The sequence below is a fragment of the Shewanella baltica genome, assembly GCF_900456975.1.
Lineage (GTDB): Bacteria > Pseudomonadota > Gammaproteobacteria > Enterobacterales > Shewanellaceae > Shewanella > Shewanella baltica.
In genome coordinates this window covers 2,076,175-2,306,860 of the sequence record NZ_UGYM01000002.1, presented here as the reverse complement: position 1 = coordinate 2,306,860, position 230,686 = coordinate 2,076,175, and the positions used below count along the sequence as shown (strand labels likewise).

The following is a 230,686-nucleotide window of genomic DNA, read 5'->3' as shown; positions in this document are numbered from 1 at the left end:
CCACTGATGTAAGGGTATCGGGTTGGACATTTTTTTTGTCGAGTAACAGCACAACAGGCGCTAATAGTGGCTTTATTATTGGAGTGATAAATCTATCTAACATAAGGTTATTCCAATTAATCTATTAGTTATTAGTTATTAGTTATTAGTTATTAGTTATTAGTTATTAGTTATTAGTTATTAGTGTCATTCACTTTATTAAAGCGAAATGACCTTACCTTGGGCTGCATCTGCATCAGTTTGGTCGTGAGTAACCATAATGGCAGGTAGCCGATGCTGGCGTATTTGGTCAAACACGAGTTGTCTGGTTTCTTGGCGCAATTGGCTGTCCAGCTTGCTAAAGGGCTCGTCTAATAATATGGCTTTGGTCTGGCTGAGTAATACCCGTAGCAGTGCCACCCTAGCTTGCTGACCACCAGATAAACTCTGTGGACTACGTAGCTCTAATCCGCCCAGACCCACTTGGACTAAAGCATTACTAATTGCGGCTTGTCGCTGTGCTTTAGGGCTTGGCGGCATAGCAAAGCCTATGTTTCCTGCGACGGATAAATGCGGAAACAATAATGGGTCTTGGTAGAGCAAGCCTATATGGCGCAAATGACTGGCCGTCGTCGTAATATTTTGGCCATTTAAATACAATTGACCTTCAGCACTGAAGCCTAGGGGTAACATGCCAGTTAACCAATTTAACAGTGTCGACTTTCCGCTGCCAGATGGCCCCATAATCGTTAATATTTCACCGCCACAAATGGTCGCGCTTAATGATAATAAGCCTTGTTGCTGGCGCCTCAAGATCAGCCCATCAACAGTGAGCGTCGATGTTGCGGCGGTATTTGCCCCCTTGGCTGTATTCGCGATTTTTTGCATTATTATCCTTGTTGGTGACGCTTAACTAACAGTTTTGGCAATAACCAAGCCAATAAAAAACCTAAAGTAGGCAGGATCATTTGCATTAACGCATATACGGCACTGATCCTGCGGCTTGCGCCATTAGCGAGCGAAACCGCCTCGGTGGTAATAGTGTCGATACGCCCACCACCGGTGAGTAAGGTTGGTAAGTATTGGCTAAAGCTAATAGCTAAACCGAGTGCGCAAGCGATGAATATAGGCCCTATTAACATGGGTAATGTAATTCGGAAAAAGATTTTCGCTTTGCTAGCTCCAAGGCTTGCCGCCACAATTCTAAAACGTGGGTCTAAACGGCGATAACTGCTGGCCAGGGATAAAAATACATAAGGCAATACAAATAACACATGGGCCAGTACCACATTGATAAAGGTATGCTGGCTGTTGATTTGCTCGAGTAGCCAGACCAAACCAAATAAAAACGCGATACTTGGAATAAGCAAAGGCAGATAAATTAGCACACTGCCCAGCAGCGATAGGGGTTTTCCGCTTTGCTGCTCCGCTTCTAGAGTGAGCAAGGTTAAGGTTATCGCCAGGGCGGTGGCATTGATGGCTATCAGCACAGTATCGATAAGCGGCGTGTGCATTTGTCGCAACGCGTTTTGCCAGTGCTGCATGACAAATTGTTGTGGCAAGGCATCTGGAAAATGCCAAAAACCAGCAAAAGACCACAACACCATTCCTACTAATGCCAAGCCTATAATGGCTAACATTAAGGCTGTGATGACATGGGTGACTTTGTGGATGATGGCACCGCCGTATTCGCGCTCGCCATTAGTTAGCATAGGTTTAGCGAACTTAATCACTAAGCGTTCGAGTAACCACCAACAGGCTAATACTAATAATGTCAGCTTAATTTGTAATATCGCCCCCGCTGACGCTTTAATGCGCAGGCTTAAGTCCACGTCATGAAACCACTGCATAATTGCTACAGCCAATGTCGGTGGATTGTTAGGGCCCAAAATTAAGGGGATTTCGACGCTGGCACTGGCGTAGGCCAATACTGCCAATATCGGCAAGCGTAAATGAGGATACAGACTGGGTAACACCACTTTGAAAAATGCCGTCATTGGGCAATAACCTAAGCTTAATGCCACTTTATGCTGGGCCCGCAATGTTTGCCCAAGGTCGAGCTGCGCTAATGCCCCCAGTGCCATCAGCAATAAAAAAGGTAATTCTTTTAATGTCAGCCCAAGAATTATACTCAACCCCATGCCATCGTGTGGATATAGCCAATCGGGCGGCGCATCCCAACTAGTTAACCAAGGGGATACCAGCCGAGATAACATTCCCGACGGAGTAATAAGAAATCCAATGGCGATGGCCGCAGCAGCATGGGGGATAACTAGGATTGGCCCTAAAAGCCGTTGAATATAACCCAGCCAGGAGCTAGTAAAGTAACTCGCTAGGATCAGTATGGTGATGATAAAGGCCAACAAGGTGCTGATAAAACTGGTGGTGATGCTTAATAGCGCCATGTGGCCAATGCCCGGCGTTTGCCATAATTGGTTAAAACCATTCAGGCTAAAATGGGTGTGATCTAGTGCTGGGATCCAACCAAGCGCAGGCAGAATAACGCCAATTAAACCGCCTAATACGGGGAACAGTAACAATGCCATCATAATAAATGGACTGATACGCACAATAGGATTGAACAGCTTGGCTAGCGCGCTCATTACATCACTCCATAGCGCTGTAACCAAAGATCTGTAATCACTTTACTCCAACTTGGATCGGGCTCGCTTAATGCAGGGCTAATTGCTTGGTTAGCAATAATGGCGCTGGGATGTGACTGAGCAGGCGGGCTAAACCACGTTTGTTGCTCGGCTGTCAGCTTAGATAATGCCAGCACGCTGGTGTCCCCCCATACATTGGCTTGTTGTTTATGGGCTTGCGCTTGTGGGCTCAATAAAAAATTGACCACCAATTTAGCGCCGTCCCGATGAGCGGCATTATAGGGAATGGCAATAAAGTGGATATTGCTCAAACTGCCATCTTGCATGCGGTAACTACGGCTGCTGCCCGGCAATTCGAAACGTGTAACGGCCGCGGGAATGTCGGCGGCCGAGAAGGTAAACGCTAGGGCAAGTTCACCATCGCCCATTAAGCGCCGCAGCGCCATGCCACTGGACATAAAGTGCTGGCCTTTACGCCATAAATACGGATGTAGCTCATCTAAATATTGCCACAACACCGGTAATAGCAAGGCTTGACTTTTTGTTGTAGCCACTTGATAAAGCAGATTTTTAATCGCTTCAGGTTGTGAGCTGTTCAGTGCAATTAAGGCGTACTTTAAAAAGCTTGTGGCTAAAAAGTCAGGTGGCTTAGGGTAGGTGAATCTACCAGGATGTTGTTTGGCCCACAGGCTTAATTGTTGCAAGGTTTGCGGCGGTGATTGCGTCACTAAATTGTCGTAATAAAACGTTAGCGAGGCTTTACCCCATGGCGCTTCCATACCCAGTGTCGGCACGCCAAAGTCGCGGGTCATCGCCGGGTTGTTGTCTGGGTCGGTTAAGCTAAAATTGGGCAATTGCAGAGCCCAATGGGGTTCTAGCAGTTGATACTTGGCCATGGCAGCAAAGTTTTCACCGTTAATCCACACTAAATCCACTTGGCCTTGATGATCATTATTTGCCGATTTTTCGGCTAATACCCGGCTGACCGCTTCGCTGGTATCGGTGAGCTTTACATGGTGTAAGTTGATCTGATACTGCTGTTTAACTTGTTTTGCCGCCCATTGGATATACCGATTTATTTGCGGATCGCCGCCCCAAGCATGGAAGTACACATCCTGATTTTCTCCTTGAAATTCAATTTCAGACCATATTGGCCTTGATGTTTGAGCAAATGCCTGAGTTGATGCAAGGATTGATGATGCTTGAATTCGTGCTGACGGCTTGTCTACAACATCTTTTACGGAGGCATTAGCCATACAAGCACAAAGACCAGTGGCAAGTAAAAAAGCACTAAGCCCAAATCTTACTGCAATCTTAGTGTTTATAAGGTTGCAGTAAAGGGCTGTGCTGACGATGTTGCACCTGCGTAAATTAGCCAGCAACATTAAGCGACCAGTCATAATCTAAGAATTCAATATCGAGTTGTTGTTTTTCCACTGCTTGGCGTTGTTCTGGCGTCAATGTCAGAACACCTTTATCACTATTGGAATAAAGCAGTAAAAACGCTTCAATCGAATGAGTGTTACGAAACCCTTTGGTAAAGTCATCACCATACCATTTAAAGATAGAAGACAAATACAGACTGTCTCCCTTAGCATAATTTCGGCTGCTATCGGCAAGGAAGCGTTCAGTTTGCTCGGTTAATTGCAGTTCGAGTTTAGCACCAGTGTAGGCCTCTTCACGTATCGCAGGGCAACCAATGCTGGCACAATTTACGGCAAAGTGGATCCTTGGATCCTTGTATCTATCACTACCACGAATGAGTTTGTGCTCAATATCATTGAGGCTAGATGTTTTACCCAATAATGGAATAAAGCTTTTGTCCCAAGGGGAGCTAAATAACCCGCCTAACTCTTTGATTGAGTTGATATCAGGGTATTTGGTTAAAATAAGCTCAACCGTCCACGCGTTGTAAGCATTGATTAAAAATGCTAATTGCGATGCTTTACCCCAAGCATCAAATTCTGCTTGGGTTATCTGACTCAATTGGTTGAGATAACCAGTCAATAACGCCCGCTCTTTTTGTATCGCTGTGTACTCTACTGCGCTACTGTGACCTTGGTTAATCGATTTCACATAACGGCTGAGTAATGTATTCCACTCATCATGCAGCTCCCTGCTCTTGTTATCAGAAGCTTGGTTATTACTAGTTTGACTAACTGTCAGACTCTTTACATCAGAAAGAATTTCAGACTTATCGACTACCGCAATAGCCGTATGACTGGCAAGCAAGCTCAACAGTAAACCAACAGTCAGTACAAACGATTGAATATATCGCGTTAATTTTTTCATTATCAGATACCTACTTTATTCACCTAAAACCTGATTAGCCGAGGCGCCAAGTGTGGTATTTTTCTAACCAGCGCAGCACTGTGGCTGGTGCGTGGTTGCGCTTCCATTCACCCGCGGCGTACTTGTTGCCTTCGGCCCATGTTGGATAACTGTGAATCGTGCCTAAAATCTTGTTGAGCCCTAAGCCGTGCTTCATCGCCAATACAAATTCAGCAATTAAATCACCAGCGTGTTCTGATACGATAGTCACGCCTAAGATTTTATCTTTGCCTCTAGGGGTGATCACTTTAATAAACCCTTCGGTGGTACTGTCCGTAATGGCGCGATCAAGCTCTGCAAAATCAAAGCGAGTGACTTCGTAATCAATACCTTGCTGTTTAGCTTCGTATTCATTAATACCCACACGGGCAACTTCCGGATCGATAAAGGTGGTCCATGGAATGACGCGGTAATCGACTTTGAACTTTTTCAAATGACCAAACAGGCCATTGACTGCCGCATACCAACCTTGGTGGGCTGCCACGTGAGTAAACTGATAAGGTCCAACTATGTCACCCGCCGCATAAATATTTGGGTATAAGGTTTCTAAGTATTCATTGGTGATGATAGTGCGGTTGGTTTCGATGCCAAGCTCTTCTAAGCCGTAACCGTTTAAGCGGGCACTGCGACCGACTGCACATATTAGCTGGTCGTACTCTAACGCTAACTCTTGCTCTTGATGCTTAACGATAAGGTATTTTTTATCGCCCCGCAGTTCACAGCGCAGCGCTAGGTGTGAAGTTAAAATGTTCACACCACTTTTTTGCAAGGCTTGTGTGGCGAATTCAGACACTTCAAGATCTTCTTTAATCATGATGCGCTCCGCCATTTCAACTTGAGTGACTTGTGAGCCTAAACGAGCAAAGCTTTGTGCCAGTTCAGCGCCAATTGGGCCACCGCCGAGTATCACTAATTTTTGTGGTGCCCTGTCGAGTTTTGCAAACTCGTCCCACAAGGTATCACTAGTGACATAACCGAGCTCTTCTATGCCAGGTAACGGCGGTACAAATGGGCGGGCACCTGTTGCGATGACAATACTGCGGGCGGTTAATCGGCGGGTACTGCCATCTGGTTGGCTAATTTCCACTGTCCATGGGTCGACTAATTTTGCGTAGCCTTTAATTACCTCGACACCTAAATTAGTGTAACGTTCAACGCTGTCGTGGGGCGCTACATTGGCAATTACTTGGTGCACTCGGGCCATGACTTTTTTAAATGAAAACTCAGGGGCGCTGTCTTCTAAGCCGTAATGATGGGCGTTTCTTATTTGCTGGGCAATTTTAGCGCTTTTGATAATGGCTTTACTGGGCACGCAGCCATAGTTTAAGCAGTCGCCGCCCATTTCGCCGGCCTCAATTAATGTGACCTTAGCCTTTACTGCGGCGGCAATGTAACTGGTGACGAGACCCCCTGCACCGGCACCAATCACTATCATGTTGCGATCAAATTTAGCTGGCTTGCTCCAGTTGCTGTATACCCGACGTTTTTTGATCATATCAACTATGGCTTTTGCAATAAGGGGGAATAAACCTAATAGTGCGAACGACACAATAAGGTTAACCGATAAAATGTTCGATAAGCTGTCAATTTGTGCCAGCTGAGTGCCGGCATTCACGTACACAAAGGTGCCTAAAAACATACCCATTTGGCTTACCCAGTAAAAGGTCCAGGATTTAAAGGCCGTCACGCCCATCAGCATGTTGATTAAAAAGAACGGGAATATTGGTACCAAACGTAAGGTAAATAAGTAAAAGCCACCTTCTTTTTCAATGCCGGCATCAATAGCCGCTAAGCGCTCAGGAAAACGTTGTTTAATTGAATCCCTCAATAAATAACGCGACACTAAAAATGCTAGTGTTGCGCCGATACTAGAGGCAAACGAAGCAATAATTAATCCTTCTACGATGCCAAATAAGGCACCCGAGGCTATGGTAAGAATCGCGGCACCAGGTAAGGACAATGCAGTTACTGCCACATACAATAAAAAGAACCCGCCAATAACCAACAAAGGTGACTCTTCACGTAATTGACTAAAGTCATTCATCGAGCTTTTTAAGCCCTCTAAGGTCAGTAATTGATGCAAGTTAAAGTGGAAAAACAATCCCACTAATGATGCCGCAATCAGTAATAAAACAATTTTTTTAAACATAATTGATAGCCTTAAAATGAATGCTGTAAGGTAAGGCTAGCGTTAACAGGTAGTTCAGGGAAAACCAATGTTGATCCGAAATAACCGCCTTCAAACACCGGACGCCAGTTCTTTTGGTTAGTCACGTTATTGATGTCAAGCCTTAAACTTGTTTGCTTGGTAAAATCATAGCGAGTGTTAATGTTAAGCGTGTATTGATCACGAATAGACACGGTTGCCAAATAGTCCAATGGGTAACTCTGAGTAAAAAGACCGGAGAAACCCGCTTGCCATTGCTCAGTAATGGTAAATCCGCCATTTAATGTGAACGTTTGTTCAGGCAAGCCCTGTACTCGGCGGTTCGACGGTGAAAATGAAGCGAAGTTTGGCGCGCCAATACCCGTGCCTTGAATGATCTCTGGGCGTGAGTTATCAAAGGCATCGGCCACTTGTACCGTATCTTGGCTACTGGCAGAGTCATCATAGCGAGCGTCTAAATAACTGTAGCCCGCGTTTAACCAAAACGGGTCAGCATCATAAAAAGCTTGGACTTCAAAGCCTTTAGTGCGAATTCCGGTATTGCTGCCATCACGATTTCGTAGGCTACGTGTTTGATCAAACACTGCCCCGTCGATATACCAAGCACTGTCCGCTGGCGAATATTTAACGCCAATTTCGGTGAGAGTATTTTCTGTGGCAAAATTTTGGCGACTAATTTGGTTATTGGCGCCTAATGTATTACCGCCGGCCATGCTGTTTGAGGTCGACTCGTTATAACTGGCGCTGGCATAGGTGGTGATATCACCTGTAATGCGATAGCTCAAACTGATTTGCCCAGATTCAAGCATTTCATTGATTGCATCGCTAGCCGCGATTTGCCCTTGTGGGGCAATAGCATCGCGCGCATCTACATTATAAAAATCGGCACGATAACCTACGCTGGTCGAAAACTTATCTGTCCATTGGCTGTTATGTTGAATGGCTAGACCTGTTTGCCAACTGGTTGAGTCAGTGGTGTCTGATAATGAAAAATCGCCACTGCCATCGGCATTGGTATCGTATTGGGCGCCGGGTGATACAAACACACCTGGGCGCAGTTCAACTAATCGGCCTTGTTGTTCTGCGGTTAGCGGAATACGGCGGTTTTCAATGGGGCCTGTCAAGTCGATAGGTAAGTCAGCCTCAGTGGTAAATTGGCTATAACCTAATACTTTGTTATAGCGGATATCGACAGCAGTAATGGTGCTTTGAGCATCGCTCCACTGATAGGCCAATTCAACACGGTTTTGGGCGGTATCTGCACCATCAATTATTTCAACAAAACTATTTTGAGCAATTTCTTCACGTTCTAAATGCTGATAATACGTAATGTTTTTAAAGGTCGCTTTATCGCTTAAATCACGCACATAAGTACTGTGAAGTAAGAAGGTTTTGGCGTTATTGATATTGTCGGGGTCGGTTAATACTTGGCTGCGATCTATCTCAACTAACCCTGTTGGCGATACGATAGCATTGGCACCAGCAATAGTACTGCCGTTAGGCTGTACACCTTGACCTGCCACGTATAAACCGTTATCTATTAATGCTTGAGTCGGACGGTTAATCCCCGCGTTATCCGTAAACTTAACATCGTAATATTCAACATTAATGTCCCAAGTGCTGACATCGTCTGGCAGTAAACGAAATGCCACAAAAATACTGTCGCTTTTAAAGTCTGAATAATCGTAGTAGCTGCCATTATCGATATGTTCTGCACTTAAGCGAATACCGCTCTGATTGGCGACAATGTCGCTGCCAACATCTATTTGAGCTCGGTAATGATCCCAACTGCCGCCAGATAGAGTGAGCTTAGTAAATTGCTCGTCAGTAGGCGCCACTTTAGAATGTATGTTAACAAATCCGCCATTACGTTGGCTGGTGCCCAATAGCACTGGCGGCGCACCTTTTACCACATCAATTTGATCAATGGCGTTAAATGACATAGGTACACCAAAGCCATTGTTGCCCGCCTGGCGACGCACACCATCTTGATATAACTCACCTAATTGACCACGAATAGTGGGTAGGCTTGATGCACCAAAGCCACTGGCTGAATAACTGTTGGGGCTGACTTTTTGTATGTCAGATAAATCAGTGATGTTGAGCTGTTCAATCATTTCACTGGTGATAGGCGTAACCGAACGTGCGATATCTTTTAATATTACTCTGTCACCAAATGGGCCATTAACAGTGCTATTTTTAGGTGACATGCCATTATTGTTAATCGATTGACCTGATACCTGAATGACTTCGATAGATGAGGTGTCTTCGGCTGCTGTAGCTACTGATGAATAGAGGGCTAGGCTAATAGTTAGTGCGGTAAGTGAATAGTTAGGATATCGATAAATAGGCATAACTTTTTCTGCTGTAATGAACATGGCGAAATAGACCTTGTTTTTAACAAGTTAATTTCAATTATGTTATGCCAATTTTCATATCTTTAGATCTAAATGGCATAACTGCTGCAACATAGTTGCGCTTTACTCGATCAAATTAGCGGCTGATGAAATTTGCAGTAACAGTCAGTTTAGTTTATGTAGACACTCAACAAACCCTAAATTGGCTAAATTTGCCCTATACGCCAAAAATGTAAAGTTAGCTTTAAACAAGGCTTGCATTCCTCTACGGAACTAAATTTTACGCTAAGAAATACTCCGGTGGTGCTGGACAATAGCAACAACACTATCGGTAAGTGGTAGGGGCAAAGCAGCAGAAAATAATAGTAGCCGAAGTGGGATCGTGGACGTATGGTAAGAGAGGACAACAGGTTAATCCTCTTCTAAATCTATACCTACAGCTTTTAAAGTCAGCTTTGTATCTATTTAACAACAGACCGAAAGTTCATATTGCTCTTCGTCGGCACTTTTTGTGAAGCTATTATAGTCACAGCAGAATTGCTCAATAGAACCACTATGATCCATTTGAGTAGTGACTATCCTTCGCGAAATTTAGATCCTAAATATCTCTCATATTCCAAAATGAACTACATATAACGATTTTAATAACTAAATTTGTAGTTATAGTCAGAGTGCGAGTCACATTGGCTTCACCCTGTCGTCATTTGGCTCCCTTATAAACTCACATCTTGGAGGATGGAATATGGCAACTTTATTAATTGTGCCAGGGTTTGGTGGCAGCGGCCCCTTGCATTGGCAAAGTTGGATTGCACAAAAATATGAATCAGCGATATGGGTCAATGACTTACCACTATTGGAGCCTAAAATTCATATCTGGGCCAATGTCATTTACCGCGCAATCGATCAAATTGAAGGTGAAATCCTCATCCTCGCCCACAGCTTTGGTTGCTTAGCATCAAGCTTGGCAATTGCTCGTCACCCACAGCGAGTAGCTGCAGCTATTTTAGTCGCGCCAGCATCACCAGCACGATTTTCTGAGAATGGACACATCCTGCCTGAACACGATGGTACTCAAACGATCAAACACTTGTTGCCAAAACATCCCTTAGGCGTAACAGGGCTTGTCATTGCCAGTGAAAACGATCCTTGGATGCCCTTTAATCAAGCTGCAAAACTGGCAAAAAAATTGGGATTCCCAACAATCAACTTAGGGTTAAGTGGCCACATTAATGTCGATTCCGGACATGGACAGTGGCCCCTCATTGATGTGCTTATTGGTAATCTTATCTATCAAATAGAAAGTGCAGCTGAGCTCCAACCTAACGATCTCGCAAACTCAAACACACAAAAGACACGCTTATTACATAAGAGAATATAAAATCGCAAAATGTAACTTTTTAGTTATCAATATTTGATTATAATTCCAATTACGTTGTCAAAAACCACTTACATGAGGACTTATATGGCAACCAAAGAAGATCTACAAACCGTGATCCCCGTGCTCGTCAATAGTTTAGAAAAACTACTGGGTAGAATTGAGTTTGGGACAGTGGAATTAACCTTTCACCATGGGAAATTAGTGCAATTAGAAAAGAAAGAAAAAATTCGTTTAGACCAAGTTACACCGTCGAAATAAAAACGAAATTTACCACACAATCAACACAGTTAGACCACATCGCTGACCGGTCCACCGGAAGCCTTATTAAATAATATGAGGATTTCGGTATGAATATTTTATCTCACCTACAAAAAGCAACACTCACCTTAGTTTTGGCTTCGGCTAGTTTTCTCGCACTCGCTGAAGATACGCTATTGAATGTTTCCTATGATCCAACCCGTGAATTCTATCGGGAATATAACCAACTCTTTAGCCAATATTGGCAAAAACAGGGCCATAAAGCCCCAACCATACGTCAATCTCACGGTGGTTCAGGCTCGCAAGCTCGCTCAGTTATCGATGGATTAGAAGCGGATGTTGTCACTCTGGCACTGGCCTATGACGTTGATGCATTAAGGCAAAAAGCGGATTTAATTCCTGAAAATTGGCAAAGTCGCCTGCCACACAATAGCTCGCCCTATACCTCGACCATAGTGTTATTGGTTCGCAAGGGAAATCCCAAAAATATCCATGATTGGAATGACTTAGTTCGTGAAGGTATAGAAGTCATTACTCCAAATCCTAAGACTTCAGGCGGGGCGCGCTGGAACTATCTCGCCGCTTGGGGTTATGCACTGAAGCAATACGGCTCAGAAGAAAAAGCGTTAGAGTTTGTCACTCAGATTTATAAAAACGTACCTGTGCTGGACTCAGGCGCCCGTGGTGCAACCAATACCTTTGTACAGCGTAGCATTGGCGATGTGTTCATCGCTTGGGAAAATGAAGCCATATTATCTGTTGAGCAATTAGGAAAAGGTGAATTTGAAATCATTGTTCCAAGTGTCAGCATTCTTGCTGAGCCACCAGTGACAGTGGTAGATAAAAATGTCGATCGCAAAGGGACACGTAAGTTAGCAGAAGCTTACCTAGCACACCTCTATACTGATGAAGCACAGCACCTAGCTGCAAAACACTTTTATCGCCCGACAAACCCAGACATTGCGTTGCAATACAAAGATAAGTTTCCACAACTGACGCTCTTTACCATTGATGAGGTTTTTGGTGGCTGGAACAAAGCACAAAAAACTCATTTTAATGATGGTGGTCAATTCGATTCTATTTTAACCAAGATTAGCAAGTAATCTTTTATGCGGTTTCATTAATACGAAACTGCCCATTGGTTTCACTTATCTCGCGACGGAATAATGATATGAGCAAGGTTGTCATAAAATCTGTGCTACCTGGATTTGGTATTACCTTAGGCTTCTCAGTTTTATATTTAAGTTTGCTATTTCTTATTCCTGTAGCCGGATTGGTTCTGTTTACGCTGCAAATGAGTTGGGCTGACTTTTGGGTCGCCATTAGTCATCCTCAGGTTGTAGCCTCATACAAGCTGTCATTTACGGCGTCTTTTATTAGCGCCAGCATTAATGCCATTTTTGGGACTCTCGTCGCTTGGGTGTTAGTACGTTATCAATTTTGGGGTAAAAAAGTCGTCGATGCTTTAGTCGATCTGCCTTTTGCCTTACCGACGGCTGTCGCAGGTATCGCGCTCGTAACGCTTTATTCGACTACCGGGTGGGTAGGTCAATATTTACACTTATGGGGTATTAAAGTCGCCTACAGTCAAATTGGTGTTGTGATCGCCTTAACTTACATTGGATTGCCCTTTGTCGTACGAACAGTACAACCGGTTTTGGCTGATTTTTCTAAAGAACTGGAAGAAGCATCTGCATCCCTCGGTGCTAATCGATTAACCACCATAAGAAGAGTGATCCTACCTGCGGTATTACCTGCATTATTAACGGGTTACGCCTTAGCCTTTGCACGTGCAGTGGGCGAATATGGTTCCGTCATTTTTATCTCGGGTAATTTGCCCTATCGTACCGAAATTACTCCGCTACTGATAGTGTCCAAAGCTGAGCAATATGACTATAACGGCGCTGCGGCTATCGGCGTAGTCATGCTCGCAGCAGCTTTCCTCTTATTGTTATTAATTAATAGCCTACAGTGGTGGGCGAGTAAAAGAGGTTAAGTCTATGGGCCAAATATCGACTGTAAATCATCACGCTACCACTGAGGCACCTTGGATAAAGTGGAGTTTAATCGGGATCGCATTAAGCTTTCTCGCACTGTTTCTGGTTTTGCCATTAGCGGTTGTGCTCTACGGCGCCTTCGAAGCGGGTCTCAAGGTCTGGTGGCAAGCCGTGACCGACCCCGATGCGCTCGCTTCCATTCGCCTCACCTTGTTAGTGTTAATTATTGTTGTGCCCACCAATGCTATTTTTGGTGTCGCCATCGCTTGGGCCATTGCTAAATTTGAGTTTAGAGGCAAAACCATACTGATCTCGATAATCGATATGCCCTTCGCCATTTCACCCGTCGTGGTCGGGCTGATTTTTGTGATCCTCTTCGGTGCCCAAGGCTGGTTTGGGCCTTGGCTTGCTGCCCATGATTTAAAAGTGATTTTTGCCGTTCCGGGCATAGTCATTGTCATCATGTTCGGCACTTTACCCTTTATTGCCCGTGAACTCATCCCACTAATGCAGCAACAGGGCAAAGATGAAGAAGAGGCCTCACTCACCTTAGGCGCCAGTGGTTTAAAGACCTTTTGGTACGTCACACTGCCGAACATTAAGTGGGGCTTACTCTACGGCGTGATCCTGTGTAATGCCCGCGCTATGGGCGAGTTTGGGGCGGTAGCAGTGGTCTCTGGACGCATTCGCGGTGAGACCAATACTATGCCGCTACACATAGAAGTGCTTTATAACGAATACATGTTTACGGCCGCGTTTGCCGTGTCGTCCCTACTCACAGGACTAGCACTGGTCACTATTGTGCTGAAAAGCATTGTTGAGTGGAAAGATGAGCGCAAACATCAAATTAACTAAACGCAACGTCCATAGGAATCGCCCATTATGAGCATACACATTCAGCAAGTTAATAAGCGTTTTAGTGATTTTATCGCTGTAGACTCAGTCAATTTAGAGATCAAAACCGGAGAGCTGACGGCCCTTTTAGGCCCATCGGGCTCTGGCAAAACGACCTTACTCAGGATTATTGCAGGACTCGAACAGGCCGACAGTGGCATAGTCAGATTTAATGGCGAAGACATCACCACTCAGCATGTGAGTGAACGCGGTGTCGGTTTTGTATTCCAACATTACGCCCTATTTAAACATATGACTGTATTCGAAAATGTCGCCTATGGACTCACAGTCAGACCACGAAAGACACGCCCGAGTAAGGCAGACATTGCCGATAAGGTGCATTCATTACTCAAACTCGTCCAATTAGATTGGACCGCCAATCGCTACCCATCGCAACTCTCTGGCGGACAAAGACAACGTATCGCTCTCGCCCGCGCACTTGCGGTCGAACCTAAGGTATTGCTGTTAGACGAACCCTTTGGCGCACTCGATGCTAAAGTCCGCGCAGAATTACGCCGCTGGTTAAGACGCTTACACGATGAGATTAATGTCACTACCGTATTTGTGACCCATGATCAGGAAGAAGCACTCGAAGTTGCAGACAAAATCGTGGTGATGAATCAAGGTCGTATCGAGCAGCAAGGTACGCCAGAAGAAGTCTATGACAATCCAAGCAATCCTTTTGTGTACGAGTTTCTTGGCAATGTGAACCTATTTCATGCCCGGGTAAAACAAGGGCATAGCACTATAGGCAATATCCACATTTCCTCACCAGAGCACACTATTAGCGAAGAGCAACAAGGCTTAGCCTATGTGCGCCCACACGAAATCGAGGTACTGACACAGCCAACTGAAAATGCCCTTAAAGTCAGTTTAGACTTAGTGACCATCGTTGGCCCAGCAGTGAGATTAGAAGTCCTAACTGAGCTAGATAACCAACTGATCCATGTTGAATTATCTAAAGTGCAATTTAAACAGCTTGGCATAAACAAAGGTGATAGCGCTTGGATCCAGCCGCGCTATACCAAAGTCTTTTTAGGGGAAGGTATTTAACGGGTAATACTGGATGCGATTAAAAAGTTGAACACTTTTTAAGTGTTCAACTGAAGTTGTTCATGTATTGAGCGTTGTATCCTATTAGTGCACTACCTTAAAACACTAAGGCTTGCTCAAGATCGGCAATCAAATCTTGAGGATCTTCCACACCAATGCTCAATCTAATCAGGTTGTCATTCACCCCTGAAGCTAGCCGACTCGCGGCATCCATAGCGGCATGGGTGGTGCTGGCTGGGTGACAGGCAAGGCTTTCTAAGTCACCTAAACTGACCGCTTGAGTAAACAAGTTCAAATGATCTAAAAACTGCGCCGCTCGATTAAAACCGCCTTCGAGCTCAATACTCACCATACCGCCAAAGGCGTTGATGGTTTCACTCAGAACTTGATGACCTTGATCATCTGCTAGCCCTGGGTAATAAACTTTTGCAACGCTCGGATGGGTTGCAAGAAAAGCGGCGACCTTAGCCGCGCCCGCAAGATGAGCATCCATTCTAAGTGCTAAGGTACGTAAGCCTCGCTGTAATAAATAGGCTTCCTGTGGCCCAATCGCAGCGCCGATATGTTTAAGCGCTATAGTGCGAATAGGTTGCATTAATGCCTTAGGTCCAGCGACAACACCTGCGATTAAATCACCATGGCCACTTAAATACTTAGTGGCACTGTGCATCACGATATCTATGCCATGTTCCAGCGGTTTGAATAAATACGGCGTTAAAAAAGTATTATCACAAATGGTTATAGCGCCCACTTTTTCAGCGGCAAGCTTAACCTTACGGTAGTCACTGACTTTTAAGGTCGGATTGGTGATGGGCTCAAATAAAATAATTTTTGTTTCGGCGGTAATCTCTGCCAATAAATGATCATCGTCTTGATAACGGCGCACAGTAATACCCGCGCGGGTTAATGTTTGGATTAAAAATGCCGCAGTGCCACCGTATACGGGGTCGATAAATGCGATTTCATCACCCTGACTCGCTAAGGCATAGAAAATACTGCTGATTGCCGCCATCCCACTCGCAACGACGAGTGCTTCATCAGCCCCTTCCAGTTGTGCTAATTGATATTCAAGCGCCTGCACTGTCGGATTCGCCATGCGACTGTAGATAAAGCCCGGTTGCTCACCTGCAAAACGGGCTCGACCATCCTCGGCACTACCGTAGGCGAAGGTGCTACTTTGATAGATAGGTGTTGTAAGCGCGCCCGTCGAGTTATCAGCTGCATAATGAGTGTGAAGTACTTTAGTTTTAAATTGCATAATAGATCCTAATAACCATTAAATGGCATGAGCGAATGAGGCGTAATGCGCTTGAGCAACGTCGGGATGAGAGCGTAAACGTCCTTTTAATACGTTCTGGCCCACTTGGTGGAAGAGTGGATTTAATGGATCGCTTGCCGGTCCTTGAGCTTGGTTCGCCAGATGCTTTGGCAAAGGTAACAAAGGGACTGTCGCATTCAACTGCGCCGCCATAAAAAAGGCGCACGAGTAGCGCTCGACCCCAGCAGGCGGGCTCGTCACCCTATGGTTGGTTGCCTTTAAATACCCATTAGAAGCCAACTCAAGTAATTCACCTATATTCACCACAAAGGCATCTTCTAATGGCGGTATGCTTAACCAACCGTTGTCAGTCTGAACCTCTAAACCGGATTGCTTATCTTGCAGCACTAAGGTCAAATAGCCAGGATCTTTATGTGCCCCTACGCCTTGGCCTGAAGTCTGTCCATCCGCGCTGGGATAGCGAATAAGCTTCATATGCTGATAAGGACCCGCTTCAATCGTGGCATCAAAGGCGCTTTCAGGTTGCTCTAGCGCAACAGCAAAAGCTTTCAAAAGAGTGACACTGATATCCGCTAAATCCTGTTGCCATGCCAATAAAGTCGATTTCATCTGTGGTAATTGTGACGGCCATTGATTAGGTCCCTGTAGCTGCCACCATATAGGCACATCTGACTGCTGAGGGTTAGCCACTTCTTCTTGCATGATATCAAACTGTTCCCGCAAATCCGGTTTCCCTAAGGTTAATTCACCTTGCAAACGGGTATAACCACGAAAATGCGGTGTATTAGCCATTTTCACCGCAAGTTTATCTTCGACGGGCAGCGCAAAGAAATCAGCCGCTAACTGAAGTACTTGCTGCTGTCTAGCAAGCTCAATGCCATGGCCAGTTAAATAGAAAAAACCTATCCTTCTAGCTGCATCGGCAAGTTTAGTAATGAAGGCGTGACGACTTTGCCCACCCGCATGCCAATCGCTTAAATTCAATATCGGTAATTGTTCCATCAATGACTCCAATTCAACGCATGATTTGAATCGGATTCTATGCCTTTATAAGGTAATGGATAACGAATTAATAACTATTTGATATATCAAACAAGAATACTAGATCATTTGGGCATATAGGCGTCTAGGTATCTATACTTCTATTCCTTTACATCATGATAAAAAAGTAGAGCTAAATGCACGACAAATTGATATTTCTATACGAATCGCTATTCGCCAATAAACCGATGCTTATTGACATACCTGCATATTGAAACCTTTTGTCTGTTCGAGTTTTTCATTACTTTTTTATCATAAGTGAATATAATCTGGTGCAAACTCAGCTCGCTTTGTCCGAGAAATAGTTGATGAATCATAACTTTATAGACTGATTCAACGAATCAGGGGGCAGTTTGGATATCGAAAATGATTGTACGTTAAGAGCAAAATTTGTTCAGTTCATAGATCTAACCTATTGATTGTCTAAGCTGCTTATCGTTTTTAAGTTGTCGCATAAAGGCTGTCGCATTTAAGTTAACGCATTAATATGATTACATGCTGTAATGCCTTATGTCATTGGACTACACCCAAATGAGAGAGGCTACATCAGAAACCCTACCGTACAATAATTTTCGATATCCAAGTTCACCCCGATTAAGGCTCTTATCACCCACTTGGATGATACCGCTTACCTAAATAGCCATTATAAAAATTGGCAGGAATCCGAGTCGGTTTATCTACGCTCGCTCGATGATAATAAGCAAAATATTAGCTTTAAAACCATGCCGTTCTAAGGCAGTGTTGCATAGTGCAACACCATGAAACAGGTGCGTTAAACGCAATGGATTTTTGCAATGCAAAAAAATAAGGGCTGAAGGTGGGCCTTATTTGCCGTTTTTTAGCATTATTTTCGAGAGATAAATTTGCAATGCAAAAAAGTGTGAGCGTTATTTCAGCAGTAACGGTCATTTATGAGTCGCAACATTACCCTTTTAGATAAGCTATTTCTGCCGGATCGTAACGGTATTTACATTGCTCCTTCATGGGGGTGATTGATAACATTAACAGCGCGGAAGAACATAAACTGAGCAGAGGTATATTATGAGTGAGCTACAACTATGGTCTATCTTAATCATGTTCGTGACACTCGGTTTAGTTATCGCATCCGGAGTGGTCTTATACAAAGGGTTTAAGGAATAGCCCTTACTCAATCAAGCCGAGCAAAGGGCCTAAGTTTCGTGTAATTAACAGTAAAATATTTTGATTATGTTACTTTATCAAGATGATTTATCACCAGTGACTAGGTAAGCGCAATTTTGTGTGGAACACGCGAAGGATATGGATCTCATCTTGGTGTACCCTGTACGGGATGATAAACGGGTAATCCTGCACCACTAGTTCCCGAGTACCGGCCACGCGCCCTGCACGGCCCATAGCGGGCTGAGTCGTCAATAAGTTTACTAATCGATAAACGTCTTGCACAAATGCTTGGGCGACCTTGGGGTTGTCTTTGGCAAGGTAATCATAGGCATCTTCAAGATTTTGCGCGGCTTTGCGCAGCCACCTAACCTGCATTGATCCCCCAACCTTTAAACTTGGCATTCATTTCGTTTTCAGGCACGAAATCGCCGGCATCGGCTTCGCGTAGCGCAGCTTGAATTTCAGCAATCTGCCAAGCTTCTCGATCTAAATAATCCTGGATCGCTTGATTGGCTAACCAAGATTTTGTTCTACCGGTTGACTGAGATAGCTGTACCAGCTTTTGCTCTATTTCATCGGATAAGCGTACTGACATGACACTCATAGTAAACCTCAAAATACAATGTATACATTAAACTACATTACATGGGTTGGAGTTAAATTGCCATGCTGGGCTTATCGCCAAACTGAATTTGATTTAGTTTCAAAACCAAGTTGTTTAACAGCATTTTCTTCTAGCCATGTCTTACTCGATATTATTACACTGCGATAAAGCCACGATTGCTTGATAATTCATTGCGATATGTGGCGTATTTACATTAATGGGAGAGTTACTGATGAATAGAGAAAGGTCTAATGCGTTTTGGGCCCATGTGTTGCCGTGTGTGATTATCTCATCTTGTATGCTGGGTTTTGCCTGGCTTGCGATTCAGGAATCAGATGTAGCCTTATCGGTAAACTATCTTGTGGCGGCCTCCGTTTCGTTTAGTTTTACGACGCTAGGCTATTGGGGATATTGTAAATATTACGCTTCAAAAAAACCGCACAGTGCATTATATGCTGTTGTTTATACTGTTTTATTTTCATTGTTTTATCTGCCAAGCGCCTTTTTTAGGGGGCGCTGATAATTTTGCAATACAAATTTATACCTTGGAGTAAAATGGTTTTAAATTAGTTTATTTGATTGATTTTAAACGCATTATTTTTGTCTGTGTCTTAACTTGGTTATATTATGTTTAAGAAAATTGAAACAAGTCCTAAGGCCTCTGCCATATTTTATGGTTCAGTCAGTTCAATTATTGCTTCTGCTATTTTGGGTGGAGCTCCATTTTTATGGGATTGGTTAACAGCATCCACGCTTGGTGTACTCATTGATTTTGTCAATGGGTGCTACATTCGGGCGGCGACACTGGAAGCTGTTAATTACTCATTTTTTGTTCTAACAGCAATGTTTGTAGTTTTTGTTGTACTTTGTTTTGAAATTTTAGGAAGTGTCTCGTCCTGAAATAAGTTGACACTTATTTCTACCTAAAACGCCTGATGAACCTCATCGGGCGTTTTATATTTTAAGGCCAAATGTGGCCGTCGTTGATTATATATGGCGACCGCTTCTGCCACCATCTGTCGCGCCTCCTGCAGCGTTGCTGGCTTATGTGTTAAAAACTCCTGCTTCAATATGCCATTTACGCGTTCTGCTAATGCATTTTGATAGCAGTCATATCCGTCTGTCATTGAGCATGTCACACCATGATGTGTGTGAACCGCTTGATAAGCGTTTGAGCAGTATTGTATTCCTCGATCTGAGTGGTGTATCAGCGGTTTATCTTTGTCTTGCCGCTGCCTCAGTGCCTGTTTGTACGCTGTTAGCACACCATCTGTTTTGAGATTATCATCAACATGATAGCCCACGATTTTTCGTGACCAGGCATCGGTCACCAGGCTTAAGTAGGCTTCATTATTTTGCAGTGGCAGATAGGTAATATCAGCCACCCAGACTTGCTCTGAGCGAGTGATGTCCACTTGTTGCTCACTGGGCTTAAGCAAGTTGGGATGACACCTAAATCGATGATGACTGTGAGTCGTTTTGTGGTACGCCCGTTTAGGTGCGACCAACAAACGATGCGCTCTGAGGCTGCTAAATAACCGGTCTCGCCCAATCACTATTTGATGTGATTTATTCAGTAAATACTGCAACTTGCGTGTACCTATTCGTGGTTGAAATAACCGTTCATATTGCACCGTTTGCAACACGTGTTGCTCCCTCTGCTCTGATACTTTTTGCCGCTGACATTGCTGATAATACGCCTGACGGCTAATCCCGAGGTAGCGACAGCATTGGGTGACGCGATAACCTATGGCCGTTTTTTCCTGGAGCGTTTCGCTCGTGGCTTTTTTACGACAGAAATCCCGTAGTCAGTTCTAAGTTTTTCGACAATGGCTTCGAAGAACGCGGCTTTCATGCGGGTATCTTCAAGTTCGGCTTCGAGTGCTTTTATCTTTTGCTCGGGAGTGAGTGTGGTGGGCTCAGTCATTAAATGTCCTCGCATTGATGTAGATGGTGTTCCTTGGGACCAATCCAGTTTTCCATGTTTGCGAAGCCAAACTAACACGGTGGAACAACCTTGAATACCGTACTTGTCTTGGGCCTGCTTATAAGTCAGCTCGCCTTTTTCCACTTGGTCGACAACGGCCAATTTAAAAGCGAGGGAATAATCACGTTGAGTTCGTTTAATTGTTGAAGTCATTACACTCTCCAAAATGAGTTTGAAAAGTGTCAACGCTATTTAGGACGGGTCAAAGGATTAAGAAAAAGCTTTTTGAAAAAGAAGCTGAAACAGAGAAAAAAGATTTACCTTTATGGATGAAAAAGGGCGTCTATTGTTCTGGTCTAATCCCATCGGACACTTAATTTTGAGACAGTATGGTCAATAAATTAAGAGGTCTATATGAGTCTGAAAAAATCACATAAGAGTTATCCGCAGGCATTTAAAGATGAAGCAGTCTTGATGGTGCTAGAGCAAGGTTATAGCGTTGCCGATGCGGCAAAGTCTCTTGGAGTTAGCACGAGCCTGCTTTACAACTGGAAGGAAAAACACCAAGCCCTGCAACAAGGTATCACCTTAGAAGAGTCTGAGCGTGATGAGCTAAAGCGATTGCGTAGAGAAAACAAAGAATTACGCATGGAGAAAGAAATTCTAAAAATACCCAAGGGGCACGCCGAGGCAAGCGCCTTCTTTGCGAGAGAAATGAAGTAAGATTTCGTTTCATCAAACTGCAATCTCACCTATTCCCCATAGCACTGTTATGTCGAGTAATGAGTGTCAGTAAGTCAGGCTATTACGATTGGCATAAACGCCCTGCAAACGTGATAAGCCTTGAAACACTGAAGCTTTATCGCCTTGTTCGACAGCTATTTAAGCAAAGTCGAGGCAGCTTAGGGAATCGTGAAATGGTGAAGAAATTGCGCAAGGAAGGCTACCAGGTTGGTCGCTATCTCGTTCGTAAAATTATGCACCGCCTTCGACTCAAAGTAACCCAGCGATGTGCTTACAAGGTGACGACACAGCGAAAACACTCAGATGCAGTGGCTGATAACCTGTTAAACATGAACTTTAATCCAGTATCGGCTAATCAGGTCTGGGCGAGTGACGTGACCTATTTAAAGACGGGTGAAGGCTGGATGTACTTAGCTGTGGTGATGGATTTATATTCACGCCGGATTGTGGGATGGCACATAGACAAACGCATGACCACAGATTTGATATCCAAGGCATTAATAAAAGCCTACAACCTGCGCCAACCGGCCAGAGGGTTGGTATTTCACAGTGACCGAGGCTCGCAATATACCAGTAAGCAATTCGGTAGGCTGCTATCGAGCTATGGTATCCGAGCCAGCATGGGTGATGTGGGTGCGTGTTGGGATAATGCCGTTGTTGAGCGTTTCTTTGGTAGCTTGAAACACGATTGGATTTTTAAAGTTAATCAACCAACAAGGGAGTTTATGAAGCAAGATGTGACGGCTTACATGAAATATTACAACTTGGAGCGGCTTCATTCTGCTAATGACGCTCTGTCACCTGTAGAGTTTGAAAATTCTCAACTAAAAGTGTCCAGTTTGGGTTGACCAGTACACTTTCGCAGTGGTCACAAATCAGAACGATGGACGATTATAATAAGGTTTATGAAAGACTTATCGATGTAGCAAATAAGAATAATTTTAAGCTTTATAAGAACCGTATGTATTGATACGAATAGTTGCTGCCGAAAAAAATTGTGTGGTGGCATTTTTGTGAGTAAAGGTGCCAATCAGGTCTGGCACCGTTTCCCATAACAGTTCTACCTACGATGGCATTGAGCGCCAGTGAGAGCAGACTTGCTCCCAGCGCCCATAGCGATAGCGTGGATAGGTCGTCACATGAACTGATTTTTGCTTATTCATGCTTAGTCCTCCTAATCAATTAGGGAGGGTGCTCTTGTAATGTGAAACGACAATAGTTATGCTTTTAAGACATCTGGCTGGATGTAATGGCATAACTTTGAGGCGTGAGCCCTCCAACTTAATGCCCAAAAATCAGTATCTAGTAAATACTTGATTTCACGTTTCACGAAGATAGGCAATAGATTTTCTATTGCCTATTTTTCTTTTCTAACACCTTTAAATGGTGTTTTGTCAGATGTCTTCACATCAATGAACTGCCCCGTCTCTGAATCTCGCTTAACCCAATGTCCGCTTGGAGTTTGAGTTTGAGATCTATTTCGCACCGCTCCATGACGACGGTTATCACCCGATGTTCCATTAGTAGCCATATGGCACCTCCATTACAAATCAATATCTACATTTAGTGTTTTTGATCGCATTCATACCTGCATATAGTGCTATTGATTAAAATGCGACCTACCACGTATAATAATCATACTTGGCAGCTAGATCAAGTGTTTTTGGGGGCTGTTGATAGTGTCTTTGCGATGAGGTATTTTGTCGGTATGATTGATGAAGATAATTCTTAAGTGCTTGGAGAAATGCTCTTGAAAAATATATATAAATTTAGCCACATAGTGGAGAAAGAGGGGATTCAAGTTGCAGAGAGATTGGCATACATCGACTTTCTGCTTCAATTTAAGGGGAGTTTTAGTCGTTCAGATTTAACAGCATTTTTTGGGTTAAAAGATGCCGCGGTCTCAAACCTAGTAGGTAAATATAGAGAGCATCGATCAAAAAATGTGTTTTATGATCGTAAAGCTGGGAAAAACGTTATCAACGTTGAATGCTTTGAACCCCTTGTTGAACTCGATTCCGAAACTGCACTCGGGATGCTTGGTAATGGATTTAATAAAAACAAGTTACAAGATAGTCCTATAGTCCCATACGAGAGAATAGGAGTGTCCCCAAAAAAACTTGATGTAACATTAGTAAGTAAAATTTCCAGAGCAATTTGTAATAATTCGGGTGTTATCTGTTGTTATCGTTCTGGCTCTAGCTCGAACCATGCGCCTAGAATTCTTTTTCCAACAGCTATTTTTTTTGATGGAATGTCCTGGATGTTTCGGGCTTACCATCGTGGCGATATCGCTGGCGCTAATGAATTTAAGTGTTTTGACTTTGCTCGCCTACAGTCTGTCGAGGAGTCTGCTTTAGTTGCTGATATACATGAAAGATTGGAAAAAGATGCTGATTGGCATATTACCACTCCTATTCATTTAGAATTGCATCCGACACTCAGTGAATCAAATAAAGCAGCTACTCGAATTGAATTTGGCATAGATGATGACAGTGATGAATTGATCATAAATGTAAAAGCAGTTCTGTTTTATTTCATTGCGAAATATTGGAGGATTGATGTTAGCACTGAAGCAGACAATACTCATTCATACACTCTTCAAAACCATTATAAGTTTCTGTTAAAGAACAGAAAAACTCTAGAACACTTACATTGTATGGAGAATGTGTTTAAAGGTACCAAATAGGTCACAATTCTATTCAGGGGTGGTTGGTATCGAAGGAAATGATTAAAAACATAGTAAGCCACATGCACCTAAAACGCTCATAATTTCGCCCTCTCGAGGGCGTTGCAATCTAGTTGACCTTACATTGTCCAAAAAAGGGAAATAATCATGAAAGAAATGGTAGTAATCGTTCCGAATCATCGCCCTGCGTACGTAGCTGAACCTATTTTTGAAGATAACAATGCCGTCACGGAAATAGACCTGAACCCCATCGTAGCTTGGAAAGTTGTATATACGGAACGGCCTGAGGAAGATTCTTCTTTCGCATTGCCCATAACCGTCGAATCTCTTCCATCAACTTATGCTATTTATTATTCAGACACAGAAACTTGGGTTATGCCGGAGAATTGTATGGGTTGTGGTTTAGCTGAGCTACTCGAGGCGTTTAATAGTAAAAATTGCTAACAATCCTAGATAGGATTTGCTATCTGACAGCGAGCGTTAACCATTATATTTTCAAATGGTCGGTTTATCTCGAATAGTGCCAGTGAATAACTCTAAGACAGAGTGTTCAATGAATCAGACTTGCCTAGTCTGATTCACTGATCCAAATTTTGTAAGTAGAGCAGTGTGCTCGATAACATAGCACGATCAAGTTGACCAAATTTTCGTAATGCGGCACCGTCAGATCAGTCCTTAAAGTTTGTTCACTTCCAATACTCATTTCCGGTCACTTACTTTGATTTTGATCAAAAAATCTTTATACTTTGGACGCTATTAGCAAATGTCTACGGTTGAGCATGTTTATCTCCGAGTGCGCAACAGTATTCAATTTCTTCAAATCTGAGTTTACTCATACTAACAAGGTTATTTATTGGTGATGAGCTTTAAGCCGCATTAGTTCAACCCTTCCTGCTTGGATCGTTATGATCCGTTCATAGTGGCTACCATCTCGGTAGTTGTTTTGCTGTACCCCATAATCCCAATTGCATTTCGTCACCTTGACGCATAAAACCTTATTGGCGATGCGCTGACATTTCTGTCAAGCGTTGGCATAGGCTATTGGGATATATGATTAAATTTCAATCAGAGTGAGTAACATGATACAAACCATGAAAAAAGAGTGGTTCTCCAATATACGTGGAGATCTGTTAGCCGGTATTGTAGTAGCGCTGGCGTTAATCCCTGAGGCTATTGCCTTTTCTATTATTGCAGGTGTCGATCCTAAGGTCGGCCTGTATGCTTCATTCTGTATCGCTGTGGTTATCGCGTTTACAGGTGGTCGTCCTGGCATGATCTCTGCCGCAACGGGTGCTATGGCGCTGTTGATGGTGACCTTAGTGAAGGAACACGGCCTCGAGTATTTACTTGCGGCGACCCTATTAACCGGTGTACTGCAAATTGCTGCGGGTTACTTAAAACTCGGTAGCTTGATGCGTTTCGTCTCCCGCTCTGTGGTGACAGGCTTTGTGAATGCGCTGGCGATTCTGATCTTTATGGCCCAGTTGCCCGAGCTGACCAATGTGACTTGGCACGTATATGCGATGACGATTGCAGGTCTTGGCATTATCTACTTATTCCCACTCATCCCTGTGATTGGTAAATCCTTACCTTCGCCTCTCGTGTGTATTGTCGGATTAACGCTGTTTGCGGTTTATATGGGGTTAGATATTCGTACTGTCGGCGACATGGGACAACTGCCTGATACTTTGCCTATTTTCCTCTGGCCTGAAGTACCATTGACCCTTGAAACTCTGGTGATCATCTTCCCATACTCGGCCGGCCTTGCCGTGGTGGGTTTGCTGGAATCTATGATGACCGCCACCATAGTCGATGACTTAACCGATACCCAAAGCGATAAGAACCGCGAGTGTAAGGGCCAAGGTATTGCCAATATCGGCGCGGGGTTAATGGGCGGTATGGCAGGTTGTGCCATGATTGGTCAGTCAATCATCAACATTAAATCGGGTGGCAGAGGACGTTTATCAGCTTTCGCTGCGGGTGTTTTTTTACTTGTGATGGTGGTGTTTTTAGGTGAGTGGTTAAAGCTTATTCCTATGGCGGCACTGGTTGCCGTGATGATCATGGTGTCTATCGGTACTTTCTCTTGGGATTCCATACGTAACCTTAAGCATCACCCAATGTCGACCAATCTTGTGATGGTGGCGACCGTTGCTGTGGTGGTCGCTACTCATAACTTAGCAATGGGGGTATTTGTAGGGGTGTTACTCGCATCTCTGTTCTTTGCTAATAAAGTGGGCCGTTTTATGGTGGTTAAGAGTGCAACGACGGCTGCCGACACTGGTCGCCATTATCAGGTTATTGGGCAAGTCTTTTTTGCCTCGGCAGATAAGTTCAGTAATTCATTCGATTTTAGGGAAGTGGTTGATAAAGTGACTATCGACTTATCTCAAGCGCATTTTTGGGATATTACCGCGGTATCGGCCCTCGACAAGGTAGTGATTAAATTCCGCCGTGAGGGGACTGAGGTCGAGTTGATTGGCCTAAATGAAGCCAGTGCCACCATAGTCGATAAATTTGGGGTGCATGATAAGCCAGAAGAAATCGAAAAAATGATGTCTGGTCACTAATTCTCTAGCAACACAGTAAAAAGGAAAATAACGATGACAAATGTGATTGCCTGTATTGACGGTTCAAAAGCGACACTTGCCGTATGTGATGCTAGTCGCTGGGCTGCAAATCAACTTGATGCGCCAGTGACATTATTGCATGTATTGGATAAATCAACTTATCCAACAGAATCAAATCTGTCGGGAAATATTGGCCTAGGTACGCGAGAACACTTGCTTAATGAGATGGTAGAACTTGAGGCTCGTCGAAGTAAATTGGCGCTTGAGCAGGGCAAATATCTGTTGCAAGATGCGCGAACTCGTCTTATTGATTCCGCACCAGCAATTGAGATTGAAACCTTGCAGCGCCATGGCGACTTGGTTGAAACTTTGTTAGAGCAAGAGTGTAAAGCCAGATTGGTTGTGATGGGGCGTCAAGGTGAACAACATCAAGATCAAGCACAGGCTATTGGCAGCCACCTTGAAAGTGTCATTCGCACGCTGAAACAACCTATTTTAGTGGTGATGGCTGAATTTCAAACGCCAAAGCGATTTATGATCGCCTATGATGGCAGTCCAACGGCTAAAACCGCGCTAAATTGCGTTGCCAGTAGTCCGTTACTAAGAGGACTTGAGTGTCATGTTGTCATGGTGTCAGACAATCAAACACTGGCTACGGCTGAATTAGGATTAGTTGCAGATGCTCTTCATGGAGCAAACTTTAATGTAATTACCGCTGTTTGCCAAGGAGAGGTGCAAGCGGCACTCGCAAGCTATCAAGCTGAACATCAAATTGATCTTATGGTGATGGGGGCCTATGGGCACTCGCGGATTAGGGAGTTTTTTGTCGGGAGCAATACCACTAGGATGATCAGTAAAAGTCATGTTCCCTTGTTATTACTTCGCTAAGCGAAGTTGACTGTATCGAGTTAAGCTTATTTTTTCAAATCTGAATGCGCCAAGTTAGAGCCATAGCTTTAACTTGGCTTTGTCTAAAAATGAGCCTGTGAATCACTCTGTACCAGACTGATTCACGCTGACCTCAAAACAGACCCATTTCGCCCCGTATCTTCCTTCCAACGGGGCTTTTTTTTGCCTTAGAATGAATCAAATCTTTAGAGAATTGATTCATCGGTTTTTAGCTCATTCAATTTAGCTGCCTTGGCAATGGTAGAACGACTGCATTTAAGCAGACTCTGCACTTGTGACCAGCTTTTCCCTTCATCGAGTAGTAACCGAATATTTTGCCTCAATCCATGGTTAGGCTGACGCCCAAGGTATTTGCCTAAGGTTTTGGCCTTTTCGATGCCTTGTGCTTGTCGCTTTCTTCTTGTCTCGTAATCATCTCTGGCCATGGCCGCGGCTAAATCAATCATGAACTCAGTCAGTACCTTTGCGATCATGGTATGTTCTTCTGTGCCACTTAAGATCCCATGTGTCATTGGCTGGTCAACGACCACAATATGAATATTGGCGTTTACCAATTTACTTTTTAGGACCTTCCATTGCTCGAAGGGGAGGCGAGACAATCTATCGACTTTTTCTATGAGTAAAACATCGCCAGGGTGAGAGTCCATGATTAAGCGCCCAAGCTCAGGCCGTTCAATTTTCGCCCCTGATTGCGTCTCAGTATAAAAACTGGCTATGCGAACATTTTTACTTTCTGAAAACTGAACCAACTCATTTCTGGCTCGATTGGCATCTTGTTCATCTGTTGATGCGCGCAGGTAGGCCCGAATAAACATTATGCCTCATTTGGTGTTTTTAGGATGTGGTTTACGATGCTAGTGCGAGTAGGGTTTAAAATCAATATATGGCGAACCAATTGGCAATGGGATGTAGCTAGTTTTCTTGGGGTATACCCTAAGTGAGTCAGTGAATCACTCTACACAAGATTGATTCAACTGTAGTAGCTATCCTGTGCAGTTGCGAATATTTCGAATGTTGATTTTTTTCGAATATTGCGGATAATGTAGGTTGAAACAAATTTTTCCAATATTTGAGAGATGAATTATGAACATGACTACTTTGCCGAACGCCGAAGAAATCGCAATGGCTCGGTTGGGCAGCCAGGAGTTATCTGCTGTTATTGAAAGTAACGGTGAGGCTCAACAAATAAGTGTAATTGATAAGCAAGGTCAATCGCATGATGTCACTTTACCTTCTAGTGTATTGAAAATGATGATTGAAGTGTTGACGCAATTGGGACAGGGTAATTCTGTTAATATCACCCCCATCCATGCCGAAATGACCACGCAACAAGGTGCTGACTTTTTGAATATGTCACGGCCAACATTTATCAAGTTATTAGATTCACGTGAAATACCATTTACTCGAGTCGGTAATCGAAGAAAAGTGCCATTTTCTGCGGTGATAAAATATAAGCAGCAACTGGAAATCCAGCGTTTGTCAACACTTGATGAGCTTTCCAGATTAGATCAGGAATTGGGTATGGGTTACTAATGGCTTCGTATACTGTTGTTTTTGATGCGTTTGTCATGTATCCCGCACCACTTTCGTAGTTATTTGATGTTTTTAGCCAATGCGGGCTTATTTAGGGCTCGCTGGACTGAGCAGATTCATGATGAATGGATGCGTAATGTATTGTTGAATAATCCACGCATCGCAGAAGTAATGTTAGAACACACGAAACAACTGATTAATCAAAATGTACCTGATTGCCTTATCGAAGGGTATGAGCCGTTAATTAAAGGATTAACACTTCCTGATATGAATGATAGGCATGTGGTTGCTGCGGCTTTAAAAGGGCACGCAGAGGCCATCATAACGTTTAATCTTAAAGATTTTCCTGCATCAGAGCTCAATATACTTGAACTATCAGCTATCCATCCAGATGAGTTTTTGTGCGATATGTTTGAGTTAGATCCAAGCACTTGTATCAAAGCTGCTCAACAGCAAAGACGTAGCTTAAAGAATCCCCCGATGACAGCATCAGAGTTTTTAAATTGCTTACAAAAGCAAAGGTTACCGGTTTTTGTTTCAAAGCTGAGACCATTTGAATTAATGCTATAAACCTTACCCGTGCGGTGAATCTGACTTGCCTAGTCTGATTCATGTGTTAGCTGAAAACTACAATATTATGGATTCTGTTTAGATTCTAAAGCAGCCAAGATGAATGCAAGCCCGTTGTTAGTTAATCTGCGCCCATTGGCAATTAATGTGAGTCGGCGGCACCGCTTATTATCAATTAATGTGAGCCCAGTTTGGCGGATGTAATCGCGCCGAAGGGATTATGTGTGCAAGCTGCTACACTTAATAGTCATTTGCGTCTCTTGGCGTTTATAAAGATGGAACGCCCCCTTGCGGGGGCTGGCTGTCTAGGAGTTGTTCACCGTGGATCTAGACAGTTGCCATGAGATTACCAAGTATTCTGCAACAAGTGGTCAATAATCTGTGGGTATTGACCAGATTTATGCAACAAAAGCGGCTGTCAGAAATTATTTACCGGTTTTCCATCACTCATTACCATTTCAAGCGAAAAGCCACTCGCCACCGAACCCTGATTTTTTGTGGATAACACCGCAAAGAACGCGGTGATTACCCACCGAAAAAATCACGAACCGGCAGCAGAATCGATATTTTATATGCTTTTTAATACGAAGGCTTAGCTACGTGAAACGCACTATATGTAATATTACTGTAGATAAGGCTGCTTGCCTTATCACTTTTATTTGACACATTTACCAAGGTTTACATTGTTTGGTTGACCAGTACACAGTCATATATGGGAGTTGTTAAGAATATGATGCTGTGGTCTTTCCTCTGCTCTTTGGAAAGCAAACGCTGGGAATCTAACATTGAAGATGTATTATATTAAAATTTTTCTTATTATCAATTTAACTTTTTTATGCGCTAATTACTCACAAAATAGTGAGTTTTAAAGCTGTAGCGATATTTAGTTTACTGTATTAATAAGGCAGCGTTTGAGTTGCTCCCGAGCTCGAAATAATCGTGTGTTTACGGTATTGGTTGTTAACATCAGTTGAACAGCAATTTCGTCACTACTAAACCCTAATAATACTTGCATGATTAAAGGCTCCCTGTACTCTGGCGCGAGAAGTGCGATTTGGTTCCTGATATTTTCATATTCTGCATTTTGCTCTACTGAGTGAGAACTTGTATCAACTAAGTCATTCTGCTCTACATCGTCAATATCTAATGTTTTCCTACTGAAGTAACGTGCATTTTCTCTTCTAACGATAGTAAGCAACCATGATTTTTCTGCATTTTTGTCAAGTTGCTTATCGAGATATTTCCAAGCCCTCAAATAGGATTCTTGGATGATCTCTTCTGCTGCATTTTTGTCTTTACTCAACCAATAAGCAAAGCGAAACAGATCTGCATGGTATAAGGTGACCAATTTTTGATAACGGATAGTGCGCAGTTTGAGGTGATCATTTTGCATATCAAATTCCGCTGAATAGTTCGCTCGCTGTGATATGAGCGCTGCTAGTGCACTTACTTATTGAGTTTATAGTGTTTTATAAACTTTGTGCTATGATTCTATAGGCAACTGAACGACTGTTCAATATCAATTCTTTGAATAGATTCAATGAGTATAGTGCTATCGTCATCATGATTATTTTTTTTCGAAGAATTCAATAGAAAGTATTAGCTTTTATTTCAACATTTTAGATGAGGTTTAACCTCATATTATCAATAAGTGTGTTATTAATGTGAAAGGTTTTCCTTTTGAGAGAGGTCTTAATAACTAACTAAAGAGTTCACGACTAGGAGTGAAAAATTATGTGTAGTACACCAAAGACCAATTCGGCGGCTATGCCACCAAAGATCCCTTTTCGCAGCTTTATGGCAAGCATGACACTTGAGCAACGGCATTCATTTGCTGAGGTAGCAAATCGTGCTGATGAGCGTCGAACTATTCGTGAGCAACGTCTTGGGCTTAATCGCGATGTTAAAAAAAATATTAAAAAAGATATTCCCTTATGGAAGATACTGACTCGCTTTTTAAACCGCTATTTTGTAGCTTAATATCCGAAGGGATGGCTCTACTTTAGCGTAGCTAAGACGTTTAGTGAGGTGTGGCGGAGTAAGTCAATTTCGTTAGTTACACGGTCTAAGCTTAATTTGTCGTTCTCGAGAGATTCCCAGCTTTCTTGCCAAGCGAAACCAAGATTTTTGGCTTGTTCGGGAATGGGATCTTGCATGATCTGAGCTAAATCTTTGATTGTTAGAAGTGTAATCCAACCTCTTCGAGGATTTCCTTTATTATTGATGTCTTTATCGTAATGCAAATAGAATGTTATCTCTTGTAATTCGTTGAGTTTGTGGATCATCTCAAAAGCAGCGGTTCTTTGATTTCGATTTGCTTCGGTTTGTTCATTACGCCAAGTGTTGTAGCTAAGACTACTCAGAGCGACGATGAGACTGATTATTGCAAGTAGATTAGTTTGAAGCTGTTGCAAAAGCGTTTTTTCTATCGACGGCATGGCGGATTTCCACGTTATTGAATTACGTTAAGTTAGTTGTATGTTTTGATTTATTAGAGCCAGTCCCATATTAGTCATTTAATGTGACTATGGGCAAGATTGCTACTGGTATTCGCTACACTTTCCATCGTGATTGCTGCCACTAATTTTTACATGGATTTTAATATGGCTAATCGAGTTAAACGGCTTCAATTCCTGTCATTTTTCCTCTACGGACTTGTAGCGATGATAGGTCTTGGTTTGGCATGGTTTGTCTATAGTGGAATGGAGAATGTCAAACAAACGGCAACAACTTTAGTTGAGAAGCAGTTGCCAAGCTTAAGTCTTGCTCGAGACATCGCTCTGGATTTGAGTGAGCAAGAACGCATACTCTACGAATACTACGCCACCATTAAACCAGAGCTTTACATCAATAATTTTCTCTCGCGTAATCAGATTTTATATCAAAAAATTGAATTACTTAGAAATGTTAATACTGATCTTAGTATTCAGATCGATTTAATGAATGAATTGAAAGTAATTCAGCTATTTAGCCAAGCATTTCATCTAAACATGTCTAGTGGCAATATTGATTGGGATTTGGCTCGGGAGCAACTTGAAAAGGTCACAGATCAAAGGCGCTTGATGGACCCTCAGCTTAATATGCTGATGTTTAATGTGAACCATCATGTAGCGGAAGGCTACAGTGCTACAAAACAACAGCTCTCCACTACGGCATGGAGTGTAATTATTTTCAGTGTGGGGCTCTTTGGAATTTCGATTGTATTGGGCCGTTACATTAGAAATTATATTGAATTAAGCATTTCTAATGAACGTTTGGCTATGTTTCCACAGCGAAATCCTAACCCAGTACTGACATTAAACAGTGCGTTAGAAGTGCTTTACCATAATCCGGCTACGATCATCCTACTTCGGACGTTAAAATTGCCCGAGACACCACTGGCACTACTTGCCAGTGAAATTAAATTACAGCTTGAAGCGACAAAGAACAATGTCCCGCCAGTACAAACTTTTCAACATCATGTGAATAATGCATTTCTAACTTATGAAATACACTGGCTGAAAGATCAACATACTTTTGATATCCACATGCAGGATATTACGGAACAAAAGGTAGCTGAAAAAAATCTTCATTACAAAGCATATCATCATGATTTATCAGGCTTAAAAAATAGAGCAAGTTTTTTTTTGAGTGTCGATATTCTCTTTGAAGCACAAGTATCATTCAGTTTAGTCCTTGTTGAAGTGGCTCACTACTCAAAATTGGTCGGAGATTTTGGCCTTTCTGGTGCCACCGACGTCATTTGCAGCGTTGCTTATCAGCTTGGGATATTATTTGCTGAAACAAAAAAATCTCTTAATGGTAAGGCTGAGTTATTTCATATTGCCGATGCGAGCTTTATCATGTTAATCGAAGATGTAAATAGCTCTGAAAGCCTAAAAAATTTCTTATCCAATATAGAAAATCACTTTGATAAGACGATTAATACCCCTCTTGGCGAAATGCTGATTTCAATGCAATTTGGGGTTACTGAGTATCCTCGATGTAGTAAAAATGCAAATGACTTACTGCTACACGCTCAAATTGCTATCGATAATAATCAGCAACTGCCTACTGTGAATTATTTTGACCATCAGCTTGGCTCATTACACAAACGTAAGCAGGATTTAAACAAACGTTTAGTTAATGCGATTGGTAGTGATGAGTTTGAGCTAGTATTTCAACCTCAAATGCACTTGAAAACTGAGCAACTTATTGGCGCTGAATGTTTGATCCGTTGGCACTCTGATATGGGAGTCATATCGCCCGCTGAGTTTATTCCCTTAGCTGAGCAGAGTGGTTTTATCTTGCCGTTGGGAAAGTGGATTTTAGAGCAAGCCTGTAAAAACTTAGCTGCATGGCAAGCAATGGGGCATAGTTCATTTTGTTTGGCTGTCAATATTTCTCCAAGGCAATTTATCCAACCGGGCTTTGTCACGCAAGTTGCTGAACTGTTAGCGTATTACCATATCCCGCCCCATACATTAGAGCTTGAAATTACCGAAGGTATGATGATGGGCAATCACATTACTAGCCACCAGGTGCTAAATGAATTGAAGAAGATTGGCGTATCACTTGCCATTGATGACTTTGGCACGGGTTACTCGTCCTTGGCTTACTTACGGCAATTTCCTGTGGACAAATTAAAGATAGATCAATCATTTATCAAGCATCTTCATGTAGATCTCTCTGCACAATCGATAGTATTGAGCATCTGTCAGCTTGCGAAGAACTTATCATTAGAAATTATTGCCGAGGGAGTCGAATATAGTGAGCAGCTCGAGATATTAAATCAGTATCAATGTGATGTTATTCAAGGTTACCACTACAGTAAGCCACTTCAGTCCGCTGATTTTTTAGTATTTTTACACCAAAAAGTGAATACTCTGTCCGCCACTAAAATATGAAGCTTTACCTGAATGATGTGTAAATTTTACAACAGGATATATGATGTATGCCGCAGCTGAGTCTTAATAATCTTTTTCCCAAAAGCACTTTGTTGACTAAGTTATGCATAACTGGACTCGATCATCTTTTAGGTATTAGCCAACTAAATCGCCTGTATGAGAATTCCGCATTAAAGGGATTAACAAAAGAAGCCTTCGCAGCTCGTTTCGTGGAAGTTTTTGAGTTGGAGATTAAGTCACCGTTAGATCTACCTATGCGTATTCCACAAAGTGGTGCTGCGATTGTCGTTGCTAATCATCCTTATGGTGGCATTGAAGGCGTTATTATCGCTTCCTTATTATCTTCAAGCAGGAACGATGTCAAAATACTTGCTAATCAAGCATTGAAAATTATTCCTGAATTAGCTGATTTTTTTATATTTACTAATCCCCTAGCATCAGGAGCAAAGGGCAATGCCCAGTCATTAAGGACTTGTAAGGCGCATTTGGACAAAGGGGGGCTCTTAGTACTCTTTCCTGCTGGCCGAGTTAGCTATCCCAATTGCGATGATCAAGTGACTGATCATCAATGGAATCGTATGGTGGGGTCGCTTGCCGCCAATACGAAAGCCCCGATAATCCCGTGCTTTATCTCGGGGCAAAATAGCAATTTGTTCTATTTAATGGGGAAAATTTACTTTCGTTTCAGAATGCTACTGCTAATCAAAGAAATGCTCAAAAGCAAAGGCCGAATCGTTGAGATCACCTTAGGTCAACCCATTTCATTTCCCCCTTTTTTAGAGAAAGTCCAAATGACAACTGACATTGCCCGTTTACTGACATATTTGCAGGCCCCAGAGTATCAATACCAATGGTCAACTTATCAAACTCCAGTGCTACTACCCTTGGCATCTCCTCAATTAGCTGAAAATTTGCAGGCTGAGATAAGCCAATTACCACATGAGCAATACCTGCTCCGGTATAAGCATTTTGAGGTCTATTACGCATCAAGAGCACAATGCCCATTAGTTATCGAAGAGATTAGGCGCCTGCGTGAAGAGAATTTTAGGTTATTTGATGAAGGCAGTGGTCTACCTCAAGATGGTGATGCGTTCGATGACACTTACACACATCTATTTGTGTATGACAGTCAAACCAAGGCGATCATCGGGGCTTATCGTATGGGCCAAACCGATAACTTAATGGCACGGGGTGATATTGCACCATTGTATTTAAGTCGTATGTTCGACTTCAGCGGCGAATTTATCAATCAAGTTCAACCATGTCTTGAAATGGGCCGTTCATTTGTGATCGCTAGTCATCAACGGAGCTTTCATGGGTTACTTTTACTATTCAAAGGGATTGGTGCTTTTGTATGTAAATTCCCTCGCTACCGAACCTTATACGGCACTGTGTCATTGAGTAAGCAATACACCCCTTTGAGCGTAATATTAATTGAACAATTTCTGGTGACATCATCGCCACAGGTAAAGGCTAAAAAACCATTCGATCTAAAGGTTCCTGCTGATATTCAGCATTACTTGGCTAATCATCCTAACGATATTGAAGTGTTGGAATTATTAGTTAAGCAAATTGAACCCGATGGCAAAGGTTTGCCTGTACTGGTAAAGCAATACCACCAACTCGGAGCTCGGTTCTATTGCGTCGGTATTGACCCTAATTTTGCCGATACACCGGGATTATTATTAAGCGTGGATTTACCTAAGGCTCCGGAGCGATTATTGAAATTGTATCTGGGACAAGGGGCGGACGCATACCGACAAAAGCACAATGGCTAACGGTGGTTTGTTACCCATTGATACTTACGTTAGGTGCTAAAGCGTTTTTGAATCAACGTCTGTTGATTCAAATGCTTGTGTACAGTCTAGGAGAGTAAATCAACTATGTATTCAATCAGTCAATTTGCCAAATCGGCAGGCGTCAGTGTTGAGACCGTTCGCTATTACGAGCGGCGTGGTCTGATCGAGCAACCTAACAAGCCAAGCGTGGGTTATCGCCGCTACCCAGAAGCTAGCTTAAAGCTGATCACGTTTATCAAGCGATCCAAAGAATTAGGATTCACTTTGGAAGAAATTGCAAACCTCTTGTCCTTGGGTGATGAACATTGCGACCAAGTACAGGAATTGGCAAAAAATAAGCTGACGAATGTGCGCTGCAAAATTAATGACTTATTTCGCTTAGAGTCTGCCCTTGACGATTTATTGAATCAATGCGCCGCCAACGCTGGCCAAGCCCATTGCCCTATTATCGAGTCCCTGTTGCCAGAAAATAAAAAAGATCGCTAACATCACTTGACTCCGTACTCTAGTACGGCAATTAAACTGACTCCACTGAAGTAGATTATCTGGAGTCAACGATGCAGAAGAATGATCATAACCTACCCTTGTTCGGCGGTATTGCCGCCGCCATAGGTGCCAGTCTATGTTGCGTCGGCCCCTTTCTCCTGTTGACACTGGGGATCGGTGGTGCCTGGATTGGCAACCTGACTCGACTCGAACCCTATCGCCCGTTGTTCATCATCGCTGTATTGGTGTTATTCGGTTGGGCGGGCTGGAAGCTCTATCGCCCCACAACCGTCTGCGAACCAGGCACGGCTTGCGCCATCCCATCTGTACGCAAACGTCGCCAGCTGATTTTCTGGCTCATAGCATTAATCGCTCTATTCCTCGTCACCAGCAGTGTCTGGATCCCTTTAGTCGCTTGATCGTGTCAATACCTACTAACGGAGAATTTCCTATGAAAATAATAGCCCTGTTATTTATGCTGCTAACGATGAGTCCTACTCTATTAGCAAAACCTCAATCCATCACTCTGGACCTGCCCACTATGAACTGCGCCATGTGCCCAATCACTGTCAAAAAAGCGCTTTCTAGGGTGGATGGCGTGTCTAGTGTCGAGGTGAGTTATGAGCAGAAAGAAGCTGTAGTGAACTTTGACGATGATAAAACCCATGCCGCCGCATTGGTTCAAGCGACCACCAATGCTGGTTATCCCTCTATAATCAAGGAGTAAGACTATGGCAATAAACTTAATCAAAGAGGTTAATCTCTCCATTAATGGCATGAGCTGCGCAAGCTGTGCGAATCATATCCAAGATGCTCTGACTTCCATAAACGGCGTCAGCAAGGCCACCGTTTCCTATGAGCTGGCTAGTGCCACTATTGAAATAGAAACTGATACTGAAAATAGTGACGAAGTTAATAATGCCATTGAGGTTCTCGGCTATAGTGCCAAAATAGTTGCACCAGATTGTGGTAATGAAACGGCCATCCCTAATAGCGAAAAATCGGAACAATTGCATGTCGTGATTATTGGCAGCGGTTCTGCCGCCTTTGCTTGTGCCATTAAGGCCGCCGAACGCGGTGCCAGAGTCACCATCATTGAGGGAGCCGATGTCGTTGGCGGCTGCTGTGTCAATGTGGGGTGTGTACCGTCAAAAATCTTGATCCGCGCCGCGCAGCTTGCCCAGCAGCAGCGCCACAATCCCTTTGCCGGACTGGAAAACCACGCGCCTGTGCTCAGCCGAGAACTACTGGCGCAGCAGCAAACGGTGCGGGTAGAAGAACTGCGCGCAGCCAAATATCAGCATATTCTGGACACCAATCCGGTATTAACACTGATGAAGGGCTGGGCCAGATTCAAAGACGCAAACACCCTGATCGTGACCGATAACAACGGCGAGCAACAGTCTGTTCACGCCGACAAAATTCTGATTGCCAGCGGCTCTACGCCGACCATTCCACCAATAGATGGCCTTGCCGATACGCCATATTGGACATCTACCACGGCACTCTTTGCCGAAGACTTACCTGAACATCTGATTGTGATTGGTTCATCGGTTATCGCGCTGGAGATTGCTCAGGCGTATCGACGTCTGGGCAGCGACGTTACCGTATTGGCCCGCCGTACCTTGTTATATAGGGAAGAGCCGCTACTCGGCGAAAAGCTGAATGAGTGTTTTGAAAAAGAAAGTATTCGCGTACTTAATTACACTCAGGCGAGCAGGGTGTCACACGATGGTAAGCAATTTACCCTGCAAACCCAGTCGTGGAAAACAGGGGACGGCAGCTTAAAGGCGGATCGATTGCTGATCAGCACCGGTCGTAACGCCAATATCACGCAGCTGAATTTAGCCGCCGTTGGTGTGGAAACGGATAAAAATGGCGCGATAGTCGTCAATGACAAGATGGAAACCAATATTGCAGGTATTTATGCAGCCGGAGACTGCGCCAATATGCCGCAATTTGTCTATGTGGCCGCCGCTGCTGGTAGCCGGACGGGAATTAACATGACTGGCGGAGATGCCCGTTTGGATCTGACCACCATGCCAACAGTCATTTTTACCGATCCACAGGTGGCGACCGTTGGATTGACTGAGGACCAGGCTAAAGCACAAAACATGAAAACCGACAGCAGGGTACTGCAAATGGAAAACGTACCAAGAGCACTGGCTAACTTTGAAACCGCTGGCTTTATTAAACTGGTGGCCGAAAAAGAAACAGGGCGTTTACTTGGTGCGCAGATCCTCGCCCATGAAGGCGGTGAAATCATCCAGAGTGCGGCACTCGCCATCCGTAACCGCATGACGATAACTGACATCGCTGAGCAGTTGTTTCCGTATCTGACCATGGTAGAAGGGCTTAAGCTGTGTGCGCAAACCTTCAACTGTGATATCAAACAGCTGTCCTGTTGTGCCAGTTGAGATTGCTGATCCGTTGGTGTGCTTAGGTTATATCATGACAGCATTAACGCCGTTGGAGTCATATTTTGACAAGGCGATCCTGCATAGTAATCAAACCGCATTGCTGCTGCGTTGACCATAATATGGCTCAGGCTGACGGTATTGGCGTCTTCCCTATGCATGCATACGCTGTGTGCAGACGCATGACCATAGTGAGACTGATGGTAAGTTAAGTGCCCTTGCCGATGCCCATCGATCCTTTGGTAGCTTTCTTGTCGGCACTGACGAACTTCCTTTAGCATGACGCCGGATGAGGTGATGGGTGACATCGCTGTTTGTGTTGTTAAATTTAGGCCATCCCAACTGACGACTTGTATATCCCTATCATCTTGCACATGGGCAGGGAAATAACACAGTAAAAAAGGAGTTAGACGGGTTAATGACAGAGCTTTGGCTCTCGCATAAATAGGGCCATCAAGCTTGAGTATGGTGGGAATGATCGAACCTCGGCTCAAGGCTGGGCTCGCAGCAGAAGAGTGCTTAGCTGCTTGGTAATTATTGAGGAGGCAAAAAACCTCTCCCCGCTGAGTTAAGGTTATCCATGTACCCCCTCCTTGAGGATCAATTGGATAAATGGCATTGAGAACAGGATCCCACGTCGGTGCTATTGCTTGAGGGCGTGTTTTTTGTTCATCACGATTAAAAAAAACTTCATAACCCTCAGGGGTGAGCAACCAGGTTAGTGTGCACATTGATTTCTATTGAAACTTGCAGTTGAGGGGGCTAAGCCAAATTCAGCAGAAGTCACCCCGCCAATTAACTGATATATGGCTAAACTTGCCCAACGCGCCAAAAATGTAAAGTTAGCTTTAAGCTCTAAAATTTCTCACTTGAATCCTCGTTCTCCGTCAACGCTTGTTGCCAATATTCTGGTTCAGCATATCGAGCAACCAATGCATCGATATCTATTTTTGAGGTTGATGGACTAAACTCAAAATTGCCATACATATTGATGTGCTGCCATGCAACGGGCGAAATACTGTGAAGCTGAGCCAGTGCGTTTTGATCTCCTACTGTTTGCTTCTGTTCATAGACACGAGATAGCAGCACTGTGTTGTAGTAAATGACCGCGTTGGTGATGAGCCGAGAGCATTCATTCCAAATTTGTTGCTCCTCTTCCGTTTTTACTCTGAATTTTCCACCGTTAACAAATGCAACAGCTCGCCTGAGACGGTGATAGGCTTCACCACGATTTAATGCTTTTTGTACACATTGACGTAAGCCAACATCGTCGACAAAGTCGAGAATGTATAGCGTTCGGCATATATTTTCCAACTCCCATAATGCTTTCTTGGTCTGATTCTGACGCGAATAGCTCGTGAGTTTGCGAACAATAGTGGCTTGAGTAACATCTTTTTGAGCTAGCGATGCCATGATACGTTGAATATTGGGCCATTCACGTTCAATCAATTCATCGTTGGTTTTTCGTGCAGGCTTTATTAGCCAGTCACCACACTCATTGGGATGTTGTGAGCCGACTAACGTATCCATTTTCTTATGCAAATCACGATAACGAGGTGCAAAATGATATCCAAATGCATGCAAAATCCAAAAATTAACCTGATTGGTGCCATGGGTGTCAGTGGAATGCCGTTCTGGTTTTATATCAGAGGTATTGTTATGCAATAAATCGAAAACGTAATGGCTTTCATGTTCGTGAGTCCCAATAATCTTTGCATTTATAGGAACATGATTTGCAACCAACGTGTAGGCGCTGACACCTTTCTGTAAACCAAAATACTTAGGAGAATATCGAGCGTTAAGGGTGTTAATTTGCGTTTCCATCCGCTGGCCATCGCTACTTGAATGAAGTGTGTCCTGAATATCATAGAGATGAAATGCGGGTAGCTGGCTGGTTGCATTACTAATCGCATCATTAGCCGCTCGCAACGTCTCCAAGCGTAGATAATTTCTAGACGTTCCCGCCATTGATGCTGAGCTAAGACCTGAAACTTCAGCCATTTTTGCTAACCCCATGTTTGTTCCCATCGCAACAATACAGGCGAAAATTTCACGAGGATCAGCTTCATGCTTTACATAACGATCTAATACATGGGTAAATGCATTCAAAAATCCAGTATTACCCGCAACGAACCACAGCAGATCCGCAATGCCAATTCCTGGTAACTGGCTGTAAAAATCGCTATTAACGGATTCATCACTGCTCGGATAAAGCAGCTTCCAACGACGTTTTTCGGCAGCTCCAATCACTTTAATATGTTTGTTGACCCCATCAGAAATATGTTGGTTAATCGCACTATAACGTGCTGCTAGCATAGTATGAAATACAGCCAGAGTATCTTGGATAGGGGCCAATAAAATGGGTGCACCAATATCTTGCAATACTCGTTCTTTATCCTGCCATCTAAGATCGCTTATTAAGTCATCTTCAAAGCGGCGAAATTCATTACTATGTTTAACGTACACATCACCCGCTTCCAGTGAGTTGCGTAGTAGGCGATAGACCAAAAACTCATAGCGATCTACATCTAGCGTTTTAAATGTTTTACCCTCTTTAATAAACAAATATCGGCGTAAACCTTTAGGAATAATCTCAGTCGGAAATGCACTAGGGTCAGTTTGCCTTGGTGATTTTTCTGTGCGCAACAAGTTTTGTAAAAACGCGATAGCTTCAAGCAAAGGAGAGTCTTCTACACGTCCAGCAAAATCCAGATCAGTAAAAAGTTGCCTTAAGTTACGTTTGAATGTGGCTGATAATTTTGTGTAATGTGACCATTCAAATGCCGTTTTGTCGAAAGCAATATTGCGTAAGTAATCAGCAACTAATGGGAATCTCTCTTGTTCAAGCAATGCATAGGCTCTTTCTTTAATAACGGAAAAAGGTGTGTCATCGGTGATGGTGTCATCCGTAAACAGGCTCAATACATGACCCGCGGCTTGTAAATTTTTCGCTGCATTGGTAACTGCATTATTCATTGCTTCTTCAGCGGCACGCTTGGCCTGTTTCTCATATTGATCGACCCAATGGAGCAATGCTTCAATTAAGTTGTCATTAATTTGCTGAAACCGATGAAAAGCAAAAAACAGCAGATATAACTGAGCAGTCTCATTTTTCATGCGTTGAAGTTTATAAGTGGTATAAAACTTAACCATAGAAGCATAATACTTGCCGCTTTCATTGGAGATCCTCGCTGTTATGAGGAACTGCTTGGCAAACTCATGTAGAGGCTGGAAAAACTGCCGCCGTGCGACTTCATGTCGCAATTCTTTATAACTGAAATCTTTAGCTTCATGTTTTAATGCGCTGACGCGAAACAATCCAGACTCTGCCCGAAGCAAAGCCGCCAATTGCTGATCGATAAGTGAAGTCATGCAAGTGCTAAGTAATCGAGCAATACGGGTGCGTTCATAAGCCACCACTCTACCAATCATCTCTTGCATATACCGATAACTGGGCATGACAATACGGTGTAGTGCTAAGTATTGGGTTAATTCACGAAAGATAAAGATAGGTTGTGTCGATAACATCGCAACCCGCTGTGCTTTATCTTCCAAATCAACTTTTACCTCACTATCACATTGTTTATACTGGAATAAATCAAGAATTGCTCGTTGTTGTTCAGCCCTAATCGGTCTCGAGGGACTTTTCAGTCTTGAAAGCGTTTTGGTGGGAAAGTACAGCGCGGTAATATAATCCAAGTCATTCAATACTGATGATTCTTGTTCATAACTGAAAAACTGCCGTTTGGCTTTGAAATAGCCCAATTGCAATACTAAATGGGCTGCCACAGAAAACGTTCGGGTATTGTCGAATAGCTCGCGCTCTTTAGCACTTAAGTCAAAATATAATCGACGGTCATCATCTGAGAAATGAGGTAATCCAAACAGTTCATCTATTTCATCGGTTGACAAAATAGATAGCCGCCGAGCGTCATTTTTCATGGATAACCTCTTATTTCACTACATCAGATTGTTTCCCGCTCCGCGAGATGAGTAAGTGGAACCATACTTTTATGTAAGATCCCAAATACAACGAATTGATGCTCATGTTGGATGTAATAGATGACGTGACTTGAATAAGGAAAACTAAACACATTCATGCGTACCTCGGGTCTATTTTTCCCAAGGGTGGGTGTTTCAGCCAGCAGCTGAATCGTTTGTTTAAGTCCGGATAAATAGGTCTTTGACTGAGTAGCCCCCCATTGGGCTAACGTAAAGCGGTGAATGCCTATCAGATCAGACTGTGCATCAGGTGTTAAATGATAAGTTACTGCCATTAGTCATACTGCCCTGCAGCCAGCTCATCAAAAAAGGTATTACCATCAACCAAATTGCCCATTTTGATGTCAGTCATGGCTTTCACCGCTTTGGATTGAAGCAAATGTAATTTTAGTGTCTCGATACTTTGGTATGCATCAGCTGAAATAACAACGGCCACAGGCTTGCCATTTTTATTAATTTGGATTGGAGCTTGTTGGGCTTTGAGCAACAAATCTCCAAAGTGAATTTTTGCTTCATTGGCTGAAAGAGTGTTCATTTATCACCTTTAAACGAATCGTTCGATTCGCTCAATTTACACCAGTTGGGCGATAAAAGTCAAAAATGCACCTTATCAAAATGTATACTATTTGACAGCTCTGGTTATTGCCTATCAAAACTACTATCATAAGTGCATTATCAAAACCTTTAAAGAGATATGGTAATTTATGTCCAAAGTTGGTTATGCTCGAGTGAGTTCCACGGGTCAAAGCTTAGAAGTGCAACTGGGCAAGTTACATCGAGCTGAGTGCAATAAGATATATCAAGAAAAACGCAGTGGGAGGACGGCTGAACGGTCTGAATTTCAATCTTGCATGAGTTATTTACGTGAAGGGGATACCCTAGTGGTAACCCGACTCGATCGTCTTGCTCGCTCAGTCGTCCACTTAGCCCAGATTGCTTCGCGTTTTCAAAGTGAAGGTATTGATTTGCTCGTTATCGATCAGAACATCGATACGAGCACTTCGACTGGGAGACTCATGTTCAATATGTTGGCAGCTATTGCTGAGTTTGAAAATGACTTGCGGACAGAGAGACAGGCCGAAGGTATCGCAAAGGCCCATGAAAATGGAGTTAAATTTGGTAGGCCTGTAAAACTTACAGACACCTTAAAACAAGCGATTTATGATAAAAGAGCTGAGGGGGCCACTATTGGTCAGCTTGCCAAGGAGTATCACCTTGGAGAAGCTTCTATTTATCGGGCTATAAATTCAGTTAAACAATCAATTGTTTCCCCTACTCGATAGATGTTAAAGAGCTGCGAGATTATGGAAAATACTAAGCGCCAAATCCCTATTGTTATAGATACCGAGCGTAATGAGTCCATTTGGGTTGAATCATTAAGTTGGATCTATGAACAGCATGAACTACAAGAAATACGTCAAGCCAACATAAAACACCATCGTTTCGTCTGTCAAAACTGTAAACAACTGGTGTATCTTCATGCAAAACGAGATGACGATAGTCGGCACGGGCATCAATATTACTTTAGTCATCCAGAAGGGATTGATTGCGATTGGAAATCTGATAGTAAATCTCGTGCGGAAATTTACGCTGGAGTAAGTGAGGGAAATAAGCATTGGCAAATGAAAGAGCTACTCGCTAAGACGCTTATTAACCTCCCCAATTGGGAAGTGATTGATGTCGATACGCAGTTTGTTTTTAGCCTAGACAAGCTCAAACGTGCAAAACCCGACCTCCATGCTCGTTATTTCGGTAAAGATGTTGCGTTTGAAATCCAACTTCGTAGTGAATCCCCAAAAGTCATCCTTGACCGACAGCATTTCTATCAGGAAAAAGAATGGCCATTGATTTGGCTAAGTGCCGAGAATGAAGATCAGATCCTTGATTTTTTTGATAAAGAAAGAATTGCGGTAAAACAAGTCCAGAAGGATATTGCCTTTTGTAACCGAGGGAACTGGTTCATTTTCAATAAATTTTTAGCTTCCGAATCAGTCGAAAACAAGCAGCTTACGATATTAACGAAAGTGTGGGAGCCCAGCTTAGCTGGTAAAAAGATTTATTATGATTGGTGCCAATATAGTGTTACCTATGACCAACTCACCCATCACGATGGTGAAACTTTTTATAGGGACTTTTACGCTTTAGATCGTGCACTAAAAGCTGATTTGGTTGAACAAGGGAAGTTAAGAGTTTTAGCAAATATTGATCATTTCAAAAACCAAGAATACCGCGATTGGAGCCAATTTTTAGTTGCTGCCAAGATATGCTGGCCAACTCTCGATATGAGCAGCGATGCTGATTGGCTGCATTCTGTGTTTAAAGAAGACTATTATCGACGTGTACTGCAAGTAAAAAGCACTGTGCTAACTATCATTCGATATTACTCATCAGACATGCCTAGTTCATATAAGCGTTGGGAACAATTTGCATTAAAATTAAGCCATTTATACTTTGGTTTCCACAAAAATATGAGCTTAAGTGTGCTCGAAAAAATTATGTTAATCCTTGGGTATGATCTTTCAACTAAGTTGGGTAGAAGACAAAAATCCTATGCGCGAGCTGTTCATAACTTTTTCGACTATGAAGCATTTAAACCATACCAAGCACTTTGCTTACGTGCTATCGAACTTAGCGAACATAAAGAAGAGCTTTTACATACGCCTAATGTACTGACACGATTGAATGATCCTATGAAAAAATCTATCGAAATAAATTCAAGTTTAGATGATTTTCTAGAATGGTTTGCTTCTGATCCTATCTGTGAGCAAAGAGGATTGTAGCGTAGTTTTGCTAACTTTACATTTTTGGCGCGTTGGGCAAATTTAGCCAGCTAGGTTATGCTTTGCATGTCGCCGCGTTAGCCCAGACATTAACAGAGTACCAAGATAACCCCCAGTCCCGAAGTGATGAGCTATTAGTATGTGAGCAACCCGATGCACAGGGTGAGCCGCAAGTTGTCGCTGTGATGGCCTTGATGTTCTTTGATTATTTCCCCGCCTTGAGTCGTATCTGTCGTATAACGGCGATTGTGGTGAATGCCGACATGCGGGGTCAGGGCATAGGCACTCAGCTCATTGATTTTGCTAAAGCGCGCGGAAGACAAGAGAATTGTCAGTTACTCGAACTCACCACATCGACCCAGCGCATCACCACTCAGCAATACTATGAAAGCATAGGGTTTACCAAAACCTCCTTCCGTTATAGCTTAGTCTTGAGCTAAACGAACCTAACTTAACTTAACTTAACTTAACTTAACTTAACCCCAAAGCCTGTCTGCAAGACCCGATGCGCGTTGGGTTGCTTGGCTACTGGCCCGCTCGAATACGTGCTGGGTGCCTAAGCAGGTAAAGTGTACTTTAGCGCGGGTGATGGCGGTGTAGACCAACTCTTTGGTCAGCAGTTGCCACTGGGCTAGGCTGGGGCTCGGCGGCAATACCAAGGCCACACGGCTAAATTCGCTGCCTTGGCTTTTGTGGACTGTCATGGCGTAACAGGTTTCATGGCTGGGCAAACGGGCTGGCAAGACTTTTAACAGACTGCCATCGGCCTTGATAAAGTGCGCCATTAAACGTTCGGGTTTATCTTCATCCTGCAAAATCAATCCGATATCACCGTTAAACAGGCCTAAGTTATAGTCATTGCTTTGGATGATAATCGGCCGACCCAGATAAAACTCCTGTAGCGGTTTAATCAGCTTGGCATTGGCCAGTGCTTGAGTCACAAATTGATTGATGCCTTCGACCCCATAATCGCCCGAGCGCATGGCGCATAAAATGCGGTACTGGTTAAAGCTTTCTATGATGTCAGCCGTGCTTGGACGTGTGTCTATATCACTATTACTTACATCATTGTTACTTGCACGGTTATTCAAGGCTCTGAGATAAACTCCATATTGCTGACAGGCTTGCTCTAGCAGTAAATTGAGTCCCACATTATTAGCCGGCTCGCTCACTTTGGCTTGGGTTTGGCTTACGACCATTCTGTGTTCTAGCCAGTTCAATTCAGCAGGGCCTTGTTGCCATACTTGCAATATGCCTTGAAGATCCGCGCGATTAACGGCGCTAGCAAGCAGTCCAATCCCCGCATCGCCTTTAAATCTGTGGCTGTGCATCAGCATACACAAACTATCGCCAAGTTTAGGCGCATCGCTGATAAAGGGCGTTAACTCAAAACCCGTTAATGCACTCAGGCGCGAGGCTTGCTCCTTGGAATAGCGCATTTGCCACAGAGCTTGGCTGTTTGACGCTATGTTATTTTGCGCAAGGTTATTGGGAGCTACTGGCATTTTCAGGCCAGCACAAATATCGGCGAGCACAGCGCCGGCTTCAACCGAGGCGAGTTGATCCTGATCGCCGAGTAAAATCAAACTGGCGTGCTCAGGCAGTGCGCTCAGCAGCTTATACATCATGGGCAAATCGACCATAGAGGCTTCGTCGATAATTAATAAGTCGAGCCTAAGCGGATTACCTTGATGGTGGCGAAAGTGCGGCGAGTTGGGGATCACCCCGAGCAGCCTGTGTAAGGTTGATGCCTCCTCTGGAATTCGCCCCAGTGCGGTTAGAAAGTCTTGGTTATTTCTATTGCGAGCTTCATCAATAATATCAGCATGGACGCTGAGCTCCTTCGCCAGACGCGCTTTTGAGGCTTTGATTGATTCGCTTAAGCGAGCCGCCGCTTTTCCCGTTGGCGCGACTAAACGGATTTCCTGCCGTGATTCCATTTGCAACAATAACAAAAGCTTAGTTACAGTGGTGGTTTTGCCTGTGCCTGGACCGCCAGTGATCACCGACAGTTTTTTACCCAGCGCTGTGGCCGTGGCGACCTTTTGCCAATCAACGGCCGCTGAGCTTTGTGTGTCTTCACTGTTAGTCAGTACATTGGTAGTGAGTGAATGGGGATCGCTCACATTGGCAGGGAACAGTTGATCTAACAGTGACCTCAATTTAGCGGTTTGAGTTTGCTCTTGGTGGCTTACGTCTTCAGAGTGTTTAGATACGCTGCCTGATAGGCGGATTAAAGAAGCGGCAACTGAGGTTTCAAATTGATGATAACGTTGTAGATAGAGTCTGCCATTATCAAAAATAAGTGGTTTGTTACTGCCCGCTTGGCCAACGGCATCAAAGCTTTGCAAAGTCTCTGTGAGCGCTTCTAGGCTTAAGCTGATTTTACAATGGCTATTTTGCTCAGCCATGGGATTAAGCGGCACAATATGGGCGAGCACTAGGCAGCTGTGCTGTGAAGATAATTGCTGGCTTAATAGCGCACATAGCAAAATAAACAAGGGTTGTTGGCTGTCGCTTGGATGTAAGTGGCTCATCTCGAGCGCGAAATGTCGGTCGAGCGGTGTGAGCAGTCGTTCCTGCTCCCACAGTTTCAACAGCTCTGGTAGCGGCGCGGTAAGCTGGATTGCGCCATGGTCTATCCATTTCGCGGCTGAGAGTGAATGTGCATTTAGCCCTTGGGTTGAGCGCATCATGCCGTGACTCCTGTATCGATTGCACCAGCTAATCTGCTGTGAAATAAATTGTCATTAAAAAGTGAATCCAGCGCGAGAATAAGTGCCTTCGGCGGCTTGTCGTAGTAAATACCATAGCCGGGATATTGAGCCGACATACCCCGTAAGAACAAGTAATAACAACCGCCGATGTGGCTGTCGTAGTCATAACTTGGCAGGCGTAAACTCAAATATCTGTGCAGCGCCAATGAGTAGAGGATGTACTGCAAATCGTACCTATGATCGGTTATGGCACTTTGCAGCGCGCTCTGATGATAGGCATTGATGTTGTCGCCTAAATGATTCGACTTATAGTCGGCGATATAATATTTTCCTTGGTATTCAAAGGTTAAATCGATAAAGCCTTTGAGCATGCCCTTGAGATCATCAAACTTAAGTGTTGATTCATAGCCAAACTGCTGCAGTAGCGCATTGAGCTCAGTATCCTTAAGTTCACTTAGGGGTAAATAAAACTCCATTTCGACCAAGGTATCCTGCGGCGATAACTTGGCTAAGCATAGTCCTGGATGTTCAGGTTTGGCCGTCTTGGAATGATTCTCTAAGGCCGATGTTGAAGGCATTGTCGTTGGCACTGTTGTTGATGACATTGTTGTCGGCATGAGCCCAAGCGGCGCGTGCAGCACATCCAGATACCAAGTGTGCAATACCGTTTGCCACTCGGGTGCGATACCGTATTTCAGCATGGCTTTAGGCAGTTGCAGCGGTAAGTCTCTGTCTGCATGCGTAAAATCAATCTCTTCTAGCACTAAGTGCATAAAACTACCGGCGTTAGCGCCGCGCTCAAAGTTAAAGCGATTGAGCATGCCATCCTGCAGCTCATGACTTGGCTCATCAGGAATAGAGAGTGTTTGCGCAGCCATATATTCAAGCGTGCCTAATGCTTCATCATCGGCGCCCGGAGCGGCTTTACCATGGCTGGTATTTTTAACTAGGCCTGAATAACTGCCGACTCGCCACGGCGTGCTGTATTGGCGGGTTAAGGTTTTCGCGCTCAGTATTTGCGCTATGTCTTGGCTTGAGGGCAATGGCCGCTCGTCTATGTCATCGGGCACCTTATCAATACTTATGGCTTCCACATCTTGGGCGAGCTGCTGCGCAGCATTGCAGATACGGACAAAGTCACATTCTGAGTCGCCTATGCCGAGCAGATAGCCGATGGCGGTTTCATGCAGCTGACTTTTAAGGCCATTTTTAAGCTGACGACTGTGATTGGCGATATACAAGTAACACAAATACACAGGCCGAGTGAGCGCCACATATAGCAAGCGCAAGTCTTCGGCCAAGGTTTCTTGTTTGGCGCGCTCCCAACCCTCATCCGTGCCTTCGATATCCCATACGAGTTCTTGCTCACCTGCATCGTTGGTTCTGTGGTACAGCATAGGCGTCGGGCGACGGCGATTGTCGCGGGCTAGGCTGACAAAGGGCACAAAGCACACGGGATACTCAAGGCCCTTACTCTTATGGATAGTAACGATCTGCACCAGATTCTGCTCGCTCTCAAGGCGCAGCTGCTGTTCATCGGTTCCCGTGTTATCAATCAGTTGCTGTTCATACCAATTGAGCAGGGCGCTAATACCATCAAGCTCGGTCGCCTTTTGCTGTAATAGCTCGGCAAGGTGACGAAAATCCGTCAAACGGCGCTCGCCATTCGTGGCATCTTGCTCCTGTGCATCGGTTTGCGTACTAGCGGAGTGCAGTAAACGGTCAATCAGCTTAGTGCTATTGGCAAGGCTTAATAGCGCGGGCATGATGCCGCGTTTTTGCCACACTTGGTGCAAGTTAAAAAACTGCTCTAATAACAGCTGTCTGTGCTCTTCATCTTGGTTGAAGGCATGAATTTGCTCGGCGCTGTAGCCCAATAATGCCGTGGCTAGGGCGCTGCGCAATGCCCGTTCATCCTTAGGATTCGCCAGAGATCGTAAAATTAACGCCATTTCCCGCGCTTCAAGGGTATCGAACACACTGTCACGACTTAAAAACACTGCGCCTATATGACGTTTACTCAATGCGGTTTTCATCACCGCCGCTTCGTTGCGATCCCGCACTAAGATAGCGATGTCTTTAGCGATCAAAGCTCCTTTCGGGCTGTGGCATTCGCCATTGGCCGCATCTGTCAGTAAACGGGTGATCTCCGCTGCTGCATCTTCGGCGAGCAAGTGTCTGGCGGTGGTTTTATTGAGGCCGTTTTCTGCGCTTTCGCTTAAGAGTCTTAGTCTTAAGGCAGCAGGATTAGCTGTTTTTTCAGTGAGGGTTTTCCCCTTGGCACTGCTGGGCGTTTTCACGCTATCAAAGGGGATCGATTGACTGATAAAAGGATCATTATGCTGGCTAAACAGATGGTTAACTCCAGCGACCATGTTTGCGCTTGAGCGGTAGTTGGTATCCAGATGATAGTGGGCCTGCGTATGATGACGGGCCTCAATATAGGTATGGATATCGGCGCCGCGAAAGGCATAAATGGCTTGTTTAGGATCGCCAATCATCAACAGGCTGAGCTTGTTCTCTGTAGTATCTACACCTTGCTGCTCAAACGAGTAGCGGCCTTGGTAGATGCCAGAGAAGATCGCAAATTGCAGTGGATCGGTATCTTGGAATTCATCGATAAGCGCGACGGGGAAACGTGTTGCCACGGCTTTTGGCAAGGTTTCATTATTGGCATGTAGCGCGCTTGCTAATGTCGTGAGCAAATCATCTGGGGTCAGCACGTTTTTTTGCTGCTTTTGCTGGGCAAATCGCTCGCTTATACCAAGTTTCGCACTATACAAAAATGCCGGTTTAATGGCGGTAATCAATGTGGCGAGCTGCTCCATATGATCCATCAGCGGCGCTTCGCTCACGCTTGGGATCACGCCGCCCTTGTTGAGCTTTAACTCCGACAAGGACAAGGCTTCTAACTCTTTCTGTGGTGGCAACCCATGACCGAAGGCGAGCCAGTTATCCAGCGCATCGAACATGGCGGCGAGCTTGGGGTATTTATCCGTTGCCTTGCCAAAGCGGGTGCCATTCAGCGGCAAACTGTGCAGCAATGCCAATAAGCTATCGCGTCCCCGTGGCCAAGCTAATTTAAAGCGCTCTAAACTTTGGCGTAATGACAGGGCCAAGGCATCAAACTTCAGCGCGGGTTTTAGGGGCTTTGCTTGACTGGCGCCAAGGAGCGGTCGCAACTGCTTAACTAAACCATCGGGCTCGCCAAATTCCTTGGCAATGATTTGCGCTAAGTAATCGGGCAGCGGATAACAGGCCTCACGCCAAAAATCCCGCACCGCATGGTGCAAAAACTCGCTGTCGTCCAAGGTAAAGTCCGATTCGAACAGCAAGGAAGACTCAAAGGCGAGATCCGATAAAATTCGCTGACAGAAACCGTGAATGGTAAAAATTGCCGCCTCGTCGAGGGATTTAAGGGCGAGATCGAACCGCCGCAGAGCAATGGCGCGTTCACTCTCAGGGGTGTTGTCATACAACGCCTGCACAAAGGGATCGGCAATCGTTAGCCCTAAGAAGCACTTAAAGGCGACTTGAATACGGCGACGAATGCGATCCCGTAATTCTTCGGTGGCCGCATTGGTGAAGGTGACTACGAGAATTTGCTCACAGGTCAGCGGCGCTGCTATGCCATCGCCAAGCAATAAGCGTAAATAAAGACCTGAAATGGTGTAGGTTTTACCTGTGCCAGCGCTGGCCTCAATAAGACGACTACCGCCAAAGGGCAATGTGAGTGGATCAAGCGCCTGCGCCGCTGAATGTAACGCTGCTGCGTTTAACTGCATCGGTTCACTCATGCTTGCTCTCCCTGTGCGCTATCGCGGTTTAAATGTGCTGCAGTCGCTTGTGTTTCAGTCGCTTGTACATTGGGAGTTTGGCCTTGGCTCATGCCATCATTTAGCGCAAATTCTTCAAGCTGAGCCAAGGTATCTTTGAGATATAAACTCACCATAGGGCGATAGATGCGCTCGGCTAATGCGCCAAAGCTATCCTCAGAGAAATCCCGCGGAAAACTGAATAAGCGTTGGTAATGGGGCTCGTTCCCTTCGCCCAATTGACTCTGCTCATCCAGCCATTCAGGTAACGCTTGCTGCAAACGCTCATCGTGCTCACCCTCGCAGCTGACGTAGGCCAGTGAGGTGCGCGGCATAAAACACAGTGGATATTGCTGACCTTGATAAAACAGCACCAGCAAATCGGCCAGTAACGCATGGGCGCGCTCAGCAGTGATTGGCGCTAAGGCGTGGAAATGCCCCATGTCGAGTAGATAGCTTGCATGTGTGTGACCCATTGCCATTAAACACAGGTGGCGAAGGTATAACCTCAGCACATCGCGGCCGTGGGCGCTACCGGGACGGTAATTCACTAATCCCTTAGGGCTGATGTCATCAATACGGCCTTGCAGTAACACTTGCTGGGATTTACCCGCCGTGATGGGTAAGTCAAACACGAGTTTAATATCCGCGTGACTACTGGCCTGTTCTCCCTTGAGGAACAAGGTTCTACCAATCAAAGGCTTAATATCGTGCTGATATTGGCGTAGCAGCAAATCATCGAAGGGCTGCATCGGCAAACTGCCGCTGGCTTTGAGGCGTTTAATTAGCTCGATATCGGGCTCAGTCAGACCTTGGCCTATGGCATCGTCGAGTAACTGGGCCTGTAACATATAGCGCTCTAGGGCATTTAAGCTAAAGGGCTCGTCATTATCATCGGCCTGAATATTAAGACTAAGGTCGACTTTAAGCGTTCGGTTGAAGAAGTACTGCGCCGGATTTCGAAAGAAACGGATCAGGGCAGACACATCAACTTGCTTGCTTTGCTGTTGTTCGCGCACAGAAGCGGGCTGTGCCTCTGTATCTGGCATTGAGTCTTGCTCATCCGCTTCGAGCATGATGCGAGTTTGCGCGCCGATAAAGCGGCCCGCATGTGTGCCCGCTGCCGCCGCATTGGGCGGACACCATTGCTGGCTATAACTTTGGCCCATGCCCGACTTATGTTGGCTTATGCTTGAGCCATCTATGTTTGAGCTATCTTCGTCATCACTTTTTACTGTGGCTTGATACAACTTAGGATCGAAGGGTTGCAGCGGCTGGTGGCTGACAATCGCGTTATAAAGGGCTTTTTCAGCATCTTCTGGGTCTATGGGGCTTGAAACTTTCTGCGATTGAGCCAATAGCGTTTCAGGCAAATAGCACAGCTGACAATATTCAATCAGTTCAGAGACGAGCATAGAGGCGATACGTTCAGAGTTATCCCGTTCGCTGCGACCGATATAGCTGATATACAGTTGCTCACGCGCCGACAATAAGGCTTCTAAAAACAAATATCTGTCATCGAGACGGCGGGAGCGATCGCCTTTACGGGCACCAAAGTGTGCCATTAAATCAAAGCCGACGGGATGCTGAACCCTAGGATACACCCCATCATTCATGCCGAGTAAACACACGACCTTAAAGGGGATCGAGCGCATCGGCATCAAGGTACAAAAGTTCACGCTTCCCGCAAGATAACGCTGGCCGACCCGAGATTCGGTTAAGCGTTGATTAAACCATTGCTGCAGCACTTCGATACTGAGGCTCAGTCCGCTTATGCTCTGTTTGGCTAGCGTCTCGAACATACTTGTATCTAACGAGTTTGTATCCAATGGCTTGCCCGCCGATAGTAACTCTTGCTCTAGGGCGGCAATGGCATCGCGGATTTCCTGCAATTGTTCGCGCTCGTCTTCATCAGTGTCGTAGAAGGCATCCAGTAGCTCAGTTAATTCAGCCAAACGCAGGGCGCCCACTTGCGGTAAGGCGAGTATTTGCGCCGTTTCATCGAGTACTTCAATAAAATTGAGTAACTTACCTAACGCCTGCGCCGATTGGCCTTCGATGCCAGTCACGATCAGATGGTCTTGGTACAGCGGCGCATCGTCACTCAAGGCGTAGCCTAAAATCAGCCTTTTAATACCAAAGGCCCAGGAGTTTTGCTTAAACGCTGGCACGCCTTGTTTAAGGCGGCTTTGTTCATCGCGGCCCCAACGCACGCCCGCTTCATCTAACCAGCGGCGGATCAGTTGCAATTCATCGTCATCGAGCTGGAAACGGCGCAAAATGGCGGGTACTTCGAGTATGCTCAAAATGTCGGTCAGACCGAAGCGACTTTGATTAATCCCAAGTAAATTCAAAAAGCTATTGATGAGCGGTGATTCCTGCGCTGCGCCGCGGTCGGCAATGGCGTAGGGAATGTAATGCAGACCTTGCTTCGCCGAGAAGACAGCATCGATGTAGGGCGCGTAAGCGGCGACATCGGGCATCATCACCACTATGTCTTTGGGTGTCAGGTCGACATCATTGCTGAGTAACTCAAGCAAGTGATCGTGCAGGGTTTCGACTTCCCGCAGTGGGCTGTGACAACTCTTGACTCGAATGGATTCATCGTCGCGCTTAAGCAGGCGTCTGTTCTTGACATTTTGGTACAGCTCGGCATCAGGCCCTAGCACTCTGTCTAAGGTTTGCATCTCTAAAATATCGTATTGCACCCCGTGGAGCATGCTGGCATGACTGTGTGGCGAGTTGGGATCGTCGCAGGGCTCACAATACACATCGTCGCCAAAGTCGCAGTGTTCGGCGGGGAGCTCAAGCAGCATATCGAGTAATTCTCGGCCCATCTTGCCGTTATTGGCAAGCAGCGGATTGCCTACTTCGAGTTTATCTTCCCATAGTTCTGCTAATTGACGTTTACCCGCATATTGCACCGCCATGCGGGCACGATTACGGGGATCAACAATGTCGCCCCAATAGTGTTGACACGGGCTTAAACCCAGCACGATCACATCGATACGACCTGCCAGATGGTAAAGTACTTCGAGGGTTTGCGGCGCCATTGAGGAAATGCCAAACACAAATAAGCGTTGTGGCAATTGGGCGAGTGACGTGTCGGGATTATTTAGCGCGGCAATCAAGTCGCTGTGCAGGTTGGCTCTGTGGTAATGGCTTTGATTAAGCTCATCGCGGTTAAAGGCAATCAGTGCGCGCCATAGAATAGGTTGCCAGCGTTGGTCTTCATTCAGTGGCTTGGTAAGTGATTCGGGATGCTCGTTTTGCTCCCACGCTAAAATCCAATCGGGGCGATACACTAAGTATTGGTCGAAGATATCGGCGATACGGCCACAGAGTTGGTACAGCTTAATGTCGTCAGCCGTCATATCACTGGTGTTGAGATGTTCACTCGTATCGGCGGTATTTATGGTGGACGTGTTGTCTAGCGTATTACCTAGATAGTGTCTCAATGGCCCAAAGGCGTCATCTTGCAACATGCGCGGCAAGAGTTGCATCAGCTTCCACGTCATTGCCGCCTTAGTGAAGGCGTTGTCTTTGGGCACATCGGGCAATAAGTCATGGCACAACTGCCAAGTAAAGCTCGATGGCAGCGGGAATTCCAATGCGGCGGCAATCCCATTTTGTTTGGCGATTTCGAGGCGCAGCCAAGTCGACATGCCGGGACTCTGCACCAAAATATGCTCGTTACTCAGTAGACGTGCAAAAGCAAGGGGTTGGGTCAGGTAAGCGGCTAAATGGGCGCAGAGCACTTCCATCTGATTGGACTGGATTAACTTTAGCATGTGCAACTCGGCATGGTGACAGTAAAACAATTCTATGTGTTTGATTTATAAGATTCAACACTATTGCTGCTTCTGTGGAATTAACTCGCAATTTTAGGTGTTTACTGAGCCTTGAACCGATGACACTTGGCCGGCAAATGCTCAGTTTACAAATGCTAGGCTAGCGTGAACTTCTTTTTCGCCTTAGCCCTGAGCAATAACCAATTCAGTTGCTTTGCCGCCGCTTTAAATTTTGTTAAATGCGCTTGATAGTCATCAGCCGGTAAATCTTGATACTTCAGCGCCACATAACTTTGGGTCAAGGTGTGCATCAGCGCACAAAGCTGTGGTGCACTGTGTTGGTATTGCTCGATAATCTGCTGCGCAAATTGGTTTGGTCCATCACTGTCATTACGCTTAATACCATGGCGGGCGAGGCGATTGCAGACCTGTTGATAGCGAGCGCTGATAGGATCGCCCTGAGTGCTAAAATGTAATAGCCCCGCACTGTAGGCGATATAGAGCACGATAAGGCTGATACACAGCCCCATAAATACCGCGATTTTAGTGTTAGTCACATCGCCTAATATGCCGCTGAGCACTTGATTCTGCCTATCTTGATTGAAACCCAGTACCCACACGCTCCAGTAATAATCTATGCTGGCAAAACGTTGCCTTAACTCATTGAGCCAAGGCATGGATTTAAAGCGTAAGCTACTAAAAGGGCTTTCCTGCAGATAACTCAGCGCGGGATCAAACTGGGCGTCGAATCCTTGTTCGATTCGATCGGGCGCCACCATAGCGGTCGGGTCGAAACGAACCCAACCTTCACCTTCGAGCCAAACCTCTGCCCATGCGTGGGCCATATATTGATACACGCTGTAGTAACCCGCTTGCGGATTAAACTCACCGCCCTGATAACCCGTGACCATACGTGCGGGTAAGCCTGTGGCCCGCGCCATAAAAATGAAGGCTGCGGCATAGTGCACACAAAATCCGGCTTTGTTTTCAAATAGAAAATCATCCACTTGCTGCTGCCCAAGGGGAGGCGGCGTGAGTGTGTAGAAAAAAGGCTCGGTATTAAAGTGGCGCATCATGGCCCACAGTCGTGGCTTAGGCTCGGGATATTGAGTCTTAAATTGCTCGGCCAGCGCCCAAGTTCGTGGATTACTGTTACTCGGCAGTTCTAGGTTAATCTGCCTTTGCCGCGCCGAGAGCTTGAGATCCATCTTCGCCTTGGGCCAAGACTCCACTTGATAACTCATTCGCTGATCGACATTGCGCAGCGCTAACAGCCGATAATCGGGCATATTGACCACACTATCATCTTGGCTGTAGGCGACATCAAGGCCAAATAACCACGGCTGGTGGCTCGGCTCAGCAATCACTTGGTAACGAATACTTGGCTTATTGTTTTGCTTGCCTTGTTTTGCAGTATCTTGACCTTCGCTGTCTATCGAAGCGGGGCTCTTTATTAAATCAGGATCATTGGTCATTAAATCAGCATTACTGGTCATAGCTTCAGGACTGGTGACCTTCAAAGCTGGACTATTAAGCATCAAGGCGGGGCTTGGCCGAGTGGGCGGAAACAGCAGCGCATCTTTTTGCAGCTTTTTAATGCCTTCCTCCTGACGCCAAGTCATACCGTCATAGTTTTCCATCACCAGCGCGCGCCAATATAACTCAGCATTAATGGGCGCTGCATTGGCAAAACTCGCCCTAAAGGCCAGTTCGGTCGAACGGGTGAGCTTGCCGATATCACCAATGGCAAGACTATCGGACAAGCCCGTTTGCACTTCTTTCATGTTGGGCACTAACCAGAGCGGCGCAAAACGCGGTAACACTAAAAACAACAGCAGCGCGAGGGGCACACTCTGTAGCAAGAATTTACTACCAAGCAATGCCGTGTGTTTTAGGGAGTGTTTATCTTGATACAGGGTCACGAGCACACAGGTGTTGATCAGCGTTACCACGAGTAAATGCGCGGTATTAAGCAGGGATTGATGGTCGATAAAGGTCAGCGCGATAATAAAATAGCCCGCGAGGACGACAACACGCACATCCCTTTGATTACGCATTTCAATGTATTTTAAGGCATAACCTAACAGCAGCAGATTCACTAGCGCATTGAGTAAGCCTATTTCCTTTGAAACGAGTGCCAGTGTGGTTGCGGCGCCGATCGCAAGACTGGTCACCAAAAAACGCGGCGGCTTTGCCACTTTGCCGACATAAATCCCCACACGCCACAGCAAACAAATTGCGCAAATGCCTAAGGTCCAAGGCGTGGTCTTATCAAATAGCGGGCTCAGTACGGCGATATTGGTGATCAATAACCAAAATAAAGTCTGACGGCTGATGTTATCGCCAATTTGCGGTGTCGTGCTGCTGGCCGTTAATGTCATGCCTGTTCCCCCGAAGTAGGGACATGACGTTTCTTGCTGGTGGTTTTCGCCGTTTTATTCGAGTGCTTCGCCGCTGACGACGAATTAACGGCTGACGGCGCTAGCTGTGGATACAAGGCAAGGGCTTTCTGGCAGGCGATTCTATGGTTATGACCGATAGAGGGCGCGATCAATATATCCTCGCCCATTGGTGTTTGCAGATATAAGCCAAAATACTGCTCGAGTTGCGTGAGTTTATTGATTTGCCAGCTTAATTGACTCAACTGGGTTTCGAGCCGTTTAGCATCGGGTCTGAGTCTTAACCAAACGGGATCGCCTTGGGGCTGTTGGAATTCTTTACTCAACATGCCGCGACCTTGTGCCCACTGTTTCCAGGCCACTTGCTTGAGGGACTCGCCGAGCACATGGGGTTTAAGACCTTTAAACTCATCGATACCCGACACATGTTTACCCGCCAGTAACAGAGGATCTTGCTCCGACTGAGTATGATCAGCCTCAAGCTGCAACTGTGCTTCAATTGGTTGGGCAAAGACTAAGTGACTAATGGCCAAATCCACATGGGACCATGCGCGGCACAGCCCTAAGGGATAGAAGGATTCAATTTTGAGCCGACCCGGTGACACTTGGCCCCGCTGATGATATTCGAAGGGCACGAGCGCTTGCTGTTCATCTGTGCTGACGTTATGCACCGTATAAGTGCGATTATGCGGATAGTTAAGCTGGATATTATGACCACTGTGATGGGTGCTGATGAGGACCGGAAAGGTTAAGGTCTCGCCCGCATAGACTTCGGGCGGCGTCATGGCGCGTAAATGTAGACCAGCAAGATTTTTGTAACTGTAAAGAATACAGGTATTAAACAGGCTTAGGAGTAAGATGCTAAGGCCAATGACTAAGTTATTTTGATAGTTAGTGCCAAATAGATATAAGAGTAAAACCAACCCGAGCCAAACTAAGCCAAAACCGCTCGGCAAAATAAAAATGCTGCGATGGCTTAAGGTGATTTCAGGACTCGGTGGTAAACGCCTTGCTAACCAACGCTGCCAAATCGGTACTAGAGTCGGAACGAAAGTAGGGCGTATTAGTCGTTTCACTTCTGCATCACTTCCATGGTTGAATGGCTTGCTTTAATACCTAGGTTAACTGCTCGATTAACTGCATGCCTTAGCAATATTGTTCATGACAGTGGCTCGCTACATGATGGGGTTAACGCTCGCCAGAATTCGCTCGGATAAGGCTTCACCCTGTAATTGGCTACTGGTTCTGAGTCTATGCTCCGCCACGCAGCAAAAGACCGCTTGTACATCTTCAGGGACTAAATAATGTCGACCCGCTAAAAAAGCCCATGCCTTAGCAGCTTGCAATAAGGCTTTGGTGGCGCGGGGCGATAAACCCACGCTATCACTTTGGCTGCGAGAAAAATTCACTAAGGCCAGAATGTAATTGAGTAAGGCATCGGAAGCGCTGACCTTGTCGCACTGTTCTTGCAATTGCATCAAGGCCAGTGGTGTCAAGCATTGGGGCAGTTGATCTAAGGTTAAGTGGTTATGATTGCTCTTCAGCATCGCAAGTTCGGCGTCGTGGCTTGGATAACCAATAGATAGACGCATCATAAACCGGTCGAGCTGCGATTCTGGCAGCGGAAAAGTGCCGGATTGATCGGTGGGATTTTGGGTCGCGATCACAAAGAAAGGATTGGGCAATCTATGGGTGATGCCATCGACGGAGATTTGTTGTTCTGCCATCGCTTCAAGCAAAGCGCTTTGGGTCTTAGGGCTGGCTCGGTTGATTTCATCGGCCAAGATCATCTGCTTAAAAATCGGCCCTGGATGGAAGATAAATTGCGCCTGATGTTTATCAAAAATCGACACCCCGAGAATATCAGCGGGCAGCATGTCGCTGGTAAATTGAATTCTTTGATAGCTCAATCCTAAGCTTTGGGCTATGCCATGGGAAATACTGGTTTTACCCATGCCGGGTAAATCTTCAATCAGCAGGTGGCCGCGGGCGAGAATGCAGGCCAAAGCAAGCCGAATTTGCCTAGGTTTGCCCAGCAACACTTGTTCGAGTTGTTGTAGTAATTCGCTGATCCCAGATTGTGCCACGGGCGACTCCTAATACATTTAAAAGCGTAACTGAAAGTGCATGCGAAAGCAGACAAGCTTTACCACTATGGCGGATCATCGCCTGCTTATCCAGTAGCATTTCTAGTGCGAAATCAATTACTCGACTGAATGACGTTTAGGCTTGCGTGTGCTTGTGGCGCAAAGTCAGAGGGCGGCGCGTGGATCTATGCAAGACACAGCGCTTGACTGCGGGTGGGGCGAATAAACCAAGATTTAAACAGAAAGCCTTGGACTAAGTCGACGCCTATGTCTCGCGCAAACGCCAAGTGGGCTTCGGTTTCTATGCCTTCTAGAATGCACTGTTTGTTGGTTTGCTTGGCAAAGTTAATCAGCGCTATGAGTAACTGGACTCCCTCGGGATGCGTGATGTGGGTTAACCAATGACGATCGAACTTGAGATAATCCACATTCATCATCAAATCGACACAAAGCATGGAGTGGGGCGCGCCAATATCATCGAGCGCCACTTGGATATTCGCTTGTTTAAATTGGCTGAATAGCTGATTGGCAAGCTGGGCATCGTTAATGCAGGTATTTTCAATGATTTCGACCGTGACTTGCTGGTACTGCGATAATAGCTTTATAAGCTTGGCAGTATGTGGCCCATCGACAGCATGGGGATCGACATTGATAAAAATGCGCTGCTGGCTGGGCGCGTGAGCGAGTTGAAATGCTTTGGCTTGGTATTCAACGGCGGCGAGTAATTCTGTGGATTCATGCAATTGCTCGAACACGATATTAGGTGCAACCGCATCGCCATCAGGTAGATAAAAACGCGCTAAGGCTTCATAGCCGTCGATGGCTAACGTATGGGGATCGACAAAGGGTTGGTATTCGCAGCTGAGCGTTAACGAACTAAGGTTAATCATGAGCCTAATGGGAGTCTTAATGCATTAATACTAATTATTCGCATTTAATGCCTCGCAGTGCAAACAAGTTTACGATAAAACGGCGTGATTGCTGAATAATTATTCGCTTTGCTAATTATTTGAATTTAGAGAATATCATTCAGAATTTTTGGCGGTTAAAGCATGAGCATTACCCTAGGGTATGCTGAAAAGTAGGAACTCGATGCTCAGCAGCATCGAGTTCCTTTTTATGTCGCAAGTTAGTAAGCAAACTTCAGTTCGGCTTCGCTGAATAATGGCTGCGCTTTTTGCTCCTGCGCCTCATAAATCAATCGATAGCTGAAGACGGCTTGCACATATTCACGGGTCTCAGTGAAGGGAATGGCTTCGATAAAGCCCATAGCATCGAGTTTTCCATCCGAGTTTGCCAACCAGCGACGCACCCGTGACGGGCCTGCGTTATAGGCGGCGGTCGCGAGGATACGGTTCTGGTTAAACTCTTTTAACAACTGGGCATAGTAAGCACTGCCAAGATTGAGGTTAAGCTCTGCGCTGTAAAGATCCTTAGGATCGCTATATTTAGCGCCATGTTTCTTGGCGGTTGCTTTAGCGGTCGCAGGCATAATTTGCATTAAGCCGCGGGCACCCACGCCTGAGGTCGCATAAAGATAAAACGCGCTCTCGCGGCGACTGATCGCTCGAATCTCATCTATGTTCACTTTGTGTTTTTTACTGGCGTGCTCAAAACCTTCTTGGTGCGCCATCGGGAAGCGTAAGGGAATGTCATCCCACAACTTACCTTGGATACTGGCTTCGACGCCAAAGTCATACCAGCCTTGCTCATGGGCATAACGGCCGTAACGGGCTCGCATAGTGTTGTCACTGCGTCTGAGCAGCGACATCCATTCGTAACGTGCATCGAAATAACGATCCAGCGCCATTAGCTCTTGCACGCGCACAAAACCCACATCATCGGTTAATTTTTGGCTGCTGGCGTCGACGATAGGCTCAGGGCTTTGATTCAGCGAGACGGGTTTATTTAAAAACTGCGCGGCGGCAAAACCGTAAAAATTACGTTCATTGCTTATTGTCGCAAGAGCCTTAGTGGCACTTTCTGGCGCATCTTTAGCATTCGTGCGATAGAGCCAATATTGCCAGCGCTCCTTAGCCAAGGTTTCTGGTTGCAGTAAATTTAAATAACGGGCAATGCTGCGCATGTCGTGATCGCGAATGGCCCATCTTAACCGGCGTTCAAATAAGTCGTCACTTTTCAGCTCGGCCAGCACATTGTCGACATAGCTTTTATGGCTATCATCTTGTTCGATTAAGATGCGGCGAACTAAGTATTTATCCAGTTGTTGGGCTTGTGCTGGCGTGAAACGATTAGCCTTTTGATACCGTTCATACAAATTAATCGCTTGGTCGAGATCCTTGCGGGCAAGACGTTTTAATCCCGCCGCGACTATGTCACCCACAATCGGATTTTTATCCTTAAACTTTTCGGTATGGCGCAGGCTGTTTGGATCTTTATAGACGGCGACTAAGCGCTTCGCTTCGTTATTATGGGTGGTGATTTTCTGGGATAAATAGCTCAGCAGACTGGTTTCGCCAGTCTCAAAACTCAGCATCATCCGCGCCCAGATCACATCTTGAGTGCGTTTACCCGCTTTGGTCCAAGCGTTGAACAGGGGATCACATTCTTTTGGCCGTGAACTACCAAAGACCCAGAGTGATTGCGCCGCCGCATAGACGGTTTTTATCTCGCCCTTGGCAAGTTTTGCTTCGTAGTAATAACATTGCAGGCGGATGTCGGTAGGGACATCGGGGCTTATCGCAAGATAATCACTCCAGCGTTTTTGGGTTCCCGCATTGTTTAAGTATTTAGACCTTAACCTGTTGTACATAGGCGTGGTTTGATACTTATCAATCAGATTTTTTGCCGCAGCGCCATGCAAACCATTGAGGTCGCCGATGTCGATATCATGGTCTAAGTAAATCGCCAGCGGATAATCGCCCAATTTTGCCCGTAGGGGTTTATAGACTTCATAGTCTTGTTTCTTTAAGGCTTTTTCGGCCTCAAGGAAGGTTTTCTGCGTTGGCGTTAACGCGAATGCAGAAGGGGCATTCAAGGCGCCTGCGAGCAATATTGCGCTGGATATAACCACATTCATCACGGCTTTGCACATGGAGCTTTTGCCTCCGGGCATCAAGGTATCAATCGACATGTCCGTATCGATTCAAGGTTATTGGCGAGTGTTCAACTCTATCAATCAATTAGGTCTATTAACTTTGTTTATCAAATCAGTGTATTAACTCAATTTATCAACTCAGTTTATCAATTTGGGCATTATGCGGGTTCGAGTTCTGTGTCCTTAGGATCGCGCGTTGGCGGCAGCGTTAGCTCAGCGTCATCATCCTGTGTGTCGTTGTCGTCTTGGGCTTCATTGAGTGCTTTTTCTAGCAGCATTTTATCCAGCTGTTTACTGGTATCGACCCCGAGTTGCTGCATTAAGTGGGCTTGACGCACTAAGTTACCTTTGCCCGATGACAGCTTGTTCATGGCGCTGTGATAGGTTTTTTCGGCGTTATCTAAGGCACGACCGAGTTTTTCCATGTCTTCAATATAACCACATAACTTGTCGTAAATACGACCCGCTTGTTTTGCTATGGTTTGCGCGTGTTGGTTTTGATATTCGTAGCGCCAAATATTGTTAATGGTGCGCAGGGCTACCAGTAAATTCGTCGGGCTTACCAACATGATATTCTGCTCAAGAGCAAAATTGACTAGGCTAGGATCATGCTCTAACGCCAGTAAAAATGCCGGTTCAATAGGAATAAACATCAACACATAATCGAGGCTCTTAAGCCCGTGCAGATTTTGATAATCCTTTTGACTCAAGCCCTTAATGTGACTGCGAATCGAGATCACATGCTCATTAATCGCCTGTTGGCGTAGGGCAGGATCTTCACTGTTGAAGTAACGCTCATAACTGACTAAGGACATTTTAGCATCGATGACCACGTCTTTATTTTCTGGCAGATGCACAATCACATCCGGCTTAAAGCGCTTACCGTTGTCGTCCTTGAGATCTTGCTGGGTATGGTATTCATGGCCTTCACGTAGACCGCTTTCCTGCAGCACGCGATCGAGGATCACTTCACCCCAGTTACCTTGCTGCTTGTTATCACCCTTGAGCGCTTTGGTCAGGTTGATTGCATCTTGGCTCATCTTCAGATTGAGATCTCTGAGGTGCTCAAGTTGATGTTTAAGGGCGCTGCGCTCGGACTGTTCGTGGGTGTAGGATTCACGAATTTGCTGTCTGAATCCTTCAAGCTGTTGTTTCAATGGCCCAAGCACGCCTTCGAGTTGGCTGGCATTTTGATGCTTAAAGTTTTCGCTACGTTCTTCAAAGATTCGATTGGCGAGGTTTTCAAATTGGGTTTGTAAGCGCACTTCGGCCGATTCTAAGCTAGCGATTTTATCCTGCAGTGATTCTTGCTGGGCATCGGCCTTGGCTTGAATGGTTTGCTGCATGGCATTGGATTTCGACAGCGCCAATTGAATTTCTAACTGACGGCGCTGGCTGTCATTCAATTGTTGCTCTAAGGTGGGTACACGTTCGGCTAAGGCCTCGGCTTTACCTAATTGTTCAATTTTGAGCTCAAGGCGCTGCTGGTATTGGCGCAGTTGCGCCTCTTTGTCATCAACCAAAATTTGCTGTTGTGCTAAGGATAATTCAGCATCTTCATTCACTTGACGCATCTCTTGCTCAAGTTGATCTTTATGTTGTTGCCAACGTTGGCGCGTGAGTCTTTGATTGAGCAGGGCACCGATCAACAGGCCTAAGAATGCAATGGCGAGAAGGCCGATGATTTCGGCGACGGAAAAAGATTGAGAAAATGGCATGATCAATAGCACTCCTTTAGCTTTGGCGCTTAGGTTCGCATGCCGCCCAATAGGCTTCAAGCCCTTTAATCAACTATATCTGCGCTTAATGCTTGAATGAGCAAGTCTTATACGTTTAAGGTGAATTTATTCACGGGTGGAAAGTTTTTCTGGCTTTTACCTGTCTATATTAAAGTGAGCATAGAAGTGAGCGATACAGACGAGCGCCAGATAAGCTTTTATCGCGACTCGGTGGCGTTAATCATTAGATGGTAGAGGTGTCAATTGGCTAAACATTCCCGTTTTACCCCAGGTATTCTTAAAAAAGCGCAGTGGCACATGCAAGATAACCAAGTGACGCCCGAAGCGGTGTTTCGCTCGCGCCGGCAGATAGTGAAAGCCATGGGGCTTGGTGCTATCGGCGCCAGTGTGCCCGGCTACGTGCAGGCCGGCTTGTTCGATCTGTTTGGCGATCAGCCTAAGTCCTCATTTATCACGACGCCACTGACCTTCCAAACTAATAAACAATACGGTGATGCCGATGTGTTAACCCCGTTAGATAAGGTGACACAGCACAATAACTTTTATGAGTTTGGTACGGATAAGCAAGATCCCTTCAATAATGCCCAAGGTTTTAAAGTTGATCCTTGGCAACTGCGTATCGAAGGTGAAGTCGAACGGCCCATGACTTTAGATTTTAATGATCTCACTAAAATGTTCCCGCTTGAGGAGCGTAATTATCGTCTGCGCTGCGTTGAAGCTTGGTCCATGGTGATCCCTTGGGTGGGGTTCCCGCTGGCGGCATTATTGAAAAAAGTGGGTGTAACTAGCAAGGGCAAGTATGTCGCCTTCGAAACCGCTTTTGATCCCGAGCAAATGCCGGGGCAGAAGAGTCGATTAATGGGCGGTGGCATTCATTATCCCTATGTTGAAGGCCTGACGATAGCCGAAGCCATGAACGATTTAACCTTAATGTCGGTCGGTTTGTACGGCAAGACCCTGCCACCGCAGAACGGCGCGCCGATCCGCTTAGTGGTACCGTGGAAATATGGCTTTAAGAGCATTAAATCGATAGTGCGAATTCGCGTCATGGATAAACAGCCGCCCACCAGTTGGAATCAGCTTGCCTCACACGAGTATGGATTCTATGCCAACGTCAATCCGGCGGTGGATCATCCACGTTGGTCACAGGCCAGTGAACGTCGTATTGGCGAGGGCGGACTATTCTCTGCAACCCGTATTGATACCCAGCCGTTCAACGGTTACGGCGAGTTTGTGGCTTCCCTCTATGACGGTATGGATCTGAGGAAAAACTATTGATGCTTGGTTTGCTGTTTGGAAATACGCCATTAAGCGGGGATGAACAATGTTGAGATTAACCGCTAAGCACTTGTTTTGGTTAAAAGCGTTATTTCATTTGCTGGGTTTAGTGCCCATCGTCTACCTGGTGCTCACTGTAGTGTTAGGCCGCGCGGGCGGCGATCCCGTGCAGCACATTATCCACTACACAGGTATAGGCGCGTTAAATGCCTTAGCGGCGACCTTATTGATCTCACCGATTGCCAAGCTGACCAAGCAAGGGCTATTAATGCAGACTCGTCGCTTGGTGGGGTTATATGTGTTCGCCTATGCCACTTTGCATATTCTGGCATTCTTTAGTTTAGATCTGTTGTTTGCTTGGGAATTACTGTTTAGCGAAGTGGTAAAACGGCCGTACATTTTAGTCGGCGCTGTGGCTTATCTTATCGTCACTGCTTTGGCGATAACTTCGTTTAAAGGCTTGATGCGTAAGATGGGACGTCGTTGGCAGACCTTGCATAATGGGGTGTATTTAGTCGCGATATTAGCGCCAATCCATTTTTACTGGTCGGTAAAATCGGAAATCATTGAGCCGAGTCTTTATATCTTAGGTTTTAGCGTGTTATTGCTATGGCGCACGCCTTGGCTTAAGCGCATCCTCAGCGGCAAAGGGATGAATAAAACCGTGAAAAAGACGACCAGTGGACAAGATAAAACGTCGATTAAATCAGCTTAAACACATAGTGCGAGCGGTGAATCGTTGGCTTGTGTTACGTTTCTTTGTGCCTAACGCAAGATATAAATTATAAAAACAAAAATGCCGAATCAAGATTCGGCATTTCTCATTTAGCGAACTGTTCTGCTCAGTTAATCTTCTTGCTCAGGTGGCAAGACTTAACCTAAACCTTGAGTCGCCGATTTCATTTGGATGAACTCAATTTTATAACCGTCTGGATCTTCAACAAAGGCAATCTCAGTGGTGCCGCCTGCGACTGGACCTGGGGCGCGTGTTACTTTGCCACCGGCTGCAGCAATAGCAGCACAACGGGCGTAAATATCTTCATCGCCAATGGCTAAGTGGCCAAAGCCTGTGCCTAAATCGTATTTGTCTGTGCCCCAGTTATAGGTCAGTTCAACCACGGCTTGGCCTGTGGACTCTTCACCGTAACCTACGAAAGCTAAAGAATATTTGTATTCTGGGTTTTCAGAGGTGCGAAGGAGTTTCATGCCGAGTACTTCAGTATAAAAAGCAATACTGCGTTCTAAGTTACCGACGCGGATCATAGTGTGTAATAGTTGCGACATAGGTCCTCTCTATAAATAGATTTCGGCGAGGAGTATATCAAAAATGTCTCTGCGTTTGACCACAATTGTTATTTATGGGGATTTTATCGCACTTGACCAATTCGACTGGCTAGGATAGAGAAAGGTTGGCTGTCGACGGACGATTTTGCTAATTTTGAAAATAAAATTGCCGATAAATTGGCTGTCGCTCACAAAACACAGATACAAACATGGGTTTTTACCGCAGGGTTGACGATAATATGGCCATACCAACTAGGAGAGTGAATGATGAACACCGAACTTAAAATGGCCTTAGGCACTACACTTGTAATTGCTTTATTTTTCAGCGCGTTCTTTGTTTCAATCTTTTAACTAGCAATACAAGTTTCAGTTAACCTTGTACCAAGTTAAGCAAAAAAGCCGCTATTGCGGCTTTTTGTTTGTCTGTGATTTAATGCACGTAAAACTTAACAAGGATTTGAAGATGTTGTTTAGCGAAACTGAAATAGCATTAATTGCATCGGCTAAGCGAAAAGTACAGATGGCGCAGAAGGTGCGGTTAGCTGTGATTGCATTAGTCGTGCTGGGTACTCGACTGACGATATCTGGTTTGTGGGTCAATGAGTTCGCCATTTATATGGCCTTTGGACTCGTGGTCTTTGCAGTGGCCTTGCCGCAATTTGGGCAAGGGCCGAAATATGAAGAGTTAGTCAGTTTGCTCGAGAAGAAAAGCCAAGGCTAACTCGCTTGGGTTTACTCTTCAGGATAAATTTTTTCTTTAAATTCACACAAGTCTTCAATGATACAGCTGCCGCAGCGAGGTTTGCGCGCGAGGCAAGTGTAGCGCCCGTGCAAGATAAACCAGTGATGCACATCGACTTTAAATTCTGCAGGCACGACTTTCAGCATTTTATCTTCCACTTCGACCACGTTCTTGCCGGGCGCGAATTTAGTGCGATTAGCGAGGCGGAAAATATGGGTGTCGACGGCGATTGTCGGCCAACCAAACGCAGTATTGAGCACCACGTTTGCCGTTTTACGGCCAACGCCAGGCAGAGACTCTAGGGCTTCACGGTTTTCAGGCACTTCACCATTGTATTTCTCAATCAAGATCTCACAGGCTTTAATCACATTGACGGCTTTGTTGTTATATAAGCCTATGGTTTTTATGTATTGTTTTAAACCATCGACGCCAAGGGCATAAATGCTATGGGCCGTGTTCGCCACAGGAAAGAGTTTGTCCGTTGCCTTGTTGACGCTCACATCCGTCGCTTGGGCGGATAAGGTCACTGCGACTAAGAGTTCAAAAGGACTGGAAAAATTGAGTTCGGTTTCAGGTTTCGGATTGTTATCGCGAAGACGGGTGAGGATCTGGATGCGTTTTTCTTGATTCATGTACGATTCCTGCGCGGTTATTGGGTTCAACTAGCCATTATCAATAGGGTATTAATGATGATTGAACGAGCTTGAAACCTAGACCTGCTGATTTCCTATGCTTTGAGTTCTTATGCTGAGTGCTTATGCTTTGATATATTATGTTTTAATTCCAGTCGCTTAAGTGCGCTAGGCGCACATTAAGCGTTGAACACCATTCTCTGTACTATGCTGGAATTAAGCCTTTATGTTGAAAGCCTAACCAACCTTAGTGATGCGCGCACGGGTGACACTTGGCTCGGCAGCGACTTGAGGTTGGCGATCTTTCACTTTTTTATCAATCACGTTTTTCAGTGCAATCAATAGTCCCATGACGATAAATGCGCCAGGTGGCAGCATAGCAAGCAGGAAGGGAGTATCGACTTGCCATAAATGGATGGTTAAGGATTTCGCCCACGGGCCGAGCAGTTGATCGGCGCCATCAAACAGTGTCCCTTGACCTAATATTTCCCGCGTTGCGCCAAGTACTGTAAGCACTAAGGTAAAACCGAGTCCCATCATTAAGCCATCAAAGGCGGCGCTAAAGGCGTTATTGCGCGAGGCAAAGGCTTCGGCGCGACCGATAATGATGCAGTTGGTCACAATCAACGGCAGGAAGATCCCAAGGGATAAATACAGACCGTAGGCATAGGCATTGATAAGCAGTTGCACTGTGGTCACCAGCGCGGCGATGATCATCACAAATACCGGAATACGAATTTCTTTGGGCACATAGTCGCGCACCAGCGACACCAAAATGTTAGAGCCAATCAGCACCAACATAGTCGCTAGACCAAGGCCAAGGGCGTTCGTGATCGTCGCTGTGACCGCAAGCAGAGGGCACAAGCCTAACAGTTGCACTAGGCCAGGGTTATTCTTCCACAGACCTTGCCAAGCAATTTCGCGATAATTAGTCATGGTTGGCCTCACAATTTAGCGGCAGACTGAAAATTTGCGCTTGGTTATTGTTGAAATACCATACTGCGTTTTTGACTGCTTTGACATAAGCGCGCGGGGTGATAGTCGCGCCAGTAAATTGATCAAAATCGCCACCGTCTTTTTTAACCAACCATTGTTTGTCATCTGCCGAGCCTAATACTTTACCGACAAACTGAGAGACCCAATTGGATTTACGCAGATCGATTTTATCACCGAGCCCGGGTGTCTCTTGGTGAGCTAAGGTGCGAACGCCTAGGACTTCGCCTTTCGTGCTAATACCCACAATCAATTTGATATTACCGTTATAGCCATCGGGCGCGATGGCTTCAATGGCGATGGCCACAGGTTTGCCTGCACTGGTGGCTATATAGGCGGGCATTGGGCTGTCGGTTCCTAATGCGTCTTTATCCAGCAGCAAAGTACATTGAGCAGTTAGCTCGTTATCGTGCATTTCATCAGGAATTAATTGATGTAACACTCGCATTAATTCCTGCTGTTCTTGCTGCTTAATTTTATCGACGGTTTGTTGATTGACAGCGGCGACGAGCCCAGTGCAAATCAAGGCAAACAATGCCAATAAAAAACCATTTTTAATCATCGGATTTTTCAACTTTTTATCCTTAAGCTCTCGTTGCCCGCAGAATGATGTTATCGCTTAGCATGACCTTAGCTCGTTGAATGGCCATAGGTGCGTGGACGCACGTAATAGTCAATAAAGGGCGCACAGAGGTTGGCCAGTAACACGGCAAAGGCGAAGGCGTCAGGGTAACCGCCTTTGGTGCGGATGATATACACCAACACACCAATTAACGCGCCGAAAATAATACGGCCACGGGGGCTGGTTGCGGCTGTAACGGGATCGGTGGCGATAAAAAACGCCGCTAACATGGTCGCGCCAGAAAACAGATGCATCAGTGGACTGGCTTGGGTATCGGGTGACAGTAAGAAACCGATACTCGATGCCACAAAGAGCCCTAATAACACGCCAGTGCTGATGTGCCAGCGAATGGCTTTTAGTTTAAGTAACACTAACCCGCCAGCAAGATAGGCCAAGTTCACCCAGAACCAACCTACGCCTGTACTGCCATCAAAAATGGCTTTGGTGAGACTTTCTGTGGTGGTTAATCCCATGGATAAATCGGTTTTGAGGGTATCGAGTGGCGTCGCCATTGTCATGCCATCAATGCCTAAATGGAACTGCTCCATATTCACGTGCGCGCCAACATTGAAGATAAGTTGCAAGCTTTCAACAAGGCTGGGTGAATGCAGTGCAACGGTGCTCGGTGCTATCCAGGTGGTCATTTGCACTGGGAACGAGACTAACAGCAATACATATGCCGCCATTGCAGGGTTGAATAGGTTATGGCCTAAGCCGCCGTAGAGGTGCTTAACTATGACGATCGCAAAGGCGGTGCCCATGACGATCATCCACCAAGGGGCGAGGGGCGGAATGGCAACGCCAATTAAGATGGCGGTCAGCATGGCGCTGTTATCGCTAAGGCTTGCTTTGATATTGCGATTGCGAAGTTTCATCACAGCGGCTTCGCAGCTTAAGGCGACGAGGATCGCCAGCAGGACTTGCACAAGTGTGCCCCAGCCAAAAAAGGCACATTGCACGACAAGGCCCGGCAGCAAACATAAAATCACCCTTTGCATGACCGTTGAGGTATGCAAGTTACGCGTTACATGGGGTGATGAGGCTATTTTAAACGCCATTGTGTTCCCTTTTAATCATTCTGTTCTTAATCATTAGTCACACTTGAGTCGCTCGAAGCGTTGGCTTCTTGGGCGAGTGCCGCTTTTTTGGCTTTTGCCTTGGCGATAGTCGCAGCAATCTGCGCTTTTTTAAGCTCATCACTGGATAACGGCGCCGTTTCAATGGGCTCTGCAGCAGATTCCACCGATGGCAAAACGGCATCAGCTTCAGTTGTTGCAGTCTCAAGCGTTGCTGCTATCGAGGGCGATGTCACGTTAGCTTCAGTTTGGATCTCGTCAACGGACTCTATTTCAGCATCAGTTTTAGACTCTGCTGATGCAGCTGCTATTTTCTTCGCTTTAGCACGAGCAACAGCGGCCGCCACTTTGGCCTTTTTAATCGCTTCAGCGTCGTTAACGCTAACGTCAGTGATGCTAACTTCAATATCAGTAGCGACTGCATTAACAGCGGTTTCTGCATCAGCATTCACATCTGCATGAACGCTAGCTGTGGAATCAACTGCTGGAGTCGCGGTCTGGCTTAAACCATTTTCAGTATTTGTCTCAGCTTGTTGCGCGGCTTTTTTCGCTTTAGCACGGGCAACCGCGGCGGCTACTTTGGCTTTCTTAATCGCTTCAGCATCATTAACGTCACTAACGCTAATTTCAGTATTGCTAACTTCAATATCACTAGCGGCGGTTTCTGCTTGCTGCGCCGCTTTCTTAGCTTTGGCACGAGCAACGGCTGCTGCTACTTTCGCCTTTTTATCATCTGCAGCGCTAAGCTCTGATGTGCTGTCAGCGGTTTCAGTAGGCTCAAGCGGTACGGTATCGGTTTGCTGAGCCGCTTTTTTGGCCTTGGCGCGCGCAATTGCCGCAGCGACTTTGTCTTTCTGGGATAAAGGCGCTTCCTGCGCTATCGCATCTGTTGCTGAGATGGAGTCGTTTGCATCAACATTAACCATATTGTCTGTTCTAGCACTGTCAGTTTCAGCACCATTGGTGTCAGTGCCATCGGCATTTGCTTGCGCAGCTCTTTTCGCTTTAGCACGGACGATGGCGGCGGCAACGGCGGCCTTACCTTTTGGCACTTCCGTGGTGTCAGTTGTTGTGACGCTTGACTCTTCGGTAATTGATTCACCAGTGATAGCTTGTGCCGCTGCGGCTTTTTTCGCCGCGATACGCGCCATGGCTTCGGCGACGGCATTTTTATCTGTGCCTGTCATGCTGGCTTGTCGGCGTTCAGACGCCTCTTTCGCCTTAGCTTCACGGGCCAGTTTTTCTTCTTCAAGACGCGCTAAGCGGGCATCGAAGCGCTGTTTGGCGCGCTCTGCTTGCTGCTTCTCATCGGCGGCTTGTTTGAGTGCTGATTTGGCAATGCGGTAATACTCTACTAATGGAATATCACTCGGGCAAACGTAACTACAACAACCGCATTCAATACAATCCTTTAGATTGTAACTGGCGGCTTTATCGTATTCTTCGGCCTTGGCGTGCCAAAAGAGTTGTTGTGGCAACAAGAGTGCAGGGCAGGCAGTGGCGCATTCGCCGCAGCGGATACAGGCTTTTTCTTCGGGCGTGCTACCAATTTCTTGGCTGCTTGGCACCAGAATACAGTTAGTACCTTTTAAAATAGGCACTTGGATATTCGCTAACGCATGGCCCATCATAGGCCCGCCAATAATCACCTTTTGGTCAGGCTCTGGCGTGAATTCAGTTGCAGTCAGAACGTGATCAACGGGCGTGCCTATCGGTAACCAGTAGTTCCCTGGTTTGCCGACATTTCTGCCTGTCACAGTCACAACGCGTTCAACCAAAGGCTTGCCTTGAGTGACGGCTTGATGAATTGCATAGGCAGTACCGACGTTATGTACCACGATACCGAGTTTGGCGGGAATGGCGCCCGAGGGCACTTCGCGGCCAGTAATGATCTGAATTAACTGCTTTTCACCGCCAGAAGGGTATTTTGTCGGGATAACCGTGACCCGAATGCTGCCCGCTGGGAGTCCGCATTGGCTGACAGCAGCTTGCATGGCTTTGGCCGCTTCAGGTTTATTGTCTTCAATGGCGATAACAATGCGTTTTGGCGTTAATAGCCGATGAATTATGCCAATACCTGCGAGGATATCTTGGCTGTATTCACGCATTAATCTGTCATCGGCGCTGATATAAGGTTCGCATTCGACGCCGTTGATGATGACTAAATCGATTTCACTGACCGGATTAAGCTTGATGTGAGTCGGAAACGCTGCGCCGCCCATACCCGCAATACCGGCTGAGCGAACCTTATCAACGATTTGCTGATGGCTTAAGTCATCAAGTTGATTTTGCACCAACTCGCACCAGGTGTCTTTGCCATCGGCTGCGATAACGCAAGTGTTAACCGGCAATGCAGAGGCATGGTTGCTCGCCCTTGGTTCGATAGCAACAATAGTGCCCGATGTTGGCGCATGCACAGGTAAATGCCAAATCGAGGTGCCTTGCGTTAACGGCGTGCCTTTTAAGACGCTATCGCCAACCTTCACCGCAAGCGTACAGTTTTCACCGACTTGAGGGACGGGCACTAAGTACGTCGAGGCTAATGGCAGTTGGCCAATCGGCGTCGTATTGGAGAGGAATTTGACTTCAGGAGGATGTATTCCACCGGGTGAGCGCCAAAGGGTTCCTTTATCTAATTGATCTAATAAAGTTAACACCGCTTTTCCTCTTCTAACTGTGGCTCTTGGCTCTGAATCTCTTTGCTGAGCGTCTCTTGGACGAGCGTCACTGGGATGGCATTTAAGCGCCAGTTCCAATTTTTAAGATTTGGGGTGACTGGGATCATATCAATACAATCGACAGGACAAGGCTCAACGCAGAGATCGCAGCCCGTGCAGTCGGTTGTCAGCACGGTATGCATGAGCTTTCCTGCACCGATAATCGCATCCACAGGGCAGGCTTGAATACATTTAGTGCAGCCAATACATTCATCTTCGCGAATGTAGGCGACTTTTTTTACTTGAGATTGTGCTTCGGCATTCAGTGGCTCTGGCTCGACGCCCATTAGGGTCGCCAGCTTTTCCATGGTGGCTGTGCCGCCAGGAGGGCATTTATTGACTTTATCACCATTGGCAATGGCTTCAGCATAGGGACGACAACCTGGGTAACCGCATTGACCGCATTGGGTTTGTGGCAGAATTGCTTCTAGCTCATCGACAATCGGATTGCCTTCGACCTTGAATTTAAGGGCGGCAAAACCGAGCAATACCCCAAAGACTAATGCCAATAGGGTCAACAATATGACTGCAATTAAAATTCCGGACATCTTACTTAACCAATCCTGTGAATCCCATAAAGGCGAGTGACATAAGACCTGCGGTGATCATCGCAATCGCCCCGCCTTTGAAAGGTAAGGGGACATCGGCGGCCGCTAAACGCTCGCGCATCGCCGAGAAGAGAATTAACACTAATGAGAAGCCTAACGCAGCACCAAAGCCATAGATAGCCGATTGGATAAAATCGTGCTTCTCATTCACGTTTAATAAGGCTACGCCCAATACCGCGCAGTTAGTCGTGATAAGCGGCAGGTAAATTCCTAAGGCACGGTGCAGAGCGGCACTGGTCTTTTGCACGACCATTTCAGTAAATTGCACCACAACGGCAATCACTAAAATAAAGCTCATGGTTCGCAGATAACTCAGGTCAAAGGGTAATAACAGATACTGGTTGACGAGATAACTGAGAATAGAGGCTAACGTCAGCACAAAAGTGGTCGCCATAGACATGCCAATAGCGGACTCCAATTTGCTGGAGACCCCCATAAAAGGGCACAGGCCTAAGAATTTCACTAAAACGAAATTGTTGACCAGCACTGTACTGATCAACAAGAGGAGATATTCAGTCATCCTAATACTTTTCTAAACGGATCTTGGCCGTATTATCGACTTTTCCGTATGCATAAACAACATATAGAATGCAGGGTTAACCATCTTTACTGTAAATTTTGGCGATGAATTAACCCGTTAAAGTATTAAATCTGATCTGTAATGGCCATGGCTTGGGGTTGTGCGATGTAATAGCCCTGCAATCCATCGACTAAGAGTTTTTCGAGGGTTAATTTTTCTTCTTGGCGTTCGACACTGGTTGCGATGACCCGAATGCCAATTCGTCTGGCGACATCCACCATCATACGCACAAAGAACTTATTATTGCTGTCTTCATCGATGTTAGACGTGTAGCTGCCATCGAGCTTAATGTAGTCGGGGCGCACTTCGCTGAAGAATTTGAAGGAGGTAAAGCTCATGCCAAAACGCTCAATCGACACCCGTGAACCAACACTGTGTACTTCGCGAACAAACTTATAACTCGCCCCTAAGTTAGACTGCATGCCGGACTCGTTGATCTCAAAGACTAAACGCGATGCTATGTATTTTTGCTTACCTAGTATGTCTTTTAGCCAAGCGACAAACATGTCTTGATGGGCTGAAAATGCGCTGATATTGATACCAAAGTTACCAGAAATAGTCGGGTTTTCCTTAAGCATCTTTAATGCACTGATCACAACCAGTTTATCTAATTCTGAGCTCATACCGTGACGTTCAGCCATAGCAATCACTGTGGTGGTAGGTAAGAACTTGCCTTCGCTATTGTAAAAACGCGCCAACAACTCACGGTAAACCTCTACATCGGTACGACACGGCTGAATAGGCTGCTGGTAGAATTTCAATGCTTGGCGTGTCACTAAATCATGAATCGCCATCTTCCAACGATCGTCACCAAACTGCTCATCCCCATTGAGTTTCTCTTGAATGTGATAGCTATTGGGGCCAAGGGTCTGAGCTATGCTGACCGCGGTATCGGCAATTGTCAGTAAATTAACCGCTTCGGTACCTTGGCGATAGGGGACTAAGCCTATATGGGCGACGGATTCTGCTTTTGTCATTTGCAGATATTCATCGAGGTAAATTTTTAATTGGTCTAAAAATTTCGGTGCATCTTTCAGCATGACATCGGGAATAAACACCGCAAAATCGGCACTCGATACCCTAAAACATTCAGCATCTGCATATTTGCTACAGGCTTTGCGGATGCAATTAGCCACACTCGAAAGATAATCATCACCCGCTGAACGGCCTTGTTTTTGATTAATGAGGGTCAGCTCAGTCGCTTTAACCATTGCCATCAGCCCAAGTTGAGGAATATCGGGATGACTAATGGTTTCTAATTTTTGGGTGAAACGTTGGCGACTACCAAAACCTGTGACGGCGTCTTGATAGGCTGCTTTATGCAGTTTTTCATTTTCTTGATTGAGCTTATCGATTTGGGCTTTAAGTTGCAGGCGACATTCTTCGAGGGAGATACCAATAGGGGTGAGCTCGCCAGTGAGTTTCGATGCTGCGACGGCAGAAAAGCCTAACTCGGGTATTTTTGAAATATAATCAGCAGCATAACGTACCGCAGCTCTGAGTTTCGACATTAATAGAATAAACACTAATAGCAAAATAAGGTAAGTCACTAGCAACATGACACCGAGTTTTTGAGTGTTACTAATTGCAGTATCAATGGCTTGGTTTGCACTGAGCTTGACCTGTAAACGACCCGATGCCAATTTTTGTGTGTGGCTGAGTTCGATGGAAAATAAACTCGCTAAAGGATGGGGATGTTGACTGTCTAAGCTTCCTTCGGTATGGCTCAGTTGGCCGTCGGTATCATCAATATATTGGAAGAACTGGAATGAGTAGTTTTCAGAAAGTTTTTTAAAGAGTTCTACACCGTTACCCTGCCATTGTTGGTAGCGGCTTAAGCTAGATTTAAAGCTATCGAGTTCTTGCTGCTGTTGGACTTGCAATTGGCTGTTTTCGCTTTGATACACCCAAGCAAAGAGACCTAAGAAAATAAGCAGTAAAAAAATTGGATATGATTTTGACATGGCCATAAAAATCCGCTCTAGATTTTGGTGAGTTCGAACAAGATAAGTTTAAGCCAAGAATACTTAAAAACCGCTATCTGTGTGAAGATACTCATAAATTTGTTCAACAAGCTGCTAACAGTGTAACTGCATTTGCTTAAAAACAAAACGGAAAAGAATAGCTTAGCTAGAAGCCAGAAGAAGCAAAGAATTGAGATTAAAACGAACAAGAAAATGGCTCCCCTGACTGGACTTGAACCAGTGACATACGGATTAACAGTCCGCCGTTCTACCGACTGAACTACAGGGGAATCGAGGTGCGATATTGCTATCGATTTTACTGATACAACGCTTTAAAAGTGGCTCCCCTGACTGGACTTGAACCAGTGACATACGGATTAACAGTCCGCCGTTCTACCGACTGAACTACAGGGGAATCGGGTGCGATATGGCTATCGACTAAATTACTTGCTTTAAATTGGCTCCCCTGACTGGACTTGAACCAGTGACATACGGATTAACAGTCCGCCGTTCTACCGACTGAACTACAGGGGAATCGTCTTAAAACAGCAGTGCAATAATGTAATTGGCTCCCCTGACTGGACTTGAACCAGTGACATACGGATTAACAGTCCGCCGTTCTACCGACTGAACTACAGGGGAATCGTTTACAACTTATCTTTACTGCTTTGTCCTACTTGCCTTTACTCAGTGTTGAAATTGGCTCCCCTGACTGGACTTGAACCAGTGACATACGGATTAACAGTCCGCCGTTCTACCGACTGAACTACAGGGGAATCGTTTCACACAGTCGTAGCGACTCGTTGAGAACGGAGCGCATAGTAAAACGCTCTGTGGGATGAGTCAACTCGAGTTACTAAAAAAAGTGTAATTATGCTGTTAAGTGCTCATCTAATGTGCATCGTGGTGCAGAATTCGACATTTTTAGTGAAAAACCACTTAACAATTCGCAATATAGCTTTGAACGACGCCATCGTTTGTGGGGTGAAATTTCTATGAAATTGAAATCACTCGTTAAAAAATAAGCACTTTTTAAAAATCAGCCGAGCTTAAGGCCAATGAATAGGCTTAAACAGCTTAAAGCTGAAGTGCCGCCAGCTATCGCTTCGGGTTTATCTCATCTTTTTAGCAGATTGATAAGCATTGGTTAAGCAAGATGAGTCGAGATAGCGATGCGGCGTGAAGTTATTGGGCTGCATGAAAAGGGGATTGAATTAGCGGTAAATAACGATTGGGTTAAACCGTTAGACTTGTTGGCGTAAGGTAGACGATTAAGTAAAGCTTCTTTCTACGTGCTGGGTAAGTCACCATGATCGATGAACCATTGGCTATCAACTATCAACAGCGAACAGTGAGTAAGTTAAGAGTTAAGCTGCCTTTCAGCTCTATCTTTCTACCGCATATATAGAATACCTTTACAGTAAAAGTGAACTATTAATGGCGATGACGCGTATCTCAATGTCGATAAGTAGACTCATTAAAAATAAATGTTATTTATACAGCATTGATCACTGAGTTTTATGCTGGTTTTAACGTTAGTGCAAACAAGCTAGTAAACGAGAAGTCCTAGCTGCTTGCTTATCTTTGAGAGTTAAAGTGTCCAGTTCAACACGCAATATGTGACTGATTTTAATTTAGCTTTTATCAAATTAGCCGTAACTGTTGCTAAAAGCGAGTGACGCGTTGCACTGTGAGAACCAGGGTCAATTGCAGTTAGTGAAATTGATACAAGTAGCAACATTTATCAAATGTAATTAAATTACCAAATGTTGAGTGGCTGCCATTAAGGTGTATGACAGCCTCCAATCCCGCGTGGTTTCTCGGTTATTTCGACTTATCAACAAAATCTGTGGATAACCCTGTGAGTTGTCCGAATAAATGGTCGTCAAAGCCTTGGCGTATGGGCGTCGGACTTAAAATGCACTATTTTGGGTGGCAAAAATAAACTTCAATATTATCAATTGAGTATTAAAAGCAAGTGGTTTTTGTTGAGGGTGAAAACAAGGTTGCAATTTTGTAATCGAACGAAATTGATTTCTTGTGTATTAAATTGGCATTTTTGCTTAGTTTGCGGGTGTTTTATGAGCAAAAACCGTTGAAAATGGCTTGGTCTAAAAGTTTCATGTTTCTTCCACTAAATTGTCATCTGGCGGTGTTACTGCGTATTGAATTGACGACAGGAAGGATAACGGTGGAGCTTAGTCGGTGACTTGATTAGAATGGGGCGACTCATTAAAAGGATATGTGCGCGTGTCAGAATCTGTTTTTCAGCTTGAATCGCAATTCGCCCCCGCAGGCGACCAACCTACAGCGATAGCCAAATTAGTCGATGGACTCGAAGCGGGTTTAGCTTGCCAAACCTTACTCGGGGTGACCGGCTCAGGTAAAACCTTCACGATTGCCAATGTGATCCAAAAATTAGGTCGCCCCACGATTATCATGGCGCCTAATAAAACCTTGGCGGCGCAGCTTTATGGCGAGATGAAAGAGTTCTTTCCCCATAATGCGGTTGAGTATTTTGTCTCTTACTACGATTACTATCAGCCAGAAGCCTATGTGCCTGCATCGAATACCTTTATCGAGAAAGACGCGTCGGTTAATGCCCACATAGAGCAAATGCGCCTGTCGGCGACGAAGGCGCTATTAGAGCGTAAAGATGTGGTGCTCATCGCTTCTGTGTCGGCCATTTATGGTTTGGGCGATCCCGACTCCTATTTAAAAATGCTGCTGCATCTACGCCAAGGCGATGTGATGGGGCAGCGTGATATCTTAATTCGTCTCAGTGAATTGCAGTATAAACGCAATGATATCGAGCTACAGCGCGGTACCTATCGCGTGCGTGGTGAAGTGATTGATGTTTTCCCTGCCGATTCTGAGCGTAATGCCATTCGCGTTGAATTGTTCGACGATGAGATTGAGCGTTTAAGCGAGTTTGATCCGTTAACTGGCCATATCATTAAGCGCATCGCCCGTACGACGGTGTACCCTAAGACTCACTATGTGACGCCGCGGGAAAAAATCATCGCCGCCACTGAGTTTATTAAAGAAGAGCTGCGTGAGCGTAAGCAATATCTACTCGATAACAACAAGTTAATTGAAGCCCAGCGTATTCATGAGCGAGTGCAATACGATGTGGAAATGATGGTGGAGTTAGGTTACTGCTCAGGCATCGAAAACTACTCGCGCTATTTGTCAGGCCGCGCACCGGGGGAAGGGCCGCCAACCTTACTCGACTATTTGCCTGCTGACGGTCTATTAATTATCGACGAATCCCATGTGACTGTGCCGCAAATCGGCGCCATGTACAAAGGTGACCGTTCCCGTAAAACCACACTGGTGGAATACGGTTTCCGCTTACCGTCTGCTTTGGATAACCGACCGCTCAAGTTCGAAGAGTTTGAGCAATTGATGCCGCAAACCATTTATGTGTCGGCGACACCGAGTGTCTACGAGCTGGAAAAAAGCGAAGGCGAGATTGCCGAGCAGGTCGTGCGGCCAACGGGTTTACTCGATCCTGAATTAGAAGTGCGCCCAGTCGGGACTCAAGTGGATGATTTATTGTCTGAGATCGCCAAGCGCGTCGCTGTTAACGAGCGGGTGTTAGTGACCACATTGACCAAGCGTATGTCGGAGGATTTGACTGAATACCTCGACGAGCATGGTGTAAAAGTGCGTTATTTGCACTCGGACATAGACACGGTTGAACGGGTGGAGATCATCCGCGATCTGCGTTTAGGTAAGTTTGATGTGTTGGTTGGGATCAACTTATTGCGCGAAGGCTTAGACATGCCAGAAGTGTCACTGGTGTGTATTTTAGATGCGGATAAAGAGGGCTTCCTGCGCTCAGAACGCTCGCTTATCCAAACCATTGGCCGCGCCGCGCGTAACGTTAATGGCAAAGTCATTCTCTATGCCGATCGCATTACCAATTCGATGGCGAAGGCCATTGGTGAAACTGACCGCCGTCGTGAACGCCAACGCGCGCACAACTTAAAGCACGGCATAACACCTAAGGGCGTGGTTAAACGGATCACCGATGTGATGGATGTGGATGACGGCCGCGACAGTAAAGCTGTGTATGGCAAAGTGGCTGAACCTAAGTCCCATTACCATAAGGCCGATGCGACTGAGTTGAGCCATCAAATCGATCAGCTTGAGAAGAAAATGCACGAACATGCGCGTAACTTAGAGTTCGAACAAGCGGCGGCGATGCGTGATGAAGTCAAGCATTTGCGGGACTTGTTGATCAAGGCCTAGGTTAACCTTAACGCTAAAGATTAAAAAAGCCGTCCAGCAATCATGCTGCGACGGCTTTTTTATGTCTGTCAGTGAATTACGAAGAGGCTTTTACGTGGCGAAACTTTAGCTTGATGAATACCGCTAAAGCACAAATCAGCCCACAGATTAAACCGACCAAATGCGCCTCGGTTGCCACGCGCGCGCCTATCATGGCGGTGACATCATTGCTGGCGCCATAAAGCTGTTCGTGGCCAACCTTGATGATAACGCCAAGTAACAGCAGATAGCCTGAGCGCAGCTTGCGGACAATATCCTGAACCGCGCCGAAGGCGAATAAGCCATGCAACATACCGCTTAAGCCGACATAACCGAGCAATTGCGGGTAGCCCAAATATAAGCCTATGCCTTCTAGTAAACATAATACGAGGAATAGTGCGCTTAAGCCTTTGAGATGGTAATGGAAATGATGCAAAAACAGCACAACCCAAAGACCCGCAAGATTCATCAACAGGTGCCACTGATTCGTGTGAAGTAAATTACCGCTGATTAAGCGCCACCATTCACCATCAGCAATAGCACTGCGGCGATAGGCGAGCAGGTTGTCGACAGCAGGACTGGCTAAGCCTGCGACATACAAACCCGCACATATCAGACTCACTATCAGCGCGACCCAATAGGGACTGCGTGTCATGCCTTAGGCTCGCTAGCGTCGAGTGAAGCCATGACTGCGGTTTTATCCTGCATGTACTCATCCAAACCACGTTTACGCAGATGACAAGCCGGGCAATCGCCACAACCATCACCAATCACGCCGTTATAGCAAGTGAGGGTATGGTGGCGAACTAGATCGAGTTGCTGATATTTATCCGCCAGCGCCCAGGTTTGAGCCTTATTGAGCCACATTAAGGGCGTGATGATCTTAAGTTGTTTATCCATGCCTTGAACTAAGGCTGACTCCATCGCTTTAACAAAATCGTTGCGGCAATCTGGGTAACCCGAAAAGTCGGTTTCACATACGCCGGTGATAATCGCTTCAGCGCCTAATTGATAGGCATAAATGCCCGCAAGCGTTAAAAACAGAATATTACGTCCAGGCACAAAAGTATTCGGCAGCCCATTTTCCATTAGCTCATGTGAAACCGGTATCGCATCACGGGTCAGTGCCGATATCGCTAACTCATTGAGTAAGGTGACATCCATGACTTTATGGCTGGTGATCTTCAAGCGTTTTGCTAAGGATTTGGCGACTTCAATTTCTTCGCGGTGACGTTGACCGTAGTCAAAGGTGATCCCGTGAACTTCATCGTACTGGGTTAGGGCTTGGATAAGACAGGTTGTCGAATCTTGTCCGCCACTGAATACTACCACTGCTTTGGACGCTAAGGGTTTTGACACTAAGCTCGTTGACATAAAGGATTTCACTTAACCGTAGAACACTTATAAATAGGCCGTTAGTGTAACTCAGGCCATAGTCCTTGCAAACTCTGGCGATCTGCATCAAATAGGCTTTCTCGGCGCAAAAACTTGCAGCTCAAGCTAAAATCCACTATAAATGCCGCCCCAGAAAAGTGGAACGCCAGCATGAACTACCCAGTCAACGAAGTATTTGAAACCATTCAAGGTGAAGGTGTCTTTACCGGAGTGCCCGCCATATTTGTCCGCCTGCAAGGTTGTCCCGTGGGATGCGCTTGGTGCGATACGAAACAGACATGGGATGTGCTTGAAGTGAATAAAGTGACGCCAGAGCAAGTCATTACCGTAGACGGCACTATTGGGCGCTGGGCAGAACATACGGCGCAAAGTCTTATTGCTGCTTTTCATGCCAAAGGTTTCACTGCGCGCCATATCGTGATCACCGGCGGCGAGCCTTGTATGTACGATTTACGCGAATTAACTGAAACCTTGCACAACCAAGGCTTTGCTACCCAAATCGAAACCAGTGGCACCTTCGACATCAATTGTGCCGATGATACTTGGGTAACGGTATCGCCCAAGGTGAACATGAAAGGTGGCTATAAGGTATTAACGCAGGCGCTGAACCGTGCCAATGAGATCAAGCATCCCATCGCCACTGAAAATCACATTGCTGAACTGGATGAGTTACTGCAAGACATCGATATTTCCGCTAAAACGATTTGCCTACAGCCGATTAGCCAAAAGCCCAGAGCGACTGAACTGGCGATGAAGGTGTGTATTGCCCGTAATTGGCGTTTATCGATCCAAACCCATAAGTATTTGAATATTGATTAATGCCCTTCAGTTAATCTATAAACGATAAAAAAACGCCTCACAATTGTGGGGCGTTTTTTATGACTGACGTTTAGCGGTGGACTTTAAAGCCGTCAACTCAAAGGATTTCATCGAGTCGATTAATCAAGCTCGCTTAGCTGACCAAAATGATTGAATGCCGCAAGTTGGCGCTGATAGGGGGCAATATCACCGACGTTAGCTGCAATCCAATCAGCATCGTAATAGGTATCGAGGTAACGTTCACCCGAGTCGCAAATTAAGGTGACGATTGAGCCTTGTTCTCCACGCGCTTGCATTTGTACGGCAAGTTGCAATGCGCCGTAAAGGTTAGTGCCTGTCGATGCGCCGTTTTTACGGCCAATCAGTTGCTCTAACCAATGAATCGTCGCTACGGAAGCCGCGTCGGGGATTTGCAGCATAGAATCCACAACGCCAGGAATAAACGATGGCTCGACTCTTGGTCGACCTATGCCTTCAATTTTACTGCCATTGCAACAGGTTAAGCTGGCATCGCCGCTCTGATAAAAATCAAAAAATACCGAGTTTTGCGGATCAACTACGCAAAGCTGGGTCGCCAACCTTTGATAGCGGATGTAGCGGCCTATGGTCGCCGATGTGCCGCCTGTACCCGGACTCATCACTATCCAACGCGGGATTGTGTGTGGCTCGCGTTCCATCTGATTGAAAATAGAATTGGCAATATTGTTATTGCCGCGCCAGTCTGTTGCGCGCTCGGCGTAGGTGAATTGATCCATGTAATGGCCGCCCAGCTCTGCGGCTAGGCGCGCCGATTCGGCGTAAATCTCACTGGAATGGTCGACAAAATGACATTGGCCGCCATAGAAAGTGATCTGTTCAATCTTCTTTTTAGCCGTGCTTTTAGGCATCACGGCAATAAAAGGTAAACCGAGTAAGCGGGCAAAATAGGCTTCAGAAATCGCTGTGCTGCCCGATGAGGATTCGATAATGGGCGTACCTTGCTTAATCCAGCCGTTACACAGGGCATAGAGGAAGAGTGAGCGGGCGAGGCGATGCTTTAAGCTGCCTGTCGGGTGGGTACTTTCATCTTTAAGATAAATATCTATGCCATCGAGCATAGGTAATTCAAGCTTAATCAAATGGGTATCGGCGCTGCGCTGAAAATCCGCTTCAATCTTGCCTATCGCATGGGCTTCCCACGTTGGGCAGAGTCTGTGAGCGCTGTGTGAGTCCACTGGCGGTTGAATTGTGTTAGATATCATCATAGTCACTTCGAAAGGGATCATTTTTCAGAGCATATCACAGGGACGGGCAAAGCGGTTTTATTGGATCTGCTTGGCGTTACTCGCTTGGGGGCATTAGCTTGAAGTCGCGCGAGGCGTGATTGATGTTAAAGACAAATATTGCGAACTAAAAAGATGGCTTCAAATAGAAGTGCAGTTTAATACAAAGAATGTAATTAGAACAAAATGAATAGATGAAGCTATGGCAGATAAAACTGGAATAGACAAAACGGAAGTTGAACAAGAGCGGTATATACAATGAAAGAAATGGTGGAGGGAGAAGGATTCGAACCTTCGAAGGCTGAGCCGTCAGATTTACAGTCTGATCCCTTTGGCCACTCGGGAACCCCTCCACAAACTTTCTTTACTTTTAAAACTCAACCAAACATTGGCCATGTTTGGTACTTGAAAATGATTATCTGCGTTAGAGATAAAGATGGTGGAGGGAGAAGGATTCGAACCTTCGAAGGCTGAGCCGTCAGATTTACAGTCTGATCCCTTTGGCCACTCGGGAACCCCTCCACGAATACCTTTAACGCTTTTGTAAAACTCTACATCATTTTCGAACAACACTCACAAACTTACAGTGCAAATGGTGGAGGGAGAAGGATTCGAACCTTCGAAGGCTGAGCCGTCAGATTTACAGTCTGATCCCTTTGGCCACTCGGGAACCCCTCCTCAATTGCGGCCGCCATAGTAGTCAGAAACCTTTTGCATGTAAATACCCAATTTAAAAATTTTCCTAAAGTTATGCATCAAATGGTCGATTAACTAACAACGAATTGTTTTGACGATGTTTTTTTATGCAAATTGATGTTCCTTTAGTCAACGAAGCCCAAATTGGCACCCGCTTAAACGCGGCGATAGAAAACGACAGACGGGGCGAATTCGCCCTGTTGCTGTCGTTACTGTCGGTTGACGCACGGGACATGGCGCAATTTCAATGGCAAAACGAGCTTGATATGGCGCAAAAATTACAGCGTCAGTTCGAATTACCACCGCAGCAAAGCTTAATGGCGGATTTATCTTGTGCCGAACCTGTAGTCGATAACAGCAGTATTTTTATGGCTCAAGGTCCGCGGGCATTTCAATTACAGCAGGCACTGCGACCGGAAGCGTTAGTGATCCGAGGCGGTGAGAGCGTTGCAATGGCCGAGGCCCTGAGTAACTGTGATCATGTCACCCAGCTCAGGCAGAGGGGCCAACTCAGCGCGCCTAAGGTTGAAATCATGCATTTTGCCGATCAATTGGCAATCCAACGTAATCTCGTGCCTCTGCTCGCTTCAGCCTAGGGCAGTCTTCCCGTAAGTGGTCTTCAATGCCAATCGAGTCAATCTGCGCCATTTCAGTAAATAAGCGTGAGCTAAAGCCAGTTATCTTGAGGCTTAATTACCTATAATTCTGATTAACCTATCGAGTTAGCCACTTACCGCGCAAATAAATTAGCGAGCATAGTTTAGTGATGCCGTTAATCAGTCGCTTTATAAATAAGGAATACAGATGAAAGGCATAATAGAAGCACAGAATCCGGCAGTGAATGACACTTGCACCGATTGTGGCAGTTTTGTCGATATCGGCGCCGTCATTGATGAACACGATACCTTATTGACGTTAAATTTTGTTGGCGATAGCGCGCAAACAGATGCAGAAAGTATGGCGAGCCGTGCCCAAGCTCGATTTGCTGAAGTACAAACTGAGTTTGTGACCACGGCGGCGGGTATCGATTTACTGCTGACCTTTGGTGTGAGCGCCGAGAAAATGATTTTCCAATTGGAAAACGGTTTATAAGTTTTTGTGCAGCACTTTTAGCGGATAGAATTCGAACTTAATCGTTTTAACTGTCTAAAAATGCTGCAGTTGTTAACTGAATTGTAATAAATTGTGCCACATGTTGCTGCACTTACAATAGATAGTGTAATCTGCCTCCAAATAAGAATAATTCAATCAGCTTAATTGCACATTTCAAGGTACGTTTGCGCGTAGCAAAGACCTTTAGCCCAACACGAAGTTTTGTAGGGAATCAGCGTGAAGCGACGTCAGCATCAGCATTTATTGGAGTCTTTGGTTCAGTCAACTGCAAAACAGCAGGGCGATTTCACCAAGACAGCAGAGTTAGCCACAGAGTTGTTGTGCCAGAATTTAGCGGTTTCTTTGGTGTCAGTGTGGACGTTTTCAGCTGATCAACAAACCCAAACACTCGTTGCACAATTTGGTTCTATGATGTTGCAAGACATTCATAGGCCTAAACTATTACAAGCTTGTCCCCGTTATGTGCACGAGCTTAAAACCCTGCGCCATATCGATGCTGGCAATACGCTGACCGATCCCCGTTTAAGTGAATTGGCAGAGTGCTACTTTATCCCGCGGCACATCAATTCGAGTCTCGACATCGCCATTCGCATCAATGGTTGTCTGGAAGGTGTGCTCTGCATCGAGCGGGCGCAATTCACCCCTCACTGGCACGACAGCGAAATCCACCTCGCGTGCCAGATGGCCGACCAATTAGCTCTGACCTTAGCGACAAAACATAGCTACGACAAAGAAGAAAGACTGAGCTTGTTTCGCTGTGCGACTGAGCAGTCTCGGCAGATCAGTATGCTCATAAATTTGCATACTGAAAAAGTCGAGTATGTGAATCAGGCGCACAGTGAAATCACTGGCATGCCCCGTGAGCAGATAATCGGCGCAAATATCCGTGAATTGGCTTTTTTTAAGCAGCATGCCCAATTAGCCGAGCAAACCCTAGCGCAGATTTTTAGGGGCGAAATTGCCAAAGGCGAAGCGCAGTTTAGCCGTGCCGATGGTAGTCGTTATTGGCTGACATATGTGCTGAGTCAATTTATTACCGATCGCGGCAATCATTATGCCTTGGTCTCGTGTGAGGAAAATACCGATGAGCACAACTACAAATCAGAGCTTGAACGCCTCGCTTGGCGCTGTGGATTAACGGGGCTACATAACCGTACCCACTTTAATCGAGTGCTTGAACGTACCAATAAGGGACTGTTGTTATTAGTCGATCTGGTTGGATTTAAACGGTTTAACGATACCTATGGGCATGAGAATGGCGATAGCTTATTGATTGAAATCGCCCGCCGTTTGAAACATTTCTCCGAGATCAATAAAGCCACCGAAATTGCCCGTGTCGGCAGCGATGAATTTGCCGTGCTGCTGACCGATGATAACGCGGTATACGATCTCGATTATTTTAGTACGCGTCTGTATCAGCATCTGGCTATGCCTATCTTAATCGGTCGCGAACAAGTCGAGCCTAAGCCTGCCTTAGCTGTGGTTGATATCGCCTCGGTGGCGAGTTTGTTTGCTCCGTTAACCTGTGCCGATATTGCTGTTCAGTATGCTAAAAAGAAAAAAGGCACAGCAATCCAAGTGTTTAACAGCACTTTATTGAGTGCTTTTAAAGAAGATGCACAGATAGAGCGCGATTTACACAGTGCCATCCGTGGTCGTCAGTTTGAGCTTTATTATCAGCCACTGAGGGATTTGGAGCAGAATACCTATATTGGCGCTGAAGCTTTAATCCGTTGGCACCATCCTAAAAGAGGCGTGTTATTTCCCGCATCTTTTATCGACATTGCCGAGCAATCGGGGATGATTAATTCCATTGGCAGCTGGGTGTTAGAGGCTGCATGTCGCCAGTTAAACCTATGGCAACACCATAATGCGGACATGACGATGCACGTGAATGTGTCGGCCCGTCAGTTTTTCAGTGGCAATTTATTCGAGCAGGTGTGGCAGCTATTAACTCGTTATCGATTGAAACCTAAGACGTTAATTTTAGAGATCACTGAAACTGAGTTGATGGGCGACATTCGCCACGCGACCTTGTTATGTCAAGAATTAGCGGAATTAGGCGTAGGACTTGCGATTGACGATTTTGGCACGGGTTATAGCTCAATGCGGTATTTAAAGCAGTTCCCGATCAGTAAACTTAAGATTGATCGGTCGTTTATTTCAGATCTGACTGTGAGCCGCGAAAGCCGCGAAATTGTCTCAGCCATTATCGCAATGGCGAGTGCTTTGAATATCTCTTTGACGGCAGAAGGGGTTGAAACCCTTGAACAAGAAGCCTTTTTAGCGAAGAGTTTTTGCCATCAGGCGCAGGGCTATCTCTACAGCCCCGCATTGCGGGAGCCTGAGTTTGCACAATTTATTTTGTCGGCCAAAAGCCCTTCGGTCTTGACCCACTAGACTGGTGTACTTGTTAACTCAGAGAGACTTTAAGCAGCATTGTTTGATTTTTTTACCGCTATGGCAAACGCAAGCATCATTTCTGCCGGGTAACTTCGCCGTCATTTGCTGGCCTTGGCTGTAATACCAGCGGCCCGTTTGATAGATAAATTCTGAACGCTCATAGATAGCATCAATTTCACCTTCGAGTTTGTACCAAGCCTTAAATGTCACTGTGCCATGTCTTGGTTCAGCGATTGCTTGACTCGCAGCTTGTGAGCTGTGGGTGGGTGTTTCACTGCTGCTGAGTACTTCTAGTCCTAACCAGTGTGGGTGAGGGCCAGTATTCAAACTTGCTAGGGTGAGGCCGTTTAGGTACTCGGGATGATGTGTTTTTAAAATATAATCAAAATTTTTCAACATAAATGCGCAGTAGCGTGAGCGCATGAGTTGCTCGGGCGTGCGCGCAACGACTTGCCCAGAATCCAGATGAATATGCAGTGGAGAGCAGCAATCTTGATAGCGTTTGCCACTGCCACAGGGGCAGTTTTGTTCAGTTGTCGTCATGTATTCTTTGCGATATCGATTTATTTAATAAATTAGGCTTTAATTCTAACGCATTATACTTTTATTTTAATGCATTAAGCATGTATCTGAATGCGTTAAATAGCGTCAGCACAAAACTTAGGGTAATTTTTTACCGACAGGCAAAGGCGGGAACTGGCGGCCATAATACAAGTTAGGCACAGGTTTCGCATTTAGATAATAGCTAGGTTCTGCACGATTATTGGTGTCTAAACTTACTTTCCACTGAGTCGCTGAGACCTTTTCTGTACCAATGGCAAATTTGCCTGCAAATTCACTCACAGGTTCACCCGTTTCTTGTGCGGGATAAAATCGAACTAAATAATAGCCAGTATCTATGGCACCATTGCCGATAATTTTACGTTTAGTAATGCGGAAATCCACGTCGATAGTGGCTTTCTTAGCGCGGATTTTATCGAAAAATTTCTTGTAAATCGCAACGATATTATCTCGTCCATAGTAAATCTCTTTACTTTGACTCTCAGATAAGTAGCTCGCATCATCGGCATAAATTTCACGGGTCACTTCAGGGGATAATTGATTAAAAGCGCTAATAAATAGAGGATAATTAGCATTGATCAATTGATCATCTGTGGATTTTGTATGCGTTTTAGCTGGATTGGCTAAGCTTGGCAGCGACAATAGGCACATCAGGACTAGCGGCAAAAATTTCATTACTTTATTCTAATCTGGCAATCATGGCGTCACTATAATGGAGCCGCCCGCTGAACTAAAGCCTTGAATGTTTACAAAGTGTGTTTCTGTACAAGAGTGTGAAGTAAAGGAGCTTGCCATGCTGGATGATGAATCAGCACTGTTTTTTGAGGAAATGGCCGGAGTTGTACCCCTGAAAGGTGAGGTGCCTGTGGTGAGTTTTGCGCCCAAAGCGTTAACGACGGAGCAGATCAATAGACGCGATGCCTTACAAAGGGAAGCTTATTTAGCGTGTATGCCGCTGGATTTGAAGGCGTTTGTGCAGCAAGCCCCGGATGAGATTGTCAGCTTTAAACGTGAAGGGGTACAAGGCGGCGTTTTTAAGCGCTTACGCATGGGGCAATACAGTATCAAGATGGTGCTCGATGTGCATGCCTATCGACTTAATCAAGCTCGCGAGGCCGTACTCAACTATTTACTGGCAGCGCAGGCGCACGGTGAGCGGTGTGTGATGTTGAACCACGGTAAAGGTTATCAGAGTCAACCCTTTGCTGGATTACTCAAATCCGCTGTGTGTTGTTGGTTATCACAACTGGATATGGTGCTGGCCTATCATTCGGCGAAAACTGAGCAGGGCGGCACTGGGGCGCTGTATGTGATGTTAACTAAGTCTGAACAGCTAAAGCTTGAAAACCGTGAAGCCAATCGTAAAGGCATGGGTTTGCGTTAGACCAAAACAGGCCCAGTATTTGATAAAAAGTATTGAATAACAAGCAGGAATAAAAATGCCCAATCTCGTTGGGCATTTTGCTTTATGCAATTTGGTAATGACTTAACGCGTCATTACCAACCACATTGGCGATTTGCGGCGGTATTTTGCTCATCTAACCATGTTTTAAGTGGCGCGAAGTAATCGAGCACAGCTTTGGCATCCATAACTTCTTTGCCTGTGACTTCTTTCAATGCTTCAGGCCATGGCTTACTTAAACCTAACTCGAGCATCTTATTGAGTTTCTCTCCCGCAGCTTGATTGCCATAGATACTGCATCTATGAACCGGACCTTTATCGCCCGCAGTTTCACATAGCGCTTGATGGAACTGGAATTGCAGAATATGCGCGAGGAAGTAACGGGTGTAGGGCACACTGCCTGGCACATGGTATTTAGCGCCCGGATCAAAGTCAGCTTCGCTGCGCTTCGTCGGTGCTTTTACGCCTTGGTATTTTTCCCTGAGATCCCACCATGCTTGGTTATATTGGGCAGGTGTGATTTCGCCGCTAAACACTTTCCAGCGCCACTGATCTATCATCAGACCAAAGGGCAAGAAGGCGATTTTATCTAAAGCTTGCTTCAGTAAGAGGCCAATGTCCTTAGAGGCATCAGGTACTTCATCTAATAAGCCAATCTGTTTTAAGTAGCTTGGGGTGATCGACAACGCAATCGTGTCACCAATCGCTTCATGGAAACCATCGTTGGCGCTGTTTTTAAACAGGAATGGTTGCTGTTTATAAGCGCGTTGATAGAAGTTATGTCCAAGTTCGTGGTGGATCACGCTAAAATCTTCGGCGGTCTTTTGGATACACATTTTTATACGAATATCGTCGAGATTATCGAGATCCCATGCCGAGGCGTGGCAAACCACATCACGATCCTTTGGCTGAACGAATAGAGAACGTGCCCAAAAACTTTCTGGCAATGGCGCAAATCCTAGTGATGTGATGAAGCCTTCGGCTTGTTTCACCATTTTATGCTCGTCATAGCCATTTTTTGCCAGTAGCTCAGTGACATCGTAACCCGGGTCGGCATTGTCTGGGGCGACTAAATCATACACATTTCCCCATTGCTGGGCCCACATATTGCCGAGTAAATGTGCCGGGATCGGTCCTGTGGTTGGTGCGATGCTATCGCCGTATTCTTTATTGAGTTCACCGCGTACGTAACAGTGTAATGATTCATAAAGGGGTTTCACTTGGCCCCAAAGACGATCGAGTTCCTGTGAAAAATCATCGGGTTTCATATCATATTGACTACGCCATAGCTCAGACAGGTTTGCATAACCAAGATCCTTCGCGCCTTCATTGGCCAGTTCCACTTCACGTTGAAACAAGGGACGCATGGGTTTGGCAATTTCACGCCAGCCTTTCCACGCTTCTAGTAAGGTTGCGGGATCCCGTGATTCGGCCATCAAGCTCGATAGCTCAGGCTGGGTCATACACTTACCGTCGGCAAAACAGTACTTTCCTTTGCCGTATAAGCCATTTAATTCTGAGCTAATTTGCGCAAGCTCGGCATTTTTCGCAGGATCGAGCGGGGCGGGCAATACTAACGCACTGCGTAGAATATTAAGCTTACGGGCATTAACGGGATCGAGTTGCACATTGGCGTACTTAGCCGCCTCTGTTGCAAATTTCACCGACGCTGCGCTGACCTTTTCACCGACTGCCGCAGACAGGGCCGCGGTATCATCGGTAATAAAGTTACTGTAAATCCACTCGGCGCGATTAGATTCAATCGATAATTCAGCCATTTTGGCTTCAGCATCGTTAATAAAAGCAATGGCTTGTGCTTTATCTGGCGCGGTATTGATGACAGCCGCTTCAGTGCTAGCGGGCTTGTCGGTTTTGCTTTGTGCATCATTACAGGCCGTTAATCCCAGCGTTAAGGCGACTATGAGGGCGATTTTACTGCGACGATTTAATGAAATAACCATGTCTACTTGTCCTTGTTGTTTTTGTGTTACACAGTTTACCTAAAGCTAAGGTGTATTGCACAAGGGTTAATGGGCTTGTTGGTTACACTTATTTCGCAGATGTTCCATATACGGCTTGAATGCAGGCTAGAAAGCGGCGAATTTGTCCAATTTTAGTTTGACATCCGTGGTGCCAATGTTTAATTTAAACGAGTGTTTTAAATTAATTCAAGGTCACGGAATGGCAAGTCGATCCGATACAAAAACTAGAATACTTGATGCCGCAGAAAAACTGTTCGCCGAACGGGGCTTTTCTGAGACCTCGTTGCGACTCATCACCAGTAAGGCTGAGGTGAATTTAGCATCGGTCAATTATCACTTTGGTTCTAAAAAAGAGCTGATCCGTGCAGTATTAGCGCGTTATTTAGACGTGTTTATGCCTGCGGCTTCAAACCAAATTAATCGCTTAAATGCCGCGCCAGCACAAGCAACACTCGAAGAAATTTTGTCTTCGCTGGTCGATCCTTTATTGGATTTAAACGCGCTACGTACCGAAGGCACCACGATCTTCCTGCAGCTTTTAGGCCGTGGCTATATCGAAAGCCAAGGACATTTACGTTGGTTTATCACTACCCATTACGGCCAGCATCTCGATGCTTTTGTTAAAGCCGTGTCGGCCAGTGCGCCACATATTCCACCCGCTGAAATGTTTTGGCGTTTACACTTTACCTTAGGCACTATCGTATTCACTATGGCGTCCGCCGATGCCCTAAACGATATCGCTGCTGCTGAGTTTGGTGAGCATAACGACATCGAAGCCGTGATCCGTAAAGTGATCCCATACATGGCGGCTGGCGTATCAGTCCCCGTTTCTTCTTAATTAAAAGGTCTTGATAATGTTGACGATTATAATTCTTGCCCTGATAGCCATTGTCGTGTTGTTTGCGGTGAAAAATATCCGGATGCAGTTTATTACCCGCCCAGTTTTTAGTTTTTTCAAGAAGGTCTTGCCGCCACTTTCAGATACCGAGCGCGAAGCGATGGAAGCTGGTGATGTCTGGTGGGAAGGGGAGTTATTCCGCGGAAATCCTAACTGGAATACCTTGCACAGCTACGGTAAGCCGACGCTGACCGCTGAAGAAAAAGACTTTATCGATAATCAAGTCATGACAGCCCTGACGATGATCGATGATTTCGACATAGTGCATAACCGTAAAGATTTACCGCCAGAGTTGTGGGAATACTTTAAGAAAGAAGGCTTCTTCGCCCTGATTATTCCGAAGAAATTCGGTGGTAAAGCTTTCTCTGCCTATGCTAACTCTACCATTGTCAGCAAATTAGCCAGCCGCAGCGTAAGCGCTGCTGTGACTGTCATGGTACCGAACTCTTTAGGCCCTGGTGAGTTGTTGACCCACTATGGTACGAGCGAGCAGAAAGAGCGCTGGTTACCTGCTTTAGCTAAAGGCGATGAAATTCCTTGTTTTGCGTTAACCGGTCCAGAAGCGGGCAGTGATGCCGGCGCTATCCCAGATGTGGGTATTGTGTGCCGTGATACCTTTAATGGCGAAGAGATGCTCGGGCTAAAACTGACTTGGGATAAACGTTATATCACGCTGGCGCCAGTGGCGACGGTTCTGGGTTTAGCGTTCCAAATGCGCGATCCTGAAGGTCTGCTTGGTGATAAGAAAAACTTAGGCATTACCTGTGCGTTGATCCCAACGGATCATCCTGGTGTGGTGATTGGTCGTCGACATAATCCGCTGGGCATGGCGTTTATGAACGGTACTACTCAAGGCAAAGAAGTATTTATCCCGCTGGATTGGATTATCGGTGGCCCTGAATTTGCCGGTAAAGGCTGGCGTATGCTGGTTGAGTGTTTGTCGGCGGGCCGCGGTATTTCATTGCCAGCATTGGCAACGGCGTCAGGTCACATGGCGACAAAGACGACAACGGCTTACAGCTACGTGCGTCATCAGTTTGGTATGGCGATTGGCCAGTTTGAAGGAGTGCAAGAAGCGCTGGCACGTATTATTGCCAACACTTATCAGTTGGAAGCTGCGCGTCGTTTAACAACTACGGGTATCGATCTTAAAGTGAAACCTTCGGTTGTGACTGCCATTGCTAAGTACCATATGACTGAATTAGGCCGTTCTGTGATGAACGATGCGATGGATATTCAATCAGGTAAGGGCATTCAATTAGGACCTAAAAACTATTTAGGCCACCCTTATATGTCGAATCCAATTTCGATCACTGTGGAAGGCGCGAACATTCTAACCCGCTCCTTGATGATTTTTGGTCAAGGTGCGACTCGCTGCCATCCTTACGTGCTTGCCGAAATGGAAGCCGCAGCGATGGAAAACCAACATGAAGCCTTAGAGCGTTTTGATGCGCTATTAATGGGCCACATGGGTTATGCCACGCGTAATGCTTTCAGTGCGTTGTTTAGTGCCTTAAGTGGTAGCCGTTTTGGCAGTGCGCCAGTGAGCGGTGAAACTAAGCAGTACTATAAAGATATGTCGCGTATTTCGTCTGCGTTAGCCTTAATGACAGATTTATCCATGCTGATCATGGGCGGCGATTTAAAACGCAAAGAAATGCTGTCGGCACGTATGGGCGATGTGCTCAGCCAGTTGTATTTAGGCTCAGCAACCTTGAAGCTATTTGAAGACAATGGCCGTCAACAGGACGATTTACCAGCGGTACGTTACGTCATGGCCAATCGTTTGCACTTAGCGGCTAAAGCACTGGAAGACACGATCCGTAACTTCCCGAGCCGTCCTGTGGCATGGTTACTGCGCGGCTTAATCTTCCCGCTGGGTAATCACTTCAATGCGCCGAGCGATAAAATGGCGACCGATTTAGTCGGCGGCATGTTGAAGCCTGGCCCTGCTCGTGACCGTATTACCTTCCTATGTCCTGAATTTGAAGGAGATAAAGGCGGTATTGCAGAAGTTGAGCAAGCATTTGTTGCGCAATATGCCTGTAAAGATATTTATAAAAAGCTGAAGAAAGCGCAGCGTGCCGGTGAACTGCCAGCCAAAGTGCCTAATCTCGTCTTGTTTGCAAAAGCACTCGAGACAGGCGTTATCACTGCCGATGAAGAGCAGAAATTGCAGCATGCTGATAAGCTGCGCTTAGCGGCAATTAATGTGAATGATTTCGAAGCGTTATAGTGATTGCTAGTGTTTGATGTTAGCGTTTAATGTTAGTACGGTCTGGTCTAAGCGGTATTAAGTTCAATGATTACTCCGCTTGGGCGATAGGGCCGTTTGGATTTCCCTCAGCAATGAGAGAACGACAAATTAGCACCAACTGAAATCAGCAGTCACAGATAACAGCATTTACAGAGAACTGCAGATATAAAAAAACCACCTTCATAAGGTGGTTTTTTATTGGCTTTTTTCTAACGCGCTTTAGTCGTTAGATAAAGCTAAAGCAATTTAAGCAACGATCAACACTTTACAGGTGTTAGTGCCGCCAATCGTTTCCATTGCATCGCCTTTGGTCATCAGCACCATATCACCGCTGTTCAAATAACCTGCAGCTGTTAATGCTTCTAACGCTTTTTGCGCTAGCTCATCAGCTGGGTGGATAGTTGAATCGAAGTAGATTGGTAACACGCCGCGGTACAAAGCCATTTTAGCCAGCGTTGTCGCGTGACGTGATAAACCTAAGATCGGCAGTGCAGAACTGATGCGTGACATCAATTGTGGTGTCGCACCCGATTCAGTCAAAGCAATAATTGCCTTAACGCCTTCAAGGTGGTTAGCGGCATACATAGTCGATAGTGCAATCGTTTCTTCAACTGAAGTGAAACGCACATCTAATCTATGCTTAGACACAATCACACTTGGGTGAGACTCTGCGCCAACACAGACGTTTGCCATTGCCTTAACGGTTTCTTCTGGGAAGTCACCGGCAGCGGTTTCAGCTGATAACATCACAGCATCGGTACCATCAAGCACTGCGTTTGCCACGTCCATCACTTCGGCGCGGGTTGGCATTGGGCTTGAAATCATCGATTCCATCATCTGAGTGGCCGTGATGACGACTTTGTTCAGTTGGCGTGAACGGGCGATTAACTTCTTCTGCACTGCAACGAGTGCAGCATCACCAATTTCAACACCTAAGTCACCACGGGCAACCATGACAACGTCAGATGCTAAGATCACATCATCCATAGCCGCATCGGTCGCAACGGCTTCAGCGCGTTCAACTTTAGCCACGATCAAGGCGTTACAACCGGCTTGACGGGCAAGATCACGGGCGTAATCTAAATCAGCACCACTGCGTGGGAACGAGACGGCTAAATAATCCACTTGGATCAATGCCGCAGTCAGAATGTCAGCTTTGTCTTTTTCGGTCAGCGCTGCAGCAGAAAGTCCGCCGCCTTGCTTGTTAATACCTTTGTTGTTAGATAAAGGGCCAGCCACAGTCACTGTGGTGTGCACTTTACGGCCTTCAACACGCTCAACACGTAATTGAACACGGCCATCATCTAACATCAAGATATCGCCAACAGTCACATCGTCAGGCAATTGCTTGTAATCGATACCCACTTGGGTCTCGTCGCCTTCACCTTTTGCTAACTCGGCATCAAGCACGTAGGCTTGACCTAACACCAGTTGCACTTTCTTATTGTCTTTGAAAGTAGAAACGCGGATTTTAGGGCCTTGTAAGTCACCCAAAATAGCCACATGAACGCCCAACTCTTTAGCGATTTCGCGCGCTTGAGTGGCTCGTTTTAAGTGATCTTCTGGGGAACCGTGGGAGAAATTAAGACGTACAACGTTTGCACCTGCCGCGATGATGCGGCGTAGATTATCATCACGATCGGTAGCGGGACCTAGAGTGGTGACGATTTTGGTTCTGCGGAACATAAGGATACTCCGTTAAAGTTAAAAAAAATCTTGGGCCTATATTACCATGCAATTCCAGATTATGTAGTAAAGTTACAATCAAATTGATCTAAAGTTATGTATGAAAATTGTGAGGTATCGCTGATATTTGCACGATAAATGGCTAGGTTAAGGATCAACACTAGCCATTTTTAGAAAAGGAAGTGAGTTACAGTATCGGATCTTTATTGATGCGAGACTCTTTTAACACCTCTTTCACTCGTTTCAAATTATCGCGGAAACGTGGGCCTCTACGTAAGGTAAAGCCGGTTGCCAATACATCTATAGTGACTAATTGGGCTAAACGCGAGGCCATAGGTAAATACATGTCGGTATCTTCTGGCACTTCCATTGTCACGGGCAGCGTACATTCCATCGACAAAGGCGAGTTGCGGGCGGTAATACCAATCACAGCTGCACCGTTTTCTCTTGCTAAACGTGCTATCTCAATCAATGACTTAGTGCGGCCTGTGTGGGAAATTAATACAACAACATCACCTTCATTGCTGTTGATACAGCTCATGCGTTGCATTAGAACATCGTCAAAACAGATGACAGGCACATTAAAGCGGAAGAATTTATTTTGGGCGTCATGGGCAACAGAAGCGGATGCGCCTAGGCCGAAAAAGGAAATAGTCTTAGCTTGAGTGAGTATATCAACCGCTTTGTTTATGGCTGAAATATCTAAACTTTGACGTGCGGTATCAAGTGAAGCCATTGAAGATTCAAAGATTTTTGTCGTATACGACTCAGTCGAATCATCTTCTTCAACGTGGCGGCTCACATAAGGAGTACCGTTCGCAAGACTTTGCGCTAGATGTAACTTAAAATCAGGGAAGCCTTTAGTATCTAAGCGGCGGCAGAAACGATTCACAGTAGGTTCACTGACATCTGCCATCTTAGCCAGTGTGGCGATGCTAGAATGTATAGCTGTCTGTGGTGATGCTAAGATCACCTCTGCAACTTTGCGTTCTGATTTACTAAAATGGGTGAGGCTTTTTTGAACCTTTTCTAGGGTATTCATACGCGTATGTCCGCTAAATTGAGAATGTAATTTTATTTATTTTTGTTTTGTGGAGACAGATCAAGGCTGGCGGCCCACAAAGAGACTCTATGTAGTAACTTTTCAGTACAATTTTGAAATAAGACTTTACTAGCTTCAGTAATTTAAGCACAAAAAGCATATCAGATTAATGCTGTAAGTGCCTAGTTAGCTAGAATGTTAATATTTATAAAAATAGATGCATTTAACAAATTCTGTTGTTATATTACAACAAAAGTGTGGATTTCTTCATCGACATGAAGGGACACGACATACAAAGGAGATCGTAACGCAATGGGCAAAACAACATCAGGCGCCAAAGCTTGTGACTTCGTACTCTTTGGTACTAAAGGCGATTTGGCACGACGCAAGTTGTTACCTTCTTTATACCAGCTAGATAAAGCTGAACTTCTCGATAAAGATACGAAAGTGATCGGTGTCGCGAAAGACGAGTTTACTCAAGATGAGTTTATCGAATTAGTCACGCTTGCATTAAATACCTTCGTGAAAGAGCCTTTGTGCGAAGAGACTCTCCAACGTTTCCTGTCCCGCTGCCACTATATAGGCACTAACTTTACCGATTCAGCGGGCTACAGTGCCTTCCATGAACTGCTCAAACCAGAAGAGCGCGTCATGGTCAGTTACTTTGCTACGCCACCGGCGATATTCGGCGACATTTGCCGTTGTTTGCATGAACAAGATCTTATCCATCCTGATTCACGCGTGGTGCTCGAAAAGCCAATCGGCTCAGATTTAGACTCTTCTCGCGTTATCAATGATCAAGTTTCCGCTTACTTCAAAGAACGTCAGGTTTACCGTATCGACCATTACTTAGGTAAAGAAACCGTACAGAACTTGATTGCCCTGCGTTTTGCGAACTCTTTATTTGCCTCTAAGTGGGACAACCGTACGATTGACCACGTCCAGATCACAGTAGCAGAAGAAGTGGGTATCGAAGGCCGTTGGGGTTACTTCGACAAAGCGGGTCAGATGCGCGACATGATCCAAAACCATTTGCTGCAAGTGTTAACGCTCGTTGCTATGGATCCACCGGTCAACTTAGACGCTGACAGCATCCGTGATGAAAAAGTTAAAGTGCTTAAATCACTGCGTCCGATTAATTCTGACAATGTGTATGAAAATACCGTACGCGGTCAGTACAGCGCAGGCTTCTTAAAGGGCAGCCCAGTACCGGGTTATTTAGAAGAGGAAGGCGCCAACCTTCAATCACACACAGAAACCTTCGTGGCGATTCGTGTGGATATCGACAACTGGCGTTGGGCGGGCGTGCCTTTCTATTTACGTAGCGGTAAACGTATGCCGTTTAAGAGCTCTGAAATTGTGGTATATTTCAAAAACCCACCGCATAACTTGTATCGCTCAAGCTACCGTAATCTGCCACCCAACAAGCTGACTATTCGTCTGCAACCCCATGAAGGGGTTGAAATCCAGATGATGAACAAAGTGCCAGGATTGGAGCAAAAACAACGTCTACAAACCACTAAACTCGATTTGAGTTTCTCCGATACCTTCAAAAATGAACGTATCGCCGATGCCTACGAGCGTCTATTACTCGAAGCTATGCTCGGTAATCAAGCGCTATTCGTGCGCCGCGATGAAGTCGAACAGGCATGGACTTGGGTGGATGGCATTATCCAATCGTGGGAACAAAGTAACGAAAAACCAAAACCTTATCCTGCGGGTACTTGGGGTCCAGTTGCGTCAGTTGCTTTGATCACCAAAGATGGCCGTTCGTGGGACGAGTAGGAGACTTTGATGATTAAAGAAACCGTATTCAAATCTTTCGATACGCCAAGTGCGTTAGAACAGCAACTGGCCAGCAAGATTGCGAGCCAGTTACAGGAAGCCGTCGATGCCCGCGGAAAAGCGAGCCTAGTGGTTTCCGGTGGTTCGACGCCGCTTAAGTTATTTCAACTATTGAGCATGAAGTCCATCGATTGGAGTGATGTTTATATCACTCTCGCCGATGAGCGCTGGGTTGAAGCCGACGCCGATGCTTCTAATGAACGTCTAGTGCGTGAACATTTATTACAAAACCGCGCGTCGAATGCCAAATTCCGCGGTTTAAAAAACATGTTTTCGACCGCAGAAGCGGGCGCCGATATGGCCGCCGAGTCTTTGTCTAATTTCCCGCGTCCTTTTGATGTGGTGGTATTAGGCATGGGTAACGATGGTCATACATGTTCTTGGTTTCCCTGTAGCGCTGAGCTTGAAAATGCGCTCACAACCCAAGCCCTGTGCGTGGCGACTAACCCCACCACAGCGCCCCACGGCAGAATAACGCTCTCTAAGAGTGCGATTCTGAACAGCAGACAAATTTATCTGCACTTGGTCGGGGAACAGAAATTATCCGTATATCGTCAAGCGTTAGAAAGTGATGATGTCCATGCTATGCCTATCAGAGCCGTATTAGCGCAGCGTAAAACGCCCGTTGATGTGTTCTGGAGCGCTTAAGGAGTCAAGATGCACTCAGTAGTTCAAGCTGTTACCGACAGAATTATTGCCCGTAGCAAAGCGTCACGTGAAGGTTATCTCGCCGCATTGAATGATGCCCGTAACCATGGTGTACACCGTAGCTCATTGAGCTGTGGCAACTTAGCCCATGGTTTTGCCGCCTGTAATCCAGACGACAAAAATGCATTGCGTCAATTGAATAAAGCGAACATTGGCATAGTGACGGCATTTAACGACATGTTATCTGCGCACCAACCCTATGAAAGCTATCCTGAATTGCTGAAAAAAGCCTGTCAGGAAGTCGGCAGTGTTGCACAAGTGGCAGGCGGTGTTCCGGCCATGTGTGACGGTGTGACTCAAGGTCAACCCGGTATGGAATTGAGCTTACTGAGTCGTGAAGTGATTGCTATGGCAACGGCTGTGGGCTTGTCTCACAACATGTTTGATGGCGCTTTACTGCTTGGCATTTGCGATAAAATCGTTCCAGGTTTACTTATCGGCGCCTTAAGCTTTGGTCATTTACCTATGTTATTCGTGCCCGCTGGGCCGATGAAATCAGGTATCCCGAACAAAGAAAAAGCCCGTATTCGTCAACAATTTGCCCAAGGTAAAGTGGATCGCGCGCAGCTGTTAGAAGCTGAAGCCCAGTCTTACCACAGTGCAGGAACCTGTACTTTCTACGGCACTGCAAACTCGAATCAGCTGATGCTTGAAGTGATGGGGCTGCAGTTACCAGGCTCGTCATTTGTGAATCCTGATGATCCACTGCGCGAAGCCTTAAACAAGATGGCCGCTAAGCAAGTGTGTCGTTTAACCGAAATGGGTACTCAATATACCCCAATTGGTGAAGTGGTCAGTGAAAAGTCTGTGGTTAACGGCATTGTGGCGCTCTTGGCTACCGGCGGTTCTACTAACTTGACTATGCACATCGTCGCCGCGGCTAGAGCTGCCGGTATTATCGTGAATTGGGATGATTTTTCTGAATTATCCGATGCCGTGCCATTAGTGGCGCGCGTGTATCCAAACGGTCACGCCGATATCAACCATTTCCACGCAGCAGGCGGCATGGCGTACTTAATCAAAGAATTACTTGATGCGGGTCTATTGCATGAAGATGTGAATACCGTTGCGGGCTTTGGTTTACGCCGTTATACCCAAGAGCCAAAACTGCTCGACGGTGAACTTCGCTGGGTCGATGGCCCTACAACAAGTTTAGATACTGAAGTGTTGACTTCAGTCGCATCGCCTTTCCAAGGCAATGGTGGTTTGAAATTACTGAAAGGTAACTTGGGCCGCGCTGTAATCAAAGTATCAGCGGTACAAGAACAACATCGTGTCGTTGAAGCGCCAGCGTTAGTCATTGACGATCAAAACAAACTCGATGCCTTGTTCCAAGCAGGGGCTCTGGATAGAGATTGTGTAGTTGTGGTTAAAGGCCAAGGGCCGAAAGCCAACGGTATGCCAGAACTGCACAAGTTAACCCCATTATTGGGTACGCTTCAGGACAAAGGCTTTAAAGTCGCGCTGCTGACCGACGGTCGTATGTCTGGCGCGTCGGGTAAAGTCCCCGCGGCCATTCACTTGACGCCGGAAGCCTTAGATGGCGGCTTAATTGCCAAAGTCAAAGATGGCGACTTGATCCGTGTCGATGCGTTAACAGGTGAACTGAGCCTGCTTGTTTCTGAAGCAGAACTTGCCACCAGAACCGCCGGAATAGTCGATTTACATCGCTCACGTTATGGCATGGGCCGCGAGTTATTTAGTGCACTACGTTCCAATCTAAGCAGTCCAGAAACTGGTGCGCGTTGTACTAATGCCATCGATGAACTTTATTAATACAAAGGAAGAATAACGCAATGCTTGAGAATAACTGGTCACTACAGCCACAAGATATTTTTAAACGCAGCCCTATTGTTCCTGTTATGGTGATTAACAAGATTGAACATGCGGTGCCATTAGCGCGAGCACTGGTTGCCGGCGGCATTAGCGTGTTAGAAGTGACTTTGCGTACACCTTGCGCACTCGAAGCTATCACTAAAATCGCCAAAGAAGTGCCAGAGGCCTTAGTGGGCGCGGGTACTATCTTAAACGAAGCTCAGCTTGATCTTGCGATTGCCGCTGGTGCGCAGTTTATTATTACCCCAGGCGCGACGGTTGAACTGCTAAAAGCCGGTATGCATGGTCCTGTACCATTGATCCCAGGCGTTGCGAGCATTTCAGAAGTGATGACGGGTATGGCGCTTGGTTACACCCACTTTAAATTTTTCCCAGCTGAAGCTTCGGGTGGTGTGGATGCACTGAAAGCCTTCTCGGGTCCGCTTGCGGATATTCGCTTCTGCCCAACAGGTGGCATTACGCCAAGCAGCTATAAAGATTATTTAGCGCTGAAAAACGTCGATTGTATTGGTGGTAGCTGGATTGCGCCAACGGATGCAATGGAACACGGCGATTGGGATCGTATCACTCAACTTTGTAAAGACGCCATCGGCGCTTTATAAATCGAGCTTGAAATAGCGACAAAAAAAACCACCGCAAGGTGGTTTTTTGTCTTTCATCTTTAGCCTTTGATAAAGAATGTCTGCGATAGCTGGCGCTATAGAAAGTCTAGCTTTTATAGAAATTCGCACATTTACAAACTGTCTGGTTTTACAGCAAGTCGGGCTGCGCAATGTCTGCTTGGCTACATTTCCTTACTCAGTTCCACATTCGAACCCGCTTTTGGGCTAAATAGCTGTTGATACAGTCGCCCCGCAAACTCATCGGTCATTCCCGAAATATAGTCCGCCAAGACTCTGTGGCTGTTTAAGCCTTGTTGCTCACTTTCGCGCCAGCGCTCTTGGGTGTTCAGTGGCAGTAAACGCTCGGGATCGGAAGCGAAGGCTTCGAATAAGCCCATCACAATCTGCTGGCCCTTATATTCGAGCATTTGGATCTCAGGTTTACGGATCACGTATTTATAAACCAGTTGCTTGAGCACATTGAGCGCAATGGCAAATTCCGGCTCTAAGGTGGCATTAAAGCGTAATAATGGTTCTTCAAACACGTCATCTTCTGAGATAACAATCGCGGTGACAAAGCCATTAACGAGGGTGCCTATGGCATCTTTACGTAGGTGATGCTCATGGGAAAACAGCTTATTGCCAATATCGGCAAGCTCTTGTCGTATCCACGAATCGCCGCTGTTGGTCAGTGTCGGCGCAACATCTTGATGCCACTGGGATGCCGTGACTATACCCATCACGATCGCATCTTCGAGATCGTGCACCGCATAGGCGATATCATCTGCCAGTTCCATAATCGAGCAATCGAAGGATTTAAACTGAGTGCGCAGATGTGGATAGTGGTGCAGGGCGGGGTGTGATCCTTGCTGCGTCGATGTAAAACGACTGCGGTCTGCCTCAGATAACGGCTCAAGCACCCAAGCGAAGATGTCGTTATCATCGTCGAAAATGCCCTTAACCGGCGGCCATTGTGACGGCTTGAGCTGTCTATGGTTGGTGATTTCATTATGCTCGCCCGCGACAAATAGCTTCGAGTGCGGCGCGGGGTATTTCAAAATCCCGAGCATGGTACGCCGACACAAGTTCATCCCGAAATCTAATGTGTAGGGCTCAAGCTTAGAGAGAATTCGAAAAGTTTGGCCATTGCCTTCAAAGCCGCCGTGGTCGCGCATCATGTAATTCAATGCCACTTCGCCGCCGTGGCCGAAGGGAGGATGACCAATATCGTGGGCTAAACATAAGGACTCTAATAAGCTCATAGAGCAAAGCAGCTGCTTATGCTGTGGATATTTGCGTCTGAGCTGGGCTGCTATGCCAGTGCCAATTTGCGAGACTTCGAGTGAGTGGGTTAATCGAGTGCGATAGAAGTCATTCATGCCAACGCCGAGCACTTGCGTTTTGGCCTGCAGGCGGCGAAAGGCGGCCGAGTGGAGAATACGCGCCCTGTCTCTTTGGTAAGGGCTGCGGTGATCGTTACGCCGTTGTTTATCTTCACCATGACGGCGTTCTTGCCAAACACTTGAAGTCATATGCATTCCTAGCGAGAGTGGAAAATCAAAGCATCTTGTTAATTTCGTCTAAATTCAAGGTGAAACTGGGCACAAAGCAGCTCATAAAATACTGTACTGCGGGATCAGGATTTGTCGCCAGCATATCTTCGAGACGCTTACGGGCGGTATTGAATTCACTGTTGCCGGCGCGGTTTTCTTCAAGACATTTAAGGTAAGCGCACAGAGTATCGGCGGATTTCACTATGGTCTTGTAAATGGGATCGGCGTAATCACTGATGAACAGACTGCGATAATCTTCTTTAAATTCCTCAGGCACCATATCCAGCATGCGCTGCTCGGCAATCGCCTCAATCTTTTTATACTCGGCTTCGATTTCTTTGTTGAAGTATTTCACTGGCGTCGGTAAGTCACCCGTGAGAATTTCACTGGCATCGTGAAAAATCGCCAGGCTCGTGGCTTGATGGGGATCAAGCGTCGTGCCGAACTTTTTATTGCTGATGATCACCAGTGCATGGGCCACCATGGCGACTTGTAGCGAGTGTTCCTGAACATTTTCAGTGCGAACGTTGTACATCAAAGGCCAGCGTTGGATAAGTTTCATTCGAGCTAAATGGGCAAATAAGTGACTCATAGTTTTCCTGTTAATTCGAGGGCCAGCGTTGGATAAGCGTCATTCGTGTTCTAAAAACGGCACATAAATGACTCTTAGTTTGCCTGCTAATGAGTGAATAGAAAGGCGACAAGCTGCATTGGAAGACGTGACACGAGTTGAATAAGCAGTATTGACGCTAATGAAGTCTTAGATTATCACAGCCTCGGATGACACGTGAGTATGAGCGGGAGATTTTGTAAAAATCGCTAAAAATAAAGCGACCACTAGGATCGCTTTATGACTCAAACCGTTAGCCGAGGCTAAACCTACTGCCGATAGTTTTCGAGGAAGGCGCCAAACTCGGTAAATGCTTTTTTCAGATCTTCTTTATAGGGTAAGAAAACCACGCGTAAATGGTCGGGCTCAGGCCAATTAAAGGCGGTGCCGTGCACTAACAAAATTTTCTTTTCTCTGAGTAAATCCAGCACTAAGCGCTCATCATCCCGCAGATTGAATTTCTTCATATCCAGTTTAGGGAAAGCATACAGTGCGCCCTTAGGCTTTTTCACGCTGACGCCCGGGATTTGATTCAACAGCTCGTAACAGGCATCCCGTTGAACTGTGAGGCGACCTTTAGGTAATATCAGCTCGTTAATACTTTGATAGCCGCCGAGCGCGGTTTGAATCGCATGTTGATTGGGCACGTTTGCACACAGGCGCATCGAAGAGAGCATCTCTAAACCTTCGATATAGCTCTTCGCGGCTTTAAGATTGCCAGACAACATCATCCAACCGACGCGAAATCCCGCTGCGCGATAAGCCTTTGATAGACCATTGAAGGTAACAGTTAAAATATCGTCCGACAGGCCAGCCGCAGGAACATGCTTGGCTTCGTCATACAAAATTTTGTCGTAAATTTCATCGGCAAATAAAATCAAACTGTGTTCACGGCAAAGCTCAACCACTTGCAGCAGTAATTCTTTGCTGTAAACCGCGCCTGTAGGATTGTTTGGGTTGATCAGCACAATACCGCGGGTACGCGATGAAATCTTACTTTTAATGTCGTTGAGATCGGGGAACCAGTCCGCTTCTTCATCACAACGATAATGCACCGCTTTGCCGCCAGCGAGATTGGCAGCCGCCGTCCACAGTGGATAGTCAGGTGAGGGGATTAAAATTTCATCATCGGTGTTAAGCAAACCTTGCATCGCCATCATAATGAGTTCAGAGACGCCGTTGCCTATATAGATATCTTCGATATCGACACCAAAAATCCCTTGGGCTTGATAATGCTGCACTATGGCCTTGCGGGCAGAGAATAATCCTTTTGACTCACAGTAGCCTTGCGCACTGGGTAGATTAAGGATCACATCGCGCACAATTTCCTCCGGCGCTTCGAAACCGAAGGGGGCGGGATTACCAATGTTAAGTTTGAGGATCCGATGACCCTCGTCTTCTAAACGTCTGGCTTCCTTGTGCACTGGGCCGCGGATGTCATAGCAAACGCTATCCAGCTTGTTGGATTTGATGATAGGGCGCATTTACACCTCGGAACATGCATAAAGTTTTGGCTTAAGTTAGCGCACCATAACGAAATTTCACTGTAGATGAAAGGGGGGAGCAGCACAGAATGGGACTTTTTTTGTAAATACCACTTAGTTAAATATGCTTTAACAGTCAATTAATGAAATAAGAACAAGTTTTATATTCTGACTTTAAGAAGGTTTTAAGAGTGTTTAGCTAATACTGACGGTAGATAAAACCCGCTTTACGTGTTTTTGGGATGCAGGAAGAAAATAATCACGCTTGATGGAAATGCATTTTCAGTGGCTGACGGCTATTTCGTTTTATTTGTTTGTCCTATAAATCTTAGTAGGGGAAAAGTGTATTTTAGCAAAAGCTTAATGATTGATTTTTAATCACAGTTCCTCGATAAGATCAACTTATGCCAGCTGTATATGACCTTGTGATAAATAGGCATATTTATTGAATGCTTATTAAGCTGAGAGGATCATAAACGGTTTCGTTGCGAGTGAGTTAAAAGACTTTAAAATCATTGTATTATATTGATTTTGTTTGCAGCCGTTAAAATTATTTTCTATCAAGTTAAATTTATAGTTGACTCAATATTCGATGCGCTTTATTTTCTGCGCGATGTTTTTGGCAAGGCACCTCAGATAGCAAGCAATTAGCGGGTTTTATCTTCAGGGTTAGTCATCATGAAGCAGCTGTGTTGACGTTCTGAATCATGTTGATTTCAGACGTTATTCTAAAACCATTTGCCTTTTAGGCGATTTATTTAGAGGACCTAAGTGCATGTCTGAACCGACAGCGTTAAGTCTCATCCCACCTTTGGTGGTATTGGTGTTAGCTATTTGGTTACGCCGTCCCATTTTATCTCTGATCATAGGTGCGGTAACCGGTTTCCTGTTACTCGATCCCAGTCAAGTCTTAAACAATTTTGCCAGTGTGTCATTGAAGGTCATGGCCGATGAAACCATAGGTTGGTTGATTCTGGTGTGTGGTGGTTTTGGTGCGCTGATTGCGCTTTTGGTCCGCACCGGCGGCGCGTTAGCGTTCGGCCGTAATGCACTGAGATTTGCTAAGGGACCCAAATCTTCCCTGTTGATGACGTTTATTCTTGGGATCGTGATTTTTATTGATGATTATCTCAATGCGCTGACCGTGGGTGAAACCATGAAGCGTGTAACGGATAAATTTAAAGTGTCCCGTGAGATGCTCGCCTATGTTGTGGATTCCACTGCCGCGCCTGTGTGCGTGTTAGTGCCATTATCGACTTGGGCAGTATTCTTTGGTGGGTTATTGGTCGATAACGGTGTGGCGGCCGAAGGTCAGGGCATTGCTGTCTACATGCAAGCGATTCCTTACATGCTTTACGCTTGGTTAGCCGTGGCTATGGTGCTACTTGTGGTACTCGGCATAGTGCCTGCCATTGGTCCGATGAAAACTGCGCAGCTGCGCGCCGCACAAGGCGAGCCAGCAGAAGCTCAAGTGGATTTTGACCAAGTGCAAACCTCGGACGAGTATGCGGTTAAAGCCATCGAAGAGGAATTTAAGCACGCCGATAATCATGGCAAATTACACAACTTTTTAGTGCCGATTGGTTTGTTAGTGGCCTTTACCGTGTACTTTGATATCGACGTGTGGAAAGGCTTGCTGGCGACTTTAGTCATCACTATCCCTTATTATGCTGTGCAGCGTTTGATGCCGTTATCCGAGATGATGGATCAGATGATTGATGGCTTTAAGAGCATGCTACCGGCGATTAGCACTGTGATTGCGGCATTTGTGTTTAAGGACGTATGCGATCAGTTATTACTGCCGCAGTACGTGATTGAATCATTAAGTCCGTTTATGACGCCTAAATTGCTGCCTGCAGTGGTGTTTTTATCCATGGCGATCCTCGCGTTTGCGACGGGTTCGAGCTGGGGCATTTTTGCGGTGACCATTCCTATCGTTATGCCATTAGCGCAATCGGTGGGCGCGGATATCCCATTAGTGATTGGTGCCTTGTTGTCGGCATCATCATTTGGTAGCCAAGCGTGCTTCTACTCAGATTCAACCGTATTGGCCGCCCAAGGCTCAGGTTGTAACTTAGTGAGCCATGCTGTGACTCAGTTACCTTATGCGCTGATCGCCGCTGTACTGGCGTTTATCGGCTTTATCGTGATTGCGTAAATACTTTCATGATTAGAATAAGAAACCAGCTGCGGCTGGTTTTTTTATGTCTGCCGTAATTGGGTTCGGCGGTTAAAGTGGGGAAAAGGCGAGTGGAGAGTGGCTAGGCTTGAACTAGGATAAACACGATTACACTCTTAAATGAAGACGCCCAGCTGATGTCAAATTATATTTTACGGAATTGTCATTTATATTTTACATATTTCATCGTTACCATGTAGCTTTTCAAATCAAAGCCTGATTATACTTTGCATCCTTCATGGTGTTATTTTCAACATTAGTGGCAAATGAATCAAATGGACTCAACCCTTCTTACTGCGTTTTTCCAGCACGGCACCATACGTGATGTCGAATGTTTATTCCCTGATATCTCAGGCTATCCAAGGGGGAAGCTCATGCCAGCCCGAAGCTTTGCTCAGGGTGCTGAGTTACGTATTGCCCAAGCGATTTCGATGCAGGCGATTACCGGTGAGTATTCCTACGATCCAATTTTCCCCGATGCTGATCCTGATCTGTTACTCGTCCCCGATTACAGCACCCTAAAAATGATCCCGTGGAGCACAGTGCCGCGCGCATTTGCCATCCATGACTGTGTGTTGCTCGATGGCAATTTATGTCCATTTGCGCCGCGCTCCATTTTAAAAAATGTGTTGGCCCGTTACCAAGCCCTTGGGTTAACGCCAGTGGTGGCCCCTGAGATTGAGTTTTATCTGACTGAAGCCAATACCGACCCGAGTGCGCCGTATCAGGCGCCTATTTCAAAAAGTGGCCGAGCTGAAAACGGTCAATCTGCGTTTAGCATGAATATGCTCAATGAACTCGCGCCATTTTGGGATGACTTTAATGCCGCCATCGATGCGATTGGGATCAAAGGTGATACTTGGATCCATGAGATGGGGCTATCGCAATATGAAATTAACTTAGTGCATGGCGATCCGCTGGCCTTAGCAGATCAAGCTTTTATGTTTAAATACGCGGCGAAAGAAATCGCCATTAAACATGGCTTGAACGCGATATTTATGGCGAAACCCATAGCAGGCCAACCCGGCAGTTCTATGCATTTACATCAAAGTGTCGTGGATGATAAAGGCAAGAATATTTTCAGCCATGCAGATGGTAGCGATACTGAACATTTTCACCATTACATCGGCGGATTACAAAAGTATCTACCTGATTTAATGTTGTTATTCGCACCCAATATCAATTCATTCCGACGTTACATTTCCGGTAGCCAAGCGCCGATTAATTTAAGCTGGGGCGTAGATAACCGCACTACAGGCTTACGAGTGCCATTGAGTGCTCCGGTGGCGCGACGGGTAGAGAATCGCATTGCGGGCGCCGATGCCAATCCGTATTTGATGATTGCCGCATCTTTGGCTGCGGGACTTGCGGGAATGGAAGAAAAACTATCCCCAAGCGCGCCAGAAACCGGTAGTGCTTATGAGAGCAGCCATGACTTAGCGCAAACATTTCTCGCTGCATTAACGCAAATGCGCCAAAGTGATTCGGCAAGGCGCTTACTTGGGGATGATTTTGTCACGGGTTTTGTGTCAGTGAAGGAGATCGAGTTTCAAAGTTATTTGAGTGAGATAGGTGCTTGGGAGCGACGTTTCTTAGGGCCGCAATGCTAGCGCTTATTTGCTGAGGGGATGTTGCTGGATAACGCCTTATTTCCTTGAGTGACTCGACATCCCACAAATACACCCCACAAATCACGCGACTAAAAAACAGCAACAAAAAAGCCAGTGCAAGCACTGGCTTTTCTTCGACAGGAAACGAGAAGGGCTATTAAACGCGCTTCTTGAATTCGCCAGTACGAGTATCGATTTCAATCTTGTCGCCAACTTTCACGAAGTCAGCAACAGTAACAGTGCCGCCGCCAGTGATAGTTGCTGGCTTCATCACTTTACCTGAAGTATCGCCACGAGCAGAAGGCTCAGTGTAGATCACTTCACGTACGATAGTGGTTGGCATTTCAACAGAGATAGCTTTGCCATCGTAGAAAGTCACTTGGCAAGTTTCTTCCATACCGTCAACGATATAAGCCGCTGCATCACCTAAGTTTTCTGCTTCTACGTCGTATTGGTTATATTCTGCATCCATGAATACAAACATAGGATCAGCAAAGTAAGAATAAGTACAATCAAGACGATCTAGGATGATGTCTTCTAACTTATCTTCACCTTTGAAAGTCGTTTCAGTACCAGAGTTAAGCAGTAAGTTTTTCAACTTTAACTTAACGATAGCAGCGTTACGGCCAGAACGAGTTGTTTCAGTTTTCTGCACAACCCATGGGCTGCCATCTAACATGATCACGTTACCAGGACGGATTTCATGAGCAGTTTTCATTACACTATTTCCTATATTTAGATTTTTCTGTTTTCGCGCAGTATCTTAGCTGTTTTTAACGAACTGAACTAGTCGAGTAGCGAGATCTGCAGCATTTAATGCATTAATTGGCCATTGTTTAGCATGGTGCAACAAGGGCAAATTAACAGGATTAAGGTTTTGCCAGTGAAGGCTCACGGCAGATTGCTGTGCTTGGTTGAACGCAAGATTCAATTCAGACCAATAACAAGCAATTTTAGGTGGCAGATTATCGCAGTAAAGTTTGAGAAAAGCTTCTAATTTTACGAGGTGATAATCATCTTCTTGGGGATAAATGTGCCAAATGAAGGGTTTTGCGGCCCATTGGGCGCGTAAAAAGGAATCTTCACCGCGGACGATATTAAAATCGCAGCTCCAGAGCAGACGATCAAACCCCTGTTGGTCTGTCATGGGTAAAATATGCAGGGTTAAATTGCCATGATTTATTTGCTGACCCGGCACTAGCGCGGCAATATCACAGGGCAGTAACTGCTTCAGACTGTTTAAGCTGCGACCCTTGGGGATCAACGCATGGATTTTCTCGGCCGATTGCTGCCATAACTCGCATAACGCCGGCAGTGCCTCGGTTTCATAGCTAAAGATGCTAATCACAGTATCTTGAGCCTCAATCCCCCTAAGACCTAGCTGACTAAAAAGCTGTAATTTGTTAGCTGAGTTAGCTTGCCAAGCATCGCGCTCGGCAAACAAATCTTGCTCGCAGATGAGCCCACCGGTTTTTGCGCCAAAGCCCGGGAAGTAAAAATACTTCTTTAAACCATTGGCTTGTAATGAAGGCAAACCATGGCAGCCTTCGACCCAATCCTCAGCGCTTAAATATTCTAAATTCAACCAGATAGGCACAGATTCGGGGGCGTTCTGATGTAAATAAACCAACTGCGCTTTTACCTGTTCGGGTAATTCACAGGCAAAGGCTTCGATGAGTATTTCCCCTGCGACAAACGCTACGGCTAAAGGCTTAGTCCAATGAATAATATTCACACCATTGAAGCTTTGAGCGTTTTTTAGTGGATCGAGTGTCGGTAATATGTGCGAGAAGCTTGCGAGGTCGTCGACCCACAAATTAACGGGAATCTGGTACTCATTAGCCATTTGTTTGGCTAAACGCCAAGTGACGCCAATATCGCCATAGTTATCGACGACGGTACAAAAGATATCCCAATGGGTGGAGCGGGGTGTGTTGGTCATGAGTGTGGTATGTCGTTATTCTTAGTTACAACAAGTAGATAATTGAAACAAGTAGAAATATAAGCATAAAAAAAGCGGCGTTAAGGCCGCTTTAATCGAATAGTTAGCCCAATTAGTCTTCTAATTCAGCTAAGCACATTTCTTCGTAAATTTGCTTAACCCAAGCATCGACACGCTCTTCGGTCAGCTCTGGCTGACGATCTTCATCGATACCTAAACCAATAAAGTGGTCGTCATCAACTTGACCTTTAGAGGCTTCGAAGTTGTAGCTTGCAGTTGGCCAGTGACCAATGATGATACCACCACGCGCCTGAACGATATCGCCAACCATGCCCATGGCATCAAGGAAATACTCAGCGTAGTCTTCTTGATCACCACAACCAAAAATAGCGACAAGTTTGTCAGTAAAATCAATTTGCTCTAATTCAGGGAAGAAATCGTCCCAGTCACATTGAGCTTCGCCGTAATACCAGGTTGGGATGCCGAACAGCAGCAAGTCATACTCTGCAATCTGTTCTTTGGTACTTTTGGCGATATCTTTCACCTCAACCATTTTTTTACCCAGTTTTTTCTGGATCATCTTGGCTACGGCTTCGGTGTTACCTGTGTCGCTACCGAAAAAAAGACCTACAGTTGCCATTGTCTATCCTTTAATGTCTAGTTCACTTATTACGTTAATCTTGCTGGTACTCGTTCAGCACTCAACTTGTTGCTGAAGAATTAATTCGATTAACTGGCTACGGCTGATGTTACTGGCCAATGCCTGCTCATTCAAGGCGTCATACAAATCTTGTGACACCTTTAACTCTATTCGCTTTAATCCGTTGGCTTTATCGCGCTGGATTTGATTGCGTTTGTTGACCTTAAGCTGCTGGCTACGGGACAAAGGATTACTTCGTGGGCGGCCCCGGCGCTTTTCATTGGCAAAAAGGTCAATGGTGGTTCTGTCTGTCGCTTCTTTTGCCATGTTCTTATTGTTAACCGATCCCTGAGCCTTCCCAAGTGATCTGGATAATACCTTTTACAATAAACCCGGCGCAGCCGAGAAATAACACTAACCAAACAATAAATCGACCAAATTTCGGCACGTTACCTTGTTTAAGCACATCGTGGATGGCCATGCCGATAAAGAAAAATATCGAGGCAAAAAACAGGTTCAGGCCGATGGTTTCAATTTGTTCCATGTACTGAGATAACATACTTTCTTAGTCCTCGAGAGTGTTCTAAGGCCAAAAGAGGCGCGAATATATCACATCAAGATGGCGGCTGCCATATGCTTTAGGTCGAGTTTGCTGCTGATTTACATTGCTTGTTTGTCAATAAATTCAGACACAATCCGGTTAAAGATGGCGGGTTTCTGTGCATGTAACCAATGACCACAGCCTTCGAGGGTTTTCGCCTGCGCCGCAGGGAATTGCGCCATGATAGCGCTTCTGTGCTCACCAGTGACATAATTTGAGTCACCACCACGAATAAATAGACTCGGGCCGCTATAGCTTTGTACTGGATTTGGCGCCTGATTGTGCCAACCAATAATATTGGGATAACAAGCCTTTAGCCCACTTAAGTTCAGCTTCCAACGAAAGCCCGTATCGGTACGTTGCAGGTTTTTGAGTAAAAACTGCGCCGTGGCTTCGTCGATACCTTTGTCAATCAAGTGGTTAAGGGCAAAGTGTCTGTCGGTATGACCTTCTAAGGGCAGACTTGCTAATGCGGCAAACACTGTATCGTGTCTTGGCTCATAGGCGACGGGGGCAATATCTGCTGCCACCATGCTGATAATGCGCTCTGGATGAGCTAACGCTGTCGCCATGGCGATTTTACCGCCCATGGAGTGACCCACTATATGAGCGCGTTCAATAGCCAGTTCGTCGAGTAATGCAACCATGGCCGTGGCGAGGCGAGGGTAATCCATCTCATCCCAATGCTCACTTAACCCATGATTGGGCACATCGACACGAATAACCTGATACTGGCTTTCTAATACTTGCCCTAGGCCTTTGAGGTTATCTAGGTTGCCGAACAAGCCGTGGATCAATAGTACTGCGGATCCTTGGCCTGTAGAAACAAAGTTCATGGTGATTCCTGTTGGATATGTTTAGCTTAACGTGGCGCGAATTGTGCCCTTAATGCCGTTGGCTTGACAAGTCAGTTGCTACTTTGGCGTGTATGCGGCGATGAACTTGGGCGCTTTTTCGGCAATTGTCGATTATCTGCTAGTTTGCTGTGCTATTTCACGCATTTTTAGAATAATGACGCTTTATCAGATTGATAGACATGGATACACTGGTAACCGATCGCAATGATCTGCCCCGATCGCTGTGGTACACTTTTTTCGGTTAAGCCTGTCGAATAACAAAGGATAATTAAGGTTATGAAATATATCGAAGTTGATGAAGAGCTCTATCGTCATATTGCCAGCAAAACAGAACGTATTGGTGAGAGCGCCTCTGACATTCTTCGTCGATTACTCGGCCTGTCCGTCGATGCGGTCGAACCACCTCAGCCTTTGGCGATAAGCCAACCAAGTTTAGAGGCTGAGCCGATTCAAGCTGCACTTGCTGTGAATGACTTCAGTCGCTTAGTCGATGAACATCTGTTATCGCAACAAAAAGGCGCGGTAGGGCGTTTCCTCTTTTTGCTCGAAAGTCTGTATCAATTAGCCCCAGAGCAGTTCTCGCAAATTCTGCAGATCCAAGGGCGCGATCGTTTGTATTTTGCCCGTTCGAAAGAGCAATTACTCGAAGCGAGTGCCTCTGCGAATCCTAAAGAAATCGGTACCAGTGGATTCTGGGTGACAAGCAACAACAATACCGCCAAGAAACGCACCATTTTATCTGAAGTCTTAGTGCAATTTGGTTGTGATGCAACGGTTGCAGCTGGCATCGCCGAGCGCGTTTAATCCGCGGGTGAGCCATTTAATCAGCTATTGAGCTAGGTTTAACCATTGTTTTTAATTGTAATTGAGTGCAGGAGAGCTATAGGTGGCAATACATCAAAGGGCAGGACAAATCGCTAATCAGACGGATCTGGTCAATATTCCAAAACTGATGAGCCATTATTACAGCATCACGCCAAATATGGATGACGTACCACAATGCGTCACCTTTGGCACTTCTGGGCACAGAGGCTGCGCTTTTAATGGCAGTTTTAACCAACAACACATTTGGGCGATTACCCAAGCTGTGGTGGATTATCGCCAATCGGTGAATATCAATGGGCCGTTGATCCTCGGGATTGACACCCATGCGTTATCCTACGCCGCTTATTTATCGGCAATTGAAGTGCTGGCGGCAAATAAAGTCACAGTGCACATCCAGCAGAATGATGGTTTCACGCCAACACCAGTGGTGTCCCATGGGGTGATTTGCGCCAATCGCGAGGCCAATATCACAGGTGCTGCACTATCCGATGGTTTGATCATCACGCCTTCCCATAATCCGCCTCAAGATGGTGGGATCAAATACAATCCACCCCATGGTGGACCGGCCGAAGGTAATATCACGGCTTGGATTGAGTCGCGTGCCAATGATTACTTGCGCCAAGCGTTAGCTGGCGTGCAAAAATTAGCGTATGCCGAAGCACTGGCCTCAGGCTATGTCAACGCCATTGATTTGATCACGCCCTATGTGGCTGATTTAGAAAATGTTATCGACATGCAGGCGATTGCCAACGCTAAGCTGCGTATCGGCGTTGACCCGCTCGGTGGTTCAGGGATTTTCTACTGGGCACCGATTGCCGCGCGTTATGGGCTCGATATCACCTTAGTCAATGATAAAGTTGACCCAAGCTTTAGCTTTATGACGCTGGATAAAGACGGCAAAATCCGCATGGATTGCTCGTCTCCCTATGCGATGGCAGGGTTACTCGCCCATAAAGAATCTTATGATTTATGCCTTGGTAACGATCCTGACTATGACCGCCACGGTATAGTCTGCCCAGGTACCGGCTTGATGGACCCTAATCACTACCTTGCGGTCGCTATCGATTATTTACTGACTCACAGACCGGATTGGAGCGATACCTTAGCCATAGGTAAAACCTTAGTATCGAGTGCACTTATCGATAAAATCTGTGCTTTCCATGGCAAAAAATTACTCGAAGTGCCTGTGGGCTTTAAGTGGTTTGTCGATGGTTTAGCCGAAGCCACCATCGCCTTTGGCGGTGAAGAGAGCGCTGGCGCGGCATTTTTACGCCGTGATGGCACTACGTGGTGCACGGATAAAGACGGCTTTATTCTAGGGTTACTTGCCGCAGAAATTCTTGCGGTGACAGGTAAAACTCCAGGTCAACGCCATCAAGAGCTAGTAGAACAATTTGGCCAAAGTTTCTATAAGCGTATCGATAGCCCAATCAGTCTTGAAAACAAGGCCAAATTTGCGTTATTGAATGCAGAAACCTTAAATGCCACTGTGCTTGCGGGTGAGACAATCGAAAACGTGTTAACCCATGCGCCGGGCAATAATGCGGCCATTGGTGGCATCAAAGTGACTACGGCGAATGGTTGGTTTGCGGCGCGTCCATCGGGCACTGAAGCGTTATTTAAGATCTACGGCGAGAGTTTTATCAGTGAGCAGCATTTAGCTGAAATCATCAAAGATGCGCAGGCATTAATTGATAAGGCGCTGAACGCTTAACGCAGCAGTAGGTTTATAAAGTATTAAAAACAAACGCACTCAGTTTTGAGTGCGTTTTTGTTTATGTCTATTTAAGCTATGAGTATTAAACTCATGCTGATTTGACCGTATTTAGTACTCGATATGACAACTCGGTAAGTTATTCTTATCGATGTAATTTTGGTGATATTCCTCTGCCACATGGAACTGTTGCAATGGCACAATTTCAGTCACGATATGGCGTAATCCCCAACGACCTGAGCGGGCAAAAGCTAATTTTGAGGCTTCTGCCGCGGCTTTTTGTTCACTGTCATGGAAGAAAATCGTGCTGCGGTATTGAGTGCCTATATCTCCGCCTTGCATGTTCAGACTGGTTGGATTGTGGTTTTTCCAAAATACCTCGAGCAAGTCTTCATAACTTACCAGGGCAGGGTCAAATTCCACTTGTACCACTTCGGCGTGGCCCGTTTTGCCTTTTTTGACTTCTTCATAGGTGGTCGCGCTATTATTGCCGCCCATGTAACCGCAGGTGGCATTCGATACGCCATTCACTTGTCTAAAAAAATACTCTACGCCCCAGAAACAGCCGGCACCAAAGGTTGCTAACGCCATAATTAAATCCAATAGAAGTCTAGATGGCTAAGGATTGTGATAAAACTCGCGCGCAAAAGCAAGCCTCTAGCAGGAATATTTATGCTGGACGATTTTTCGATAAAGGCATGGGAAATTTACACTCGGCATAGCAAAGCGCCGCGTTGATCTTATTCCGTTCAAAACTGGGTCCTATGGCGATAAATGTCTGAGAACAGCATTAAAAACATGTGTTAGTATTGAAGCCGCTTTTTAAGGTGCGAGTCAGCCTAACCGCGGTGAGATGAATGCTTGAGTGGTTATTGCTATCTGCACTGATGCTATTGCGCCGTTACTGTTACACACCATTATAAGGAGAATTCTGTGTTACAAGCTCTGTTAGATTCAAAGGATTTTTTAGCGCTCACCTTAGCCCATCCTGAACAGTTCGATGGCGAGTTTTCATTTAGCTTAGGCGACCATACCCAAGTTGAAGTGTGGGATACCGGCGTTATCATTTTTGAGCCCGCCCAGAATGAAGGAAAAGATGTTGTCCTTTCTTGCGGTGTTCACGGTAACGAGACCGCGCCCATTGAACTCTGCAATGGCTTAATTAAGCAGCTTTTACAGCAAAAGATCATCGCGAAACAGCGCACTTTATTCCTGATTGGTAATCCATTAGCGATTAATAACGGCACGCGTATTATCGATGAGAACATGAATCGTCTCTTTAGTGGTGAGCATTCTACTCCTCCGGGATTAGTCAATCCTGAGCGAGTGCGCGCCAAAAAACTCGAAGCCTATGTCGACCGTTTTTATACTGCGGTTGCCGATGGTCGTCAGCGCATTCATTATGATCTGCACACGGCGATGCGCGCCTCGAAGCATGAAAAGTTCGCTATTTATCCCTATCGTCCAGGGCGTGCCTTTAGCGGCGAGCAAATCATGTTTCTAGCCGCAAGCGGTGTCGATACGGTACTTTTTCACCACGAACCGACCACGACCTTTAGCTATTTTTCCTCTGAACGCTACGGCGCCGATGCCTTTACCATTGAGCTTGGCAAAGTGTATCCCATGGGGCAGAACGACATGACGCGTTTTATTGCGACCCATGAAATGTTTATGCGCTTGATCACCGCTAAGCCGTTGGAGTTAGATGCATTTGATGCCGATAAGGTTAACTTGTATCAAGTGTGCCGCGTCATCAATAAACATTTCGATGATTTTGAATTTACCTTCGCAACCGATGTCGAAAACTTCAGATCTTTCCCGAAGGGCTTTGTATTAGCGCGGGAAGGTGGGCAAGAAATTAAAGTGGAACATGAGTTTGAGTCTGTCGTGTTCCCTAATGCCAAAGTGCCTATTGGCAATCGCACTGTGATTTGCCTGATCCCTGCAGTGAATGCGGACGTGCGTTAGGCTTGTAAAGCAATATATACATGCGAGGCAGGGATAACTTGTGGTTTGAGCTATGCCAATGGTTGATAGGTAGTTTACGTTAACGTAATGTTCGTCGGGCATATTCGTATAAACAGACGCATCAAAACGCTTTGGTGCGTAATGAGATAACAAGAGCACAATATGAGCAAAGCAACACTCAACACTGATACAGTGCACCGTGTCGGCTTCTTGGATAAGGCATCGCTACACATTCCTATCCTTCGAATTCTACAAGCCGACGGCACCACTTATGAAACCGCGGTTTTGCCTGTGATAGATGAAACCTTAGCCACTAAAATTTACGATACCTGTGTATTCACTCGGGTACTCGATGAACGTATGTTAGGTGCCCAGCGCCAAGGGCGCATCAGCTTCTATATGACCTGTACAGGTGAAGAAGCGGCGATTGTCGGCAGTGTGGCCGCACTCGATCAAGAAGACGTGATCCTCGCGCAATACCGTGAGCATGCGGCGCTGCGTTATCGCGGCTTTACCACTGAACAGTTTATGAATCAGATGTTCAGTAACGAGAAAGATCTTGGTAAAGGTCGCCAAATGCCCATTCACTACGGCAGTGCGGCATTGCATTATCAAACGATTTCTTCACCCCTTGCGACACAAATCCCGCAGGCGACGGGTGTGGGCTACAGCTTAAAAATGCAAGGTAAGCGCAAAGTTGCGGTTTGCTATTTTGGCGAAGGCGCTGCATCGGAAGGGGACTTCCATGCCGGTCTAAACATGGCCGCAGTATTGAAGTGTCCAGTGATTTTCTTCTGTCGTAACAATGGCTACGCCATTTCAACCCCAACTGAAGAGCAGTTTGCCGGTAACGGCATTGCGAGCCGCGGCGTGGGTTATGGTATGCACACCATTCGTGTTGACGGCAATGACATGTTGGCCGTGTTAGCGGCAACGCAGCAAGCCCGTGCCTATGCGATTGAGCATAATGCCCCTGTGCTGATTGAAGCCATGACTTACCGTCTCGGCGCGCATTCATCATCAGACGATCCATCAGGTTATCGCTCGAAAGATGAAGAAGCCAAGTGGCAGCAACACGATCCGGTTAAACGCTTCAAATTATGGCTTATCAACAAAGGTTGGTTAGCTGAAGCGGATGATGTGAAACTGCATGAGAAATATCGTGAAGAAGTATTGGCTGCGGTAAAAGTGGCTGAAAAAATTCCTGTGCCTATGCTGGATGAAATTATTGAAGATGTGTACGACAAGCCGACGCCAGTGCTGAGAAAGCAACTCGCCGATCTTAAAGAACATATCAAAAAATATCCGCAAGCCTATCCAAAAAGTGCAGGGAGACTATAAGCCGTGGCTGAAATGAATATGTTACAGGCCGTCAATGAGGCCTTGTCGATCGCCATGCAAGCCGATGAGCGCATGGTGGTTTTTGGTGAAGATGTGGGTCACTTTGGTGGGGTATTTCGCGCCACTTCCGGTCTTCAAGAAAAATTCGGCCGCGATCGCTGCTTCAATACCCCGCTGACAGAGCAAGGTATTGCCGGTTTTGCCAATGGTTTAGCCTCAAATGGCATGACTGCTGTGGCTGAAATCCAATTCGCCGATTATATCTTTCCGGCGTTCGATCAAATAGTCAACGAGTCGGCTAAATTCCGTTACCGTAGCGGTAATGAGTTCGATGTCGGTGGATTAGTGTTCCGTACGCCCTATGGCGGCGGCATCGCAGGCGGCCATTATCACTCACAATCACCCGAAGCTTATTTTACCCAGACACCGGGATTAAAAGTGGTTGTGCCACGTAACCCCGAGCAAGCCAAAGGCCTGTTGTTAGCGTCAATTCGTGACAAAAACCCAGTGATCTTCTTTGAACCTAAGCGTTTATATCGCGCATCGGTTGGCGAAGTACCAGCGGGCGATTATGAAATTGAACTGGGCAAGGCTGAAGTGGTTCGCGAAGGTAAAGACATCACCTTAGTGGCGTGGGGCGCGCAAATGGAAATCCTTGAAAAAGCCGCCGACATGGCCGCTAAAGAAGGGATCTCCTGCGAAATTATTGATTTACGCACCTTGTCACCCTGGGATATTGATACCGTTGCCGATTCAGTCAAAAAGACAGGACGTTTGCTGGTTAACCATGAAGCGCCATTAACTGGTGGTTTTGCCGGTGAAATTGCCGCGACAATCCAGCAAGAATGCTTCTTGTATCTAGAGTCGCCCATCAGCCGCGTTTGTGGTTTAGATACCCCGTACCCACTCATTCATGAAAAAGAATACATGCCTGATGCGTTCAAAACGTTTGAAGCCATCAAAGCATCAGTGACCTTCTAGGAGTCCGGTATGATTAAAGATTTTATTTTGCCGGATATTGGCGAAGGTGTAGTGGAGTGTGAATTGGTTGAATGGTTGGTCAAAGAAGGCGACACAGTCGTTGAAGATCAGCCGATTGCCGATGTCATGACAGACAAAGCCCTAGTGCAAATCCCTGCGCCATTTGCGGGCGTGGTCACTAAGCTGTATTACGCTAAAGGCGATATTGCGAAAGTGCATGCGCCGCTCTATGCCGTACAAATTGAAGCTGCCGTTGAAATCGCAGGTGAAGAATCTGCGACTGAACCTGCTGCGACGACTGCAAAAGTGACTGAGTCTGTGGCTGCAACAACTGCCAATACGTCATCTAGTTCATCCGTCAGCATTGAAGAGTTCTTACTACCGGATATCGGCGAAGGCATTGTTGAATGTGAACTCGTCGAATGGCTAGTGAGCGAAGGTGATTGGGTTGAGGAAGATCAACCGATTGCGGACGTGATGACAGATAAAGCGCTGGTGCAAATTCCTGCCATTAAAGCGGGTAAAATTGCCAAACTGCATTATCGTAAAGGTCAGCTGGCAAAAGTGCATGCGCCTTTATTTGCCATTGAAGTTGAACAGACGGCTTCTGCACCTGCAGCAACAAACACTGATACTGTGTCCAATGCGGCACCAACAGCGCAGACTGTGAATGCAGAACCTGCTCGCCAAGGTAAAGCCTTAGCCAGCCCTGCGGTTCGTCGGATGGCGCGGTCGTTAGATATCGATTTGAGCCAAGTACCTGGTACAGGAAAGCATGGCCGTGTGTATAAGGAAGACATCACTCGCTTCCAACAAGGCGCAAGCAATGTTTCTGCATCAAGTGCGACTCAGGTAAAAGAGGCGCCAGCTCAAGCGACGCAAGCATCTCAAACCCAAGTTCTAACATCGACAGTAACTCAACGCGCTGACACGGTTGAGCCGATTCGCGGCGTAAAAGCTGTGATGGCACGCATGATGGTCGAGTCGGTGTCGAGCATTCCGCACTTTACCTATTGCGAAGAATTTGATTTAACAGACTTAGTTGCACTGCGTGAAAGCATGAAAGTGAAGTATTCGTCCGATGAAGTGAAGCTGACCATGATGCCTTTCTTCATGAAGTCGATGTCGCTCGCGTTAAGTCAGTTCCCTGTGATGAATAGCCAAGTGAATGCTGATTGTACTGAGCTGACTTACAAAGCGCGCCACAATATCGGCATGGCGGTGGATTCTAAAGTCGGTCTCTTGGTGCCCAACATCAAAGATGTGCAGGATAAGAGCATTTTAGAAGTGGCGGCAGAAATCACCCGTCTGACCCAAGCAGCCCGCAGTGGCCGCGTGGCGCCAGCGGATCTGAAAGACGGCACGATTTCCATCTCTAACATTGGCGCCTTAGGTGGCACAGTGGCGACGCCTATTATCAACAAACCTGAAGTGGCGATTGTGGCCTTAGGTAAGTTGCAGACCTTGCCGCGTTTTAATGCGAAAGGGGAAGTCGAAGCCCGCCAAATCATGCAAGTAAGCTGGTCTGGCGACCACAGAGTGATCGATGGCGGTACCATTGCTCGCTTCTGTAATCTGTGGAAACAATATCTGGAGCAGCCGCAAGAGATGTTATTGGCCATGCGCTAAGCCGCTGGCACGCAGATTTGACAGTAAAAGGACGCTTTAGAGCGTCCTTTTTTATTTGCTTTGCATAAATGGGTTAATCTTTTGATTCCGATTACGTATAATTCTCGGACGTAGTTATCCTGATGGATGTGTTATGAGTCAGTTTGCCCCCAGCATAGAAACCATTGATTACCCGTTTCCGCCTAAGCCAGTTCCTTTGTCCGATGCGCAAAAAGCCGATTACAAGGCGCGTATCAAACAACTGCTCATTGAAAAAGATGCCGTTCTGGTTGCCCACTATTATACCGATCCTGAAATCCAAGCCCTTGCCGAAGAAACCGGCGGCTGCGTTTCAGACTCTTTAGAAATGGCGCGCTTTGGCCGCGATCACCCAGCAAAAACGTTAATCGTTGCTGGGGTCAAGTTTATGGGCGAAACCGCCAAGATTTTGAGCCCAGAAAAAACCATTTTAATGCCGACCTTAGAAGCCACTTGTTCATTGGACTTAGGTTGTCCAATCGATAAGTTCAGTGCTTTTTGCGACGCGCACCCAGATCATACTGTGGTGGTTTACGCCAATACTTCGGCTGCGGTTAAAGCGCGCGCCGATTGGGTGGTGACCTCCAGTATTGCCCTCGAAATCGTTGAGCACTTAGACAGCGAAGGTAAAAAGATCATTTGGGGACCAGACCGTCATTTGGGCAGCTATATTGCTAAACAGACGGGCGCAGAAATGTTGATGTGGCAAGGCGATTGTATCGTTCACGACGAGTTTAAATCGAACGCGCTGCGCGATATGAAAAGCGTTTACCCAGATGCGGCTATCCTTGTGCACCCTGAGTCTCCAGCCAGTGTGGTGGCGATGGCCGATGCTGTTGGCTCGACCAGTCAGCTGATCAAAGCGGCGCAGACAATGCAGAATGAGCGTTTTATCGTGGCAACCGATCGCGGCATCTTCTATAAAATGCAGCAGGCGGCGCCAGGTAAAATCTTAATCGAAGCGCCAACCGGCGGTAACGGTGCAACCTGTAAGAGCTGTGCCCACTGTCCTTGGATGGCGATGAACGGTCTACAGGCCATTGAAGCGTCACTCGCCGACAGCGATAAAACCACCCATGAGATTTTTGTGGATGAAGACTTAAGAGTTAAAGCGCTGATCCCGCTGACGCGCATGCTGGATTTTGCCAAGACACTGAATATGAAAGTGAAGGGTAATGCCTAAGCCCGTTTTTTAGCTTTTTCTCCGTTTGATAAAAATCCCCGCCATAGAGTGGGGATTTTTTATGGCTGGAATTTAAGGCAATATAAAGCCCCGCAAATGCGAGGCTTGATTGAGTAACGCAGGATCTAGTGACTAGATTACTTTGCGTTCATCAGTGCAACCGCGTTATCTAACATACGGTTACTGAATCCCCACTCGTTATCATACCAAGACATCACTTTCACTAAACGACCGTTTACACGGGTTTGAGTGGCGTCAAAGTTTGAAGAGAACGCATTGTGGTTAAAGTCGATAGACACCAATGGCTCTTTGTTTACTGCTAATACTTCGCTCAATGGCGCAACGCTAGCAGCACGTTCGATAATGGCATTCACTTCTTCAACAGTCGTATCACGGGCAGCGATGAAAGATAAATCCACGAGTGATACGTTAACTGTAGGTACACGAACCGCTAAACCGTCGAATTTACCTTGTAATTCAGGTACAACCAAACCTACAGCTGCTGCTGCGCCAGTTTTAGTTGGGATCATTGACAGTGCTGCAGCACGGGCACGACGTAAATCTGTGTGGTACACGTCAGATAAACGTTGATCGTTGGTATAAGCGTGAATAGTGGTCATCAGGCCTGATTCGATACCAATCTCGTCATTTAACGGCTTAGCAAAAGGCGCTAAACAGTTAGTGGTACAAGAAGCATTTGAAATCACTGTCATGTCTGACGTCAGCACGTTGTTGTTCACACCGTAAACAACGGTGGCATCGACGTTTTTACCTGGAGCAGAAATAATCACTTTCTTCGCGCCAGCAGTTAAATGTGGTTGAACAGTTTCTTTAGAAGTGAAGATACCAGTACATTCGAAAACCACGTCAACTTGCAATTCAGCCCATGGCAGTTTTGCAGGATCACGTTCTTGGAAAGTGAGGATCTTATCGCCATTCACATAAATCGCTTCGGCATCATGGTCAACTTTGGCATTGAAACGACCGTGAACAGAATCGTATTTTGTCAGGTGAGCGTTGATTGAAGCGTCGCCTAAATCATTAATAGCGACAATCTTGATTGGATAAGCTTTTTCGCTTTCGTACAAGGCGCGTAATACGTTTCTACCGATACGGCCATAGCCATTTATTGCTACACGGATAGTCATCTCATATCCCTCTGGTGATTATAAAATTCAACTGGTAGTAAAATTACCAAACTGACAGCTATCGTCAAGTTAAATCGGCATTTTACCGCTGTCTTGATTAACAAATTAGGTATTTTTTTTACATCGGTCGCGAAATCACCATTTTTTACGCGTTAATTGGGTAAAAAATTACAAGATGGCAAACATTTTGCCATCGATTGCTTAGTCTGTTTTTTCGACAGGCGCAGGCGGCACAGCCTCGGTTGTAGTTGGCGCTTGGTCAACCGCTTGAGGATCAAGCCATTGTCTTACTGGACTCTGAGAATAAGTCCCGTTTTTTAGCGCATCGATAAGGGCTTGGGCTTTTAAATCGAGTTCAGTCGCCAGCGTTTTATTGCCACCGAGCAAGGCTAGCATTTTTTCCTCTGAATACTTCTGCTGCGTAAGTAGTAAATTTGCCTTCGTCAGCATATAGGCTTTATCGAATACCTGTTGCTGGCGATAGGCTGATGCAAGCCCAAGTAACCAGTTAACGTCGAAATCATCGTATTGGATGTCTGCAAAGACTTTAAGATAGAGTTGTTGCGCTTTGATGGCATTTCGATTGCTGTAATAGGTGGCGACTTGGGCAAGTAAGAAAGAGTCAGTCACTTCGCCGGCGTTTTCATGTTCTAACAATCGATTTAACGCTGCGGTATCGCCAAAACGTGTCCATTGGTAATAGGACATGAAAGGATCTTGTCGCTCGCGGGTTTTATCTTGGAGCAAGCTTAAATTCTGGGTGCTTAATCTAAAGGCTCTGGCTCTATCAGCGGTGCGATTGGTGTGGATGATATGTTGCACGCCAGAGGCGAGTTCAATGCAGCGGCTGTAATCCTCAAGATAGGTCAATTGCAGATAGAGTTGTTTGCCTGTGGGGTTTTCGATGTCTTTTAACTCGTAGCGGTTCTGAATAAGTTTTGTTTTTTCGGCCAAACACCAGCCATCCTTATGCAAATCGGCACAAATTTCAGGATTATTTTTACAAATTGCTGAGATATTTCGGTCATTATCACAACCGAAAAGACCGAAAAAGCTCATCCCTAAGGTAAATGATGTAATTATTACTAGATTTTGTCTCAAAACACTCTCCAAACGATAATTTTTCTAATAAAATTACAGATTTACAGAAAATATCTTACTGGCAACAAAGCGCGACTTTCATTACAATGGCGCCGACCAAAACAGGGTTTTCCCTAAAACCCGCATTAGATTATTGGTCTTTTCGTCATGTTACTCAAACCTTTCAGTACATTTTATTGAAAAGTGAGATAAAGGATCTGTAAATGAGCGCTGATAAACACCTACAAAGTTGGCAAGAACGTTTTGAAATGGCAGAGGCAATGCAGCCTTTGTTAGGCAAGTTGTACCGTAACCAAGGCGTTGAAGTCGTGGTCTACGGCAAGCCGTTACTCAATGCTTCTACGATTGAAATCATTAAAGCGCACCGTTTAGTTCGTCGTCATGTCGGTGAAAAATTACGTTTACGCGAGAGTTTCCCCTTCGTTCAAGCTTTGAGCAAACTCGCAGTTAAACAATGTAAAGTGGATATTGGTAAGCTTGCAGTCAATTACTGGCGCGATCACACCGATGTCAGCGAAATTGAAAACTATATGGCAAAAGAGTTGGCCGATGCCATCGATCATGCTGATGATGTCGCACCGCGTGATGTCGTGCTGTATGGTTTTGGCCGTATCGGCCGCTTATTAGCACGCCTGTTGATTGAACGCACAGGTCGCAGCAATAAGTTAAGATTGCGCGCTATCGTACTACGTGGCGGTAAGAAAGGTGATTTAGAGAAACGTGCCAGTTTATTGCGCCGTGACTCAGTCCATGGGCCTTTCAATGGCTCTGTGGAAGTTGACGAAGAGAACAATGCCATCATCGCCAATGGTACCTATATCCAAGTGATTTACGCGAACTCGCCTGACGAAGTGGATTACACTAAATACGATATCAGCGATGCACTCGTTGTTGATAACACAGGTATTTGGAAAGATGAAGCGGGTCTTGGTTTACATCTTAAGAGCCCAGGCGCGAGCAAAGTGTTGCTTACAGCTCCTGCAAAAGGCGCAATCAAGAACATCGTTTACGGTGTGAATGAAGGCGACATTACCCCAGAAGACATTATCGTTTCTGCGGCAAGCTGTACGACCAACGCCATTACGCCGGTACTGAAAGCCGTGAATGATAAATATGGTATTGAGAATGGTCACGTTGAGACGATTCACTCTTATACCAACGATCAAAACTTGATTGATAACTATCACACCGCTGATCGCCGTGGCCGCAGTGCACCATTAAACATGGTAATCACTGAAACAGGCGCCGCTAAAGCCGTTGCTAAAGCACTGCCAGTCTTAGCGGGCAAGTTAACCGGTAACGCGATTCGTGTGCCAACGCCGAACGTCTCTATGGCCATCATCAGCATGAACTTGAATGCTGAAACCAGTAAAGATGAGCTGAACGAGTACCTGAAAGATACGGCGTTGCAATCACCACTACAAAATCAAATCGATTACACCGACTCTACTGAGATTGTATCGAGCGATTTAGTGGGTTCTCGCTACGCGGGCGTGATTGATTCACAAGCGACTATCGCAGAAGGCAAGCGTGCCATTCTTTATGTATGGTATGACAACGAGTTTGGTTACAGCTGCCAAGTAGTTGGCGTAATGCAAACTATGTTAGGTTTAACGACGCTATCTCTACCAGCATAAGTTAGCTGCGTAAATCATCAGCGTAAGTTATGCGGAGTCTTCAAAACTGCGCATAATCTTCACATAAAGCGCCCAGCAGGGCGCTTTTGTTTTTCTATACTTATGCAATTTAATTGGGTTCGACTCAATGCTCACATTCAACCACAGCTTTTCTGCCTCACTTAATCATCTGCCGCATCGGAGTCAGTATCGGCAAAAAAGCCTAAATTGATGAAGGAAACATCAACTTCGCGGACTTGTGGCGCTTTATTGGGCAAACGATGCGGCTTAGATCATTTTTTAAAAATTGTTGATTGACTCTGAGGTCTAAATCGGTAGAATGCCAATCCGCAGTCAGGGGAAAGCATGCCTAGCATGGCTTCTAATGATTAAGCGCAATGTTAGGCGACATTAGCTCAGTTGGTAGAGCGATACCTTGCCAAGGTATAGGTCATCGGTTCGAACCCGATATGTCGCTCCAAATTTAATGAATTTGGCAGTTTGGGCGCGATGGCAGAATGGCTATGCTGCGGATTGCAAATCCGTCGATCTCGGTTCGACTCCGGGTCGCGCCTCCATAGATTAACGTATTAATGACATGATTCCCGTCGTTAGTATAAAGAGTTTGCCCGAGTGGTGGAATCGGTAGACACAAGGGATTTAAAATCCCTCGCTGGTAACAGCGTGCCAGTTCAAGTCTGGCCTCGGGTACCAAAAAACAGAAAAGCCCTGACTCATGTCAGGGTTTTTTTGCTTTATCGCATCACAAAGCCCGAACTCCACAACGCTTCACCTCGTGTCATATCTGATCATTCTTAGGCTAGGTCTAGTAAGGATTGCCCACGGGTTCAGCTCGCATTTCCGGCATTCAGTATTGCGATGCCAGCGCGCGATTCTTTTCTACAATATAAAACAGCAGGTTTATGTGATCTAGATGTTATAAATAACTTTATATAAGTAATTTCATATTTCTGCTTGTAATTACATAACAAAAGACACTTTTTATTGGTAAATCTACAATAGCGTAAGAATTTCCCTAAGAAGGTGCTTAAGTAGCTATTACCCCCTTAAAGACAGTGGTATAAATAAGCCGAAATTTCCCCTACACGCGCATATTAGGATACGTAGTCATGATTTTCTCTCAGGTATTACTCGCACCCGCTGATCCGATTCTTGGTTTAACCGATACCTTTAAGGCTGATCCCCGTCAGGATAAAGTCAATTTGGGGGTCGGTATTTATAAGGATGAGGCTGGACAAACCCCAGTGCTGGCTTCAGTGAAAAAAGCCGAGGCTATTTTACTTGAGCAAGAGAAGACCAAAAACTACTTAGGCATTGAAGGCGTGCAAGCGTATAACCATGTTGTACAAACATTGTTATTCGGTGAGGGCAGTGAGTTAATCACTTCTGGCCGTGCTGCCACAGCGCAAGCCCCTGGTGGTACAGGTGCACTGCGTATTGCTGCTGAGTTTTTACTGCGTAATACCGATTCGCACACTATTTGGGTGAGCAATCCAACGTGGGCCAACCATCAGAATATTTTTGAAACCGCGGGTTTAACGGTTAAAGAGTACGGTTATTACAAAGCAGAAGCCCATGATATCGATTTTGATACCATGATGACGGACTTGTCTCACGCGAGTGCAGGCGATGTCGTGCTGCTACACGGTTGCTGCCATAACCCAACCGGTATCGATTTAACCTTGGCGCAATGGGAACTCATAGCCCAATTGTGTGCCGATAAGAAACTTGTGCCACTGTTTGACTTTGCATACCAAGGTTTTGGTGCTGGAATTGAAGAAGATGCCGCAGGTCTGCGTTTAGTGGCATCAAAAGTGCCTGAGCTGCTGGTTGCTAACTCTTTCTCTAAAAACTTTGGTTTGTACAACGAACGTATCGGCGCCGTAACTGTGGTGGCTGAAGATGCTGATGCTGCCGTGCGTGCCTTTAGCCAAGTGAAACGTACCATACGTGCAAACTATTCTAACCCGCCAGCACATGGCGCACTGATTGTCAGCACAATCTTAAATGACGCAGCCCTGAAAGCCATGTGGGTGCAGGAAGTCAAAGAGATGCGTGAGCGTATCGCCGAAATGCGTACCCTGTTCGTTGACAGCTTAAAAGCTGAAGGCGTGACTCAGGACTTTAGCTTTATTTCTCGCCAGAATGGTATGTTCAGTTTCTCTGGTTTGAACAAAGCCCAAGTGGCGCGCTTGAAAGACGAGTTTGGGGTTTATGTCGTTGGTTCAGGACGCATTAGCGTTGCAGGCATGACTAAGACCAATATGCCAGTGATCTGTAAAGCCATCGCCCAAGTCTTGTAAGGCTTATTAGGGTATAGAATGAGGCTAAAGGAATTTCTCTTTAGCCTTCAAACATAAAGGACAGCATTTGCTGTCCTTTATGTTTTTATTGTGTCAGTACGTGCAGGCTATACAGTGATTAGCAGCTAAGCGCGAGAGGTTCGTGCGATTGCAGCGTGAGCTCAGATTTGATCCGCAATAGGGCGCTTAATGCATCTAATAAGTTCGCTTGATCATGCAAGTTCGGGTTATGGCGATTCTTCAACGGAAAATAGTTGATCAGTGGCCCTAAACGCGTTTGTTCGCCATGACGTAACACTTTGTGAATGATGGGCTTGCCAATCACTTGATGACACCAAGCGATACGTTGCTCAATGCTAAATCGACCCGCGGGTGAGGCTTCTTCGGCCAGGTTATCGATAAAGATCACCTGCGCTTTAGTTGCGGCGAGGCTTTTGGCGAACTTAGGTAACAGCAGCGGCGGCATGATACTGGTTAAGAAGCTGCCAGGGCCTAGGATAACTAAATCTGCGTGCCGAACGGCCTCACAGGCTTCAAAGGTGGCATCGACCTGTGGCTCAAGGCAGAGCGCGATAGGCGCTTCATCCATACTGTCGACATTGATCTCCCCAAAGACTTTACTACCACAAGCTTGCAGAGCCACTAAGTGCGTGGGTTGCTCAGACATAGGGATCAGCTGAGTTTCAATCTTGAGTAAGTTACGGATAAGATTAACCGCTTCTAATGGACGAACACACAGTTGATCAAGCGCCAGTAAAATGAGATTACCCAGATTATGGCCGCTAAGCTCTGTTTCACCTTGGAAACGGTATTCGAACAGTTGTGAGCCGACGGAAGGGCGATTGGCCAGATGGGATAAGCAGTTGCGTAAATCGCCCCAAGCAATACAGTCCTGCTCTGCTCTGAGTCTACCGGTCGAGCCACCATTATCTGTGGTCGCGACAATCCCCGTTAAACGGCTGCCTAAAAAATCGAGTGAAGATAATACTCGGCCTAAACCATGGCCTCCGCCAATGGCGACGACACGTTCAAATTGATTTAACATCAAATGCTGCATCTGGGTTCTTCCTTCCTGAATACCCGAAAATATGAATGTTACTGTCATTACTGACTTACTTAACCTGAACTCGGGATAACGAGTGTCGAAAAATATAAATTTAACAAACTAAATTAATGCTATAAATGATTAATTTTAAACGAAAAATCTATTTTCTGACTGAATGCGCAGATTTTTTGCGCATATCAAGGCGCTCTGTCGTACGCCATAGCGAGCTATGGTTAGACAAAGCAACGCAGAGAGACCCGAAAAGATGCCTATTCAGCGGCTCTGCTTATCCCGAGCTCAGGTTACTTATAAAACAGGATGACGTAAATACTGCTGTGCAATGTCACTGCGTTAAGGAACCTTAGTATAAAAGCTCAGTCGAAAGCTTGCACCCATTATCGACTGTCATACGGCAAGCACATATGTATGGCACAGATAGGGCTCTAGAATGACGCCTCAGGCGCAATATTGTACCTGAGTTAATGAGCCTGGTACTTGATTTAATGACTGTGACGGTGGGCAAATTTCGTTAAATCTGACAATTAGCTTATAATCCGCCCTTTATTTGCCCAATACGGGCGTCACACTTAAGGTGAACTATTGAAAACGGGTAGAATCGGTTCGTTTACATTGGCATTAGCCATGGTCATAGTGGCGATTTTTGCATTGCGCGTTTGGATCATTCCAAACACGAATGATTCATCTACCATTGCGACCCAACTCGTTGACGCTGTCGATCCTGTTACGCAAGTTCCTGACTTTTCTGCGATCAACGATATCACCGAAAAGAAGAAAGCCTTTTTTGATTTTCTGCGGCCGATTGTGCAGCAGCAGAATGCCATCATCTCGATAGAACGTGAGTTTGTCAGTGAAATGCTCGCTTTGGTTGAGAATGGCAAGAGTTTATCTGAGACCCAACTCGGGCAGCTCAATACGCTATTCGACAAATACCAATATGCGGCGCGAAACGTCGATGCTAAATCCTTAGCAAGCTTACTAAAGCGCGTCGATATTGTGCCTGAATCTATGGTGCTTATCCAAGCCGCGAATGAATCCGGTTGGGGCAGCTCACGTTTTGCCCGTGAAGGCTTTAACTTTTTTGGTGAATGGTGTTTTACTGCTGGCTGCGGCATAGTGCCATCTTCACGGGGATCTGGTAAGAGCCATGAGGTGAAAGTGTTTTCATCGGTCGACGAGTCCGTTTCGTCCTACATGCGCAATTTAAATTCCAATACAGCCTATGCGCTATTTCGTTCTATCCGTGCCGATTTACGCTCACAGGAGCTAGAGCCGACAGCGGATCAATTGATTTATGGACTCGTGAATTATTCTGAAAGACAAGAAGCTTATATTGATGAGCTGCTTGATATGTTACGTCATAATGAAAAATATTTGGTGAATGTCGATGTATAAAAAACTGTTGTTTAGTGGCCTCTGTTTACTGGCCACTAGCGCCGCTGCTGAAACTGTATCCCTTGAATATAAAGGTTTTTATGATAGATTAAAACAAGTCAACAAGGGCGGTTATCAACTCGTAGAAGTGGCTTTTAGTGTTCCAATGCAAAAGAACTGTTTGATCCAAAGCGGTTCTATTTCCAGTGAAAAAACCTCAACGCCACTGACGTATACCTATGCTCAGCGGTTATTTATTCCCTTAGATGATGATTTAAAAGATCAGCGTGCCTTGGTTAATCTCAATTTTGCTGGCAGTGCTGAGGGATGCGCTATCGCGATGCAAGTCAGAGCTAAGCAGACATTAGCCGAGTACGATAAAGCGCGTTTACAGCAAATTGTGACCGAAATGGACACGCTGCTTGGCGCCATGCAAGGCTTCCCGATGCGTTATTTTAGGGAGTCCATTGCCGGCCTTAACTTTGAATTCCAACCCGAGCAAGAAGTGTATGTACACCTTAATGGCCGTGAACAAGCCGTTAAGGGCAGTTATAAATTAGCTGCGAATGAGCTTGAAAACATCACTACGCTAAGCTTCAGTGCTCAGCCATTAGTGTTGAGTCCTTGGGTGAAGTGACCCTCTTTGCCTCGTTGAATTGACATCTTGAAATAATCGATTCAGAAGCACGGGCTAAAAGATAGTGTCGGCAGTCTTAACTTATTTTGTAGCCATAAAAATGCCCACTTAATGTGGGCATTTTTGTTTAGCTAATTTATCTTGCATACCTTGGTTGGGTTAACTTGTTTTACTGACTAGGGCGCTAAATTCAGCCTGAGTTAGACTTCATAAGTGTTAACGATATCAATGCGTTTTGCCGCATCCAAATCGATACGGCCGCTGTTGGCGATATCCAGGAAATCGAATGCGGGTAGATTGGCTTCGGCAACATCACCACGCATAGGCGCGTTAGGGTCACGCGTTAGAGACACAAAGTCGAACTGCTCAAGGTCAACACCCTGTGATGGTGCGGTGTTTTGCATGGCGGTGAAAATCGTTTCAATACGACCAGGGTACTGTCTATCCCACTGATTAAGCATGTCTTTGACTGCGGCGCGCTTTAAGTTTTCCTGCGAGCCACACAAGTTACAAGGGATGATCGGGAATTCTCTTAAGTTGGCATATTCTTCGAGATCTTTTTCACGGCAATAGGCCAGAGGGCGAATGACCACATTAGCGCCATCATCCGACAGTAGCTTTGGCGGCATAGCTTTCATCTTGCCGCCAAAGAACATGTTCAAGAACAAGGTCTCGATAATGTCATCCCTATGGTGGCCTAGGGCGATTTTAGTGGCGCCGATGCGCTGGGCAAAGCCATAGAGCGTACCGCGGCGTAGGCGAGAGCACAGGGAGCAGGTAGTTTTACCTTCAGGGATTTTATCTTTCACTATCGAGTAAGTGTCTTTCTCGAGGATGTGATAAGGCACATTGAGCTTTTCTAAATAGGCGGGCAGCACATGCTCAGGAAAGCCGGGTTGCTTCTGATCTAAATTAACCGCAATGATTTCAAACTGAATGGGCGCGCGTTGCTGCAGATTCATCAAAATATCGAGCATCGCATAGCTGTCTTTACCGCCACTGAGGCAGCACATGATCTTATCGCCATCTTCAATCATATTGTAATCGGCGATTGCGCTACCTACTTCACGACGCAGACGTTTCTGTAATTTATTCAGACGGGTAGTGTGTTTTTTTGATAATTCTTCAGACATAGGATTTGCCGTAACTTCAGATATAGCTTCAAGCATAAAAAAGCGCCCAGTAACTCAGTTTCAGGGCGCGTATTATTCCAGCTATCTTTGGCGGGGTAAAGTGCCGCGTATCGCTTAGGCTTCTTCTAACGGTGATTTGTAGCCGTCAGGTTTGATGGCCAGTAAATCGCAGTTGATACTATCAATAACATGCTCTGCAGTATTTCCAATCAGTGCTGCTGAAAATCCGGTGCGACCGACAGTGCCTAAGATCACTAATTCGGCATCGAGTTTTTCAGCAAGCTCAGGGATCACATCCTCTGGCAAACCTTCTTTCACATGGCAATGATTTGGATCGATATCATAAGCGCCAGCAAGGTAACTCACGCGTTGCTCATGCTGCATGCGAATGGTTTCGTTGTAGGACTGGGCATCAAAGTCTGGTAATTCAATGGCTAAGTTTACCGGCGTGCCGGGATAGCCATTGACTAAATGCACTTCGGCAGAGAACTTATCCGCTAAATCTTTTGCATGCTCGATGATTTTACCGTTAAGCATTTGATGATCGGTATCTTCGGTTGCCACATTCACAGCGCAAAGGATTTTTCCCGCTGCTGGCCAGTCATGGGCTTTCACCATCAACACAGGCACAGGTGCTTTACGCATTAAATGCCAATCGGTTGGGGTGAAGATCACCGCTTTGAGTTTGTCATGGGCATGGGTGCCTTTAACAATCAAATCGTATTGTCCTGAAATTGCATGATTAATAATGCTTTCGAAGGGGCGGTTATGCCAAATGACTTGGGTATCAATATTGAGTTGCAGATGAGTGTAAGCGGCGAGTAAGTCTTGGATCCAAGCGAGACGTTGATCTATGACGCCTTGGCGCATGGCTTCGCGCTCTTGATTCGACAGAATCGAAGTCATCTCATAGGAAAAGTCGAAGATAGAAAGAAACACAGTGACTTGAGCGTTGCATTTACTGGCCAAGGTCACCGCTCGTGCGAGGGCAACTTGATTCTCTGTGGTAGGGTCAACCACAACCAGTATTTTTTGATAATCCTTCATGGGAGGTTCCTTTAGTCATAGGCTCAATATCATCATGAGCCTTTGGCAGTTAGCTGTATTGTTCTAGATCAAACTCATTCGAAATTGATTAAAACTCGCTTAAAAATCATGCCTTAATCTGCATGACATGTCTAGCCAGTCCCAGTTTTTCAACTGAATTGTTCTTGCCATTAATGACAAGGACCTAGCGCGTAACTCTCTTGCACTTAACTATTATGCTGCACTCAACTTTATTGCAGCAAACACTCTTGCGGTGAACTATCTCGCTATGCGCGAATTACCCGCTAACAGATTCAGCTCTTGCGAGTCGAGGATAGTAATGTACTTACCCTTAACTTCAATCAAGCCTGATTTTTGGAAACGCCCAAGTAAGCGACTGATGGTCTCTACGGTCAAACCGAGATAATTACCAATGTCACCGCGGGTCATGGTTAAGCGGAATTCTTTGGGCGAGAAGCCACGGCTACCAAAACGATTAGCCAGATTACTGATAAAGGCTGCCAGACGTTCTTCAGCATTTTTCTTGCTGAGTAGCAGGATCATTTCTTGATCGCTCATGATCTCATTGCTCATCAGGCGCATGATCTGCTGACGCAATTTAGGCATAGTGCCTGAAAGTTCATCGAGGATATTAAAGGGGATTTCACAGACCATAGAGGTTTCGAGTGCCTGTGCAAAACTCTGGTGCAACTGGGCGTGGATACCGTCAAAACCAATCACATCACCCGCTAAGTGGAAGCCGGTGATCTGCTCATCGCCTTGCTCGGTAATAGTGTAACTTTTGATGGTGCCAGAGCGGATCGCAAACAGGGATTTTAACGCATCACCCGATTTAAAAATTTGCTCGCCTTTTTGGATCGGTTTTTTACGCTCAATAATATCATCGAGCTGATCTAGCTCACTTGCATTGAGGGTAAAAGGAATACAAAGGGTACCCATACTGCAATCGTGACAATGGATTGTGCATCCGCTAGCGGCAGGACGACGATTCTTATTTTGTTCAATTGTCATGTTGATTCTCAAGTTTATCCACTGCAGCCATGTTAAACCAATTCACTCACTGGGGCTAGTTTAGCTGCGCGAGTGCGATATATAAAGTTTGACCGCCAAACGCAATTAACAGTAAGCCGCTCAATAGTCTAACGGTTTTCTGTTGAACCCAAGCAGCGAGTCGTTTTGCCGCAACACCAGCACTCAATAGGGCGGGTAAAGTACCTAAGCCAAAGGCCAACATTATCAAAGCGCCTTGGCTGGCAGAGCCAGATGCGACCGACCAAGTTAAGGTGCTATAGACGAGGCCGCAGGGCAGCCAGCCCCAAATGAATCCCGCCATGAACGCTTGGCTCGGATTTTGGATGGGCACAAGGCGTTGCGCTATGGGTTTTAAATATCGCCATAACCATTGACCGACGCGCTCAATCTGCACGATTCCAACCCAAATTTTGGCGATATACAGCCCAGTTGCGATCATCATCAGTCCGGCAATGATGCGCAGCACAATCAAATACGTATCCAGTTCAAATAAGTGACCAAGACCTGCCGCCGAAGCGCCCACTAAGCCGCCCGCTAAGGTGTAACTCAAAATACGCCCAAGGTTGTAACTCAGTAGATACTTGAGCTGATGCGCAAGCAGATTACCTGTTTTGCCATTGGGGATTTGGGCTGAGAACGCGCCCACTAAACCGCCACACATGCCAAAGCAATGTGCGGCGCCCATGAGACCAACGAGAAAAGCCCCAGTGACATTGTACTCAATCACTGCGTACTCAATCACAGCGGCATGCCTCTTTCTTGCGCTGCTTCGGCTTTCTCTTTCTCAGGTACGGGATGGCTGTTTGGTTTTACAGTGTCTTCGTCGAATAATATCGACACACTTTGGCGGTCTAAATCGTCAAATTGTTCGGATTTCACCGCCCAAAAAAATACCATTACAGCGATGGCGACAAAGATCATGGCAATGGGGATAAGCACATAAATAATTTCCATAATGACCTCTTACTATTCTGGTTTTACTTTTATTGTGATCACACTTTAACCCGCAATAATCTCAGGCTATTACCGACCACAATCAAAGAACTCGCCGACATGCCAATGGCGGCGATATAAGGTGCCACATGGCCAGTAACGGCTAAGGGCAAAATTAGGGCGTTGTAACCCAGCGCCCACGCTAAATTTTGTCTGATAATCTGTGTTGTCAGTTTCGCAACGCTGACGGCTTGGGTGAAGCGGGACAGATGATCCCCCAATAAAATTAAATCGGCACTGTTTTTCGCGATAGCACTGCCGCTGCCCATAGCCACCGACAAATCGGCGCCCGCAAGCACAGGCGCATCGTTGATGCCATCGCCAAACATGGCAACCCTTGTATGCTGTTGTAATTGGGTCACAAGGGCAAGTTTATCTGCAGGCGTTAAGCCGCTGTGCACATCGTCAATCCCCAGCTCTTTTGCCAGTTGATGTACATGCCCCGAGCTATCGCCGCTGGCAATACTGATGCGGCAACCTTGCTGCTTTAACATCTCAACCGTGGCTTTGCTGTCTTGGCGGATATTGTCTTGAATTTCAAAGCTTGCCAGGACTTCAAGCTGCTCATTGCATGAACGTGCTAACCAAATCTTTTGGGTTGGGTCACGAGTATCAATACTCGCGCCGGTAAATACTGCATTGCCAATTAAGTAATCAGTGCCATCAATTCGGCCTCGAACGCCAAAGCCGACTTCATGGTGAACCTCTTCGGTAACCAATGCATTATCGGCAAATACGGCAAATGCCGCGGCAATCGGGTGGCGAGAGCCTGTTTCCAGCGCTGCGGCAATGGCTAAGGCTTGCGTCTTTGTTAAATCGGCCATGCACTGCGTTTGCCCGATAGAGAGGGTACCACAGGTGAGGGTGCCGGTTTTATCAAAGACAACATGTTTGATCTGTGGCAGTTTTTCAAATACACCGGCTTTGCGAGTAATAATCCCAAGGCGAGTAAAAATAGCGGTCGCGCAGGTGACAGCGGTCGGTGTGGCCAGTGCTAAAGCGCAAGGACAGGTAGCAACCAGAACCGATAGCGTTACCCAAAAGGCATCCTCTGGGGAAATTTGATGCCAAACCAAATAGGTGATTGTCGCTATGGTCAGGATAGTGCCCGAGAAATAGCGCGATAATTTATCGGCTAAGAGCGCAATTGCAGGTTTAGTATTGGATGCAAGCTCCTGCAGTCGAATAATCTCAGCCACAAGTTGGTCTTGCCCTAGTGCTGTGACGCTAACTTTGATGGGTTGGTCGACGTTGATGGTGCCTGCGTAAACTTGGCTAGCAACAGTTTTTTCAATTGGCATTTGCTCGCCGGTGAGCATAGCTTCATTGATGCTAGTGTGACCTTCAATCACCACACCATCGGCTGCAATCATTTCCCCCGGTTTGACGAGGATCACATCATTGAGGCGTAATTTTTTGGCGGGAATTTCTTCCTGACCATTGTCGTTCACTAAGTGCGCCGTGAGCGGCACTAACTTATGCAAATTACTCGAGCTGACCGAGGCCTTTTGTCTGGCTTTCTGCTCGAAGTAGCGCCCGAGTAACAGGAAGAAGGTAAACATGGACACAGATTCAAAATACACTTCGCCGGTGCCATTTACTGTGGCAAAACAACTGGCAACGTATGCGCCGCCAATCGCAATGGAGACAGACACATCCATATTGAGTTTGCCGCTGAGTAAGGTACGAATCGCACTGAAATAAAAGGGCTGCGCCGAGTAAAGCACCACGGGTGTGGCAAAAATCATGCTAACCCAACGGAAATAATCCCGATATTGCACATCTAAATCGGTGAAATAGCCTGTATAGAGGGCGAGGGCGAACATCATCACTTGCATGGTCGCAAAACCCGCTAAGCCTAAGCGCAATAAAAACTTACGGCTATTGAGTTTGTTGTTGAGCTCTTGCTCATCGACTTGATAGGGCGCGGCTTGATAACCGATGCGGCTAATTTGCCCAAGGATATCGCTGAGTTTTACCGTGCGTTTATCCCAACTGATCATCGCCCTTTGGGTGGTTGAGTTGACGAGCACTTGGCTCACGCCCGTTAGTTGTTTTACTTTGTGCTCAATCAACCAAGCACAGGCCGCGCAGGTGATGCCATCGATAGAGAGCGACACTGACTCGATATTGTCCTCAGAATGGACAAAGTCTTGCTGCACTTCGGGTAGATCATAGGCACTAAATTGCGTTAAGGCTTCGGGGACGAGGGCGTTCTGTTTACTGCCGGGTTCAGTGCGGAACTTGTAGTAACTGAGTAATCCCGCATCCACAATCGCCTGAGAAACCGCCTGACAGCCAGGGCAACACATGAGTTCATCACGATCATTAATGCGGGTCACAAACTGCTGGCCCGTCAGCACGGGCTCTTGGCAGTGAAAACAACTTGGATACGTCATAGTGCTACTTATTTAACCACAATCAGTTCAGCCAAAGTTGGACGTGATCTTTTAATTCAACGCGCTGGTGAATGCGCCATTTGCCATCGTAACTTTCAAGACGCACTTCCCAAGGGCCGGTCAGTGTGGCGGGCACGGTAATGCGATACACATTACTGGCATCGGCAGTGGCGGTGAGCTTGATGTCTCTGTCGGCAATCGTTGGGTGGTAGAATTCGACTTTTAGGGCAGCTTGGGAAGCGGGACCACCTTGTTGCGTCAGTAGAATTTCATTATTAGTTTGTTCGAGTAAAAAGTTCATGCCAATTTGTTTGGCATACTTCACTTTACTCAAGTCCATATTAATGGCTTTGCCTTCTTTGTAGTAATCCTCGGCGACTAACGAGTCGGAGTTAGTAAGGGCAATTTTCAGTGTGGTAAAACTTGCGATGACAGCACATAAAGGAAGAATAATTAAAAACCAAGGCCAGAACTGCTTATACCAGGCTTGTTGTTCGTTCATGTCAGATACCCATTCAAAAAATTTGCGCCATTTTACCGTTAAAAGGTGGTTTTAGCACTTTAAAAAAAAGGCCTCGAAGTCTTCGAGGCCTTAGCGTTACTCATATCTAATTACTTGTTTGACAAGCTATAAACATAAGCTGCGATTACGTGAACTTTCTCTTCACCGAGAACGTCTTTCCACGCTGGCATCACACCTGCGCGACCATGTTTAATGGTTTCTTCGATCACGCCACGGCTACCGCCATATAACCAAACATCGTCAGTTAAATTAGGGGCACCCATGAACTTGTTGCCTTTAGCGTCCATACCATGACACGCGAAACAACCTTTCATGAATGAGCCTTGACCTTGAGCGGCGAGTGTTTCATCGTGCTCACGACCAGACAATTTAACAACGTATTCAGCTAAACCCGCAATTTCGCTGTCATCGATTGGCAAACCACCTTTTGGCGGCATCATGCCATGACGACCACCCATGATAGTGGTTTTAATCGTGGCTAAGTCGCCACCATATAACCAGTCACCATCGGTGAGATTAGGGAAGCCTTTGCTACCACGTGCGTCAGAGCCATGGCACTGTGCGCAGTTTTGTAGGAACAAACGGCCGCCCACTTTCAATGCTTCTTGGTTTTTCACTAATTCTTCTAGTGGTGTTGCCAAGTAAGCCGCGAAAATTGGGCCATATTTTTCACTAGCGTGTTTTACTTCTTGGTCATACTGAACATAACGGCCTTCTTTTGCTGCAAGCTCAATGGCTGCGGCAGAATCGGCTTTAATACCTTGTTCAGTACCAATGCTCTGGTTAGAACTCGTCCAGCCTAAAAGGCCTTTGTAGTTACCTAAACCAGGAAATAAGGCTAGATAGATCAAGCCAAACACGATAGTGATATAGAACATATAACTCCACCATTTTGGCAGTGGGTTATTGAGTTCTTCAATACCGTCGAAACTGTGACCCATGGATTCGCCTTCTTTTACGCCCGTGGTGTTCTTAGAACACACACGCAGTAATAGAAAACAACCCGCGATCACGACTAACGAGAGTACGGTAATCCAAACACTCCAGAAGCTACTCATCACTTATTCTCTCCTGAGTCCTTCGATACCTTGCTGACTTCCTCATCGGAAAACACAAGGTTAGCTGCTTCATCAAATGATTTTTGACGACGCGAGCTATATGCCCAAGCAAATATACCGACGAAGGTCAGCATCACAATGATGGTTAAAATGCCTTGTAATGTGCCGTAATCCATATATTGCCTCCTTATTTGAGTGCGTGACCCAAAGACTGAAGATATGCAATCAAGGCTTCCAGCTCTGTCTTACCAGCAACAGCTTTCTGTGCGCCTGCGATTTCTTCATCGGTATAAAGATCATTACCTTTGTAACCGCCTTTATGCATGTTACGTAGGATAGTCATCTTATCGCCCGTCAGTTCGCCGTCTAACTTGTTTTCGGCTAACCATGGGAACCCTGGCATATTCGATTGAGGTACTACGGCACGAGGATCGATTAAATGAACTTCATGCCATTTATCGCTGTAACGACCACCAACACGGGCAAGATCAGGACCTGTACGCTTAGAACCCCATTGGAATGGATGATCCCAAACCGATTCACCCGCAACAGAGTAGTGACCATAACGTTCAGTTTCTGCACGTAAAGGACGGATCATCTGGCTGTGACAGTTATAACAACCCTCACGAACATAGATGTCACGGCCTTCAATTTGCAGAGCAGTGTATGGCTTTAAACCTTCAACTGGCTCAGTCGTATCTTTTTGAAAAATCAACGGTGTGATTTCAACCAGACTACCGAAACTGATAGCGATAACGGTAAAAATCGCTAACAAACCGATGTTTTTTTCAACTATCTCATGATTAAATTTCATCGAGTTTGCTCCTTTAAGCCGCTGTTGGTTCAGCCAATGCTGGCAATGAATCTTTAGAGGCTTTCACAGTACGGATCACGTTGTATGCCATGATCAGCATACCGGTCAGGAAGAAACAACCGCCAAGGAAACGTACAAAGTAGAAAGGATATGAAGCTTCAAGACTTTCAACAAAGCTATAAGTCAAAGTACCGTCAGCATTCACTGCACGCCACATCAGACCTTGCATTACACCTGAAATCCACATAGAGACGATGTAAAGCACAGTACCAATAGTCGCTAACCAGAAATGGACGTTGACTAACTTGATGCTGTACATACGGCCGTGGCCGAACAATACAGGGATCAAGTGATACAGAGAACCGATAGACACCATTGCAACCCAACCTAGCGCGCCGGAGTGAACGTGACCGATAGTCCAGTCTGTATAATGTGATAGTGCGTTAACTGTCTTAATTGCCATCATCGGGCCTTCGAAGGTAGACATACCGTAGAAAGACAGAGAAACGACTAAGAAACGCAGTACAGGGTCAGTACGCAGTTTATGCCAAGCACCAGACAAGGTCATGATACCGTTAATCATACCGCCCCAAGAAGGTGCGAATAGGATCAGTGACATCACCATACCTAAAGACTGAGTCCAGTCAGGTAAAGCTGTGTAATGTAAGTGGTGAGGACCAGCCCAAATATACAGTGCGATCAAAGCCCAAAAATGGACAATAGATAGACGGTAAGAGTACACAGGACGACCCGCTTGCTTAGGTACGAAGTAATACATCATCCCCAAGAAGCCTGCGGTTAGTAAGAAACCTACAGCGTTGTGACCATACCACCACTGCACCATAGCATCGACAGCGCCGCTATACAGAGAGTATGACTTGAACAGACTGACTGGTACTGCCATAGAGTTAACTATGTGTAGTACGGCAACGGTAATAATAAAGGCACCAAAGAACCAGTTCGCCACGTAAATATGCGAAGTAGTTCGTTTGATAATAGTACCGAAGAACACAATAGCGTAGGACACCCAAACGATAGTAATTGCGATATCGATAGGCCATTCTAATTCAGCGTATTCTTTACCTTGGGTGAAACCCATTGGCAAAGTGATAGCTGCTGACAGAATGATGGCTTGCCATCCCCAAAACGTAAATGCGGCTAACTTAGGTGCAAATAGTCGGGTTTGACAGGTGCGTTGTACGACATAATAGGATGTTGCAAAAAGGGCTGATGTACCGAACGCGAAGATCACCGCATTGGTGTGTAATGGTCGCAAGCGACTATACGTTAACCAAGGAGTGTCAAAGTTCAGCTGAGGCCAGATTAACTGAGCCGCAATTAATACGCCGACTGACATACCAACAATACCCCACAAAACTGTGGTTAAGGCAAATTGGCGGACAATGGCGTAATTGTAATCAGCGCCTGTTGGCTGGGAATGGTTCATCATAATGCTTCCACTGCTTATTACTTTTACTTTTAGTAAAGACAAGCTTTACCTGTTATAAAATGACATAAAAATCAGCTTCCCTATTCAGGTTGCTGAGTCATGTCAATGCGTTACCCTGCATATTTTTGCTCAAATATGAGGTTTCGCAATGATACTTGAGCAATATCAAAAAAGATACCAAAGAAGGGGTGTAGAAAGTTGATCTAGATCAACCTACGCCATAGAATGTTAACATATTGCGTCATAAGGTTAATCTTTGTGCTAAATCGTCCTAATCCCTATTTATTCATCGCGTTAATTCTCTTCAATCTCACAGCTTGTACTGAAGATGCTAAGCCAGTCACACTAAAAAGCAGTCTTGATCCTTCACTTTGTCAATTTTCGGCAGGGGATTGTGTTAAACCAGTGGGCGATATCAAACTCACTGTTAGTCTGTCGCCAGCAAATGCACCGAGCGAAAAGCCATTAACATTAACGCTATTAGCGTCTTCGCCCATTACCGATGTGCAAATCCGCTTAGAAGGAAGAGATATGTTTATGGGCGTTATTCCCGTAAATGTGAAGCAAACCGACGAAATGACTTATATTGGTCAAATGGTATATGGCTCTTGTAGCAGTGGTTATATGGTTTGGCGCGGCTTTGTTAGTTTCAACCTTAATGGCGAAACTAAAACGGCAGTGTTTGATTTTCTCGCTGATGACAATGGCTAAGACTGGCTTAATACTGACTCAAATAGCCTTCAAAGCATTCGGACAATTACCTCTGGTTAGCGCAGCTTAATTGTCCTTCCAGTTGTCTTTTACTTTGACAAAAATATCTACATTATCAATAAAGAGCTGCAATAAGTGCGGGTCAAAGTGCTTCGCGGCGCCTTTATGCATTTCAGCTAACACCTCTTCTAAAGGCCAAGCCGTTTTATAGCAGCGGGCATGGGAAAGTGCATCAAACACATCTGCAATAGCCACAATCCGTGCGAAAATGTGAATTTCGTCTTGTTTTAAATTGGAGGGATAACCAGAACCATCATATTTTTCATGGTGTTGCAGTGCAATAATTGATGCGGCTTTGAGGATAGGGCGCTCTGAATTCGCCAAAATCTGATGACCAATCGTAGGGTGCTGACGCATAACTTGCCATTCTTCATCATCTAACTTACCAGGTTTGAGCAGAACCGCATCGGGGATCGCTATTTTTCCTATGTCATGCATAGGTGAGGCGCGGCGCAGTAAATCGGCTTCGTATTCAGGTAAACCAGCGAGTAAAGCGAGTTTGGAGCAATATTCCGCCATACGTTTCACGTGATTGGCGGCTTCTTTTGAGCGGCTTTCAACAACATCCCCTAAACGCAGAATGAGTTCTGATTGGGTATCTTCAACTTCTTGACTGAGCAGCAAGTTCTCAAATGCAACGCCGACGTTGATGGCAAAAATATCAATGAGTTTCTTATCAAGATCATCAATTTTATCAATACCATCCATATAGAGTAGATTGATTAAACCGCTTTTTGTGGGGAAGTAACCGACAAAACAATTGTCTTCATAAAGGCAGCGTTTTTGCGTGAGTGCATTGCGCAGTAAGCGGTCGATATGCTCTGGCAATTGAGTGATATGGTTTTTATTGGAAAACTGGCCTGTGCCCGCGAGGATCTCTATATTCACGGGATCAAGATGGCCGCTGATCGCATCAATGGCATTGCATGTCAGCAGTAGGGTTTCTGAATCCAGATTGAGCAGGGTGGCGACTTGAGTAAGCAGTCCATCGGCGAATTTATGCAGGGTGCGCAGCTCAAATAATCCAGATGTTGCTTCTAGTACTCTTTCTAAGCCTTTACGGTGGTTGATTTGGGTACGCCTTGCTTGCTCAATTTCCATAATATCGCGATAGGAGCGCAGGGCAGAGTAGACGCTGGTCATGAGTTTACGTGAATCGAGTTCAGCTTTGGCTTTGTAATCATTAATATCGTAATTGACGATAACGTCTTCTTCAGGTGCTTGACCAGGTTGGCCCGTGCGCAGGATTAATCGTGTGGTTTTATTTTGGAGTTCTTCACGGATCCATTTCACTAACTCTAAGCCTGCATGATCACTCTCCATCACCACATCAATAAAGGCGATGGCGATATCACGTTCTTGATTGAGTAACTCTTTTGCTTGTTCAGCACTGTAGGCATTGATAAAGGTGAGGGCGCGGCCATCAAGTTTAAAGCGGGAGAGGGCAAGTTTAGTGACGGTATGAACATCAGGTTCATCATCGACCACTAATACCTTCCAAGGAATACCTGACTCAGTTGTCTCGGTATGCTTTTTACCGGAAAACAGCGGGTTTTTCTTTGCAAGATCAATCAGCATCCGATACCTCATTCAAATAAAAATAATGATCACATAATCAGTGTAGTAGACACATTTCAAAGAAGTGCAAAATCTTACATTAAATAGCGAGGTGAGTGGCAAACCTTCAACTGAGTTGTTGATAACAGTTATCATTTGTGTATTCTGTTAATATCACACTATGATTGGAGGGTAAGGGCATGAGTCAGCGGATTAATTTATCGATTTCACCCCATAAACTGGCACAGCTTATACAGGGTGGACACCTCTGCGCTGCGGACTTTAGGTGCTTGGACAGTCAATCTAAACAGCAAGTGTGGCAGTTATGCCTGATTTGTTGCCAAAAGCGCATTACGTGCCAGCAATGTACGTTTTCAACTTGCACTAAAAATCTGGCCTCTCTTGATGCCGATAAATAACGTTATCGGCATTTGCGTTTAAGTATTATCATATAAGAAACCCTTATAATTCAGATGTAATATGCAACTTCCTCCAGTAATCCCGCTATTTGACTCATTTGAATTCATACAAGTTGGCAATAGTGTTGTTAACCAATACATCACTCAAATCAGCATGAAAAAGGTGGCTGATGCGGGCTTAGTGATCGAGCACGCCAGTGATTGGTTGTTTGAACAAAAGCACAACGAAAACAACTATAAAGCCTATCGCAGCGAGCTCACTACGTTTCTGCATTGGTGTTTTGATGTGGTTTCAATGTCGCCCATTGAAGTCACACGCAAAGACATGAGCCATTACGTTGATTACTGCCAAGCGCCGCCCATAGCACTGATTGGCTATTTTAATGTGCCGCAGTTCAAGTTTGATAAAATGCATGATGAACGGGTTCCAAACCCGCAATGGCGGCCATTTGTCGGTAAAAAACAACTCGGACAAATCCAGCCTTATGCGTTAAGCGACAATGCGTTAAAAACAAAAATGGCCATTTTGTCTTCGTTTTACTCGTACCTGACAAGCGAAGAATATTGTGATCGTAATCCTGCGCAGATCTGGCTGAATCACAGTCGGTTCGCGGCCAATCGGCAATATCAGCGCCAGAGTCATGAAGAGGAAAACAGCCTCGCATTCACTGAATTGCAGTGGTCATACATTATGGCAACTGTAACCGCGCTGGCAGAAGCATCGCCAGAATTACATCAAAGAAGTTTATTTCTGATTTCATTGATTTATTGCTGCTATTTACGCATCTCAGATGTGTCTGCACGTGCAGGTTATTCACCAGTGATGGATCAGTTTAAGCACAATCAACAAACGGGTATTTGGAGTTTTCATATTCCATTGAGTAAAGGCGGTAAAAGGCGCAGCGTGGCAATTTCCAAAGCTTTGCTCGATGCTTTAGTTAAATATCGTCAGTTTTTAGGATTAACAGATTATCCAGCGCCAAACGAGAACCATCCTTTGTTTGTACGGCACAAAGCCGCTGGCCGCGGTCGAGATGTTGGTATCCTCAATGCCAATCTTGGCATTCGTCAAGTCCGCGAGGAAATTCAAAGTATTATCAATCTGGCGGCAGAAAGTATTGAGGCCGATGGCTTTGCACAAGACGGTGCGCAGATGCGTAAACTCACTGCCCACAATATTCGCCACACAGGCATCACGCACGATATCAATATCAACCGCAGACCGTTATCTCATGTACAAGCCGACGCTGGACATGAAAGTATCGACACCACATCGCAGTATTTGCACACAAGCCAAATCGAACGCCATGAAAGTGCATTTAATAAACCAATCGATCATTTAAAAGGCATAGAGTAACTAAGCCCTAAGCCATGGCTCATTGTTTACGGCCACACAGATTGAGAATCTCAGGCACTACATAATAACCATGTTATTCAAGGGTATGGAGATTTAGTAAAACGGTATCCATATCACATGAGTTGAGATTTCTACACATTAGAGCTCCTAAGTCGTATCTACGATAGAAGACTTCTGATTGAATGGTGCATAAGCATCAATAGGTTAGATTGCATCCTAGATATGAGTATAAGAGGAAGGTACAACTGAAACCCTCGTCAGAAAATGTGCGTTCATTGAGTGAGGCTCAAGTGTCAGATTGCCTCTATGCCGCACTGGTATTGGAAAAAGAGCACATCATGGCGCTCAAACCGAACGCCTATGCTTCACTGCCATTTTATGAAAACATGCTCGAAAAGGGATACCAGTTATTAACGGATAATGCATTTTTTCGAGAGTGGGTACAAAAGACACTTCAGGCAACCTCATCTTTACTACCTCACAATATCCGCAGTGTAGCTATTGTGCAGTTCCTTGAAACACTTTCCAGCACGTGGCCTGCCGCTACGTTAGATATTGTTATCCCAGCTCCCCCCGCAGATGGCATTGCTCTTTCGGTGACAGAACAATGGCTTCCATTTGGAAAAGCATCTCGGCTACTTGAGCTGAGGCCAGAAGAACTGCAGCTGCTTCAACACGTTAATTTAGTGAAACATGCACGTAAAAGCAGACTTCACCATAATAGCCAAATTGATGTTGCACCTATTTTCCAGCTGTTAGTCGGTAACGACATCCAACCTGGCATGGTGTGCTTATCAACACTCACGGAGGTCATGGTGCATAATGATGTTGAAATGTATGACATTCTCATAGGATTCAAAGAAGGCCGCCTGCAGTTAGGATATGGCGAAGGTCACAATTTACGACGTGCTATCTGGTGCGAACCGGCGTCTTTTATACGGTTTGCAAAGGACGTCTTTAGCAAGCGGCAATATGACGCTATCTCCCTAGAGAAAGCGGTATCATTAACAGGCTTACCCATGGAGCTACTTCACGCACTTAGAAAAATGGGTAAACTTCGCCCTCCTCGCGTCGCGCGTGCCGGCAGTCTAGCACTTTGCCAATTTGAAGATGTACTACAAATACGCCAGCAACAAAAACCGATGCAGTTATCACTCATATAATGAAGCAATATTACCTGTTAAAACCTATATATAAAATGCTTACGATTTAAATTAAAGCATAGACACTAAGGTTAAAACCCACCGTGCATTCGTCATCGGTAATGATGTGGGCTTTAAGCTGAAAGCCATTCATATAAATCCCACTTATTATCCCCATCGCTTAACTCATTAAAGTAATATCGTCCTGCACCCAATATCCGTTCCAAATATATGTAGCAGACCTCCGCACTCAGATACGTTTTAAAACATGGCGTTTTATTCGCGCAAATTTCAATTCGTTTAGATTTTTAAATATACGCCTGTATTGTCGGCGGCTCACTTACCACACCTACAACATATGTAAGTAGAAACCTTGAAGCAATCCGATATGCGTTGACTTGATATTTGATTTGTGGAAAATGAACAGATTGGCGGTGAATGATGCATAACATTACCGCCAAATCATTGATTTTAATATGAAAAACAAATCTCAATTTAGGTGGCAAAAATGTTCAAAAATCTCAATTTGAATGGCAATGTTGTTATTTTGTTAAACCATCAAGTGATTGAATAAGTTCAATTACGGCTGCCTGAGATTCTCATTCTGTGTGACCACGAACATGTGTTCGTGGCCACTCAGAATGAGATTTCGCGGCAGACTGAGATCCGCATCGAGGGGAAGTACAGTGCCCTTTTATAAGTGGAATATCCCAAGCAAGGCTTTCGTAACACGTGGTGCATTGACTCGTCAGTGCAGATTGGTGTTTGGAACAGGCATGACAAAACGGATTCTGCACTTCCGTTAACAGGTAGCCATCTTCATTCAAGCACTGAATACACACTTTAGGGTTGAGTTGAATGTTGCGGTTAAACATCGGATTGATAATTGTAGAAAACACATCACCTTGGCTTATTGGTATGCCAAATTTAGCATTCAGAGCCGGTGTAATTTGAAGCTTAATAATGTTATTTTGCTCAGCTGACGACAGCATACTCCCAATCCTTGCGTAACCATTAACGCGCGCTAAACGAAGAAGGTAACCGATGTTAACTTCATCAGGTTTTCTCTGTGGCGAAAAGGCTAAAGACACGTTTTCAACTCCCGCTTTAATTTCTGGTATTCATGTGTGACCGCAGCGTCTATTGCCCTATAGCTATATTCAGACTCATCAAAGGGATTATTGACGTTTTGGCTGTAAATATAAAAGTTCGCTTTTAAACGCATCATCAGTGTGTGTCGGTCTTTGATATGACTCATATCTTCACGCATGAATAAGCCATCAAGGGTACTGAAGCTACGCTCCATATAGGCAACGTAAAGTCTATCTAATAGCTCTTTATCCTCGATACCAATTTGAGGAGCGCTGATTTGCTGTAGAAAGCTGTTGATACAATCAACCCATTCTTGCGTTCTCGGTAAGATACGATGCAGTTTTACTGACCTCAGCATTCGGCGACTGAGTTGCTCGTTGTCGTCGACGGTTTTATCCACTTCGCCGAAGGTCAGGAGTCGCATGGCCCGCTCACTACCGATAAAGACAATTGAACAAGTGAGCGTGTCGAGTAGGGCGCAGAAGTATTTCAACATGTCTAATGCAATTTTTCCTTGTTTAGCAGGAAAAACCTGTTGAATTTCATCAAGAATAATGAGCTCGACACCACGTGCTTTAATCAGAAATCGAAATTGCTTATCTAACTCACCCGCGGCAACTTTACCTATGGGGGGCTGCACGCCTAATTCCGTTATCAACAGTCGCAAAATATCATCAACTTTGCTTTTCGCTTCTTGAAAACGGTAAGTGAATATCGGCAGACGAATGTGGTCGACTTCTTTCACCGGAGGAAACTGAGCGGCATAGCATTCAGCGATGTAGGTTTTTCCTTCGCCCGATTTGCCATAAATGAGCACGCCTTTTTTATTATTGGGAAGGTGACACATTTGATGAACTCGCCCAATTTGTTCATGCGCGTGTTTAACCAATGTATGTTTAACAATAAAGGTGTCTACAGGTGTAGGTATGCTGACTACCATAAGGCTTTAGTGTCCCTTTGCGTGTTATCAATAATTTGTTCTGGTTCATTCAGTTGGCTTGCACGTTGTTTGTCAGCCAATTCAGTCTTGTCTAATGAGTTTTGCCACTTAATATCTTTTAATGAGTCAGTCGCATTGGCATTCTGAATGCGCTGCTCGATTGAAAGCTCTTTTGCATTATTGTCTTCAAACGAACTTGTCGGTTTGCCACTTCGTTTACTGCGTACTGTTTTGGCGGGAATGAAACGGTCAATCGTGACGGCATATTGACCGGTAACCTGATGTTTTTCAGTTTGGAAAATATGTTGTCCTTTCTGCACTTTGCCATTTAACTGTGCAAAGGAAACGGGCCAACGCGAGTTGATTTCTTCATCATAATTATAAGCAACGATTGACCTAGCTTCTGTCTCGTTCGGGAGCGCAACGCTGACAGTGACACTGCTTGCATCATAGGGGTTGTAAAACACCTGAACGGTGGGGTTGACGTTTTTGTGACCATAGGTCATGAGTAACGTATGCACTTTTTTCAGTTCAACACTGGTGAAGCGGTGTTTCAATACACGGACAAAACCTCTTGAATCGAGTTGCTGCTCATGCGCCTGTGTCGCGACATGGAAGTGGTGCTTAATAGAATCGTAATCATAATAAGATTGCACCACCCTAGATTGCTGCCAACAGAATATCGGTGAGCAATTTAACCCTGAATGGGTCTTGTGAGCGTATTCTGTCAGCATGGTATTGATTATCTTTGTGAACGTACTGGCAGTGATATGCGTATTCTTAAGTGGATTTATTTTTGTTCTAGTGCCTTTTTTCGGATAGGTGACCCGTCCTAAATAGCGTTGACACTTTTCAAACTCATTTTGGAGAGTGTAATGACTTCAACAATTAAACGAACTCAACGTGATTATTCCCTCGCTTTTAAATTGGCCGTTGTCGACCAAGTGGAAAAAGGCGAGCTGACTTATAAGCAGGCCCAAGACAAGTACGGTATTCAAGGTTGTTCCACCGTGTTAGTTTGGCTTCGCAAACATGGAAAACTGGATTGGTCCCAAGGAACACCATCTACATCAATGCGAGGACATTTAATGACTGAGCCCACCACACTCACTCCCGAGCAAAAGATAAAAGCACTCGAAGCCGAACTTGAAGATACCCGCATGAAAGCCGCGTTCTTCGAAGCCATTGTCGAAAAACTTAGAACTGACTACGGGATTTCTGTCGTAAAAAAGCCACGAGCGAAACGCTCCAGGAAAAAACGGCCATAGGTTATCGCGTCACCCAATGCTGTCGCTACCTCGGGATTAGCCGTCAGGCGTATTATCAGCAATGTCAGCGGCAAAAAGTATCAGAGCAGAGGGAGCAACACGTGTTGCAAACGGTGCAATATGAACGGTTATTTCAACCACGAATAGGTACACGCAAGTTGCAGTATTTACTGAATAAATCACATCAAATAGTGATTGGGCGAGACCGGTTATTTAGCAGCCTCAGAGCGCATCGTTTGTTGGTCGCACCTAAACGGGCGTACCACAAAACGACTCACAGTCATCATCGATTTAGGTGTCATCCCAACTTGCTTAAGCCCAGTGAGCAACAAGTGGACATCACTCGCTCAGAGCAAGTCTGGGTGGCTGATATTACCTATCTGCCACTGCAAAATAATGAAGCCTACTTAAGCCTGGTGACCGATGCCTGGTCACGAAAAATCGTGGGCTATCATGTTGATGATAATCTCAAAACAGATGGTGTGCTAACAGCGTACAAACAGGCACTGAGGCAGCGGCAAGACAAAGATAAACCGCTGATACACCACTCAGATCGAGGAATACAATACTGCTCAAACGCTTATCAAGCGGTTCACACACATCATGGTGTGACATGCTCAATGACAGACGGATATGACTGCTATCAAAATGCATTAGCAGAACGCGTAAATGGCATATTGAAGCAGGAGTTTTTAACACATAAGCCAGCAACGCTGCAGGAGGCGCGACAGATGGTGGCAGAAGCGGTCGCCATATATAATCAACGACGGCCACATTTGGCCTTAAAATATAAAACGCCCGATGAGGTTCATCAGGCGTTTTAGGTAGAAATAAGTGTCAACTTATTTCAGGACGAGACAAGGTATTTAAACCAACAGTGCGGTTGCCGGCTGAATCCGTCACCACCATCGATTCAAATTTTTGCCTAAACACTCTAAAGTGCGATTCTACAAAGGGTTTCGCTGACGGTGTATTCGAAGGGGTATAAACGATATTGCTCCCCAGCTGTTCACATAGACTCTTAATTAACTTGTTGTTAAATGCAGGGCCATTATCCATGATGAACGTATCTGTCTTACCGCAAAAGGGGAGATTGTCGTCACGCAAATAGGTATTTTGGATCAACTGTAAAACAACCTCCGTCGCTTCTCCTTTGCCATAATCAAAAACCATACTTAGCGGTGCACGCGTATAACAATCAAGTGCATAATAGATGACCACAGGCTCAGTTAACTCCCCCGTGACATCGTCAATAACACGGATATTTGTGTGCAAACAATCGAGTTCAACACGCTGCAATGGGTAATGCAGTTTTATCCGTTTAATCAGGTTAAGTGAGAGCTGCTGACGTTCAGCGTGGGGAGTTTTTGGATCATCTAATTTGTCACAAATCGACTGTCTCGCTTCAATTCTGCGCGAAAACGTTCGTTTGCTTGCAACGATAATATTGGGATTTGTTTCACGTGCTTTCAGCGCATCTTGTTTGTAACAAGCATAATGACCCGTAGCCACTTTATGGCGACTATCTTGGTAAGTCGTGCTTAAATACGTGTCGATTAACGCGTTAGACTCCTCACCGATACGGGGGGTATGTGAACGTGATTTACAGATTAAACTGTCATCATTGAAACGTGAGCTTATCCAAGTCTTCCAGTAACGGTTAATCGTTGTTTTCTTGGGATGTTCAGCCCCTCTGAGTGCAGGGTAATTCTCCTCAACAACTTCAATCATTTTCTGATAGGTAGTGGACGTCGTCGGCTTTAGGGTTTCGTCGTTCTGCAGCAGGTCGCGCAGCGTATGAATATAAACAATCCGCGAATCCCGAGTCGCTTGCTGTACTGGGGACAAAATGAGACGCGTTTTTTCGACCGGTTTGGGAAAAAGGGTTTTTTCATGCAGTTTTGTGCTAAATACATCTAGCGCTAAGAACTCTCGCGTTTTTTCATCATCATCCACTTCGAGCAAAATCGACACGTCATCTGCAAACAAGACTGTCATGATGTCGCCGTTGCTATTGTGGAATTGATGGTCACGCGCTTGAGCAAACATCACGATAGCATCACCTTATTCAGGGTTGTGCTTGCCAGTAGCAACTGTGATTTGTCGAATTGGTAAAAACCGGCTCCGACTAAATGATATGCATCACCCACGGACGTTTGGCTTCTAGGATTGAGCCAATCGACTAACGCCTCAAATGTCAACAATTCAGGTAGGTCTGCATGGTTGAGCGTACATGATAACCGTGCAGAACGCCGATTAGCGATTAACTGGAGGTTGGTATAAATCATGGGCGTTAACTGACGCTCATCAACGAGGACGATAGGGACATTAGCCGTCTTAAGTGAGTATTCATTGAATAGCGCTAATCGCGACTGGAAGTCTTTCGTGATATGACTTGAATGATGGACTTCAATAAATGCTGCAGTGCCGTTAGCATATTTAATAAGAAAATCAGGTGTATATCGAATGGTCTTAAGGGTAATACTGTCATGGAGATGCAGGCTTTCAGGCTGCGCAGCATAGGCAACGATATTCGGTTCACACTCCATCTGCGCCGCAACACACAATTCAAGGAATGATTCGACCTTCAGCGGGGCTTGATTCTTCTGCGAAAAATATTGATATACATGCCTGCCGCGTGATTTATTCGCTTTATACTTGTTACTCACGTTACACCTCTTGCTACATTTCAGAGTGCTAACCGTTAATTTGCAGCGGAAAAATTAATCTCTGCTAAAATTAAAGGTTACCCCTATGGATAAGGCAAACGTCTTTCCCGACACGGGGAAAGCGCTCACGTGTGTTTGTTAACACGCGAGCAGCATATTCAATTTTCGAAAATCCACAAAAACTTGTGAATTTTCGCGCAAAGCACAATTCATTTTAAAATAACATGCAGGCGTTTAACACGCTTCGATGCCCCCAATCGACATTGATACCTCGCTGTTTTATTTCAATTCTTTTAGCTTGAAAGCGTATTTTAAAAACGCATCACATTCAAAAAATGCATTCACTATGATTTTTAAAAATCATTGTTTTTAAAGCATTAATTTTTAAAATATGCTCTGCATAAGCGCATTTAAGCTGTAAATCTATCTTTACAAAATGACGATGTGAACATCGCTAACTTAAGGGTAAGCCGATTAATCCACATTAAAATTTGTTACTACATAACAATGATATAAACGACGAATTAACCTTAAATTTGTCAGCAAAAAAATATTTTTGAGGAAATGGAGAATTTTTTTAGCAAACCGTGAAAAAAGGCAAGTTTATTGTTTTTAATTACGCATAACCCATTCGAAAGTTGCCCATGATGTCGCGATTTGGAAATGCATGTTTGTTTGGCCAGATAAACGCATGCTGAACCTCGATTGGCAAGACGCGCTTGGCGGATTAACGCGAGAGTTGAGAAAGGGGCAAATGTCTGAAGCGTACTCTATTTGTTGTCCACAAAAGAGGGGAAGGTTGGTGATATGACTGATAACATTACCATCTATAACGTTTTTGCTTGTCAAGGCATGCGGGTATTAGACCTTAGATACCGAACCTACTTCTGGCTAGGGTAATGAACTGCGGTCGATCCGTTCATCCCTGGGTCACAATAAAATATACGAATGCAACGACGAACAGTGGATACAACAATGCCAATCTTAAGTTATCAATATGGCAGTCTGTTCTAAATAGCTTATGCCCCAAAACGAGTTAACAAGTTGTCAGTAGATCAGTAACAAACGGACTTTCTGTCCTAGACATTTTCATCATTACACCCGTGTGATGTAATTCACTACTACCCATCAAAAAACTGGATAATTATACAGTCGTATTCAAATTATAAGGATTTTTGAACGATTTTCATCCTGTATTCGTGCGCGTTTTCTCATTTTCGTTTAAATAAATAGCATTAAAATTAATTACTTATACTTTTCATTAAGCAGATAATAGGTTTGGGAAACGCGCATGCGCGTTTTTCCAGATGGTGTATTTGAAAAAAAGCTGATAAGTTCCTTTTATTACAAGTAATTAACAGTGCGCGTTTTTACTGGTCTAATGAGGTAAACGCGCATGCGCACTAATAAAATGTTGAACTAAGCCGCTGCGCGGAGCCCAAAGCGAACCACTGTTCCACACTTACTCCTAGGGATAATCCCTCACCTAGGAGGTCTACCATGTCATCACTTCTGCAACAATTCCATGATGAGATCAGTTTACGTGGTTACTCGGCCCGTACACGCAGTGCTTATCTGCGTGCCATCACCCACTATGCAAACCAACCGCTCGATAGCATTACGGATGAGCAGCTTACGGCTTATTTCCGTTACTTAAATCTTGAGCGACATCATTCCAGAGCCACCTTAAAGCTACAGCTTAATGGCATTCATTTTTTCTATGAACATGTCCTAGGGCGCGATTTTACGGTTCAGTTGAGTTTACCTAAACGTCCACACAAGCTGCCGCAATTGCTTAGTTGCCAAGATATCGCGGCACTGCTGTACCACTGTCAAAACCTGAAACAACGCGCCATGTTGGCGCTGTGTTATGGTTGTGGTTTGCGTGTCAGTGAGTTAACCCATATTAAGGTTGCTGATATCGATGGGCAGCGGCAGTTGCTCAAAGTGTGTCAAGGCAAGGGTGCCTGCGACCGCTGGGTGATACTCTCACCGACTTTACTCACCCTGTTGCGTCAGTATTGGCAAGCGTATCATCCCGTCGAATGGTTGTTTGCCTCGACCTATCATGATGTGGTTTATCCGCTGCATGAGTCGACCTTTCGTAAAGCGTTAGCGAAGGCGGCCCGCTTAGCGAGTATCACTAAGCCATGCAGTCCACACAGCCTAAGGCATGCTTATGCGACCCATCAATTACAAGCGGGTATGCCACTTCATCAATTACAGGCCCAACTTGGTCATCACAGTATAAAGTCTACCGAGCGCTACTTGCATTGGTCGCCGGAATTGGGTCATCAAGGGCGTGACTTGCTAGCAAGTCTTGGGGGGATGCCATGGCAACCACCTACCATTTAAGCGATATCCTTCATCAGCACTTAGCCCACTACCAACAGCAGCATAAACTGACCGAACAGCAAGCCTTAGTCTGCCAGCATATTCAGCAGTGTCGCACGCAAACCTTAGGCATACAGCACTGGCGTTGTGATACTTGCCAGTATGAGCAGCAGGTGTTTTGCTCCTGTGGTGACCGGCATTGCCCTCGTTGTCAGGGAAGGCAGACGCAAGCGTGGATTGCTACGCAGCAGGCGCAAGTCTTGCCTTGTCGCTATTTCCATTTGGTCTTTACCTTACCCCACGAGTTGAACATCTTGGCGCACTACGCTGCCAAGCCGTTATACAGCGCCCTGTTTGAGTCTGTGTGGCAGACGCTTGCGCAGTTTGGCATGAAACGGAAACACCTTCAGGGTCAATTGGGTTGAACTATGGTGCTGCATACGTGGGGGCAAACCTTGAGTCAACATATCCACTTGCATTGCTTAATTCCTGGCGGGGTAGTGACGTCAGAGGGGGATTGGCATGCCGTGAAAACGGATTATCTGTTTCCGGTTAGAGCCTTGTCCACCGTGTATCGGGCCAAGTTATTACGGGCGCTGCGACAACATGAGCTGGCTATCCCTGCGGCTGAAACCTTAATGGCAAAGCCGTGGTGTGTTTACAGCAAAGCGTGTCTGAGCCGCGCCGAAACCGTGGTGGAATATCTCGGGCGTTATACCCGTAAAGGCATGCTGCATGAATCAAGAATTGCCGACGTGACCGCAGAGCATGTCAGTTTTCACTACAAGGATTATCGTGATGGTCAGCAGCATAAGCAAATGCGGCTAAGCTGTGATGAGTTTATCCGCCGTTACTTATTGCATGTGTTGCCCAAAGGGTTAATGCGAGTCAGGCACTTTGGCTTTTTAGCCAACGCTTGCCGCCGCAAAAAGCTCGCGCTTATCCAGCGGCAACTACGTAAGCCGCAGGTGGTATTGGCGAGTCCTTTGATTAAGGAGGACTGTTGGTGGTCATGTCCGCAATGCCAGTTAGGTCATTTGCAGTTTATTGGGCTGATAAGACTGCAGAGATTAGTGATGATTAACAACCAAAGTCAGCCAGTACGTCTGTCAGGATAACCACTCCCTCAAGACGTCGCGTAATGACCGACAGCGAAAAGCAGCCAACCTTATGGGGTTAAGCCTATGAGGGGATAGGGTGTGAGTGTTAGCCTGAATCTGGGGCCAAAATGCTGCCAACCAAGGTCAATAATCAGTCGAAAGTGAGCGTAAAAGAATGAGAAAGCTAAAACGATATCAAGTGATTACCCATCAAACTGTATAAAAAACCGCTACCGCAAAAAAGCAAATTCCTATAGCATTATTCATACCCATTTACACGGATGTGGCAGCGGCCAAGTCCAACAAGCGATTTATGCCCTGCAAACAGCGCAGCGCATAAATACTAAGACGTTAGGCATCTTTTGAAAGTTTAGGCACACCATGGAAAAGCAAGAATATATCAATATAGCTTCGAACCCTGATGAATGGTTTAAGTGTGCCTTCATACAAAAGAAAGTTGCGGATAAAATTTTAAAGTTAATGCTCGATGACGATGAGGCCATCGGTAATTCAGACTTATTTAAAGACCTATGGGGTAACGCACATTATCATTATGGTATAGCCTTGGAAAATGGCTTCAAAGGCATGCTTGTTGCTAGGTTCCCTGATAAAGTGAAATTCCAAATTAATGGAGACAAGGTGCGTCTAAAAGGCTTAGGAGATAGGCAGAAACTAAGCCACAATTTAGTTGATTTAGCCGAAGAAGCGGGCATTTTTGAGCTCGGCTTACATAAATATGAAAGTGACGAAAAAGCTCTGAGAATTGTGTTGGCTCATCTAACAGATTCAGTTAAGTGGTCACCTAAATATCCAGTGCCAATCGACAACAAGTCGATGTTCAAGTTCGACAATTCAGTGCCTGTTGCGTTGGTATATGGTTTCCACATACTTGACGTTATGTCTCCTGTATTTGAAGTGTTTAAGAAAAACTCGGTGGTATATGTCTAATCGGGTAGCCGGAGGTATCTAGCCTCCAGCCCCCACACCACCCTGCATGCGGCTCCGCACAGGGCGGTTCATTTAGAACGCCTAACCTGTTTTCTGGTTCGGATAGTGAACCGCGATCCATCCATCTCTCAGTGAATACAATCCTGCTTTCTTAAGATACTCATTACTCAGCGCTTGCTGTATTCCTGGTGTTTTCGAGCTCCGCCATGGGCCTTTACTTGTGATCCCACAAGCAACGGCAGCTTGGATCCTGACGCCACGTTTAAGTAAGTTTTGTACCTTAGTCCGCGGTTTTCGCCACTGACGCCAGTAGCACATACGCACTCGACGACGGATCCAATGGTCTAAATCGACACACCCTTGATAAGCGTTGGCTATGCCAAAGTAGTTGATCCAGCCTTGCATGTATTGCCGTACTTTAAACAATTGATATCCCATGCTAACGCCCCAATTTCGGTTCGTCAGGCGTTTCATCTTTTGTTTAAAAATGTGTAATGTTTTAGCATGCCACTGGATCTTCCCGCGGTTAAAGGTAAAACCGAGGAACTTGCTTTGACCTACCTCTACCACTTGGCTTTTCTGTTCATTAACAACCAATTTTAGCTTAGTGGCAAGGTAGCGAGTAATACTCTTGAGTACCCGCTCTCCCGCTCGAATAGACTTTACCAAAATGATAAAGTCGTCCGCGTAGCGGGCGAATTTGTGCCCTCGGCTTTCCAGCTCTTTATCAAGACTGTCCAACATAATGTTAGAGAGTAATGGCGAGAGTGGGCCGCCTTGAGGCACGCCTTCGAAGCTTGCTTCAAATTGGTCGTTGACCATCACACCAGCTCGCAGGTATTTACCAATAAGCGCCAGCAGACGCTTATCCTGTACCTTGATCCTCAATTGAGTCATCAACAGGTCGTGATTTACTCGATCAAAGAACTTGGACAGATCAACATCGACGGCAAATTTGCGCTTCTGTTTGATGATATCTCTGACTTGCAAGACCGCTTGTTTGGCATTCCTATTCGGTCTAAAGCCGAAGCTATTAGCCGAGAAGAAAGGGTCAAACAACGGCGTGAGAATTTGAGCAATAGCTTGCTGTATCACACGATCAATGACGTTAGGGATACCCAGTTTGCGTTTACCGCCATCGGGTTTGTCGATCTCTACGCGTCTGACTGCTGAAGGGTTATATTCACCTCGTTCCAGTAGAGATTTACACCGTTGCCAACCGCCTTGTTGCATCCAAAGCGGGAAGGCTTCGATAGTCATGCCATCGATGCCAGCCGCGCCTTTATTGGCTTTAACTTGACGCCAAGCTCGGTGTAGATTTTCAGGTTCGAGTAGTTGTTGGAATAAATCGCTGTTGAAGGCCGGTTGCATATCAATACGCTGCCGATAGTAATCGTCTGGCGACGTAGTGGGTATCGACAAGTTTGACAAGACTCCTCCTTCTTCTAAATGTTCAGGCCTTCACCATATCCCAACCATTACGATGGGCGTTGGGCTACTATGCCGTCTGCTGACTTCTGCTTAATCACATACCGAGTTACCCCGTCATGCGCTATCGGTTTTCATCTGGTTCGCTCTTTTCAGTCGATGAGATTGAAAAGCCAAGGCACTTAATAGACCAGAGCCTTACTGGTTATTGACCGATCGCGTGTTAAGCAGATCTCCCCAGATAAGAACATGAACTTTCTTTGCACTGCTGCATCATTTACGGTGGCCATTAGATCACGTGGTTTCGTCGTCTTGTGCCAACTCACCTCTAGCCTACGCCTCATATGATGTTCTTGTTCATCAGCTCGCAAATTTGCTAGCGGCTTCCTTCAGACCAATCCTCGCGGATAAGCCCTTGCCATTCGCTAGTAGTTAACGTTTAATAACAGCATGTTATTGAACGGTGACCTTCCTACAGAGGACTTTCACCTCATTAGTTCATGCCCATGCTGGGCGTACACAAGTCAAAGCACTCGGACTTGGTAAAGCTGTCATCTTTTTTGTTCCAAAAAAGTCACCAACTTCACCAAGCCGGTGTTTGAGGCGTTAAGCCTCTAGGCGTACACATGAAATACCTTTTAGGAATTCTAATAATGATTTGGAGTGTTTTTTCTTCCGCTAAAGACTATCCAGAAGTGATTGTGGGTGAGGAAGATGGTTTTGTTGATCTTACCTTTACGATCTCAAATTCAAAAAAACTCGAATCTGGCTCATATCAGGTTGTCGTAAAAGGCAACCTGAAGGGCGATAAGGTTGGGTTTGCAATAGAGATTTTGCCCTCTTGGAACCCGCAAGCGGTGGAAGGCATTGACGATGCCTTCTATTGGGGGGAGGCATTCTTCAGAAACACTGGTTCTGAATCTGAAAATTTTATAAAGTCACTGGCTACTTTGTACGGCGCAACTGTAAACGATGTATCTGTTCCGGAAAAGGTATATGCCCAAGTTGTTGGGCTTGCCTGTAATCCCGAAAAGATTGATGAATTGCCATGCAAAATGAAGTTCTTTTTTAATCCCGACGGTGAGGAAGATCTTTACTCTGAGGTTTTTATAAACATTGATACTGTTGCAAAAGAGCTAGAGTTCAACGAGAAAGACAATGATTATCGTGCACCATTATTACGTTCGTTGTTGCAATAAAGGCTTAACAAGCGGCTCCACCGGACAAATTTCCGCTGTCACTTTTTTGCGTGGCAAAAAGTCGCCATCAAAAATTTGCTCAGTGTGCCGGGCGTTTGCCCATAGGAATTTTAATTTGAAACTTACTAATTTGGGCTAATGGCCTAACTCGGAATTGTCCAAACTCGTGTCAGGCCGATCAGTTCTGGCACGTTTATGCCCCAAAGCTTGCTAGCATTCATTTAGTGAATCGAAAACTGACGAATGAATTACCCTACAAAATCTCATCTATTTACCAAATAGATAGCCCTACCGTAAAGCGACTAACAATGTATGGGTATACAGTCGTATTTAAATTTCAATGCTTTTGAGTGTTTTTAAACTCATTAGTTTGCGCGTTTATCCATCCTAAAATTAATAAACCCCCTTAAAATCATTTGGATACACTTCGGCCAAATTAGTTGATAGGTTTGGAAAACGCGCATGCGCGTTTTTCCGGATGGTGTATTTGATGAAAAGCTGATAAGTTCTTTGCATACAGATAGTTAACTGTGCGCGTTTTCACTGGTCTAATGAAGTAAACAGCGCAGCGCATAAATACTAAGACGTTATAAGCCATAAGGAAGTTGGATGAATAAATCGACATTAGGGAAACTAGATGTCTTAAGTGTTTTTATTACTTGGGCGATACTAATTTCACTTTTGAGCACTTTGGCATATTTAAAGATTTTTGCTGATCCAAACTCAAGTGCTGCAATTCTTGTATATTTGTTTGGAGCTTTCTTTATTGCTGCATTATGTCACGCAATATTGGCGTATTTTAATCGCTGCCCTCATTGCAGTAAATGTTTAACTATTCAAGGTTTTAAACCTCCTCATCCTGCTTCAAGTGGCAGTAGGGATAAAGTAGTGTGGCATTGGTTTTCAGGTTCAATTGTATGTATTCATTGCGGGCAAAAGGTTGATACAAATGGCCTATAACAAGTTGCTTAATTTCGTTCCGGCCACAACAAGTATGGCCTCACTGGACTGCCTTTGCTGCGCTGCGGCAGCCAATTAGCAAAGCCTTAGGAGTCTTGAGTAACATGGAAATTGAAGGAAGAAAATATACCCTTGTTGTTACAAGCGCTAACGACTTCGATACACTTAGCTTGGAATGCACACTCGATAACGAATTAATAATCGAAGCAGAGCTAGTCAGTTATAAGGAAAAACAGGCAAAAATCCACTTCCATAAAAGTGGGCTTTCGCTAAAGGTGGTTGAGGCGTTCATCAATGAGGTCAATAAAGAGCTAATTCATGGCGGACAGAAAAACTCCTAACAAGTTGCTTAATTTCATTCCGGCCACAAACAGCGTGTCCTCCACTGGACTGCCTACGTTACGCTGGCAGCCAATTAGCAAAGCGTTAGTTTCTTACAATTAGGATTGCGTATGATTTTTAATTCAGGGCCATGTGTTTTAGAATCAGAAAAAGAGCGGAACCTCTATACAAAGTTCTTTGCTGGTTATTTTTTTAATGAATTTATTGATGGATACGACGAGCGTGTAGTGTGGATAAATAGCTACCTATCAAAAAAATTAAATAAAACAGTGTCCTTGCAGTCTCCTTCAATCAGTTTTGATAATCATACATATTTACTCGATATCGACTCTGACAGAGGGGAATTTGCGGATATTTTACTTCATGACCCAGTATCAAAGACAATGATCGCAATTGAAGCGAAATACCTAACTAATTGGTCTATAGAGAAAGATATTAAGAGTAATCTTAAAAGAATTAACGCTATTAGAGAAAGGTATTATAAATATACAATACACTTTTGCCTTTTAGTAAGTTCCACTAAATGGAAGTCAGCCATAAAAATGAAAAAGCACGAGAGTAGTAGTTACGCCTGTTTTATTAAGGACTTCAAAGATGATGTTGGCGTATTGTTTTGGGAAGATCTTGTTGAATATTGTGATTCAAAAACCGTTAAAAAATATATGGAATATAGGCTCAGTTTAGTTAATGCACCTGCTTCCCAAAGGTATGCAAATATCCAAAACTAATTGGGTAGCCGGAGGTATTTAGCCTCCAGCCCCCACACCACCCTGCATGCGGCTCCGCACAGGGCGGTTCATTTAGAACGCCTTACCTGTTTTCTGGTTCGGATTATGAACTGCAATCCATCCATTGTAGTGGCACACTAATTTTGGCCACCTAAATAGAGGTGATATTATTACCTCGTAGATGACTTTAGGTGAACACATGAGATCGACAACCAGAAAAACATTTAGTGCTGAATTCAAACTTGAAGCAGACCAATTAGTCCTCGATAAAAACCATAGCATCATCGAAGCTGCAAAGGCGATGAACGTAGGTAAGTCCACTATAGATAAATGGGTGAGACAGTTAAAACTAGAACGCCAGGGTGGCACACCAAAAGCATCTCCGATTACCCCTGAACAAATTGAAATCCGTGAGCTGAAGAAGCAAATAGCTCGTCTTGAGGAGCACAATCTTATCCTAAAAAAGGCTACCGCTCTCTTGATGTCAGACTCGATGAACAATTTACGCTAATCAGCGCACTCAAGCAGAGCCACTCTATTCTCACAATTTGTAATGCATTCAAAGTACATCGAAGTAGCTATAAGTATTGGCTAAAAAGAAAAGAACATATTGATACAGACTTTACTATTTTATGCAGTGAAGTGAAGGCCGCACATCGTATTAGTCATGGCTCTGCCTGTGCTCGAACGATAGCGCAATTAGTGACTAACAAAGGGATTGGTCTCAGTCGTTATCGAGCTCGTAATCTAATGAAAAAGCTTGGGTTATTAAGCTGTCAGCAGCCTAAGCATTCTTATCGAAAAGCGATACAAGAGCATGTTGCAATCCCCAATACGCTTAATCGACAGTTTGCAGTAACTCAACCAGATCAAGTGTGGTGTGGCGACGTGACGTATGTTTGGGTCGGTAATCGCTGGGCCTATCTAGCCGTTGTTTTAGACTTATTTTCCCGCAAACCTGTTGGATGGGCTTTGTCATTATCACCAGATAGTGAGCTGACCTGTAAAGCTTTGAAAATGGCATTTGAGTTAAGGGGTAAGCCTGAGAATGTGATATATCACAGCGATCAAGGTTCGCATTACACAAGCTTGAAATTCAGACAATTAATATGGCGTTTTCAGATTGAGCAAAGTATGAGTCGCCGCAGGAATTGTTGGGATAACGCACCAATGGAGCGTTTCTTTAGAAGTTTGAAATCTGAGTGGATACCCGCAAGTGGTTATGGGAATTTTACAGAAGCAGATAAAGAGATCACAAATTACATCACTGGATATTACAGTGAGACCAGACCCCATCAATATAATGGTGGGTTAACGCCAAATGAGTCAGAACGTTTATATTGGAATGACTCTAAAACCGTGGCCAATTTTACTTGACCATATATGGACGCCTCAGCTTTTACAACACTTTTGAATGATTGGTTCACTACCATATATTCGGCGTCTAAATAGGCTTTTTACCCGCGCCATGATGTAAATCCGAAACCTATTACCTTATCACTACATCGGCATTTAATGCCTTGGTCAAGTCAGGCTCTAATAGGTACGGTTGACCGTTTATTCATCAGTGCATGTAAACTTTTACGTGATGCTTAACGTCTTACGCAAACGCTTTATTAACGTCGAAATTATCGTTACTCGTGAGGATCCGCCATCCTATACGCGCTATTTTATTGGCCAATGCGACAACGGCTTTGTGTCGACCTTGCCTTAACGCAAGTGCATTAAACCATCGCCCAAGTCTATCATCACGTTTGCTCGCAAATCGGCCAACGGCTCTGGCGCCATGGATGAGTAAAACACGTAGTTCTGAGCTGCCATTTTTCGTGATCGATCCTAGTCGAACTTTTCCACCAGAACTCGATTGCGATGGCACTAAGCCACACCATGCAGATAATTGCCGGCCATTTTTAAATTGATGACCCGAACCTAATTCACTCATAAAGCTTGCTGTGACTAATGGTCCAAAGCCAGGGATCGACAGCAATGCATTGTAGCGAGGTTGGATTTGACATAGCGCTTTAATGTCGCGCTCGATTTGATTAATTCTCTCATTTAAAACACATAAATCTTCATATAAAAGTTTTAACAGGTAATGAAGCGTATGAGACAGTTCATGCTCATTATTTGCTAAAATACGGCTAAGTGACGCTTGTAATTGCAACCTGCCGACAGAGAAGATCACACCAGACTCGCTCGCTAGGCTTCGAATTTGATTGACCATGGCGGTTCGATTTTGAACGAGACGACTACGTACACAACGTAATGCTTTAATGTCTTGTTGCTCAACAGTTTTAACTGGAACCATGTGGATATTAGGTCTGAAAACCGCTTCGCATATAGCGAGGGCATCGTTGGCATCATTCTTTTGGTTTGCAACAAATGGCTTAACATGTTGAGCAGGGATCAATTGCACTTGATAACCAAGAGCTTGAAATTGTCTTCCCCAGTAATGCGCCGTACCACAGGCCTCCATAGCAATAAGACTACCTTCGGGGAATTGTCTAATTTTATCGAGCAGCTTGTTTCTGTTAACCTTTTTGTTAGTCATGACTGAGTTATCCATAAGACAAACACAAACTTGAAAAACATTTTTGGCTAAATCGATACCAATAACTTTAATATCCATGATGGAAACCTCCAGAACTATTTGTCAGCTTCAAGCTTGGCATAATACTGCAAGCTTAGGTGCTGAGGCGTCCATCACATCACTACACATCTCTCAGTGAACATAAACCCGCTTTCTTGAGATACTCATAACTCAGCGCTTGCTGTATCCCTGATGTTTTCGAGCTTCGCCACGGCCCTTTGCTTGTAATTCCACAAGCAACGGCCGCTTGGATCCTGACGCCACGTTTGAGTAAGTTCTGTACCTTAGTCCTTGGCTTTCGCTATTGACGCCAGTAGCACATACGTACTCGACGACGGATCCAGTGGTCTAAATCGACACACCCTTGGTAAGCGTTGGCTATGCCAAAGTAGTTGATCCAGCCTTGCATCTATTGCCGAACTTTAAACAATTGATAGCTCATGCTCACGCCCTAATTGCGGTTTGTCAGTCGTCTTCTATTTTGTTTGAAGATGTGCAGTGTTTTGACATGCCACTGGATTTTTCCGCGGTTAAAGGTAAAACCAAGGAACTTGCTTTGGTCTACCTAACCACTTGGATTTTCTGTTCATTAACAACCAGTTTTAGCATAGTGGCAAGATAGCGAGTAATACTCTTAAGGACACGTCCGTCAGCTCGTAGAGACTTGACCAGGATGATAAAGTCATCCGCGTAGCGGGCGAAGTGATAACCTCTGCTTTCAAGTTCTTTATCCAGATTCGCAGTTGTTCGCGCACATCAGACCAATCCACAAAATAGTGGGCATCACTCAAAATTCATAGCGAATGCGCCGCAGAGATACTATGCATGCCATTGATAAATAGCGAACTTATTTTTAACAACATGTAGATTTCCGAGCAGTCGGTCAATACGCTTAATATTGTGTTTTAGTGCAACGGTACCCGTTATGTTCCGTCTTAAATGGGTTAACTATAGTTGATTGCCATCGAGTAAAGACTCGGTAGCAACAATCAGTGAATTAAGGCGTTTTTGGTGTATTTGAGGACATTATTTTTTGAGTAAATCGTGCAAAATGTCAACATTAAGATGTTTGTATGTTACATTTAATAAAACAACTGTATATTTATGGATAACGGAGTGCTGTAAGTCATGTTAAACAAATTATTTGCTTTCTTCTTTTTTTTTATTGTTGTTGGTTGCGCTCAACAGCAAAATTATCATTATGAAGTTGCACGAGAACCTAGAGTTGAATGGCCTGTTAATGAATATGAAAAGTTAAATAAAACAGGTGCTAATATTGTATCGGGGCAAGGTTTTTTAAAAACAATTGGAGGAGATGTAAAAACATGCTCTGGTAATAAAGTTTTCTTGAGTCCTGTAACCTCTTACTCAAAGCAATTTGTTGATGCAATAATATATAAAAAGCATGGGAAAGCTCCTATTGTCTTAGAGCCTGAATACCCTGATAGTCGAATATCTCTTTTTCTTAAAGAGGTGACAGCCGATGCAGATGGTAGATTTAAGTTTTATGATGTTCCTGATGGCATGTATTATTTATATACTATGGTAAAATGGTCTGCTGCGACAGGATTGCAAGGATCTTTGAGCCAACAGGGCGGCTGGGTAATAAAAAGCATTACTGTCAATTCAAATAACAGAAATGAATATATTCTCACTGGAATAGATGAATAGTCCCGAATTCAACTCCAAAGTTCGATGCTAGCTAATTAAGCGACTAGTAGATTAAACACCACAGCTGGCTGCTTAAACTTCTCTTACGATTGGACGTTATAATTAAAGGCGTGTCGAAGATAGTAATAGTTCTATTAAAGAGCACGTCAAAAAGAACGCGTTGCTACGTGAATAATAGATGGCTATGCTAGCCAACACTCTAAACAGCTCACGTAGCGACGCGACATACAAGCCTCTAAATTTCATTTTCAAAACTTAAGTTGCATAATTTCAGTTATTTAGGTGGTATTGATAACTTCAAGCAATAGATTGTTATACTTAGAACAAACCTTTACAAAGATTGATGGGCGAGGGCGGATAAGGGAGATAGTAGTAACGTAGTCATGACTCGATTTTATTTGAACTATGCAATTAAGACTTAGTCATGAGGGAAGGCGTACCAAGATATTGCTCATCAATGTTTTATTGAGTATGAAATTCTTGGGGTTTAAAGAGTATAAAGTGGGCCATGCGCTGAGATTTACTAGCTTCGCAATTCGCAACAAGTTAGGGCCGTGTATCCTCGACATACGCAGTTTTTGTTGTCCATCATGATTCAATCAGATGAATACAGTTTGTTACTATGTGCATAAGCTATTATTCAAGAAAAATACAGTTTTACGCTAATGCCGATAACGTCATTTATCGGCATTCTTGGAGACTCAGATAACACTATTAAACAACTCATTATGTACTGACACATTTATACACAGGAACTCAGTCGCTCAGTTCATTTCTAAAAATTTCATGTATCAATCAGTGCATTTATAGCCGGTAAGACAAATATATCACTTAGCCAGAGTTTTGGTCGCTTTAACATCCGCTTCGATAGAGTCATACCATATCTTCGAACTTGAAGGCTTTCTGCATAAGTAAGTCTGCTTTAAAGCTGTTACTGCGCGTTTTACATGATTTCTTTCGCATATGGTTACACAAAATCTTAAAGCATTCACGTAGAGATGCGAAAATCCAATAGCTCAGTGACATCTTCGATATCAGACTTTAGATGACAATTTCAATCTAATCGAATAAAAAACCGTCCATAATTTTTATCTGAATATCCATTTGCTAATCCTAGCTAGTCAAACAGCAAAAATATCAGTAGGTTAGCTTGCGGCCTAGATTCATGTTCATCATAAAGGTAAATCTCAGTCTGCCGCGAAATCTCATTCTGAGTGGCCACGAACACATCAATAATATTTAACATAATAAACATCAATAATATTTAACATAATATACATTGTGCGCAGCTTTGTATGGAAGGGATTAGGGGCCGATAATGTGGTAATTTATCTTCGCAATGAAAATATTTGATCGAATGAAAATGACCTTTCTCGTTGAAATTATTATTTATCTGGAAAAACTACCCTTATGGGCTTAATTTTCTTCCTACGTGAATGCTTTAGCGTTTTGGCTATGCTTGCCCGCAATTATTCACGTACAGACACCTCATCATGAGAGCATGAACCACTTCAGCACTTAAGGAATGTTTTGCGCTGGTGATGAGCCAGTCCATGTTGTGCTCACCTATGGCAATACTGGTTGGATTGGATGGTTTTATCCGCTTAAATGGAAATTATACTTCAGTGTAATTATGAGTTTATCATTCGTATTACTCCTAAAAGTTAAGCGCAAGCGCTCAGCTAAACAAACATTCTAAAGAAGCATTTTAAGAAATTATTTCAAGAAACCATTTAAGAATCTATCTTAATAAATTGAGTCACATGGATAATCGTAAGCGGCTCAGATTGATTAAATCAAAGCCGCTTTATTTTTTCATCTCATTCAATGACTCAAGGCTGTGCTAAGTGACAGCTTATGAGCTTTGAAAGCCTCAAGCAATTTTGCTACTGTTAGCACCCCCACACTTTTCGAATACGACTTATGCCCTCTTCATGGTTTTTCTTTGATGCGATCCCCGCCGATATATTTGCCCTACTCACCCTAAGCGCCGCATTTACCTCTTTTTTTACTGCCTGCTTTGGCATTGGTGGTGGTGTCATGCTTTTAGGCATGATGGCGCAAGTGTTACCGCCGCAATTGATTATTCCATTGCATGGCGTGGTGCAATTGGGCTCGAACGGTGGCCGTGCTGCTCTGGGCTGGCGCCATATCGAATGGCGACTTATAGCGGCATTTTTCCCCGGTGCGGTAATAGGGGCATTATTGGGGAGTGTTGTGTTGGTGGCACTGCCGCCATCAATCATGTATCTCACCATTGCTGCATTTATTCTTTATTCCTGCTGGGGTCCCAAACTGCCGAAAATGGTGTTTGGTACTTTAGGGACACTTACGGCCGGCGCCATAACCACGTTCATCTCATTATTTGCAGGCGCTACTGGGCCATTAGTTGCGGCGTTTATTAAACAATTGGAAGTTGACCGTTTTCGCACCGTCGCCACTTTTGCCATGGCGATGTCACTGCAACACGGGGTTAAAATTGCGGTGTTTGAAGGCATGGGGGTATCGCTAGCGGATTGGTTGCCGCTGTTGATGTGCATGATTTTAAGCGGCACCATAGGCACGTGGATTGGGTTTAAAATGCTAAAACGTGTCGCCGATAAACATTTTCAAACCGCTTTTAGCATTGTACTGACGCTGTTGGCCATTCGATTAATTTGGCAGGCGATTAGCCAGTGGTAGATGCATAAAAAAAGCAATAACTGTTAAATAGTTACTGCTTAGCTCCGAGCAACGCTGGCTCAACCAAGATGTCGTTAAGCGACCTCAACTCAGAAGACATTTCAAGCACCGATTACAAACTGTTTGTTGCTATTTCACCTCTCTGAAATAGAACTGCTGCGAAATAGTATTTTTCCAGACATCCTCAACGATATTATCGCCATTGGCATAGGACTCGCCTGCCACTTTCATCGATGAACCACCCATACGCGATACCACACGCAGTGAACCATTTGGCATAAACTCAGTTCGCCATTCACTGTCAGCCTGCTCGCAACCACCCAGCTGCAAGTTGCCATCAACACTCACTAAACATTGGGCTTGTTTGTTCGCCGTTAGCGGGCTTTGATTTCAGGCGGTAATAACCATCACTGGTGGTTGTTGCTTGCCATTGCTGGATGGGCTTTAACGTCGCATTGTTGTGCCAACAGCACTCGTCCACTGTGGGTATTTATAATCGCTAAATGAGATACCGGTTCAATCCGCTAGTCAGAACAATCGCTTACGCGGTTTTCACAGGTAACCACAGCTGCGCCCTTTTGGGTACTGCAATTGGCGGCCTGCAGATTTTGAATAGAACGCTCATTGGCAAAACGGAACCAGCCATCATGACTGGCATCCACTGACCAACGTTGGCAACGGGAAGCCACCCAAGGCTTCACTGTCTTGGCAATTTTCTTGGGTGAGAAAGGTGCCTTCGGCCACGTTAGCAAATCGATAAAGTCCGTCATTGGTGGGATCAATCACCCAAGTACTGGCTTTATCGTCACAACGGCTAACGCTGACATCGCCTTTGGCATTGGTAATGAGGCACTGGTCAGTATCATGGTTAACAATTCGGTATTTCACCCCTTCAACTCGGGCTTTCAATGGCCAAAACTCGCCACTAGGAACGCGTAAGGGTTGCTTGTCTGCCATTGGCTCACCAAAGTTAGATAGGCATTTTTCATCCCACTTAAAGGGTTGAAAAGTTTCGCTTGTGGCGATTTTGGGGTGGCGTGGTTAATCTGGTGATTGACATCGAGCGGATGAGTGAGAATAATACGCGACAGGTTGCAGAGAAGCCTGTCCGCAAAAGATGATATCACTCTGATAAATTAATAGCGTTGCGAATCGATTTCAAATCGAACCCACAGCAATCAAATAAGTTTGGCTTAGCGGAATGCCAATAAACTTAGGAGAATTGTTTGTGAAACATGCAACAGCCAACACTTTCAAGCCCGCCAGTATCAATGTTGAACCTTCTGACATTGTGCCCTTGGCAGCCACCGAAACACCCTCCCACGGGAAATATCACTCAGGCACTCAGTCAATAGAGTCCTTAGGTACGTTAGCTATCCCTACTTTGTATTTACGTTTTGCGTTACCCATGGCATTCGCCATGATGCTCAGCGGCAGTTACAACTTAGTCGACTCTTATTTTATTTTGAAATACATTGGCGCCGATGCATTGGCTGGGGTAACGATTGCCTTCCCGTTACAAATGATGATTTTCGCTTTAGCCTGCATGATAGGAAATGGGACTGCGACCTTAGTGAGCCGATTTTTAGGGGCAAACGAGTTTGATAAGGCGAGTCAAATCGCGAATACCGGTTTCGCGTTAGCCCTATGTTGCGGCGTGATCGTCACTGTCGTGTCACTCGCCCAGCTCGATAATCTATTAGCGTTTATTGGGGTAAGCTCAACACTTGCCTTAGCTGCTACAGAGTATCTACAACCCATTCTCTGTTTTAGTCTGTTCATCTTTTTGTTATCCCTTAGCGGCGATTTACTCAGAGCACAAGGCAAAGTCGTAGTGATGCTGCTGGTTATCTTGTTGTCGGCGGTCATGAACATTCTGTTCGATACACTCTTTATTGCCGTTTTGGAGATGGGCGTAAGTGGTGCGGCGTGGGCAACGGTAGCGGGCCAATGTGTGAGTCTATTTATCGCCGTCGTCTATTTTGTTCCAAATAACCGCTTTGCCAATAAGCAGGCGCTTCATCGGCAAGCTGCCCAGCCTATTTGTTTTAGAATAGAGCAGATAAAGCTCAACCTCACTGAGATAAAAGCGATTCTTGGCTTGGGTAGCCCAATACTATTGTCATATCTTGGGATTGCCTGCGTGATCTCATTGGTAAATCATATTTTAGTCAGTCATTTAGCCAATGTAGTGCCCAATACGCCAGCGGCGAATGAGGTCGCGTACATGATCAGCGCTTATGGTTTGATCGGCCGCTTTAATATCTTTATCGCCCTGCCGCTCATGGCTCTCACCAGTGCAGCACAAACGATCAGTGCCTATAACTATGGGGCGATGGCATCTTCTCGGGTGTTAGCGTGTGCTAAATGGGGAATCGTCTTGACCTGCTGTTATCTGAGTGTAGTGACAATCATATTTATGGGGTTTCCTACCTCAGTATTTGGTGTTTTCACCGATGACCTCGCACTCATTGCCGCCTGTGTTAAGATTTCGAGTGTGACGTTTATCGCCTTACCTTTGGCGGGGATCACAGGTATTGCGATTGCTGTGTATCAAGGCACAAACCGCCCTAAGCTTGCATTGCTATTATCTGGGATAAAAATCTATGGTTTGTTACTGCCCCTGCTGGTCCTGTTACCTCAACTATCCTTTACAGATATTTCATTTATCACAGGTGCATTAAACATTAATATCATGCCAAACGCTTTGATTGAGTTATGGATGGCCTTTCCAATCGCGGACATTTTAGCTTGTCTCTTGAGTTTATTGATCATCAGTATTTGGCCTTTCATTCACGTGCCGCGAGCAAATCGAGTCAGTCATGGAGGTAATGCAAAATGAAGTTAGCCAATATGAAAGACTCAAGCGCCATCGCATTAAATGAAACCAAAATTCGCGCTAAAAAGCTGCTCAAAGCTTGTCAGCAGTATGAGCCGTCTGCCAAGCAAAGAGTCGCGACCTTAATGGCGAAGTTGGGCATCTTACACTCAGATCTCCAGCTTAAGCATTGCCAACAAGTGATCGCACGTGAGCTAGGCTTTATCGATTTTCATCATTGTCAGCAAGTCCTGTCGGGTCAAGCCATACTCGGGGATGATTGGGGAAGCTTATTTCACACTAAGCAATGCGAGACACTACTCAATCATTGGTTTACTGGCTATTTAGCCGCGCGTGATTTTAATACGCAAGCTGAGAGCACATTGTTACTCCCCTACAAGAAGCAGTTTTTTGTGGTGGAGCGGCAGGATTACTGCAATGCGCTGAATTTGTCGATAACTTCGCAACAGGTGGATAACGCCAGCGAACCGACAATCCTGCGGGATCTGGTGAGTAGCTATGCTAATGCAGACTGGAACGCCTTTGCGCTGGCCATGATCCAACACAAATTACCCAAAGTGTAATGAACGCTGAGATTGTCAGTGCATCATCTTGAATGAGCAAATCTAGAGTTAAATGACAATAACCAACAAGGCCATCAATGCTGATGGCCTTGTTGGTAAACTATGATGGAGGCGCTGCGTTTCGAATCAGAAACTCAAAGCTAGAATAGCTAAAATGCAAAAGCCGCTAATTGCTTAGCGGCTTTTTGACTGAATATGGCGGAGGAGTAGGGATTTGAACCCTAGGTGGGCTATAAACCCACGCCGGTTTTCAAGACCGGTGCATTAAACCACTCTGCCACCCCTCCGAACGAGGCGCATAATATAAGTAAGTGTGTTGACTGTAAAGCACTAACTCTCAATTATGCGCCGATTGTTGCTATTACACTCAATCCGCTGGATTTTGCTTCACATCGGCCACTATGCCAACACGTGCGGGATCTGGCTTAGTGAAATGTTTGGCAAAATCGCCCCACCCTTGTTGGCTCTTCAGCACATAGCCGACCACAACTAAGATAGCGCAACATAGGATGCCCCAACCTATCGCTACTTCACCTAGGCTTGCCCACATAGCAACTAAGCTAGATGCACCAAAGGCAATGCTGATCTGCAAGAAATTCTGTAATCCTGCGGCCTTAGCGGCATTCTGACTAAACTGCTGTAACGCGCTGTTCACGACTATCGGGTAAATGGCGCCATTAGCTGCGGCCAAAATAGAGAACGAAATAAGCAGTGGGAAAATCGTGCTTGCTGGGAAAATCAGCGTGAACATGATGATCGAAATAACGCAGGCTGCGAAAATCGACAACAAGATATTCAGTGTTTGATGCCCGCCAATGCGTTTTATCAGTAACTTACTCGCATAACCACCGACAATAAACATGATGGTTTGTGGGATAAAGCTAAGGCCGATTTCAGTTGGCAGATAGCCGTGCATTTCCATCACAATCGGCCATACGGTTAGATAAGCAAAGAAAGCACCGGAACAGGCGCCGAAGATCACGACGTTGCCTAAATAGCGGGTGTTTTTCAAAATTTGCCCATAAGATACCGCAGCATGTTCACTGTGTGTATGCTGACGCTTGCCTGGTACAAAGTACAAGGTCATCAATATCAGTAGAAAAGCGATAACACACAAAGAGATAAAGATTGCACGCCAGCCTAATTCGTTCAGAATGTAAGCGCCAAGGATCGGTGCTAATGCAGGCGATAATGCGACCAGTGGCATAATGTTACTGAAAATACCTTGGGCTTTATCAGCATCATATTGTTCAACCACAATAGCTTGCCAAATAACCCCTGCACTACAGGCGCCAATCGCTTGGAAGAAGCGCGCGGTATTGAGCATTAGGATAGAATCACTGTTGGCAATAAACACGCTGGCAATGGCAAACACCACTAGGCCAAAAATCAGTGCCCAACGTTTGCCGATTTTATTGACTAAGGGGCCATAAAGTAGCTGACCTAAGGCAAGACCCGCCAGGAAACAGGTCAGCGACATCGCCACCTGTGACGGGGTACTGTTAAGCGAGCCTTCAATTGCTTTGAAAGCAGGCAAATACATGTCAGTGGCAATAAAGCCGAGCATGCTCAACATGGCTAAATAGAATAGAAACATAAAGAACTTTATGTTTACAAAGGTGTTACTAGACGTTTTCATAAAATAATCGGGTCGGATTGACTAAAGCGTGCAGTCTAATGACTTGTTAAATCTATTGGAAACGTTTATTTTTGACTTGTGCTATCAATTATTTTCATTGGAATGGACGTCAGCTATGCTCTCAGAACAAGCGCTAGAACTCATAGATATTGTGGCTCGTGTAGGAAGTTTCACCGCAGCGGCGAATCGGCTGCATAAAGTGCCCTCTGCCGTGAGCTACGCGGTCAAGCAAATAGAAGAAGAACTCGGCGTCATTCTTTTTGAACGTCATCATCGCAGCGTAACTTTAACGCCTGCGGGTGAACATTTTGTTAAGCAAGCCAGAACTTTGCTTACGCAGATGGACGAGATGAAGCGTGGCACGCAGCGCGTAGCAAACGGTTGGCAACCGACCTTGTCTATCGCGCTGGATAATATCGTCCGTGCCGATAGGATCAGCGTATTGATTGCTGACTTCTACCGTCATTTCCATGATATTGAATTGATTATTCGCATTGAGGTCTTTAACGGCGTTTGGGAAGCGCTCGCCACGGGCCGCAGTGACATTGCAATTGGTGCAACAACCGCAATTCCGGTCGGCGGCGTGTACCAATATAAAGACATGGGCGATATTGAGTGGGCATTTTTAGTCAGCAAAAATCATCCATTAGCCAATATTGACCGTCCGCTAAGCGACGATGAGCTGCGCCCCTTCCCCTCTATTTGCCTAGAAGACACCTCTCGGGAAATTCCAAAACGTATGACTTGGTTGCTCGAAAATCAACGTCGCCTCGTTGTACCCGATTGGATCCGCGCCATTAACTGTTTCCGCGAAGGTTTAGGCGTTGGTTATATGCCAGTGCACTTAGCAAGTGTGTTTATTAAAGCGGGTGCGCTGGTTGAGAAACAACTGGAAAATCCTAAGCAGACCAGCCCTTGTTGTCTCGCGTGGAATGCCGACAAGATGTCGCCTGCGCTCGCTTGGGTGCTGGAATATCTGGGCGATACTGAAAAATTGCATAAAGAGTGGCTGGCTTAAGCTTGGTTTAAACTCAATATGCTGATCTAGTCCTTATACTTGTTGGCATTGAACTTGTCTTTGAAATCGGCATTGAACTTGAAATTTGCTGTAAGTGCACCTAAGTTCAGCAGGCCTATTTATCAAGCCAATTAAGTTTTAACCAAGCATTCATGTGCTTAGTGGATAAAGATACGGATGCAGCCATCTCAATCCTCAGCGCTTAGCACTTAAGATTGATATGTGAGATGAGGCAAAATTTTTAAGATTAACAATTTGTTATTCATGGTTCTATGACTTTCACCCGTATCTCAGGTACGGTATCATGAATGCAGTTAAGTTCGTTTTAGGATTTTACGGGAACTTAGTGTGCTGTAAAAAATCAAAATGATCAGTTAGGAAATGTGTCAACGGAGATCAACATGACCCAAGAAACCTTATATTCGACAAGTGCGTCAACACTGGAAGTGAACAAACTTCTTAAAAACACTTATATGCTGTTGTCTATGACATTGGCCTTCTCTGCCCTGTGCGCTGGCTTGGCAATGGCATTAAATATCAGTCCATTACTCTCCATTGGCTTATCCATTGGCGGCCTAGTGCTGTTGTTTGTAACCTTACGTAAAGCCGAATCTGCAGCGGGTATCTTCTGGGTATTTGCCTTTACTGGTATGGAAGGCGCGTCACTGGGCTACATGCTGAATCACTACGCAGGCATGGCAAACGGTCCACAGCTGATCATGCAAGCACTGGGGTTAACGTCAGTGATTTTCGTTGCGTTATCAGCCTATGCGGTGACCACTAAGAAAGATTTCTCTTTTCTACGTGGATTCTTGTTTGCTGGCTTGATTGTGGTGATTGCCGCTGCCGTAATTAACATCTTTATGGGTAACAGCATTGCCTTTATGGCGATTAACGCCGGTATTGCATTATTGATGACAGGTTTTATCCTGTTTGATACTAGCCGTATTGTGAACGGTGGCGAGACGAACTACATTCGCGCAACTATCTCATTATACTTAGATTTCTTAAACCTCTTCATCGCGCTGTTGCACCTAATGGGCATAGGCAACGATGACTAATCCTAGTTAGCGATTTTTAGCTTAACTTGCGTTAGAATGGCCCTACTTTTAGGGCCATTTTTATTTTAAATGAGCAAATTTATTATCCAAGTGAACGGGCCCGCTTATGGCACGTCGGCGAGTGTTAACGCCTTACGCTTTTCCCAAGCTGCACTTTTGGCTGGGCATCAGATTATCTGTGTGTTTTTTTATCAAGACGGCGTGTATAACTCCACAGATTTAAGCTTACCCGCCTCCGATGAAAACGATGTGATCAGTGACTGGAAACAGCTCGCGCAATCCCATCAGCTCCCGTTAGTCAATTGCGTTTCAGCAGCGCTGCGCCGTGGGATTGTAAGCAAGCAAGATGCCAGCGAGAATGGCCTAAGCCACTGGAATGTGGGCGAGTCATTTATCATGGGCGGTTTAGGCGAGCTTGTCACCGGCATTGAATCGGCCGATCGTTTGATCAGTTTTTAACTCTCAGGGTGACTATGAAAAAATTGTGTATCCTATTTCGCTGTTCGCCACACGGTACTGTTCGTGGCCGCGAAGGTTTAGATCTCGCCCTGCTGAGCGCCAGCTTTGAGCAAGAAGTAAGTTTAGTCTTTGTCGATGAAGGTGTGCTGCATTTGATTAAAGATCAACAGCCTGAGCTTATCGGCGCTAAAGATTACATCTCCACCTTTAAAGCACTGCCGCTGTACGATATCGAGTCGGTATTTGTCTGTAAGCAATCCTTAGCCGACTACGGCTTAAGCCATGGCTTACTGTCAGTTCCTGTTACTGTGGTCAACGATGAGGCCATCGCTGCCCATTTAAAACAGGTGGATGAGGTCTTAGTATTCTGATGATTTTACATCATATTCAAACATCTCCCAGCCGAGATAGTGCGTTGAAACTCTGCTTACGTTACGCCTGTAAGGAAGATGCGATTCTACTATCGAGCGATGGCGTGAACGCGTTACTGCTGCGTCAATGGGCAATGGCATTATCGCCCTTCAAGCTCATGGTCTTAAAAGACGATGTCGTCGCACGCGGCCTATCTGAGCGTTTAAAGAACGTGACGCTTATCGATTACAATGAGTTTGTGGCTCAATCATTACTCCATGACAAGGTGATAACGTGGTAAATCCATTGCAATTTAATGGCGCAGAAATCGCCCGTGACCATCAAGGTTATTTAAAAGATCTCAACGATTGGCAACCAGATATGGCTTTACTATTGGCGGCAGAAGAGCAAATCGTGCTTACGCCCGCCCATTGGGAAGTGATTAACTTTGTTCGCGATTTTTATCTTGAATACAAAACGAGCCCTGCTATTCGCGTATTAGTCAAAGCTATTGGCCAAGCTTTAGGGCCAGACAAAGGCAATTCAAAATACTTATATACCTTGTTCCCTATTGGCCCTGCAAAACAAGCGACCAAAATTGCAGGCCTGCCAAAGCCAGCTAAATGCATTTAATCGTATAGGGTTAAGTCATCACACTTAACTCAATATCGAACGTAAGCGTCAAATGTGAGCATTGAACATAAACATGGCACAAACAAAAAAGGCATGTTCCCTTGGGAAACATGCCTTTCTTTTTACTTGAACAAAGTTAATAGGGTTATTTGACGTTTTCTAACACAACCCAGACGGCTTTGCCTATGGTCGCCAACATCACCGCAAAAAATACAGCAATGACAGCGGTATAGGAAAGCCAACGGAGATAGCGCTGGCCTTTATCCATAGTATTATTTTGCGTTCCATTAGCCTATTTGAGTCAAGCCGCCCATGTATGGACGCAGCACTTCTGGGATTGTGATACTGCCATCGGCATTTTGATAGTTTTCTAAAATAGCGACTAAGGTACGACCCACAGCTAAACCGGAACCGTTTAAGGTATGCAGTAACGCGGGCTTATTGTCTGCTTTCACGCGGTAGCGCGCTTGCATACGACGGGCTTGGAAATCCTTCATGTTTGAACAAGAAGAAATTTCACGATAAGTGTTTTGTGCCGGTAACCAGACTTCGATGTCGTAGGTTTTGCTTGAGCCAAAGCCCATATCGCCAGTACATAAAATCACAGTACGGTACGGCAGACCTAAACGTTGCAATACCGTTTCAGCGTGACCGGTTAGCGCTTCGAGTGCCGCCATTGAATCTTCAGGCTTAACGATTTGCACCATTTCTACTTTATCGAACTGATGCTGACGGATCAGACCACGGGTATCTTTGCCGTATGAGCCCGCTTCGCTGCGGAAACATGCGGTATGCGCGGTTAATTTAATCGGCAGCTCGTCTTCATCAACAATGCTATCGCGCACTAAGTTGGTTAATGGCACTTCGGCCGTTGGGATCAAGCTTAAGCCTTGGCCTTCTTCGGTGGCAGGTTTAGTGTGGAACAAGTCTTCACCAAACTTAGGCAGTTGACCTGTGCCCAGCAAACTTGCTTCGTTAACCAGTAACGGCACATAGGCTTCGGTATAACCGTGCTCTGTGGTGTGCAAGTCCAACATGAACTGACCAATGGCGCGGTTTAAGCGGGCGACTTGGCCTTTCATCACGATGAAACGTGAGCCAGTGATTTTCACTGCATTTTTAAAATCTAAACCGTTTAGGCCTTCGCCTAAATCGATATGATCTTTAATTGGGAAATCAAACGTGCGTGGCGTACCCCAGCGGCGAACTTCAACGTTCTCCGTTTCATCGGCACCGATTGGCGCGGACTCGTCTGGCAGGTTTGGCATTGACATGGCAATGGCATTGACTTCTTCGAGCACAGCCGCCAGTTCAATCTTTCTGGCATCCAGCTGTGAACCTAAATCGCCCACTTGCGCCATGATCGCTTCAACATCTTCACCACGGGCTTTAGCTTGGCCAATGGATTTGGAGATGGCATTACGCGACGCTTGTAATTCTTCGGTAGCCACTTGCAGTGACTTACGCTTTTCTTCTAATTGAGTGAGGTGAGCTATGTCTAAAATAAAGCCACGGGTGGCCAGTCGCTCACCGGTAACTTCTAATTCGTTGCGCAAAAATTTAGGATCTAACATGTGATATATTCTTAATAGTTAAATGCGAGAAAAAACCAGTTGCTGACCTAAGTACACCATGAATAAACATAGACTTAGATTCAACACCACATTCAAAGTCGCCTTCAGCCAATCCCCTTCTTGCAGCAGCAATAAGGTTTCATTAGAGAAAGTCGAAAACGTTGTCAAAGCGCCCAACAGGCCAATACCGATCAGCGCTTTGAGTTCTGGGCTGATATGACTCATTTGCCCCAGTGCGTAAATTACGCCCATTAAAAATGAACCGAGGACATTAACCAACAGTGTACCAAAAGGAAAACTGCTGCCAAATACTTGGATCATGAATATTGAAATAAGATAGCGAAAAACAGCCCCAATTGAACCACCTAGTGCCACAAGTAAGAGATTATTCATATCTTTTGTGCTCGCTGGCTTGATCTAACTGGGCTAATTGCGCCAACTTATCTTTGATTCGCTTCTCGAACCCTCGCTCAGTCGGAAAATAAAACTGCGCTGTTTGCAGGGATTCGGGGAAATAATTTTCACCACTAGCGTAAGCATTGGCTTCATCGTGGGCATATCGATACCCAGCGCCCATGCCAATGTCTTTCATTAATTGAGTCGGTGCATTGCGTAAATGGTGCGGCACTTCGACTTGCCCAGTATCGCGAGCTAACTCACGCGCGGCCTTAAATGCGGTATAGACAGCGTTACTCTTTGGCGCACTGGCAAGATAAACAATGGCTTGCGCTATTGCTCGCTCACCTTCGGCTGGTCCAACACGGTGAAAACAATCCCAAGCATTAAGCGCTATGGTCATCGCCGCAGGATCGGCATTGCCGACATCTTCAGAGGCAATTGCCAGTAAGCGCCTTGCGACATACAGCGGATCGCCGCCGCCTTCTAATATTCGACAAAACCAATACAACGCCGCATCGGGTGCTGAGCCGCGGATTGATTTATGGACGGCTGAGATTAAATCGTAAAACTGATCGCCGTTCTTATCGAATCCGGCAACTTGGTGCCCCGCCACTTGGATCAACATCTCAGTGGTAAAGGTGCCGCCATCGGCGAGCATATCGCTCATCAACTCAATAAGATTTAACGCTTTACGGGCATCACCATCACAAAGTTGCGCCAGTGTGGTGAGCACATCGGTTGGCATCACAAATTGGCGTTGGCCTAAGCCGCGCTCGGTATCGCTTAAGGCTTGGGTCACTATGAGGGCAATCTCATCATGGCTTAAGCGCTTGATAAGATAAACCCGTGCCCGCGAAAGCAAGGCATTGTTGATTTCAAAGGATGGGTTTTCAGTGGTCGCACCGATAAAAATCACAGTGCCATCTTCAATAAACGGCAGAAAGGCATCCTGTTGGCTTTTATTGAATCGGTGGACTTCATCGACAAACAATAACGTACGTTGTCCACGGGATTCAGCCACGGCTTTCGCTTGCTCAATCGCCGCGCGAATGTCTTTGACGCCAGAGGTGACCGCAGAGATGCGTTCAACGTGCGCATTTGAATAATGTGCGATTAATTCGGCTAAGGTCGTTTTTCCTGTACCCGGCGGCCCCCACAACATCATGGAATGGGCGCGTCCCGCTTCCAATGCTTTGCGTAGCGGCTGGCCTTCACCCAGTAAATGGGCTTGGCCTATGTACTCGGCGATCGTTCTTGGCCGCATGCGTGCGGCCAAGGGACGAAAGTCGGGGGCGAAATTAAAGGATAAACTGCTCACGCTATCGCCTAGTGCGCTGTTTTACGACGTTGATCATCAACATCGACATTGTCAGGCAGCACAAAGCTGAACAGCGCTTTGTCTTTATCGGTAATCGCTTGCTGATTGCTCAAATCAAATTGGCTCAAATTACCTTTGTCATCGGCAACATTAAAGTTGGCTAACTGGGCATTTTTGAAACACACCTTGACAGACAATATGCCCGAATCAATCGCCTTAGGTTTGATCTCATAGCAGTCTTGTTGCTTAGTGACTGAATACTGTGACCAAGTGGCATCGTCGCGGTGGACTAACAAGGCAATAGGCGAAGCATTAATGGCCTCGGCAAAATCCATGATGACCACTTCTTCGGCGAAGGGATTGTAAATCCATAAATCTTTACCATCGGCGACAATTTGCGATTCATCGGGCTGAGTTAAATGCCAATAAAACTGATTTGGATAGGCCAATGCAAAGATACCAGAACCCGTCTGAATGACCTTTTTATTCACGTCAGTCACGGTTTGTTTGAAATCGGCTTTTAGTGAAGCAGTACCAATTAACTTGTCTCTTAACTGCTGCGCATCATCGGCAAACACAGCCGCGCTAAATAGCAAAGGTGAAGCTAACAATACAGCGCATAATCGTTTTTTCATTTTATTCCTTACCCTGTCAAACCCTTGGGTGTATCAAAGCCACGCCTCAGCGCGGCTTAATAATGTTTTGGTGCCGGCGGCGCTAAGACCTCACGGTTACCGTTGTGGCCTTGAGCCGAAACGATACCTTGGGCTTCCATCTGTTCGATAATGCGCGCTGCACGGTTATAACCGATCTTAAATTTACGCTGTACGCTTGAAATCGAGCCGCGACGAGTTTCGGTCACAAAGGCGACGGCTTCATCGTAGAGTGGATCATATTCTTCATCGGTTTCTGCGGTTTCACCCGGTAGTAAGACTTGCTCACCATCGCTGGCACCATTGAGAATTTCATCGATATATTGCGGTTTACCACGGGCGCACCAATCGGCAACGACGCGGTGAACTTCATGATCGTCAACAAAGGCGCCATGGACACGGTTTGGAACCGCAGTACCCGGTGGCAAGAACAACATATCCCCCATACCGAGTAAGGTTTCTGCACCCTGTTGGTCTAAAATGGTGCGCGAATCGATACGTGATGACACTTGGAATGCCATACGTGTCGGAATGTTAGCTTTAATCAAGCCAGTAATCACATCCACTGACGGTCTTTGGGTTGCTAGGATCAAATGTATGCCTGCGGCACGGGCCTTTTGCGCGATACGGGCAATTAACTCTTCAACTTTCTTACCGACAATCATCATCATGTCGGCAAATTCATCGACCACGACAACAATCGATGGCAGCTTATCTAATGCAGGCGCTTCAGGCTCCATGCTGTCAGATGACTTCCACATAGGATCTAAAATCACTTCGCCATTGGCTTTCGCTTCGGCAATTTTGGCGTTATAGCCCTTGATGTTACGCACGCCCATCATAGACATTAGCTTGTAGCGACGTTCCATCTCGCCCACACACCAACGCAGTGCATTGGCAGCTTCTTTCATGTCGGTAACGACTTCACAGAGCAAATGCGGAATGCCTTCATAGACAGACAATTCCAACATTTTGGGATCGATCATGATAAAGCGCACATCTTCTGGGCCCGACTTATACAGTAAGCTGGTGATCATCACGTTTACGCCCACTGACTTACCCGAACCTGTGGTACCCGCAACTAACAAATGCGGCATTTTACCAAGGTCAACCACCACAGGATCGCCGGCGATATCTTGGCCTAACACCATAGTCAAATTGGATTTACTGTCGGTAAAGGCGGCGCAATCTAACACATCGCGCATAAACACGGTTTCACGAAATTTATTCGGCAATTCGAGTCCGACATAAGCCTTACCCGGAATAACTTCAACTACGCGCACACTTTCAGCTAGCAGTGAACGGGCTAAATCCTTCGACAGATTAGAGATTTTTGACGCTTTAACGCCAGGCGCTAATTCCAATTCGAAGCGCGTGATCACAGGACCTGGATACACCCCCACCACATTGGCGATGATGTTGAAATCGGCTAACTTCACTTCAACCAGGCGGGCGACTTGTTCTAACTCTTCTGGGCTGATCGGGTTCTTTTTACGATCAGGCACATCAAGCAAATTGATGCTTGGTAAGGGGTCCATGGGCTTTTTCGGTGCGGGTTTATCATCTTGCCCGGGTAGCACCACTATGCCATCCACAATTTTCGCTTTTTGATCTTGCTGCTTACGCTGTGCTTGATTCACAGCGCCCGTTGAGGCTTTTGTATCAAAATCAATGACGTCATCATCGGTAAAGCCTAAGCTTTCATCATCATCTTCCGCAAAGTTTTGGCTGTTAAAAACTGGCTCATTGTCGTCGTGATCGAATGCCTGCGAATTGAAATCGGCGCTTTCTTGTCCATCATGTCTTGCATCTTGGGCTTCGGTTAACCAAGGCGGCGCTTCAAAATTGCCATGGGCGGCCAAATCATCATGATCGATTTGAGGTTCAACCCTTTGTGCATTTTTGCTTTTACTGCCATTCAAACTCAAAATTTTTGCGAGTGCCGATAGCTTGTTTTTTTGCGGCGCAGCTTCTTCAGTATTAATGCTTTCGGTAATAAACCCTTCATCTGCGGCAGTAGACAAGGTTGGGGTTATTTCGGCTCTGCGGCCAATATGCCGTTCACGCACCTTTGGCGTTTCAACGACTGGCGGCTTTTCAAGCACGTATTGTGATTCGCGGCGCTGTTTAAACTTATCGACCACAGACATAAAACCACGGGTATCTTCGGTTTCACGCTCACGTTTCATCGCTTGCGGTAATAATTTAAGTTTCTTATAAATCCAAATAGAGATTAAGCCTATTTTCTCGACCACGGTCAGCCAGCTGATCCCCGTCAACAGGGTAAAGCCAGAACCTAAGAAGCACAGCAGCAATAAGGTGGTGCCGAGTTTATTAAAATACGGCAGCATGGCTTGACCGATCACATCGCCCGCCACTCCGCCTGCCGAAAACTCGTAGATATTGTTGGCGTTCATACTCGCCAACGCAGAAAACCCAAGGATGATCAGCAAAAATCCAATCAATCTCAGGGCCACTGAAAAGTAATCAACTTCGAGCAAATGATGGGCGCGTTTGAACAGCAGCCAGCCGGTCGACGCAACAATGATTGGCATGATGTAAGCCGTGACGCCGAAGAAATATAACAGAATATCGGCTATCCAAGCCCCTACTGCTCCGGTCCAGTTTTTAATATCGCCTTGAAAATGCGACTGACTCCAACCAGGATCAGACGGACTAAAACTCGTCAATGCGAGTAAAATATAAGTGGCGAGGACACAACAAATGATGAGTCCGCCTTCCAGCAGACGTTGCAGGCCAGTGAGCGTGCGTACACTATTTCCTTGAGACAAACGACGTAATCCATAAAAAGTGAAAACAGGTGGCCTAACGATACCAGAATCCCACTAAATGTGGAGCACATTAGCCTGTTTTTCTGTGCAGAATTGGCCATGATTGGCAAAAATTAACCTATTGGGGTGTTTAAGTGTGCTTTTGGAGAGGAATGAGTTATTACACAAACACTTCCGTTAACAACTCTGCTTAAAAATGCCACAAAAATAAGCCCCTAAGTTAGCGAACTTAAGGGCTATAACAAGGTTAGTCGTCGTAGGTGTTAAACGGCATAGTTGTGCTGACTTGAACAATAAATAAGGGGCCTAAGCCCCTTATTGTAAAACCAAACAATCAGGGTAATTTAGATATCTGAGAGTAGATGATTTATCGCTACGCGACTGGTGTGTTTAACCTCTTCCATCACGACATAAGTGCGCGTGTCGGAAACAGAAGGTAATTTCAATAAGGTTTCACCTAACAAACGACGATAAGCCGACATATCTGAAACACGAGTTTTCAGTAAGTAGTCAAAATCGCCTGAAACCAGATGACATTCTTGAATGTCGTCGAGTAACTGCACTGCACGGTTAAACTTATCAAACACTTCGGGAGTATCACGGCTTAAGGTGATTTCCACGAATACCAGTAGGGATGCACCCAGGAAATGAGGATTGACCAATGCAGTATAGCCATTGATATAACCTTGCTTTTCGAGTCGTTTCACTCTTTCTAAACACGGAGTTGGACTAAGTCCGACTCTTTTTGATAATTCCACATTAGAAATGCGGCCATCAAGTTGTAATTCGTTAAGAATGTTGCGATCGATGCGATCCAAGTCTTTTACAGGACTCTTTTTATTATATGCCATTTATTTAACCTTGCTTTATCACTAAAACAACATTTTATTCTACGTATGCCGAAAGTTCAGCAGCATAAACTGCGTCGCCGATACTATACTAGATATCCCTGAATTAATCACGTTCAGGTCACGATAAAATAACAATTATGCCCATTAAAAGTGGGTTTTCAGGCAATTGAGGCTCAAAGATGATTATTGGTGTTCCCAAGGAAATTAAAAACCACGAATATCGTGTCGGTATGGTTCCTTCTAGTGTTCGCGAGTTAGCGATCAAAGGTCACGAAGTTTTTGTAGAAACAAATGCTGGCACAGGTATTGGTTTTTCAGATCAAGATTATATTGATGCTGGCGCCACAATTTTAGCGACTGCTGCTGAAGTTTTTGCTAAAGCGCAGATGATTGTAAAAGTAAAAGAGCCTCAAGCAGTTGAACGCGCTATGTTGCGTCACGATCAGATTTTATTTACTTATCTGCATCTTGCGCCAGATTTACCGCAAACTGAAGATTTAATTAAAAGTGGTGCCGTATGTATCGCTTACGAAACTGTGACTGACGACCGTGGTGGCCTGCCCTTACTTGCCCCAATGTCAGAAGTTGCTGGCCGTATGTCTATCCAAGCTGGCGCTATGGCATTAGAGAAATCATCTGGTGGTCGCGGTATGTTACTGGGCGGCGTACCAGGGGTTGAACCAGCTAAAGTCGTCATTATTGGTGGCGGCATGGTTGGTACTAACGCAGCGCAAATGGCTGTTGGTTTAGGCGCTGATGTTGTAGTACTTGATCGCAGTATTGATGCACTACGTCGTTTAAATGTGCAATTCGGCTCTGCCGTAAAAGCCATTTACTCTACCGCTGATGCGATTGAACGTCATGTTATTGAAGCTGATCTTGTGATCGGTGGCGTACTGATCCCAGGTGCTGCGGCACCTAAATTGGTTACCCGTAGCATGATTTCACGTATGAAGCCTGGCAGTGCCATCGTTGACGTAGCAATTGATCAAGGCGGTTGTGTTGAAACTTCACACGCAACGACTCATCAAGATCCGACTTATATTGTTGATGATGTTGTGCATTACTGTGTGGCGAACATGCCAGGTGCGGTTGCTCGCACTTCCACTTTCGCACTTAACAATGCAACGCTACCGTATATTCTTAAGTTAGCTAACTTAGGCTATAAAGAAGCGCTGTTGCAAGACAAGCACTTACTCAATGGCTTAAACGTGATGCACGGTAAAGTAGTCTGTAAGGAAGTGGCTCACGCCCTGAACTTAGCGTTCACCTCTCCAGTTTCATTACTGGCATAAGCGTTGAATTAGCTTAAGCTTTCGGTGGAACATTGCGTTAGCTTTACCTAGCAAATAATCCAAATCGGCCTCGACTCTGTTGAGGCCGATTTTTTATTGGCTAGAACCAAAGCTCAAGCATACGAATCGATAATCTCCCGTATCAAAACTTGTCCCGTGCTTTCGCTAGTCATGCCTTCTCAAGCTGTTTATTTCACCGCAGTAAAGTAAAACTGACACTCTGAATACCAAAGCGCACTGACTCGATTAGCGCAATCTAAAAGAATCGCCCTCCAACACTTTACCCCCACAGGTAAATTCCCTACAATCCTTGCAATTTGCTAAAGGCACGGAGATAAAAATGAGCCAGGTCAGACATTGTAACTTATTGATTTTGGGTTCAGGCCCAGCAGGATATACCGCAGCCGTTTATGCTGCGCGTGCTAATTTAAAACCTGTGATGATCACAGGTATGCAGCAAGGTGGTCAATTAACCACTACTACTGAAGTTGAAAACTGGCCAGGTGACGCGGATGACTTAACTGGTCCAGCGTTGATGGAACGTATGCAGAAGCATGCTGAAAAGTTTGATACTGAAATCTTGTTCGATCACATCAACGAAGTGACTCTAACTGAGCGCCCTTTCCGTTTGAAAGGCGATAACGGTGAGTACACCTGTGATGCGCTGATCATCGCAACTGGCGCTTCAGCCCGTTACTTAGGATTAGAATCAGAAGAAGCCTTCAAGGGCCGTGGCGTATCAGCCTGTGCGACCTGTGATGGTTTCTTCTATCGCAATCAAAAAGTCGCTGTGATCGGTGGCGGTAACACTGCCGTTGAAGAAGCATTGTACTTAAGCAATATTGCCGCTGAAGTGCATCTGATCCACCGCCGTGACACCTTCCGCTCAGAAAAAATTCTGATCGACCGTCTGATGGACAAAGTTGCCAATGGCAACATCATCCTTCACTTAGATCAAACCATGGATGAAGTGGTTGGTGATGCTATGGGGGTGAACGGCCTTAAGATGAAGAGCACTAAAGATGGCTCGATCACTGACTTAGCCGTTGCTGGTGTGTTCGTCGCCATTGGTCACAGCCCTAATACCGGTATTTTTGAAGGCCAGTTGGAAATGAACCACGGTTATTTAAAAGTACAGAGCGGTTTGCAAGGTAACGCCACGCAAACCAGTATCGAAGGTGTTTATGCTTGTGGTGATGTGATGGACCAACATTATCGTCAAGCGATTACTTCTGCGGGCACAGGTTGTATGGCCGCACTCGATGCAGAGCGTTATTTAGACGCTAAAAAGTAACTAGACTCGATTTTTCAACGAATAGCAGGCTTAGCCTGCTATTTTTTTAGTCCAAAATCCTTAAGCGATTACAAAAATTTTGTGAGCTTGCCAATCAGTACTGTTCACGCGTGTTCGTGTCTTTGCTTCACGATGCTTAATCTTGTATCAGTTAGATAAGCGCTTATAAGTGTTTAAGTAAATAACATCATTGGGTTAAGTCAAAAATGGCGCACAAAAAAAGGGACCAAATGGTCCCTTCTCTACAGCAACAAACTAATTTCTTAGTTTAACGCTTCTTTTGCTTTTTCAACTAAAGTTGCAAATACAACTTTGTCGAATACAGCGATGTCAGCCAAAATCTTACGATCGATTTCGATAGACGCCTTTTTCAGACCGTTGATGAAACGGCTGTAAGACAGACCATTTTGACGAGCGGCAGCATTAATACGTGCAATCCAAAGTTGACGGAATTGACGTTTTTTCTGACGACGGTCACGGTAAGCATATTGACCAGCTTTAGTTACTGCTTGAACAGCAACACGGTAAGTACGGCTACGAGCGCCATAATAACCTTTAGCTAGTTTTAAAACTTTCTTGTGACGAGCACGAGCGGTTACACCACGCTTAACTCTTGGCATTTTCTAAACTCCTAAATTAAGCGTAAGGTAATTGACGCGCGATTGCTGGAACGTCAGCTTTTGATACTAAACATTTGGCACGTAAGTGACGTTTACGTTTAGTGCTTTTTTTCGTCAAAATGTGACGTAAGTGTGCTTGCTTGCGCTTGAAACCATTAGCGGTTTTCTTAAAACGCTTCGCTACACCCTTGTCTGTTTTCATTTTAGGCATTTCTAAAACTCCGCATTGGGATGTTTAATAAAAAGCAAGGCGAGCAAAGGCCATAGACCTTTGCTACTTTAAGTTTTGCCCTACTTATTTCTTTTTAGGCGCTAGCACCATAATTGCTTGTCGGCCTTCCATTTTCGGGAAAGATTCAACAACCGCATACTCGTCCAAATCAGCCTTGATACGGTTCAATAGATCCATACCCAGGTTTTGGTGTGCCATTTCGCGACCTCGGAAACGTAGCGTAATCTTCGCTTTGTCCCCGTCTTCCAGAAAACGTATCAGGTTGCGTAGTTTTACCTGATAGTCGTTTTCGTCAGTTCCAGGACGGAATTTAATTTCCTTGACCTGAACCTGCTTTTGCTTCTTCTTTTGTTCCTTGGCTGACTTAGCCTTATCAAAAAGGAACTTACCGTAGTCCATAATGCGACATACTGGAGGTTCAGCATTTGGGCTTATTTCTACCAGGTCTACACCTGCTTCATCTGCCAAATTCTGAGCATCTCTGATGCTTACCACACCAATAGCTTCACCATCAATGCCAGTTAAGCGTACTTCAGGTACACCTGTGATTTCTTCATTGATTCTATTAGGGGCCGGCTGACGCCCTGCTGTTTTTTTGATCTTTATGACCTATTCCTCCAACAATTTGAGACTACGGAGCGAAATCTGTTGATGGATTTTAGTGGCGAAATCTTCAAGTCGCATCTTACCTAAATCGATACCATCACGGGTACGCACCGCTACTTCCTTATTTTCCATTTCTTGATCGCCAACGACCAACAAATAAGGGACACGCCTTAAGGTGTGTTCGCGTATTTTAAAGCCTATTTTCTCATTCCTCAAGTCAAAAGACGCTCGAATACCTTGTTCTTTGAAGAATTTTACGACTTCTTCAACATAATCAGCCTGTTTATCAGTGATATTCATCACGACAACTTGCATTGGGGCTAACCAAGTTGGGAAACGTCCTGCATATTCTTCTATCAAGATACCCAAGAATCGTTCCAAAGAGCCTAAAATGGCACGATGGATCATCACTGGGGTCTGACGGCTATTATCTTCGGCAACGTAAGTTGCACCAAGACGGCTTGGCAACGCATAATCGAGCTGCACAGTACCACATTGCCACGCACGGTCCAAACAATCGTGTAAAGTAAATTCGATTTTTGGTCCGTAGAAGGCGCCTTCACCAGGCAAAATGGTGAATTCAATATTATTGTCACGCAGAGCTTGCTTAAGCGCTTCTTCCGCTCTGTCCCACATCGCATCGTCACCGATACGTTTTTCTGGGCGAGTCGACAGTTTTACCACGATATTTTCAAAGCCGAAGGTGGCGTATGTATCGTAAACCATCTGGATACAAGCACTCACTTCCTCTTGAACTTGACTGTCAGTACAGAAAATATGGGCGTCGTCTTGGGTAAAGCCACGTACGCGCATTAATCCGTGTAACGAACCAGAAGGTTCATTACGGTGACAGCAACCAAACTCAGCCATACGTAATGGCAGGTCGCGGTAAGATTTCAACCCTTGGTTGAAGATCTGCACGTGGCCTGGGCAGTTCATTGGCTTGATAGCATATTCGCGGTTTTCACTGCTGGTCGTGAACATGGCTTCTGAGTATTTATCCCAGTGACCAGAACGTTCCCACAACACGCGGTCCATCATTAATGGGCCTTTCACTTCTTGGTAAGTGTATTGGTTTAACTTACGGCGAATGAATCTTTCTAACTCGAGGAAGATGCTCCAACCGTCGTTGTGCCAGAACACCATACCCGGTGCTTCTTCTTGCATGTGATACAAGTCGAGCTGCTTACCGATTTTACGGTGGTCACGCTTAGCCGCTTCTTCAAGACGGGTTAAGTGTGTGCTCAAGGCTTTTTTGTCAGCCCAAGCAGTACCATAGATACGTTGCAACATCTTGTTTTCTGAGTTGCCACGCCAGTAAGCGCCAGCAATGCTCATTAATTTGAAATGTTGGCAGAAACGCATGTTAGGTACGTGCGGTCCACGACACATGTCTGTGTATTCTTCGTGATGATACAGCGCAGGCGTCGCGTCTTTGCTGATGTTTTCATCCAGAATGGCAATCTTATAATCTTCGCCGCGCGCGGCGAATGTATCACGGGCTTCTTGCCAGCTAACCACACGTTTAATTACGTCATAGTTAGTTTTGGCCAGTTGAAGCATGCGCTTTTCTAAGGCATCGATGTCATCTTGAGTCAGCTTGTGCTCAAGATCGATATCATAGTAGAAGCCGTTATCGATAACTGGACCAATCGCCATCTTGGTTTCTGGCCACATTTGCTTAATCGCGTGACCTAATAAATGTGCGCAAGAATGGCGAAGAATTTCAACACCTTCTTCGTCTTTGGCGGTAATGATTGATAGCTCTGCATCGGTTTCAATGAGATCGCAAGCATCTTTTAATTCGCCATTAACGCGGCCAGCGATACAAGCTTTCGCTAAACCTGGGCCAATATCGGCGGCAACATCGAGAGTCGATACAGCATGAGCAAACTCGCGTTTGCTACCATCGGGAAGTGTAATTACAGGCATGAAATGTCCTTTCCAGTGGTGACCCACACGTAGGGCCACTTGGTTTTAGTTAATGTAAGAGAAATGCTCGCTAGGTTAAGACAGTACAGGAGTCTTAGCCGCCTTGCGTAGCAGGGCGTTTATTCTAAGGGATTGTAGCTAAAAGGCGCAAGCATATTGGCCAGAATTGGGATTGAAAGCAAAAAGCAAATTCATGATTTTGCAGTGTCTTGGTAACTTAGCGGTCATCTAACTCCCCTATTCTGGCGCCAGTTTATTAGCCATCACTGAAAACATGACAAGGGAGTTGATATGTTGAACTGCATTATACTGTCTGTAGCACTCACGAACACAGCCGCCGCTTTACCTGGGCCGCAGCATGTAAGTACAAACGAACCACAGATCGATACTCAAGTATTACTCGTTGATATTAAAAGTGAGCTTGAGCTACAGATGCAGCGTTTAACGCTGGATATTACCCAAAATGCCCGCGATGGCGTGTTACACAGCAGCGAAATGGAAGGGTTAGTCACTGTTAAGGACTAAATGCTAAAAGGGTTATTGATCCACTAAGCAAAGCCTTTAACCAGAACGTCTATCATGCTGCGTTTTGAGACCGACTTCGTCTAAGTCAGCGCACTGCACTCTGCTGTATACTCAAATAGGAAGCACTTAAATAGAAGCACTCGAATAGGACGCACATAAACAGCACTCAGGTTTGAACGTGACCAACGCGCAGAACAATAGGTGCGATGAACGAACTAAGTGTGAGATGTACTGATTGAACTGAGCGATTCGCTCTATTCTATGGGGGCTCTGTTCTATTGTGGCTTTCTTCTATTAGCTATAAGGAGTTACACCATGAGAGTCATGAACAAGGTTATTGCTTGTCCCCACTGCGGGCACCATCAAGATATCAGTATCGATGCCAGCTGCGGAGATCAAGATTATTACGATGATTGCCGAATTTGTTGTAATCCCATTCACTTACGCTTACATATCGACGAATTGAGACGTACCGTTGAGCTGTATATCGATTCAGACGACGAGCAAATCTATTAAACGAGATTGCACTAAAGGCTGCGATGTCACGAAACTAACGTGCTTGTTCGTTAAAACGCCTGGCCAGCACGCGCTCGACTGTGTCGACGATAACTTGCGTTTGGCTGTCGATCTCAATATTAAGTTCATCACCCACTTTATACTGACTTAAATTGGTCAGTTTTAGGGTTTCAGGAATTAAGTGCAACTTAAAACCAGAGTCACTCACCTCGCCTACCGTTAAGCTACAGCCGTTAACGCCAACAAAACCTTTATAAAAAATGTAATCCATCCATTTAGGCTCAATGCCAAGTGTCAGATCATAATGCTGTTCTGTATGGCTAATATCGACAACTTTAGCCTTGGTATGAATATGGCCAGAGAGAATGTGGCCACCAATCTCACTACCAAAAGTTAACGAACGCTCAACATTAACGCTTTGACCTATAGACAAATTAGCCAGATTCGTCAGTCGCAAGGTCTCTTCCACTACGTCGAAAAATACCCTATCATCAACGACCTGAGTCACAGTAAGACATACCCCGTTATTTGCCACACTTGCACCAATCGCAAGTCCCTCATGCAAATCAGGTTCGAACGCTACCTCAAGGGTATTTAGGCCATCTTTCTTATGTATTGCAACCACCTCGCAGGTGGCTTGAACTATACCTGTAAACATTTTCTGCTCGCTTAATCGTTAAAGGCTGTATTTATGAATAATTCAGGCTATCAAGCCAAACGTTTAATCCAATTGGCGCTGCCGGTGCTAATAGCTCAGGTCACTCAGACCATGATGGGCTTTATTGATACCGTTATGGCGGGCCGTGTTAGCGCGGTTGATATGGCCGCTGTTGCGGTAGGCACTAGCCTTTGGTTGCCCGCTATTCTATTTGTCCAAGGTTTACTGATGGCTTTTACGCCTTTATTTGCCCACTACAATGGAGCGAATAATCAAAAAGCCATCCAACCTTTGGCCTTTCAAGGTGCCTATCTTGCCATCATTGGTGGCATTGGCGTGATGATTTTCCTCGCATCAGCGCCCTTTGTGCTTGGCCATATGGATTTAGAACCCGAATTATACCGCTTAACCATTGGATATCTCGACGGTATTTTATGGGGCGCGCCCGCATTTGTGCTATATCAAGTGCTGCGCGGCTGTAGTGAAGGGATTTCTTACACGTTACCGACTATGGTCATTGGCTTTGTCGGCTTAGCAGTGAACATCCCCGCCAACTACATCTTTATTTATGGACACTTTGGCGTACCTCCGATGGGTGGCGCTGGCTGCGGTATTGCCACTGCCTTGGTTTTTTGGGCCATGCTGATTGCCATGACGATTTATATGCAGCTGCATAAGAAATTCGCGGCCTTGGCTCCTTTCAGTAAATTTCATCGTCCTGACTTTGAAACGATGAAAAAAATGACCAAACTCGGCATGCCGATAGCAATGGCGCTGTTTTTTGAAGTGAGTTTATTTGCCATTATCGCGCTGTTACTCGCACCATTAGGCGCAACTGTGGTGGCAAGTCACCAGATAGCACTGAACTTTTCTGCCATCGTATTTATGCTGCCGTTATCTATTGGTATCGCGGTATCGATCCGAATTGGTTACTACTTAGGCCGTGATCGCGCCGATATTTCCGCAGTGGTTACCAAAGTGGGTTTATGGCTGGCGCTGTCCCTTGCATTATCAACTGCAGTCTTGACCGTCATATTTAGATTTCAGATTGCAGAGCTTTATAATGGTGATCCAGAAGTTGTCGCTTTAGCCGGCAGCTTGATGTTGATGGCGGCACTGTATCAATTATCGGATTCAGTCCAAGTGGTTGCCGCCGGAGCCCTACGTGGTTATAAAGATACCCGCAGTGCCTTTTATATCACGCTGTTTTCCTATTGGGGCATAGGGATGTCACTCGGTTATACCTTGGCTTATACGGATCATATCGTTCCTGCCATGGGTGCCCATGGTTTCTGGGCCGGATTGATTGCAGGTCTCACCTCGGCGGCGCTGCTATTTTTCATTCGACTGCGTTATATCCAAAAACATGGCGTGCATTTGAGCCTCATCGATGGTGATAGTGTGCATCATTGATAGCATTAACTGCGAGCATCGATGCTCGCCGTTTGTTTATCGGTTTGATTTCGATGCCTTCTCTAATACCAATCACATTAAATATCTAATCAGTTCAGAGCCTCACAGGCATCTCAATCCAAGGCGCATTGACGCAGAAATGGTCATTCCCTTTTAAGTCAATGCAACACGGGAGTGGGATGCCTGTGAGGCTCCCGAAGGGCGGCTGATGTTAACGGCATGGCAACGCGCTTTATACTGCGTTTAAGGCTTTCGACAGAGCACCACTATGCCTTCAAGCCTTCGCCTTGTCTAAAGCACGTTGAACTCCCGCTGAATGAGCAGATATTTTATACGATAAGTATAAACGGATAAGAAACTGCGGTTTTATCAGCGACTTTGCTGAAACACTGGACAAGTTGCACAGCAATTCACCATTTGACGACAAATTTGATTTTTTTGCTTGCCAGCCCTGCGCTATGCCCCTAATATAGCGCTCGTTCCAAGGCGCAACGCTTTTGAATAGCAAATTAAAATTTACGATACACCCGTAGCTCAGTTGGTTAGAGCACTACCTTGACATGGTAGGGGTCGGTGGTTCGAGTCCACTCGGGTGTACCACTCTCTTCACAGAGTCTAAAAAGTGAAATTCAAACAGTACACCCGTAGCTCAGTTGGTTAGAGCACTACCTTGACATGGTAGGGGTCGGTGGTTCGAGTCCACTCGGGTGTACCATTTCTTGTTGTAAATCAATTATCTAACTAATAATGCTATTTTAATTCTGCGCCTAGGTTTAAATTCTTCAATTCTAGATAACATTAATTCAAACAAGCTAAATTTTTCACTCGTAAGTTTTTCTTCAATTTTATCTTTGTAGTTTGAATCCTGCATTTCAGATTTGTGCCCAAATTTGTGCCCAAGTGCCTAAACCCGTTTTTCGAAGATTTAGGTATGACCCCTACCCTAGTTACAGTGTTCATAAAAAGGTGCAACTTTCACTGCATCTTTGGATATTTATACTTACGATCTAATTTGCTATGTCTGGCTTATAACCAAGTGTGTAGTGGCACACTAATTTTGGCCACCTAAATAGAGGTGATATTATTACCTCGTAGATGACTTTAGGTGAACACATGAGATCGACAACCAGAAAAACATTTAGTGCTGAATTCAAACTTGAAGCAGCCCAATTAGTCCTTGATAAAAACCATAGCATCATCGAAGCTGCAAAGGCGATGAACGTAGGTAAATCCACTATGGATAAATGGGTGAGACAGTTAAAACTAGAACGCCAGGGTGGCATACCAAAAGCATCTCCGATTACCCCTGAACAAATTGAAATCCGTGAGCTGAAGAAGCAAATAGCTCGTCTTGAGGAGCACAATCTTATCCTAAAAAAGGCTACCGCTCTCTTGATGTCAGACTCGATGAACAATTTACGCTAATCAGCGCACTCAAGCAGAGCCACTCTATTCTCACAATTTGTAATGCATTCAAAGTGCATCGAAGTAGCTATAAGTATTGGCTAAAAAGAAAAGAACATATTGATGCAGACTTTACTATTTTATGCAGTGAAGTTAAGGCCGCACATCGTATTAGTCATGGCTCTGCCGGTGCTCGAACGATAGCGCAATTAGTGACTAACAAAGGGATTGGTCTCAGTCGTTATCGAGCCCGTAATCTAATGAAAAAGCTTGGGTTATTAAGCTGTCAGCAGCCTAAGCATTCTTATCGGAAAGCGACACAAGAGCATGTTGCAATCCCCAATACGCTTAATCGACAGTTTGCAGTAACTCAACCAGATCAAGTGTGGTGTGGCGACGTGACGTATGTTTGGGTCGGTAATCGTTGGGCCTATCTAGCCGTTGTTTTAGACTTATTTTCCCGCAAACCTGTTGGATGGGCTTTGTCATTATCACCAGATAGTGAGCTGACCTGTAAAGCTTTGAAAATGGCATTTGAGTTAAGGGGTAAGCCTGAGAATGTGATATATCACAGCGATCAAGGTTCACATTACACGAGCTTGAAATTCAGACAATTAATATGGCGTCTTCAGATTGAGCAAAGTATGAGTCGTCGCGGGAATTGTTGGGATAACGCACCAATGGAGCGTTTCTTTAGAAGTTTGAAATCTGAGTGGATACCCGTAAGTGGTTATGGGAATTTTACAGAAGCAGATAAAGAGATCACAAATTACATCACTGGATATTACAGTGAGACAAGACCCCATCAATATAATGGTGGGTTAACGCCAAATGAGTCAGAACGTTTATATTGGAATGACTCTAAAACCGTGGCCAATTTTACTTGACCACTACAATCATAATACTGAACCTGGTCAGTTACCTCGAGTATAGATTTTAACTCCTGATCATTGGCAAATGAAAAGCAAAAACCATTGAAGCAATCTACTGATTTACTCTCTGGATTCATAGAGTAGATCTGTGGTGAATCACATACCTGAAGAACACAACGAAAGCCTATGCCTTTATTACCGATTGATTCGTCGGGTGATTTACTGCTCTGAGCTATTTCACAAATAGCGATGAAGTTTTTTTCAGTGAAGGGAGCTCCGCGGTTGGCAATATAGAGGGTTCCGAATTCACTTTCATCGATATTCAGTTCAATATGAATATCTTTAGAGCCGATACTACCCCGCTGAGCATCGTAGGCATTCTGAATGAGCTCTATGGGAATACGCTCTGAATAATCATGAGAGATCTGTTCAGCAAGTGAGTTAATACTGGCATGAACATTAACATTTTTCTCGATCCCACTGATGTAGTTATCGAGAATGTTTAATGAGCGTGAGCTGACCTGCTCGGCATACTTTTTGTTGATGACTTCTGTCGTCGATATAAAACTCATGAACTTCCATACTCATTACTAAATGGTTTGATAAGAAAAAGCACTCAAGTACCAGTTCATACTAAGCCTTGCTATTGCTCATATTACCATTAACCCATTGATAAAAAACATGGTCTTAGATAAAAGCCATGGCGAATACACCTCCAACACCACTGAGAATGGCCATTTCAATGTCCAGAAACGAGAAATGAAAAAACTTCCTTGACTGCCACTTTCTACTGCTGTGATGTATTAGATTTTAGTGGTCAACTACTTTAAAAAGTATTTCGACTCTAAAAGCATAATAATCGCCGTTGTTGATCTGCCGTACTTTTTATCCAACTCAGTGATATTCCCATCTTCTTTAAATGCTTTTACTACCTTACTACTTACGCGACCTTTCCATGGTAAGCCATGATGTCTCGGTTTGTCATTTAGAAAGTTTTTAATGCGCACTTCAATCATAGAAGCGCTTTTATTCTAACAGTAAACAGTTCTGTACTTTTTTTGATTAAACTTACCACTTGATATAGACACCAAGACTGTCTAGTATTGGTGTCATGAAAAATATAAACCGCTATACCTTAAATGATCTTTGCCAGCTAATAGAGCTGACACCTCGCACTGTGCGCTTTTATATCCAGAAGTCACTGTTACCTCCACCAGAAGGCACTGGGCGCGGTGCTTATTACACTCAAGTACACATTGAGCGATTGCTTGAAATCAAGAAGTGGCAGGATGCTGGCTTATCTCTTGAGCGTATTAGCGAGCTTCTTTTCGATGAAAGTGACAATAGGCCTCTGCCTCCACTTAAACGATTAAAACCCGGGGACATTGAGGTCTGTAGCCATGTGCATATCGATGAAGGAATATCACTCACATTAAACCCAAGTAAAGCTGGGCTAACCCCTGAGCAAGCTAGACAATTGACCCTAGACGTCATCTCCTTATATCAGCGCACCATATCAAACGTTAAGGAAAACAAATGAACAGTGAAATAGGACTAACGACATTATCAGGTGAACTGATTGCACTAAGGTTTGTTGATATAACGGCAAAGCTAACTGGTGTCTTATCCGAAGTTGAAATAAAGCAGCACTATCAAAACAGTACAACAACCAATATCGAAACTGTGTATACCTTTCCACTGCCCATTGATGCGGTGTTAACCTCATTAGAAGTCGAAATAAATGGTGAGTTACTTCAAGGTCTTGTAAAAGCAAACCGTGCCGCAGAAGAAGATTACGAAGACGCTATCGTAAATGGGGATACAGCTGTCTTGTTAAGCAAAATCAGTGATGGTCTCTATTGTATTAACTTAGGTAATTTACTGGCTGGCGAAGCGGCAGTGATTACATTCAGGTACGCTCAGCTTCATCAGTGGCAAGGCGAAAGGCTTCGTTTTTACCTTCCCACGACCATAGCGCCTAAATATGGCACTCCACAACTCACTAATATCGCTGAACACCAGCTACCTCAGCACTCGTTATTGGCAACTTACAAGTTAACGTTCTCAATCTCTATCGAAGGGCTATTAGCGGGGGCAGCCATTCACTGCCCATCTCACAGCGTAGCTCATCAGGTTGTTAATCAAATAATGAATGTGAGTTTAAACCGGCCTCAAGTGATGGATCGTGACTTCATTCTTGAACTAGGGAAGCCAAAGGGATATGTGGGTGAAGGTTACTGGGCTGATGACGGTGAACACACTGTCGCTTTAACCTCCTTTATTCCGACACTTGAAACAACACCAACGCCAAAACCAGAGACAACAGCTCAAGATGATCCCCGTTGCATAAAAATTGTCGTTGACTGCTCGGGTTCCATGGCAGGAGATTCGATTGAGCAAACGCGTATCGCACTAATTGAAGTCGTTAACCAACTAGAAACCCATGACTGGTTTAACATCATCTTATTTGGTTCGCGCCATAAAAAGCTATTCGAAGAGTCAGTTTTAGCCACTACGGCTAACATTAAAATTGCCCAGAAAACACTACAAAACCTTGAAGCTGACCTAGGTGGAACTGAGATAAAATCAGCACTAGAGGCAGCTTATCGCTCACACTCTCCAACATTGCTGCCTACAGATCTGCTGCTGATCACAGATGGGCAAACCTGGAAAGAAGATGAAGTGCTAGATAGTGCAGCGCAAGCTAACCATCGTCATTTTGTAATCGGTGTAGGCAGTGCTGTCAGTGAAGCGTTTCTAGCAAAGCTTGCCAAAGTCACAGGTGGGGCCAGTGACTTTGTTACCCCAAATGAGGCTATGAGTACACGAATAGTGCAGCACTTTAAGCGAATGAAACAACCGCCACTGCAAAACCCACAACTTTGCCTCAGCGACAAATATGCAGCGCCGCTATGTTTCAACGCCATTCCTATCCATAAAAATACGTTATTTTTAGGGGATACCGTTAATCTGTTTACCCTTTATGAAGGTTATCCTGCAGCAGCTGCCGATCTTTATTATGAAGGCGAGTTTAATGAGGCAGAAAAAGAGCATGAAGTGTATGGTTCTACAATCACGATAACTCACAAAGAAAACGACAAAGGCTTACTCGCCAGGCTTGCAGCCCATGACAGGCTATCTGTGGTAAGTGAAGATGAAGCACTTGAAATAGCTGAAAAGTATCAACTGATCACCAAGTCAACCAGCTATATCTTAGTAAAAACCAATGCGCATACAAATGCATTAGGCATACCTAATCTGCAAAGCATTCCCCATCAATTACCCGCTGGGCAGAGTGGCTTTGGTCGTGTATTAGTTGAAATTCCCATGGTCTCTAGCCAAATGCAGATATGCGACGCAGAGCCGCTGATATTTTTCTCTGCTGATGCGCCCTCAGCCTCAGATGACTTAGATATTCCAGCCTTCCTTAGGATGAAAGATGATGATTGGTTAGATATCCCTAAATTTTCAATCACCGCTGATGCCACAGACACTGCATCGACATCTTTAGCCCTGTCACTCAACCAAGAGTTCACTCCTGACAGTCAATTGACCATGGATGAGTATGATATCGCTGATATTGAAGCGCTAGGTGAGGATGAAGCCATCATTGAGGTGCTTTACCAATTAGAACACGCCGGCTATAACGAATATAAGCTGGTGGCAGCCTGGTTGAGTATTTATAGCGAGTTTAACCCTAACAACCCACTAAGCCGCCATGTTACTAGGTTAATCAGAGTGTTATGTAAAGAATTTGAGGTGAGTGAAGCGCTTATCAATACGGTTAGAGAAACCATAAAACAAGAAATATCAGTCGCATGAACTAAAAATATGTACAGACTCTAAAAATAAAGGCCGAACGATTCTTCACCAAGAAAAATGGTTCGGCCTTACCCACCCCTATCCCATATTGCTAAGGATCTATTCAGCTACTTGGCGTACCGTTCACCTAGCCAATGGCAAATCACAAAGCACCGGAAATGTTTTAATACGACCAAGGAGCAATGATGTCTCCTAGTGGTACCGCATAAGCGTTAACATTTGAAATTGAGTTGTGCATCCAACTCGATTAGGAGACTAGCTCTCCTTGGGCTTTTTGGGTTCGATCATTATCGCTTATTCAGCATTAAGGTCAACGATATCCTCAGACTTGAAGCCATGCTTTAACAGCGTCTGCCTGATGATATACTTAAGAGTGGTTGAAGAATGTTTAAAAGAAACTTTCGCTGGATTTTCCCTACTTAACAAGAACTCTGCGAATTGATCAACTATTCCAACCAGTTCGGCGGCATCTAATTCAGAGTAAATTTTCAACACTTTCCAATTTGCTTCTTCATTTTCGCTATGTGCCAAAGATGAAATATCATTTCCATCATGCACTCCATGTTCAGGCAGTCCGTTTCGTGCTTGAAATACTAAGTGATATTGGCTGTTCTGTTTCAAAATAACTAACCGCAACAACGCCACGTTAGTAATACGACGATTAACGAATATCTGTTTTCGAGCAGAGTACTTTAAAAGTATTTCGCCATTTAATTTATAATATTTAAGATCTGTTCCACTATCATCACAAGGTCCATAAAACAGGTGTTCAACCTTTCGTTTCAACAAATCACCAAACTCATTAATAAAGAATCGCATTTGGCGCTCTGTCGCGAGACTATCACCATTTCTCCATCGAGTAACTTGCGCAACGGACTTATCGCTTAGCCCAGCTTTCTTAGCAATCTCCTTGTTGGTCATTCCATGTTCAATTGCAATACGGACCAATTGCTTGGTGTATTTATACTTCCTATCAACTTGCTGTTCTGTCATAACTTTAGCTTTAAATCTATGCTGGTGGAGTACATTCTCCACCAGCATAAGCGATTAGTCATCCCCTAAATAATCATCATTGTTCGGATTATGGGCGTCAGACCAATCATCCATATCTGCATCATTATTCGGGTTATTAATATCTGACCAAACATCTAACTCATCTTGTGACATGTCTGAACTATTAGGCATAACAATGTCCTCCTTTATTTCTTACCTTGGTAACTAGGGTTGTTAGGATTCAGTTGATTACTGCGATTATTCTGAGTTTGTTGATAAGCAGGATTAGTACCTGTTGTACCTTTATTATCATTTGATTGATTTGCTTTGTGATTGTTATTACTCATGTTTATCTCCATTGATTAATTCGAGATAAAGCATAAATTGAGCGTCAAAAAGTCGGAAGTGATAGAGATGTGATTGTTTTGTGAAAATATGTGATTTTGAGTGATAAACCTATAATTCATTAATTTTTCGGCACATCCCAACCAGGAAAATACGCATAAAAACGGTCCATGAAAAAGCGACATGCACCGTTGTCAAAATTAAAAGAGATGTTTTCAATTTTTGAAAAAGTCCAATTGACAGCTTAAGCCTGAACGAGCATATTCGCAAAGAAACTCATGGTAGATCATCGCTTTGATATCTGCAGCTAGGGGAAACAGCAAATCATTGGAACACCGAACACAGGCTTACCTATGAATAATTGGTTCAATAGCACAGATACATGTAAACGTCTTAAGATAAGATCGTGTGAGTTGATGCATAGACGAGAATCTGGAGTATTAGTCTTCAAAAAAGTCGGCAATGCTTACTTCTACCAATTATCTGAAAAAAGACGATAAGACTAAAGATGACCGCAGCACTTAAGGAATATTGTAGTCAGCATTATAAGTTTGAAGACATGTTCCACTGCGGTGAAACATGGCAAAACACCCAATGCCCTAATCTTCCCATTGAGCCACAAAGCTGGGAAGCCTACAAAAAGCTCGCACAAGAAATACTCGACCCTATCACAAACCACTTTGGCCCAGTACAACTCACGTTTGGATTTTGTGGGCAACAACTTAGAAGTTTAATCCGCCAAAATGCTTCCCCAAGAATCGCCCCAACGTTAGACCAACATGCCGCCTATGAGCGTAATACCAAGGGCAAGCCTATCTGCCCTCGCCTCGGTGCAGCAATTGATTTACTGGTAAACAACACCTCATCGCAAGCTGTTGCAATTTGGGCCGCGAGCTATTTACCCTTTGATCGACTCTATTATTATGGCGATGACAAACCCATCCACATTAGTATTGGCCCAGAAAACAGCTCGCAAATTGTTTGGTTGAATACGATTAATAACAGGCGCATACCTAAAAGACTCCCCCTAAACGCCCTAATAACACTCCCCAAAAAATGAGGTGAAAATGATAACATCAACCGCGTTTTTACAGGATGTCGAAGCCTTATCTGTGGGCAAAAAACTCCCCGAAGCCATTTACTTACATCGAGATACGCTTGCGATTGAAAACGCCCAGCTCTATCAGTTTGCCTTGGCCGTTGCGAATGCGCTTAAAATCGATAATAACGCATGGAACATCATCAAACTTTCAAGGCGCCAATTTGCGCTATCACTGCTCAATTACCCCAGTTTTTACACTGATGCCTATCCCGCACTCAACTCAAGTATCAGTGTTGACTTGGGTAAACTCAGTCACAGAGTGGTTGACTATAGTGATTCTGACAATCCACCGATCCTGCACCGTAAAGAACTCATGGTGTTAGCGGATAACCCGCATTACAACACCTTTAAGATGATTACAGTTGAAGGGGAAACAGCAGGTTTATATGAAAACACGCGGCTTATTGGATTTAAGAGCTCTTGGGAAGCGCACATAACCAAACATGGTTACGTATTAATGGATGGACGATTATTTAGGGCCTCAATGTTGCCCGAAACTGATCAACACGACATCGACCGCCATAAAACCGCATTGGTACGCCATTCACTTTCATCTCCGATGAAATCATTAGCAAAACACGGATTTTTTAACGACAATTACTCACTATTCGATTACGGCTGCGGACGGGGCGACGATCTTCGTGAGCTACAATGCCATGGCTTAGATGCATTAGGTTGGGACCCAAATCATTTTCCTGAAGGTGAAAAAACGTCAGCCGCAATCGTCAACCTTGGGTTTGTACTCAATGTCATTGAGGATAAACACGAACGCTTAGAGGCTTTAATCGGGGCTTGGGAATTAACTGAAAAGCTTCTGGTTGTCAGTGTCATGCTTGCCAATGATGAGTTTATTGCTCAATTTACGCCCTACAAAGATGGCGTCATCACCAGCCGTAACACCTTCCAAAAGTACTATCAACAAGCTGAAATTAAATCCTTTATCGAGCGTAGTTTAGACGAAAGCGCCACCGCAATCGCGCCTGGCATTTTTTACATTTTTAAAGATAAGGCTGAAGAACAACAATTTTTATCTCGCCGTTATCGCCGTAACCAACAATGGAAGCAACTCTCCAGCCCTCGGAGCATTACCCAAGGTGATAAAGCACGTCTTTTAGTTGCCAAACACCAAGCGTTATTTGCTGCATTTTGGCAAACGGTACTCGATCTTGGCAGGCTGCCCCAAGAGGATGAATTTGAACCATTTACAGACCTTAAAACCATCGCCGGCACACCAGCTAAGGCCCTTCGAATCCTGCTAGAGATCCAAGGCAGAGAAGAATACGACCAAGCAGTAGAGCAACGCACCCAAGACCTGCTGCTGTTTTTTGCGATGGCCCAATTTGAAAAACGCAAACCCTATACTCAGCTACCCGAAAATATAAAGCGTGATATCAAGGTGTTTTTTGGCGAACACCAAACCGCGCTAAGACAAGCCTCAGAGCTGTTGTTCAAAATTGCTGATACAGCGGCGATTGAGCAAGACTGTAATGAAGCACATCAGCGCTTACCCGCCTCATTACTCAACATTGGACACTCGTTAATCCTGCACAAAACCCATATCACTGCCCTACCGTTACTCCTCAGGGTTTATGTTGGTGCTGGGCTGCAGCTATATGGTGAATTAGACGACATTGACCTGATCAAAATCCATATCACCTCAGGCAAGCTCACGCTCACAGGTTATGATGACTTTGAAAAATCAGTCCCCTTTTTAAGGGAACGCGTGAAAATAAAAATGGCCGAGCAGGTAATCGACTTTTTTGACTACATCAATGAAGCCAAGCGACCACCTTTGTTAAATCGCTCACTGTATATCCACCAACACAGCAATCATTTTCAAAAGCAGCAAAGCTTTGATAAACGTCTAGCAAAACTACTTGGAACGACAAACACCGAAGAAACCTTAATGACAAGAGCCGAATTTGAACAAGCACTTAGCGAAACATCTAAGCGTATTCAGGGGTTTCAAATCGTATCAACCCATGCTGCCTGTACAATTGAAAATAACAAACTCAGTGTCACTTAAATTACTTTTAAATTGCAAGGTATGTCATTAATGACATACTATTACGTCATTAATTAGTTGTATGGCATACTTCACATGATTGACTCCGACTCAGGCTATTGCTATTCATTTCCAGCTGTAAGAGGAATGCAGGCTGGCCGACCATTTTACATAGCAACTTGCCCGCTACGGATTATTCCTAAAATATTTAGTTATAACGAATCCGATGTCCCACCTGAGCTACGTGCACAACGCACACTCAATAAAACTCGTATTCCGGAAATGGTGAGATATTTATTAGAAAATCCAAAAGATTATGTATTTTCAGCGCTTACCGCTTCCGTTGGCGTACACATCTCCTTTGAGGAAACCTTAGCCGCTCCAAATTTAGGACAGTTAAAAATTCCCATGGATGCGCAAATTCTTATTAATGATGGTCAACATAGACGCAAAGCCATCGAAGAAGCGTTAGAAGAAAATCCAGATCTTGGGCAGGACAACATTGCCGTATTATTCTACGTCGATGAAGGATTGAATCGAAGTCAGCAAATGTTTGCTGACTTGAACAAATATGCGGTTAAACCCAGTCCCTCTTTAGGAACTTTGTACGACCATAGGGATGAAAGCTCCGCATTAGCCAGATACCTTGCCTCAGAGTGTCTTCCTTTCAAAGGGCTAACAGAAATGGAGAAATCCAATATCTCGCCAAAGTCCAATAAGCTATTTACTCTTAGCAGTATCAAGCAAGCAACCCGGGCCTTATTGGGGAAAGGCCCCAAAGATGGTTTTAATGATAAAGAGCAACAATTGGCCGAAGAGTTCTGGTCAAAAGTGAATGAACACATGAAGGACTGGCAATTGGTGCAACAGAAAGAAGTTTCACCAGCCCAACTTCGTCAGCAATATTTACACGCTCACGGAGTAGGCTTACATGCTATAGGCCAAATGGGTCACGCCTTACTGTGCGAGCACCCTCAAGAATGGCAAGTAAAATTACCTGCATTAAAATCTGTCAACTGGGAAAAAACAAATCCAGAATGGATCAAACGCGCAATGCTTCATGGTAAACTCAGTAAAACGAACTCATGTATCCAGTTAACGTGTAATGCCCTCAAGCTGCACCTTTCACTTCCTCTTACACCTGAAGAAAAAATACTGGAAAAACAGGTAAATAAATGAGCATTACAATACTCTCTGATGATCTCCCAGAGGAATACCAGAATTTTATTAGCCAAGAAACCTTCGCCAATAACAAACTAAGCCATTATATCGCCGATGTACAAAGAGTTTACCTCGCAGATAAAAGACCTTGGGTAATTGGCTACAGTGGTGGAAAAGACTCATCGGCTGTAATGTCATTGGTTTATATGGCATTACAAGGTTTAGACAAAGAACAACGCACTAAGCCCATTTTTGTTGTGTCTTCAGACACTCTGGTTGAAACGCCAGTAGTAGTGAATCACATTTCCAATTCTTTGGAAGCCATAGGTAAAGGTGCCAAACTGGACCAATTACCTATTACTGTGCACAAGGTGACGCCAAAAACAGAAGCGACTTTCTGGGTTAACCTGCTAGGCAAAGGTTATCCTGCACCAACCCGTAGTTTTCGCTGGTGTACTGAACGGATGAAGATTGATCCTGTCAGTGATTTCATTAAAGAAACCGTATCCAAATATGATGAAGTAATAGTGGTATTAGGCTCTCGTAGCCAGGAGAGCGCTTCCCGTGCTCAAGTTATTGCCAAACATAAAATTGATGGTTCACGCCTCGCGCGACACACGACATTAGCCAACGCCTTCATTTATACGCCCATCGATACTTGGGGTGTGGATGATGTCTGGAAAATACTCCGTATGTGTAGTCTAGAGTCGAAGGAAACGGCCTACGGCATCAAAAATATTTGGCGCGATGATTATGAGTTAGAGTGGGAAAATCCTTGGGGCAGCAAAAACCTAACCCTTTGGAACCTTTATAAGGATTCTTCTGGCCAAGGTGAATGCCCTATGGTTATTGACGAAACAACTCCTTCATGTGGTAATTCTCGTTTTGGCTGCTGGACTTGTACTGTTGTTACTCGCGACAGGGCAATGGAAAGCCTTATTTTGAATGGTGAAACATGGATGGAACCATTACTAAAATTCAGAGATCTTCTTGCTCAAACCTCTGTTCCTGAAAACAAGGATATATACCGCAACTACAAACGCCGAAGCGGAAAAGTGAGCTACCAATACGCCAAAGAAGGGGAAGATATCAATGTTGAACGTAAGCATGTCCCTGGGCCATATTGGCTAAAATACCGTCAAGAATGGCTACAACAACTGCTTCAACTGGATAAGCAATTCAAAAAAGAAGGTCGCGAGATTGAGCTTATCACCGTACCTGAATTACATGCTATTCGGCAGCATTGGTTAAGAGACCCGAACGAGCCAGATTGGAACGATAGCCTGCCGCAAATCTTTCGAGAAGTGTATGGCTATGACCTCGATTGGGTTATTGATGACAGCGCCTCTTTTGGAAAAGTCGAAGCAAGACTGGTTAATGATTTAAGTCAAGAGTTCAATGTATCACCAGAAATGGTAATGAAATTAATCGAAATGGAAGTATCCCTTGATGGTCTAAGCCGTCGTATTGGCGTGTTTGACAAGCTTGCGAGCATTCTCAAGCAAGACTGGGGTAGCCTTGAAAATATCAAAGTCAAACATACCAATGTACAAAGCCGCATAGAGTTGGATTTGTATAAAGAGCAGATGGACGAATACAACAAAGAACTAACCGATCTTGACCGATTGTTAAGTGAAGAGTTTTAAGGTTTTTATGATTATTACACGTTTAACACTTAACAATTTCCGAGTCTTTCGTGGAACCCAGGAAATTGACCTTGCCCCAAGAAGTAAAAAAATTGGGACTTCTGGCAGTGCCCAACATCATCGCCCTATCGTCCTTTTTGGCGGTCTCAATGGTGCCGGCAAAACCTCAATATTAACGGCTATTCGTTTGGCGCTATATGGACGCCAAGCACTAGGAAAGAATCTTTCCGGGCCAGACTATATCAACCAACTAGGTGAGCTCATTCACAAGGCCAGTAACGCTGGCAGCCAGTCAGATAGAGCAAACATTGAGTTAGAGTTTATCTATAACCAGCAAGGAAGTGCACACACCTACAAGATCATCCGTGGTTGGAAAAAAGGTCAGAAAGATAAGTTAACACTAGAAAAAGATGGTACTGCCCTTTCCGAGCTGAGCTATGACCAATGTCAGGGTTTTTTAAATGAACTCATTCCCACTGGTATCGCAGATCTCTTCTTCTTCGATGGTGAAAAAATTGCAGAACTTGCCGAAGATGAATCAGGTGAAGTACTGCAAACCGCTGTTCGTCGTCTACTGGGCTTGGATGTTATTGGCAAACTAAAAAGTGATCTTGGCATTTTTCTAAAACGAAAAGGTGTTGAAGGTGCAGCTCAAAGTGTCCATGCAGAGTTAAAAACGCTTGAAGAAACTTGTGAAGCACATAAAGCACGTAGCGAAAAACTACGTCATATTGCTGACCAGATAAAAGTCCAAATTACCTCGATACAAACCGATATTTTGGCAAAAGAAGATAAGCTTTCAAGCCAAGGCGGCGCATGGGCAAATTCCCGCGAAGCAGAGCAAAGCAAAGCTGACTTTCTGATAAAGGAAAAAGCTGAACTTGAAAAACTCATTCGCCATGAGATGGAATCGACACTACCGATAGCACTCGCCCCCTATGCGGTTGCAGCTTTACTGTCACAATTAGAGGTTGAGCAAAAGCAAAAGCAGCAGTTGCACTTTACAGAAGAGCTTAAAGGTTTCCTTGACACATTAAAAGGCCGCTTGAGTTTTGACTTGAATGCATCAGCCCCCGTAGCGATGGCGGCCATTCATGACTGTTTTTCTGATTACCAGTCGCATATCCCTAACGATAAATTACTGTTTGATGTTTCTGAGCGGCAATTCAGGGAGCTAGATATTCAAGTGAATAGTGAAGCCAAAGCCTCTTATGGTCGCTTTGCGCAAGCTCGTGCACGTCTTTGCGAACTTGAAGAAGAGCTAGCACAAACGGCAGCCAACATCGCAAGAGCGCCAGCACAGGAACAAGTTGAAGGCTTATTTAATCAAGTGCGTGAGCTTGATAAACAAAAGCAAAAGCTCGTGATGGACTACAGCAATGTGCTTAATGAGGCTAAACAAGCGCTCCGTGAAGCGCAGGACATAAACCGTAAGATCCAGAAATTACATGAAAAACATACGGCGCAAACCAATGCCGCCGAGGGGGTTGAAAATGCCCAAAATACTCTGATGATGCTTGATGCGTTTGCAAAAAAGCTCACAGCACTGCGTGTTGCACAACTAGAGAAAGAATTTCTCGGCTCTTACCAGCGCCTGGCTCGTAAAGAAGATCTGCATTACCGAGCATCCATCAACCCAACATCATTTGATGTGGAATTGATTGATGACAATGGTAACGTTTTGAACCGTAAAGCTATGTCGGCAGGAGAGAAGCAAATTTATGCTATCTCTATTCTTGAGGCTCTTGGTAAAACCTCAGGCAGAAATCTGCCAGTCATTATCGATACCCCACTGGGTAGATTGGACTCCAAACACAGAGATAAATTGGTTGAACATTACTTCCCTGAAGCCAGCCATCAAGTGGTTATCCTCTCAACCGATACCGAGATTGATGAGTCCTATGTCGACAGTCTAAAAGACGATATTTCCCATCGTTTTGAAATTAGTTTCGACAGTGCCACCAAATCCTCGAAAGTGGTTGAAGGTTATTTCTGGGGACAACAAATCAAGGAGGCCATCTAATGCTACCCAATCGTATGAACCTTACTCAGACCACTGAAGAGCATTTGAAAAAGCTAAAGGCCAATACTGGGGTAACACCCAATGTCTCAGCCAGAATTGCCTTTTTTCGCTCAATTGAGTCTGATTTCCGCTATGCTGGCACGGAAGCAAAGCTTAATGGCAGCTTAGTGCTGGATAAAATCACTTGGTTAGGCGATACCGCGGAGCTTACAGAATTGCTTCTAAAAATGTATTACCCAAACCAAGATGCCAAACAATTGCAGCAAGCTTGGGCAGCACATGTGGCAGATGGTGTGGCTTCGTTAAGAAATCATACACGACTATTACAATTATCTGACAATATTTAGATATAAAAATGCGTGTTAACTGTATAATACGCATTTAAATTCTTAAACAAGGATGAAAAAACATAAAACAATGTTTCTGACTAATACCAGAATTATATTTTTAGTTTTATAAAAATAACTAGATCGACTTCCCACTCAATAATTTACCTCTTTCTTTAAATAAAAATTAAAGCTGGGTTATATTAAAATAGTTTATAAAGTTTCAATAGTAAATACTTTCAAGATTAGCCATAAGAAGCTCACTGCGACTAGTATATAAATTTCACTTAGAGAATTTAGAACCCACAAAGATAATTAAGTTAATATTAGAGGTGGTAGCGTTAAAAAAAGGACTAAATTAAATAATATTTAATAAAGAAATGAGTGAATTAACAGTAGAACTGGCGTCAAGATAGATTAAACCAAAGAAGTTCAAGATGTAAGATAAAAAATCTCGCTAATAAAATTACTCATCAAAGCTTACAGCCCAAATATAATTTAAAAGTATTATATTTGGGCTATTAAACTTAACTAAAATTCTTTATTGAGAAAATATTGCTATTATCTAAATACTCAAAAAAATTCAAATAAGGATTTAGCCTAAATGCATTTTCAATTTTAGTTAGTACAAGTTTCCAATTGCAGTTAACTTGAGAACAAGAAGCTTCTAAACCAAAAATCAAATTACGAACTTCAGTAGAAAAATTATTAACTACAACATTATTCACTTTAGAATCACCATGAGCTAATAAAAAGTTATTTCTAAGTGATTTCATATCAGATAAATAGTTTTTAGTTTTAGAATTAATTTGATTACCATAAGCAGTTGCAATTACTTCTCCCCATTTAGCGCCAAAGCCATTCACAGGATGACCTTTTAACAAAAACACATCTCGACCTTTAATCTGACCACTTTTATTATAAAAGTCACCTATACTTGCCAAACCGTTCATTATAAGAAATCCATCACAATATGTTTCTAATGACCTAAAAAAAAACATAAAGGCACTAGCAATAAACCCTAAAGAATGCTTCACGAGCCCTATATAAAAAAATAGCGCTGAATAAAACTTATAAATAGCAGGGTAACCATCAATTATTTGAAGATTACTTGATTGACCTGAAATCATAGATACCCCCAAACTAAATAGCTCTCTTTTATATTTCAGGTTCTCCAACGAATGACAAATGTTATTTTTAAAGAATTCTTCATATAATAATTTCCCTGCAACCAACTCTTTTAAGGATATGTTATCAAAACATGTATCATTCTTTCTTAAATAAACATCACTGGTAGCTAGAAAGCTCTCACCCGCGAGAAAGTCAAAATCGATTTTCGATAGATTTTGTTGAGAAGTAAAAAAGTTTCTCATCATACTACAAACATCTGGTGTAACTCTTAATTCATCAATTTTTTTAATGTAATATTTATAATTGACAAAATAGTCAACTGAAAACATATCATTATTAAAACTTGATATATCTGAAAATCTAATCCTACGATCAACTATTGAGAAGTTTTTTTCACCTTCAAAGAAATAAATTTCGCTATCTATAACTTTTAGAGATATAAGGCTAATTATAGATAACAGTGGTAACGAGGAGTTAATGAAGTAGCTCTCGGCACTAATGTAATTGATAAATCTGTTATAGCAACCTTCTGTACGCTTAACTATATATAACCTATCAAAAAAAACTGGATAAGCAGGCATGATATACTCAGTCAACTTATCCTCATCAATCACTAACACTCTTTTCAATAATTTACTCATCCTCAAACCCATTTAGCGTATAAACAATCCAACTATTATCCTCCCCCAGATAACTAGATAATGATTTGTCAGCCAATTCAAACTCAGTATTCAAAATACCCATAACTAGTGTATCGAATTCTTTAGATGCTTCGATTTTACTGGCGCTACTCTTTGCAACCTTCAAGTCTTGATCACGTTTTTCTTCCGCCGCTAGTAGTATTTCGCGGTCATAGCTAGATAAAGAAAAGTTGGACTTATAGGTCTTAATGAAATTTGATTTTTTATCTTTAATCATTCTGCCATAATACAAACTAAACTCTTTTACACCAAAATTCACAAGTGCATTTTCAATAACATCTGTAAAATTAAAATAACGTGTAAACTTTAAATCCAATAATTTTAAAAGAATTAACCTAGAAATCTGTTTTTTGCTTTCTTTAGTAACTTTTATTCGACTTCCATCAAATACAGTACCTTGAATGTGTGGATTATTAACATTTAGTATTGCGGCATTATCATCTAATGATGATTCAACAAGTTTGCATAAAACCTCAGATACGGTATCGACAGGAATACCTCTTGGTATTAACAACTCCAAAAGTTTACACCAACTCTCAATGATAGCTTTTTGATAGATCGTTTTTCTGGCAATCTCTGGAAGAATTTCATCCCGATGCTGTTTATACTCATCTAAAAATCTAGCTAATAATGACTTGGCTGATTTATCATCTCCACTAATAGGGTCATTAAATAAGAGATGACATTTGACAACCTCAGCGGACTCACAATGAGGATCCCTATTTTCTATAACTTTGTTAATAAACCGGTCTAAATCTATAGTGAAATAATTAAAAGCAATTTCATAATGTTTAACGCCAAAAAATACTCTTTTAAGGAAAATAGTAATTGATGAATTAACCAGTTTTGTTAATTTTTCTTTATGTTGCAAAGAAAAATCTCGCCAAGGAAAATCTTTAGGCATAACATTTTCTTGATTATACTCATCAAGTCCAAAACTAAATTCATTAATATTATCTCTTAAGCCAATAACATCTGAAATCAATTTTATACCAGAATCAGATTTAAATGACTCCTCAAAACCAGAGTTTAAAACACCAATACTTGTTAAAGTATGTTCTCTAGTTATAGTAAGTGACTCCTTGTGATTTTTTGTATTCCACTCAACTAAAGCTAAAGCATTAACTCCAAGCTCGGGATCTTTTAACAACTCATTACAAAAATCACGACATATAATTGAACCTAGAGTATTATCCTGTAAAAGAGTTAAGAAATGACCACTAACTCTTTCGACCGTAGAGTTAACGTCAACAAAAAGACTTCTCATAAAACTAGGTATAGATGGTTGTATGTCTGCATCATTATTTAACCCATGACAAGAGTTTGCCGCATAAATAATACATACCGGTACAACAATATCTTTAACTTTACTGTAACTATGTGCGCGTAGATGCTCTAAAGCATAAAGCCTATGTTGCCCATCAATAACAACTAGTTTGCCACCTCTAACTTTTTTCTTGGTTAAATACACTTCAATTTTTGCTTGGCCAATATCAATTTTTTTATCTGAAATGCCGTGTTCAACTGTCACAAATGATATATCAACTCCACTCTTAGAACCAAAATTGGTGACTTTGAACAATCCTGGCCATTCTCTTAAATAAGTTTCACCATACTCATCTTGATTTTCATCAAAGTTACTATCAGGATAGTAGTTTACTAAATTATTTTCTGTATCAGTTTCTACAACAGCAACCAATAGCGGAGGAAGAAAAACAACCTCTTTTTGTATATCACCTTCGGTGGAGGTAATATAACGACTAATTTCACTTAGTGCTCTATCTTGATCAATATCTCTCTGTATTAGATAATCGAAATTGAGACCAGAACTAATATCTCTTGCAAATGATAAGTTTGCAATTTCATCGATTGACATTGTGGACATAATGAATTCAACCGGAGCTGAACCATTACTTCTAAAAACACCAAAAGATCCGACCCTTTCGAAATTATATTTATATTTATCTATATTTGTTCTTCGCATAACAATCCTCAAATTTAATTTAATTTAAAATCATCTTTTATCTAGTATCTTGTTGAACATATTTCTACAACTCCCAAAACGCTCTATCCCGCATTTTCTGTAGTTTCTTGGCACCATCAATATATAAGCTGTTATGCTTTTCAAGCTTATTAATGGTTTCCATGAGTCTTTCTTGCTCTGATTTTTCGTTAACACTGAAAATGGCTTTAATATCTTGAGGTTTAATTTTAGCAACGCGGTGCACAACCCAAGTCATCACATAACTGGAATAATCATTTTCTCCGGTTTGGAAGTGAGTAATATCCTGAGTAGAGAGCACTACGCCAACACCATATTCGCGCCCTTCTTTAAGGATTTTGCGAAGGCTGGGGAAGTTTTGCGACATAAAGTTATCGGCCTCATCCACAAGCACAAGTTTGGTGATTTGACGAAAATCACCAACAACTTCAGGCTTACCATGCTTTTGCATTTGCGAATAAAACAGATCTAAGGTTAACGCCACCACTAGGTTTTGAACCTCAGAGGGATATCCCGCCAGCTCTACAACAGTAATACCGCTAATGAGATCATATAGACTCATGCATTGGGCATTTTTGTCTTCAAAAATCTCGAGCTCATACAAACTTTCGAGCGCGGCATAGAGTGAGTCTTCATCGGGTTCGGTTTCAATAAACAGCTCCCACACATCGGCTATGGTCGGGGCAAGTTTTTGCCATGTGCTTGAGTCAGATTTATTGATCCCCGCAAGCTCGTAGGCCTCGCCAACCAGCTTGCGAAGTCTTAACTGCTGCTTTTGCCCCAAGTTAAAGGCTTTACCCATAGTTTCTGAAAAGCCACGTGCGGTGTGCACCGGCAGCATCGGCGTATCGCCGTATAAACTCAATGGGTTATAGGGAAGCTTGTGAAGCTTGTACTTCTTAGCCTGAGTGGCGTCTATAAACTTATCATCCACATAGTCAGACTTGTAATCGAAGACCAACATGCCAATAGGCGCACCGTTAACATTGTCGGCTTGATTGCGATGCAATTGAGTAATGACCGACTTGGTGAACTGAGTTTTACCTGTGCCCATAGTGCCAATGATGCCCGTATTGGTATTCATAAATTTGGCAGTATTGGTTGGCTCCCAATTTAACGGCGCTTCGGTAGTGGCATTATGGCCAAACAGCACCGACAAATGCCCACTCGTGGCAGTATTTAGCCTTTGCGTGGATATCGTAGGCTCAGACTCTTGCTGAGTTTTTTTATCAATATTCTCAGTCTCATCAGTATTTACATTTGGCAGCGTGGATTTATCGCCTGCGCTGGGAACTTCGGTTTCGTCCTCTATGGTATCTATCGGAACTCCGCTGTAATCCCTTGTTAACATATACTTTGTTGGAACATGGCAAAGTTTTGCGATATCCGTTGTTGTTAACAGCTGCTGCAGTGGTGTTTCAACCAAAGTTTTAAGAATGGCCATGGGTAAATCGATACGCAGAATGCCATCTACCAGCTGATAGTCAGGTTCGAATACCGCATCACTTTCAAGGTGGCTGACCACAAAGCCTGCAGGATAGTTAGCGATGCAAGCAAGTGCGTAATCGCCTTTTAACCACTGCTCTTTTTCGGCAAGCAATCCGTCAAAATACCCAGGATTAAAGACGTTATAGAGACGATATTTATCAATCTGCATCAATACTTGGCGCATAAATAAACCACGGTGCAACTTTCCTGCAACCGTTGATTTCCCCAGAATATCAGCGCTCATATAACGGAGTAACTCTTTAGCCTGAGCGACAGCCTTTTGATAATTAGGCGTAGCGCCCGTTTTCACCTCAAGCGGCAATAAATAGATTTGCTGCGCTTTAAAGCCAACCAAAAGTACATCGTCAGATATCGCCCCTTTAACGTAACCATTCAGCCTGCACGAAAAATCACTTTCTGAAATCTTCAGACCGATGTTACCTGCTACGCGTATCATCTCGCCTACAGACAATGGCACCCAAGTGATATCGGATTGGTGCAAAAGACTCACAATAAACTTGTAGGCGCCAATAATTCCCTTGCGCTCTTTGTTCACCTTTGGTGTACAGGTCATCATCTTAAGTAACCAATCACCATTGAAGGCGTTGAACTCATTGAGTCTGCCACCATCCCCCTGCTGTATTACGCGCTCAAATAACTGGGTTTGTGCCGTAACAGTAATCGCATCATAACTGGCTGAACTGGTGTATTGGTCAGAGTAATGGATCAGCACCACATCTTCATTACTGTGGAAAAAGTCCAAGGTGACTTTAGGGTCAATAATCGTGGTCCAAATAGAGCTCTCGTATGAACGCTTTAGCAAGGTTTTAAAATCTTCATTGACCGCAATAACGACTGCGTCAGTCCCTTGATAAGGCGTATTTGGCTGCAGTGCTGGCTTGATTAGTGAACCAATATATTTAGCCATTTTCAGGTGTGGTAAATCGCTGTATTCAACCCCCTGCAAGCCAAAGCCGGTTAGATAAGAACCGTTATCACTCTTTGAAGCCTCACCCGCCAATAAACCATCGCAGGCAATCCCCGAAACCATGCTGTCGATAGCGATACTGGTGCAATCAACCTTATTGTTATTTCGGAAAAAGGTTAAATGTGCATAGGCTTGCCCAGCAGAGTCACCTTGGGCATTGGTAAATTTACTGTAAGTCAGGCGGGTACGTAGCAGATCAATCACCGTATCTGCTGTCTCACGGGCTTTACCTTTATTAAGTTCAAGCCATTCTTTTAATTCATCATAGTTTGCTGTTTCAGCAAAGCGGTCAAAGGCGTTAAACGATAGATCATCATCGTACAGGTTAACGTGAATCGCAGCCGACTTATCCATATTTGTGCGAATGTAATCGACCAAGCCTAAAAACAGCTCATTTGCGGCATCTTGGTTAACGGCATTCACTAAAATGCTGTTGTCATTGCCACTAAATAGTTGAGTAAAGGCAAGCTGAAACTCATCTAGCTTTTCTTTCACCAGTTTTCGCACAAAGGTCAGTGCACTTTTTTCTTGTGGCACACTGCGCAGCCAAAAAGCGTTTTCTCTGACCCTTTGGTTATAGGCAAAGCCATATAAGGGATGATAAACATAAGGCAGTAAACCTGTTGCTGACAGTCGCTCAAAGGTCACATCGGGTAAGCTTTCGAAGCTACTATCTCGTTGCATTGTTTGGCTAAGATAGAGGTTATAGGCCAGCAATAAAGGATGGTAAGGCGAATAGTACTCTTCACCATCTGCCGCGATGTTCCCGATTTTAATTGCTAATTTTTGTGCGCTTGAAAGCATACCGCCTGTGGGTATGGCTTCAAAAAAACTTAAATAGGCATCCACGAGTCGAGAAACGATTGCGGTGAAATCAACTCCCCAAGACACTAATGATGGAATCGTGTTGTGGGTTGATAGATATTCGAATAGGTCTTGGTAAGCGCTGTGAATGTTATCGTCTACTGCCAGCAATTGACTCAGTTCAATTGGCTTACTATCGAGCTGCGCAACAATACGATTATCAACAAAATCTTGTTCCCAACGCAGTAATTTTAGGCGCAATCCTGGGACAACGAATTCGCTGTTATCCAAGCTAACCTTGCCTTTTTGGTATAACAGCTCACCGTTATAGTCATTTTTAAATAGCTTGTGGTAACGCCCTCGATTAAGCAGCAGTGGTATCGTTAATGAATCGGTTGCCACAGCGCCTTCAACGTTAAAACAAAGCTGATTTTCACCCGACTGCACAATAAAATCGATTTCATCAGACTCATTTGCTAGAGCTTCAAAATCGACTAAATCATATTCCGCTTTATTGACCACCTGTTTTGCATCAAATAATGACAAGGCTTTTGTACCGCCTTTAATTATTTGCAGCTTGTTTTCATCCATATTAAGCGTGAGGCGCATTTTAGCTGGCTCAATCAAAAACAAGTTTTTAATCGGCTCGATGTAAAACTCACCTTTACGCACAACTAAGCAGCGGAAGTTATAAACCTCGGACTTATTTTCACGCTTTAACTGCAGGTTAAAAAACTGCGGCTCATGTGCATACGTCGCCTTTAGCGTTGCGCTACATCCATGCAGTGGATTATTTCTGGCACTGATTAGGTAATCAACTTTTATGCCCTTAGCAGGTTTAAGGCTGAACTGACTCTTATCGAGATTATTTGCACCAGCAAAATTAAACTTAAGCTCGTATTCATTCACCTCATTATCAAGTTCGATAATGATATGCCTATCGCGCATACCTGCTTTGGATTCAGATTTATTGCGAGCAATAACGGTCATCCCCTTAATGCCTTGCTCATCTTCCAGTATCAACTGCTGAGTAGAATTACGCTTCATTTCATCCAAATAACGTTGAAAATCGACGTTTTTCCAGCTATCAGTCTCGGAAAAGTGTTCGCGGATAAATTTTTCACCAAAGGATTTCAACCGTTCCTCAAGCTGATCACCAAAATGCTCAACCTCAAAACTCAACTCTTCGTATAAGGCTCTGTTTTCAGCCAGACGGCGACGAAGCTGAGCAGGTTGACCTTCATAAAGCACAATTTGTGGGTCATTAAGCATTCCTAACTCGTTAAAACGCAAATCACCATCGCGCACCGCGTTATATAAAGCTTCAAAACCAAACATGGTGGCGCCATCATCTAAAATGGCATCAAACTGATCGTCAAGTAGACACTGTGAGACACCTCTGCCAGTATCTTGCTGATCTATCAGTCCCTTTAATGCACGCTTAATTTCCTCGGTATTCCACACCTGACCTGGTTGAGATAAGTCTTCTGCGGAGTTAATAACTGTATCGAGCAAACTGTTGTGAATAATGAGCAGCGCGAAGCCCTTTAAAAAACCTTCTTGTCCCGCAACTTCATCACGTAATAAGGAAATATAATTTTCGGTAAACCCCATTGATTCATGTGGTTGCTCACTTTGGATCACAGGTACAACTTTACAGCTACCAAGCTGAAGATAAGGTAGTAAGACTCCGTGATCTGACGAAATATCACCCGCTTTCAAGGCGATTAACGCTTGGTACAAACGAATACTGTTTTCACTATCGGGCGATTTAAATTGGTAACGGAAGCCTGCCTCAATAACCGTGCCTGCCTTGCCTAAAAATTGTTCAACCAAAAATGTCTCAAATGGTTTTACGGACATATACTGCGTCTCCACTGTCGCTCATGCGCTCCACGTTACCTATGCGCTCGTAAAATTTAATCAGCTCTTGCTCGGTTTGCTTATCGACGAAAATGCCACGCAATTTGAATTCTTCCAGTAAATCATGGAAGCGAAGCTTCTCTTCATCGCCAACAACAATATTGGTCAGCAATATGATGTGGTCTTGATTGAGGACCAGAACTCTTCCTGAGCGTCCTCTCGATTGGACAAAATTAGCCGCAAGATGGGTTTCAACTTCCTGTACGTATTTTTTATTAATATTGAGGCGCTCACCGACGTTAAACTGCGCCATCGCAAGCTTCATGATGTTTTCAAGCCAATCTAACGAAGATTCTGAGCGGATAAACTCAGTATCCAGTTGTCTTTGACTCCTAAACGCATGCGCAAAAGCTTCCAACTTAGGCTTTAAATCTAATTGGCAGTCAATCACATCTCGGGTAATTTCCCATAATGGACGTTTTTCGACATCTTTGAGTTGGAGTAACTCCAGCATGGTCAACATAGGAAATAAGCGTTCTGCTGACGCTTTGAACATAACGTATCCATGGTTTCTTACATGGCTTCGCTCGTTACTGGCACGCTCATGATCCATGATAAAGTACAGTGGTTTAGCACTTGGCTCTTCACCCGAACGCCAAGAAAGCAGTGACAAACTCAGTTGCGCGGTATATGTGAAACCGTAGAAAGACAAAAAATGCTCAATTTCACTCAGCAAGTACTTCGGACGACTTGCCAAAAACCGTAAGTCTTTACGGAATACTTTGGATAAAAAAGGTAAATAAGGACGCTCAGAAGGTTCAAACGCACTATCATCCTTCATTTTGCGGCGTAAGGTTTCTAGCATCTCTCGCTCAAGAAAATTTAGATTTCCATTGAAGGATTCAATCTTTTGCCCTCCCGCGAGATTGGTAAACATAGATGCAATCCTGCTATCGCCGGCATTAATGAGATCTTTTTGGGCACGAAATAGTAATAACTCCGGGCTCACGGCAAAGATGTCTTTATTATCAAAGTACATCTCCCTAAGTACATCCCAAAAGGCTTCTTCGCCTAGTTTCTCTTGCAGTGTATTTTGGCAATCGGTGACAAACTGCTCGTATTCGTATTTTTCAACTTTTTTGCGCAGCAACCCACGTAACACTAGGCCAATAACAGCATCCCATTCAAAATCATTGCCCTTTGTTCTAATCGGCAAATAGCTATTCAAGCTATTTTTGTTGGGTATGTCTTTTTCTGTTTGTGGTAACTCAGCGTTTATCGGCATCGTAAATTTATCTGTCATCATCTCAGAGTCCACTCACTTCAAAATACTCATTGTCTTGATTGGTTACCTTGTATCTTTTGTCGGACTTAAGGATCAACAGTGTTTCCTTTTTATTGGCGACAGACACTATTTGCTCAATCACTTCATCCAGCAATAAGACCGCATTTTTATCATGTTTATTTGGACGGTAACCTTGGGTTATGCGCTGCAAAAGCCCAAATAGATTCATGCTGATTGGCATAGTTTTGAGTGGTTTATCATCAACGAGGAGTTGAGCAGCAAATGCGCCTATTTTATTTGAGGCATTTTGTGAGATCGCAACGAAATTTGGTTTAACTTCCAACTCAACCGCTGTTTTAAAACCGTTGTATTCGCTAATAAAGTAAGCATCTTTATCAAGTGTATGCGCATGACGGTTACAATATCGATGCACTGCTGCAATCAAGGTTTCCTTGTAAAAAGAATTCAATTCCTTTTTTTGCTTACCTGAGCCATCAAAATTCTTATGTAACAACCAGATAGAGGAATATTGGTCAACAAGGATATTATTGAAATCAGCCTTAAATGAATCAATAAATCCTGAACTAATACTGACATCATTACGGAGTATATAAGCTAGTCGTAAACAGGATGCTGCTGACTTTAATTCGTAAACACCTAGAGGTTTTAATTGAATTTTGAGTAGTTCAAAATCTTCTCCCGTTACCCCCAAACCATATTGCAAGACAAATTCATCGATATTTCGGGTATGTAAATTACTGGGGTCAAAGGTTTTTATATGTTGTAAAAGTTCGTTGTCGCCACCTGAAAATAAGTTGTCGAATAAATAACCTTTCATTGCCAATATTTGATACAAAAAATCCAATAAGGCACGCGCTGTTAAAAATTGGTCTTTTATCAGCCTAGCTTTAAGCAGGAGATCAATCACCGACTGTTGCACCGCTGGTAATGCTAGCAAGGAGAAATTAGCCGTCACACTGTCATGCCCATTCTTTTGAACTTGATTTTGGTGCAGCGCATAGAATGGATTATCAAGAGTTAGCTCAGTTAACCGCTTAATAAGTTGCAATGCAAAATCGGAAGTATTCCCTGCCTCAGAGAGCGAAAACTTAGGGTAATCTTCAAAATCCAAAAACACATACTTGCTTGGTATATCTTCCCGACGACCAGACAAAAAAGACTTAATGGCTTGAGTTATTTCGACGTGTTCTTCACTTCCTTCCTCAGCGTAATTACCTAACATCCCGATGTTAATCCCAACCACCAATGGACGGCCTGACGCTTTAAACTGTGTAAAACGCTCATCAAGGGTATTAATAGCAGTTTGGTCGGGATTAAAGCTGTGGGTAGCATCTAAATGGAAGTCTATTTTTGATTTCCATTGATTTTTATACTGGGTGAGGATTTCTGACTTGCCATCACCACTGGAGCCACACAGAAAGATAATCTGTCCGGGCTTACACTGCATCAGCTTGGTTTTAAAATCAGCTTCGATGTCAGTCTGGATATAGATATACTTTTTAAAAGTCGACAGGGTACTTTCGGAAACTCTATCAGTACTCACAGCAAATGGTGAGGATTTGGACAGAATAGACAATGCGTCAATGAGCTTCAATGACCACTCCCTGGATGAAGAAAAGATAAATTTACACGAGTTTATCCGCTTAACCATAAGAAAGTCATCAAGATTTTTTCATTTTAAAAATTTAGAATCATAATTTACTCGACTAAATCACAAATTGTCATATGGGATGAAAATAAATTACTCAGCCATGCTAAATCCTCAGAGAATCGACATAGCGTAATGAAAACATGAGTAGTCGTATCTTGCGACATTTTGAGCGGGTCAATCAACCCAGGTTAGCCAATTGTAAGATAGCTTTGACGGGCAATGAGCGGGTGAAACAGTCAACACAGCATTTTAATAGTCTTTATTGCTGGATACACCATTAATGCTTGTTCTTAGTTATCCGAACAAACCATAGGGCTCGGCCTACCTCAATTTCGCAGTATTGCTCACCAATTACCCACCAGCAAGAGTGACTTTGGTCATGTATTACATGAAATGCCTCTGATGTCTGGCCCTAAACTGTCATTCGGCGTTGATGACTGGAATTTACAGGCCTTCCTTGGGAAGCCACATTTTGACCTATGTTATGACGATACAGTTGTCTCGACCACAGTGCAGCCAGCGAGCTCATTAGCTGACTCACTTAATCACGACTTCACGCCTGATTGGACATAGGTACATATGATAATGATCAAATTGAAACACTCGGGGAAGATGCCGCTATTATCAGAATATTGAAAAAATTAAGGCAAACTGTCTATGACGAATATAAGCTAGTGGCCGCTTTAAGTATCTATAACAAATTTAATCCAAATAAACCGTTTAGCCGGCATGTAAATAGGTTAATCAAGATATTATCTAAATCTCTGGGGACCGGTAACATGTCGAAAGCCCATGCATCGATGTCGGTTCTCTCTCTGGAACAGAAAAATCCTCAATATCTGGATGACATGAATATTCCCTAATTGAGAAGATTCAGGATTTCACATGTTCGATAATATCTTCAACTTTACAGTCAAAGTACATACATAAGGCATCTAGTGTACGTGTGGTAGTTGAGTAATTTACATTTGACGCCATCTTTGAAATGGCTGCTTTATTTACCCCAGCCGCATTGGCTACTTCATCAAGTGTAATTTTTCTGCTTTCTGATGCAGCTTTCTTAGCTATTAACGCCTTTAAGTTATATTTAATCATTTCATTATTTCTAAATGTTATAAAAAGTTTCCTTGTAAGAAACCAAAAATAAGGCTAAATTACTCTTGAGGTTTCTTGTGAGGATACATTTATGAGCTTAGACCAAAATACACTGCTTACAGCAAAAGAGCTTTCACCGCTCATTAAATTCAATCCAGATTACATCAACCGTAAATTGAAGGACACAGTTTTTTTGGAAGGTGTTCATTATATTAGACCTTTCGGATCTCGGAAAATATTTTATCTTTGGGAGCGTGTAGAAAAAGAGCTTTATCAGAGCAGAAACTGCAGCCAAATGAATGTGCTCATCCCAATGGCAAAGGGAGGTATTTGTCATGGCTAGTATTCGTGCCCGCAATGGTAAGCTCTTTTTTGACTTCTATTACCAAGGTGTCCGCTGTAGAGAGCAAACGGCGCTAAACGACACACAATTAAACCGCAGTCGGCTGGAAAACGTGTTGAGAAATATTGAGGCTCAAATACGTTTGGAGCGCTTCATCTATCGCGAAGTATTTCCGAGCAGTAAGCGTTGCGATGAGTTCAAAAAACATGACGACCAAGCGAGTTTGATAAAAGAAAACATTCCAGATCAGTCTTCACACCTTTTGACCAACATTCCTACGTTTAAAGGGTTTGTCGCTGAATGGCTGGCTGAGAACCGGATACAGTGGAAAATTAGTCACTACAAGAATGTCGCTATGATATTTGAGCGTTACTTGATGCCTGAATTCGGTCATTTTCGTTTAGACGAAATCACCCGGCCACAGTTGATTAAATATCGGGCTAGTATCAGTGAACCGAAACGGAAAGGAAGGCAAGGTAAACTCAGTAATGACTGGATTAATCATGTTATGACTCCGTTGCGAGGGATCTTAAACGAAGCGGCTCTTCGTTTTGAGTTCCCAACGCCATTTACCAATATTAAGCCGTTAAAAATTGATAAAACGCCTATAGAGCCTTTCTCATTGGCAGAGGTACAGCTGTTTTTATCTAACGTTAGAGAAGATTTTCGTGACTACTATACGGTGCGTTTTTTTACCGCGATGAGAACTGCTGAGATCGATGGTCTTAAATGGCAATACGTCAATTTAGAGCGTGGTGAGATATTAGTTCAAGAGACTCTGGTTGATGGCAATGTCGAAACACCCAAGACATCGGCATCTTATCGCAGTATTCAATTGTCTCAACCTGTAACTGAGGCGCTTAAGCGTCAATTCAGCCTAACAGGGAGATTGACGTACGTTTTTTGTAACTCTAAAGGTAAGCCACTCGATCATCGAAATGTCACCAAGCGGATCTGGTATCCGGCGTTAACCGCTTTGAACCTCAAACGTCGTCGCCCTTATCAGACGAGACATACCTGCGCAACCTTATGGTTAGCCGCTGGCGAGAGCCCAGAATGGATTGCCAAACAAATGGGGCATAGCACGACCAAAATGTTGTTCGAGGTGTATAGCCGTTATGTACCCAATATAACAAGACAGGACGGCAGTGCTTTCGACCGCTTAGTAAAACAAATTCAGCTAGCTACATCAGGAGATCCCCATTATGAATAACGTTATATTTGCATGGGTTAAAGACATTAAAATCAGTGGTCATCTACCTACTGCTAACTGTGAATTTATTTCAAGCCAAAAGACAATACATGCCATCACATCTGCAGATATTGCCAGGACATGTCAATTCAACTATGGGCTAGCTCAAATGAACATTACTCATGATAGCCGAGGTAATGTCGTTATCTGTGCGATGAAACCCATACTCACTCGTTACAGTGAAAATGAATATATTCAGTTAACTCAGCTACTGGGTTCGACAAAAGAGAAGTTGCTGGGTCGTTTTTTGAAGTTATTAAGCCTAGTGACTTGTCCTGAACTACAGCCCTTCGTCAATTTTATCTTTGAGAGAACAGACATTCTTAAGATATTTATCAAGGCCCAAGCCAGTTATCAGCATCACCATTCCTATGCCAATGGACTATTTGAACATAGCATAGAGGTCGCTGAGATGACCTATCACAATGCCAAACATCTACAGCATTCAGAAATCGAGTGTCAGACAGGACTGGTAGCGGGGTTATTTCATGATATTGGTAAAATTTATGCCATGTTAAACCAGCACATTGAACATTATGTGCCTGGCCCACATGAGAGTTACAACTTCGCGATTCTAGCTAAGCCTCTGGGTGAACTGGGCACCATCAACAGTAAGGTATTTGCTCTACTGAGCGACTTACTTGCTGCAAAACCCTATGGCCATAAAGTCCGCTATGCAATGGAATACGTACTTCAGCAAGCAGACCGCAGCTCTGCACAATCGGGGTATGTACGTGATCAGTTTAAGTCATTACCCGCCCACTATGATTTTAGAAAAGTCGGTGATTCTGTCATCCGAAGATTAAATTAAGTTGAGCAATCTTAATGATAAATGACGCGGGTAAATGTTAAATATGATCTGTAATGACAACTTTTCAATTGGTACAGTGCTTACCCAGCTCAACAGGGTGATGGTTCCATAAGGAAAACAGGGATGACTTAACATATTGATAATACAAGGTTGGCTTATTATTGGCGTGAACAACTCTTAAACCATCAACTTCAAGTGTATTTTAAACGCTTGTTCTGCTCCATATTTTCCAGCATAAAAACAATTCGTTAAAATCACTCTCTGTCTAACGACGCTCGCCCTGCACAAAGGCTTAAGGCCCATTCATACTCATTTATCAAACGTAATAGATCTTCTAGCGCCCCCGCTATTTAACTATTCCTTTCTCGCCCCTGTACCATCCAAATTTACTGACTCTCTACAGTGGATATTGGCTTCATTTATAGCCAGCTCTTATAGCCAAGTATTAGTGTCCCTAGCAAGAGAATAAAGATGTTCATCCGTTTACCACACGCCGCGAGACAAGTTTGTCAAATGAAAATTTGCAAATAACTAGGTTAAGCTTCACCCATTGATGCATTAATAACTCAGACGAGGAGCACAAGATGTCTAGGCAGGATTACAGCGCAAACTTCAGCAGCAAAGGATTATGGTTAAGTCTGAGCAAACACTTGAAACGATTTGGAGCAGAACGGTGTTGGCACTACATCTACATTATACGGCCGAAGATGCAGCAACGCTAATCTGGGCTAAGAGCCTTATATATTCAGCGCTGGAATATTTAATCCTGCCTATTTATGCCATTCCGGACATGCTCCCTGGTATCGGCTTGAGCAATGATATCGCAGTCATGAGTGCCACACTGGCGACTTCGCGGCTCATGTAGGTGAAAACCATAGGCAGCAAGAAGAGCAACGTCTGCAGGACTGGCTCGAGTAAGAGGCTAAATCAATACCTACTCGGTAGCCTATTATTTCCAGTTAACACAGGGGGAAACACCATGGACAACAT

Annotated in this window: 196 protein-coding genes, 14 tRNA genes and 3 pseudogenes (2 of these 213 running past the window's edge); 99 read left to right on the top strand and 114 right to left on the bottom strand. The window is 44.7% G+C overall.

Annotated elements, in window-relative coordinates:
- From DYH48_RS10325 to DYH48_RS10295, 7 genes are all read right to left on the bottom strand, one after another.
- Window positions 1–103 carry the start of a CDP-alcohol phosphatidyltransferase family protein gene (locus DYH48_RS10325; RefSeq protein WP_115334711.1) on the bottom strand. 563 nt of this gene lie to the left of the window's left edge, so 103 of the gene's 666 nt are visible here — the first part of the coding sequence; the start codon lies at window positions 101–103; the stop codon falls past the left edge of the window.
- A gap of 95 nt (window positions 104–198) precedes the next feature.
- Window positions 199–867, bottom strand: a complete 669-nt coding sequence (locus DYH48_RS10320; RefSeq protein WP_115334710.1) for an ATP-binding cassette domain-containing protein — start codon at window positions 865–867, stop codon at window positions 199–201.
- 2 nt (window positions 868–869) lie between these two features.
- The gene (locus DYH48_RS10315; RefSeq protein WP_115334709.1) at window positions 870–2,582 is read right to left on the bottom strand and encodes an ABC transporter permease; all 1,713 of its coding nucleotides are present in this window, start codon (window positions 2,580–2,582) and stop codon (window positions 870–872) included.
- Complete coding sequence (locus DYH48_RS10310) at window positions 2,582–3,838, bottom strand: ABC transporter substrate-binding protein (RefSeq protein ID WP_115334708.1); 1,257 nt, start codon at window positions 3,836–3,838, stop codon at window positions 2,582–2,584. The genes DYH48_RS10315 and DYH48_RS10310 overlap by 1 nt, the downstream gene beginning before the upstream one ends.
- 115 nt (window positions 3,839–3,953) lie before the next feature.
- Entirely contained in the window at window positions 3,954–4,874 is a 921-nt protein-coding gene (locus tag DYH48_RS10305) for a DUF547 domain-containing protein (RefSeq protein WP_115334707.1), read from the bottom strand.
- Between the two features lie 34 nt (window positions 4,875–4,908).
- Window positions 4,909–7,062 (bottom strand): dihydrolipoyl dehydrogenase family protein, encoded by a 2,154-nt coding sequence (locus tag DYH48_RS10300; RefSeq protein ID WP_115334706.1) that lies wholly within the window; start codon window positions 7,060–7,062, stop codon window positions 4,909–4,911.
- Window positions 7,063–7,073: 11 nt separating this feature from the next.
- Window positions 7,074–9,434: a TonB-dependent receptor gene (locus DYH48_RS10295; RefSeq protein WP_115336119.1), complete on the bottom strand. Its 2,361-nt coding sequence runs from the start codon at window positions 9,432–9,434 to the stop codon at window positions 7,074–7,076.
- Between the two features lie 745 nt (window positions 9,435–10,179).
- On the opposite strand from DYH48_RS10295, the gene DYH48_RS10290 reads away from it, so the two are divergent.
- The 6 genes from DYH48_RS10290 to DYH48_RS10265 all read left to right on the top strand — a co-directional run bounded on the left by DYH48_RS10290 (window position 10,180) and on the right by DYH48_RS10265 (window position 15,017).
- Window positions 10,180–10,815 carry an alpha/beta hydrolase gene (locus DYH48_RS10290; RefSeq protein ID WP_115334705.1) on the top strand — a complete coding sequence of 212 codons (636 nt, stop codon included), beginning with the start codon at window positions 10,180–10,182 and terminating at the stop codon, window positions 10,813–10,815.
- A gap of 84 nt (window positions 10,816–10,899) precedes the next feature.
- Window positions 10,900–11,073: a YezD family protein gene (locus DYH48_RS10285; protein ID WP_105250676.1), complete on the top strand. Its 174-nt coding sequence runs from the start codon at window positions 10,900–10,902 to the stop codon at window positions 11,071–11,073.
- Between the two features lie 89 nt (window positions 11,074–11,162).
- Complete coding sequence (locus DYH48_RS10280; protein WP_115334704.1) at window positions 11,163–12,176, top strand: sulfate ABC transporter substrate-binding protein; 1,014 nt, start codon at window positions 11,163–11,165, stop codon at window positions 12,174–12,176.
- 68 nt (window positions 12,177–12,244) lie between these two features.
- Window positions 12,245–13,069 (top strand): sulfate ABC transporter permease subunit CysT, encoded by an 825-nt coding sequence (gene cysT / locus DYH48_RS10275; protein WP_115334703.1) that lies wholly within the window; start codon window positions 12,245–12,247, stop codon window positions 13,067–13,069.
- A gap of 4 nt (window positions 13,070–13,073) precedes the next feature.
- Complete coding sequence (gene cysW / locus DYH48_RS10270) at window positions 13,074–13,925, top strand: sulfate ABC transporter permease subunit CysW (protein ID WP_115334702.1); 852 nt, start codon at window positions 13,074–13,076, stop codon at window positions 13,923–13,925.
- Window positions 13,926–13,952: 27 nt separating this feature from the next.
- A complete protein-coding gene (locus DYH48_RS10265) occupies window positions 13,953–15,017 on the top strand; it encodes a sulfate/molybdate ABC transporter ATP-binding protein (protein ID WP_115334701.1) in 1,065 nt (354 codons plus the stop codon).
- Window positions 15,018–15,114: 97 nt separating this feature from the next.
- Here DYH48_RS10265 and DYH48_RS10260 read toward each other — a convergent pair whose 3' ends face one another.
- The 4 genes from DYH48_RS10260 to DYH48_RS10245 all read right to left on the bottom strand — a co-directional run bounded on the left by DYH48_RS10260 (window position 15,115) and on the right by DYH48_RS10245 (window position 19,081).
- A complete protein-coding gene (locus DYH48_RS10260; RefSeq protein WP_115334700.1) occupies window positions 15,115–16,275 on the bottom strand; it encodes a trans-sulfuration enzyme family protein in 1,161 nt (386 codons plus the stop codon).
- A gap of 18 nt (window positions 16,276–16,293) precedes the next feature.
- Window positions 16,294–17,298 carry an isopenicillin N synthase family dioxygenase gene (locus tag DYH48_RS10255; RefSeq protein WP_115334699.1) on the bottom strand — a complete coding sequence of 335 codons (1,005 nt, stop codon included), beginning with the start codon at window positions 17,296–17,298 and terminating at the stop codon, window positions 16,294–16,296.
- A gap of 1,269 nt (window positions 17,299–18,567) precedes the next feature.
- Entirely contained in the window at window positions 18,568–18,852 is a 285-nt protein-coding gene (locus tag DYH48_RS10250) for a type II toxin-antitoxin system RelE/ParE family toxin (RefSeq protein ID WP_115334698.1), read from the bottom strand.
- A complete protein-coding gene (locus DYH48_RS10245) occupies window positions 18,842–19,081 on the bottom strand; it encodes a CopG family ribbon-helix-helix protein (RefSeq protein WP_115334697.1) in 240 nt (79 codons plus the stop codon). The genes DYH48_RS10250 and DYH48_RS10245 overlap by 11 nt, the downstream gene beginning before the upstream one ends.
- A 627-nt stretch (window positions 19,082–19,708) precedes the next feature.
- On the opposite strand from DYH48_RS10245, the gene DYH48_RS10235 reads away from it, so the two are divergent.
- Complete coding sequence (locus DYH48_RS10235) at window positions 19,709–19,981, top strand: hypothetical protein (RefSeq protein WP_115334695.1); 273 nt, start codon at window positions 19,709–19,711, stop codon at window positions 19,979–19,981.
- Window positions 19,982–20,004: 23 nt separating this feature from the next.
- Here DYH48_RS10235 and DYH48_RS10230 read toward each other — a convergent pair.
- A protein-coding gene (locus tag DYH48_RS10230; RefSeq protein WP_086014843.1) for an IS3 family transposase occupies window positions 20,005–21,221 on the bottom strand; the annotation gives its coding sequence in 2 pieces (ribosomal slippage) (window positions 20,005–20,873 and window positions 20,873–21,221; 1,218 coding nt in all).
- A 201-nt stretch (window positions 21,222–21,422) separates the two neighbouring features.
- Between DYH48_RS10230 and DYH48_RS10225 the strand changes: the two are divergent.
- Window positions 21,423–22,600, top strand: a pseudogene (locus DYH48_RS10225) (IS3 family transposase).
- Window positions 22,601–23,109: 509 nt separating this feature from the next.
- On the opposite strand, the gene DYH48_RS23690 reads toward DYH48_RS10225, so the two are convergent.
- Window positions 23,110–23,283 (bottom strand): hypothetical protein, encoded by a 174-nt coding sequence (locus DYH48_RS23690; protein WP_172481178.1) that lies wholly within the window; start codon window positions 23,281–23,283, stop codon window positions 23,110–23,112.
- Between the two features lie 219 nt (window positions 23,284–23,502).
- Here DYH48_RS23690 and DYH48_RS10220 point away from each other — a divergent pair, with 219 nt between their 5' ends.
- From DYH48_RS10220 to DYH48_RS10205, 4 genes are all read left to right on the top strand, one after another.
- Window positions 23,503–24,441, top strand: a complete 939-nt coding sequence (locus DYH48_RS10220; protein ID WP_147287772.1) for a BrxR family helix-turn-helix transcriptional regulator — start codon at window positions 23,503–23,505, stop codon at window positions 24,439–24,441.
- A 147-nt stretch (window positions 24,442–24,588) separates the two neighbouring features.
- Window positions 24,589–24,885, top strand: coding sequence for a hypothetical protein (locus DYH48_RS10215; protein WP_115334693.1), 297 nt, complete (start codon window positions 24,589–24,591; stop codon window positions 24,883–24,885).
- 635 nt (window positions 24,886–25,520) lie between these two features.
- Window positions 25,521–27,011: a SulP family inorganic anion transporter gene (locus DYH48_RS10210; RefSeq protein ID WP_115334692.1), complete on the top strand. Its 1,491-nt coding sequence runs from the start codon at window positions 25,521–25,523 to the stop codon at window positions 27,009–27,011.
- A gap of 33 nt (window positions 27,012–27,044) precedes the next feature.
- On the top strand, window positions 27,045–27,899 hold the full coding sequence (locus DYH48_RS10205) for a universal stress protein (protein WP_115334691.1): 855 nt from the start codon (window positions 27,045–27,047) through the stop codon (window positions 27,897–27,899).
- A gap of 206 nt (window positions 27,900–28,105) precedes the next feature.
- Here DYH48_RS10205 and DYH48_RS10200 read toward each other — a convergent pair whose 3' ends face one another.
- Complete coding sequence (locus DYH48_RS10200) at window positions 28,106–28,735, bottom strand: recombinase family protein (RefSeq protein ID WP_115334690.1); 630 nt, start codon at window positions 28,733–28,735, stop codon at window positions 28,106–28,108.
- Window positions 28,736–29,003: 268 nt separating this feature from the next.
- Here DYH48_RS10200 and DYH48_RS10195 point away from each other — a divergent pair, with 268 nt between their 5' ends.
- Window positions 29,004–29,453 (top strand): helix-turn-helix domain-containing protein, encoded by a 450-nt coding sequence (locus DYH48_RS10195; protein WP_011839999.1) that lies wholly within the window; start codon window positions 29,004–29,006, stop codon window positions 29,451–29,453.
- Window positions 29,454–29,519: 66 nt separating this feature from the next.
- On the top strand, window positions 29,520–30,023 hold the full coding sequence (locus DYH48_RS10190) for a PIN domain-containing protein (protein ID WP_256613044.1): 504 nt from the start codon (window positions 29,520–29,522) through the stop codon (window positions 30,021–30,023).
- An 883-nt stretch (window positions 30,024–30,906) separates the two neighbouring features.
- Here DYH48_RS10190 and DYH48_RS10185 read toward each other — a convergent pair.
- A complete protein-coding gene (locus tag DYH48_RS10185; RefSeq protein ID WP_115334689.1) occupies window positions 30,907–31,416 on the bottom strand; it encodes a sigma-70 family RNA polymerase sigma factor in 510 nt (169 codons plus the stop codon).
- Between the two features lie 341 nt (window positions 31,417–31,757).
- Between DYH48_RS10185 and DYH48_RS10180 the strand changes: the two genes are divergently transcribed.
- Window positions 31,758–32,003: a hypothetical protein gene (locus tag DYH48_RS10180; protein WP_115334688.1), complete on the top strand. Its 246-nt coding sequence runs from the start codon at window positions 31,758–31,760 to the stop codon at window positions 32,001–32,003.
- Between the two features lie 17 nt (window positions 32,004–32,020).
- Here the strand turns inward: DYH48_RS10180 and DYH48_RS10175 are convergent, their stop codons facing one another.
- Window positions 32,021–32,461, bottom strand: a complete 441-nt coding sequence (locus DYH48_RS10175; RefSeq protein ID WP_174919112.1) for a hypothetical protein — start codon at window positions 32,459–32,461, stop codon at window positions 32,021–32,023.
- Between the two features lie 165 nt (window positions 32,462–32,626).
- Between DYH48_RS10175 and DYH48_RS10170 the strand changes: the two genes are divergently transcribed.
- The 6 genes from DYH48_RS10170 to merA all read left to right on the top strand — a co-directional run bounded on the left by DYH48_RS10170 (window position 32,627) and on the right by merA (window position 39,611).
- Window positions 32,627–34,909, top strand: coding sequence for a putative bifunctional diguanylate cyclase/phosphodiesterase (locus DYH48_RS10170; protein WP_172481177.1), 2,283 nt, complete (start codon window positions 32,627–32,629; stop codon window positions 34,907–34,909).
- 47 nt (window positions 34,910–34,956) lie between these two features.
- On the top strand, window positions 34,957–36,687 hold the full coding sequence (locus DYH48_RS10165; RefSeq protein ID WP_115334686.1) for a bifunctional lysophospholipid acyltransferase family protein/GNAT family N-acetyltransferase: 1,731 nt from the start codon (window positions 34,957–34,959) through the stop codon (window positions 36,685–36,687).
- A 105-nt stretch (window positions 36,688–36,792) separates the two neighbouring features.
- Window positions 36,793–37,194: a mercury resistance transcriptional regulator MerR gene (gene merR, locus DYH48_RS10160; RefSeq protein WP_115334685.1), complete on the top strand. Its 402-nt coding sequence runs from the start codon at window positions 36,793–36,795 to the stop codon at window positions 37,192–37,194.
- 71 nt (window positions 37,195–37,265) lie between these two features.
- On the top strand, window positions 37,266–37,613 hold the full coding sequence (locus tag DYH48_RS10155; RefSeq protein ID WP_115334684.1) for a mercuric transporter MerT family protein: 348 nt from the start codon (window positions 37,266–37,268) through the stop codon (window positions 37,611–37,613).
- A gap of 32 nt (window positions 37,614–37,645) precedes the next feature.
- On the top strand, window positions 37,646–37,921 hold the full coding sequence (merP, locus tag DYH48_RS10150; protein ID WP_115334683.1) for a mercury resistance system periplasmic binding protein MerP: 276 nt from the start codon (window positions 37,646–37,648) through the stop codon (window positions 37,919–37,921).
- A gap of 4 nt (window positions 37,922–37,925) precedes the next feature.
- Window positions 37,926–39,611 carry a mercury(II) reductase gene (gene merA, locus DYH48_RS10145; RefSeq protein ID WP_115334682.1) on the top strand — a complete coding sequence of 562 codons (1,686 nt, stop codon included), beginning with the start codon at window positions 37,926–37,928 and terminating at the stop codon, window positions 39,609–39,611.
- 32 nt (window positions 39,612–39,643) lie between these two features.
- Here the strand turns inward: merA and DYH48_RS10140 are convergent, their stop codons facing one another.
- The 4 genes from DYH48_RS10140 to DYH48_RS10125 form a co-directional block, all read right to left on the bottom strand.
- A complete protein-coding gene (locus tag DYH48_RS10140) occupies window positions 39,644–40,342 on the bottom strand; it encodes an NRDE family protein (RefSeq protein WP_115334681.1) in 699 nt (232 codons plus the stop codon).
- A 124-nt stretch (window positions 40,343–40,466) separates the two neighbouring features.
- The gene (locus DYH48_RS10135; RefSeq protein WP_115334680.1) at window positions 40,467–43,553 is read right to left on the bottom strand and encodes a Tn3 family transposase; all 3,087 of its coding nucleotides are present in this window, start codon (window positions 43,551–43,553) and stop codon (window positions 40,467–40,469) included.
- Window positions 43,554–43,576: 23 nt separating this feature from the next.
- The gene (locus tag DYH48_RS10130; RefSeq protein WP_011074407.1) at window positions 43,577–43,888 is read right to left on the bottom strand and encodes a type II toxin-antitoxin system RelE/ParE family toxin; all 312 of its coding nucleotides are present in this window, start codon (window positions 43,886–43,888) and stop codon (window positions 43,577–43,579) included.
- A complete protein-coding gene (locus DYH48_RS10125; RefSeq protein WP_011638898.1) occupies window positions 43,888–44,148 on the bottom strand; it encodes a type II toxin-antitoxin system Phd/YefM family antitoxin in 261 nt (86 codons plus the stop codon). The genes DYH48_RS10130 and DYH48_RS10125 overlap by 1 nt, the downstream gene beginning before the upstream one ends.
- Window positions 44,149–44,317: 169 nt before the next feature.
- Here DYH48_RS10125 and DYH48_RS10120 point away from each other — a divergent pair, with 169 nt between their 5' ends.
- From DYH48_RS10120 to DYH48_RS10110, 3 genes are read left to right on the top strand one after another with little or no spacing between them, the layout of a single operon-like run.
- Window positions 44,318–44,896 carry a recombinase family protein gene (locus DYH48_RS10120; protein ID WP_107881344.1) on the top strand — a complete coding sequence of 193 codons (579 nt, stop codon included), beginning with the start codon at window positions 44,318–44,320 and terminating at the stop codon, window positions 44,894–44,896.
- A gap of 21 nt (window positions 44,897–44,917) precedes the next feature.
- Window positions 44,918–46,393 (top strand): DUF6035 family protein, encoded by a 1,476-nt coding sequence (locus tag DYH48_RS10115; RefSeq protein WP_256613043.1) that lies wholly within the window; start codon window positions 44,918–44,920, stop codon window positions 46,391–46,393.
- A gap of 32 nt (window positions 46,394–46,425) precedes the next feature.
- Window positions 46,426–46,833: a GNAT family N-acetyltransferase gene (locus tag DYH48_RS10110; protein ID WP_256613042.1), complete on the top strand. Its 408-nt coding sequence runs from the start codon at window positions 46,426–46,428 to the stop codon at window positions 46,831–46,833.
- Between the two features lie 36 nt (window positions 46,834–46,869).
- On the opposite strand, the gene recD is transcribed toward DYH48_RS10110, so the two are convergent.
- From recD to rmuC, 9 genes are all read right to left on the bottom strand, one after another.
- Window positions 46,870–49,089 (bottom strand): exodeoxyribonuclease V subunit alpha, encoded by a 2,220-nt coding sequence (recD, locus tag DYH48_RS10105; protein ID WP_115334678.1) that lies wholly within the window; start codon window positions 49,087–49,089, stop codon window positions 46,870–46,872.
- The gene (gene recB / locus DYH48_RS10100; RefSeq protein ID WP_115334677.1) at window positions 49,086–52,907 is read right to left on the bottom strand and encodes an exodeoxyribonuclease V subunit beta; all 3,822 of its coding nucleotides are present in this window, start codon (window positions 52,905–52,907) and stop codon (window positions 49,086–49,088) included. The genes recD and recB overlap by 4 nt, the downstream gene beginning before the upstream one ends.
- A complete protein-coding gene (gene recC / locus DYH48_RS10095; protein WP_115334676.1) occupies window positions 52,904–56,716 on the bottom strand; it encodes an exodeoxyribonuclease V subunit gamma in 3,813 nt (1,270 codons plus the stop codon). Before recC ends, recB begins: the two co-directional genes overlap by 4 nt.
- A 155-nt stretch (window positions 56,717–56,871) precedes the next feature.
- The gene (locus tag DYH48_RS10090) at window positions 56,872–59,097 is read right to left on the bottom strand and encodes a transglutaminase TgpA family protein (RefSeq protein WP_115334675.1); all 2,226 of its coding nucleotides are present in this window, start codon (window positions 59,095–59,097) and stop codon (window positions 56,872–56,874) included.
- Window positions 59,094–60,191: a DUF58 domain-containing protein gene (locus DYH48_RS10085; protein ID WP_115334674.1), complete on the bottom strand. Its 1,098-nt coding sequence runs from the start codon at window positions 60,189–60,191 to the stop codon at window positions 59,094–59,096. The genes DYH48_RS10090 and DYH48_RS10085 overlap by 4 nt, the downstream gene beginning before the upstream one ends.
- Window positions 60,192–60,290: 99 nt before the next feature.
- Complete coding sequence (locus DYH48_RS10080; RefSeq protein WP_115334673.1) at window positions 60,291–61,202, bottom strand: AAA family ATPase; 912 nt, start codon at window positions 61,200–61,202, stop codon at window positions 60,291–60,293.
- A gap of 185 nt (window positions 61,203–61,387) precedes the next feature.
- On the bottom strand, window positions 61,388–62,092 hold the full coding sequence (locus tag DYH48_RS10075) for an EAL domain-containing protein (RefSeq protein ID WP_115334672.1): 705 nt from the start codon (window positions 62,090–62,092) through the stop codon (window positions 61,388–61,390).
- Between the two features lie 239 nt (window positions 62,093–62,331).
- Window positions 62,332–64,257: a transglycosylase SLT domain-containing protein gene (locus tag DYH48_RS10070; RefSeq protein WP_115334671.1), complete on the bottom strand. Its 1,926-nt coding sequence runs from the start codon at window positions 64,255–64,257 to the stop codon at window positions 62,332–62,334.
- Between the two features lie 161 nt (window positions 64,258–64,418).
- Window positions 64,419–65,978 (bottom strand): DNA recombination protein RmuC, encoded by a 1,560-nt coding sequence (rmuC, locus tag DYH48_RS10065; protein ID WP_006087313.1) that lies wholly within the window; start codon window positions 65,976–65,978, stop codon window positions 64,419–64,421.
- Between the two features lie 264 nt (window positions 65,979–66,242).
- On the opposite strand from rmuC, the gene msrP reads away from it, so the two are divergent.
- On the top strand, window positions 66,243–67,277 hold the full coding sequence (gene msrP, locus DYH48_RS10060) for a protein-methionine-sulfoxide reductase catalytic subunit MsrP (protein ID WP_006081531.1): 1,035 nt from the start codon (window positions 66,243–66,245) through the stop codon (window positions 67,275–67,277).
- Between the two features lie 46 nt (window positions 67,278–67,323).
- Window positions 67,324–67,992, top strand: coding sequence for a protein-methionine-sulfoxide reductase heme-binding subunit MsrQ (gene msrQ, locus DYH48_RS10055; protein ID WP_012089125.1), 669 nt, complete (start codon window positions 67,324–67,326; stop codon window positions 67,990–67,992).
- Between the two features lie 158 nt (window positions 67,993–68,150).
- Here msrQ and gloA read toward each other — a convergent pair whose 3' ends face one another.
- Window positions 68,151–68,561 (bottom strand): lactoylglutathione lyase, encoded by a 411-nt coding sequence (gene gloA, locus DYH48_RS10050; protein WP_006087315.1) that lies wholly within the window; start codon window positions 68,559–68,561, stop codon window positions 68,151–68,153.
- A 463-nt stretch (window positions 68,562–69,024) separates the two neighbouring features.
- On the opposite strand from gloA, the gene DYH48_RS10045 reads away from it, so the two are divergent.
- On the top strand, window positions 69,025–69,282 hold the full coding sequence (locus DYH48_RS10045; protein WP_115334670.1) for a hypothetical protein: 258 nt from the start codon (window positions 69,025–69,027) through the stop codon (window positions 69,280–69,282).
- Between the two features lie 11 nt (window positions 69,283–69,293).
- Here DYH48_RS10045 and nth read toward each other — a convergent pair whose 3' ends face one another.
- From nth to DYH48_RS09980, 13 genes are all read right to left on the bottom strand, one after another.
- Window positions 69,294–69,935: an endonuclease III gene (gene nth / locus DYH48_RS10040; RefSeq protein WP_012089126.1), complete on the bottom strand. Its 642-nt coding sequence runs from the start codon at window positions 69,933–69,935 to the stop codon at window positions 69,294–69,296.
- 237 nt (window positions 69,936–70,172) lie between these two features.
- Window positions 70,173–70,871, bottom strand: a complete 699-nt coding sequence (locus DYH48_RS10035) for an electron transport complex subunit E (protein ID WP_011839931.1) — start codon at window positions 70,869–70,871, stop codon at window positions 70,173–70,175.
- Window positions 70,864–71,502, bottom strand: coding sequence for an electron transport complex subunit RsxG (gene rsxG, locus DYH48_RS10030; RefSeq protein WP_006081539.1), 639 nt, complete (start codon window positions 71,500–71,502; stop codon window positions 70,864–70,866). Before rsxG ends, DYH48_RS10035 begins: the two co-directional genes overlap by 8 nt.
- A gap of 56 nt (window positions 71,503–71,558) precedes the next feature.
- Window positions 71,559–72,608 (bottom strand): electron transport complex subunit RsxD, encoded by a 1,050-nt coding sequence (gene rsxD, locus DYH48_RS10025; protein WP_115334669.1) that lies wholly within the window; start codon window positions 72,606–72,608, stop codon window positions 71,559–71,561.
- A gap of 26 nt (window positions 72,609–72,634) precedes the next feature.
- Window positions 72,635–75,283: an electron transport complex subunit RsxC gene (rsxC, locus tag DYH48_RS10020; protein ID WP_115334668.1), complete on the bottom strand. Its 2,649-nt coding sequence runs from the start codon at window positions 75,281–75,283 to the stop codon at window positions 72,635–72,637.
- A complete protein-coding gene (rsxB, locus tag DYH48_RS10015) occupies window positions 75,277–75,891 on the bottom strand; it encodes an electron transport complex subunit RsxB (protein ID WP_115334667.1) in 615 nt (204 codons plus the stop codon). The genes rsxC and rsxB overlap by 7 nt, the downstream gene beginning before the upstream one ends.
- 1 nt (window position 75,892) lies before the next feature.
- Window positions 75,893–76,471, bottom strand: a complete 579-nt coding sequence (gene rsxA, locus DYH48_RS10010) for an electron transport complex subunit RsxA (protein WP_006081543.1) — start codon at window positions 76,469–76,471, stop codon at window positions 75,893–75,895.
- Window positions 76,472–76,596: 125 nt separating this feature from the next.
- Entirely contained in the window at window positions 76,597–78,501 is a 1,905-nt protein-coding gene (locus tag DYH48_RS10005) for an EAL domain-containing protein (protein WP_115334666.1), read from the bottom strand.
- 208 nt (window positions 78,502–78,709) lie between these two features.
- A tRNA-Asn gene (locus DYH48_RS10000) sits at window positions 78,710–78,785 on the bottom strand.
- A 49-nt stretch (window positions 78,786–78,834) separates the two neighbouring features.
- A tRNA-Asn gene (locus DYH48_RS09995) sits at window positions 78,835–78,910 on the bottom strand.
- A gap of 43 nt (window positions 78,911–78,953) precedes the next feature.
- Window positions 78,954–79,029, bottom strand: a tRNA-Asn gene (locus DYH48_RS09990).
- Window positions 79,030–79,061: 32 nt separating this feature from the next.
- Window positions 79,062–79,137: transfer RNA gene (locus DYH48_RS09985), tRNA-Asn, on the bottom strand.
- A gap of 58 nt (window positions 79,138–79,195) precedes the next feature.
- Window positions 79,196–79,271 (bottom strand) — tRNA-Asn (locus DYH48_RS09980).
- Window positions 79,272–80,745: 1,474 nt separating this feature from the next.
- On the opposite strand from DYH48_RS09980, the gene uvrB reads away from it, so the two are divergent.
- Window positions 80,746–82,752, top strand: a complete 2,007-nt coding sequence (gene uvrB, locus DYH48_RS09975; protein ID WP_006081546.1) for an excinuclease ABC subunit UvrB — start codon at window positions 80,746–80,748, stop codon at window positions 82,750–82,752.
- 76 nt (window positions 82,753–82,828) lie between these two features.
- Here uvrB and rrtA read toward each other — a convergent pair whose 3' ends face one another.
- Window positions 82,829–83,425 (bottom strand): rhombosortase, encoded by a 597-nt coding sequence (rrtA, locus tag DYH48_RS09970; protein ID WP_115334665.1) that lies wholly within the window; start codon window positions 83,423–83,425, stop codon window positions 82,829–82,831.
- Complete coding sequence (gene queC / locus DYH48_RS09965) at window positions 83,422–84,144, bottom strand: 7-cyano-7-deazaguanine synthase QueC (RefSeq protein ID WP_011839925.1); 723 nt, start codon at window positions 84,142–84,144, stop codon at window positions 83,422–83,424. Before queC ends, rrtA begins: the two co-directional genes overlap by 4 nt.
- A gap of 171 nt (window positions 84,145–84,315) precedes the next feature.
- Between queC and queE the strand changes: the two genes are divergently transcribed.
- Complete coding sequence (gene queE, locus DYH48_RS09960) at window positions 84,316–84,984, top strand: 7-carboxy-7-deazaguanine synthase QueE (RefSeq protein ID WP_115334664.1); 669 nt, start codon at window positions 84,316–84,318, stop codon at window positions 84,982–84,984.
- A 119-nt stretch (window positions 84,985–85,103) separates the two neighbouring features.
- Here queE and DYH48_RS09955 read toward each other — a convergent pair whose 3' ends face one another.
- The 4 genes from DYH48_RS09955 to DYH48_RS09940 form a co-directional block, all read right to left on the bottom strand.
- The gene (locus DYH48_RS09955) at window positions 85,104–86,249 is read right to left on the bottom strand and encodes a PLP-dependent cysteine synthase family protein (RefSeq protein ID WP_115334663.1); all 1,146 of its coding nucleotides are present in this window, start codon (window positions 86,247–86,249) and stop codon (window positions 85,104–85,106) included.
- A gap of 265 nt (window positions 86,250–86,514) precedes the next feature.
- Window positions 86,515–86,599 (bottom strand) — tRNA-Tyr (locus DYH48_RS09950).
- Window positions 86,600–86,683: 84 nt separating this feature from the next.
- Window positions 86,684–86,768 (bottom strand) — tRNA-Tyr (locus DYH48_RS09945).
- A gap of 71 nt (window positions 86,769–86,839) precedes the next feature.
- Window positions 86,840–86,924: transfer RNA gene (locus tag DYH48_RS09940), tRNA-Tyr, on the bottom strand.
- A gap of 125 nt (window positions 86,925–87,049) precedes the next feature.
- Between DYH48_RS09940 and DYH48_RS09935 the strand changes: the two genes are divergently transcribed.
- The 3 genes from DYH48_RS09935 (at window position 87,050) to DYH48_RS09925 (ending at window position 90,455) form a co-directional block, all read left to right on the top strand.
- Window positions 87,050–87,538: a VC2046/SO_2500 family protein gene (locus DYH48_RS09935; RefSeq protein ID WP_006087195.1), complete on the top strand. Its 489-nt coding sequence runs from the start codon at window positions 87,050–87,052 to the stop codon at window positions 87,536–87,538.
- 208 nt (window positions 87,539–87,746) lie between these two features.
- Window positions 87,747–88,034, top strand: coding sequence for a DUF406 family protein (locus DYH48_RS09930; protein ID WP_006081553.1), 288 nt, complete (start codon window positions 87,747–87,749; stop codon window positions 88,032–88,034).
- Between the two features lie 237 nt (window positions 88,035–88,271).
- Entirely contained in the window at window positions 88,272–90,455 is a 2,184-nt protein-coding gene (locus DYH48_RS09925; RefSeq protein WP_006087194.1) for a putative bifunctional diguanylate cyclase/phosphodiesterase, read from the top strand.
- 18 nt (window positions 90,456–90,473) lie between these two features.
- On the opposite strand, the gene DYH48_RS09920 is transcribed toward DYH48_RS09925, so the two are convergent.
- Together DYH48_RS09920 and DYH48_RS09915 are read right to left on the bottom strand one after the other, a co-directional pair.
- A complete protein-coding gene (locus DYH48_RS09920) occupies window positions 90,474–91,001 on the bottom strand; it encodes a YchJ family protein (RefSeq protein WP_115334662.1) in 528 nt (175 codons plus the stop codon).
- A gap of 117 nt (window positions 91,002–91,118) precedes the next feature.
- A complete protein-coding gene (locus DYH48_RS09915; RefSeq protein ID WP_106650430.1) occupies window positions 91,119–91,694 on the bottom strand; it encodes a DUF4440 domain-containing protein in 576 nt (191 codons plus the stop codon).
- Between the two features lie 118 nt (window positions 91,695–91,812).
- Between DYH48_RS09915 and smrA the strand changes: the two genes are divergently transcribed.
- A complete protein-coding gene (smrA, locus tag DYH48_RS09910) occupies window positions 91,813–92,403 on the top strand; it encodes a DNA endonuclease SmrA (RefSeq protein WP_115334661.1) in 591 nt (196 codons plus the stop codon).
- Window positions 92,404–92,516: 113 nt separating this feature from the next.
- Here the strand turns inward: smrA and DYH48_RS09905 are convergent, their stop codons facing one another.
- The gene (locus tag DYH48_RS09905) at window positions 92,517–94,382 is read right to left on the bottom strand and encodes a M2 family metallopeptidase (protein WP_115334660.1); all 1,866 of its coding nucleotides are present in this window, start codon (window positions 94,380–94,382) and stop codon (window positions 92,517–92,519) included.
- Between the two features lie 220 nt (window positions 94,383–94,602).
- On the opposite strand from DYH48_RS09905, the gene psrA reads away from it, so the two are divergent.
- Window positions 94,603–95,241 carry a TetR family transcriptional repressor PsrA gene (gene psrA / locus DYH48_RS09900; protein WP_006081559.1) on the top strand — a complete coding sequence of 213 codons (639 nt, stop codon included), beginning with the start codon at window positions 94,603–94,605 and terminating at the stop codon, window positions 95,239–95,241.
- A 16-nt stretch (window positions 95,242–95,257) separates the two neighbouring features.
- Window positions 95,258–97,537, top strand: coding sequence for an acyl-CoA dehydrogenase (locus DYH48_RS09895; protein WP_115334659.1), 2,280 nt, complete (start codon window positions 95,258–95,260; stop codon window positions 97,535–97,537).
- A gap of 267 nt (window positions 97,538–97,804) precedes the next feature.
- Here DYH48_RS09895 and pyk read toward each other — a convergent pair whose 3' ends face one another.
- Together pyk and DYH48_RS09885 are read right to left on the bottom strand one after the other, a co-directional pair.
- Entirely contained in the window at window positions 97,805–99,244 is a 1,440-nt protein-coding gene (gene pyk / locus DYH48_RS09890; RefSeq protein ID WP_006081562.1) for a pyruvate kinase, read from the bottom strand.
- Window positions 99,245–99,431: 187 nt separating this feature from the next.
- Window positions 99,432–100,286: a MurR/RpiR family transcriptional regulator gene (locus tag DYH48_RS09885; protein WP_006081563.1), complete on the bottom strand. Its 855-nt coding sequence runs from the start codon at window positions 100,284–100,286 to the stop codon at window positions 99,432–99,434.
- 312 nt (window positions 100,287–100,598) lie between these two features.
- Here DYH48_RS09885 and zwf point away from each other — a divergent pair, with 312 nt between their 5' ends.
- Genes zwf through DYH48_RS09865 form a run of 4 tightly spaced genes read left to right on the top strand, consistent with a single transcriptional unit; the run spans window position 100,599 to window position 105,277 of the window.
- Complete coding sequence (gene zwf, locus DYH48_RS09880; RefSeq protein WP_006081564.1) at window positions 100,599–102,071, top strand: glucose-6-phosphate dehydrogenase; 1,473 nt, start codon at window positions 100,599–100,601, stop codon at window positions 102,069–102,071.
- A gap of 9 nt (window positions 102,072–102,080) precedes the next feature.
- Window positions 102,081–102,779 carry a 6-phosphogluconolactonase gene (pgl, locus tag DYH48_RS09875; RefSeq protein WP_006081565.1) on the top strand — a complete coding sequence of 233 codons (699 nt, stop codon included), beginning with the start codon at window positions 102,081–102,083 and terminating at the stop codon, window positions 102,777–102,779.
- A 9-nt stretch (window positions 102,780–102,788) separates the two neighbouring features.
- Window positions 102,789–104,615 carry a phosphogluconate dehydratase gene (edd, locus tag DYH48_RS09870; RefSeq protein WP_115334658.1) on the top strand — a complete coding sequence of 609 codons (1,827 nt, stop codon included), beginning with the start codon at window positions 102,789–102,791 and terminating at the stop codon, window positions 104,613–104,615.
- 20 nt (window positions 104,616–104,635) lie between these two features.
- Entirely contained in the window at window positions 104,636–105,277 is a 642-nt protein-coding gene (locus tag DYH48_RS09865) for a bifunctional 4-hydroxy-2-oxoglutarate aldolase/2-dehydro-3-deoxy-phosphogluconate aldolase (protein WP_006081567.1), read from the top strand.
- Between the two features lie 182 nt (window positions 105,278–105,459).
- Here the strand turns inward: DYH48_RS09865 and DYH48_RS09860 are convergent, their stop codons facing one another.
- From DYH48_RS09860 to DYH48_RS09850, 3 genes are all read right to left on the bottom strand, one after another.
- Window positions 105,460–106,809, bottom strand: coding sequence for an anti-phage deoxyguanosine triphosphatase (locus DYH48_RS09860; RefSeq protein WP_071939812.1), 1,350 nt, complete (start codon window positions 106,807–106,809; stop codon window positions 105,460–105,462).
- A 25-nt stretch (window positions 106,810–106,834) separates the two neighbouring features.
- Window positions 106,835–107,422, bottom strand: coding sequence for a 5'-deoxynucleotidase (gene yfbR / locus DYH48_RS09855; protein WP_115334657.1), 588 nt, complete (start codon window positions 107,420–107,422; stop codon window positions 106,835–106,837).
- A gap of 287 nt (window positions 107,423–107,709) precedes the next feature.
- Entirely contained in the window at window positions 107,710–108,924 is a 1,215-nt protein-coding gene (locus tag DYH48_RS09850; RefSeq protein WP_006081570.1) for a pyridoxal phosphate-dependent aminotransferase, read from the bottom strand.
- A 775-nt stretch (window positions 108,925–109,699) separates the two neighbouring features.
- Between DYH48_RS09850 and DYH48_RS09845 the strand changes: the two genes are divergently transcribed.
- Both DYH48_RS09845 and DYH48_RS09840 read left to right on the top strand, forming a co-directional pair.
- Window positions 109,700–111,082, top strand: a complete 1,383-nt coding sequence (locus DYH48_RS09845) for a Na+/H+ antiporter NhaC family protein (protein ID WP_006081571.1) — start codon at window positions 109,700–109,702, stop codon at window positions 111,080–111,082.
- Window positions 111,083–111,378: 296 nt separating this feature from the next.
- Window positions 111,379–112,713 carry a glutamine synthetase family protein gene (locus DYH48_RS09840; RefSeq protein WP_115334656.1) on the top strand — a complete coding sequence of 445 codons (1,335 nt, stop codon included), beginning with the start codon at window positions 111,379–111,381 and terminating at the stop codon, window positions 112,711–112,713.
- A gap of 157 nt (window positions 112,714–112,870) precedes the next feature.
- On the opposite strand, the gene efp is transcribed toward DYH48_RS09840, so the two are convergent.
- The 6 genes from efp to DYH48_RS09810 form a co-directional block, all read right to left on the bottom strand.
- A complete protein-coding gene (gene efp / locus DYH48_RS09835) occupies window positions 112,871–113,431 on the bottom strand; it encodes an elongation factor P (RefSeq protein ID WP_006081573.1) in 561 nt (186 codons plus the stop codon).
- 45 nt (window positions 113,432–113,476) lie between these two features.
- Window positions 113,477–114,655, bottom strand: coding sequence for an elongation factor P maturation arginine rhamnosyltransferase EarP (gene earP, locus DYH48_RS09830; protein ID WP_115334655.1), 1,179 nt, complete (start codon window positions 114,653–114,655; stop codon window positions 113,477–113,479).
- Between the two features lie 112 nt (window positions 114,656–114,767).
- Window positions 114,768–115,295 carry a flavodoxin FldA gene (gene fldA, locus DYH48_RS09825; RefSeq protein WP_006081576.1) on the bottom strand — a complete coding sequence of 176 codons (528 nt, stop codon included), beginning with the start codon at window positions 115,293–115,295 and terminating at the stop codon, window positions 114,768–114,770.
- 54 nt (window positions 115,296–115,349) lie between these two features.
- On the bottom strand, window positions 115,350–115,622 hold the full coding sequence (gene ybfE / locus DYH48_RS09820; protein ID WP_006081577.1) for a LexA regulated protein: 273 nt from the start codon (window positions 115,620–115,622) through the stop codon (window positions 115,350–115,352).
- A gap of 10 nt (window positions 115,623–115,632) precedes the next feature.
- Complete coding sequence (locus DYH48_RS09815; protein WP_006081578.1) at window positions 115,633–115,854, bottom strand: DUF2788 domain-containing protein; 222 nt, start codon at window positions 115,852–115,854, stop codon at window positions 115,633–115,635.
- A 101-nt stretch (window positions 115,855–115,955) separates the two neighbouring features.
- Window positions 115,956–116,732, bottom strand: coding sequence for an alpha/beta fold hydrolase (locus DYH48_RS09810; protein WP_115334654.1), 777 nt, complete (start codon window positions 116,730–116,732; stop codon window positions 115,956–115,958).
- A 297-nt stretch (window positions 116,733–117,029) separates the two neighbouring features.
- Between DYH48_RS09810 and seqA the strand changes: the two genes are divergently transcribed.
- Together seqA and pgm are read left to right on the top strand one after the other, a co-directional pair.
- Window positions 117,030–117,557, top strand: a complete 528-nt coding sequence (gene seqA, locus DYH48_RS09805) for a replication initiation negative regulator SeqA (protein WP_115334653.1) — start codon at window positions 117,030–117,032, stop codon at window positions 117,555–117,557.
- Between the two features lie 82 nt (window positions 117,558–117,639).
- Window positions 117,640–119,292, top strand: a complete 1,653-nt coding sequence (gene pgm, locus DYH48_RS09800) for a phosphoglucomutase (alpha-D-glucose-1,6-bisphosphate-dependent) (protein ID WP_115334652.1) — start codon at window positions 117,640–117,642, stop codon at window positions 119,290–119,292.
- Window positions 119,293–119,403: 111 nt separating this feature from the next.
- Here pgm and msrA read toward each other — a convergent pair whose 3' ends face one another.
- Window positions 119,404–119,883: a peptide-methionine (S)-S-oxide reductase MsrA gene (msrA, locus tag DYH48_RS09795; RefSeq protein WP_012587710.1), complete on the bottom strand. Its 480-nt coding sequence runs from the start codon at window positions 119,881–119,883 to the stop codon at window positions 119,404–119,406.
- 342 nt (window positions 119,884–120,225) lie between these two features.
- Between msrA and astE the strand changes: the two genes are divergently transcribed.
- The 5 genes from astE to nadA all read left to right on the top strand — a co-directional run bounded on the left by astE (window position 120,226) and on the right by nadA (window position 126,412).
- A complete protein-coding gene (astE, locus tag DYH48_RS09790; protein WP_115334651.1) occupies window positions 120,226–121,260 on the top strand; it encodes a succinylglutamate desuccinylase in 1,035 nt (344 codons plus the stop codon).
- Between the two features lie 162 nt (window positions 121,261–121,422).
- Window positions 121,423–122,601, top strand: a complete 1,179-nt coding sequence (locus DYH48_RS09785; protein WP_107404477.1) for a thiamine pyrophosphate-dependent dehydrogenase E1 component subunit alpha — start codon at window positions 121,423–121,425, stop codon at window positions 122,599–122,601.
- Window positions 122,602–122,604: 3 nt separating this feature from the next.
- A complete protein-coding gene (locus tag DYH48_RS09780) occupies window positions 122,605–123,582 on the top strand; it encodes an alpha-ketoacid dehydrogenase subunit beta (RefSeq protein WP_006081587.1) in 978 nt (325 codons plus the stop codon).
- A gap of 9 nt (window positions 123,583–123,591) precedes the next feature.
- A complete protein-coding gene (locus tag DYH48_RS09775; protein WP_115334650.1) occupies window positions 123,592–125,211 on the top strand; it encodes a dihydrolipoyllysine-residue acetyltransferase in 1,620 nt (539 codons plus the stop codon).
- Between the two features lie 133 nt (window positions 125,212–125,344).
- The gene (gene nadA / locus DYH48_RS09770; protein WP_115334649.1) at window positions 125,345–126,412 is read left to right on the top strand and encodes a quinolinate synthase NadA; all 1,068 of its coding nucleotides are present in this window, start codon (window positions 125,345–125,347) and stop codon (window positions 126,410–126,412) included.
- Window positions 126,413–126,549: 137 nt separating this feature from the next.
- Here nadA and gap read toward each other — a convergent pair whose 3' ends face one another.
- Together gap and DYH48_RS09760 are read right to left on the bottom strand one after the other, a co-directional pair.
- Window positions 126,550–127,560, bottom strand: coding sequence for a type I glyceraldehyde-3-phosphate dehydrogenase (gene gap / locus DYH48_RS09765; protein WP_006081590.1), 1,011 nt, complete (start codon window positions 127,558–127,560; stop codon window positions 126,550–126,552).
- A gap of 201 nt (window positions 127,561–127,761) precedes the next feature.
- On the bottom strand, window positions 127,762–128,661 hold the full coding sequence (locus DYH48_RS09760) for a DUF2989 domain-containing protein (protein WP_115334648.1): 900 nt from the start codon (window positions 128,659–128,661) through the stop codon (window positions 127,762–127,764).
- Between the two features lie 203 nt (window positions 128,662–128,864).
- Between DYH48_RS09760 and DYH48_RS09755 the strand changes: the two genes are divergently transcribed.
- The 5 genes from DYH48_RS09755 to DYH48_RS09735 all read left to right on the top strand — a co-directional run bounded on the left by DYH48_RS09755 (window position 128,865) and on the right by DYH48_RS09735 (window position 132,601).
- Entirely contained in the window at window positions 128,865–130,298 is a 1,434-nt protein-coding gene (locus tag DYH48_RS09755) for a glyceraldehyde-3-phosphate dehydrogenase (RefSeq protein ID WP_011839899.1), read from the top strand.
- Window positions 130,299–130,682: 384 nt separating this feature from the next.
- Window positions 130,683–130,758, top strand: a tRNA-Gly gene (locus DYH48_RS09750).
- Between the two features lie 23 nt (window positions 130,759–130,781).
- A tRNA-Cys gene (locus tag DYH48_RS09745) sits at window positions 130,782–130,855 on the top strand.
- A gap of 49 nt (window positions 130,856–130,904) precedes the next feature.
- Window positions 130,905–130,991 (top strand) — tRNA-Leu (locus DYH48_RS09740).
- A 416-nt stretch (window positions 130,992–131,407) separates the two neighbouring features.
- The gene (locus DYH48_RS09735; protein WP_115334647.1) at window positions 131,408–132,601 is read left to right on the top strand and encodes an amino acid aminotransferase; all 1,194 of its coding nucleotides are present in this window, start codon (window positions 131,408–131,410) and stop codon (window positions 132,599–132,601) included.
- Window positions 132,602–132,719: 118 nt separating this feature from the next.
- Here the strand turns inward: DYH48_RS09735 and DYH48_RS09730 are convergent, their stop codons facing one another.
- Complete coding sequence (locus DYH48_RS09730; protein WP_063884420.1) at window positions 132,720–133,658, bottom strand: YvcK family protein; 939 nt, start codon at window positions 133,656–133,658, stop codon at window positions 132,720–132,722.
- A 588-nt stretch (window positions 133,659–134,246) separates the two neighbouring features.
- Here DYH48_RS09730 and DYH48_RS09725 point away from each other — a divergent pair.
- Window positions 134,247–135,059, top strand: coding sequence for a glucosaminidase domain-containing protein (locus DYH48_RS09725; RefSeq protein ID WP_115334646.1), 813 nt, complete (start codon window positions 134,247–134,249; stop codon window positions 135,057–135,059).
- The gene (locus tag DYH48_RS09720; RefSeq protein WP_063884421.1) at window positions 135,052–135,675 is read left to right on the top strand and encodes a DUF2987 domain-containing protein; all 624 of its coding nucleotides are present in this window, start codon (window positions 135,052–135,054) and stop codon (window positions 135,673–135,675) included. The genes DYH48_RS09725 and DYH48_RS09720 overlap by 8 nt, the downstream gene beginning before the upstream one ends.
- Window positions 135,676–135,875: 200 nt before the next feature.
- Here the strand turns inward: DYH48_RS09720 and ttcA are convergent, their stop codons facing one another.
- From ttcA to ccoN, 11 genes are all read right to left on the bottom strand, one after another.
- Window positions 135,876–136,844, bottom strand: a complete 969-nt coding sequence (ttcA, locus tag DYH48_RS09715; protein ID WP_172481176.1) for a tRNA 2-thiocytidine(32) synthetase TtcA — start codon at window positions 136,842–136,844, stop codon at window positions 135,876–135,878.
- A 78-nt stretch (window positions 136,845–136,922) separates the two neighbouring features.
- On the bottom strand, window positions 136,923–137,855 hold the full coding sequence (gene uspE, locus DYH48_RS09710) for a universal stress protein UspE (RefSeq protein ID WP_006081598.1): 933 nt from the start codon (window positions 137,853–137,855) through the stop codon (window positions 136,923–136,925).
- A 258-nt stretch (window positions 137,856–138,113) separates the two neighbouring features.
- Window positions 138,114–138,866 (bottom strand): electron transport transcriptional regulator EtrA, encoded by a 753-nt coding sequence (etrA, locus tag DYH48_RS09705; RefSeq protein ID WP_006081599.1) that lies wholly within the window; start codon window positions 138,864–138,866, stop codon window positions 138,114–138,116.
- A gap of 55 nt (window positions 138,867–138,921) precedes the next feature.
- Complete coding sequence (locus DYH48_RS09700; protein WP_172481242.1) at window positions 138,922–139,614, bottom strand: sulfite exporter TauE/SafE family protein; 693 nt, start codon at window positions 139,612–139,614, stop codon at window positions 138,922–138,924.
- 11 nt (window positions 139,615–139,625) lie between these two features.
- Window positions 139,626–139,841 carry a cbb3-type cytochrome oxidase assembly protein CcoS gene (ccoS, locus tag DYH48_RS09695; protein WP_006081601.1) on the bottom strand — a complete coding sequence of 72 codons (216 nt, stop codon included), beginning with the start codon at window positions 139,839–139,841 and terminating at the stop codon, window positions 139,626–139,628.
- A 38-nt stretch (window positions 139,842–139,879) separates the two neighbouring features.
- Complete coding sequence (locus DYH48_RS09690) at window positions 139,880–142,279, bottom strand: heavy metal translocating P-type ATPase (protein ID WP_115334644.1); 2,400 nt, start codon at window positions 142,277–142,279, stop codon at window positions 139,880–139,882.
- A 22-nt stretch (window positions 142,280–142,301) separates the two neighbouring features.
- Complete coding sequence (locus DYH48_RS09685) at window positions 142,302–142,781, bottom strand: FixH family protein (protein ID WP_115334643.1); 480 nt, start codon at window positions 142,779–142,781, stop codon at window positions 142,302–142,304.
- A 110-nt stretch (window positions 142,782–142,891) separates the two neighbouring features.
- On the bottom strand, window positions 142,892–143,860 hold the full coding sequence (ccoP, locus tag DYH48_RS09680; protein WP_012587700.1) for a cytochrome-c oxidase, cbb3-type subunit III: 969 nt from the start codon (window positions 143,858–143,860) through the stop codon (window positions 142,892–142,894).
- The gene (locus DYH48_RS09675) at window positions 143,860–144,036 is read right to left on the bottom strand and encodes a CcoQ/FixQ family Cbb3-type cytochrome c oxidase assembly chaperone (RefSeq protein WP_006081605.1); all 177 of its coding nucleotides are present in this window, start codon (window positions 144,034–144,036) and stop codon (window positions 143,860–143,862) included. Before DYH48_RS09675 ends, ccoP begins: the two co-directional genes overlap by 1 nt.
- Window positions 144,037–144,047: 11 nt before the next feature.
- Window positions 144,048–144,674: a cytochrome-c oxidase, cbb3-type subunit II gene (gene ccoO, locus DYH48_RS09670; RefSeq protein WP_006081606.1), complete on the bottom strand. Its 627-nt coding sequence runs from the start codon at window positions 144,672–144,674 to the stop codon at window positions 144,048–144,050.
- Between the two features lie 13 nt (window positions 144,675–144,687).
- Window positions 144,688–146,124, bottom strand: a complete 1,437-nt coding sequence (gene ccoN / locus DYH48_RS09665; RefSeq protein ID WP_006081607.1) for a cytochrome-c oxidase, cbb3-type subunit I — start codon at window positions 146,122–146,124, stop codon at window positions 144,688–144,690.
- Window positions 146,125–146,382: 258 nt separating this feature from the next.
- Between ccoN and DYH48_RS09660 the strand changes: the two genes are divergently transcribed.
- On the top strand, window positions 146,383–146,835 hold the full coding sequence (locus DYH48_RS09660; RefSeq protein ID WP_115334642.1) for a hypothetical protein: 453 nt from the start codon (window positions 146,383–146,385) through the stop codon (window positions 146,833–146,835).
- A 66-nt stretch (window positions 146,836–146,901) separates the two neighbouring features.
- Here the strand turns inward: DYH48_RS09660 and DYH48_RS09655 are convergent, their stop codons facing one another.
- A complete protein-coding gene (locus DYH48_RS09655; protein ID WP_115334641.1) occupies window positions 146,902–148,473 on the bottom strand; it encodes a DUF3369 domain-containing protein in 1,572 nt (523 codons plus the stop codon).
- Window positions 148,474–148,652: 179 nt separating this feature from the next.
- On the opposite strand from DYH48_RS09655, the gene DYH48_RS23945 reads away from it, so the two are divergent.
- The 3 genes from DYH48_RS23945 to DYH48_RS09640 all read left to right on the top strand — a co-directional run bounded on the left by DYH48_RS23945 (window position 148,653) and on the right by DYH48_RS09640 (window position 151,391).
- Window positions 148,653–148,871, top strand: a complete 219-nt coding sequence (locus DYH48_RS23945) for a hypothetical protein (RefSeq protein ID WP_115334640.1) — start codon at window positions 148,653–148,655, stop codon at window positions 148,869–148,871.
- Window positions 148,872–148,932: 61 nt separating this feature from the next.
- A complete protein-coding gene (locus DYH48_RS09645; protein ID WP_115334639.1) occupies window positions 148,933–150,228 on the top strand; it encodes a tyrosine-type recombinase/integrase in 1,296 nt (431 codons plus the stop codon).
- Between the two features lie 275 nt (window positions 150,229–150,503).
- Window positions 150,504–151,391 carry a hypothetical protein gene (locus DYH48_RS09640; RefSeq protein WP_256613039.1) on the top strand — a complete coding sequence of 296 codons (888 nt, stop codon included), beginning with the start codon at window positions 150,504–150,506 and terminating at the stop codon, window positions 151,389–151,391.
- Window positions 151,392–152,451: 1,060 nt separating this feature from the next.
- On the opposite strand, the gene DYH48_RS09630 is transcribed toward DYH48_RS09640, so the two are convergent.
- Both DYH48_RS09630 and DYH48_RS09625 read right to left on the bottom strand, forming a co-directional pair.
- A complete protein-coding gene (locus tag DYH48_RS09630) occupies window positions 152,452–153,402 on the bottom strand; it encodes a TniB family NTP-binding protein (protein WP_115334638.1) in 951 nt (316 codons plus the stop codon).
- Window positions 153,396–154,136, bottom strand: a complete 741-nt coding sequence (locus DYH48_RS09625; protein WP_147287770.1) for a hypothetical protein — start codon at window positions 154,134–154,136, stop codon at window positions 153,396–153,398. Before DYH48_RS09625 ends, DYH48_RS09630 begins: the two co-directional genes overlap by 7 nt.
- 141 nt (window positions 154,137–154,277) lie before the next feature.
- Between DYH48_RS09625 and DYH48_RS09620 the strand changes: the two genes are divergently transcribed.
- Window positions 154,278–155,494 (top strand): IS3 family transposase gene (locus DYH48_RS09620; protein ID WP_086014843.1). Its coding sequence is split into 2 segments (ribosomal slippage): window positions 154,278–154,626 and window positions 154,626–155,494, totalling 1,218 coding nucleotides; the frame shifts between segments, so codons are not numbered across the junction.
- A gap of 13 nt (window positions 155,495–155,507) precedes the next feature.
- Here DYH48_RS09620 and DYH48_RS09615 read toward each other — a convergent pair.
- Together DYH48_RS09615 and DYH48_RS09610 are read right to left on the bottom strand one after the other, a co-directional pair.
- Window positions 155,508–156,719, bottom strand: a complete 1,212-nt coding sequence (locus DYH48_RS09615; RefSeq protein WP_502263902.1) for a TnsB C-terminal domain-containing protein — start codon at window positions 156,717–156,719, stop codon at window positions 155,508–155,510.
- Entirely contained in the window at window positions 156,719–157,339 is a 621-nt protein-coding gene (locus DYH48_RS09610; RefSeq protein ID WP_115334636.1) for a TnsA endonuclease N-terminal domain-containing protein, read from the bottom strand. The genes DYH48_RS09615 and DYH48_RS09610 overlap by 1 nt, the downstream gene beginning before the upstream one ends.
- Before the next feature lie 1,500 nt (window positions 157,340–158,839).
- Here DYH48_RS09610 and DYH48_RS09600 point away from each other — a divergent pair.
- The 3 genes and pseudogenes from DYH48_RS09600 (at window position 158,840) to DYH48_RS09590 (ending at window position 161,721) form a co-directional block, all read left to right on the top strand.
- Entirely contained in the window at window positions 158,840–159,694 is an 855-nt protein-coding gene (locus DYH48_RS09600; protein ID WP_115334635.1) for a tyrosine-type recombinase/integrase, read from the top strand.
- A pseudogene (locus tag DYH48_RS09595) lies at window positions 159,673–160,791 on the top strand (IS91 family transposase). The gene DYH48_RS09600 and the pseudogene DYH48_RS09595 overlap by 22 nt, the downstream one beginning before the upstream one ends.
- A 363-nt stretch (window positions 160,792–161,154) precedes the next feature.
- On the top strand, window positions 161,155–161,721 hold the full coding sequence (locus DYH48_RS09590) for a hypothetical protein (protein WP_115334634.1): 567 nt from the start codon (window positions 161,155–161,157) through the stop codon (window positions 161,719–161,721).
- An 81-nt stretch (window positions 161,722–161,802) separates the two neighbouring features.
- On the opposite strand, the gene ltrA is transcribed toward DYH48_RS09590, so the two are convergent.
- Window positions 161,803–163,152, bottom strand: coding sequence for a group II intron reverse transcriptase/maturase (ltrA, locus tag DYH48_RS09585; RefSeq protein ID WP_014609903.1), 1,350 nt, complete (start codon window positions 163,150–163,152; stop codon window positions 161,803–161,805).
- Window positions 163,153–163,775: 623 nt separating this feature from the next.
- Here ltrA and DYH48_RS09580 point away from each other — a divergent pair.
- The 5 genes from DYH48_RS09580 (at window position 163,776) to DYH48_RS09565 (ending at window position 167,755) form a co-directional block, all read left to right on the top strand.
- Window positions 163,776–164,348 (top strand): hypothetical protein, encoded by a 573-nt coding sequence (locus DYH48_RS09580; protein ID WP_227256999.1) that lies wholly within the window; start codon window positions 163,776–163,778, stop codon window positions 164,346–164,348.
- A 609-nt stretch (window positions 164,349–164,957) separates the two neighbouring features.
- Complete coding sequence (locus tag DYH48_RS23605; protein ID WP_147287769.1) at window positions 164,958–165,308, top strand: hypothetical protein; 351 nt, start codon at window positions 164,958–164,960, stop codon at window positions 165,306–165,308.
- Between the two features lie 104 nt (window positions 165,309–165,412).
- A complete protein-coding gene (locus DYH48_RS09575; RefSeq protein WP_106650479.1) occupies window positions 165,413–165,649 on the top strand; it encodes a hypothetical protein in 237 nt (78 codons plus the stop codon).
- A gap of 111 nt (window positions 165,650–165,760) precedes the next feature.
- Window positions 165,761–166,378 (top strand): hypothetical protein, encoded by a 618-nt coding sequence (locus tag DYH48_RS09570; protein ID WP_115334633.1) that lies wholly within the window; start codon window positions 165,761–165,763, stop codon window positions 166,376–166,378.
- Window positions 166,379–166,577: 199 nt separating this feature from the next.
- Window positions 166,578–167,755, top strand: a protein-coding gene (locus DYH48_RS09565) for an IS3 family transposase (RefSeq protein WP_115334632.1) whose coding sequence is annotated in 2 segments (ribosomal slippage) — window positions 166,578–166,836 and window positions 166,836–167,755 — 1,179 coding nt in all. Because the reading frame shifts where the segments join, the coding sequence is not laid out codon by codon here.
- Between the two features lie 223 nt (window positions 167,756–167,978).
- Here DYH48_RS09565 and DYH48_RS09560 read toward each other — a convergent pair.
- The 3 genes and pseudogenes from DYH48_RS09560 to DYH48_RS09550 all read right to left on the bottom strand — a co-directional run.
- Window positions 167,979–169,007: an IS110 family RNA-guided transposase gene (locus tag DYH48_RS09560; protein WP_011979494.1), complete on the bottom strand. Its 1,029-nt coding sequence runs from the start codon at window positions 169,005–169,007 to the stop codon at window positions 167,979–167,981.
- A gap of 262 nt (window positions 169,008–169,269) precedes the next feature.
- A complete protein-coding gene (locus tag DYH48_RS23940; protein WP_256613036.1) occupies window positions 169,270–169,377 on the bottom strand; it encodes a group II intron maturase-specific domain-containing protein in 108 nt (35 codons plus the stop codon).
- A 325-nt stretch (window positions 169,378–169,702) separates the two neighbouring features.
- Window positions 169,703–169,985: pseudogene (locus DYH48_RS09550) on the bottom strand (IS4 family transposase); the annotation flags it as partial.
- Window positions 169,986–170,096: 111 nt separating this feature from the next.
- On the opposite strand from DYH48_RS09550, the gene DYH48_RS09545 reads away from it, so the two are divergent.
- Together DYH48_RS09545 and DYH48_RS09540 are read left to right on the top strand one after the other, a co-directional pair.
- Window positions 170,097–170,639 (top strand): hypothetical protein, encoded by a 543-nt coding sequence (locus DYH48_RS09545; protein WP_115334631.1) that lies wholly within the window; start codon window positions 170,097–170,099, stop codon window positions 170,637–170,639.
- 1,923 nt (window positions 170,640–172,562) lie between these two features.
- Window positions 172,563–173,321, top strand: a complete 759-nt coding sequence (locus DYH48_RS09540; protein ID WP_115334630.1) for a sulfite exporter TauE/SafE family protein — start codon at window positions 172,563–172,565, stop codon at window positions 173,319–173,321.
- A 129-nt stretch (window positions 173,322–173,450) separates the two neighbouring features.
- Here DYH48_RS09540 and DYH48_RS09535 read toward each other — a convergent pair whose 3' ends face one another.
- Window positions 173,451–173,669 carry a ricin-type beta-trefoil lectin domain protein gene (locus DYH48_RS09535; protein WP_256613035.1) on the bottom strand — a complete coding sequence of 73 codons (219 nt, stop codon included), beginning with the start codon at window positions 173,667–173,669 and terminating at the stop codon, window positions 173,451–173,453.
- Between the two features lie 297 nt (window positions 173,670–173,966).
- Window positions 173,967–174,278: an RICIN domain-containing protein gene (locus DYH48_RS09525; protein WP_115334628.1), complete on the bottom strand. Its 312-nt coding sequence runs from the start codon at window positions 174,276–174,278 to the stop codon at window positions 173,967–173,969.
- A 271-nt stretch (window positions 174,279–174,549) separates the two neighbouring features.
- Between DYH48_RS09525 and DYH48_RS09520 the strand changes: the two genes are divergently transcribed.
- Together DYH48_RS09520 and DYH48_RS09515 are read left to right on the top strand one after the other, a co-directional pair.
- Complete coding sequence (locus DYH48_RS09520) at window positions 174,550–176,163, top strand: MATE family efflux transporter (RefSeq protein WP_115334627.1); 1,614 nt, start codon at window positions 174,550–174,552, stop codon at window positions 176,161–176,163.
- Window positions 176,160–176,723: a hypothetical protein gene (locus tag DYH48_RS09515; protein WP_115334626.1), complete on the top strand. Its 564-nt coding sequence runs from the start codon at window positions 176,160–176,162 to the stop codon at window positions 176,721–176,723. Before DYH48_RS09520 ends, DYH48_RS09515 begins: the two co-directional genes overlap by 4 nt.
- A gap of 196 nt (window positions 176,724–176,919) precedes the next feature.
- Here DYH48_RS09515 and DYH48_RS09510 read toward each other — a convergent pair.
- Both DYH48_RS09510 and punC read right to left on the bottom strand, forming a co-directional pair.
- A tRNA-Ser gene (locus tag DYH48_RS09510) sits at window positions 176,920–177,010 on the bottom strand.
- An 80-nt stretch (window positions 177,011–177,090) separates the two neighbouring features.
- A complete protein-coding gene (gene punC, locus DYH48_RS09505) occupies window positions 177,091–178,362 on the bottom strand; it encodes a purine nucleoside transporter PunC (protein WP_063882977.1) in 1,272 nt (423 codons plus the stop codon).
- A gap of 115 nt (window positions 178,363–178,477) precedes the next feature.
- Here punC and punR point away from each other — a divergent pair, with 115 nt between their 5' ends.
- The 6 genes from punR to DYH48_RS09475 all read left to right on the top strand — a co-directional run bounded on the left by punR (window position 178,478) and on the right by DYH48_RS09475 (window position 181,884).
- Window positions 178,478–179,380 carry a DNA-binding transcriptional activator PunR gene (gene punR / locus DYH48_RS09500; RefSeq protein WP_011846842.1) on the top strand — a complete coding sequence of 301 codons (903 nt, stop codon included), beginning with the start codon at window positions 178,478–178,480 and terminating at the stop codon, window positions 179,378–179,380.
- Window positions 179,381–179,781: 401 nt separating this feature from the next.
- Window positions 179,782–180,441, top strand: coding sequence for a Bax inhibitor-1/YccA family protein (locus DYH48_RS09495; protein ID WP_006081638.1), 660 nt, complete (start codon window positions 179,782–179,784; stop codon window positions 180,439–180,441).
- A gap of 69 nt (window positions 180,442–180,510) precedes the next feature.
- On the top strand, window positions 180,511–180,900 hold the full coding sequence (gene tusD, locus DYH48_RS09490) for a sulfurtransferase complex subunit TusD (RefSeq protein WP_012089235.1): 390 nt from the start codon (window positions 180,511–180,513) through the stop codon (window positions 180,898–180,900).
- 14 nt (window positions 180,901–180,914) lie between these two features.
- The gene (gene tusC, locus DYH48_RS09485; RefSeq protein WP_063882974.1) at window positions 180,915–181,271 is read left to right on the top strand and encodes a sulfurtransferase complex subunit TusC; all 357 of its coding nucleotides are present in this window, start codon (window positions 180,915–180,917) and stop codon (window positions 181,269–181,271) included.
- A complete protein-coding gene (tusB, locus tag DYH48_RS09480) occupies window positions 181,271–181,552 on the top strand; it encodes a sulfurtransferase complex subunit TusB (protein WP_006081641.1) in 282 nt (93 codons plus the stop codon). Before tusC ends, tusB begins: the two co-directional genes overlap by 1 nt.
- Window positions 181,546–181,884, top strand: a complete 339-nt coding sequence (locus DYH48_RS09475; RefSeq protein WP_006081642.1) for a TusE/DsrC/DsvC family sulfur relay protein — start codon at window positions 181,546–181,548, stop codon at window positions 181,882–181,884. The genes tusB and DYH48_RS09475 overlap by 7 nt, the downstream gene beginning before the upstream one ends.
- 145 nt (window positions 181,885–182,029) lie before the next feature.
- On the opposite strand, the gene DYH48_RS23935 is transcribed toward DYH48_RS09475, so the two are convergent.
- From DYH48_RS23935 to lrp, 7 genes are all read right to left on the bottom strand, one after another.
- Window positions 182,030–182,152, bottom strand: a complete 123-nt coding sequence (locus DYH48_RS23935; protein WP_006081643.1) for a hypothetical protein — start codon at window positions 182,150–182,152, stop codon at window positions 182,030–182,032.
- 19 nt (window positions 182,153–182,171) lie between these two features.
- Entirely contained in the window at window positions 182,172–183,458 is a 1,287-nt protein-coding gene (gene serS / locus DYH48_RS09465; RefSeq protein WP_115334625.1) for a serine--tRNA ligase, read from the bottom strand.
- An 18-nt stretch (window positions 183,459–183,476) separates the two neighbouring features.
- The gene (crcB, locus tag DYH48_RS09460) at window positions 183,477–183,851 is read right to left on the bottom strand and encodes a fluoride efflux transporter CrcB (RefSeq protein WP_006081645.1); all 375 of its coding nucleotides are present in this window, start codon (window positions 183,849–183,851) and stop codon (window positions 183,477–183,479) included.
- Window positions 183,844–185,175, bottom strand: coding sequence for a replication-associated recombination protein A (locus tag DYH48_RS09455; protein WP_115334624.1), 1,332 nt, complete (start codon window positions 185,173–185,175; stop codon window positions 183,844–183,846). Before DYH48_RS09455 ends, crcB begins: the two co-directional genes overlap by 8 nt.
- Before the next feature lie 8 nt (window positions 185,176–185,183).
- The gene (gene lolA / locus DYH48_RS09450) at window positions 185,184–185,810 is read right to left on the bottom strand and encodes an outer membrane lipoprotein periplasmic chaperone LolA (protein ID WP_011846837.1); all 627 of its coding nucleotides are present in this window, start codon (window positions 185,808–185,810) and stop codon (window positions 185,184–185,186) included.
- 56 nt (window positions 185,811–185,866) lie between these two features.
- Window positions 185,867–188,620: a DNA translocase FtsK gene (locus DYH48_RS09445; RefSeq protein ID WP_115334623.1), complete on the bottom strand. Its 2,754-nt coding sequence runs from the start codon at window positions 188,618–188,620 to the stop codon at window positions 185,867–185,869.
- A gap of 344 nt (window positions 188,621–188,964) precedes the next feature.
- Window positions 188,965–189,471 (bottom strand): leucine-responsive transcriptional regulator Lrp, encoded by a 507-nt coding sequence (gene lrp, locus DYH48_RS09440; RefSeq protein ID WP_006081649.1) that lies wholly within the window; start codon window positions 189,469–189,471, stop codon window positions 188,965–188,967.
- Window positions 189,472–189,650: 179 nt separating this feature from the next.
- On the opposite strand from lrp, the gene ald reads away from it, so the two are divergent.
- A complete protein-coding gene (gene ald / locus DYH48_RS09435) occupies window positions 189,651–190,766 on the top strand; it encodes an alanine dehydrogenase (RefSeq protein WP_012587684.1) in 1,116 nt (371 codons plus the stop codon).
- Window positions 190,767–191,106: 340 nt separating this feature from the next.
- Window positions 191,107–192,060, top strand: a complete 954-nt coding sequence (gene trxB, locus DYH48_RS09430) for a thioredoxin-disulfide reductase (protein WP_011846834.1) — start codon at window positions 191,107–191,109, stop codon at window positions 192,058–192,060.
- Window positions 192,061–192,323: 263 nt separating this feature from the next.
- On the opposite strand, the gene rplT is transcribed toward trxB, so the two are convergent.
- From rplT to thrS, 4 genes are all read right to left on the bottom strand, one after another.
- On the bottom strand, window positions 192,324–192,680 hold the full coding sequence (gene rplT / locus DYH48_RS09425) for a 50S ribosomal protein L20 (protein WP_006081652.1): 357 nt from the start codon (window positions 192,678–192,680) through the stop codon (window positions 192,324–192,326).
- Window positions 192,681–192,696: 16 nt separating this feature from the next.
- Entirely contained in the window at window positions 192,697–192,891 is a 195-nt protein-coding gene (gene rpmI / locus DYH48_RS09420; RefSeq protein WP_006081653.1) for a 50S ribosomal protein L35, read from the bottom strand.
- Between the two features lie 84 nt (window positions 192,892–192,975).
- Window positions 192,976–193,518, bottom strand: a complete 543-nt coding sequence (infC, locus tag DYH48_RS09415) for a translation initiation factor IF-3 (RefSeq protein WP_012089240.1) — start codon at window positions 193,516–193,518, stop codon at window positions 192,976–192,978.
- A 3-nt stretch (window positions 193,519–193,521) separates the two neighbouring features.
- A complete protein-coding gene (gene thrS, locus DYH48_RS09410) occupies window positions 193,522–195,450 on the bottom strand; it encodes a threonine--tRNA ligase (protein WP_006081655.1) in 1,929 nt (642 codons plus the stop codon).
- Between the two features lie 291 nt (window positions 195,451–195,741).
- On the opposite strand from thrS, the gene DYH48_RS09405 reads away from it, so the two are divergent.
- Both DYH48_RS09405 and DYH48_RS09400 read left to right on the top strand, forming a co-directional pair.
- Entirely contained in the window at window positions 195,742–195,975 is a 234-nt protein-coding gene (locus DYH48_RS09405; RefSeq protein ID WP_115334622.1) for a hypothetical protein, read from the top strand.
- Window positions 195,976–196,290: 315 nt separating this feature from the next.
- Window positions 196,291–196,491, top strand: a complete 201-nt coding sequence (locus DYH48_RS09400; protein WP_006087488.1) for a CPXCG motif-containing cysteine-rich protein — start codon at window positions 196,291–196,293, stop codon at window positions 196,489–196,491.
- A gap of 34 nt (window positions 196,492–196,525) precedes the next feature.
- Here the strand turns inward: DYH48_RS09400 and DYH48_RS09395 are convergent, their stop codons facing one another.
- Complete coding sequence (locus DYH48_RS09395; protein WP_012197183.1) at window positions 196,526–197,149, bottom strand: riboflavin synthase; 624 nt, start codon at window positions 197,147–197,149, stop codon at window positions 196,526–196,528.
- 33 nt (window positions 197,150–197,182) lie between these two features.
- Here DYH48_RS09395 and DYH48_RS09390 point away from each other — a divergent pair, with 33 nt between their 5' ends.
- From DYH48_RS09390 to DYH48_RS09375, 4 genes are all read left to right on the top strand, one after another.
- On the top strand, window positions 197,183–198,562 hold the full coding sequence (locus DYH48_RS09390) for an MATE family efflux transporter (protein WP_006081659.1): 1,380 nt from the start codon (window positions 197,183–197,185) through the stop codon (window positions 198,560–198,562).
- A gap of 523 nt (window positions 198,563–199,085) precedes the next feature.
- Window positions 199,086–199,162 (top strand) — tRNA-Val (locus tag DYH48_RS09385).
- Window positions 199,163–199,200: 38 nt separating this feature from the next.
- Window positions 199,201–199,277, top strand: a tRNA-Val gene (locus tag DYH48_RS09380).
- Window positions 199,278–199,675: 398 nt separating this feature from the next.
- Window positions 199,676–200,853 (top strand): IS3-like element ISSba5 family transposase gene (locus tag DYH48_RS09375; protein WP_115334621.1). Its coding sequence is split into 2 segments (ribosomal slippage): window positions 199,676–199,934 and window positions 199,934–200,853, totalling 1,179 coding nucleotides; the frame shifts between segments, so codons are not numbered across the junction.
- Here DYH48_RS09375 and DYH48_RS09370 read toward each other — a convergent pair.
- Together DYH48_RS09370 and DYH48_RS09365 are read right to left on the bottom strand one after the other, a co-directional pair.
- Complete coding sequence (locus DYH48_RS09370) at window positions 200,772–201,410, bottom strand: sacsin N-terminal ATP-binding-like domain-containing protein (protein WP_115334620.1); 639 nt, start codon at window positions 201,408–201,410, stop codon at window positions 200,772–200,774. The two genes, DYH48_RS09375 and DYH48_RS09370, sit on opposite strands and share 82 nt — an antisense overlap.
- A 249-nt stretch (window positions 201,411–201,659) precedes the next feature.
- Complete coding sequence (locus tag DYH48_RS09365; RefSeq protein WP_115334619.1) at window positions 201,660–201,854, bottom strand: hypothetical protein; 195 nt, start codon at window positions 201,852–201,854, stop codon at window positions 201,660–201,662.
- 95 nt (window positions 201,855–201,949) lie between these two features.
- Between DYH48_RS09365 and DYH48_RS09360 the strand changes: the two genes are divergently transcribed.
- Window positions 201,950–202,378: a helix-turn-helix domain-containing protein gene (locus tag DYH48_RS09360; protein ID WP_115334618.1), complete on the top strand. Its 429-nt coding sequence runs from the start codon at window positions 201,950–201,952 to the stop codon at window positions 202,376–202,378.
- Window positions 202,375–204,660, top strand: coding sequence for a VIT domain-containing protein (locus tag DYH48_RS09355; protein ID WP_115334617.1), 2,286 nt, complete (start codon window positions 202,375–202,377; stop codon window positions 204,658–204,660). Before DYH48_RS09360 ends, DYH48_RS09355 begins: the two co-directional genes overlap by 4 nt.
- Window positions 204,661–204,954: 294 nt before the next feature.
- Here the strand turns inward: DYH48_RS09355 and DYH48_RS09350 are convergent, their stop codons facing one another.
- From DYH48_RS09350 to DYH48_RS09345, 3 genes are read right to left on the bottom strand one after another with little or no spacing between them, the layout of a single operon-like run.
- Window positions 204,955–205,653 carry a hypothetical protein gene (locus DYH48_RS09350; protein WP_147287768.1) on the bottom strand — a complete coding sequence of 233 codons (699 nt, stop codon included), beginning with the start codon at window positions 205,651–205,653 and terminating at the stop codon, window positions 204,955–204,957.
- A gap of 54 nt (window positions 205,654–205,707) precedes the next feature.
- On the bottom strand, window positions 205,708–205,845 hold the full coding sequence (locus DYH48_RS23680; RefSeq protein WP_165689832.1) for a hypothetical protein: 138 nt from the start codon (window positions 205,843–205,845) through the stop codon (window positions 205,708–205,710).
- A gap of 14 nt (window positions 205,846–205,859) precedes the next feature.
- Window positions 205,860–206,000: an alpha-amylase gene (locus DYH48_RS09345; RefSeq protein ID WP_115334615.1), complete on the bottom strand. Its 141-nt coding sequence runs from the start codon at window positions 205,998–206,000 to the stop codon at window positions 205,860–205,862.
- A gap of 506 nt (window positions 206,001–206,506) precedes the next feature.
- Here DYH48_RS09345 and DYH48_RS09340 point away from each other — a divergent pair.
- The 6 genes from DYH48_RS09340 to dndE all read left to right on the top strand — a co-directional run bounded on the left by DYH48_RS09340 (window position 206,507) and on the right by dndE (window position 214,282).
- A complete protein-coding gene (locus tag DYH48_RS09340) occupies window positions 206,507–207,058 on the top strand; it encodes a hypothetical protein (RefSeq protein WP_115334614.1) in 552 nt (183 codons plus the stop codon).
- Between the two features lie 7 nt (window positions 207,059–207,065).
- Complete coding sequence (locus tag DYH48_RS09335; RefSeq protein ID WP_115334613.1) at window positions 207,066–209,126, top strand: DNA phosphorothioation-associated putative methyltransferase; 2,061 nt, start codon at window positions 207,066–207,068, stop codon at window positions 209,124–209,126.
- Window positions 209,127–209,201: 75 nt separating this feature from the next.
- Window positions 209,202–210,284, top strand: coding sequence for a DNA sulfur modification protein DndB (gene dndB / locus DYH48_RS09330; protein ID WP_115334612.1), 1,083 nt, complete (start codon window positions 209,202–209,204; stop codon window positions 210,282–210,284).
- Complete coding sequence (locus tag DYH48_RS09325; RefSeq protein WP_115334611.1) at window positions 210,281–211,912, top strand: DNA phosphorothioation system sulfurtransferase DndC; 1,632 nt, start codon at window positions 210,281–210,283, stop codon at window positions 211,910–211,912. The genes dndB and DYH48_RS09325 overlap by 4 nt, the downstream gene beginning before the upstream one ends.
- 7 nt (window positions 211,913–211,919) lie before the next feature.
- Entirely contained in the window at window positions 211,920–213,935 is a 2,016-nt protein-coding gene (gene dndD, locus DYH48_RS09320) for a DNA sulfur modification protein DndD (protein WP_115334610.1), read from the top strand.
- Window positions 213,935–214,282: a DNA sulfur modification protein DndE gene (dndE, locus tag DYH48_RS09315; protein WP_115334609.1), complete on the top strand. Its 348-nt coding sequence runs from the start codon at window positions 213,935–213,937 to the stop codon at window positions 214,280–214,282. The genes dndD and dndE overlap by 1 nt, the downstream gene beginning before the upstream one ends.
- 506 nt (window positions 214,283–214,788) lie before the next feature.
- On the opposite strand, the gene DYH48_RS09310 is transcribed toward dndE, so the two are convergent.
- The 6 genes from DYH48_RS09310 to DYH48_RS09280 form a co-directional block, all read right to left on the bottom strand.
- A complete protein-coding gene (locus DYH48_RS09310) occupies window positions 214,789–216,033 on the bottom strand; it encodes a hypothetical protein (protein ID WP_115334608.1) in 1,245 nt (414 codons plus the stop codon).
- A complete protein-coding gene (locus tag DYH48_RS09305) occupies window positions 216,026–218,077 on the bottom strand; it encodes a ParB N-terminal domain-containing protein (RefSeq protein WP_115334607.1) in 2,052 nt (683 codons plus the stop codon). Before DYH48_RS09305 ends, DYH48_RS09310 begins: the two co-directional genes overlap by 8 nt.
- Before the next feature lie 64 nt (window positions 218,078–218,141).
- Complete coding sequence (gene dptH / locus DYH48_RS09300) at window positions 218,142–223,238, bottom strand: DNA phosphorothioation-dependent restriction protein DptH (protein WP_115334606.1); 5,097 nt, start codon at window positions 223,236–223,238, stop codon at window positions 218,142–218,144.
- A complete protein-coding gene (dptG, locus tag DYH48_RS09295) occupies window positions 223,219–224,544 on the bottom strand; it encodes a DNA phosphorothioation-dependent restriction protein DptG (RefSeq protein ID WP_115334605.1) in 1,326 nt (441 codons plus the stop codon). Before dptG ends, dptH begins: the two co-directional genes overlap by 20 nt.
- A gap of 1 nt (window position 224,545) precedes the next feature.
- Entirely contained in the window at window positions 224,546–226,138 is a 1,593-nt protein-coding gene (gene dptF / locus DYH48_RS09290; protein ID WP_115334604.1) for a DNA phosphorothioation-dependent restriction protein DptF, read from the bottom strand.
- Window positions 226,139–227,068: 930 nt separating this feature from the next.
- Complete coding sequence (locus DYH48_RS09280) at window positions 227,069–227,290, bottom strand: helix-turn-helix domain-containing protein (protein ID WP_115334602.1); 222 nt, start codon at window positions 227,288–227,290, stop codon at window positions 227,069–227,071.
- A gap of 91 nt (window positions 227,291–227,381) precedes the next feature.
- Between DYH48_RS09280 and DYH48_RS09275 the strand changes: the two genes are divergently transcribed.
- From DYH48_RS09275 to DYH48_RS09255, 5 genes are all read left to right on the top strand, one after another.
- On the top strand, window positions 227,382–227,633 hold the full coding sequence (locus DYH48_RS09275) for a hypothetical protein (protein WP_115334601.1): 252 nt from the start codon (window positions 227,382–227,384) through the stop codon (window positions 227,631–227,633).
- Entirely contained in the window at window positions 227,626–228,846 is a 1,221-nt protein-coding gene (locus tag DYH48_RS09270) for an Arm DNA-binding domain-containing protein (protein WP_115334600.1), read from the top strand. The genes DYH48_RS09275 and DYH48_RS09270 overlap by 8 nt, the downstream gene beginning before the upstream one ends.
- A gap of 148 nt (window positions 228,847–228,994) precedes the next feature.
- The gene (locus tag DYH48_RS09265) at window positions 228,995–229,696 is read left to right on the top strand and encodes an HDIG domain-containing metalloprotein (protein WP_159436990.1); all 702 of its coding nucleotides are present in this window, start codon (window positions 228,995–228,997) and stop codon (window positions 229,694–229,696) included.
- 673 nt (window positions 229,697–230,369) lie between these two features.
- Window positions 230,370–230,561 (top strand): YkvA family protein, encoded by a 192-nt coding sequence (locus tag DYH48_RS09260; protein WP_172481174.1) that lies wholly within the window; start codon window positions 230,370–230,372, stop codon window positions 230,559–230,561.
- Between the two features lie 114 nt (window positions 230,562–230,675).
- Window positions 230,676–230,686, top strand: the 5' portion of a protein-coding gene (locus DYH48_RS09255) for a GTPase family protein (RefSeq protein ID WP_115334597.1). 868 nt of this gene lie beyond the right edge of the window; only the first 11 of its 879 coding nucleotides appear in the window; it begins with the start codon at window positions 230,676–230,678; its stop codon lies off the right edge, out of view.

Bases quoted from the DNA above. Each gene is read 5' to 3' on its own strand.
- DYH48_RS10320 (WP_115334710.1), bottom strand. From the start codon at position 867: ATGCAAAAAATCGCGAATACAGCCAAGGGGGCAAATACCGCCGCAACA.
- DYH48_RS10315 (WP_115334709.1), bottom strand. From the start codon at position 2,582: ATGAGCGCGCTAGCCAAGCTGTTCAATCCTATTGTGCGTATCAGTCCA.
- DYH48_RS10310 (WP_115334708.1), bottom strand. From the start codon at position 3,838: ATGGCTAATGCCTCCGTAAAAGATGTTGTAGACAAGCCGTCAGCACGA.
- DYH48_RS10305 (WP_115334707.1), bottom strand. From the start codon at position 4,874: ATGAAAAAATTAACGCGATATATTCAATCGTTTGTACTGACTGTTGGT.
- DYH48_RS10300 (WP_115334706.1), bottom strand. From the start codon at position 7,062: ATGTTTAAAAAAATTGTTTTATTACTGATTGCGGCATCATTAGTGGGA.
- DYH48_RS10295 (WP_115336119.1), bottom strand. From the start codon at position 9,434: ATGCCTATTTATCGATATCCTAACTATTCACTTACCGCACTAACTATT.
- DYH48_RS10290 (WP_115334705.1), top strand. From the start codon at position 10,180: ATGGCAACTTTATTAATTGTGCCAGGGTTTGGTGGCAGCGGCCCCTTG.
- DYH48_RS10285 (WP_105250676.1), top strand. From the start codon at position 10,900: ATGGCAACCAAAGAAGATCTACAAACCGTGATCCCCGTGCTCGTCAAT.
- DYH48_RS10280 (WP_115334704.1), top strand. From the start codon at position 11,163: ATGAATATTTTATCTCACCTACAAAAAGCAACACTCACCTTAGTTTTG.
- cysT (WP_115334703.1), top strand. From the start codon at position 12,245: ATGAGCAAGGTTGTCATAAAATCTGTGCTACCTGGATTTGGTATTACC.
- cysW (WP_115334702.1), top strand. From the start codon at position 13,074: ATGGGCCAAATATCGACTGTAAATCATCACGCTACCACTGAGGCACCT.
- DYH48_RS10265 (WP_115334701.1), top strand. From the start codon at position 13,953: ATGAGCATACACATTCAGCAAGTTAATAAGCGTTTTAGTGATTTTATC.
- DYH48_RS10260 (WP_115334700.1), bottom strand. From the start codon at position 16,275: ATGCAATTTAAAACTAAAGTACTTCACACTCATTATGCAGCTGATAAC.
- DYH48_RS10255 (WP_115334699.1), bottom strand. From the start codon at position 17,298: ATGGAACAATTACCGATATTGAATTTAAGCGATTGGCATGCGGGTGGG.
- DYH48_RS10250 (WP_115334698.1), bottom strand. From the start codon at position 18,852: ATGCAGGTTAGGTGGCTGCGCAAAGCCGCGCAAAATCTTGAAGATGCC.
- DYH48_RS10245 (WP_115334697.1), bottom strand. From the start codon at position 19,081: ATGAGTGTCATGTCAGTACGCTTATCCGATGAAATAGAGCAAAAGCTG.
- DYH48_RS10235 (WP_115334695.1), top strand. From the start codon at position 19,709: ATGTTTAAGAAAATTGAAACAAGTCCTAAGGCCTCTGCCATATTTTAT.
- DYH48_RS23690 (WP_172481178.1), bottom strand. From the start codon at position 23,283: ATGGCTACTAATGGAACATCGGGTGATAACCGTCGTCATGGAGCGGTG.
- DYH48_RS10215 (WP_115334693.1), top strand. From the start codon at position 24,589: ATGAAAGAAATGGTAGTAATCGTTCCGAATCATCGCCCTGCGTACGTA.
- DYH48_RS10210 (WP_115334692.1), top strand. From the start codon at position 25,521: ATGATACAAACCATGAAAAAAGAGTGGTTCTCCAATATACGTGGAGAT.
- DYH48_RS10205 (WP_115334691.1), top strand. From the start codon at position 27,045: ATGACAAATGTGATTGCCTGTATTGACGGTTCAAAAGCGACACTTGCC.
- DYH48_RS10200 (WP_115334690.1), bottom strand. From the start codon at position 28,735: ATGTTTATTCGGGCCTACCTGCGCGCATCAACAGATGAACAAGATGCC.
- DYH48_RS10195 (WP_011839999.1), top strand. From the start codon at position 29,004: ATGAACATGACTACTTTGCCGAACGCCGAAGAAATCGCAATGGCTCGG.
- DYH48_RS10190 (WP_256613044.1), top strand. From the start codon at position 29,520: ATGTTTTTAGCCAATGCGGGCTTATTTAGGGCTCGCTGGACTGAGCAG.
- DYH48_RS10185 (WP_115334689.1), bottom strand. From the start codon at position 31,416: ATGCAAAATGATCACCTCAAACTGCGCACTATCCGTTATCAAAAATTG.
- DYH48_RS10180 (WP_115334688.1), top strand. From the start codon at position 31,758: ATGTGTAGTACACCAAAGACCAATTCGGCGGCTATGCCACCAAAGATC.
- DYH48_RS10175 (WP_174919112.1), bottom strand. From the start codon at position 32,461: ATGCCGTCGATAGAAAAAACGCTTTTGCAACAGCTTCAAACTAATCTA.
- DYH48_RS10170 (WP_172481177.1), top strand. From the start codon at position 32,627: ATGGCTAATCGAGTTAAACGGCTTCAATTCCTGTCATTTTTCCTCTAC.
- DYH48_RS10165 (WP_115334686.1), top strand. From the start codon at position 34,957: ATGCCGCAGCTGAGTCTTAATAATCTTTTTCCCAAAAGCACTTTGTTG.
- merR (WP_115334685.1), top strand. From the start codon at position 36,793: ATGTATTCAATCAGTCAATTTGCCAAATCGGCAGGCGTCAGTGTTGAG.
- DYH48_RS10155 (WP_115334684.1), top strand. From the start codon at position 37,266: ATGCAGAAGAATGATCATAACCTACCCTTGTTCGGCGGTATTGCCGCC.
- merP (WP_115334683.1), top strand. From the start codon at position 37,646: ATGAAAATAATAGCCCTGTTATTTATGCTGCTAACGATGAGTCCTACT.
- merA (WP_115334682.1), top strand. From the start codon at position 37,926: ATGGCAATAAACTTAATCAAAGAGGTTAATCTCTCCATTAATGGCATG.
- DYH48_RS10140 (WP_115334681.1), bottom strand. From the start codon at position 40,342: ATGTGCACACTAACCTGGTTGCTCACCCCTGAGGGTTATGAAGTTTTT.
- DYH48_RS10135 (WP_115334680.1), bottom strand. From the start codon at position 43,553: ATGAAAAATGACGCTCGGCGGCTATCTATTTTGTCAACCGATGAAATA.
- DYH48_RS10130 (WP_011074407.1), bottom strand. From the start codon at position 43,888: ATGGCAGTAACTTATCATTTAACACCTGATGCACAGTCTGATCTGATA.
- DYH48_RS10125 (WP_011638898.1), bottom strand. From the start codon at position 44,148: ATGAACACTCTTTCAGCCAATGAAGCAAAAATTCACTTTGGAGATTTG.
- DYH48_RS10120 (WP_107881344.1), top strand. From the start codon at position 44,318: ATGTCCAAAGTTGGTTATGCTCGAGTGAGTTCCACGGGTCAAAGCTTA.
- DYH48_RS10115 (WP_256613043.1), top strand. From the start codon at position 44,918: ATGGAAAATACTAAGCGCCAAATCCCTATTGTTATAGATACCGAGCGT.
- recD (WP_115334678.1), bottom strand. From the start codon at position 49,089: ATGATGCGCTCAACCCAAGGGCTAAATGCACATTCACTCTCAGCCGCG.
- recB (WP_115334677.1), bottom strand. From the start codon at position 52,907: ATGAGTGAACCGATGCAGTTAAACGCAGCAGCGTTACATTCAGCGGCG.
- recC (WP_115334676.1), bottom strand. From the start codon at position 56,716: ATGCTAAAGTTAATCCAGTCCAATCAGATGGAAGTGCTCTGCGCCCAT.
- DYH48_RS10090 (WP_115334675.1), bottom strand. From the start codon at position 59,097: ATGACATTAACGGCCAGCAGCACGACACCGCAAATTGGCGATAACATC.
- DYH48_RS10075 (WP_115334672.1), bottom strand. From the start codon at position 62,092: ATGATTAACCTTAGTTCGTTAACGCTCAGCTGCGAATACCAACCCTTT.
- DYH48_RS10070 (WP_115334671.1), bottom strand. From the start codon at position 64,257: ATGTGCAAAGCCGTGATGAATGTGGTTATATCCAGCGCAATATTGCTC.
- rmuC (WP_006087313.1), bottom strand. From the start codon at position 65,978: ATGCCATTTTCTCAATCTTTTTCCGTCGCCGAAATCATCGGCCTTCTC.
- msrQ (WP_012089125.1), top strand. From the start codon at position 67,324: ATGTTGAGATTAACCGCTAAGCACTTGTTTTGGTTAAAAGCGTTATTT.
- gloA (WP_006087315.1), bottom strand. From the start codon at position 68,561: ATGTCGCAACTATTACACACTATGATCCGCGTCGGTAACTTAGAACGC.
- DYH48_RS10045 (WP_115334670.1), top strand. From the start codon at position 69,025: ATGTTGTTTAGCGAAACTGAAATAGCATTAATTGCATCGGCTAAGCGA.
- nth (WP_012089126.1), bottom strand. From the start codon at position 69,935: ATGAATCAAGAAAAACGCATCCAGATCCTCACCCGTCTTCGCGATAAC.
- DYH48_RS10035 (WP_011839931.1), bottom strand. From the start codon at position 70,871: ATGACTAATTATCGCGAAATTGCTTGGCAAGGTCTGTGGAAGAATAAC.
- rsxD (WP_115334669.1), bottom strand. From the start codon at position 72,608: ATGGCGTTTAAAATAGCCTCATCACCCCATGTAACGCGTAACTTGCAT.
- rsxB (WP_115334667.1), bottom strand. From the start codon at position 75,891: ATGTCCGGAATTTTAATTGCAGTCATATTGTTGACCCTATTGGCATTA.
- rsxA (WP_006081543.1), bottom strand. From the start codon at position 76,471: ATGACTGAATATCTCCTCTTGTTGATCAGTACAGTGCTGGTCAACAAT.
- DYH48_RS10005 (WP_115334666.1), bottom strand. From the start codon at position 78,501: ATGGCCATGTCAAAATCATATCCAATTTTTTTACTGCTTATTTTCTTA.
- rrtA (WP_115334665.1), bottom strand. From the start codon at position 83,425: ATGACACGCAGTCCCTATTGGGTCGCGCTGATAGTGAGTCTGATATGT.
- queC (WP_011839925.1), bottom strand. From the start codon at position 84,144: ATGTCAACGAGCTTAGTGTCAAAACCCTTAGCGTCCAAAGCAGTGGTA.
- queE (WP_115334664.1), top strand. From the start codon at position 84,316: ATGAACTACCCAGTCAACGAAGTATTTGAAACCATTCAAGGTGAAGGT.
- DYH48_RS09955 (WP_115334663.1), bottom strand. From the start codon at position 86,249: ATGATCCCTTTCGAAGTGACTATGATGATATCTAACACAATTCAACCG.
- DYH48_RS09935 (WP_006087195.1), top strand. From the start codon at position 87,050: ATGCAAATTGATGTTCCTTTAGTCAACGAAGCCCAAATTGGCACCCGC.
- DYH48_RS09930 (WP_006081553.1), top strand. From the start codon at position 87,747: ATGAAAGGCATAATAGAAGCACAGAATCCGGCAGTGAATGACACTTGC.
- DYH48_RS09920 (WP_115334662.1), bottom strand. From the start codon at position 91,001: ATGACGACAACTGAACAAAACTGCCCCTGTGGCAGTGGCAAACGCTAT.
- DYH48_RS09915 (WP_106650430.1), bottom strand. From the start codon at position 91,694: ATGAAATTTTTGCCGCTAGTCCTGATGTGCCTATTGTCGCTGCCAAGC.
- smrA (WP_115334661.1), top strand. From the start codon at position 91,813: ATGCTGGATGATGAATCAGCACTGTTTTTTGAGGAAATGGCCGGAGTT.
- DYH48_RS09905 (WP_115334660.1), bottom strand. From the start codon at position 94,382: ATGGTTATTTCATTAAATCGTCGCAGTAAAATCGCCCTCATAGTCGCC.
- psrA (WP_006081559.1), top strand. From the start codon at position 94,603: ATGGCAAGTCGATCCGATACAAAAACTAGAATACTTGATGCCGCAGAA.
- DYH48_RS09895 (WP_115334659.1), top strand. From the start codon at position 95,258: ATGTTGACGATTATAATTCTTGCCCTGATAGCCATTGTCGTGTTGTTT.
- pyk (WP_006081562.1), bottom strand. From the start codon at position 99,244: ATGTTCCGCAGAACCAAAATCGTCACCACTCTAGGTCCCGCTACCGAT.
- DYH48_RS09885 (WP_006081563.1), bottom strand. From the start codon at position 100,286: ATGAATACCCTAGAAAAGGTTCAAAAAAGCCTCACCCATTTTAGTAAA.
- zwf (WP_006081564.1), top strand. From the start codon at position 100,599: ATGGGCAAAACAACATCAGGCGCCAAAGCTTGTGACTTCGTACTCTTT.
- pgl (WP_006081565.1), top strand. From the start codon at position 102,081: ATGATTAAAGAAACCGTATTCAAATCTTTCGATACGCCAAGTGCGTTA.
- edd (WP_115334658.1), top strand. From the start codon at position 102,789: ATGCACTCAGTAGTTCAAGCTGTTACCGACAGAATTATTGCCCGTAGC.
- DYH48_RS09865 (WP_006081567.1), top strand. From the start codon at position 104,636: ATGCTTGAGAATAACTGGTCACTACAGCCACAAGATATTTTTAAACGC.
- DYH48_RS09860 (WP_071939812.1), bottom strand. From the start codon at position 106,809: ATGACTTCAAGTGTTTGGCAAGAACGCCGTCATGGTGAAGATAAACAA.
- yfbR (WP_115334657.1), bottom strand. From the start codon at position 107,422: ATGAGTCACTTATTTGCCCATTTAGCTCGAATGAAACTTATCCAACGC.
- DYH48_RS09850 (WP_006081570.1), bottom strand. From the start codon at position 108,924: ATGCGCCCTATCATCAAATCCAACAAGCTGGATAGCGTTTGCTATGAC.
- DYH48_RS09845 (WP_006081571.1), top strand. From the start codon at position 109,700: ATGTCTGAACCGACAGCGTTAAGTCTCATCCCACCTTTGGTGGTATTG.
- DYH48_RS09840 (WP_115334656.1), top strand. From the start codon at position 111,379: ATGGACTCAACCCTTCTTACTGCGTTTTTCCAGCACGGCACCATACGT.
- efp (WP_006081573.1), bottom strand. From the start codon at position 113,431: ATGAAAACTGCTCATGAAATCCGTCCTGGTAACGTGATCATGTTAGAT.
- earP (WP_115334655.1), bottom strand. From the start codon at position 114,655: ATGACCAACACACCCCGCTCCACCCATTGGGATATCTTTTGTACCGTC.
- fldA (WP_006081576.1), bottom strand. From the start codon at position 115,295: ATGGCAACTGTAGGTCTTTTTTTCGGTAGCGACACAGGTAACACCGAA.
- ybfE (WP_006081577.1), bottom strand. From the start codon at position 115,622: ATGGCAAAAGAAGCGACAGACAGAACCACCATTGACCTTTTTGCCAAT.
- DYH48_RS09815 (WP_006081578.1), bottom strand. From the start codon at position 115,854: ATGTTATCTCAGTACATGGAACAAATTGAAACCATCGGCCTGAACCTG.
- DYH48_RS09810 (WP_115334654.1), bottom strand. From the start codon at position 116,732: ATGAACTTTGTTTCTACAGGCCAAGGATCCGCAGTACTATTGATCCAC.
- seqA (WP_115334653.1), top strand. From the start codon at position 117,030: ATGAAATATATCGAAGTTGATGAAGAGCTCTATCGTCATATTGCCAGC.
- msrA (WP_012587710.1), bottom strand. From the start codon at position 119,883: ATGGCGTTAGCAACCTTTGGTGCCGGCTGTTTCTGGGGCGTAGAGTAT.
- DYH48_RS09785 (WP_107404477.1), top strand. From the start codon at position 121,423: ATGAGCAAAGCAACACTCAACACTGATACAGTGCACCGTGTCGGCTTC.
- DYH48_RS09775 (WP_115334650.1), top strand. From the start codon at position 123,592: ATGATTAAAGATTTTATTTTGCCGGATATTGGCGAAGGTGTAGTGGAG.
- nadA (WP_115334649.1), top strand. From the start codon at position 125,345: ATGAGTCAGTTTGCCCCCAGCATAGAAACCATTGATTACCCGTTTCCG.
- gap (WP_006081590.1), bottom strand. From the start codon at position 127,560: ATGACTATCCGTGTAGCAATAAATGGCTATGGCCGTATCGGTAGAAAC.
- DYH48_RS09755 (WP_011839899.1), top strand. From the start codon at position 128,865: ATGAGCGCTGATAAACACCTACAAAGTTGGCAAGAACGTTTTGAAATG.
- DYH48_RS09735 (WP_115334647.1), top strand. From the start codon at position 131,408: ATGATTTTCTCTCAGGTATTACTCGCACCCGCTGATCCGATTCTTGGT.
- DYH48_RS09730 (WP_063884420.1), bottom strand. From the start codon at position 133,658: ATGCAGCATTTGATGTTAAATCAATTTGAACGTGTCGTCGCCATTGGC.
- DYH48_RS09720 (WP_063884421.1), top strand. From the start codon at position 135,052: ATGTATAAAAAACTGTTGTTTAGTGGCCTCTGTTTACTGGCCACTAGC.
- ttcA (WP_172481176.1), bottom strand. From the start codon at position 136,844: ATGCTTGAAGCTATATCTGAAGTTACGGCAAATCCTATGTCTGAAGAA.
- uspE (WP_006081598.1), bottom strand. From the start codon at position 137,855: ATGAAGGATTATCAAAAAATACTGGTTGTGGTTGACCCTACCACAGAG.
- etrA (WP_006081599.1), bottom strand. From the start codon at position 138,866: ATGACAATTGAACAAAATAAGAATCGTCGTCCTGCCGCTAGCGGATGC.
- ccoS (WP_006081601.1), bottom strand. From the start codon at position 139,841: ATGGAAATTATTTATGTGCTTATCCCCATTGCCATGATCTTTGTCGCC.
- DYH48_RS09690 (WP_115334644.1), bottom strand. From the start codon at position 142,279: ATGACGTATCCAAGTTGTTTTCACTGCCAAGAGCCCGTGCTGACGGGC.
- DYH48_RS09685 (WP_115334643.1), bottom strand. From the start codon at position 142,781: ATGAACGAACAACAAGCCTGGTATAAGCAGTTCTGGCCTTGGTTTTTA.
- ccoP (WP_012587700.1), bottom strand. From the start codon at position 143,860: ATGAGTAGCTTCTGGAGTGTTTGGATTACCGTACTCTCGTTAGTCGTG.
- DYH48_RS09675 (WP_006081605.1), bottom strand. From the start codon at position 144,036: ATGGATTACGGCACATTACAAGGCATTTTAACCATCATTGTGATGCTG.
- ccoO (WP_006081606.1), bottom strand. From the start codon at position 144,674: ATGAAATTTAATCATGAGATAGTTGAAAAAAACATCGGTTTGTTAGCG.
- ccoN (WP_006081607.1), bottom strand. From the start codon at position 146,124: ATGATGAACCATTCCCAGCCAACAGGCGCTGATTACAATTACGCCATT.
- DYH48_RS09655 (WP_115334641.1), bottom strand. From the start codon at position 148,473: ATGCTGATTGATCTTGCAAAGAAAAACCCGCTGTTTTCCGGTAAAAAG.
- DYH48_RS23945 (WP_115334640.1), top strand. From the start codon at position 148,653: ATGAGTCAGCGGATTAATTTATCGATTTCACCCCATAAACTGGCACAG.
- DYH48_RS09645 (WP_115334639.1), top strand. From the start codon at position 148,933: ATGCAACTTCCTCCAGTAATCCCGCTATTTGACTCATTTGAATTCATA.
- DYH48_RS09630 (WP_115334638.1), bottom strand. From the start codon at position 153,402: ATGGTAGTCAGCATACCTACACCTGTAGACACCTTTATTGTTAAACAT.
- DYH48_RS09625 (WP_147287770.1), bottom strand. From the start codon at position 154,136: ATGCTGACAGAATACGCTCACAAGACCCATTCAGGGTTAAATTGCTCA.
- DYH48_RS09615 (WP_502263902.1), bottom strand. From the start codon at position 156,719: ATGTTTGCTCAAGCGCGTGACCATCAATTCCACAATAGCAACGGCGAC.
- DYH48_RS09600 (WP_115334635.1), top strand. From the start codon at position 158,840: ATGTCATCACTTCTGCAACAATTCCATGATGAGATCAGTTTACGTGGT.
- DYH48_RS09590 (WP_115334634.1), top strand. From the start codon at position 161,155: ATGGAAAAGCAAGAATATATCAATATAGCTTCGAACCCTGATGAATGG.
- DYH48_RS09580 (WP_227256999.1), top strand. From the start codon at position 163,776: ATGAAATACCTTTTAGGAATTCTAATAATGATTTGGAGTGTTTTTTCT.
- DYH48_RS23605 (WP_147287769.1), top strand. From the start codon at position 164,958: ATGAATAAATCGACATTAGGGAAACTAGATGTCTTAAGTGTTTTTATT.
- DYH48_RS09575 (WP_106650479.1), top strand. From the start codon at position 165,413: ATGGAAATTGAAGGAAGAAAATATACCCTTGTTGTTACAAGCGCTAAC.
- DYH48_RS09570 (WP_115334633.1), top strand. From the start codon at position 165,761: ATGATTTTTAATTCAGGGCCATGTGTTTTAGAATCAGAAAAAGAGCGG.
- DYH48_RS09560 (WP_011979494.1), bottom strand. From the start codon at position 169,007: ATGGATATTAAAGTTATTGGTATCGATTTAGCCAAAAATGTTTTTCAA.
- DYH48_RS23940 (WP_256613036.1), bottom strand. From the start codon at position 169,377: ATGCAAGGCTGGATCAACTACTTTGGCATAGCCAACGCTTACCAAGGG.
- DYH48_RS09545 (WP_115334631.1), top strand. From the start codon at position 170,097: ATGTTAAACAAATTATTTGCTTTCTTCTTTTTTTTTATTGTTGTTGGT.
- DYH48_RS09540 (WP_115334630.1), top strand. From the start codon at position 172,563: ATGCCCTCTTCATGGTTTTTCTTTGATGCGATCCCCGCCGATATATTT.
- DYH48_RS09525 (WP_115334628.1), bottom strand. From the start codon at position 174,278: ATGGCAGACAAGCAACCCTTACGCGTTCCTAGTGGCGAGTTTTGGCCA.
- DYH48_RS09515 (WP_115334626.1), top strand. From the start codon at position 176,160: ATGAAGTTAGCCAATATGAAAGACTCAAGCGCCATCGCATTAAATGAA.
- punC (WP_063882977.1), bottom strand. From the start codon at position 178,362: ATGAAAACGTCTAGTAACACCTTTGTAAACATAAAGTTCTTTATGTTT.
- punR (WP_011846842.1), top strand. From the start codon at position 178,478: ATGCTCTCAGAACAAGCGCTAGAACTCATAGATATTGTGGCTCGTGTA.
- DYH48_RS09495 (WP_006081638.1), top strand. From the start codon at position 179,782: ATGACCCAAGAAACCTTATATTCGACAAGTGCGTCAACACTGGAAGTG.
- tusD (WP_012089235.1), top strand. From the start codon at position 180,511: ATGAGCAAATTTATTATCCAAGTGAACGGGCCCGCTTATGGCACGTCG.
- tusC (WP_063882974.1), top strand. From the start codon at position 180,915: ATGAAAAAATTGTGTATCCTATTTCGCTGTTCGCCACACGGTACTGTT.
- tusB (WP_006081641.1), top strand. From the start codon at position 181,271: ATGATTTTACATCATATTCAAACATCTCCCAGCCGAGATAGTGCGTTG.
- DYH48_RS23935 (WP_006081643.1), bottom strand. From the start codon at position 182,152: ATGGATAAAGGCCAGCGCTATCTCCGTTGGCTTTCCTATACCGCTGTC.
- serS (WP_115334625.1), bottom strand. From the start codon at position 183,458: ATGTTAGATCCTAAATTTTTGCGCAACGAATTAGAAGTTACCGGTGAG.
- crcB (WP_006081645.1), bottom strand. From the start codon at position 183,851: ATGAATAATCTCTTACTTGTGGCACTAGGTGGTTCAATTGGGGCTGTT.
- lolA (WP_011846837.1), bottom strand. From the start codon at position 185,810: ATGAAAAAACGATTATGCGCTGTATTGTTAGCTTCACCTTTGCTATTT.
- lrp (WP_006081649.1), bottom strand. From the start codon at position 189,471: ATGGCATATAATAAAAAGAGTCCTGTAAAAGACTTGGATCGCATCGAT.
- ald (WP_012587684.1), top strand. From the start codon at position 189,651: ATGATTATTGGTGTTCCCAAGGAAATTAAAAACCACGAATATCGTGTC.
- trxB (WP_011846834.1), top strand. From the start codon at position 191,107: ATGAGCCAGGTCAGACATTGTAACTTATTGATTTTGGGTTCAGGCCCA.
- rplT (WP_006081652.1), bottom strand. From the start codon at position 192,680: ATGCCAAGAGTTAAGCGTGGTGTAACCGCTCGTGCTCGTCACAAGAAA.
- rpmI (WP_006081653.1), bottom strand. From the start codon at position 192,891: ATGCCTAAAATGAAAACAGACAAGGGTGTAGCGAAGCGTTTTAAGAAA.
- thrS (WP_006081655.1), bottom strand. From the start codon at position 195,450: ATGCCTGTAATTACACTTCCCGATGGTAGCAAACGCGAGTTTGCTCAT.
- DYH48_RS09405 (WP_115334622.1), top strand. From the start codon at position 195,742: ATGTTGAACTGCATTATACTGTCTGTAGCACTCACGAACACAGCCGCC.
- DYH48_RS09400 (WP_006087488.1), top strand. From the start codon at position 196,291: ATGAGAGTCATGAACAAGGTTATTGCTTGTCCCCACTGCGGGCACCAT.
- DYH48_RS09395 (WP_012197183.1), bottom strand. From the start codon at position 197,149: ATGTTTACAGGTATAGTTCAAGCCACCTGCGAGGTGGTTGCAATACAT.
- DYH48_RS09390 (WP_006081659.1), top strand. From the start codon at position 197,183: ATGAATAATTCAGGCTATCAAGCCAAACGTTTAATCCAATTGGCGCTG.
- DYH48_RS09370 (WP_115334620.1), bottom strand. From the start codon at position 201,410: ATGAGTTTTATATCGACGACAGAAGTCATCAACAAAAAGTATGCCGAG.
- DYH48_RS09365 (WP_115334619.1), bottom strand. From the start codon at position 201,854: ATGATTGAAGTGCGCATTAAAAACTTTCTAAATGACAAACCGAGACAT.
- DYH48_RS09360 (WP_115334618.1), top strand. From the start codon at position 201,950: ATGAAAAATATAAACCGCTATACCTTAAATGATCTTTGCCAGCTAATA.
- DYH48_RS09355 (WP_115334617.1), top strand. From the start codon at position 202,375: ATGAACAGTGAAATAGGACTAACGACATTATCAGGTGAACTGATTGCA.
- DYH48_RS09350 (WP_147287768.1), bottom strand. From the start codon at position 205,653: ATGACAGAACAGCAAGTTGATAGGAAGTATAAATACACCAAGCAATTG.
- DYH48_RS23680 (WP_165689832.1), bottom strand. From the start codon at position 205,845: ATGCCTAATAGTTCAGACATGTCACAAGATGAGTTAGATGTTTGGTCA.
- DYH48_RS09345 (WP_115334615.1), bottom strand. From the start codon at position 206,000: ATGAGTAATAACAATCACAAAGCAAATCAATCAAATGATAATAAAGGT.
- DYH48_RS09340 (WP_115334614.1), top strand. From the start codon at position 206,507: ATGACCGCAGCACTTAAGGAATATTGTAGTCAGCATTATAAGTTTGAA.
- DYH48_RS09335 (WP_115334613.1), top strand. From the start codon at position 207,066: ATGATAACATCAACCGCGTTTTTACAGGATGTCGAAGCCTTATCTGTG.
- dndB (WP_115334612.1), top strand. From the start codon at position 209,202: ATGATTGACTCCGACTCAGGCTATTGCTATTCATTTCCAGCTGTAAGA.
- DYH48_RS09325 (WP_115334611.1), top strand. From the start codon at position 210,281: ATGAGCATTACAATACTCTCTGATGATCTCCCAGAGGAATACCAGAAT.
- dndD (WP_115334610.1), top strand. From the start codon at position 211,920: ATGATTATTACACGTTTAACACTTAACAATTTCCGAGTCTTTCGTGGA.
- dndE (WP_115334609.1), top strand. From the start codon at position 213,935: ATGCTACCCAATCGTATGAACCTTACTCAGACCACTGAAGAGCATTTG.
- DYH48_RS09310 (WP_115334608.1), bottom strand. From the start codon at position 216,033: ATGAGTAAATTATTGAAAAGAGTGTTAGTGATTGATGAGGATAAGTTG.
- DYH48_RS09305 (WP_115334607.1), bottom strand. From the start codon at position 218,077: ATGCGAAGAACAAATATAGATAAATATAAATATAATTTCGAAAGGGTC.
- dptH (WP_115334606.1), bottom strand. From the start codon at position 223,238: ATGTCCGTAAAACCATTTGAGACATTTTTGGTTGAACAATTTTTAGGC.
- dptG (WP_115334605.1), bottom strand. From the start codon at position 224,544: ATGATGACAGATAAATTTACGATGCCGATAAACGCTGAGTTACCACAA.
- DYH48_RS09280 (WP_115334602.1), bottom strand. From the start codon at position 227,290: ATGATTAAATATAACTTAAAGGCGTTAATAGCTAAGAAAGCTGCATCA.
- DYH48_RS09275 (WP_115334601.1), top strand. From the start codon at position 227,382: ATGAGCTTAGACCAAAATACACTGCTTACAGCAAAAGAGCTTTCACCG.
- DYH48_RS09270 (WP_115334600.1), top strand. From the start codon at position 227,626: ATGGCTAGTATTCGTGCCCGCAATGGTAAGCTCTTTTTTGACTTCTAT.
- DYH48_RS09265 (WP_159436990.1), top strand. From the start codon at position 228,995: ATGAACATTACTCATGATAGCCGAGGTAATGTCGTTATCTGTGCGATG.